The organism is Paenarthrobacter sp. NPDC090522 (assembly GCF_044769225.1).
In the GTDB taxonomy this organism is placed as follows: domain Bacteria; phylum Actinomycetota; class Actinomycetes; order Actinomycetales; family Micrococcaceae; genus Arthrobacter.
On record NZ_JBIVXL010000007.1, the window covers coordinates 1 to 226,441 of the forward strand.

The 226,441-nt window shown below is 64.4% G+C and carries 214 protein-coding genes, 1 tRNA gene and 1 other RNA gene (1 of these 216 cut by a window edge); 144 read left to right on the forward strand and 72 right to left on the reverse strand.

What is annotated here, in order from left to right; genetic code table 11:
• The first annotated feature begins 312 nt into the window (after window positions 1–312).
• The 14 genes from ACIQT2_RS10375 (at window position 313) to ACIQT2_RS10440 (ending at window position 20,004) form a co-directional block, all read left to right on the forward strand.
• Window positions 313–1,845: an ABC transporter substrate-binding protein gene (locus ACIQT2_RS10375; RefSeq protein ID WP_402946077.1), complete on the forward strand. Its 1,533-nt coding sequence runs from the start codon at window positions 313–315 to the stop codon at window positions 1,843–1,845.
• A gap of 6 nt (window positions 1,846–1,851) precedes the next feature.
• Complete coding sequence (locus ACIQT2_RS10380; protein WP_400337308.1) at window positions 1,852–2,793, forward strand: ABC transporter permease; 942 nt, start codon at window positions 1,852–1,854, stop codon at window positions 2,791–2,793.
• A complete protein-coding gene (locus ACIQT2_RS10385) occupies window positions 2,790–4,700 on the forward strand; it encodes a dipeptide/oligopeptide/nickel ABC transporter permease/ATP-binding protein (protein WP_402946078.1) in 1,911 nt (636 codons plus the stop codon). The genes ACIQT2_RS10380 and ACIQT2_RS10385 overlap by 4 nt, the downstream gene beginning before the upstream one ends.
• Complete coding sequence (locus ACIQT2_RS10390) at window positions 4,697–5,578, forward strand: ATP-binding cassette domain-containing protein (protein ID WP_402946079.1); 882 nt, start codon at window positions 4,697–4,699, stop codon at window positions 5,576–5,578. Before ACIQT2_RS10385 ends, ACIQT2_RS10390 begins: the two co-directional genes overlap by 4 nt.
• A 63-nt stretch (window positions 5,579–5,641) precedes the next feature.
• Window positions 5,642–6,502 carry a sugar phosphate isomerase/epimerase family protein gene (locus ACIQT2_RS10395; protein WP_402946080.1) on the forward strand — a complete coding sequence of 287 codons (861 nt, stop codon included), beginning with the start codon at window positions 5,642–5,644 and terminating at the stop codon, window positions 6,500–6,502.
• A 27-nt stretch (window positions 6,503–6,529) separates the two neighbouring features.
• Window positions 6,530–7,696 carry a Gfo/Idh/MocA family protein gene (locus ACIQT2_RS10400; protein ID WP_402946081.1) on the forward strand — a complete coding sequence of 389 codons (1,167 nt, stop codon included), beginning with the start codon at window positions 6,530–6,532 and terminating at the stop codon, window positions 7,694–7,696.
• Window positions 7,697–7,926: 230 nt separating this feature from the next.
• Entirely contained in the window at window positions 7,927–8,973 is a 1,047-nt protein-coding gene (locus ACIQT2_RS10405) for a LacI family DNA-binding transcriptional regulator (RefSeq protein WP_400337300.1), read from the forward strand.
• Between the two features lie 93 nt (window positions 8,974–9,066).
• Window positions 9,067–10,467 (forward strand): glucuronate isomerase, encoded by a 1,401-nt coding sequence (gene uxaC / locus ACIQT2_RS10410; protein ID WP_402946082.1) that lies wholly within the window; start codon window positions 9,067–9,069, stop codon window positions 10,465–10,467.
• A complete protein-coding gene (locus tag ACIQT2_RS10415) occupies window positions 10,464–11,813 on the forward strand; it encodes a mannitol dehydrogenase family protein (protein WP_402946083.1) in 1,350 nt (449 codons plus the stop codon). The genes uxaC and ACIQT2_RS10415 overlap by 4 nt, the downstream gene beginning before the upstream one ends.
• Window positions 11,814–12,260: 447 nt before the next feature.
• Window positions 12,261–13,808, forward strand: coding sequence for a glucuronide transporter (uidB, locus tag ACIQT2_RS10420; protein ID WP_402946085.1), 1,548 nt, complete (start codon window positions 12,261–12,263; stop codon window positions 13,806–13,808).
• A gap of 350 nt (window positions 13,809–14,158) precedes the next feature.
• Entirely contained in the window at window positions 14,159–15,388 is a 1,230-nt protein-coding gene (gene manD, locus ACIQT2_RS10425; RefSeq protein ID WP_402946087.1) for a D-mannonate dehydratase ManD, read from the forward strand.
• Entirely contained in the window at window positions 15,378–17,687 is a 2,310-nt protein-coding gene (locus ACIQT2_RS10430; RefSeq protein ID WP_402946089.1) for a gluconokinase, GntK/IdnK-type, read from the forward strand. Before manD ends, ACIQT2_RS10430 begins: the two co-directional genes overlap by 11 nt.
• Before the next feature lie 491 nt (window positions 17,688–18,178).
• Window positions 18,179–18,751 carry an orotate phosphoribosyltransferase gene (gene pyrE, locus ACIQT2_RS10435; RefSeq protein WP_397326356.1) on the forward strand — a complete coding sequence of 191 codons (573 nt, stop codon included), beginning with the start codon at window positions 18,179–18,181 and terminating at the stop codon, window positions 18,749–18,751.
• A gap of 104 nt (window positions 18,752–18,855) precedes the next feature.
• Window positions 18,856–20,004: an alpha/beta fold hydrolase gene (locus tag ACIQT2_RS10440; RefSeq protein WP_402946092.1), complete on the forward strand. Its 1,149-nt coding sequence runs from the start codon at window positions 18,856–18,858 to the stop codon at window positions 20,002–20,004.
• 3 nt (window positions 20,005–20,007) lie between these two features.
• On the opposite strand, the gene ACIQT2_RS10445 is transcribed toward ACIQT2_RS10440, so the two are convergent.
• Together ACIQT2_RS10445 and ACIQT2_RS10450 are read right to left on the reverse strand one after the other, a co-directional pair.
• Entirely contained in the window at window positions 20,008–20,688 is a 681-nt protein-coding gene (locus tag ACIQT2_RS10445; RefSeq protein ID WP_402946094.1) for a tyrosine-protein phosphatase, read from the reverse strand.
• Window positions 20,689–20,698: 10 nt separating this feature from the next.
• A complete protein-coding gene (locus ACIQT2_RS10450; protein WP_400337286.1) occupies window positions 20,699–21,529 on the reverse strand; it encodes an HAD-IIA family hydrolase in 831 nt (276 codons plus the stop codon).
• A gap of 291 nt (window positions 21,530–21,820) precedes the next feature.
• Between ACIQT2_RS10450 and ACIQT2_RS10455 the strand changes: the two genes are divergently transcribed.
• From ACIQT2_RS10455 to ACIQT2_RS10470, 4 genes are all read left to right on the forward strand, one after another.
• On the forward strand, window positions 21,821–23,044 hold the full coding sequence (locus ACIQT2_RS10455) for a hypothetical protein (RefSeq protein WP_402946096.1): 1,224 nt from the start codon (window positions 21,821–21,823) through the stop codon (window positions 23,042–23,044).
• Between the two features lie 91 nt (window positions 23,045–23,135).
• Window positions 23,136–23,792 carry a TrmH family RNA methyltransferase gene (locus tag ACIQT2_RS10460; RefSeq protein ID WP_402946479.1) on the forward strand — a complete coding sequence of 219 codons (657 nt, stop codon included), beginning with the start codon at window positions 23,136–23,138 and terminating at the stop codon, window positions 23,790–23,792.
• Between the two features lie 146 nt (window positions 23,793–23,938).
• On the forward strand, window positions 23,939–24,958 hold the full coding sequence (gene fbaA / locus ACIQT2_RS10465; protein ID WP_397326363.1) for a class II fructose-bisphosphate aldolase: 1,020 nt from the start codon (window positions 23,939–23,941) through the stop codon (window positions 24,956–24,958).
• Complete coding sequence (locus tag ACIQT2_RS10470; protein WP_402946098.1) at window positions 24,958–25,380, forward strand: DUF3151 domain-containing protein; 423 nt, start codon at window positions 24,958–24,960, stop codon at window positions 25,378–25,380. Before fbaA ends, ACIQT2_RS10470 begins: the two co-directional genes overlap by 1 nt.
• A gap of 120 nt (window positions 25,381–25,500) precedes the next feature.
• Here ACIQT2_RS10470 and ACIQT2_RS10475 read toward each other — a convergent pair whose 3' ends face one another.
• The 3 genes from ACIQT2_RS10475 to ACIQT2_RS10485 are packed head-to-tail and all read right to left on the reverse strand — an operon-like array spanning window position 25,501 to window position 28,456.
• The gene (locus tag ACIQT2_RS10475) at window positions 25,501–26,313 is read right to left on the reverse strand and encodes an ABC transporter ATP-binding protein (RefSeq protein WP_402946099.1); all 813 of its coding nucleotides are present in this window, start codon (window positions 26,311–26,313) and stop codon (window positions 25,501–25,503) included.
• Window positions 26,310–27,374 carry an iron-enterobactin ABC transporter permease gene (fepG, locus tag ACIQT2_RS10480; RefSeq protein WP_402946101.1) on the reverse strand — a complete coding sequence of 355 codons (1,065 nt, stop codon included), beginning with the start codon at window positions 27,372–27,374 and terminating at the stop codon, window positions 26,310–26,312. The genes ACIQT2_RS10475 and fepG overlap by 4 nt, the downstream gene beginning before the upstream one ends.
• Window positions 27,371–28,456 carry an iron chelate uptake ABC transporter family permease subunit gene (locus ACIQT2_RS10485; protein WP_402946481.1) on the reverse strand — a complete coding sequence of 362 codons (1,086 nt, stop codon included), beginning with the start codon at window positions 28,454–28,456 and terminating at the stop codon, window positions 27,371–27,373. The genes fepG and ACIQT2_RS10485 overlap by 4 nt, the downstream gene beginning before the upstream one ends.
• A 234-nt stretch (window positions 28,457–28,690) precedes the next feature.
• On the opposite strand from ACIQT2_RS10485, the gene ACIQT2_RS10490 reads away from it, so the two are divergent.
• Window positions 28,691–29,656: an ABC transporter substrate-binding protein gene (locus ACIQT2_RS10490; RefSeq protein WP_402946483.1), complete on the forward strand. Its 966-nt coding sequence runs from the start codon at window positions 28,691–28,693 to the stop codon at window positions 29,654–29,656.
• Window positions 29,657–29,832: 176 nt separating this feature from the next.
• On the opposite strand, the gene ACIQT2_RS10495 is transcribed toward ACIQT2_RS10490, so the two are convergent.
• The gene (locus tag ACIQT2_RS10495; protein ID WP_397326365.1) at window positions 29,833–30,465 is read right to left on the reverse strand and encodes a uracil-DNA glycosylase; all 633 of its coding nucleotides are present in this window, start codon (window positions 30,463–30,465) and stop codon (window positions 29,833–29,835) included.
• A gap of 242 nt (window positions 30,466–30,707) precedes the next feature.
• On the opposite strand from ACIQT2_RS10495, the gene ACIQT2_RS10500 reads away from it, so the two are divergent.
• From ACIQT2_RS10500 to ACIQT2_RS10560, 13 genes are all read left to right on the forward strand, one after another.
• Window positions 30,708–31,049, forward strand: coding sequence for a hypothetical protein (locus tag ACIQT2_RS10500; RefSeq protein ID WP_400336706.1), 342 nt, complete (start codon window positions 30,708–30,710; stop codon window positions 31,047–31,049).
• A 171-nt stretch (window positions 31,050–31,220) separates the two neighbouring features.
• The gene (locus tag ACIQT2_RS10505) at window positions 31,221–31,838 is read left to right on the forward strand and encodes a SipW-dependent-type signal peptide-containing protein (protein WP_402946103.1); all 618 of its coding nucleotides are present in this window, start codon (window positions 31,221–31,223) and stop codon (window positions 31,836–31,838) included.
• A gap of 3 nt (window positions 31,839–31,841) precedes the next feature.
• Window positions 31,842–32,516 carry a SipW-dependent-type signal peptide-containing protein gene (locus ACIQT2_RS10510; protein WP_402946105.1) on the forward strand — a complete coding sequence of 225 codons (675 nt, stop codon included), beginning with the start codon at window positions 31,842–31,844 and terminating at the stop codon, window positions 32,514–32,516.
• The gene (locus ACIQT2_RS10515; RefSeq protein WP_402946107.1) at window positions 32,513–33,061 is read left to right on the forward strand and encodes a signal peptidase I; all 549 of its coding nucleotides are present in this window, start codon (window positions 32,513–32,515) and stop codon (window positions 33,059–33,061) included. Before ACIQT2_RS10510 ends, ACIQT2_RS10515 begins: the two co-directional genes overlap by 4 nt.
• On the forward strand, window positions 33,048–33,851 hold the full coding sequence (locus tag ACIQT2_RS10520; protein ID WP_402946109.1) for a hypothetical protein: 804 nt from the start codon (window positions 33,048–33,050) through the stop codon (window positions 33,849–33,851). Before ACIQT2_RS10515 ends, ACIQT2_RS10520 begins: the two co-directional genes overlap by 14 nt.
• The gene (locus ACIQT2_RS10525) at window positions 33,848–34,378 is read left to right on the forward strand and encodes a hypothetical protein (protein WP_402946111.1); all 531 of its coding nucleotides are present in this window, start codon (window positions 33,848–33,850) and stop codon (window positions 34,376–34,378) included. The genes ACIQT2_RS10520 and ACIQT2_RS10525 overlap by 4 nt, the downstream gene beginning before the upstream one ends.
• A 232-nt stretch (window positions 34,379–34,610) precedes the next feature.
• Window positions 34,611–35,900, forward strand: a complete 1,290-nt coding sequence (locus ACIQT2_RS10530; RefSeq protein WP_400336712.1) for an adenylosuccinate synthase — start codon at window positions 34,611–34,613, stop codon at window positions 35,898–35,900.
• 144 nt (window positions 35,901–36,044) lie between these two features.
• Window positions 36,045–37,493 (forward strand): MFS transporter, encoded by a 1,449-nt coding sequence (locus ACIQT2_RS10535; protein WP_402946113.1) that lies wholly within the window; start codon window positions 36,045–36,047, stop codon window positions 37,491–37,493.
• A gap of 35 nt (window positions 37,494–37,528) precedes the next feature.
• Window positions 37,529–38,395: an SMP-30/gluconolactonase/LRE family protein gene (locus ACIQT2_RS10540; RefSeq protein WP_402946115.1), complete on the forward strand. Its 867-nt coding sequence runs from the start codon at window positions 37,529–37,531 to the stop codon at window positions 38,393–38,395.
• 59 nt (window positions 38,396–38,454) lie between these two features.
• Window positions 38,455–39,795: an MFS transporter gene (locus ACIQT2_RS10545; RefSeq protein ID WP_402946117.1), complete on the forward strand. Its 1,341-nt coding sequence runs from the start codon at window positions 38,455–38,457 to the stop codon at window positions 39,793–39,795.
• A 111-nt stretch (window positions 39,796–39,906) separates the two neighbouring features.
• A complete protein-coding gene (locus ACIQT2_RS10550) occupies window positions 39,907–40,902 on the forward strand; it encodes a Gfo/Idh/MocA family protein (protein WP_402946119.1) in 996 nt (331 codons plus the stop codon).
• 48 nt (window positions 40,903–40,950) lie between these two features.
• Entirely contained in the window at window positions 40,951–42,243 is a 1,293-nt protein-coding gene (locus ACIQT2_RS10555; protein ID WP_402946120.1) for a DUF6379 domain-containing protein, read from the forward strand.
• A gap of 21 nt (window positions 42,244–42,264) precedes the next feature.
• Complete coding sequence (locus tag ACIQT2_RS10560) at window positions 42,265–43,746, forward strand: DUF6379 domain-containing protein (RefSeq protein WP_402946122.1); 1,482 nt, start codon at window positions 42,265–42,267, stop codon at window positions 43,744–43,746.
• A 93-nt stretch (window positions 43,747–43,839) separates the two neighbouring features.
• Here the strand turns inward: ACIQT2_RS10560 and ACIQT2_RS10565 are convergent, their stop codons facing one another.
• Window positions 43,840–44,787 (reverse strand): LysR family transcriptional regulator, encoded by a 948-nt coding sequence (locus tag ACIQT2_RS10565; RefSeq protein ID WP_400336719.1) that lies wholly within the window; start codon window positions 44,785–44,787, stop codon window positions 43,840–43,842.
• Between the two features lie 196 nt (window positions 44,788–44,983).
• Between ACIQT2_RS10565 and ACIQT2_RS10570 the strand changes: the two genes are divergently transcribed.
• Genes ACIQT2_RS10570 through ACIQT2_RS10635 form a run of 14 tightly spaced genes read left to right on the forward strand, consistent with a single transcriptional unit; the run spans window position 44,984 to window position 57,684 of the window.
• Window positions 44,984–46,270 carry an ABC transporter substrate-binding protein gene (locus ACIQT2_RS10570; protein ID WP_402946124.1) on the forward strand — a complete coding sequence of 429 codons (1,287 nt, stop codon included), beginning with the start codon at window positions 44,984–44,986 and terminating at the stop codon, window positions 46,268–46,270.
• A gap of 55 nt (window positions 46,271–46,325) precedes the next feature.
• Window positions 46,326–47,285 carry a carbohydrate ABC transporter permease gene (locus ACIQT2_RS10575; protein ID WP_397326174.1) on the forward strand — a complete coding sequence of 320 codons (960 nt, stop codon included), beginning with the start codon at window positions 46,326–46,328 and terminating at the stop codon, window positions 47,283–47,285.
• Window positions 47,286–47,287: 2 nt separating this feature from the next.
• On the forward strand, window positions 47,288–48,124 hold the full coding sequence (locus ACIQT2_RS10580) for a carbohydrate ABC transporter permease (protein WP_397326172.1): 837 nt from the start codon (window positions 47,288–47,290) through the stop codon (window positions 48,122–48,124).
• Between the two features lie 2 nt (window positions 48,125–48,126).
• Window positions 48,127–48,498, forward strand: coding sequence for a nuclear transport factor 2 family protein (locus ACIQT2_RS10585; protein ID WP_402946126.1), 372 nt, complete (start codon window positions 48,127–48,129; stop codon window positions 48,496–48,498).
• Between the two features lie 30 nt (window positions 48,499–48,528).
• Window positions 48,529–49,305: a TIM barrel protein gene (locus ACIQT2_RS10590; protein WP_402946128.1), complete on the forward strand. Its 777-nt coding sequence runs from the start codon at window positions 48,529–48,531 to the stop codon at window positions 49,303–49,305.
• Window positions 49,302–50,864 (forward strand): GMC oxidoreductase, encoded by a 1,563-nt coding sequence (locus ACIQT2_RS10595; protein WP_402946130.1) that lies wholly within the window; start codon window positions 49,302–49,304, stop codon window positions 50,862–50,864. Before ACIQT2_RS10590 ends, ACIQT2_RS10595 begins: the two co-directional genes overlap by 4 nt.
• Before the next feature lie 51 nt (window positions 50,865–50,915).
• A complete protein-coding gene (locus ACIQT2_RS10600) occupies window positions 50,916–51,305 on the forward strand; it encodes a DUF6379 domain-containing protein (protein WP_402946132.1) in 390 nt (129 codons plus the stop codon).
• Entirely contained in the window at window positions 51,305–52,408 is a 1,104-nt protein-coding gene (locus ACIQT2_RS10605) for a sugar phosphate isomerase/epimerase family protein (protein ID WP_402946134.1), read from the forward strand. Before ACIQT2_RS10600 ends, ACIQT2_RS10605 begins: the two co-directional genes overlap by 1 nt.
• An 18-nt stretch (window positions 52,409–52,426) precedes the next feature.
• The gene (locus tag ACIQT2_RS10610; RefSeq protein WP_402946136.1) at window positions 52,427–53,464 is read left to right on the forward strand and encodes a sugar phosphate isomerase/epimerase family protein; all 1,038 of its coding nucleotides are present in this window, start codon (window positions 52,427–52,429) and stop codon (window positions 53,462–53,464) included.
• 11 nt (window positions 53,465–53,475) lie between these two features.
• Window positions 53,476–54,246, forward strand: coding sequence for a nuclear transport factor 2 family protein (locus ACIQT2_RS10615; protein ID WP_402946138.1), 771 nt, complete (start codon window positions 53,476–53,478; stop codon window positions 54,244–54,246).
• A gap of 8 nt (window positions 54,247–54,254) precedes the next feature.
• Window positions 54,255–54,653: a DUF6379 domain-containing protein gene (locus ACIQT2_RS10620; protein ID WP_400336728.1), complete on the forward strand. Its 399-nt coding sequence runs from the start codon at window positions 54,255–54,257 to the stop codon at window positions 54,651–54,653.
• Window positions 54,650–55,849: a Gfo/Idh/MocA family protein gene (locus ACIQT2_RS10625; RefSeq protein WP_400336729.1), complete on the forward strand. Its 1,200-nt coding sequence runs from the start codon at window positions 54,650–54,652 to the stop codon at window positions 55,847–55,849. Before ACIQT2_RS10620 ends, ACIQT2_RS10625 begins: the two co-directional genes overlap by 4 nt.
• 28 nt (window positions 55,850–55,877) lie before the next feature.
• On the forward strand, window positions 55,878–56,882 hold the full coding sequence (locus ACIQT2_RS10630; protein WP_402946141.1) for a sugar phosphate isomerase/epimerase family protein: 1,005 nt from the start codon (window positions 55,878–55,880) through the stop codon (window positions 56,880–56,882).
• Window positions 56,883–56,901: 19 nt separating this feature from the next.
• Window positions 56,902–57,684, forward strand: a complete 783-nt coding sequence (locus tag ACIQT2_RS10635) for an SDR family NAD(P)-dependent oxidoreductase (RefSeq protein ID WP_402946143.1) — start codon at window positions 56,902–56,904, stop codon at window positions 57,682–57,684.
• Window positions 57,685–57,697: 13 nt separating this feature from the next.
• Here ACIQT2_RS10635 and ACIQT2_RS10640 read toward each other — a convergent pair whose 3' ends face one another.
• Window positions 57,698–58,684: a restriction endonuclease subunit R gene (locus ACIQT2_RS10640; RefSeq protein WP_402946144.1), complete on the reverse strand. Its 987-nt coding sequence runs from the start codon at window positions 58,682–58,684 to the stop codon at window positions 57,698–57,700.
• An 82-nt stretch (window positions 58,685–58,766) separates the two neighbouring features.
• On the opposite strand from ACIQT2_RS10640, the gene ACIQT2_RS10645 reads away from it, so the two are divergent.
• A complete protein-coding gene (locus ACIQT2_RS10645) occupies window positions 58,767–59,189 on the forward strand; it encodes a hypothetical protein (RefSeq protein ID WP_400336733.1) in 423 nt (140 codons plus the stop codon).
• Here ACIQT2_RS10645 and ACIQT2_RS10650 read toward each other — a convergent pair.
• Complete coding sequence (locus tag ACIQT2_RS10650; RefSeq protein ID WP_400336734.1) at window positions 59,186–60,451, reverse strand: ROK family protein; 1,266 nt, start codon at window positions 60,449–60,451, stop codon at window positions 59,186–59,188. The genes ACIQT2_RS10645 and ACIQT2_RS10650 overlap by 4 nt on opposite strands.
• Before the next feature lie 108 nt (window positions 60,452–60,559).
• Between ACIQT2_RS10650 and ACIQT2_RS10655 the strand changes: the two genes are divergently transcribed.
• The 15 genes from ACIQT2_RS10655 to ACIQT2_RS10725 all read left to right on the forward strand — a co-directional run bounded on the left by ACIQT2_RS10655 (window position 60,560) and on the right by ACIQT2_RS10725 (window position 75,379).
• Window positions 60,560–61,612 (forward strand): Gfo/Idh/MocA family protein, encoded by a 1,053-nt coding sequence (locus ACIQT2_RS10655; protein ID WP_402946146.1) that lies wholly within the window; start codon window positions 60,560–60,562, stop codon window positions 61,610–61,612.
• The gene (locus tag ACIQT2_RS10660; RefSeq protein ID WP_402946148.1) at window positions 61,609–62,403 is read left to right on the forward strand and encodes a hypothetical protein; all 795 of its coding nucleotides are present in this window, start codon (window positions 61,609–61,611) and stop codon (window positions 62,401–62,403) included. The genes ACIQT2_RS10655 and ACIQT2_RS10660 overlap by 4 nt, the downstream gene beginning before the upstream one ends.
• A 92-nt stretch (window positions 62,404–62,495) precedes the next feature.
• Window positions 62,496–63,512, forward strand: coding sequence for a VOC family protein (locus tag ACIQT2_RS10665; RefSeq protein WP_400336737.1), 1,017 nt, complete (start codon window positions 62,496–62,498; stop codon window positions 63,510–63,512).
• A gap of 154 nt (window positions 63,513–63,666) precedes the next feature.
• Window positions 63,667–64,647, forward strand: coding sequence for a fumarylacetoacetate hydrolase family protein (locus tag ACIQT2_RS10670; RefSeq protein WP_402946150.1), 981 nt, complete (start codon window positions 63,667–63,669; stop codon window positions 64,645–64,647).
• An 11-nt stretch (window positions 64,648–64,658) separates the two neighbouring features.
• On the forward strand, window positions 64,659–65,669 hold the full coding sequence (locus tag ACIQT2_RS10675; protein ID WP_402946152.1) for a cyclase family protein: 1,011 nt from the start codon (window positions 64,659–64,661) through the stop codon (window positions 65,667–65,669).
• A gap of 27 nt (window positions 65,670–65,696) precedes the next feature.
• Window positions 65,697–66,830, forward strand: coding sequence for an FAD-dependent monooxygenase (locus tag ACIQT2_RS10680; protein WP_402946154.1), 1,134 nt, complete (start codon window positions 65,697–65,699; stop codon window positions 66,828–66,830).
• A complete protein-coding gene (locus ACIQT2_RS10685) occupies window positions 66,827–67,831 on the forward strand; it encodes an amidohydrolase family protein (RefSeq protein ID WP_402946156.1) in 1,005 nt (334 codons plus the stop codon). Before ACIQT2_RS10680 ends, ACIQT2_RS10685 begins: the two co-directional genes overlap by 4 nt.
• Window positions 67,828–68,793 carry a fumarylacetoacetate hydrolase family protein gene (locus ACIQT2_RS10690; RefSeq protein WP_402946158.1) on the forward strand — a complete coding sequence of 322 codons (966 nt, stop codon included), beginning with the start codon at window positions 67,828–67,830 and terminating at the stop codon, window positions 68,791–68,793. The genes ACIQT2_RS10685 and ACIQT2_RS10690 overlap by 4 nt, the downstream gene beginning before the upstream one ends.
• 148 nt (window positions 68,794–68,941) lie before the next feature.
• A complete protein-coding gene (locus ACIQT2_RS10695) occupies window positions 68,942–70,438 on the forward strand; it encodes an MDR family MFS transporter (RefSeq protein ID WP_402946160.1) in 1,497 nt (498 codons plus the stop codon).
• 21 nt (window positions 70,439–70,459) lie between these two features.
• Window positions 70,460–72,076 carry a GMC oxidoreductase gene (locus tag ACIQT2_RS10700; RefSeq protein ID WP_402946162.1) on the forward strand — a complete coding sequence of 539 codons (1,617 nt, stop codon included), beginning with the start codon at window positions 70,460–70,462 and terminating at the stop codon, window positions 72,074–72,076.
• A 105-nt stretch (window positions 72,077–72,181) separates the two neighbouring features.
• Window positions 72,182–72,670 carry a MarR family winged helix-turn-helix transcriptional regulator gene (locus tag ACIQT2_RS10705; RefSeq protein ID WP_402946164.1) on the forward strand — a complete coding sequence of 163 codons (489 nt, stop codon included), beginning with the start codon at window positions 72,182–72,184 and terminating at the stop codon, window positions 72,668–72,670.
• Window positions 72,667–73,932, forward strand: a complete 1,266-nt coding sequence (locus ACIQT2_RS10710; protein ID WP_402946166.1) for an MFS transporter — start codon at window positions 72,667–72,669, stop codon at window positions 73,930–73,932. Before ACIQT2_RS10705 ends, ACIQT2_RS10710 begins: the two co-directional genes overlap by 4 nt.
• A 248-nt stretch (window positions 73,933–74,180) precedes the next feature.
• Window positions 74,181–74,348: a hypothetical protein gene (locus tag ACIQT2_RS10715; RefSeq protein WP_402946168.1), complete on the forward strand. Its 168-nt coding sequence runs from the start codon at window positions 74,181–74,183 to the stop codon at window positions 74,346–74,348.
• 26 nt (window positions 74,349–74,374) lie between these two features.
• On the forward strand, window positions 74,375–74,866 hold the full coding sequence (locus ACIQT2_RS10720) for an NUDIX domain-containing protein (protein WP_402946169.1): 492 nt from the start codon (window positions 74,375–74,377) through the stop codon (window positions 74,864–74,866).
• Window positions 74,867–74,917: 51 nt separating this feature from the next.
• Window positions 74,918–75,379, forward strand: a complete 462-nt coding sequence (locus ACIQT2_RS10725; protein WP_402946171.1) for a type II toxin-antitoxin system Phd/YefM family antitoxin — start codon at window positions 74,918–74,920, stop codon at window positions 75,377–75,379.
• A 189-nt stretch (window positions 75,380–75,568) separates the two neighbouring features.
• Here the strand turns inward: ACIQT2_RS10725 and ACIQT2_RS10730 are convergent, their stop codons facing one another.
• The 7 genes from ACIQT2_RS10730 to ACIQT2_RS10760 all read right to left on the reverse strand — a co-directional run bounded on the left by ACIQT2_RS10730 (window position 75,569) and on the right by ACIQT2_RS10760 (window position 82,693).
• Window positions 75,569–77,080, reverse strand: a complete 1,512-nt coding sequence (locus ACIQT2_RS10730) for an MFS transporter (protein WP_400336749.1) — start codon at window positions 77,078–77,080, stop codon at window positions 75,569–75,571.
• 40 nt (window positions 77,081–77,120) lie between these two features.
• A complete protein-coding gene (locus tag ACIQT2_RS10735; protein WP_402946174.1) occupies window positions 77,121–78,590 on the reverse strand; it encodes an aldehyde dehydrogenase (NADP(+)) in 1,470 nt (489 codons plus the stop codon).
• A 63-nt stretch (window positions 78,591–78,653) separates the two neighbouring features.
• The gene (locus ACIQT2_RS10740; RefSeq protein ID WP_402946176.1) at window positions 78,654–79,451 is read right to left on the reverse strand and encodes an IclR family transcriptional regulator; all 798 of its coding nucleotides are present in this window, start codon (window positions 79,449–79,451) and stop codon (window positions 78,654–78,656) included.
• 36 nt (window positions 79,452–79,487) lie between these two features.
• Window positions 79,488–80,273 (reverse strand): 2-keto-4-pentenoate hydratase, encoded by a 786-nt coding sequence (locus tag ACIQT2_RS10745; RefSeq protein WP_402946178.1) that lies wholly within the window; start codon window positions 80,271–80,273, stop codon window positions 79,488–79,490.
• On the reverse strand, window positions 80,263–80,712 hold the full coding sequence (locus ACIQT2_RS10750; protein WP_402946180.1) for an ester cyclase: 450 nt from the start codon (window positions 80,710–80,712) through the stop codon (window positions 80,263–80,265). The genes ACIQT2_RS10745 and ACIQT2_RS10750 overlap by 11 nt, the downstream gene beginning before the upstream one ends.
• A 2-nt stretch (window positions 80,713–80,714) precedes the next feature.
• Entirely contained in the window at window positions 80,715–81,296 is a 582-nt protein-coding gene (locus ACIQT2_RS10755; RefSeq protein ID WP_402946181.1) for a flavin reductase family protein, read from the reverse strand.
• Window positions 81,297–81,307: 11 nt separating this feature from the next.
• Window positions 81,308–82,693: an LLM class flavin-dependent oxidoreductase gene (locus tag ACIQT2_RS10760; protein WP_402946183.1), complete on the reverse strand. Its 1,386-nt coding sequence runs from the start codon at window positions 82,691–82,693 to the stop codon at window positions 81,308–81,310.
• Between the two features lie 130 nt (window positions 82,694–82,823).
• Between ACIQT2_RS10760 and ACIQT2_RS10765 the strand changes: the two genes are divergently transcribed.
• The 7 genes from ACIQT2_RS10765 to ACIQT2_RS10795 all read left to right on the forward strand — a co-directional run bounded on the left by ACIQT2_RS10765 (window position 82,824) and on the right by ACIQT2_RS10795 (window position 90,363).
• On the forward strand, window positions 82,824–83,609 hold the full coding sequence (locus ACIQT2_RS10765) for an HpcH/HpaI aldolase/citrate lyase family protein (protein ID WP_402946184.1): 786 nt from the start codon (window positions 82,824–82,826) through the stop codon (window positions 83,607–83,609).
• A 203-nt stretch (window positions 83,610–83,812) separates the two neighbouring features.
• The gene (locus ACIQT2_RS10770) at window positions 83,813–84,997 is read left to right on the forward strand and encodes a betaine/proline/choline family ABC transporter ATP-binding protein (protein WP_402946186.1); all 1,185 of its coding nucleotides are present in this window, start codon (window positions 83,813–83,815) and stop codon (window positions 84,995–84,997) included.
• Complete coding sequence (locus tag ACIQT2_RS10775; RefSeq protein WP_402946188.1) at window positions 84,987–85,883, forward strand: ABC transporter permease; 897 nt, start codon at window positions 84,987–84,989, stop codon at window positions 85,881–85,883. The genes ACIQT2_RS10770 and ACIQT2_RS10775 overlap by 11 nt, the downstream gene beginning before the upstream one ends.
• A 29-nt stretch (window positions 85,884–85,912) precedes the next feature.
• Window positions 85,913–86,803 carry a glycine betaine ABC transporter substrate-binding protein gene (locus ACIQT2_RS10780; RefSeq protein ID WP_400336759.1) on the forward strand — a complete coding sequence of 297 codons (891 nt, stop codon included), beginning with the start codon at window positions 85,913–85,915 and terminating at the stop codon, window positions 86,801–86,803.
• Window positions 86,804–87,021: 218 nt separating this feature from the next.
• Entirely contained in the window at window positions 87,022–87,924 is a 903-nt protein-coding gene (dapA, locus tag ACIQT2_RS10785) for a 4-hydroxy-tetrahydrodipicolinate synthase (RefSeq protein WP_402946190.1), read from the forward strand.
• Window positions 87,925–88,009: 85 nt separating this feature from the next.
• The gene (locus ACIQT2_RS10790) at window positions 88,010–89,515 is read left to right on the forward strand and encodes an aldehyde dehydrogenase family protein (protein ID WP_402946192.1); all 1,506 of its coding nucleotides are present in this window, start codon (window positions 88,010–88,012) and stop codon (window positions 89,513–89,515) included.
• A 173-nt stretch (window positions 89,516–89,688) separates the two neighbouring features.
• On the forward strand, window positions 89,689–90,363 hold the full coding sequence (locus tag ACIQT2_RS10795) for a GntR family transcriptional regulator (protein ID WP_402946194.1): 675 nt from the start codon (window positions 89,689–89,691) through the stop codon (window positions 90,361–90,363).
• Between the two features lie 29 nt (window positions 90,364–90,392).
• Here ACIQT2_RS10795 and ACIQT2_RS10800 read toward each other — a convergent pair whose 3' ends face one another.
• On the reverse strand, window positions 90,393–91,517 hold the full coding sequence (locus tag ACIQT2_RS10800) for a mandelate racemase/muconate lactonizing enzyme family protein (RefSeq protein ID WP_402946196.1): 1,125 nt from the start codon (window positions 91,515–91,517) through the stop codon (window positions 90,393–90,395).
• A 222-nt stretch (window positions 91,518–91,739) separates the two neighbouring features.
• On the opposite strand from ACIQT2_RS10800, the gene ACIQT2_RS10805 reads away from it, so the two are divergent.
• The 7 genes from ACIQT2_RS10805 to ACIQT2_RS10835 all read left to right on the forward strand — a co-directional run bounded on the left by ACIQT2_RS10805 (window position 91,740) and on the right by ACIQT2_RS10835 (window position 97,471).
• Window positions 91,740–92,837, forward strand: a complete 1,098-nt coding sequence (locus tag ACIQT2_RS10805; protein WP_402946198.1) for an alcohol dehydrogenase family protein — start codon at window positions 91,740–91,742, stop codon at window positions 92,835–92,837.
• 2 nt (window positions 92,838–92,839) lie between these two features.
• A complete protein-coding gene (locus ACIQT2_RS10810) occupies window positions 92,840–93,949 on the forward strand; it encodes a mandelate racemase/muconate lactonizing enzyme family protein (RefSeq protein ID WP_402946200.1) in 1,110 nt (369 codons plus the stop codon).
• Between the two features lie 29 nt (window positions 93,950–93,978).
• Complete coding sequence (locus ACIQT2_RS10815) at window positions 93,979–95,091, forward strand: App1 family protein (RefSeq protein ID WP_402946201.1); 1,113 nt, start codon at window positions 93,979–93,981, stop codon at window positions 95,089–95,091.
• Between the two features lie 37 nt (window positions 95,092–95,128).
• A complete protein-coding gene (locus ACIQT2_RS10820; RefSeq protein ID WP_402946203.1) occupies window positions 95,129–95,557 on the forward strand; it encodes a hypothetical protein in 429 nt (142 codons plus the stop codon).
• 157 nt (window positions 95,558–95,714) lie between these two features.
• Window positions 95,715–96,320 carry a TasA family protein gene (locus tag ACIQT2_RS10825; protein WP_402946205.1) on the forward strand — a complete coding sequence of 202 codons (606 nt, stop codon included), beginning with the start codon at window positions 95,715–95,717 and terminating at the stop codon, window positions 96,318–96,320.
• A gap of 32 nt (window positions 96,321–96,352) precedes the next feature.
• Complete coding sequence (locus ACIQT2_RS10830) at window positions 96,353–96,790, forward strand: hypothetical protein (protein WP_402946207.1); 438 nt, start codon at window positions 96,353–96,355, stop codon at window positions 96,788–96,790.
• Window positions 96,791–96,856: 66 nt separating this feature from the next.
• The gene (locus ACIQT2_RS10835) at window positions 96,857–97,471 is read left to right on the forward strand and encodes a dihydrofolate reductase family protein (RefSeq protein WP_402946209.1); all 615 of its coding nucleotides are present in this window, start codon (window positions 96,857–96,859) and stop codon (window positions 97,469–97,471) included.
• Window positions 97,472–97,481: 10 nt separating this feature from the next.
• Here ACIQT2_RS10835 and ACIQT2_RS10840 read toward each other — a convergent pair whose 3' ends face one another.
• From ACIQT2_RS10840 to ACIQT2_RS10850, 3 genes are read right to left on the reverse strand one after another with little or no spacing between them, the layout of a single operon-like run.
• On the reverse strand, window positions 97,482–98,474 hold the full coding sequence (locus ACIQT2_RS10840; RefSeq protein WP_402946211.1) for a Gfo/Idh/MocA family protein: 993 nt from the start codon (window positions 98,472–98,474) through the stop codon (window positions 97,482–97,484).
• Window positions 98,475–98,515: 41 nt separating this feature from the next.
• Entirely contained in the window at window positions 98,516–99,037 is a 522-nt protein-coding gene (locus ACIQT2_RS10845) for a methyltransferase family protein (protein ID WP_402946213.1), read from the reverse strand.
• A gap of 10 nt (window positions 99,038–99,047) precedes the next feature.
• A complete protein-coding gene (locus ACIQT2_RS10850; RefSeq protein WP_402946215.1) occupies window positions 99,048–100,427 on the reverse strand; it encodes an MFS transporter in 1,380 nt (459 codons plus the stop codon).
• A gap of 217 nt (window positions 100,428–100,644) precedes the next feature.
• On the opposite strand from ACIQT2_RS10850, the gene ACIQT2_RS10855 reads away from it, so the two are divergent.
• Complete coding sequence (locus tag ACIQT2_RS10855; protein WP_402946217.1) at window positions 100,645–101,856, forward strand: MFS transporter; 1,212 nt, start codon at window positions 100,645–100,647, stop codon at window positions 101,854–101,856.
• 22 nt (window positions 101,857–101,878) lie between these two features.
• On the opposite strand, the gene ACIQT2_RS10860 is transcribed toward ACIQT2_RS10855, so the two are convergent.
• Window positions 101,879–102,577, reverse strand: coding sequence for a FadR/GntR family transcriptional regulator (locus tag ACIQT2_RS10860; RefSeq protein WP_402946219.1), 699 nt, complete (start codon window positions 102,575–102,577; stop codon window positions 101,879–101,881).
• A complete protein-coding gene (locus ACIQT2_RS10865; protein WP_402946221.1) occupies window positions 102,574–103,389 on the reverse strand; it encodes an SDR family NAD(P)-dependent oxidoreductase in 816 nt (271 codons plus the stop codon). Before ACIQT2_RS10865 ends, ACIQT2_RS10860 begins: the two co-directional genes overlap by 4 nt.
• 58 nt (window positions 103,390–103,447) lie before the next feature.
• Here ACIQT2_RS10865 and ACIQT2_RS10870 point away from each other — a divergent pair, with 58 nt between their 5' ends.
• A complete protein-coding gene (locus ACIQT2_RS10870; protein WP_400336781.1) occupies window positions 103,448–104,167 on the forward strand; it encodes an SDR family oxidoreductase in 720 nt (239 codons plus the stop codon).
• An 18-nt stretch (window positions 104,168–104,185) separates the two neighbouring features.
• On the opposite strand, the gene ACIQT2_RS10875 is transcribed toward ACIQT2_RS10870, so the two are convergent.
• Window positions 104,186–105,022: a helix-turn-helix transcriptional regulator gene (locus ACIQT2_RS10875; protein WP_397326126.1), complete on the reverse strand. Its 837-nt coding sequence runs from the start codon at window positions 105,020–105,022 to the stop codon at window positions 104,186–104,188.
• A gap of 85 nt (window positions 105,023–105,107) precedes the next feature.
• Between ACIQT2_RS10875 and ilvD the strand changes: the two genes are divergently transcribed.
• Together ilvD and ACIQT2_RS10885 are read left to right on the forward strand one after the other, a co-directional pair.
• Window positions 105,108–106,970, forward strand: a complete 1,863-nt coding sequence (ilvD, locus tag ACIQT2_RS10880) for a dihydroxy-acid dehydratase (RefSeq protein ID WP_402946224.1) — start codon at window positions 105,108–105,110, stop codon at window positions 106,968–106,970.
• Between the two features lie 197 nt (window positions 106,971–107,167).
• Window positions 107,168–108,439, forward strand: coding sequence for a flavin-containing monooxygenase (locus ACIQT2_RS10885; RefSeq protein WP_402946226.1), 1,272 nt, complete (start codon window positions 107,168–107,170; stop codon window positions 108,437–108,439).
• An 80-nt stretch (window positions 108,440–108,519) separates the two neighbouring features.
• Here the strand turns inward: ACIQT2_RS10885 and ACIQT2_RS10890 are convergent, their stop codons facing one another.
• Genes ACIQT2_RS10890 through ACIQT2_RS10905 form a run of 4 tightly spaced genes read right to left on the reverse strand, consistent with a single transcriptional unit; the run spans window position 108,520 to window position 112,201 of the window.
• Entirely contained in the window at window positions 108,520–109,938 is a 1,419-nt protein-coding gene (locus ACIQT2_RS10890) for an aspartate ammonia-lyase (protein ID WP_402946228.1), read from the reverse strand.
• Between the two features lie 28 nt (window positions 109,939–109,966).
• Entirely contained in the window at window positions 109,967–111,121 is a 1,155-nt protein-coding gene (locus ACIQT2_RS10895; protein WP_402946230.1) for a M20 family metallopeptidase, read from the reverse strand.
• Window positions 111,111–111,782 carry a DUF1028 domain-containing protein gene (locus ACIQT2_RS10900; RefSeq protein ID WP_402946232.1) on the reverse strand — a complete coding sequence of 224 codons (672 nt, stop codon included), beginning with the start codon at window positions 111,780–111,782 and terminating at the stop codon, window positions 111,111–111,113. The genes ACIQT2_RS10895 and ACIQT2_RS10900 overlap by 11 nt, the downstream gene beginning before the upstream one ends.
• Window positions 111,779–112,201, reverse strand: coding sequence for a RidA family protein (locus ACIQT2_RS10905; RefSeq protein ID WP_402946234.1), 423 nt, complete (start codon window positions 112,199–112,201; stop codon window positions 111,779–111,781). The genes ACIQT2_RS10900 and ACIQT2_RS10905 overlap by 4 nt, the downstream gene beginning before the upstream one ends.
• A 133-nt stretch (window positions 112,202–112,334) precedes the next feature.
• Between ACIQT2_RS10905 and ACIQT2_RS10910 the strand changes: the two genes are divergently transcribed.
• The gene (locus tag ACIQT2_RS10910; RefSeq protein WP_402946236.1) at window positions 112,335–113,261 is read left to right on the forward strand and encodes a LysR substrate-binding domain-containing protein; all 927 of its coding nucleotides are present in this window, start codon (window positions 112,335–112,337) and stop codon (window positions 113,259–113,261) included.
• Here the strand turns inward: ACIQT2_RS10910 and ACIQT2_RS10915 are convergent.
• The gene (locus tag ACIQT2_RS10915) at window positions 113,258–113,848 is read right to left on the reverse strand and encodes a TetR/AcrR family transcriptional regulator (protein ID WP_402946238.1); all 591 of its coding nucleotides are present in this window, start codon (window positions 113,846–113,848) and stop codon (window positions 113,258–113,260) included. The genes ACIQT2_RS10910 and ACIQT2_RS10915 overlap by 4 nt on opposite strands.
• Window positions 113,849–113,958: 110 nt before the next feature.
• Complete coding sequence (locus tag ACIQT2_RS10920; RefSeq protein WP_402946240.1) at window positions 113,959–115,935, reverse strand: primary-amine oxidase; 1,977 nt, start codon at window positions 115,933–115,935, stop codon at window positions 113,959–113,961.
• Window positions 115,936–116,054: 119 nt separating this feature from the next.
• Here ACIQT2_RS10920 and ACIQT2_RS10925 point away from each other — a divergent pair, with 119 nt between their 5' ends.
• The 4 genes from ACIQT2_RS10925 (at window position 116,055) to ACIQT2_RS10940 (ending at window position 120,435) form a co-directional block, all read left to right on the forward strand.
• Window positions 116,055–116,534: a hypothetical protein gene (locus ACIQT2_RS10925; RefSeq protein ID WP_402946242.1), complete on the forward strand. Its 480-nt coding sequence runs from the start codon at window positions 116,055–116,057 to the stop codon at window positions 116,532–116,534.
• Between the two features lie 36 nt (window positions 116,535–116,570).
• Window positions 116,571–118,067 carry an aldehyde dehydrogenase family protein gene (locus tag ACIQT2_RS10930; protein ID WP_402946244.1) on the forward strand — a complete coding sequence of 499 codons (1,497 nt, stop codon included), beginning with the start codon at window positions 116,571–116,573 and terminating at the stop codon, window positions 118,065–118,067.
• A gap of 288 nt (window positions 118,068–118,355) precedes the next feature.
• Window positions 118,356–119,888, forward strand: coding sequence for an APC family permease (locus ACIQT2_RS10935; protein WP_402946246.1), 1,533 nt, complete (start codon window positions 118,356–118,358; stop codon window positions 119,886–119,888).
• 88 nt (window positions 119,889–119,976) lie between these two features.
• Window positions 119,977–120,435 carry an iron chaperone gene (locus tag ACIQT2_RS10940; RefSeq protein ID WP_402946248.1) on the forward strand — a complete coding sequence of 153 codons (459 nt, stop codon included), beginning with the start codon at window positions 119,977–119,979 and terminating at the stop codon, window positions 120,433–120,435.
• Here ACIQT2_RS10940 and ACIQT2_RS10945 read toward each other — a convergent pair.
• Window positions 120,432–121,991, reverse strand: coding sequence for a glycoside hydrolase family 32 protein (locus ACIQT2_RS10945; RefSeq protein ID WP_402946250.1), 1,560 nt, complete (start codon window positions 121,989–121,991; stop codon window positions 120,432–120,434). The genes ACIQT2_RS10940 and ACIQT2_RS10945 overlap by 4 nt on opposite strands.
• 315 nt (window positions 121,992–122,306) lie before the next feature.
• Here ACIQT2_RS10945 and ACIQT2_RS10950 point away from each other — a divergent pair, with 315 nt between their 5' ends.
• From ACIQT2_RS10950 to ACIQT2_RS11035, 18 genes are all read left to right on the forward strand, one after another.
• Entirely contained in the window at window positions 122,307–123,743 is a 1,437-nt protein-coding gene (locus ACIQT2_RS10950; protein ID WP_402946252.1) for a GH32 C-terminal domain-containing protein, read from the forward strand.
• A gap of 49 nt (window positions 123,744–123,792) precedes the next feature.
• The gene (locus ACIQT2_RS10955) at window positions 123,793–125,130 is read left to right on the forward strand and encodes an ABC transporter substrate-binding protein (protein WP_402946253.1); all 1,338 of its coding nucleotides are present in this window, start codon (window positions 123,793–123,795) and stop codon (window positions 125,128–125,130) included.
• A gap of 64 nt (window positions 125,131–125,194) precedes the next feature.
• Window positions 125,195–126,076, forward strand: coding sequence for a carbohydrate ABC transporter permease (locus ACIQT2_RS10960; protein WP_402946255.1), 882 nt, complete (start codon window positions 125,195–125,197; stop codon window positions 126,074–126,076).
• Window positions 126,073–126,978 (forward strand): carbohydrate ABC transporter permease, encoded by a 906-nt coding sequence (locus ACIQT2_RS10965; protein WP_402946257.1) that lies wholly within the window; start codon window positions 126,073–126,075, stop codon window positions 126,976–126,978. Before ACIQT2_RS10960 ends, ACIQT2_RS10965 begins: the two co-directional genes overlap by 4 nt.
• Window positions 126,979–127,016: 38 nt before the next feature.
• Window positions 127,017–128,093: a LacI family DNA-binding transcriptional regulator gene (locus ACIQT2_RS10970; RefSeq protein WP_402946259.1), complete on the forward strand. Its 1,077-nt coding sequence runs from the start codon at window positions 127,017–127,019 to the stop codon at window positions 128,091–128,093.
• Between the two features lie 549 nt (window positions 128,094–128,642).
• The gene (locus ACIQT2_RS10975; protein ID WP_402946261.1) at window positions 128,643–130,028 is read left to right on the forward strand and encodes an MFS transporter; all 1,386 of its coding nucleotides are present in this window, start codon (window positions 128,643–128,645) and stop codon (window positions 130,026–130,028) included.
• Entirely contained in the window at window positions 130,018–131,280 is a 1,263-nt protein-coding gene (locus ACIQT2_RS10980) for an alpha-L-fucosidase (RefSeq protein WP_402946263.1), read from the forward strand. The genes ACIQT2_RS10975 and ACIQT2_RS10980 overlap by 11 nt, the downstream gene beginning before the upstream one ends.
• 48 nt (window positions 131,281–131,328) lie before the next feature.
• Window positions 131,329–131,952, forward strand: a complete 624-nt coding sequence (locus ACIQT2_RS10985; protein WP_402946265.1) for a hypothetical protein — start codon at window positions 131,329–131,331, stop codon at window positions 131,950–131,952.
• Window positions 131,953–132,068: 116 nt separating this feature from the next.
• Window positions 132,069–133,934, forward strand: a complete 1,866-nt coding sequence (locus ACIQT2_RS10990) for an HNH endonuclease (protein ID WP_402946267.1) — start codon at window positions 132,069–132,071, stop codon at window positions 133,932–133,934.
• Window positions 133,935–134,363: 429 nt separating this feature from the next.
• Complete coding sequence (locus ACIQT2_RS10995) at window positions 134,364–134,918, forward strand: RNA polymerase sigma factor (protein ID WP_402946269.1); 555 nt, start codon at window positions 134,364–134,366, stop codon at window positions 134,916–134,918.
• Window positions 134,915–135,715, forward strand: coding sequence for a hypothetical protein (locus ACIQT2_RS11000; protein ID WP_402946271.1), 801 nt, complete (start codon window positions 134,915–134,917; stop codon window positions 135,713–135,715). The genes ACIQT2_RS10995 and ACIQT2_RS11000 overlap by 4 nt, the downstream gene beginning before the upstream one ends.
• A 38-nt stretch (window positions 135,716–135,753) precedes the next feature.
• A complete protein-coding gene (locus ACIQT2_RS11005) occupies window positions 135,754–136,179 on the forward strand; it encodes a CoA-binding protein (protein ID WP_400336286.1) in 426 nt (141 codons plus the stop codon).
• Window positions 136,180–136,293: 114 nt separating this feature from the next.
• The gene (locus ACIQT2_RS11010; RefSeq protein ID WP_402946274.1) at window positions 136,294–137,127 is read left to right on the forward strand and encodes a polysaccharide deacetylase family protein; all 834 of its coding nucleotides are present in this window, start codon (window positions 136,294–136,296) and stop codon (window positions 137,125–137,127) included.
• Window positions 137,128–137,160: 33 nt separating this feature from the next.
• Window positions 137,161–137,583 (forward strand): MmcQ/YjbR family DNA-binding protein, encoded by a 423-nt coding sequence (locus ACIQT2_RS11015; protein WP_402946276.1) that lies wholly within the window; start codon window positions 137,161–137,163, stop codon window positions 137,581–137,583.
• Window positions 137,584–137,840: 257 nt separating this feature from the next.
• Complete coding sequence (ngcE, locus tag ACIQT2_RS11020) at window positions 137,841–139,250, forward strand: N-acetylglucosamine/diacetylchitobiose ABC transporter substrate-binding protein (protein WP_402946278.1); 1,410 nt, start codon at window positions 137,841–137,843, stop codon at window positions 139,248–139,250.
• Window positions 139,247–140,272: a carbohydrate ABC transporter permease gene (locus tag ACIQT2_RS11025; protein WP_402946280.1), complete on the forward strand. Its 1,026-nt coding sequence runs from the start codon at window positions 139,247–139,249 to the stop codon at window positions 140,270–140,272. Before ngcE ends, ACIQT2_RS11025 begins: the two co-directional genes overlap by 4 nt.
• Window positions 140,272–141,165: a carbohydrate ABC transporter permease gene (locus tag ACIQT2_RS11030; protein ID WP_400336277.1), complete on the forward strand. Its 894-nt coding sequence runs from the start codon at window positions 140,272–140,274 to the stop codon at window positions 141,163–141,165. The genes ACIQT2_RS11025 and ACIQT2_RS11030 overlap by 1 nt, the downstream gene beginning before the upstream one ends.
• Before the next feature lie 135 nt (window positions 141,166–141,300).
• Window positions 141,301–141,624, forward strand: coding sequence for a putative quinol monooxygenase (locus tag ACIQT2_RS11035; protein ID WP_402946485.1), 324 nt, complete (start codon window positions 141,301–141,303; stop codon window positions 141,622–141,624).
• Window positions 141,625–141,739: 115 nt separating this feature from the next.
• On the opposite strand, the gene ACIQT2_RS11040 is transcribed toward ACIQT2_RS11035, so the two are convergent.
• The 3 genes from ACIQT2_RS11040 to ACIQT2_RS11050 are packed head-to-tail and all read right to left on the reverse strand — an operon-like array spanning window position 141,740 to window position 144,863.
• Window positions 141,740–142,033, reverse strand: coding sequence for a DUF503 domain-containing protein (locus ACIQT2_RS11040; RefSeq protein WP_402946282.1), 294 nt, complete (start codon window positions 142,031–142,033; stop codon window positions 141,740–141,742).
• A 5-nt stretch (window positions 142,034–142,038) separates the two neighbouring features.
• Window positions 142,039–142,500 (reverse strand): hypothetical protein, encoded by a 462-nt coding sequence (locus ACIQT2_RS11045; RefSeq protein WP_402946284.1) that lies wholly within the window; start codon window positions 142,498–142,500, stop codon window positions 142,039–142,041.
• Between the two features lie 29 nt (window positions 142,501–142,529).
• A complete protein-coding gene (locus ACIQT2_RS11050) occupies window positions 142,530–144,863 on the reverse strand; it encodes a DNA/RNA non-specific endonuclease (protein WP_402946286.1) in 2,334 nt (777 codons plus the stop codon).
• A gap of 396 nt (window positions 144,864–145,259) precedes the next feature.
• Here ACIQT2_RS11050 and ACIQT2_RS11055 point away from each other — a divergent pair, with 396 nt between their 5' ends.
• From ACIQT2_RS11055 to ACIQT2_RS11065, 3 genes are read left to right on the forward strand one after another with little or no spacing between them, the layout of a single operon-like run.
• Window positions 145,260–146,438, forward strand: coding sequence for a GGDEF domain-containing protein (locus ACIQT2_RS11055; RefSeq protein WP_402946288.1), 1,179 nt, complete (start codon window positions 145,260–145,262; stop codon window positions 146,436–146,438).
• Window positions 146,435–146,938, forward strand: a complete 504-nt coding sequence (locus ACIQT2_RS11060; protein WP_400270966.1) for a hypothetical protein — start codon at window positions 146,435–146,437, stop codon at window positions 146,936–146,938. The genes ACIQT2_RS11055 and ACIQT2_RS11060 overlap by 4 nt, the downstream gene beginning before the upstream one ends.
• Window positions 146,935–148,278, forward strand: a complete 1,344-nt coding sequence (locus ACIQT2_RS11065; RefSeq protein ID WP_402946290.1) for a putative bifunctional diguanylate cyclase/phosphodiesterase — start codon at window positions 146,935–146,937, stop codon at window positions 148,276–148,278. Before ACIQT2_RS11060 ends, ACIQT2_RS11065 begins: the two co-directional genes overlap by 4 nt.
• Before the next feature lie 48 nt (window positions 148,279–148,326).
• Here the strand turns inward: ACIQT2_RS11065 and purL are convergent, their stop codons facing one another.
• Genes purL through purS form a run of 3 tightly spaced genes read right to left on the reverse strand, consistent with a single transcriptional unit; the run spans window position 148,327 to window position 151,644 of the window.
• Window positions 148,327–150,636: a phosphoribosylformylglycinamidine synthase subunit PurL gene (gene purL, locus ACIQT2_RS11070; RefSeq protein ID WP_402946291.1), complete on the reverse strand. Its 2,310-nt coding sequence runs from the start codon at window positions 150,634–150,636 to the stop codon at window positions 148,327–148,329.
• Window positions 150,633–151,391 (reverse strand): phosphoribosylformylglycinamidine synthase subunit PurQ, encoded by a 759-nt coding sequence (purQ, locus tag ACIQT2_RS11075; protein ID WP_402946293.1) that lies wholly within the window; start codon window positions 151,389–151,391, stop codon window positions 150,633–150,635. Before purQ ends, purL begins: the two co-directional genes overlap by 4 nt.
• Before the next feature lies 1 nt (window position 151,392).
• Entirely contained in the window at window positions 151,393–151,644 is a 252-nt protein-coding gene (gene purS, locus ACIQT2_RS11080; RefSeq protein WP_011773385.1) for a phosphoribosylformylglycinamidine synthase subunit PurS, read from the reverse strand.
• Window positions 151,645–151,927: 283 nt separating this feature from the next.
• Here purS and ACIQT2_RS11085 point away from each other — a divergent pair, with 283 nt between their 5' ends.
• Together ACIQT2_RS11085 and ACIQT2_RS11090 are read left to right on the forward strand one after the other, a co-directional pair.
• Window positions 151,928–152,134: a hypothetical protein gene (locus tag ACIQT2_RS11085; protein ID WP_402946295.1), complete on the forward strand. Its 207-nt coding sequence runs from the start codon at window positions 151,928–151,930 to the stop codon at window positions 152,132–152,134.
• Window positions 152,135–152,247: 113 nt separating this feature from the next.
• Window positions 152,248–152,538: a DUF1540 domain-containing protein gene (locus ACIQT2_RS11090; protein ID WP_397326439.1), complete on the forward strand. Its 291-nt coding sequence runs from the start codon at window positions 152,248–152,250 to the stop codon at window positions 152,536–152,538.
• A gap of 57 nt (window positions 152,539–152,595) precedes the next feature.
• On the opposite strand, the gene ACIQT2_RS11095 is transcribed toward ACIQT2_RS11090, so the two are convergent.
• Window positions 152,596–153,534, reverse strand: a complete 939-nt coding sequence (locus tag ACIQT2_RS11095) for an NAD(P)-dependent oxidoreductase (RefSeq protein WP_402946297.1) — start codon at window positions 153,532–153,534, stop codon at window positions 152,596–152,598.
• Between the two features lie 152 nt (window positions 153,535–153,686).
• Between ACIQT2_RS11095 and ACIQT2_RS11100 the strand changes: the two genes are divergently transcribed.
• Together ACIQT2_RS11100 and ACIQT2_RS11105 are read left to right on the forward strand one after the other, a co-directional pair.
• Entirely contained in the window at window positions 153,687–156,680 is a 2,994-nt protein-coding gene (locus tag ACIQT2_RS11100; protein ID WP_402946299.1) for an exo-alpha-sialidase, read from the forward strand.
• 281 nt (window positions 156,681–156,961) lie between these two features.
• Window positions 156,962–160,117 carry a S8 family serine peptidase gene (locus tag ACIQT2_RS11105; RefSeq protein WP_402946301.1) on the forward strand — a complete coding sequence of 1,052 codons (3,156 nt, stop codon included), beginning with the start codon at window positions 156,962–156,964 and terminating at the stop codon, window positions 160,115–160,117.
• Window positions 160,118–160,216: 99 nt separating this feature from the next.
• Here the strand turns inward: ACIQT2_RS11105 and ACIQT2_RS11110 are convergent, their stop codons facing one another.
• From ACIQT2_RS11110 to ACIQT2_RS11125, 4 genes are read right to left on the reverse strand one after another with little or no spacing between them, the layout of a single operon-like run.
• Window positions 160,217–160,606 (reverse strand): serine protease inhibitor, encoded by a 390-nt coding sequence (locus ACIQT2_RS11110; protein WP_402946302.1) that lies wholly within the window; start codon window positions 160,604–160,606, stop codon window positions 160,217–160,219.
• Between the two features lie 30 nt (window positions 160,607–160,636).
• Window positions 160,637–161,596, reverse strand: coding sequence for a 3-methyladenine DNA glycosylase (locus ACIQT2_RS11115; RefSeq protein ID WP_402946304.1), 960 nt, complete (start codon window positions 161,594–161,596; stop codon window positions 160,637–160,639).
• Complete coding sequence (locus ACIQT2_RS11120) at window positions 161,553–162,134, reverse strand: serine protease inhibitor (RefSeq protein WP_402946306.1); 582 nt, start codon at window positions 162,132–162,134, stop codon at window positions 161,553–161,555. The genes ACIQT2_RS11115 and ACIQT2_RS11120 overlap by 44 nt, the downstream gene beginning before the upstream one ends.
• Before the next feature lie 9 nt (window positions 162,135–162,143).
• On the reverse strand, window positions 162,144–162,611 hold the full coding sequence (locus ACIQT2_RS11125; protein WP_402946308.1) for a MarR family winged helix-turn-helix transcriptional regulator: 468 nt from the start codon (window positions 162,609–162,611) through the stop codon (window positions 162,144–162,146).
• A 106-nt stretch (window positions 162,612–162,717) separates the two neighbouring features.
• Here ACIQT2_RS11125 and ACIQT2_RS11130 point away from each other — a divergent pair, with 106 nt between their 5' ends.
• Window positions 162,718–162,942 (forward strand): hypothetical protein, encoded by a 225-nt coding sequence (locus ACIQT2_RS11130; RefSeq protein ID WP_397323627.1) that lies wholly within the window; start codon window positions 162,718–162,720, stop codon window positions 162,940–162,942.
• On the opposite strand, the gene ACIQT2_RS11135 is transcribed toward ACIQT2_RS11130, so the two are convergent.
• Window positions 162,939–163,805, reverse strand: coding sequence for an IclR family transcriptional regulator (locus ACIQT2_RS11135; protein ID WP_402946311.1), 867 nt, complete (start codon window positions 163,803–163,805; stop codon window positions 162,939–162,941). The genes ACIQT2_RS11130 and ACIQT2_RS11135 overlap by 4 nt on opposite strands.
• 167 nt (window positions 163,806–163,972) lie before the next feature.
• On the opposite strand from ACIQT2_RS11135, the gene ACIQT2_RS11140 reads away from it, so the two are divergent.
• The 13 genes from ACIQT2_RS11140 to ACIQT2_RS11200 all read left to right on the forward strand — a co-directional run bounded on the left by ACIQT2_RS11140 (window position 163,973) and on the right by ACIQT2_RS11200 (window position 175,814).
• The gene (locus ACIQT2_RS11140; RefSeq protein WP_402946313.1) at window positions 163,973–164,638 is read left to right on the forward strand and encodes an ABC transporter permease; all 666 of its coding nucleotides are present in this window, start codon (window positions 163,973–163,975) and stop codon (window positions 164,636–164,638) included.
• Window positions 164,631–165,650, forward strand: coding sequence for an ABC transporter ATP-binding protein (locus ACIQT2_RS11145; protein ID WP_402946317.1), 1,020 nt, complete (start codon window positions 164,631–164,633; stop codon window positions 165,648–165,650). Before ACIQT2_RS11140 ends, ACIQT2_RS11145 begins: the two co-directional genes overlap by 8 nt.
• Window positions 165,647–166,432, forward strand: coding sequence for an ABC transporter permease (locus ACIQT2_RS11150; RefSeq protein WP_402946319.1), 786 nt, complete (start codon window positions 165,647–165,649; stop codon window positions 166,430–166,432). Before ACIQT2_RS11145 ends, ACIQT2_RS11150 begins: the two co-directional genes overlap by 4 nt.
• Before the next feature lie 27 nt (window positions 166,433–166,459).
• Window positions 166,460–167,398 carry a glycine betaine ABC transporter substrate-binding protein gene (locus ACIQT2_RS11155; RefSeq protein WP_402946321.1) on the forward strand — a complete coding sequence of 313 codons (939 nt, stop codon included), beginning with the start codon at window positions 166,460–166,462 and terminating at the stop codon, window positions 167,396–167,398.
• Window positions 167,398–167,907, forward strand: coding sequence for a formaldehyde-activating enzyme (gene fae, locus ACIQT2_RS11160; protein ID WP_402946323.1), 510 nt, complete (start codon window positions 167,398–167,400; stop codon window positions 167,905–167,907). Before ACIQT2_RS11155 ends, fae begins: the two co-directional genes overlap by 1 nt.
• 7 nt (window positions 167,908–167,914) lie before the next feature.
• The gene (locus tag ACIQT2_RS11165) at window positions 167,915–169,018 is read left to right on the forward strand and encodes a mandelate racemase/muconate lactonizing enzyme family protein (protein WP_402946325.1); all 1,104 of its coding nucleotides are present in this window, start codon (window positions 167,915–167,917) and stop codon (window positions 169,016–169,018) included.
• A 10-nt stretch (window positions 169,019–169,028) separates the two neighbouring features.
• On the forward strand, window positions 169,029–170,546 hold the full coding sequence (locus ACIQT2_RS11170; RefSeq protein ID WP_402946327.1) for an aldehyde dehydrogenase: 1,518 nt from the start codon (window positions 169,029–169,031) through the stop codon (window positions 170,544–170,546).
• 27 nt (window positions 170,547–170,573) lie between these two features.
• The gene (locus ACIQT2_RS11175; RefSeq protein WP_402946329.1) at window positions 170,574–171,551 is read left to right on the forward strand and encodes an NAD(P)-dependent oxidoreductase; all 978 of its coding nucleotides are present in this window, start codon (window positions 170,574–170,576) and stop codon (window positions 171,549–171,551) included.
• Between the two features lie 5 nt (window positions 171,552–171,556).
• Entirely contained in the window at window positions 171,557–172,744 is a 1,188-nt protein-coding gene (locus ACIQT2_RS11180; protein ID WP_402946331.1) for an iron-containing alcohol dehydrogenase family protein, read from the forward strand.
• The gene (locus ACIQT2_RS11185; protein ID WP_402946333.1) at window positions 172,745–174,238 is read left to right on the forward strand and encodes an NAD-dependent succinate-semialdehyde dehydrogenase; all 1,494 of its coding nucleotides are present in this window, start codon (window positions 172,745–172,747) and stop codon (window positions 174,236–174,238) included. It abuts the gene before it with no gap.
• Window positions 174,238–174,918 carry an SDR family oxidoreductase gene (locus ACIQT2_RS11190; RefSeq protein ID WP_402946335.1) on the forward strand — a complete coding sequence of 227 codons (681 nt, stop codon included), beginning with the start codon at window positions 174,238–174,240 and terminating at the stop codon, window positions 174,916–174,918. The genes ACIQT2_RS11185 and ACIQT2_RS11190 overlap by 1 nt, the downstream gene beginning before the upstream one ends.
• A 96-nt stretch (window positions 174,919–175,014) precedes the next feature.
• Entirely contained in the window at window positions 175,015–175,248 is a 234-nt protein-coding gene (locus ACIQT2_RS11195; RefSeq protein ID WP_400336249.1) for a hypothetical protein, read from the forward strand.
• Window positions 175,249–175,370: 122 nt separating this feature from the next.
• Window positions 175,371–175,814, forward strand: a complete 444-nt coding sequence (locus ACIQT2_RS11200; RefSeq protein ID WP_400336247.1) for a lipopolysaccharide assembly LapA domain-containing protein — start codon at window positions 175,371–175,373, stop codon at window positions 175,812–175,814.
• 107 nt (window positions 175,815–175,921) lie between these two features.
• Here ACIQT2_RS11200 and ACIQT2_RS11205 read toward each other — a convergent pair whose 3' ends face one another.
• Together ACIQT2_RS11205 and ACIQT2_RS11210 are read right to left on the reverse strand one after the other, a co-directional pair.
• Window positions 175,922–176,221: a DUF4193 domain-containing protein gene (locus ACIQT2_RS11205; RefSeq protein WP_211713967.1), complete on the reverse strand. Its 300-nt coding sequence runs from the start codon at window positions 176,219–176,221 to the stop codon at window positions 175,922–175,924.
• 146 nt (window positions 176,222–176,367) lie between these two features.
• Entirely contained in the window at window positions 176,368–178,863 is a 2,496-nt protein-coding gene (locus tag ACIQT2_RS11210; RefSeq protein WP_402946338.1) for a beta-glucosidase, read from the reverse strand.
• Between the two features lie 102 nt (window positions 178,864–178,965).
• Here ACIQT2_RS11210 and ACIQT2_RS11215 point away from each other — a divergent pair, with 102 nt between their 5' ends.
• Window positions 178,966–179,559, forward strand: a complete 594-nt coding sequence (locus tag ACIQT2_RS11215; RefSeq protein WP_400336244.1) for a TetR/AcrR family transcriptional regulator — start codon at window positions 178,966–178,968, stop codon at window positions 179,557–179,559.
• A gap of 228 nt (window positions 179,560–179,787) precedes the next feature.
• On the opposite strand, the gene ACIQT2_RS11220 is transcribed toward ACIQT2_RS11215, so the two are convergent.
• Entirely contained in the window at window positions 179,788–181,134 is a 1,347-nt protein-coding gene (locus ACIQT2_RS11220; protein ID WP_397323637.1) for an aspartate kinase, read from the reverse strand.
• 193 nt (window positions 181,135–181,327) lie between these two features.
• Here ACIQT2_RS11220 and ACIQT2_RS11225 point away from each other — a divergent pair, with 193 nt between their 5' ends.
• Entirely contained in the window at window positions 181,328–182,437 is a 1,110-nt protein-coding gene (locus ACIQT2_RS11225; RefSeq protein WP_402946341.1) for a hypothetical protein, read from the forward strand.
• A gap of 6 nt (window positions 182,438–182,443) precedes the next feature.
• Here ACIQT2_RS11225 and recR read toward each other — a convergent pair whose 3' ends face one another.
• The 12 genes from recR to ACIQT2_RS11285 all read right to left on the reverse strand — a co-directional run bounded on the left by recR (window position 182,444) and on the right by ACIQT2_RS11285 (window position 194,105).
• Window positions 182,444–183,043, reverse strand: a complete 600-nt coding sequence (gene recR / locus ACIQT2_RS11230; RefSeq protein WP_402946343.1) for a recombination mediator RecR — start codon at window positions 183,041–183,043, stop codon at window positions 182,444–182,446.
• Between the two features lie 42 nt (window positions 183,044–183,085).
• Complete coding sequence (locus ACIQT2_RS11235; RefSeq protein ID WP_402946345.1) at window positions 183,086–186,748, reverse strand: DNA polymerase III subunit gamma and tau; 3,663 nt, start codon at window positions 186,746–186,748, stop codon at window positions 183,086–183,088.
• A gap of 33 nt (window positions 186,749–186,781) precedes the next feature.
• An RNA gene (gene ffs, locus ACIQT2_RS11240) (signal recognition particle sRNA small type) lies at window positions 186,782–186,878 on the reverse strand.
• Between the two features lie 94 nt (window positions 186,879–186,972).
• Complete coding sequence (locus ACIQT2_RS11245; RefSeq protein ID WP_402946347.1) at window positions 186,973–187,770, reverse strand: hypothetical protein; 798 nt, start codon at window positions 187,768–187,770, stop codon at window positions 186,973–186,975.
• On the reverse strand, window positions 187,767–188,483 hold the full coding sequence (locus ACIQT2_RS11250; RefSeq protein ID WP_400336237.1) for an ABC transporter ATP-binding protein: 717 nt from the start codon (window positions 188,481–188,483) through the stop codon (window positions 187,767–187,769). Before ACIQT2_RS11250 ends, ACIQT2_RS11245 begins: the two co-directional genes overlap by 4 nt.
• Before the next feature lie 21 nt (window positions 188,484–188,504).
• Window positions 188,505–189,260, reverse strand: a complete 756-nt coding sequence (locus tag ACIQT2_RS11255; RefSeq protein ID WP_402946349.1) for a hypothetical protein — start codon at window positions 189,258–189,260, stop codon at window positions 188,505–188,507.
• Between the two features lie 40 nt (window positions 189,261–189,300).
• Window positions 189,301–191,133 (reverse strand): ABC transporter ATP-binding protein, encoded by a 1,833-nt coding sequence (locus ACIQT2_RS11260; RefSeq protein ID WP_402946351.1) that lies wholly within the window; start codon window positions 191,131–191,133, stop codon window positions 189,301–189,303.
• A complete protein-coding gene (locus tag ACIQT2_RS11265) occupies window positions 191,130–191,555 on the reverse strand; it encodes a lasso peptide biosynthesis B2 protein (RefSeq protein WP_402946353.1) in 426 nt (141 codons plus the stop codon). Before ACIQT2_RS11265 ends, ACIQT2_RS11260 begins: the two co-directional genes overlap by 4 nt.
• The gene (locus ACIQT2_RS11270; RefSeq protein ID WP_400336230.1) at window positions 191,552–191,851 is read right to left on the reverse strand and encodes an HPr-rel-A system PqqD family peptide chaperone; all 300 of its coding nucleotides are present in this window, start codon (window positions 191,849–191,851) and stop codon (window positions 191,552–191,554) included. The genes ACIQT2_RS11265 and ACIQT2_RS11270 overlap by 4 nt, the downstream gene beginning before the upstream one ends.
• Window positions 191,848–193,488, reverse strand: coding sequence for an asparagine synthase-related protein (locus ACIQT2_RS11275; RefSeq protein WP_402946355.1), 1,641 nt, complete (start codon window positions 193,486–193,488; stop codon window positions 191,848–191,850). The genes ACIQT2_RS11270 and ACIQT2_RS11275 overlap by 4 nt, the downstream gene beginning before the upstream one ends.
• Window positions 193,489–193,590: 102 nt before the next feature.
• The gene (locus ACIQT2_RS11280) at window positions 193,591–193,722 is read right to left on the reverse strand and encodes a lasso RiPP family leader peptide-containing protein (RefSeq protein ID WP_400336226.1); all 132 of its coding nucleotides are present in this window, start codon (window positions 193,720–193,722) and stop codon (window positions 193,591–193,593) included.
• A 251-nt stretch (window positions 193,723–193,973) separates the two neighbouring features.
• Entirely contained in the window at window positions 193,974–194,105 is a 132-nt protein-coding gene (locus ACIQT2_RS11285; RefSeq protein ID WP_397323659.1) for a keywimysin-related RiPP, read from the reverse strand.
• A 326-nt stretch (window positions 194,106–194,431) separates the two neighbouring features.
• On the opposite strand from ACIQT2_RS11285, the gene ACIQT2_RS11290 reads away from it, so the two are divergent.
• Window positions 194,432–195,001, forward strand: a complete 570-nt coding sequence (locus ACIQT2_RS11290; RefSeq protein ID WP_402946358.1) for a recombinase family protein — start codon at window positions 194,432–194,434, stop codon at window positions 194,999–195,001.
• A gap of 62 nt (window positions 195,002–195,063) precedes the next feature.
• Here the strand turns inward: ACIQT2_RS11290 and ACIQT2_RS11295 are convergent, their stop codons facing one another.
• A complete protein-coding gene (locus tag ACIQT2_RS11295; RefSeq protein ID WP_402946360.1) occupies window positions 195,064–195,387 on the reverse strand; it encodes a hypothetical protein in 324 nt (107 codons plus the stop codon).
• Window positions 195,388–195,690: 303 nt separating this feature from the next.
• Here ACIQT2_RS11295 and ACIQT2_RS11300 point away from each other — a divergent pair.
• A tRNA-Ser gene (locus tag ACIQT2_RS11300) sits at window positions 195,691–195,775 on the forward strand.
• A 60-nt stretch (window positions 195,776–195,835) separates the two neighbouring features.
• On the opposite strand, the gene ACIQT2_RS11305 is transcribed toward ACIQT2_RS11300, so the two are convergent.
• Window positions 195,836–196,738 carry a LysR family transcriptional regulator gene (locus ACIQT2_RS11305; protein ID WP_400336221.1) on the reverse strand — a complete coding sequence of 301 codons (903 nt, stop codon included), beginning with the start codon at window positions 196,736–196,738 and terminating at the stop codon, window positions 195,836–195,838.
• A 124-nt stretch (window positions 196,739–196,862) separates the two neighbouring features.
• Here ACIQT2_RS11305 and ACIQT2_RS11310 point away from each other — a divergent pair, with 124 nt between their 5' ends.
• Window positions 196,863–200,324: a proline dehydrogenase family protein gene (locus ACIQT2_RS11310; protein ID WP_402946362.1), complete on the forward strand. Its 3,462-nt coding sequence runs from the start codon at window positions 196,863–196,865 to the stop codon at window positions 200,322–200,324.
• Between the two features lie 200 nt (window positions 200,325–200,524).
• On the opposite strand, the gene ACIQT2_RS11315 is transcribed toward ACIQT2_RS11310, so the two are convergent.
• Window positions 200,525–201,436 carry an oxygenase MpaB family protein gene (locus ACIQT2_RS11315; RefSeq protein ID WP_402946364.1) on the reverse strand — a complete coding sequence of 304 codons (912 nt, stop codon included), beginning with the start codon at window positions 201,434–201,436 and terminating at the stop codon, window positions 200,525–200,527.
• A 10-nt stretch (window positions 201,437–201,446) separates the two neighbouring features.
• Window positions 201,447–202,886 carry an MFS transporter gene (locus tag ACIQT2_RS11320; protein WP_402946366.1) on the reverse strand — a complete coding sequence of 480 codons (1,440 nt, stop codon included), beginning with the start codon at window positions 202,884–202,886 and terminating at the stop codon, window positions 201,447–201,449.
• A 97-nt stretch (window positions 202,887–202,983) separates the two neighbouring features.
• On the opposite strand from ACIQT2_RS11320, the gene ACIQT2_RS11325 reads away from it, so the two are divergent.
• The 4 genes from ACIQT2_RS11325 to ACIQT2_RS11340 all read left to right on the forward strand — a co-directional run bounded on the left by ACIQT2_RS11325 (window position 202,984) and on the right by ACIQT2_RS11340 (window position 206,737).
• Window positions 202,984–203,361 carry a MarR family winged helix-turn-helix transcriptional regulator gene (locus ACIQT2_RS11325; RefSeq protein WP_400336212.1) on the forward strand — a complete coding sequence of 126 codons (378 nt, stop codon included), beginning with the start codon at window positions 202,984–202,986 and terminating at the stop codon, window positions 203,359–203,361.
• A 160-nt stretch (window positions 203,362–203,521) separates the two neighbouring features.
• Window positions 203,522–205,048, forward strand: a complete 1,527-nt coding sequence (locus tag ACIQT2_RS11330; protein WP_402946368.1) for a M23 family metallopeptidase — start codon at window positions 203,522–203,524, stop codon at window positions 205,046–205,048.
• A 100-nt stretch (window positions 205,049–205,148) separates the two neighbouring features.
• Window positions 205,149–205,631, forward strand: coding sequence for a glutathione peroxidase (locus tag ACIQT2_RS11335; RefSeq protein ID WP_402946370.1), 483 nt, complete (start codon window positions 205,149–205,151; stop codon window positions 205,629–205,631).
• Window positions 205,632–205,771: 140 nt separating this feature from the next.
• Window positions 205,772–206,737 (forward strand): phosphodiesterase, encoded by a 966-nt coding sequence (locus ACIQT2_RS11340; RefSeq protein ID WP_402946372.1) that lies wholly within the window; start codon window positions 205,772–205,774, stop codon window positions 206,735–206,737.
• Here ACIQT2_RS11340 and ACIQT2_RS11345 read toward each other — a convergent pair.
• A complete protein-coding gene (locus tag ACIQT2_RS11345; RefSeq protein WP_402946487.1) occupies window positions 206,715–208,244 on the reverse strand; it encodes a stealth conserved region 3 domain-containing protein in 1,530 nt (509 codons plus the stop codon). The genes ACIQT2_RS11340 and ACIQT2_RS11345 overlap by 23 nt on opposite strands.
• Between ACIQT2_RS11345 and ACIQT2_RS11350 the strand changes: the two genes are divergently transcribed.
• On the forward strand, window positions 208,137–208,352 hold the full coding sequence (locus tag ACIQT2_RS11350) for a hypothetical protein (protein WP_402946491.1): 216 nt from the start codon (window positions 208,137–208,139) through the stop codon (window positions 208,350–208,352). The two genes, ACIQT2_RS11345 and ACIQT2_RS11350, sit on opposite strands and share 108 nt — an antisense overlap.
• On the opposite strand, the gene ACIQT2_RS11355 is transcribed toward ACIQT2_RS11350, so the two are convergent.
• Entirely contained in the window at window positions 208,349–209,269 is a 921-nt protein-coding gene (locus tag ACIQT2_RS11355) for a hypothetical protein (RefSeq protein ID WP_400336205.1), read from the reverse strand. The genes ACIQT2_RS11350 and ACIQT2_RS11355 overlap by 4 nt on opposite strands.
• A 137-nt stretch (window positions 209,270–209,406) precedes the next feature.
• Here ACIQT2_RS11355 and ACIQT2_RS11360 point away from each other — a divergent pair, with 137 nt between their 5' ends.
• Both ACIQT2_RS11360 and ACIQT2_RS11365 read left to right on the forward strand, forming a co-directional pair.
• Complete coding sequence (locus ACIQT2_RS11360; protein WP_021471645.1) at window positions 209,407–209,706, forward strand: type II toxin-antitoxin system VapB family antitoxin; 300 nt, start codon at window positions 209,407–209,409, stop codon at window positions 209,704–209,706.
• Complete coding sequence (locus ACIQT2_RS11365; protein WP_402946375.1) at window positions 209,699–210,367, forward strand: LytR C-terminal domain-containing protein; 669 nt, start codon at window positions 209,699–209,701, stop codon at window positions 210,365–210,367. Before ACIQT2_RS11360 ends, ACIQT2_RS11365 begins: the two co-directional genes overlap by 8 nt.
• A 4-nt stretch (window positions 210,368–210,371) precedes the next feature.
• On the opposite strand, the gene ACIQT2_RS11370 is transcribed toward ACIQT2_RS11365, so the two are convergent.
• The 3 genes from ACIQT2_RS11370 to ACIQT2_RS11380 form a co-directional block, all read right to left on the reverse strand.
• Window positions 210,372–211,052, reverse strand: a complete 681-nt coding sequence (locus ACIQT2_RS11370) for a TetR/AcrR family transcriptional regulator (RefSeq protein ID WP_400336203.1) — start codon at window positions 211,050–211,052, stop codon at window positions 210,372–210,374.
• A gap of 115 nt (window positions 211,053–211,167) precedes the next feature.
• The gene (locus ACIQT2_RS11375) at window positions 211,168–211,644 is read right to left on the reverse strand and encodes a HEPN domain-containing protein (RefSeq protein ID WP_402946377.1); all 477 of its coding nucleotides are present in this window, start codon (window positions 211,642–211,644) and stop codon (window positions 211,168–211,170) included.
• Entirely contained in the window at window positions 211,641–212,231 is a 591-nt protein-coding gene (locus tag ACIQT2_RS11380) for a hypothetical protein (protein WP_402946379.1), read from the reverse strand. The genes ACIQT2_RS11375 and ACIQT2_RS11380 overlap by 4 nt, the downstream gene beginning before the upstream one ends.
• 165 nt (window positions 212,232–212,396) lie before the next feature.
• On the opposite strand from ACIQT2_RS11380, the gene ACIQT2_RS11385 reads away from it, so the two are divergent.
• The 5 genes from ACIQT2_RS11385 (at window position 212,397) to ACIQT2_RS11405 (ending at window position 218,405) form a co-directional block, all read left to right on the forward strand.
• Complete coding sequence (locus ACIQT2_RS11385) at window positions 212,397–213,398, forward strand: LacI family DNA-binding transcriptional regulator (RefSeq protein ID WP_402946381.1); 1,002 nt, start codon at window positions 212,397–212,399, stop codon at window positions 213,396–213,398.
• Window positions 213,399–213,614: 216 nt separating this feature from the next.
• On the forward strand, window positions 213,615–214,949 hold the full coding sequence (locus ACIQT2_RS11390; protein WP_402946383.1) for an extracellular solute-binding protein: 1,335 nt from the start codon (window positions 213,615–213,617) through the stop codon (window positions 214,947–214,949).
• A gap of 34 nt (window positions 214,950–214,983) precedes the next feature.
• Window positions 214,984–215,925 carry a carbohydrate ABC transporter permease gene (locus ACIQT2_RS11395; protein WP_400336196.1) on the forward strand — a complete coding sequence of 314 codons (942 nt, stop codon included), beginning with the start codon at window positions 214,984–214,986 and terminating at the stop codon, window positions 215,923–215,925.
• 2 nt (window positions 215,926–215,927) lie between these two features.
• Window positions 215,928–216,824 (forward strand): carbohydrate ABC transporter permease, encoded by an 897-nt coding sequence (locus ACIQT2_RS11400; protein ID WP_402946385.1) that lies wholly within the window; start codon window positions 215,928–215,930, stop codon window positions 216,822–216,824.
• Window positions 216,825–216,866: 42 nt separating this feature from the next.
• Window positions 216,867–218,405, forward strand: a complete 1,539-nt coding sequence (locus ACIQT2_RS11405) for an alpha-N-arabinofuranosidase (protein ID WP_402946387.1) — start codon at window positions 216,867–216,869, stop codon at window positions 218,403–218,405.
• A gap of 128 nt (window positions 218,406–218,533) precedes the next feature.
• Here ACIQT2_RS11405 and ACIQT2_RS11410 read toward each other — a convergent pair whose 3' ends face one another.
• Window positions 218,534–219,232 carry a DsbA family oxidoreductase gene (locus ACIQT2_RS11410; protein WP_402946489.1) on the reverse strand — a complete coding sequence of 233 codons (699 nt, stop codon included), beginning with the start codon at window positions 219,230–219,232 and terminating at the stop codon, window positions 218,534–218,536.
• 131 nt (window positions 219,233–219,363) lie between these two features.
• Between ACIQT2_RS11410 and ACIQT2_RS11415 the strand changes: the two genes are divergently transcribed.
• On the forward strand, window positions 219,364–220,413 hold the full coding sequence (locus ACIQT2_RS11415; protein ID WP_402946389.1) for a glycosyltransferase family 4 protein: 1,050 nt from the start codon (window positions 219,364–219,366) through the stop codon (window positions 220,411–220,413).
• On the opposite strand, the gene ACIQT2_RS11420 is transcribed toward ACIQT2_RS11415, so the two are convergent.
• From ACIQT2_RS11420 to ACIQT2_RS11440, 5 genes are all read right to left on the reverse strand, one after another.
• On the reverse strand, window positions 220,414–220,944 hold the full coding sequence (locus ACIQT2_RS11420; RefSeq protein ID WP_400336190.1) for a GNAT family N-acetyltransferase: 531 nt from the start codon (window positions 220,942–220,944) through the stop codon (window positions 220,414–220,416).
• A 74-nt stretch (window positions 220,945–221,018) separates the two neighbouring features.
• Window positions 221,019–221,411: a universal stress protein gene (locus ACIQT2_RS11425; protein ID WP_397323692.1), complete on the reverse strand. Its 393-nt coding sequence runs from the start codon at window positions 221,409–221,411 to the stop codon at window positions 221,019–221,021.
• 21 nt (window positions 221,412–221,432) lie between these two features.
• Window positions 221,433–222,971: a tripartite tricarboxylate transporter permease gene (locus ACIQT2_RS11430; protein WP_402946392.1), complete on the reverse strand. Its 1,539-nt coding sequence runs from the start codon at window positions 222,969–222,971 to the stop codon at window positions 221,433–221,435.
• Window positions 222,971–223,474, reverse strand: coding sequence for a tripartite tricarboxylate transporter TctB family protein (locus ACIQT2_RS11435; protein WP_397323694.1), 504 nt, complete (start codon window positions 223,472–223,474; stop codon window positions 222,971–222,973). The genes ACIQT2_RS11430 and ACIQT2_RS11435 overlap by 1 nt, the downstream gene beginning before the upstream one ends.
• On the reverse strand, window positions 223,471–224,478 hold the full coding sequence (locus ACIQT2_RS11440; protein ID WP_397323695.1) for a Bug family tripartite tricarboxylate transporter substrate binding protein: 1,008 nt from the start codon (window positions 224,476–224,478) through the stop codon (window positions 223,471–223,473). Before ACIQT2_RS11440 ends, ACIQT2_RS11435 begins: the two co-directional genes overlap by 4 nt.
• Before the next feature lie 296 nt (window positions 224,479–224,774).
• Between ACIQT2_RS11440 and ACIQT2_RS11445 the strand changes: the two genes are divergently transcribed.
• On the forward strand, window positions 224,775–226,352 hold the full coding sequence (locus ACIQT2_RS11445) for an ATP-binding protein (protein WP_402946394.1): 1,578 nt from the start codon (window positions 224,775–224,777) through the stop codon (window positions 226,350–226,352).
• Window positions 226,349–226,441, forward strand: partial view of a response regulator gene (locus ACIQT2_RS11450; protein ID WP_402946396.1) — the beginning only. It continues 576 nt past the right edge of the window; the window shows 93 of its 669 coding nt (coding positions 1–93); it begins with the start codon at window positions 226,349–226,351; the stop codon falls past the right edge of the window. The genes ACIQT2_RS11445 and ACIQT2_RS11450 overlap by 4 nt, the downstream gene beginning before the upstream one ends.

Sequence of the window (226,441 nt, forward strand, 5' to 3'; positions counted from 1 at the left end):
AATCAACAAACTCCCGCCGGGCGTCCAACGAAAAATTCCTGACCACAACACGCTCCATCAATCAGAGCGTTGCAACGACCCTATGACTCCGCCCCCTCAAAACGCGCACTACTGCGACCTACTTGGGTGTTGGCGCTTTGACTCCGGAAGCACGCATGGCAACAACTTTAGAAACTTTTGACAATCGGTTGCCAAAAGCGGCCAAAGACCGTACTGTAAATCCCACACCCCAGAAATATGTGGCCCAGGCCACACCTTCTAAGCTCTGATCCGATCCCGTTCGCATCAGGCAAGACTCTTTAGGAGCCGACAATGAAGTTAGGTCCCAAGGCGGCAGCAGCTGCCCTTGTACTGAGTGCCTCTCTCGCGCTCACGGCCTGTGGCGGCGGTGGAGCCGGCGCAGGTTCGAACGCCGGCGGAACCACCGTCACGGCACTCACGTTGGGAACCCTCCGCGACCTTACCTCGTGGGACCCGGCCCAGGCCCACGTGGGCCACGCGCTGCAGCCTTACCAGGCAGCGTATGACTCCCTGATCCTTCGCGAACCGGACGGCAAGCTGAGCCCCATGCTGGCCACCGCGTGGAAGTACAACGACACCAACACCAAGCTCACCGTGGACCTCCGTACGGACGTCACGTTCAGCGACGGGGCCAAGTTCGACGCCGAAGCGGCCAAGGCCAACCTGGACCACTTCAAGAAGGCCAACGGTCCCCAGATGGCCCAACTCAGCTCGGTATCTGACGTTGCCGTCGTGGATGCGGACACCATCGACATCAACCTCACCGCTCCCGAACCGGCCCTCGAGTTCTTCCTCAGCCAGGCCGCCGGCCTGATGGGCAGCCCCAAGGCACTAGGCACCGACGCCATCAAGACCGTTCCGGTCGGCTCCGGCCCGTATGTGATGGACAAGGCAGCTTCCGTCAAGGATTCCCAGACGGTCTTCACCGCCCGTGAAGGCTACTGGAACAAGGACCTCCAGAAGTACAAGAAGCTGACCCTCAAGGTCCTGCTTGATCCCACAGCCCGCACCAACGCGCTGGTCTCCGGCCAGATCGATGCCACGCTCCTTGACCCCAAGAACGGCAAGCAGGCTGAGGGCGCCAAGATGAAGCTGGAAACCAACCAGGTGGACTGGGCCGGATTGCTCCTTCTTGACCGCGACGGCACCAAGAACCCTGCGCTGGCCAACGTCAAGGTCCGTCAGGCCATCAACTACGCCTTCGACCGCAAGACCATCCTGGACCAAGTGATGCTCGGCCAGGGCACACCCACCTCCCAGCCGTTCGGCAAGGACAGCGGTGCCTGGAGCGAAGAGCTGGAGAACTACTACAGCTACGATCCCGCCAAGGCCAAGCAGCTCCTGAAGGAATCCGGCTTCGAAGGCAAGGTCAGCATCGACGTACCCACCCTTCCCGGTGCCGAGACCCTGATCTCCGTCCTCAAGCAGCAGCTCGCCGATGTGGGTATCACCCTGAACCCGGGTGCTGCCATCACCAACACCTTCACCGCCGATGTGGCTGCGCAGAAGTACAGCGCCCTCTACTTCAACCTGTTCCAGGGCGAGCCCACGGTTGCCATCGACCAGATCGTGTCCACCAAGGCCCTGTACAACCCGTTCAAGACCGCCACTCCCGAACTCGATGCCAAGATCCAGGCCGTGCGCACTGCCGGCGACCAAGCCGGAGAAGCGGCCAAGGAAGTCAACAAGTACGTGGTTGAGCAGGCCTGGTTCGCTCCGCTGTTCCGCGTGAACCAGATGTATTACCACAACGACAAGGTGAACGTGGTTCCGCAGGCCCAGCAGGCCGTTCCTTCCATCTACAACTACTCGCCTGCCAAGTAGGAACCCATGATCAAGTTCATTGCGAAGAGGCTGGGCAGCGGGGTGGTGGTGCTGCTGGTGGTTTCACTGCTCACCTTCACCCTCCTGTACACCGCCAGCGGAAGCATTGCGCAAAACATCCTGGGCGACCAGGCAACCCCTGAACAAGTCGCCGCGAAGGAACACGAACTGGGTCTGGACCAGCCCCTCTTCACCCGCTACTTCGCCTGGTTGGGCGATGCCTTGAACGGAAACCTCGGCGCCTCGTGGTTCACCTCGGAGCCGGTAGCCAACTCCCTGGCCACCCGGATTCCCGTAACCATGACCATGGTTTTCGCAGCAATGATCCTGATCGCCCTCTGCGCAGCACTGATTGGTGTTGCCGCAGCCGTCAAGCGCGGCTGGGTGGACAGGGTGGTCCAGATTGGCGCGATCATTGGTGACTCCATTCCGGGGTATGTGATCGGCGTGTTCCTGGTTACCATCCTGGCCATCCAGCTGGGCATGTTCCCCGCTACCAGCACCATCTCGCCCGAGGTAGGGCCTGAAGCGTGGATCGTCTCGATGACCTTGCCGGTCATCGCCCTCCTGATCAACGGCGTGACCGGCGGTGCCCAACAGATCCGCAGTGCCGTCATCAAGCAGCTTGAACGCGACTACGTCCGCACGCTTCGCAGCCGTGGCATCGGCGAGCGGGAGATCCTGTTCAAGCACGTCCTGCGCAGCGCTGCCCCCGCCGGTTTGACGGTCCTGAGCCTGCAGTTGATCGGCATGCTGGGCGGCGTGGTGATCATCGAGCAAATCTTCGCCCTTCCGGGCATGGGTCCGTTGGCCGTGGCAGCGACCGGCCAGACTGACCTTCCCGTCGTCATGGGAGTGGTGATGTACACCGTGGTGGTGGTCATCGTGGTGAACCTCCTGGTGGACATCCTCAACGGTTGGCTCAACCCGAAAGTGCGTGTGTCATGAGCGATTCCATAAATTCAACAGCAGACCTTGCGGCCAACCCCGCAACAGGCCAAAGCGGCACCGTGGTCCGTTCCACCGTGATGCGCCGGCTCATCAAGAACCCCCTGGGCATCGCGGCCCTCGTCATCCTGACAACCATCGCGTTGCTGGCTATCTTCGCTCCTGTGCTGGCTCCGTTCGAAGAGAATTTCGCCAACATCAGCAAGACCCTCGCGGCCCCGGACTCCACCAACATCCTGGGAACCGACAGCGCAGGACGGGATACCTGGAGCCGGTTGCTCTTCGGCGCCCAACTGACCCTGCTTTCGGCGCTGCTCTGTGCAGGTGTGGCCATCGCCATAGGCCTCCCGGCCGGACTCATCGCCGGCTACTACGCCGGCAAGTTCGAGGCCGTGTCCAACTGGGTGGTCAGCATCCTCATGAGCCTGCCGGGCCTGATCGTCCTGCTCACCATCCGTGCAGCGTTCGGCCCGTCGGTGTGGATCTCCATGATCGCTTTCGGCATCCTGATCAGCCCGTCCTACTTCAGGCTCACCCGTGCCGCTGTCCAGTCGGTGCGCAATGAGTTGTACGTCGACGCGGCCCGCGTTTCCGGCCTCTCCGACATCCGGATTGTTGCCCGCCACATCTTCTCCGTGGTGCGCGCGCCCATCATCATCCAGACAGCCGCAATCGCCGGTGTTGCCATCGCCATCCAATCCGGCCTGGAATTCCTGGGCCTCGGCGATCCCACCAAGGCAACGTGGGGCGTCATGCTCTCCGAGGGCTTCAAGAACGTCTACCTGACGCCCACGCTCCTCCTGTGGCCGGCCCTCGCCATGGCCCTCACCATCGGCGGCCTCGTCCTGCTGGGCAACGCCATCCGCGACGCCCTGGAAGACGGCGAGAAGATCAAGCACCGCAAGAAGCGCACCCCTGCTTCGGGCACAGTCGGCGCCAGCACGACGGCGGAACCCGCCAAGGCGCGCCCGTCGCGTAAGTCGGTTGCCGCCGTCGAGCTTGGAACCGAACACCACCTGGTCAAGGTGACCAACCTCGGCGTCGGCTATCCGCAGGCGGATGGTTCCATTAAGAAAGTGGTGGACGACGTGTCCTTCCACGTGGACCGCGGCGAAATCCTGGGCATCGTGGGGGAGTCGGGTTCGGGCAAGTCCCAGACCGCCTTCTCCATCCTGGGCCTGCTGCCGGACAACGCACGGATCGTGGCCGGTTCCATCCAGTTCGACGGCAACTACACCGTGGCCCCGGGCGAGGACCGCGTCAGCCAGGAACGGCTGTCCAAGCTGCGCGGCAAGCGGATCTCCTACATTCCCCAGGAACCCATGAGCAACCTGGACCCGGCGTTCACCATCGGTTACCAGCTGGTCACGCCCATGGTCCGCGTCCTGGGCATCTCCAAAGCGGAGGCCCGGACCCGCGCGCTGAAGCTGCTGACCGACGTCGGGATCGTCAACCCGGAGCGGACGTTCGCCGCCTATCCGCACGAAGTTTCCGGCGGCATGGCCCAGCGGGTGCTGATCGCCGGAGCGATCAGCTGCGAGCCGGACCTGGTGATCGCCGACGAGCCCACCACAGCCCTGGACGTTACCGTGCAGGCCGACGTGCTGGACCTGCTGCGCGAGCTGCAGCAGCGCTTGAACATCGGCGTCATCCTGGTGACACACAACTTCGGTGTTGTCGCCGACCTCTGCGACCGCGTGGCCGTGATGCAGAACGGCCGGCTCGTGGAGGAAGGGACTGTCCGGGACATCCTCCGGAACCCGAAAGAGAAGTACACCCAGACCCTGCTGGGGTCCATGCTTGAAGGTAAGACGCCCATGACCATGCTTGTTTCCCCGCCGGAAGGGCCCGTTTCACACGCAGATTCCGGTACGGGCCGCGTAGCAGAGAAGGAGCCGGTGGCATGAGCACCGTTTCGCGTCAGGAAGCCCCGCTGCTGTCCGTGGAAAACCTGGTGGTGGAGTACCCCAGCAAGAGGTTCCGTGCCAAGCCTTTCCGGGCGCTGACGGACATCAACATCACCATCGGCCAAGGGGAAACCCTGGGACTGGTGGGGGAGTCCGGATCGGGCAAGACCACCCTTGGCCGGGCCGTGCTTGGCCTGGCTCCAGTGACGGCCGGGAGAGTCATTTTCGAGGGAAACGACATCAGCAACGCCTCCCGCAGGGAACGCCGCACGCTGAGCCGGGACCTGCAGGTGGTCTTCCAGGACCCGTACACCTCGCTCAACCCGGCCCTCGAGATCGGCGACATCCTGGCCGAGCCGCTCGGCGTGCAGGGTATGGCCCCGGCAGAAGCGAAGAAGCGCGTGCGCGAGCTGCTGGACCAGGTGGGACTGCCGTCAGACGCGATCCACCGGCTCCCGCGGGAGTTCAGCGGCGGCCAGCGCCAGCGTGTGGCGATTGCCCGGGCTTTGGCGCTCTCTCCCAAGCTGATCGTCTGCGACGAGCCCGTCAGCGCCCTGGACCTGTCCACGCAGGCCCGCGTGCTGGACCTGTTCCTGCAGATCCAGAAGGACACCGGGGTGTCCTACCTGTTCGTCTCCCACGACCTCGACGTGGTGCGGCACATCAGCCACCGCGTCGCCGTCATGTACCGCGGGGAAATCGTGGAGCAGGGACCTGCGGAGACCGTCACCCGGGACCCTGAACATCCCTATACACAACGGTTGTTGCTGGCTTCGCCGGTGCCCGACCCGGACCGCCAGGAACAACGCCGCGCAGATCGCCACCGCCTGCTCGAGCAGCAGCGCCAACAGACCGAACAGGCTGGCGCCGCGGCGTAACTGCCGCGTCTTGCCAACACATCAACAGGGCCTTAGCGGGCCGGAGAACCACGGAGGAAAACAGTGGCCAAGATAGGCGTACAGGCGATGATGCTCAAGGAGAGCTTCGCCGAAGTGGGAGCGTTCGAGACCCTGCGCAAGGTCAGCGCAATCGGCTACAACGCGGTGGAGGTCTCCCAGATCCCCATGACCCCGGAGAACGTGGACGAACTGGGGCGTGCCCGGACTGAGTTGGGCATGGACATTGCTGCTTTGTCGGTAGCGGTGGAAGGCCGCAAGGGCTTCCCCGTTGAGTCCCTGGCGGACGACTTCGAGAAGATCGTGGACGACGCCAAGCGCCTGGACTCCAAGCTGCTGCGCATCGGCATGCTGCCCTTCCCCGCCATGAAGTCCCTGGACGCCGTGGTGGACTTCGCCAAGACAGCCAACGGCTACGCCGAGCGGCTGCAGGAGCACGGCATCAGCCTGTACTACCACAACCACCACGTGGAGTTCGCGAAGTTCGACGGCAAATACATGCTGGACATCATCGCCGACAATTCGCCGGCCATGGGCATGGAAATCGACGTGCACTGGGTCCAGCGCGGGGGTCTGGACCCGGTCCGGACGCTGCAAAAGTACGCGGGAAAGACTGCCATGGTGCACTTGAAGGACTACCGGATCGGGCAGATGCCCGAGTCGTCTTTCGGGCTCCTGGAACAGGGCGATTTTGCCGGGTTCATGGCCGAGTTCAAGAACGTCGTCCAGTTCGCGGAAGTAGGCGAAGGCAATCTCGACTTCCCGTCCATTGTGCCCGCCGCCATTGAGGCCGGGGCGCAGTACCTCCTGGTGGAGCAGGACGAACTCTACGGGCGCACGGTGTGGGACGCCCTCCAGACCTCCCACGACAACCTGGTGGCCATGGGCCACAGCGACCTTTTCTAGATTCTTCAACGGACGGAGATTAATTTCATGAGCAAGAAAGTACGCCTCGGCATCATCGGCCTGGGCCAGCAGGGCGGCGCCTACGCCAAGTTCATCAAGGACGGCATGGTCCCGAACATGGAAATCGGCGCCATCTGCGACACTGATCCGGCGAAGAAGGAACTGGCGGCTTCCCTCTACCCGGAGGCACCGTTCTTCGACGACTACATCGCCCTGCTGGAAAGCGGTTCCGTTGATGCCGTGGTCACGTGCGTTCCGCACTACCTCCATCCTGAGATGGGCATTGAGTCCCTGAAGCGGGACATTCACGCCCTCGTGGAGAAGCCTGCCGGCGTCTACACCAAGCAGGTCAAGGAACTCAACGAGTACGCTGCCACCAAGCCGGAGCTGACCTTCGGGATCATGTTCAACCAACGGAACAACCCGCTCTACAAGAAGCTCAAGGAAATCGTCGACGGCGGCGAGATCGGCAGCATCCGCCGCACCAACTGGATCATCACCAACTGGTGGCGTCCGCAGGGCTACTACAACTCCAGTGAATGGCGCGCCACGTGGGGCGGCGAAGGCGGCGGCGTCCTGGTCAACCAGGCACCGCACCAGCTGGACCTCTGGCAGTGGATCTGCGGTGTCCCCAAGTCCGTCTACTCGAAGGTTGCGTACGGCTTCCGCCGCGACATCGCCGTCGAAGACGAGGTCACCGCCGTCGTCGATTATGGCGACGGCGCAACGGGCGTTTTCGTAACCGCCACCCACGACATCGTGGGAACCGACAGGTTCGAAATCCTCGGCGACCAGGGCAAGATCGTGGTGGAAGACAGCAAGGTGGCCACTGTGACGCGGCTGGTCAAGCCCGAGCGCGAGATCAGCGATTCCATGGGCATGGACGATGTCCGCAAGCTCTTCATGGGCCAGCTGAACCGGGAGGAGCTCTACTCCACCGAGGTCATCGAGTTCGAGTCCGTCTGGGGCGGCCAGCACGCGGGCGTCCTGAAGAACTTCGCCGCAAACATCCTGGATGGAACTCCGCTGCTGGCTCCGGGCTCCGACGGCATCAACGGCGTCCGCCTGGCCAATGCCATCCACCTCTCCAGCTGGACCGGCAAGGAAGTCTCCCTGGACTTCGACGAGGACGAGTTCCTGCAGGAACTGAACAAGCGCGTCGCGGAAGAAGGCAAGTTCCCCGAACGCGCCTAACCCACCCCCTCCCTCCGACGCTCTCTCACCAAATCGCCCTTCACGGCAGGCGCTCTCTCACTTTCCCTACGAAAGTGAGAGAGCGTTGGCGTTAGAGGGGGAGTCCGTGAGAGAGCGTTGGCGTTAAAGGGGGAGTCCGTGAGAGAGCGTTGGCGTTAAAGGGGGAATCCGTGAGAGAGCGTTTGGCAACCGTCCAGCTTTTTGTTGCCAAACGGCACTACGATGGACCCGTGACTGAAGCGACGAACGCCGGAACCTCCACTGCCCCCTCCAAGCGCGGCCGGGGTGAGAAGTCTTCGCCCACCATTTACGACATCGCCAAGCTCGCGGGAGTCAATCCGTCCACCGTTTCCCGCGCCCTCAGCAAGCCGGGCAGGGTCAGCGCCAAGACGCAAAAGATCATCGAGGACGCGGCCGAACAGCTGAACTACCAGGTGAACCCCTTCGCGCGGGCGTTGCCAACCGGCCGAACGCAGACCATCGGCCTGATCGTCGCGGACATCACCAACCCCACGTTCTTCGACATCATCCGCGGCGCCGAAACCACGGGCGCGGCCCGGGATTACACACTGGTCCTCGCGGAGTCGTCCGAGTCGCCCGAAACCGAAGTCACGGCGGCCAGGCGGCTGCTCGCTACCGTCGACGGGCTCATCCTGGCCAGCCCCCGCATGGACGACGACAACATCCGTTCGCTGGCCGGCGACAAGCCCGTCGTCGTGGTCAACCGCGACATCGAAGGCGTTCCCTGTGTGGTCCCCGACGTCAACAAGGGCATCAGCGAGGCAGTGCGGAGCCTCGCCGCGAACGGCCACGAGCAGCTTGCCTACGTTGCCGGCCCGCCCCAATCCTGGATGACGGCCCGGCGTTGGGAGGGCGTCAAGGCCGCAGCGGAATGGTCCAAACTGACGGCCGTCCGCCTGGAGTCGAGCAAACCAACGGTCGACGGCGGCAGGAAGGTTGCGCGCGACGTGCTGGACAGCGGGGCCACCGCCGTCATCACCTACAACGACCTCATTGCCATCGGCTTGATGCAGGAGTTGCAGGCAGGCGGGATGCAGGTTCCGGACCAGATCAGCATTGTTGGGTTCGACGACATTTTCGGGGCGGATTTCACCACCCCAGCACTGACCACGGTGCGTTCCCCGCTGCGGGAATGCGGTACCCGGGCAGTCACTATTCTCCTTGATCTGTTGCTTGGTCACGAGCCGCCTGCCGGGGCCGTCAGCGTTGAGACTGAACTGGTGGTCCGCGGTTCCAGTGGCAGGCTCCTGAGTTAGCCCCTCACTCCTCGTTGCAGTGCCCTTTGCAACGACTTGGCAATTTTTGGCAACCGGTTGACAAAATGGCAACGGGCGCCGGAAGATTGATCTATGTCACAGTCCCTTGCAGCCCACCCTGACCGGCTCCTGCCCGCAGATCCCGGGACGCGCAGCATCGCGCGGTCCTTGCTGGAGCGCGTCCAGGACCTGCCCATCATCTCCCCGCACGGCCACGTTGACGCCGCGGTCATCGAGCAGAACACGCCGTTTCCGGATCCCGCCGCGCTGCTGGTCAGCCCGGACCATTACGTCACCCGCTTGATCCACGCCGACGGCGTCTCCATGGACCAGCTCCACGCGGGCGAGTCCCAGGATTCCCGAGAGGTCTGGCGGCGGTTCGTCGAGGCTTGGCCGCTCTTCGAGGGCACGGCCTCGGGCTACTGGCTCAGGACCCAGTTCGAGCAGGTGTTCAAGCTCGGTGCGGACCTCTCCGGTATGTCCGCCGATGCCAGCTACGACGCCATTTCAGCGAAGCTCGTGGAGCCGGATTTCCGTCCCCGGCAGCTGTTCAAGGACTTCAACATCGAGGTCCTGGCCACCACGGATGATCCCTTGGACAACCTCGCGAGCCACAAGGCCCTCACCGAGGACCCCACCTTCAACGGCCGCGTCCTGCCCACGTTCCGCCCTGATGCGTATCTCAATGTCGCCCACCCCACCTGGGTCGCGAACGTTGAGCGGTTGATCGAAACCGCGGCCGACGGCGGCAGGGGCTACGCCGGCTACATCGCAGCCCTGGAAAACCGCCGTCGTTATTTCGTGGACCATGGCGCGGTATCCGCGGACCACGGCGTCCGTACGCCGGCGACGCTCAAACTCGATGCCGCCGAAGCCGAGGCCCTGTTCGAGAAGGCCCGCTCCGGCGAGGCCACCGCCGCGGACCGGGACGCGTTCGAGGCCCACATGATGTACCAGATGGCGCGGATGTCCGTGGATGACGGTTTGGTGATGACCATCCACCCGGGCTCGTACCGCAACCACCACGGACCCACGTTCGAGTCGTTCGGCGCAGACACCGGCCACGACATCCCGTTCGCCATCAACTACACCGAGGCAATCCGCCCTCTGCTGCAGGACTTCGGCACGGCCAAGGACTTCCACCTGGTCCTGTTCACCCTGGACGAGACCGTGTTTTCCCGCGAACTCGCACCCCTTGCCGGTTTCTACCCGTCCGTGTACCTCGGTGCGCCGTGGTGGTTCCTGGATGCCCCGGACGCCATGCTCCGCTTCCGCTCGGCCGTCACCGAAACCGCCGGTTTCTCGCGGTCCTCGGGCTTCATCGACGACACCCGTGCTTTCTGCTCCATCCCGGCCCGGCACGACGCATCCCGCCGCATCGAGGCCTCGTTCCTTGCGCGCTTGGTTGCCGAGCACCGCGTCAGCGAGGACCGCGCGCACGAGTTGATCCTGGACATCGTGGATGGATCGCCGCGCAGGGTGTTCAAGCTGTGAGCGGGCTGCTTCGCCGGACGGCTCCCGCGGCCCCGGTCCGCATCGTGCACCTTGGTTTGGGGGCGTTCCACCGCTCCCACCAAGCCTGGTACACCCAGCACGCCGGAGACGCGGGGGAGTGGGGCATCGCCTCCTTCACCGGCCGACGCCCGGACGCCGCATCGGTTTTGGCTGCCCAGGATGGCCTCTTCACCGTGGTGGAACGATCGGATTCCGGCGACTCCTTCGAGGTGGTCGGAACCATTGTCGAAGCCGTCGATGGCGCGGATGTTGCCCGGTTCGTTGAACTGCTCGCCGCTCCCTCCACTGCCGTGGTCACCCTCACCATCACGGAAGCCGCGTATGGTCTGGGCGCCGGCGACCTGCCGCTGCTGGCCGCCGGACAGCAACCCACGACGCCGATGGGCCGCTTGGTCGCGGGCCTCGCCGCCCGCAGGGCCTCCGACGCCGGACCGCTCGCCGTCGTCAGTTGCGACAACCTCTCGGACAACGGAAACGTAGCCCGGAACGGGGTTCTCTCGTTGGCCCGGGAGTTTGACGCCGGGCTCGCAGCCTGGATTGAAGCGAATGTCAGTTTCGTCAGCACCTCGGTGGACCGGATTACTCCGCGGACCACTGCCTCCGATATCTCTGCCGTGGCCGCTGCGTGCGGCTACCAGGACGAAGCTCCTGTGGTCACCGAGCCTTTCCATAACTGGGTGCTGAGCGGTGCGTTCCCCGCCGGGCGACCCCGGTGGGAAGACGCCGGCGCAGTCTTCGTGGACGACATTGAGCCGTACGAAAACCGCAAGCTCTGGCTCCTCAACGGCGCGCATTCCATCCTGGCCTACGCCGGACAACTCCGCGGGCACACTACAGTGGCCGAAGCTTTGGCCGACCCCGTATGCCGCGACGCCGTGGAGGAATTCTGGGACGAAGCCTCCAAGCACCTCCCCGGAGAAGAACTTCGCATCACCGAATACCGGGCTGCCTTGCTGGAGCGCTTCGGGAACTCCCGGATCGCCCACCACCTGGCCCAGATCGCCCTGGACGGCAGCACCAAGCTCCGGATGCGGGCCATTCCCGTCCTTCGCGCGGAGCGTGCGGACGGCCGAACCGGAGAGGCCGCGGCGCGGATGATCGCGGTGTGGTCTGCTTTCCTGGCCGTTCAACCTGGTTTGCAGGACCCCCTGTCCGACGCAGTGGCTCAAGCGTCCCTCCTGTCCGGACAAGCCCGAACGGCGGCATTACTGGCTCTGCTCGACGCGGAGTTGGCCAAGGACGCGGGCGTGGTGTCGTTGATCCATGAACTCGGCGAGGGCTTCGCAGCCGTGCCCGCCGAGGCAGGTTCGGGGACCGCCGCGTAGCCCTCCGGGCATATTCATCGCACCCTTTGATTGGCCCAGGCCGCCCGGTAGCCCCGGACTGGCCTGGGCCAATCTGTGCTTTAACAACCCGCTGCTATAGCAACCCCATTGCGTGGCCCGATCTGCCTGGCATTTCGGGGGTTCTGGGTGCAAAGCGGGACCCCCAAGGTGTTCGTGTGAACGGGTGGGTCTTCTTGTTGTTGGGCCTGCGCTGCGTGGCATTCGTGAATCGTGGGGCGCAGGGCAGGCCCGGCAAGGCGTGTCCCCGGCGTCGGCAAGCAGGGACGGGTCGAATCGTTCTGAAGCAATTTGCGGCAACCGATTGCCAAACCTTTGCCAACGTGACTAGAATTACATCAGCTGCACAGGCCGGGCCCAAAGCTCCAGTGGCACAACAACTGTTGAGACGTCCGGCACGCAATGACGCAATGGGTAAAGGAGCCCGCATTGAACAAGCTCAGCAAACTCAGCATCCTCGGCTACGGAGCCGGTGATGCCGCCAACAACCTGGCCTTCACCACGGCCACCATGTTCCTCCTGGTCTATTACACCGACGTTGCCGGCATCTCGGCGGCGGCAGCAGGTACCCTCCTGCTTGTGGTGCGGGTGTTCGACGCCTTCGCCGATGTCTTCGCGGGCCGCCTCGTGGACCGCAGCTACAGCAAGCGCTTCGGCAAGTTCCGTCCCTTCATCATGTTCGGTTCCATTCCACTGCTGCTCCTGAGCGTGGCAACGTTCTCCGTTCCGCAGATCGGCGAGACGGGCACCCTCCTCTACGCCTACGTCACCTATGCCGCGCTCGGCCTTGCGTATTCTCTCGTGAACATTCCCTACGGCTCACTCGCAGGGGCCATGACGCAGGATCCGGGCGACCGCGCGAAGCTGGGCTCCGCCCGCATGGTCGGCGCGCTGCTGGTCGGCTCAGGCCTGGGTATCTTCGTGGCTCCGCTCATCAAGCCAGGCGCCAACCTCCAAGGGCTCTTCACCACCATCACGCTGGTGTTCGTGGTGATCGGCGCGGCCCTCTACTTCTTCACGTTCGTCACAGCAAAGGAGCGAGTGCACCGCTCGGTTCCCAAGGTTTCCTTCAAGCAGAGCATGGACACGTTGAAGACCAACCGCCCGCTGCTCATGCTGTGCCTGAGCTCGTTCCTGTTCCTCACCGGCTACATGGCCCTGTCCTCCGTGCAGCTCTACTACCTGCGCGACGTCCTGGGCCGCCTGGACCTGTATGCCGTGATGTCCATCGTCCAGCTCGTCATGACGTTCGTCCTGGCCGCCTTCATGCCGCGGCTTGTCCACCAGTTCGGCAAGAAGACCGTCTATGTTGCAGCCGGCGCCCTGAGCGCAGTCGGAGGGGCGATCATTTTCTTCACCCCGGCCACCATGACCTGGGTCGGCTTCTCCGGGCTGCTGGTCAGCATGCTCGGCGTGATGGCCGTGAGCATCGTGGTGTGGGCGCTCGAGGCCGACACCGTGGAGTACGGCGAGTGGAAAACCGGCGTCCGCACCGAAGGCATCACCTATGCCCTGTTCTCCTTCACCCGTAAGACCGGACAAGCCGTGGGCGGCGCCCTCGCTGCCTACGCCCTGGCGATGGGCGGCTACAAGTCCGGCGCCGCCCAGACTCCGGAGGCCGTGATGGGAATCCAGTTCGCCGCTGGCGCTCTGCCGGCCATCATGGTGGTCCTGGCCATCGCGGTCATGGCCAAGTACAAGCTCACCGATGCCATGCACGCCGAGATCGTCAATGAGATCAAGGCGCGTCGCACCGCTGAGGCGGGCAGCGCACCTCAAGGCATCGCCGCTGAGGCGGTCAACGCACGCCAGGGCAACGCAGCTGAGACGGCCAACGCACCCCATGGCAACGCCGCTGAGGCGGTCAACGCACGCCAGGGCAACGCCGCTGGGGCGGGCAGCGCACCTCAAGGCATCCCCGCTGGGACGGCCAACGCACCCCAGGGCAACGCCGCTGGGGCGGGAGATCGCCGCTGAGGCGGGGCACGCCGCCGTCGTAAATAACGACGGCGGGCTGCCGGGCTTGGCGGGTGAGCGCAGTGGGGTTGCGTGTAAACCCTCAGGCGGCTTGGCGTCGCCGGGCCCCTGACCCGAAGAGGCGCACTCGCGGGGTCCGGTTCTCCTAACGTCACCCACGCATCCCGTAGACAGCACCAGTCATTCAGTCCAGGAATTGGCAACCGATTGCCAAAATCTGCCAACCGCTTTACACTCAATTCCAATCAACCTCTCGCCGAGGGGCTTGCTCCCGGCTTCCACGCATTCGAAGTCTTTCAACCGTCAAAGAGCCGAGATCCCACCCTCGCGGCCCGAAAGGATCCTTGATCATGAAAATCATCGCCGCTGACGTCTTCGTGACCAGCCCGTCCCGTAACTTCGTTACCCTGCGGATCACCACCGAAGACGGTGTGACCGGTATTGGTGACGCGACCCTGAACGGCAGGGAGCTCGCCGTGGCTGCGTACCTCAAGGAGCACGTGGCCCAGCTGCTGATCGGCAAGGACCCGCACCGGATCGAGGACACCTGGCAGTTCCTTTACCGTTCCTCCTACTGGCGCCGTGGCCCCGTGACCATGGCAGCGATTGCCGCCGTCGACATGGCGCTCTGGGACATCAAGGGCAAGATGGCCGGCATGCCGGTCTACCAGCTCCTCGGCGGCGCATCCCGGAACGGGCTGCGCGCGTACGGGCATGCTTCGGGTTCGGACATCCCGTCGCTGTTCGATTCGGTCCGTGAGCACCTGGAACTGGGCTACAAGTCGATCCGGATCCAGGCCGCGATCCCGGGCATCAAGGCCGTGTACGGTGTGGCCGCGCAGGCCCAGGCCTCCGGCGAACGGTACGACTACGAGCCTGCCGGGCGCGGTGCGTTCCCGCAGGAAGAGGACTGGGACACCCGCGCGTACCTGCGGCACCTGCCCACCGTGTTCGAAGCTGTCCGCAACGAGTTCGGCCCGGAAATCCCGCTCCTCCACGACGGCCACCACCGCATGACCCCCATCCAGGCCGCCAAGCTCGGCAAGGCGTTGGAACCGTACGACCTCTTCTGGCTCGAGGACTGCACCCCGGCCGAGAACCAGGAGGGCCTGCGCCTGGTCCGCCAGCACACCACCACCCCGCTGGCCATCGGTGAAATCTTCAACACCGTGTACGACTACCAGACGCTCATCAAGGAACAGCTGATCGACTACGTCCGCGCGGCCTCCACCCACTTCGGCGGGATCTCACCGCTGAAGAAGGTCATGGACTTCGCCGCGCAGTACCAGATCAAGTCCGGCTTCCACGGCCCCACGGACATCTCCCCGGTCGGTTTCGCCGCGCAGCTGCACGTGGGCCTGGCGATCCACAACTACGGCATCCAGGAATACATGCAGCACTCGGACAAGACCAACGAGGTCTTCCAGCAGTCCATGACGTTTAAGGACGGTTACCTGCACCCGGGCGACAACCCCGGCATCGGCGTCGAATTCAACGAAGAAGCGGCCGCGGCCTTCCCGTACCAACAGGCCTACCTGCCCTACAACCGCCTCGTGGACGGCACCGTCCATGACTGGTAAATCCCGCGCGATTAACGACGGCGGCACTTACGACGGCGGCACCCGCCCCGCTGCTTCCGGTCGCCACGTTGTGGTCATGGGCGTGGCCGGGTGCGGCAAAAGCACCGTCGGTGCCGCCCTGGCCGAACGCCTCGGCGCGGAATTCCTCGACGGCGATGCGCTGCACCCGCAGTCGAACATCGACAGGATGGCCTCCGGTACTCCGCTCAACGACGACGACCGGGCACCCTGGCTGGCCGAAATCGGCAGGCGATTCTCGGCGTCGGACGCTCCCTTGGTGATCGCGTGCAGCGCGCTCAAGCGCGCCTACCGGGACATCATCCGATCCGGTGACCCGACCGTGACGTTCGTGCACCTGCACGGCACCCGCGAAATCCTGAACGAACGCATGAACTCCCGCCCTGGCCACTTCATGCCGGCGTCCCTGCTCGACTCGCAATTGGCTACCCTTGAACATCTCCAAGTTGACGAAACAGGAGTGGTTGTGGACATCGAAACGCCCGTGCAGCAGATCGTTGACCGAGCCGCGGAGGAGTTGCTCGGCTCGCAGGATGATGCCGCCAGGTTCCTGGTGGACCTCAAGGCCGCGCCCTTCAACCTGGACGATTCCGCCGTGGAATGGGTTGAATCCACGTTGGCGTCCATGACGCTCGAAGAGAAGATCGGGCAACTCTTCATCAACCACAACAATGACTACTCGCCCGAATACCTTGACGGTGTCCTGGAGAACTTCCATGTGGGTGGGATGCGGTACCGGCCCGGTCCGTCCGCGGCGGTGCAGGAACACATCCGGTACGCGCAGTCCAAGACGCGGATTCCGTTGTTGGTGGCGTCGAACCCGGAAATGGGCGGCGCAGGAAGCTGCGATGACGGCACGTTCGTCTCCACGCACCTGCAGGCCGGTTCGCACCCGGACAAGTCGATCGCACGCCGCATGGGCGAGGTTGCCGGCGTCGAAACCGCTGCCCTCGGCTGCAATTGGGCGTTCGCGCCGATCGTGGACATCCACTACAACTGGCGGAACACCGTCATCTCCACGCGCGCCTTCGGGAACACCCCGGAGATTGTGGTGGAGCGGGCCAAGGAGTACTTCGACGGCATCAGCGAGTCGCCCACCGTCTGCGCCATGAAGCACTTTCCCGGCGACGGGATCGACGAGCGCGACCAGCATGTGGTCACCTCCTACAACACCTTGGGCTACGAGGAATGGAACCGCACGTATGGGCACGTGTACCGGGAGATGATCGGGCACGGCGTGCAGTCGATCATGGTGGGGCATATAGGCGCCCCCGAGGTTTCCCGGCATTTCCGGCCTGGGCTGGCGGACGCGGAGATCCGTCCCGCAACGCTCGCGCCTGAGCTGCTGCAGGACCTCCTTCGTGGCGAGCTGGGCTTCAACGGCCTGGTGCTCACGGACGCTTCGCTCATGGTGGGCCTGACCCAGGCCATGAAGCGGCGCGACCTGGTGCCCGCGACGATTGCCGCCGGTTGCGACATGTTCCTCTTCTTCCGCAACCCGGAGGAGGACTTCGGGTTCATGCTCGATGGCTACAAATCGGGCGTCATCTCCGATTCCCGCCTGGAAGATGCGCTGCGCAGGATTCTTGGGCTGAAGGCGAGCCTGGGGCTGCACGTTCGCACCCAGCTGGTTCCACCAGCGGAAGCGCTGGCTGTGATCGGCAGCCAAGCCCACAGGGCGATCGCCGCTGACATCGCGGACAAAACTGTCACCCTGGTCAAGGACACCGCCCACAACCTGCCCATCACGCCGGAAACCCACCAGCGCATCCGGCTTTACGGCATCTCGGGTGGGGCGGACTTTACCCGGGCCGATCCTCTGGCCTATCTGGACACGGTCAAGGAAGAGCTCGAAGCCGCGGGGTTTGCGGTTGACGTGTTCAAGACCGCCGAGCAGCGCGAAGCCGCGGGGGAGACGGGCATGAACTTCATGCGGGTCCTCTCAGAGGAAGCCACCGCCGACTACCCCGAGCGTTACGACGCGGCCCTCGTCTTCGCCAACGTGAAGGGATTCGCGCAGGAAGCGGCCATCCGCATCAAGTGGTCCTCGCCCATGGCTGCCGAGATCCCCTGGTACGCCACGGAGGTTCCCACGGTGTTCGTCTCCTTGAATCAGCCGAACCACCTGATCGACGTGCCCATGGTCAAGACCGCCATCCACGCCCACGCTGGGACGCGCGAAGCAATCCGTGCCACCATCCAGAAAATCCAAGGGAAGTCCGAGTTCCAGGGAACGTTCAACGAGAACGTGTTCTGCGATTCGTTCGACACCCGCCTCTAGCTCCTGGCTCTCGGCCGGGAGGCTTTGATACGGGGGCGCGCCCTCCTCGCCATCACGGAGGACGCGCGGAATGCCCGGCACGGCCCACAAGGCCGTGCCGGGCATTTTTCATTCCGGCGTCACGATCCGGCGGGCCGCGTCTCTCACCTAAGTGAGGCCTTAGAGCCTGACGGAGCTTGATGGGAGTGTCGATCTGCAGTGCAGGAAAAAGGTAGGAGAGCGCAGCTGGGTTTGATCCTGCTGGGAAGTCATGTGTTTGTTGGATCGGCGACCGGCCTCATCGTCTCGGGGTGGATGGCTGATGACTACCACTTGCACACAGACCAGACCCTCCTGCATCCTTTGTGGCTTGGCCTTATGAGCGGTGCCCTTCTTGCTGTTGTCGGTGTGCTGTGGCGGGGGCCTGCGGCGTCGGGCACTCGCCGGGGCTTTCGCGACGAGGGCGCGGAGACCGCTCAAAACCGTTACCCACCTTCCGTAGAATAGGAGCCATGACTTCCTCGCCTGAGACCTCCGTTGCCCGCGCCCGCCTTCTTGAACTCATCAAAGAATTGGCGGTGGTCCGCGGAAAGGTGATCCTCTCCAGTGGCAAGGAAGCCGACTACTACATTGACCTCCGCCGCATCACCCTCCACCACGAGGCCTCCAAGCTGGTGGGCCAGGTCATGCTGGCAATGATTGACGACGCCGGGATCCCGCTTGAGTGCGCTGGCGGACTCACCATGGGTGCCGACCCCGTCGGTACCGCCGTGATGCACGCTGCCGTTGACGCAGGCCGTGTGGTTGACGCATTCGTTGTCCGCAAGGCGCAGAAGTCGTACGGCATGGGCCGCCAGGTGGAAGGTCCCTCGGTTGAAGGACGCAATGTGGTTGTCCTGGAAGACACCTCCACCACCGGCGGGTCCGCTCTGACCGCCGTCGAAGGTGTCCGCAAGGCGGGCGGCAACGTAGTGGCCGTCGCCGTGATCGTGGATCGCAACACTGGCGCCAAGGAAAAGATCGAAGCCGAAACCGGCGTTCCGTACCTCTTCGCGTTCGGCAAGGACGAACTCGGCCTCGACTAAGGAAAATGCGGCAGGGGGCGCCCTCAAGGGCGCATCCTACGGGCATCCGCGGTGCACTTTCCACGGGGCTGTAAGGCCGTGCCTTCGAAGCCTATGCTTGCTGCGTGGGCGTTCAGGTAGGGAAACTTCCGGCACCGCCGGAAGTAGAGGAAGACCTCCCGCTGCCCGCCACGCCTGCGCCGGGCCCTGAGCCCGGAGCGGGGACGGAGCCGGCGGAGGATCCGGGTTCATGGGCCCGGATCCTGCCTTATGCTGCCCGGTTGAAGAAGACATCCCGGCGTAACTTCCTCATCACCGCCGGCGCCTCGGCAGCGCTGGCGGGGGACATGCTCTTTACCCGACATGTGCAGGCCGAACGCCGCGCTCCGAAGATCCTCCGCGTTCCGGACTCCTTTGCGGACCTGTACTTCCCGAAGGCCAGTTGGATCCTCTTTCCGGGTTACAAAACCAGTTGGGAAGAGGCCCAGTGGATCCTTAACTCACTGCGGCCTGCCCTGCACCAGCGGGGTCGCCTGGCCGCCGTCGGATACTCCAACCTGGGGTTGGACGTTGACGAGGTTGTCCGCGAACTCGTCCTCCACGTCCGCGAGCTGGGCCTGGAGAAGCTGTATTTCTACGGCCACAGCTTCGGCGGGATGCTGGCCACCCAGGTCGCGGCCCGTTTGCTGGAATTGCACGGTGTGGAAACCGAACTGATCGTCCTGGATTCCAGTCCCTTCAGCCGGGCCGATGTCTTGGATCAAAGCTGGTTCGACGGCGTGGTGTTCCTTTACGAGAACGGCTTCCGCATTCCGTCGGTCCTCCGCGGCGGCTATGAATTGGGGGAGCGGCTGGTCCATAAGGACGAGCGCTCCTGGCGGCAGATCCTGGACCAAACCGCCGAGCAACTCTCGCCGATCGCGCCGTCGAGTGTGCTGGTCCAGACTGAGTCCGCCTACATCTACCATTTCGATGGGCTGCGGTTCGTGGGTAAGCTGGGCCCGGCAAAGATGGCCTACATGGGCAACTCAGCCGATGCCACCGTGAACTACGTGACGGCCCGTGCCGGGTGGAGCAGGGTGTTCGCCGAGAACATGAAGCTGCCCATCCTCAGTACCGAGGGAGCACGGCCGGCGCACGCCAGCCCGCAATGGAACCCCGACGTGTACCGGCCGTTGCTGGAGCACGTGCAGAACCAGCTGGAACCCTTGCCGCCGGCAAGCGAAGAGCCGTCCTACAAGGAACCGAACGGTGGGATCATCCGCCCCGCGTAGCTTTCAGGACCCGAGGCGCAGGGTTTCAACCTCGACGGCGGTCAGGCCCGCCTGGCGCAGGAAGGCGCCGGCGTCGCCGAACTCGCGGGCAAAGCCAACCAGGAAATGCCGGATGGCAGCTTCCGGGCTTTGCAGGATCATGAGCTCGGGGCTGAAGTATTGTGCCGGAGTCGAAGGGACGTGCAGCCGCCACGTGGCAGCCATGGTCTCCAGAACGGTAGGCAGGTTGGCAGTGGTTGCCGTGTAGTCGTTCACTACAGCTTCGTCTGAAGCGCCGGAGGCCAGGAGCGCCAAGGCCGACACCACACCCGTCCGGTCCTTACCCAAAGAGCAATGGATCAAGGTCCTTTTCCCCTGGGCCACAGGTCGCAGCGCATCCGCAGCCCATTCGGGCCGGATACGGAGCCAGCCCAGATAGAGATCCCCCAAATCCTCGGGAGTCTCCACGGCCTGCAGCGATCCGGCAACTGCGTTGGGATCCAGCGGGTTGTTGATCAGTTCCGGCGAGGTTTCGCTGACCAGCCACGGAACCATGGTCCGCTCGAGTTCGCTTCGGAGATCGACGATGGCCTGGATGCCGTGTTCCGTCAGGAATTCCGACGTCGACGCGGCATCCAGGCCAAATGGCTGGCTCCCCCTGAGAATCCGGCCGCCGGCCAGGGGACGCAGATTGAGCACAGCCATGGTGGAGTCCTTAGATCTGGCTCTTGAGGTCGGCCACGGAGTTCAGGACCTGGTTGGGCCGGAACGGGAAGGACACGATCTCGTCGCGCTGGGTGATGCCGCTGAGGACCAGCACGGTGTGGAGGCCGGCTTCCATGCCCGCGATGATGTCGGTGTCCATGCGGTCACCGATCATGGCGGTGGTTTCGGAGTGGGCATCGATCTGGTTCATGGCCGAGCGGAACATCATGGGGTTCGGTTTGCCCACGATGTACGGCTCGCGGCCGGTGGCCTTGGTGATCATTGCCGCGATGGCTCCGGTAGCGGGGAGCGGGCCGTCCTTGGAAGGGCCGGTGGCGTCAGGGTTGGTGGCGATGAAGCGGGCGCCGGCCAGGATGTGGCGCACTGCAGTGGTGATTGCCTCGAAGGAGTAGGTGCGGGTTTCGCCGAGGACCACGAAATCGGGATCGGTGTCCGTGAGGATGAACCCGGCCTCGTGGAGGGCAGTGGTGAGGCCTGCTTCGCCGATGGTGTAGGCGCGGTTTCCGGAGTCCGAGGACTTGACCTGGTCCTTGAGGAACTGCGCCGTGGCCAGGGCCGAGGTCCAGATGTTTTCTTCCGGGATCTCAAGTCCGGAGGCGCGCAGGCGTGCTGCGAGGTCCCTGGGGGTGAAGATGGAGTTGTTGGTCAGCACCAGGAAGCGCTTGGAGGTATCCACCCAGCGCTGGATGAGCTCGGCAGCTCCGGGGATTGCCTGGTTTTCGTGGACCAGTACGCCGTCCATGTCCGTCAGCCAACACTCGATTTCATGGCCGTTGCGGTACACGGAGTCGGACGTCTGGGGCGTGGATTCTTCTGCCATATTTGCCTCCGGCTGGGATTGTTCATGCACTGCGTCCCAGTCTTTCATTATTCGGACCTCCAGACACCCCGGGGTCTTGCTATGTGGATAGATCTCCCCATGCGGAAAGCGGAGTTTGACTTGCGGCCACCTCCCTCGGCTGCACTACCCTTGTGGCTGCGCAGGCGTCCCGCAACCGTGGATCGGGGGATCGACACGGTGACTTCAGAGGCGTCGGCGCGGACCAGGTCCCCTGTTCTGATCGCCATGCCGGCAACGCAAAACGCCGGTCTCCTGAAAGGGCCCTGCCACATGAGCAACACCAACGGAGCGCCGCAGCCTCCCTACAACCCCGACGGCATTCCCCAGCCGCGCTATGACACCAGCCAAGGCCAGTATCAGCAGTACCAGCCCGGCCAGGCGCAGCCGATGTACAGGCCGGAGGAACAACACCAAGCCAGCCCTCGACAAGCATCGGGCAACCCCCACGAGGCCCCTACGCAGGCGTTCCCGGCGCAACCGGGTATTCCCGGCCAGAACGAGGCCCCACCCCAGGCGTTCCCCACCCAGCCCGCCGGCGCAGGCCAGCCTTCGTACTCCGGCCAGCCCGCCGGCGCAGGCCAGCCTTCGTACCCCGGCCAGCCCGGCGGACCCAACCCCAACCCGGGCGACCACAACAAGAAGGCGCTGTTCCTGATCCTCGGCGGGATCGCCGTCGTCGTGGTTATTGCGCTGGTGGTGGTCTTCGCCTGGTTGATCCCTTCGGCCGCCAAGCCCGTGGCCGTGGACACGGCAGCCCCAAGCGCGCAAGCCAGCGATGCGGCCGCGGACCCCTCCGCGGAAGCGGACCCGTCGGGGGAGGCCGAGCCGTCGGCGGAAGCCGAACCGTCGGCGTCCTCGGACATCCCCGCCGGTGCTATCCCGCTCCCCGCGGGCTGGGACCAATTGGCAGGCCCAAGCAACGTGCCCGCCGACGGCGATCCGTTGTTCAGCAAGTGGGTGACGGGCGAATCGTCGTTCCAGTACCTGGCTGAGTGGACGCACGATGAGTCGTTCGGCATCACCAAGGACCCTTCTACAGGTGAAGAAATCCAGAAGAAGGCCCAAGGCACCACGGAAACCGATGGCGACGGGATCGCGGTGGCCTACGCCTTCTTCGCCGAATCCGAGGAAGGGAAGTTCGGGAAGGATCCCGCGGATGTCAAGAAAGCCATCACGGACATTGAAGCCCGCTACAAGGGCATGACCGCCACGGAATTGCCGCAGAACCTGGTGGGCCATAAGTGCGCCTCGGACTTCAAGACCACCATGCCGGAGACCCGCGAATTCCGCCGCGGTGCTGCAGTGGTGGTCGGGTTCACGTGCACCAACGCCCGCGGCGAGGAAATCCAGGCCGTCAACCTGTTCTCCGTCACACCGTGGGGCACCCCGCAGATGCTGGGCGTGAGCGGACACAAGACGTACTGGGACGCGCACCCGGGCCTCATGCAGCAGTTGGCCAATTCCTACCGCATCAACAAGTGGAAGGTTGGCTAACCAGCCTGTTCGGCTGAGCGGGCACCGCGCACGCGGCTAAAGTTGAAGGGTGACTGACCTCCCCACCGATGCCTCCGGGCCCAACGCAGCCCTGCCCGCCCCCGACGCAACCCCTGCGGAAGGCGAGGCGGAAGCGAAGGCGGAGGTCGGCGTCGGGCCTTGGGAAGGTGAGTGGCCCGACGGCGGGCACTGGGACCCGGACCTGCTGCGCGACGGCGACCGCCGGAACGTGGTGGACCAGTACCGTTACTGGAAGCACGAATCGATCGTGGCGGACCTGGATGCCAAGCGCCACGACTTCCATATCGCGATCGAGAACTGGCAGCACGACCTCAACATCGGCACCGTGGTGCGTACTGCGAATGCGTTCCTCGCCAAAGAAGTCCACATCATCGGACGACGGCGGTGGAACCGTCGCGGGGCCATGGTCACCGACCGCTACCAGCACGTCCGCCACCACCCGACTGTTGAGGATTTTGTGCAGTGGGCGGAGGAGGAAGGGCTCGCGGTGATCGGCATCGACATCTTCCCGGATTCGGTGCCGCTGGAAACCTACGACCTCCCCCGGAAGTGCGTGCTGGTGTTCGGGCAGGAAGGCCCGGGCCTCACCCCGGAGGTCCACGATGCCGCCGTTGCCACGCTGTCCATCGAGCAATTCGGCTCCACCCGCTCCATGAACGCAGCCTCCGCTGCAGCCATTGCCATGCACGCCTGGGTGCGCCGGCACGTGTTCAACCAGCCCGTGTAGCCCTCCCGCACCTTCGAAGCGGAAGTGTTACCAGCCCGCGTGACCGGAAACACGGGGGCCGGATGGTTGTCGCTAGGATGGTGCTAGCCGTAAGCGGTCTACTCCAGGGTCACCAACCCACAGACGAATTCAGCATAGGAGTCACCATGCCCATTGCAACCCCAGAGATTTACTCCGAGATGATCGACCGCGCAAAGGCTGGCGGCTTCGCCTTCCCCGCGGTCAACGTGACGTCGTCGCAGACTCTGAACGCTGCGATCCGCGGTTTCGCCGAGGCCGAATCCGACGGCATCATCCAGGTCTCCACCGGTGGCGCTGCCTACTGGTCCGGCGCCTCCGTCAAGGACATGGTGGCCGGTTCCCTCGGCTTCGCCGCGTTCGCCCGCGAGGTTGCCAAGAACTACAACGTCAACATCGCCCTGCACACGGACCACTGCCCGCAGGACAAGCTCGAGGGCTTTGTCCTCCCGCTGCTGGCCGCTTCCGAGGAAGCCGTCAAGGCCGGCAAGGACCCCATCTTCAACTCCCACATGTGGGACGGCTCGCACGAGACCCTGGAAGACAACCTGCGCATCGGCCGCGAACTGCTGCAGCGTGCGGCTGCCGCCAAGATCATCCTCGAGGTGGAAATCGGCACCGTCGGCGGTGAAGAAGACGGCGTGGAGAACGAGATCAACGACAAGCTCTACACCACCACCGAAGACGCCCTCGCCACCATCGAAGCCCTGGGTGCCGGTGAAAACGGCCGTTACCTGACCGCTCTGACCTTCGGCAACGTGCACGGCGTCTACAAGCCGGGCAACGTCAAGCTTCGCCCGGAACTGCTCAAGCAGATCCAGGCCGAGGTGGGCGCCAAGATCGGCAAGGAAAACCCCTTCGACCTCGTCTTCCACGGCGGTTCGGGTTCCACCGAGCAGGAAATCGCTGACGCTGTGTCCTTCGGTGTGATCAAGATGAACATCGACACCGACACGCAGTACGCGTTCACCCGCCCGGTGGCCGGCCACATGCTCGCCAACTACGACGGCGTGCTGAAGGTCGACGGCGGTTTGGGCAACAAAAAGACCTACGACCCCCGTGTCTGGGGTGCTTCGGCTGAAGCCGGCATGGCAGCCCGCATTGTCGAGGCCGCCCAGCAGCTCGGATCGGCTGGCAAGACGTTCTAATGTCCGACGAATTCCGGAAGAACCTCATGGGGCCGGAGCCCACGCTCCTGCCCGCCGAAATCGATGTGTACCAGCAGCTTGCCCTCGGCAAGGAAGCATTGGACCTCGTGGCGCAGAACCCCACGTCGTCCTTGCTGTGGGCCATCCTCGCGGAGGAAGCCTGGGCAGAGGGCCGGACCATCGAGTCCTACGCCTACGCCCGCGTTGGCTACCACCGCGGCCTGGATTCCCTGCGCCGGAACGGTTGGCGCGGCGTCGGGCCCATCCCGTGGGAGCACGAACCCAACCAGGGCTTCCTGCGTGCGCTCTACGCGCTGGGCCGTGCTGCGTCCGCCATCGGTGAAGCAGACGAGCCGGAGCGGATCGAGCAGTTCCTGAACGACTCGGACCCGAAGGCCAAGGCAGCGATCGAAGCCAGGTAGTTCCACAAACAACGACGGCGACCCCCACCGAAATGGTGAGGGTCGCCGTCGCGCGTTAACCCGCCCAACTGGGTCGCAGTTAAGCGCGTTTTGACCCGTCAAAACGCGCACAAATGCGACTCAGTTGGGTAAGCGGGGGCGGCCGAGCGGCACCACCAGCGGGGTGTGCGTGACGGGGTCATCAATGATCCGGCAGGCCATCCCGAACACTTCCTCCACCAAGGATCCGGTGATCACGGAAGCGGGCGCACCCTCGGCCACCACCACTCCGTCCTTCATGGCGATGATGTTGTCCGCGTAGCGGCTGGCGTGGTTGAGGTCGTGCAGCACGGCAACCAGCGTGTGGCCCTTGTCCAGGTTGAGCTCGCGGCACAGTTCCAGCAGCTCGATCTGGTGGGCGATGTCCAGGAACGTGGTGGGTTCGTCGAGGAGCAGGAGCGGGGTCTGCTGGGCCAGGACCATGGCTACCCACACCCGCTGGCGCTGGCCGCCGGACAGCTCGTCCACCAAACGCCCGGACAACGCGGAAACACCGGTAGCCTCCATGGCGGAAACCACGGCGGCTTCGTCCTCCACACTCCATTGCCGCAGCAGCTTCTGGTGCGGGTACCGGCCTCGGGCCACGAGGTCCGCCACGGTGATGCCGTCCGGAGCGATGGACGATTGCGGCAGCAAGCCCAGGCGCCGCGCCAGTTCCTTCGCAGGCAGCGAGTGGACGGACTTTCCATCCAGCAGCACCTGCCCGTGGCGTGGCTTGATCAGCCGGGCGAGTGCCCTCAAAAGCGTGGACTTGCCGCACGCGTTAGGCCCCACGATCACCGTGAACGAGCCCTCGGGGATCTGGACGGTGAGGTCCTCCGAGATGATGCGTTGCTCGTAGCCGATGGTCAGGGCCTCGGCGCGGAGCTGGGGTGCCGTTGAAAGAGTGGTCATGATTTCCTTGCTTCCCTGGCCAGGAGCCAAACGAGGTAGATGCCGCCGATGCACACCGTCACCACGCCCACGGGCAGTTGGATCGGGGCGAACAGGCGTTGTGCCGCGAGGTCGCTCGCGGCCAGGAGGAACGCGCCCATGAAGGCCGACGGCAGCAAGGTGATGCCGGCGCTCCGGGTCAGCCGGCGGGCCAGTTGCGGTGCGGCGAGGGCTACGAAAGCGATGGGCCCGGCCACCGCGGTGACGGCGGCAGTCAGGGCTACGCCGAGGACCAGCAGCAGCAAACGGGTGGGTTCAGCCCGGACGCCCAAGGCGCGTGCGGCGTCGTCGCCCATTTCCAGCAACTGCATCCGCCGCGACACAACAAGCGTTGCCAAGCCAACCAGGACAACCACGACGGCGGCAGGCGCCGCTTGCTCCCACGTGATGCCGTTGAGGGACCCGGCTCCCCAGACGGCGGCGGCCAGGGCCGCTTCAAGCTCGGCCTGGAGGATGAGCCAATGGTTGAGGGCCGCGAGCATGGCGCTGATGCCGATGCCGACGATGATGAGCCGGAAGCCCTGCGACCCCCGGCGGAAGGCGAGCAGGTACACCGCGATCGCCGTGAGCACGCCGCCAACCAGCGCTCCGGCGGCCACTCCAACGTAGCCCCCACCAAGTGTGAGCATCACGACGAGGGCCCCGGTGTACGCGCCGGTGTTGAAGCCGATGATGTCCGGGCTGCCCAGCGGGTTGCGGGTCATGGATTGGAAGACGCCGCCGCTCATTCCCAGGGCCGCACCGAAGACGAGCGCCGACAGGACCCTGGGGAGCCGCCACTCCATCACGATGGTCTGGGCGAACCCGGGAGCGTCGCCCGTGAACGCCTGCAGGACCTGATGCACGGAGACCTCGTAGTCGCCGATGGACAGGGAAACCACGGCAACGGCAAGCGTCGCAGCGAGCAGGGCGAAGCACACCAGGATGCTCCGGACATCGAACCGGACGCTGAGGGAACGAACACGCACCAAGACGGTGGAACGGCCAAAGTCGACCCCTTGCCGGGCGTCCAAACGCGTCACAGTCCGCTCACCTTCCGGCGCCGGGCCAGGGCGATCAGCACGGGCGCGCCAACAAACGCGGTGACCACACCTACCGGCAGTTCGCCGGGCGCGGCCACCCTGCCCACCACATCGGAAACCAGCAAGAGAGTAGGGGAGAGCAGCAACGTGGTGGCCAGGATCCAGCGCTGGTCCGGCCCGACGATCCATCGTGCGACGTGCGGGATCATGAGCCCGACGAAGCCGATGGCGCCGGCCCCGGCGGTCGCGGCTCCGCTCAGGAGCGTGATCGCGACGACACCCAGGATCCGCGTCCGGTTGACGCTCGCGCCAAGGGATGTGGCCAGGTCGTCGCCGAGGGCCACAGCGTTGAGCCCACGCACGCAGAACAACGAGATCAGGAGTCCGGCGGCAATGAACGGGGCCACGGTGGTCACGGCTTCCATGCTTCGGGTGTCCAGCGAACCGATGCTCCATGACCGCAGGTGGTCGAAGGCCTTGGGATTGAGCAGGGTCAGCCCGGAACCGATGCCTGTCAGTACGGCTCCGAGCGCCACTCCGGCCAAGGTGAGCCGGATGGGATTCACCACGTTCCGGCCCGAGGTCCCGATCAGGTAGACGGCGGCCGTGGTCAGGATGGCTCCGAGGAACGCGAACCAGATGTAGCCGCCCAGCGACCCGATCCCCAGGACGCCGATGGCCAGCACCATGGCAAACGAGGCGCCCGCATTGACGCCCAGGATGCCTGGATCGGCCAGCGGATTACGGGTGATGGCCTGGATGAGAGCGCCGGATACGCCCAGCGCGACCCCAGCTGCGAGGCCCATCAGAGTGCGCGGAAGGCGGTTTTGCAGGATGATCCCGTGGTCCGCGATGTTCTGCGGATGGGTGAACGCGTCCAGGATGGTGGACGCGGGAATGAACTTGGCGCCCACGCCTAGGCTCAGGAGCGCCGCACCTAACAGAACCGCAGCGGACAGGGCAAGGATCAGTACCCGCCACCGGTTCTTGCGTACGACGCCGGAACCCGGGTCCGCCGTCTTGGCCGCGGGGGCGGCGGCAGGCGGCTTACCGTCGTGTGCTTCGGTGGCCGGGGCCGTCACGTTGGACACAACAAACACCACTCCGGAGGGCTCGGCTAATGATCTGGGGGCATCTGCGTGACAGTGCTCACGCGTTACGCAGGGTTGCCTTAATTAGGTTAGCCTTACTCCGTGAAAAATGACGATTCTGAAGTACAGTTGCGCCGCCCCTTTGGTGTGCGCGCTCATGTCCGTGGGCGCACCCTTGTCCGTGGGCGCAGCCTCGCCGTGAAGGCAGGTGCAGCTGTGCTGGCCATGGCCCTGCTTGCCGGCTGCGGCACCAGCGGCGGCTCCGGTTCCAGCGCCGGTAACGCCGATGTTGCTACCGGTGGCTCCAAATTCACCACCGCGGACCAGGAAACAGCCAAGCTCGGCACGGACGCTGCCCCGGGCGTCTTCCCCCGCACACTCACCCACGCCAACGGGGAAACCACACTGGACAAGAAGCCCAGCCGCGTGGTGGTCCTGGACACCGGTGAGTTGGACGACGTCGTCACCTTGGGCGTGACTCCGGTGGGCATGGCCACCACCGAAGGCGCCAACCCTGTCCCCACCTACCTGGCGGACAAGGTTAAGGACGTGCAGTCGGTTGGCACCATCCAGAACCTCAACCTGGAAGCCATCGCGGCCCTGAAGCCGGACCTCATCCTGGGAAGCCAGCTCCGCGCGGACAAGCTCTACAAGCAGCTGTCCTCGATCGCCCCCACGGTGTTCAGCATCCGTCCCGGCTTCCCGTGGAAGGAAAACTTCCTCCTGGTGGGCAAGGCCCTCGGCGAGGAAGACAAGGCCGTCAAGGCCCTCAACGACTACCAGACTGAAGCCGACGCCCTGAAGAAGGACGTCACCGGCAATCCCAAGATCTCCCTGGTCCGCTTCCTTCCCGGCAAGATCCGGCTGTACGCCAACAAGTCCTTGATCGGCGTGATCCTGAAGGACGCTGGCCTGGCCCGCCCGGAGAACCAGAACATCGATGAACTGGCCGCCGAGGTCTCGGCGGAGAACATCGAGCAGGGCGACGCTGACTGGATCTTCTACAGCAGCTACGGCGATCCCTCGGCCACCGGCGAAAAGTCGGTTGTTGAAGGTGCCGTGTGGCCCACGCTCAGCGCAGTCAAAGCCGGCCACGCCAAGCAGGTCAACGACGATGTCTGGTTCCTGGGCCTCGGCCCCACAGGCGCCCAGCTGATCCTCAAGGACCTCCGCACCATGCTGGTTGGCTAACTCCAGCACCCCCTCACAAGCACCCCAAACGACGGCGACCCCCACCGCAGTGGTGAGGGTCGCCGTCGTCGTTAATCCGCCCAACTGACTGGCAGTAGTGGTTGCTATGAGCGCTTGCTATGAGCGCTCAAAACAACAACAAATGCGAGCTAGTTGGGGGGGCGGGTGGCGGGTAGCTACGCCTTGCGCGGGATGCCCGTGCGTGCCATGGCTTCGGCGTAGGCCGCGTGGATGGCGTCAAGGTATTCCTGCTGGCGTTCGGGCGTTCCGGCGAAGGAGCGGCCACCGAGGGAGCGGACCTTGAACGTCTTGAAACCGCGGCGGGCGATGCTGGCCGGAGCGGCCTTCATGAGCTGGTCGGCCAGGCGGTGTGCCTCGTTGCCGTGTGCCACCAGGGCGGACGTGCGCGGCAGGAGCTGGAGCAGGCGCAGGAGCGGCTTGAGGCCCTCGGTGATGTTGGCGGGGGTGAGCTTGCCCGGTTCCTCGTTGGGTTCGATCCACGGGTAGGCGTTCCACGGAATGACGTATTCCGGACGCAGGCCCAGCTGCCACTGCATGCCGAGCATACGCGTGGTGGCCTCGTCATCGCCGGGCTTGATGAAGCCCTCGCCGGACGTGGTGCGCTGGTTGGAGAAAAGGCTGACGATACGGCAGTCGTCCATGCTGTGCGCGGGGTCGATGTAGAGGACCTCGCTGCCTGGCTTCTGTTCCTTGAGGGAATCGCACAGTCCGTTGACCTCGGCGATGTGGTCTTCGTAACGGCGGTTCCAGAGGAGTTGTTCGGGTGAGTCGATCGCCAGGTCTTGCATCAGAAGTTTGGTCTCCTAGGTGTCACAGCGCGCACCAATCGAACCGGCCGCGGACATGGCGCAGCGGACGCTCAAAGGGTGCTGTTGGGGGCTGGTTAACCTTACCGGACTGTGGAGGTGGTACTGTCCCGCCTCCGGCGTGCCGACCGAATAAGACGCGGCGTGTTGCGGCCCGGCGTGGCGGAGATCTCTCCTGCAGGGAGGCTCGACGGCTGGTGGCGGCTTCCGGCATGATGCCCGGTATGGAGAAACATGAGTCGTCCGCTGCCGCCGTGTCCGCTTTCGAGGACCTCGGTGCGGACCTCGCCGCGGCGGGAGTAGTGGTGGGCAAAATGTTCGGAGCCTCCTCGCTCATGCTGAACAAGAAAGCCCTCGCCTGCCTCAACGGCAATAAGGTGACCTTCAAGCTCGGCAGGAGCACCTCCGAACACGCCCGCGCGTTGGCCCTTCCAGGGGCGGCGCTGTTTGATCCTTCGGGTATGAACCGGCCCTTTAAGGATTGGGTGGAGGTGCCGTTCGAATCGCACGCGGAATGGCCTGCGTTCGCTGAGGCAGCGTTGGAGTTCGTGGCTGGCGAGAAGTGACCGCAGGAAGCGGCTGGGTAACATTTCCGCAGGTCAGCAACCTTACCGTTGACTTTGCCCCAGCCAAGTGATGGGTTGTTAGCAACGGTTTTGGGGGAAACCAGTACGGGACCCCCACATCCCGGCTCCCTGGCCGGGCCGCCGCAAACATCTACCGTGGGGGGGTACAAAGTGGTTGCAACACATGAAGCGTCGCCGGACATCGACCAACGCCCAAGCAATGCTCCAAGAATCCGGGCCATCCTGGCTGGCGGCCTGGTCCTGGGAGTAGGTGCAGCCATCACCCTGGCTGCATGGAACGACTCCGAATTCGCACAGGGCACCTTCACTGCAGGTGCCTTCAACCTCGAAGGAAGCACCGACGGCACCACCTTCGCGGAGCACCCCGTCGGCTCGCCGGCCACGCTGAGTTTCACAGCGAACCCGGGCAACCTCGCGCCCGGCGATGTGGTCACCGCGCCCTTCGCCGTCCGGCTTGACGACGGCACCACCAACGACGCTACCGTCACTGTTTCCACCGAGGCATCCACCGGTTCCCTGACCGGGCTCACGTATTCACTGACACGCTCGACGGCGTTCGGCTGCGGCGAGGCGGTTACCGGCACCTTGGTGACTGCCGGCCAGGCATTGGGCACGACGCCGGGGAGCGTCACCTTCGCGCTGACGCAGGGCGCAGGGACCGACCCGGGAGATGCGGTAAACCTCTGCTTCAGGATCACGGCAGATAGCAACCTGGTTCAATCCCAAACCGGGACCACCACCTGGGAGTTCGCGGCGGAATCCCAGTGATCCATGGGCATCCAACACTCAACGACGCGCCGCGGAAAGCGGCAGCGGCGCGAGGTGTTCCTGCGCCTCCGGGCACTCCTTGCCGGGGCCTTGGCGCTGGGAATTGGCGGCTCGGTCACCCTCGCTGCATGGACTGACAGCGACTACGCCACGGGGACCTTCGGGGCCAGCGTGTTCGTCACGGAATCCAACGTCACCAAGCCCTACAGCGCGGCCGGAACATGGAGCACCAATGACACGGCGCCTGGCGGGGCCCTGGTCTTCACCGCTACCGCGATGAGCCCCGGGACGGTGGCGTACGCACCTTTTGCCATCCGGACCAAGGCAAATTCCGTCGCGGGGGAAGTCGTACTTGGCATTCCTGCCGTCACCAGCAGCGGAACAGGCACCTCGGACCTCGGCGCCGCGTTGCGGTACCGCGTGGTCCGCTCAGCCACGTGCGACGCTTCCGCCTTTACCGGGACACCCGCCTTCGTGGTGGGCAGCGACGGCGCCAAGCCTTTCACGCAGGGGCAAGCGGCCGGCGTCGTGAATCCGCTCGCTGCCGCCACCGCATCGTTGCCGGGGGCGCCCACGCAGTTCTGCTTCGAAGTGACGCTGCCCGTGGGGGCGAACAACGCCCTCCAGGGCCAGACGGCGACGGCCACCTGGCAGTTCACGGCTGCCTCGAGCTCATGAGCAGCAGTCCTTGGCCCCGCCGGCTCCGCGAAACTCTGTTGAACATCGCGGCCGCCGGTGGTGCCGTGTGCATCCTGGCCGTCCTCGCCGCCGTGGTTTTCAACATTTCCCTGGTCCTGTTCAAGACCGGCTCCATGTCCCCGGCGATTCCGGCAGGGTCGTTGGCGCTGGTCCGCGAGGTACCGGCCGCGGATGTCCGGGTGGGGGACGTCGTCACCGTTGACCGGGCCGGGAAGCTGCCCATCACGCACCGCGTGCAGACCATCCAGCCGGCGGAAGGGGAATCCCGGACCATCACCATGAAGGGCGACGCCAACGCCCAGCCCGACCCGGCGCCCTATGTCGTGGAACGGGTCCGCGTCGTCCTGTGGTCCGTGCCCGGGCTCGCCTACCCGCTCGCTGCCGCCGCAAATCCAGTGGTCCTTGGCGCCACCACGGTAGCCGTTGCGGCGCTGGTGACGTGGGTGTTGTGGCCGCGGTCCCGGCGCCGGCCGCGTGCGGAACAGCGCAGCGGGCGTAAGGGCGAACGGCATGCGGCTGCGTAGTTGGGGGTTCGGCGTGGCAGGACTGGCGGTGCTGGTAGCGGCAGCGGTCCCTGCCGGTGCCAGTGTGACGCCGGACGGTCCGCCATCAGGCTGGTTGGAGCTCGACGGCGGTCCGGCCGGCCAGGTGCACCAGCTCACCCCTGGCGGGACTGCCCACTGGGCGGTGGACGTGAAGGTCCAGGGTGAGCCGGCCAGTGCCTTGGAAGTCTGGTTGGAACCCGGTTCAGTTGCGGCGGAAGAGCAAATGCTTCGCGATCACCTCAGCGTGGAACTGCAAGCCTGCGGGCAACCGTGGGTGGACGGTGCCTGTTCCGGAGGACTACAGGAGTTGCTGGAACCCACGGCGCTCGCCGATGCCGAGGGCGCCAGGGTGCAACTTGAGCAGCCCGGGCCCGCTGGTTCCCCTGGGACGTACGTGCTGGTCACGGCCTCGCTCGCCAACGATGCCCCCCAGGAGGTCCAGGGAACGAGGACACGCCTGGTCCTGGGCGTCCACGGCGCGGGGGATGATCTTGGCGGTGCCGGCTCGGGTGGTGAGGGCGGGCCGCCCGGAGGAGCCAGGTCTGGCGGCGAATCCGGCGCGAGCCACCCAGCCGGACCAGGGCAGGGAACCCAGGCGCCGCCGTCGGGCTTTCTGTCCGAAACCGGTACCAAGCTGGCCGGATTCGCACTCCTGGGCGTGCTCGCCGTCGGCGCAGGCTTCGCATTGTCCGGCCTGCGGGGTGGGACGGGGTTCCGGGGCGGGGCCGGGCTCCGGAGTCGGGCCGGGTTCCGGAGTGGGCGCGCATGAAGGCACGCATGATGCTGGCCGGGCTTGCCCTGGCGCTCGGGATGGTGTTGTCCGCAGCGAACCCTCCGGCGGTCACCGAGGCGGCATGGGAGCGGAACACCTTTGCTACGGACAGCTTTGGCACGGTCACCATTCCGGCGCCGACGCTCAACGGCCAGTGCACGTACAACACGGGGCCTCTGGGACTGAACGCGTATGTGCGGATCTTCTGGTTGCCACCGGCAGGCTACACGTTGGCGCAGGCCGAGATGCAGGCGTCCACCAGTGGGCTTGGCTCCGCCCTGGCCCCCTTGACCGGATACAACCTGACCACCAACACCACGGGGGATGCCACCACCGGGTACATCACGGACGTCCGGACCAATCTGCTGGGCGGACTCCTGGGCCTCGGAACGGAGCTTCAGCTGGCGATCGTGATCAAGGATCCCAGCTCCGGGTGGACCTCAAAATCCGCATCCGTCGCCTCCAACGCCGGCCTCCTTGCCGGGCTCGGTGGAACCTGCCGGAATCTGCCCGCTGGAACGTGATCTGCGGGACGGGAGCAAGAGCCGCCCCGCCGCCATCAAAACTTCACGCGACCGCCGTCGAACGCTCCTTGACACCAGACTTTCAGGGGTCATCGGCTAAACTTGGCTGGTAAGAGCCCCGAACCTCTTGCGTTGACTGCCGTCCTGGTGGCCACACCGGTAACCTCGGGGCATTCTCATGTACGGCGCCCAGCCACAGCGGCTCGGCCCGAAAAGAATGGGGGAGGATCCCATGCCCGCAATCGTGATCGTCGGAGCCCAGTGGGGCGACGAAGGCAAAGGCAAAGCAACCGACCTGCTCGGTGGCCGCGTTGACTACGTGGTCAAGCCCAACGGCGGAAACAACGCCGGGCACACCGTGGTTGTTGGCGGCGAGAAGTACGAGCTCAAGCTCCTTCCCGCAGGCATCCTGAGCCCCAACGCCATTCCGATTATTGGCAACGGTTGCGTGGTGAACCTTGAGGCCCTCTTCCAGGAGATCGACGGCCTCGAAGCCCGTGGCGCGGACACCTCCCGACTGCGGGTATCCGCCAACGCCCACCTCGTTGCTCCTTACCACCAGGTGCTGGACAAGGTGACCGAACGCTTCCTCGGCAGCCGCGCCATCGGCACCACCGGCCGTGGCATCGGCCCCGCCTACATGGACAAGGTGGCCCGCCTGGGCATCCGCGTCCAGGACGTCTTCGACGAGTCCATCCTCCGCCAGAAGGTGGAAGGCTCGCTGCGCCAGAAGAACGAGCTCCTGGTCAAGGTGTACAACCGCCGGGACATCGAGACCGAAGAGATCGTGCAGTACTTCCTGTCCTTCGCCGAGCGCCTGCGCCCACTGGTCATCGACAGCACCCTCGAGCTCAACAACGCTTTGGACGAGGGCAAGGTTGTGCTGATGGAAGGCGGCCAGGCAACGTTCCTGGACGTGGACCACGGCACCTACCCCTTCGTCACTTCCTCCAACCCGACGGCCGGCGGTGCTTCCGTGGGTTCCGGCATTGGACCTACCCGCATCTCCCGCTCCATCGGCATCATCAAGGCCTACACCACGCGCGTTGGCGCCGGTCCGTTCCCGACGGAACTCTTCGACGAGATGGGCGTGTACCTGCAGAAGACCGGCGGTGAGTTCGGCGTGAACACCGGGCGTCCCCGCCGCTGCGGTTGGTACGACGCCGTCCTGGCCCGTCACGCCTCCCGCGTCAACGGCTTCACGGACTACTTCGTCACCAAGCTGGACGTGCTCACCGGCATCGAGCAGATCCCCGTCTGTGTTGCCTACGACGTTGACGGCGTCCGCCACGACGAGATGCCCATGACGCAGACCGAATTCCACCACGCCGTGCCCATCTTCGAGTACTTCGACGGCTGGACCGAGGACATCACCGGCGCCCGCACCCTGGAAGACCTCCCCGAGAACGCCCGCAACTACGTGCTGGCCCTCGAGAAGCTCTCCGGTACGCGCTTCTCCGCGATCGGCGTCGGCCCGGACCGCGACCAGACGATCGTGGTGCACGACCTGATCAACGACTAACTGCCAGTCAGTGAATTACGACGGCGGCGGGCCACCTCGGGTGGTCCGCCGCCTTTGTCGTTCCCGGGACTAATTCCGCAACCACCGCGGTTAGCACCTTGAGGGGACGGAAACACGGTACGAACGCGACGGGATAAGACATACATGACTGCAGAAACTGCCGACGGAGTCGGGTTCCGTTCCAAGCGAGGGCCCATCCTCATTGCCCTGATGCTGTCCACCGGGCTCGTAGCCATTGATTCCACGATCGTGGCCACGGCCGTCCCGTCGATCGTTGGGGACATCGGCGGCTTCTCGTCCTTCCCTTGGCTCTTTTCGGCCTACCTGTTGGCGCAGGCGGTGTCCGTTCCCGTCTACGCGAAGCTCTCGGATGTCCTGGGCCGCAAACCGATCATCCTCAGCGGGATCGCTCTTTTCCTGCTCGGCTCCATCCTCTGTGGACTTGCTTGGAGCATGCCCGCCCTCATCGCCTTCCGTGTGCTGCAGGGTCTTGGCGCCGGTGCGGTGCAGCCGGTATCGATCACCATTGCCGGCGACATCTACACCCTCGCCGAACGCGCCAAAGTGCAGGGCTACCTGGCCAGCGTGTGGGCCATTTCCTCGGTGGTGGGTCCCACGCTGGGTGGCGTGTTCGCATCGTTGGGCATCTGGCGGTGGATCTTCCTGATCAACATCCCGCTATGCCTCCTGGCCGGCTGGATGCTGGCCCGCACCTTCCACGAAGACGTCAAGAAGACCACGCACCGCATCGACTACCTCGGCGCAGTCTTGTTGACCACCGCGCTGAGCCTCCTGATCCTCGGGGCGCTGGAAGGAGGCCAGGCCTGGGCCTGGAACTCGCCCGTCAGCATCGCGGTTTTCGCCGTCGGTGCAGTGCTGCTAGCCGCGTTCCTCCTGGTGGAGCGGAAAGCAGCCGAACCGGTCCTCCCACCGTGGGTGGTCTCCCGCAGGCTGCTGTCGACGACGGCCATGATCGCCTTCGGAATTGGCGCGGTGATGCTTGGCCTCACATCGTACGTGCCCACGTTCCTCGAAGGAGCACTGCAGACCTCGCCGCTCCTGGCCGGTCTCGCGTTGGCAGCGCTGACGCTTGGTTGGCCCATCAGTGCCTCTCAGGCAGGCCGTTTCTACCTGCGGATCGGCTTCAGGCGCACAGCCCTGATCGGCATTTCCATCACCGTGGTGGGCACCGGCATCCTGGCCCTCACGGCGTCGGCGCCAAGCGTCTTGTTGGTTGCGGCCTCGTGCTTTGTGGTGGGGTTGGGCCTGGGGCTGGTAGCCACTCCAACACTCATCGCCGCCCAGTCGAGCGTCGAATGGAACGAGCGCGGGGTAGTCACGGGCACCAACCTCTTTGCCCGGTCCATCGGCAGTTCCATCGGGGTGGCGGTGTTCGGGGCGGTGGCCAACGCGATTTACGCCAACAGTGGCGGGCCGAATCCGCAATCAACCATCCAAGCGTCAAGTGCCGTGTTCCTCGCCGTCCTGGTCGGCGCCGTGCTCACTGTCGTCGCGGTCGTCGCCATGCCGGAAGCCGGTGCCAAGAGTCCCGAGGAGGCCCCGGCTTCCAGTGGGGCCAACGTACAGGACTAGGCTCTATCCCGGGGTCACTACGGAAAGGTCACCGCATGGAACTGATCACGGGCACGCTGGAAAAGGTCTTCGAGGGCACCATCTGGGCGGAGGGACCTGTATGGATTCCGCAGTCCCAAATCGTCCGCTGGAGCGACATCCCCAATAACAGGATCCTTGAGTACAGCCCGGAGTCAGGCCAAACGCGGGAGTACGCCACCGCCGTCGAATTCACCAACGGCCGCACCCTGGACCGCGACGGCAGCGTAGTCCAGTGCAGCCACGGGCGGCGCCGCGTCGAGCGGGATCACGACGGCGTGGTGTCGGCAATCGTCGATTCGTTCGGCGGGCACCGGCTCAATTCGCCCAACGATGTTGTGGTGGCCAAGGACGGCACGGTGTGGTTCACGGATCCGCCCTACGGCATCCTGCCCGGGACCGTGGAGGGCCACGAGGGGGAGCAGGAATATGGCGGTTGCTACGTGTTCCGCTTCGACCCGGCCACCAAGGAACTGACGCCGGTGGTCACTGACCTGGTCCATCCCAACGGGCTGGCGTTCTCTCCGGACGAGTCCGTTCTGTACGTCGCGGACACCGCCGGCCCTGGGCGCGGTTCGCCGTTCCGGGTCGCAGCCTACCCGGTTGGGAACGGGACGTGCGGAGCCGGGCGGACATTCGTGGAACTTGAGGACGATAAGGTTTCGGACGGGTTCCGGGTGGACGTCGAGGGCAGGGTCTGGACCTCCGCTGGCGCTTCGGTCCGGGTCTACGCGCCCGACGGCGGCCTGCTGACCGCCGTCGATATTCCCGAACGCGTTTCCAACCTGTGTTTCGGTGGGCCCGACGGCCAGGACCTGTACCTCACCGCGACCACGTCCCTGTATCGGCTGAGGACTTCGACGCGGGATACCGTCCGCCCCTAGCGCTCGCCGCCCCGATGGACGATCATCGGGAGAAAAGCGGTTCAAGCCAAGGACAGGCCATGAAGGACACCAAGAACGTCGTGGGGGATCCAGTCCAAGCTACCGCCGCCTTCAAGCGGCGCTTCATGTACAGGATGGTCTTCGTCCTGGCCGGAGGCATGTTCCTGGACGGCTACATCCTGGGCATTTTTGGTCCCGTAACGGGCTCCATGACCGAAGACCTGGACTTGTCCACGCTCTGGGAAGGCCTGATCGCCGCCGGCCCGCTGTTCGGTATCCTGCTGGGTTCGCCCATCGGCGGATGGGCCGGGGACCGGTTCGGCCGGAAGCCGCTGTTCCTGATCGACATGAGCCTCTTCGTCGTGGCGTCGGGCGTTCAGTTCTTCGTCGACTCGGCCGAGGTGCTCTTTGCTGTGCGCTTCGCGATGGGCGTGGCCATCGGCGTCGAATATTCCGTTGGCTGGCCGCTGATGTCCGAGTTCGCGCCGGCACGTCTGCGGGGACGGCTCCTGGGGCTGACCCTGGTGGCTTGGTATGCCGGCTTCATGCTCGCCTTCCTCTTTGGCTACCTGCTGGAGCAGTTCACCGCTGTGGACTGGCGCGTGATCCTGGGCAGCAGCACCATCATTGCCGTGGTGTTGTTCCTCTTCCGGATTGGCCTGCCGGAATCTCCCCGCTGGCTCTGGAACCAGGGGCGGCGTGATGAGGCCATGGCGGTGGCCCACAGGTACATGGAAAGCCCTGACGAAATGGCTGACGTGCAGCGGGAAGACACCAAGCACGGGACGTTCTCCATGCTCTTCTCGCGGCAATACTGGCGGTCCACGCTGTTCGTCTCCATGTTCTGGTTCTGCGGCGTGGCTCCGTACTTTGCCATCGCGACCTTCGCCGACAGCGTGCTGAGCGGATATGGACTCGGCGGAGGGTTGGCTGGCGGCGTCGGGCTCTCGGCAGTTGCGCTCGTAGCCGTGATCATCACGGTTCTCCTGGTGGACAAAGCAGGCCGGCGCGCCATGACCGTCCCGCCCCAGTGGGCTGCCGCCGTCGTGCTTGCCGTCATTGGACTGTGGGGCGGTGCGCCGCCGCTGGCAGTGCTGATTTTGTTCCTGGTGTTTTCCTTCGTCAACGCCATGTACAACACGCTGACCGGCATCTATCCGGGCGAGGTCTTCCCCACCGAGATCCGCGGCATCGGGACGGGCTTCGCGGCCGCGGTCAGCCGGGTGGGCGCGGGCCTGGGTACCTTCCTGCTGCCGTGGTCCATGGTGAACCTCGGCTCGGCCACCACCATGCTGATTGCCTCGGGCGTCGCGTTCGTCGGCGCTGGCCTCTCGCAATGGTTGGCGCCGGAGACGAAGGGGAAGAGCCTCACGGAGGCGGCCGCGGGCTTCTCGCACTAAGAATGGCAAGAGGCGTGCCTTGGGATGACTCCGCCATTGCTTATGTCTGAAAAGAACATTAGAGTGTTCAAAACAAGACTAAGTAAGCCGTGTAGCTGAGGAGAACCCCTAATGACGCGTCCATCGCTGAGGGTTGGCATCTTCGGGACTGGAAGCATCGCCGAGCGGGCCATGGTCGAGCCTTCTGCCCTGGTCGATAAGGTCCAAGTGGTAGCCGTGGGGTCCCGCGAGCCTGAACGGGCACGGGCGTTCGCCGATCGTTTCGGAATCCAGTCGGCCGGTGACTACGCCAGCGTCATGGCCGATCCCGACGTCGATCTTGTGTACGTGGCGCTGCCGCCCACCGTTCACGCGCAATGGGCGGTGGCTGCCCTCCAAGCCGGAAAGCACGTGCTCTGTGAGAAGCCGCTCTCCGCAAACGGTACGGGTGCCAAAGCCATCGCGGATGCTGCGTCGGCCCACGGCCGCTCTGCCTTCGTCGGCTTCCACTACCGGCTCCACTCCTTCACCCGGCGGCTCCTGGAAGTCATCCGGTCGGGACAGCTCGGAGATATCCAGGATGTCGGGATCGACTTCAGCATCCCCCATTTTGTGGTCAAGCCGGGCAATATCCGTTTGAACGGTGCCCTGGGCGGTGGCGCCGTTATGGACGTCGGCTGCTACGCGATTGATCTGTTTCGTGCGGCATGGGGTGAGGCGGAGGTGGTTTCGTCCACCTCCAAGCTCTACGACGACGATCCTCGCGTCGATATGGAGACCGACTTCGTGCTTGCTTTCACGTCCGGTATCAAGGCCCGGGTCCGGGCGTCCTTCCTTGGCGATGACAAAGGGCGGATGTCACTGGATATCGTCGGCTCCAACGCATCGCTGCGCGCTACCAGCGTGATCGTTCCCCAGTGGGGCGCTACGCTCCGCGTCACAGCCGGCGACACGGTGCTCATCGACGAAAAGGCTTCCGAAGGGGAATCGAGTTATGTAGCGCAGCTTGAGCACTTGGTGGAGGTGCTCGGCGCGGGCGCCCCGACGCCGCTCGGTGCCGCCGACGCCACAGCCACCATGGCACTCGTCGACGACGTCTACCGGGCTTCGGGGCTCCAGCCCCGCTGAGCTTGACCAGCGGATTTTCCTACCTGTAACCAGAGAGAAAGAGCAACGATGCTTCTCGAGCGAGACCTTATCCAAGCCACCGGCTTCCGCAATGTCCGCGACGGCGACCGGATCACCGGGTTCCAATTCCGGGTGCGGATGCCCTCCTACCGCGGCATGGCTGCATCCCTGATCGACGGCATTGCCGTCCGCGTGGGCAACCTCGTGGATGTACCTGCTGACGTTCCGTCGTGGACCCTGCAGGGCAAGACGCACACGCTGCAGGAACTCTGGGCCAGCGAGGGCGTGCGCTGGCAGTTGGATGAGGCCGCCACTGTAACGGTTCCCCTTGAGGGAGGGCTGCCCCAAGGTGTCCACGAACTCCAGATCGAGCTGAAGCTGCGCATGTCCTACATTCCCTTGGAACACCAGCCCTCGGTTTACCGGGAATCCCGGTGGATCACGCTTGGCCCCGAAGGCGGGGACGGCGTGTTCCGCTATGGCGTGTCCCTCTACAGCTTTATGCACGACTTCGGTACGGTCCTGGACCTGGAAACGGCGTTGGCGGCCGTGGCAGATACCGGGGCCACCGGCGTCGAAATCCTGGGCGAGGGGCATGTACCCGGCTATCCGGAACCCACCCCCGAATGGATCGACCAGTGGTTCAGCCTGCTGGAGAAGTACCCCCTTGAGCCCACCAATTACGGCTCCTGGATCGATACGAGGCTCCGTCCTGGCGCGGCCATGACTGCCGAAGAAGGGGCCGCGGCGCTGCAACGCGATCTCCGCTTGGCCAACCGACTGGGCTTCGGCTTCGTGCGGCCCAAGATCGGCGTGGTCTCCAGTGACCTGATCCCGGACCCCATCTGGACCGAATCCGTGGAGCGCTCGCTGGACCTGGCCCACGAGCTGGGTGTGGTGATCTGCCCGGAAATCCACTCGCCGACTCCCATCAAGCACCCGGTGGTGGACGACTACATCAACCTGATCGAGCGCACGGGGACCAAGAACTTTGGCCTGTTGATCGATACCGGTATTTTCCAGGACCGGCCCATTCCGCTGCGCGCCGGCGAGACGCGGGAAACACGTCCGGCGTTCCTTGATGGCATTGGCGTGGACCCCGCCGATTTCGCCGACGTCGCGAAGTACGTGGTGTTTGTCCAAGCCAAATTCCACGACATTGACCAAAACCTTGAGGACCAGCAAATTCCGTGGCGCCCCGTGCTCAAGGCGCTGAAGGACTCGGGTTACGACGGCTACCTGTCCAGCGAATACGAGGGCGAACGGACTCCGTGGCGCTCCATCGAGCAGGTACGCCGCCAGCATTCACTCATCCGCACCATTGCCGCCGAACTAGCCTGACCCCCACAGCAAGGACCCAAGATGCCCAACGGACTCATCCAAGAAGACAGCCTCCGTGCACACCCGGACGGCCTCGCGCTATCGCTGACACTGCCCTGGTACCGGAGCCTGTGGTTGTCCTCGGTTTCCACACTGAAACTCACGGTGGATGGCGAGGAAGTGCCGCAAGAGGACCTCTCCCTCCAGCTGGGTGGAAAGACGTATTCGCTGACCGAACTGCCGGCCCAGTCGGAAACGCTCTGGTTCCTGCAGGAACATCCGCGCTTGGTTGCCCGACGCCCGATCCCGGTGTCCCCGGGCGAAAAGCATACGGTGCAGATCCTTGGCGAACTTCGCCTCCCGTACATGCAGATTGCGCCGGGCCAGGACGGCGGACCGGGAATGTACGTGCCGAACTTCGTTAACCAGACGCTGGAACTGACAGTGGTGGACGCGGACGCGCCGGCACCGGAAACCACGACGGCGGTCACCCCGGCGCCGCCGAAAGCGGACGAAGACCCGTTCCACCTGGGGCTGACGCTCTACTCGGCCAGCGCGGAATTCCGGGCCGGCTGGTACGACTTTGACGGCTTGCTTAACCGTGTGGCGGAACTGGGCATTGGGCCGGGTATCGAAATTGTTGCCTCCCAGGTGCTTCCGGCGTACCCGGAGGTCAGCGACGACTTCGTACGGTCCTGGCAGGCTGCGTTCGACAAGCACGGCTTCGACGCAAGCTCCTTCGGCGCCAACCTGGACATGGGACGGCGGCGGGACCGGGACATGACCCCGGACGAAGAGTACGAGTTCACGGAGACGCTCTTCCATGGAGCAAAGAAGCTCGGTTTCCCGCTGGTGAGGATCCAGAGTGCCAAGCCTGCCCTGCTCCGACGGCTGCTCCCGCTGGCAGAGCAACTCGAGCTTAAGCTCGCCTACGAGATCCACGCTCCGCTTGGCCCGAACTCGCCGGACATCATGAAGGTCCGGGACGTGTACGCGGAACTGGATTCACCGTTGCTGGGCTTCGTGGCGGACTTCTCTTCCACCATGCACAGCATGTCGCCCACGTTGCTCCGGGCCGTTTCGAGGGCGGGCCTCGATGGGGAAGCGCTGGAACGCCTTCAAGCCGTCTGGGCAACGGATGCCTCCATGCGGGAACGCCAGGAGGAGTTCATTGGCTACCTCCGCAGCCGCGGATTCGACCCCGCGAGGCTTGGCTCGTTCGCCCACCTTGCCTTCAACATGCACGGCCACGTCAACCCGCGCGAATGGGCAGACATCATGCCGCAGATCATGCATGTCCACGCCAAGTTCTATGACATCGACGAGCACGGCAACGAGCCGGCCATCGACTACCCGGAACTCGTCAGGGTGTTCGTGGAGGGCGGCTACCGTGGCTACTGGTCCAGTGAATGGGAAGGCCATGCTTTCGCAGAGTTGGGCGAAGTGGATCCGTTGTTGTTGGTGCGGAAGCAGCACGACCTGATCCGCCGCAGCATGCGGGCTGCAGTAACCGCTGCGGTCTAACGCCGCGGCCTCTCAACGCAGACGTCAAGCCTGGCCGGATTTCCGGCCAGGCTTGACGTGCTGGCCCTGAGCCTGGATCCGGCCGCCGCCAGGTCAGGCGTCGGTGCCGGCGTCAGTTGCGGAGGCTACGATCGCCGCGGCCTCCTCGAACAGTCCCCGCATCCAAATGTGCTCCGAGTCCGCGTTGTGGACGGGGTGCCACCACAGGGCGTTAACCAGGGGAGTTGCCGGGAACGGCAGCGGGAGGACCCGAACGCCGCCGAGCCGCCGGGCGATCGGGGCCAACGCCGCCTGGATCAGCCCGATCCTGTTGGTGCCGGCCACAAAGTGGGGGAGTGCCTGGAAGCTCTCCACCACTACCTCCACCCGGGGCTCGATGCCCAGTTGTTGGATCTGCCGTTCCGCGGACGTGAAGGCGGAACGTGATTGGTAGGTCATCACCCAGGGCAATTGGGCGATGTTGTCCATGGAGACGGCCTCGCCCACCTCCTGGTTGCTCTCGGAAACCACGGCCAGCCAGTCGTCGCGCCAGAGGTCCACGAAGGGCAGCCCTGTGAGGATGCCGTGCGGGATCACCATGCCGTCCGCGGCCCGGAGGCGGTTGGCTGCGTCCTCCACCACCACGGGGTTGTGGAGCATGAAGCGGAAACGGACGCCCGGAGCGCGCTCAGCGGCTAGCTCCGAGACCACGCGGCCAACAGTGGTGAAGCCGTAGTCCGAGCCATAAATGGAGAACTCCCGGGCTGATTCGTTGGGCTCCCAACTGGCCTGGCTCTCGAAGACCCGGCGGGCGGCGTCCAAGGCCATGGTGGTGTGCTCGGCGAGGCGCAACGCAAAGGGCGTGAGCTCGTAGGTGTTGCCGCGGCGGGCCAGGATGGGATCCCCGAAGTGGTTGCGCAGGCGTGCGAGCGAGGCGCTCAAGGCGGGTTGGCTCAGGTGCAGGCGCTCTGCTGCGCGGGTCACGCTGCGCTCGGTGATCAGGGCATCCAAGGACGTGAGCAGGTTGAGATCAAGCCTGGAGAGCAGGGAGTGGTCCGTCACAACGGGCATCCTTCGAGTCGGGGCCGGGGGCGTCTTTCCGCCTGATGAGGGCGCAGCACGTTCATCTTAACTCAGAGCAGCGGGACTTATGTGCGGTATCCGAAATACTTATGTGTCTTTCTGGCAGATGCCATGCATACTGGTGAGTGACCGGGGTCACGGACCCCGCCAGACAAAGAAGTCAGAAAGGCTGAACATGACACAGCACCGCTTCCGGGGACTCAAGCTCGGCGTCCTCGTTATCCCAACCGCTGCTGCACTCGCACTCACAGGCTGCTCGAACTCCGCGTCGACGGGCAGCAACGGAGGTTCCAAGGAATTCTCCTTGACGTTCTCCACCTCCAACACCATCGAAAGCCCCTTCCAGAAGCTGGGCGAGCAGTACATGGCTGCACACCCGGACGTGAAGATCACGTTCAACGCACAGCCCAACGATTCCTACGACCAGACGGTCCGAACCCAGCTGCAGGCAGGCAACGCCTCGGACGTCATTGTTACCTCTCCCGGATCAGGCACCGGCCGGAGCATCCTCCCCCTTGTGGAAGCGAACTTCCTGGAACCCCTGGACGATTCGGCGAAGAACCTGGTTCCGGTTGGAAGTGAGGCGCTGTTCGGCAAGGACGGCAAGGTCTACGGCCAGGCCGCCGAGATGACCGTTGTTGGCTTGGTGGTGAATGAAACCGCGGCCAAGGCCTCAGGTGTTGCAGACTTCCCCACCGACTTCGCAGGGCTGGAAAAGCAGTGCTCCACGCTCAGCTCCGCCAACAAGTCCTTCTTCGCCCTGGCCGGCTCTGCCGCACCGAATACGGGCTTGATGGCGATGTCCCTTGCCGCGTCCCGCGTGTACGCAGAAGACCCCAAGTGGAACGAAAAGCGGTCCGGCAACCAGACCAAGTTCGCCGACTCCCAGGGCTGGAAGGACTCCCTCGAGGCAGTCAAGAAGCTGAACGACGCAGGCTGCTTCCAGAAGGGTGCGGCCGGTGCAGGCTTCGACGCCATCACCAAGGGCCTGGCCAGTGGCACCTCAGTTGCCGGCTTCGTACCCGCTCCGTCGTGGAAGCAACTTAAGACCGCCGCCGCTGATTCCGATTTCGTAGTTCGTGCGCTTCCGTCCGAGCAGAGCTCAGACAAGGGCTTTGTCTACGCCAGCGCCAACTACTCCTTCTCCATCAACGCCGCCTCCAAGAACAAGGACGCAGCCAAGGCGTTCCTCGATTGGGCAGCCCAGCCGGAGCAGACCAAGGCTTTCGCCGAGATCGACGGCGCCCTTCCGGTCAGTGGCCTGGATACCTATGACTACGCTTCCGGCGCCTACAAGAACGTGGGCGACCTTATCAAGGACGGAAAGTACGGTCCGCTTCCCAACAGCCAGTGGCCCAACTCTGCTGTCTACGACGCCCTCGCCACCGGTGTCCAGGGACTCCTGACCGGCCAGAAGTCTGTTGACCAGGTCCTGCAGGCCATGGATTCGGCCTGGGGCTAAGCCGGATTCCCACCATCACCGTTCGCTCTACTCCAAGGGATAAGCAAGGATTACCATGACTGCGACGATGCAATCCAAGACCGAAGCAGCTGACGCTTCCCGGCGAGGCAAGCGCGCTCCGGGGACGGTCCGAAAGGTCCGTTCCCGGGGTGGCTCCCTGCAGTTCGGACACTGGTGGTGGGCCCTCCCGGGCATTGCCCTGGTGATTGCCATCCACTATGTGGCAACCGGCATCGGTGGCTACTTCGCCTTCACCAACTGGACCGGCATCGGATCCTTCAAGGTAGTGGGACTGGCCAACTTCGAAGCCATCTTCAAGGACCCCACCAAACTGGGCGCCTTGATGAACACCCTGTTCCTGGCTTTTTCCTCGGTCTTCATCGGCAACGTCGCGGGCCTCGTCATCGCCCTGGGCCTGAACCGGGTGCTGAAGACGCGCTACATCCTCCGTACCTTGTTCTTCATGCCCGTGGTGCTCAGCCCCCTGGCGACGGCCTACATCTGGAAGTACATCTTCGACTTCGATGGGCCCATCAACGTTTTCCTCAGGTCCATCGGTGCGGAGGACCTCGCAAAGCCGTGGCTCGCAGACCCGCAGTGGGCCATCTGGACGGTTCTGATCGTGCTGGTCTGGGGTTCCACGGGGTTCGCGATGGTGATCTTCATGGCGGGGCTGGCCAGTGTCCCGGTGGAAATCGAGGAAGCCGCCGCCATTGACGGCGCCAACCTGTGGCAGCGCTTCTGGAACGTGACGCTTCCAGCGATCCGTCCGGCCGTGGCAATCGCCACCACGCTCGGCATCGTCCAAGGGCTCCGGGTCTTCGACCCCATCATGGCCCTCACCGGTGGCGGTCCCGCCGGTGCAACCGAAACGCTCGCCACGCAGGTTTACAAGCAGGCCTTCGCCCTCGGAAACTTCGGTGGCGGCGCGGCACTGGCCCTGGTGCTCGCAGTCATCATCCTGATCTTTGCCGTCATCCAGCAGCGGCTGACCCGCTCCAACCCGGAGGACTGACCATGTTCCGCTACACGAAACTCACCCTTCTCCGCGAAATCGGGTTGTGGGCGCTGGCCCTGCTCTTCCTTTCCCCGTTCTACTTCCTGGTGACCACGGCCTTGAAGCCCAGCAGCGAGATCTACACGACGTCGCCGCTGGCACCGCCGTCGAACCCTGACTTCAGCAACTTCACTGCGGTCTTGACCGCTTCCGGCAACTCCAATGTGGTCCTGGGCCTGGTGAACAGCGTGATCATCACCGCAGGCAGCATCCTGGGCCTCATCGCCCTGGGGTCGATCACCGGCTACGTCATCTCCCGGCACACCCGCCGCTGGAGCAAGCTTGCCTACTACCTTTTCCTTGTTGCCATCATCCTCCCGGGACAGCTCGGTGCGGTTCCCCTGTACATGGGCGCCCGTTCCCTGGGCCTGACCGGCTCGGCCTGGGGTTTGATTGTCCTCTACACCGGAATGCTGCTGCCGCTCTCGATCTTCCTGTACGCCAACTTCTTCCGTGGGCTCGGTACCGACTACGAGGAAGCCGCCACCATCGACGGTGCCAGCAAGACCCAGATCTTCTCCAAGGTGGTCTTCCCCATGATGGCCCCGGCAACGGGAACGGTAACGATTTTCGCCGGCCTGATTGTGTGGAACGACTTCTTCACCTCGCTGATCTTCCTGGGCGGTTCCAGCAACCAGACGCTGCCGGTGGCCATGTACTACTTCATCGGCTCCCTGGTGTCCCAGTGGAATTCCATCTTCGCGATCGTGATCGTGTCCATGATCCCTATCCTTGCCCTCTTCCTTTTCGCCCAGAAGCGCTTCATCCAAGGCTTCTCCGGCGGCCTGAAGGGCTAGCGGTGACGGACAACCGCGCCGCCTTCGAAAAGTTCGTGGACGTTTTCTACACGAAGAAGAGGGTCCGCGAAGCCTTCGACTTCCTTGTGGCGGAGAGCTACGTCCAACACAATCCGAACATTCCGGACGGCCCGGAAGCTGCGATCACGGCGCTCACGCCCAAGTTCGACGGTTCGCCGGACGCTCGCTTCGACATCCAGCGGATCCTCGTGGACGGCGATCTCGCCATGGTCCATGTCCGCGCCTCACACCCGGGCCGGCCGGATGCCGCGGTGGCTGACATCTACAGGTTCGCCAACGGCAGGATCGTCGAGCACTGGGACGTGCTCCAGCCGGTCCCGGCCGACGCAGTCCATGGCCACCCCATGTTCTAGAAACTCACTCATAAGTCACAGGAGACAACCATGTTCCAACTTGCGCCGAATATTGACCTTTTGTTCTCTGAAGCAGGCGAAAGTGCTGCCGAACGCGTCCGCGCCGCAGCATCAGCCGGCTTCGACGCCGTCGAAATGTGGGGCCCCAGTACCAAGGACATCCCGGCCCTCAAAGCCGCGCTGCAGGAAACCGGCATCCAGCTCACCGCCCAGCTCGCCGAGCCGCGCATGCAGTTCATGATCCCGCCGAAGAACCACGAACCGTTCTGTGAGGGACTGGATGCCGGGGTGAAGGTTGCGCAGGAACTCGGTTGCCCGCGCATCGTTGTGGGAAGCGGAACCGGCTTCGGTGGCCGGAAGCGCCAGGACCAGTTGGATGAGCTCATCGAGATCTTCACCAAGGGCATCAAGCACATCGAAGGCTCCGGCATCACGCTCGTACTCGAGCCGGTGAACATCCGCGTGGACCACCCCGGAGCCCTCCTGGATCGCACCTCGGAGGCTGTCTACGTTGCCCGCGGCGTTGACTCGGCCAATTTCGGCATTCTCTACGACCTCTACCACTCCACGGTGGAGGGCGAGGACGTGGCCGCGGAACTGGCGAACGCAGGTGATTTGGTCAAGTACGTGCAGATCGCCGATGCGCCAGGCCGTGGGGAACCCGGCTCCGGTTCCATCGACTGGACAGCCCGCCTGAACGACCTGGAGGCCAGTGGTTACGCCGGACCGGTCGGACTCGAGTATTACCCGACCATCGATTCCGCGAAGTCGGTGCGCCGTATCCAGGAATTGGTGGCTTCGCGGTGAGCCAACGTTCCTACCCGGCATCGGTTGATGTCGCGATTGTGGGGAGTGGTCCGACGGCTTCCGCCTACGCCCGCATCCTGAGCGAGGAGGCGCCCGGCGCCAGCATCGCCATGTTCGAGGTGGGCCCCACGGTCAGCAACCCACCCGGCGCCCACGTCAAGAACATTGCGGACCTGGAACGGAGAACCGAAGCCCAGCGGGCTTCTGAAGGCCCGGGCGCCGGAGCCGCAACAGTCAACTCCCCGGGTGCAGTCAAGGCTGGCGAAAGGCGTGCGCGGCCGGGAACCTACCTGCTCAGCGAGGGGTACGCGTTTCCGGGCGAAGACGGCCTCCCGGTGGCCGCGATGTCCAGCAACGTCGGTGGCATGGGTGCCCACTGGACCGCTGCCTGTCCACGTCCGTCCGGCAAGGAGAGGATCGACTTCGTCCCGGACATGGACGGGCTGTTCGAGCATGCCGAGCGTCTCCTGGGCGTCACCACCCACGCTTTCGACGGCGCCCCCTTCTCCGACATCGTCCATGACCGCCTCGCCGCGGCGGTGGACGAGGGCCGGGACCCGGCAACCAGAGTCCAGCCCATGCCGCTTGCCGTCCACCGCGAAAGGGATGGCCGCCTCCTCTGGTCGGGAGCCGACGTCGTGATGGGTGAGGCGACCCGGAAGAACCCGCGCTTCGGGCTTTTCGACGAGTCTCTGGTCACCAAAGTGACGTACGACGGCGGAACGGCCTCGGGAGTGGAAGTCCAGGACCGCCGCACTGGCGCGAGTCACCGGGTGGCCGCCCGCTTCGTGGTGGTGGCTGCTGATGCCTTGCGGACTCCACAGTTGCTGTGGGCTTCGGGTGTCCGGCCGGAGGCCCTGGGGCGGTACCTTAACGACCAGCCGCAGGTGGTGTTTGCCAGCAGGCTTGAAGGTGTGACGGGCGCCGAGCCGGCGGAGAACCAGCCACAGGGCGGGTTGTCCCAGCAAAGCGGTGTCGCTTGGGTGCCCTACACGGATGACGTACCCTTCCACGGCCAGATCATGCAGTTGGACGCCTCGCCCGTGCCGCTGGCGGACGATGATCCCGTGGTGCCCGGATCGATCGTGGGCCTGGGCCTGTTCTGTGCCAAGGACCTTCAGCGGGACGACCGCGTTGCCTTCGATGACGAGGTCCTGGATGCCTACGGAATGCCGGCCATGCGGATCCACTACCGCCTGACGGATGCGGACCACGACGTGATCGAGCGGGCAAAGACGGAAATCGTCCGCTTGGGTCAGGCGGTGGGTCGCCCGCTGGATGAACGCCCCTTCGTGCTGCCGCCGGGCGCATCCCTCCATTACCAGGGATCGACGCGAATGGGATGGGAAGACGACGGCGAAAGTGTGTGCTCGCCGGACAGCGAAGTGTGGGGAGTCCGTGGCCTGTTCGTTGCAGGCAACGGAGTGATCCCCACTGCGACCGCATGCAACCCGACCCTCACCGCCGTGGCACTGGCCGTCCGGGGTGCGCGCAGGATCGCCGAAGAGCTTGAGACCTCTTTACTTATGTCGGAAACAGACAATAGAATTACGAAATAAGGAAAAAGTCCTTTCGGGTGTTGATGCCCGGAGGCAAGACAAGGAGTCCCGATGATTGCCGACCGCATGATCGAGCAAGGAACACTCACCGCGGAAGGCGGCCGCACCGCCGTCGAAGTCCGCATCCCTTGGTACCGGGCGTTGCCGGGTTCGTGCATTGCCGGGGCAGCCCTCACCATCGACGGTGTGGCTGCTCCTGAGGATTCGCTCCGCTGGACCATGAACAACCGGACCTTTAGCTTCGCGGAGCTCGTGGAGGAAACAGGGGAGTGGTGGTACCCGCTCGATTCCGCAGTCCTTTCCGGTGAGCTTCCGGTGGATGCGGCGGCTGAGCACGAGGTCCGCGTGGACCTGAAGCTCTACATCCCCTACATCATCACCGACCACGGTGTGCTGCACATCGAAGAAAACGACACCAAGACCATGAAGGTAGGACAGTGATGACCGGCCTCGGCACTCCCATCCAGGGCGTAACGCTCTACAGCTTCACCCGCGCTTTCCACGGCCGGCAGTACGACCTCGACGGCCTGATCCGCAAGGTGGCCGCTGAGGGCTTCGGCCCCGGCCTGGAAATCATCGGCTTCTCCAGCCTTCGCGGCTTCCCGGACCGGATCGATGACTCTTTCGTGGGCCACTTCCGCGACCTCGTGCAGGAAGTGGACCTGGTTCCCACTTCCCTGGCCGTGAACGTGGATACCGGCATCCGCAGGGACCGCTTGATGAACCACGACGAGCTCGTGGAGTACATGCGCAAGCAGATCGAGGTTGCTTCGCGCCTCGGCTTCCAGATCGCCCGCGTCCAGATCTCGCTGACCCCGGATGCCATGGAAAGCCTGCTGCCGGTAGCCGAGAAGTACGGGGTGACGCTGGCACTGGAAGTCCACGCCGACCAGCACGGCGCCCACGAGCGGGTGCTTGCCCTCCGCGACCGCTACGAGAAGCTCAACTCTCCGCTGCTCGGATTCACCGCCGACTGGGGTGCGACGGTCACCGGCTTCGCGCCCTCCCTCATCGAGGCCTACCGCCGGCGGGGAGCTTCCGAAGAGCTGCTCCAGCAGGTGGTGGATCTCTGGAACGGCTTCTACGCAGAAGGCCCGCCCAACACCCAGAAGGTCCATGGCGAACGCTTTGGCGCCTTCATTGGCCTTGCCGCGCGCAACGGCCGGCCGGATCTCGGCATCGACTTCGCCATCAACGGAACCGGACTCTTCGGCCCCGCTCCGATCGATACGTGGTTGGAAATCATGCCGTTCGTCAAGCACGTGCACGGCAAGTTCTTCGGCATTGACCAGAACGGCGAGGAACCCTCCGTCCCGGTGCGCGACCTGGTTCGCCAACTCGTGGGAAACGGCTACTCCGGAGCGATCTCCAGCGAATACGAAGGCTGGCACTGGAACAACTGGGAAGACCCCTTCGAGATCATCCGGGGCGAGCAGGCCGTCCAGCGCTCCGCTGCCGCCAACGCCGGCTCGGCCATGGTCACCGATCCCGCAGAGGCCCGCCGCATCCTCAACAGCCACCTCGCCCAGCCGGTCCTCGGCTAGAAGAAACGGATACACATTATGTCTAACGGCATCGCAGGCTCGGGCATCGAGCTTGGCATCACCCTTTACTCCCTGACCTCCGAATTCGCCGCCGGCCTCTACACGCCTGAGACGCTCATCAAGGCCGTCGCCGACGAAGGCCTGGGTCCCGGCGTCGAATTCAACATCGCGCAGATGCTGCGCACCTACCCGGACGTGGACGAGGACTTCGTCAAGCTGTGGCGCGACAGCATGGACCGCTACGGCCTGACCCCCAGCGCCGTCGGCACCAACCTGGACATGGGCCGGCGCAAGGACCGGGACATGACCCCGGACGAAGAATTCGAGTTCTTCGCACGCCAGCTCAACACCGCCAACACGCTCGGCTTCAACAAGATCGTGATCCGTTCCGCGGGCAAGGAACTGCTCCGCAGGCTCCTGCCGTTGGCCGAGAAGTACGACCAGAAGCTTGGGTATGAGATCCATGCTCCGCAGGGACCCAACGACCCCAAGATCCTCCAGATCCGCGAGATGTATGAGGAACTCGACAGCGAGCGGCTGGGCTTCACCGCCGACTTCAGCTCCACCATGCACAGCCTTTCGCCCACCCTGTTCCGCACGCTGACACAGATGGGCCTGCCAAAGGAACACTTCGCGGTAATGCAGGACATCTGGCGCAAGCCGCTGCCCATGCAGGAGCGCAACCAGGAGTTCGAGGACTACCTCCGCTCCAACAACTTCGATCCCGCGCAGCTTGGACCCTTCACCCGCCTTGCCTTCAACATGCATGGACTGGTGGCACCGGAGGAATGGCTGGACATCATGCCCCAGATGTTCCACGTTCACGCCAAGTTCTATGACATCGATGCGGACGGCAACGAACCCGCCATGGACATCCCGCGGATCGTCCGGCAGTTCGTCAAGGGTGGCTACACCGGCTTCCTGTCCAGCGAATGGGAAGGACACGCGTTCGCCGATCTGGGCGAGTCCGATCCGATCGAGCTGGTGAAGAAGCAGCACGCCCTCATGCGCCGCGCCATCGAAGAGGCCCGTGCCACCGACTCTGTTTCAGCATAGGAAGGCCTGCGATGCCGGCAATCGACACGGATCTTACCGCTGAGATCCAGCAACTGCGCGAGGAACTCAGGGAAGCGCAGCGCTTGGCCCGTCGCGCCACTGACCGGGGCGACATCGAGAACCTCTTCAACAGATACATGTACCTGCACAATGCCTTCCAGGACGAACAGATTATTCCTTTGTGGGTGAAGCCAGGCACTCCCGGAATCCGCGCCCGCTATACCAACGCGGGGCAGTACACGGACTACGAAAGCGTCATCCGGTACCACCAGGGACGCCCCAATCCGGTGGGCAACCTGATCCTGCACTACACCACCACTCCGGTGATCGAAGTGGCGGCAGATGGCGAGACTGCCAAAGGCGTGTGGATCATGACGGGCAACGAGTCAGGCCTGACGGACCCCGAGGTGGCCAAGGAAAGCCCGGACTACATGTACTCGCCGGGCGAAGTGCAAGGCAAGAAGGTCTGGGCCCACTGGGTCTGGTGCAAGTACGCCGTGGACTTCCTGCGCCAGGACGGCGAATGGAAGATCTGGAAGTTCCGCTGCTACGAGCTTCTCCGTGCTCCCTTCGAGGAGAACTGGATCAGTTTTGCCGAAAAGAACCAGCACGCGTTTGCCCTGGACCTCATGTACTTCGGCGACGACGGCAAGCCGGTCTTCATGCCTCCGGCGGACGAGCCCGTCCCGGCGGAGTACCACCCGTACAGCCCCTCGGCGCGGCAAACACTGGAACCGCAGCCGCCGGTTCCGCACCAGACCTTCGTAGAGACTTTTGAGTAAGGATCATCATGGCAACCCACAACTCCCTGTTCCAGGACGCTGACGTCCGCCGGCACCCCGAGGGCATTTCTGTTTCCGTGCAGTTGCCCTGGTACCGCAGCCTGTGGCTGTCCGCCGTCGACGACGTTGCTGCCACCGTAAACGGCGTGGAAATCCCCACGTCCGCACTGCGCTTCGAGCTCCAGGGCAAGTCCTACACCATCGCCGAACTCCCGGATCAGTGGGAGACCCTGTGGTTCGTCGCTGATAAGCCGGAGATCATTATCCCGCTTGACCGCGTCCCCGAAGCCGGTGAGGAGATCGACGTCGAGGTTATCCTCACGCTCCGCCTGCTGTACATGCAGATCGCCCCCATGCGCTACGTCGGCAACCGCGTGGCCGTGGACCGCAAGGTAGTGCTCGCATGAAAAAGCTCCGGGTGGCCATGATCGGCTACGGCTTCATGGGTGCGGCGCACTCGCAGGGCTGGCGCACGGCACCTCGGGTGTTCGACCTCCCGGCAGAAACCGAGATGGCCGTCATTGTGGGCCGCGATGCCGCCGCCGTCGCCAAGGCGGCCGGCAAATGGGGCTGGGCCGAATCGGCAACGGACTGGCGGCACGTCATTGCGAGGGACGACATCGACATCGTGGACATTGTCACCCCGGGTGACTCGCACGCGGAGATCGCCATTGCGGCTTTGGATGCCGGCAAGCACGTCCTGTGCGAGAAGCCGCTGGCCAACACTGTCGAAGAAGCGGAAGCCATGGCGGCCGCCGCTGAACGAGCCGCCGAAAAAGGCGTTAAAGCGATGGTGGGTTTTACTTACCGGCGCGTGCCGGCCGTGACCTTCCTGCGTCAACTCATCGCCGAAGGAGTGGTGGGACGGATCGCCCATGTCCGCGCTTCCTACCGCCAGGACTGGCTGGTTGACCCGGACATGCCCCTGGCCTGGCGGCTCCAAAAAGAACATGCCGGGTCTGGTGCCTTGGGGGACATCGGTGCCCACGCGATCGACCTGGTGGAGTTCGTGACCGGCATGGACGTGGAGCAGGTTTCCGGCGTTCTGGACACGATCGTGAAGCAGAGGCCCCTCCAGGGCAGCGGCACTGGTCTTTCGGGTTCCGGGCTCGCCGGCAAAGCAGCCGCAGGATACGGCCAAGTGACCGTGGACGACATCGCGATCTTTACTGGCAGGCTGGCGTCGGGCGCGCTCGCATCCTTTGAAGCCACGCGCTTCGCCACAGGCCGCAAGAACGCGCTGTCCATCGAGGTCTCCGGCGACAAGGGTGCTTTGGCCTTTGACCTCGAAGACCTCAACAGCATCCAGTTCTACGACCGCACGGCCCCCGCCGACCTGCAGGGCTTCCGCAAAATCCTGGTAACCGAGCCCGTCCACCCCTACGTCTCGGCGTGGTGGCCCGCCGGACACATGCTGGGTTACGAGCATGGCTTCTCCCACCAGGTGAAGGACCTGGTGGAAGGAATCGCCAGGAACACGGACCCGCACCCGACGTTCGCCGATGGGCTCAGGGTCCAGCGCGTCCTTGAAGCCGTGGAACGCAGCGCCGACAACGATTCCGTGTGGACCCGCGTGGCGGCAGACGTCCCAGTCAAGGCATAGGGCTTGCAAAAGCCTGGAAGGAGTTAACATGGCACGACCCATCACCCTGTTCACCGGACAGTGGGCGGACCTGCCGTTCGAAGAGTTCGCCCGGCTCGCTGGAGAGTGGGGCTACGACGGGCTTGAAATCGCGTGCTGGGGCGACCACCTGGACCCGTGGCGCTGGGATGACGACGCCTACGTCCAAGGCAAGCTGGACGTCCTGGAACGCAACGGCCTCAAGGTCTGGACCATCTCCAACCACCTCAAGGGCCAGGCCGTCTGCGATGATCCCATCGACCAGCGGCACAGGGACATCCTCCCGGACATCGTCTGGGGCGACGGCGATCCCGAAGGCGTGCGCCGCCGGGCCGCCGAGGAAATGAAGCACACTGCCCGTCTGGCGGCCAAGCTCGGCGTCAAGACGGTGACCGGCTTCACCGGTTCGGCCATCTGGAAATACGTGGCCATGTTCCCGCCGGCCAGCGAGAAAATGATCGACGCCGGGTACCAGGACTTTGCGGACCGGTGGAACCCCATCCTGGATGTCTTCGACGAGGTTGGCGTGCGCTTCGCCCACGAGGTCCACCCGTCCGAGATCGCTTACGACTACTGGACCACCCAACGCACCCTCGAGGCCATTGGGCACCGTGCGGCATTCGGCCTGAACTGGGACCCGAGCCACATGGTCTGGCAGGACATCGACCCGGTGGGATTCCTGTGGGACTTCAAGGACCGGATCTACCACGTGCACTGCAAGGACACGAAGAAGCGCCTCGGCAACGGGCGCAATGGCAGGCTGTCTTCGCATCTCGCCTGGGCCGATCCGCGGCGTGGGTGGGACTTCATCTCCACCGGTCACGGCGACGTGCCCTGGGAGGACGCCTTCCGGATGCTCAACGCGATCGACTACAACGGACCGCTGTCCGTCGAGTGGGAAGACGCCGGCATGGACCGCCTGGTCGGGGCACCGGAAGCGCTCGGCTTCGTTCGCAAGCTCTCCTCCTACCAGCCCTCCGCCGCGGCCTTCGACGCCGCCTCCAGCACCAAATAACCACATAAAGGGGAACCACATGCGGCTGCGCAAGCCCAGGCTCGAAGGCAAAACCGCCGTTATCACCGGCATAGCCAGCGGCCAGGGCCGCGCAGCCGCTTTGGCGTTCGCGGAGGAGGGGGCGGTCGTCGTCGGCTGCGACATGGACGACGACGGCGCTGCCGCCACCGTGGACATGGTGCTCGAAGCGGGCGGCCAGGCCAGCAACACCCGCGTGGACCTGACCGACGATGCCGCCGTCGCGGACTGGGCCGGCTACATCGCTAAGACTCACGGCCAGGTCCACATCCTGTACGCCAACGCCGCCGCCACGCGCTTCGCGCCTGTGGACCAGATCTCCTTTGCGGACTGGCAGTGGAACGTGGCCCACGAGCTGGATGTTGTTTTCCTGCCTGTGCGGCACTTCTGGCGGCAGTTGGCAGCGGCCGGAAGCTCCGCCGTCGTGCTTGTTGGCTCCACTGCCGGCGTCACCGGCTCGGTGACCAACGGGCGCCTTGCCCACACCGCCACCAAGGGCGCCGTGGTGGCCATGACCAAGCAATTGGCCGCCGAAGGTGCCCCGCTGGGAATCCGCGTCAACGCGGTCAGCCCCGGCATGATCCGGACGTCGGCCACCGAAGGCGACCTCCTGGCGCCGGGGCATCCCATGAACGCCATCGCAGAACACATTCCCCTGGGGCGCGTCGGCACACCCGATGAGGTGGCCCGCTGCGCCCTCTTCCTTGCCTCCGATGAGGCCTCCTACGTCACAGGCGCCAACCTGATGATCGACGGCGGCTGGTCCGCCGTGCTGCCAGGCTGACGCCCGCGGCGGGTTAGGCGAGCGACTTCGCTGCCAGCGCCAGGTGCCGGCGGGTCATTTCGGAGGGATCGTCCCGGAGCCACTCATGGCCGCCCCATTCGCTGGTCAGCGTGCCGGTGAATCCCTCCTGGGCCAGAAGATGGCCCAGCTCCTCGATCGGGCCGGACACCCGTTGATCCGCATCGTCCAGATCCCAGAACTTGAGGTGGAATCCGCCCACCAACGGGAGGATTTCCTTCAGGTCCGCGGCGTCGCTTCGCCCGAACCGGATCAGCAGGTTCATGAACAGGGTATGGATACGCGGGGGAACGGTCCCTGACTGGAGCGCAGCCATGATGGCGTCGTTGGTGGCGGGGTCCTTCCATTCAGACTCCAACCTGCTGCAGAGCACGGGCGAGACTCCGCCGCGCGCCAGTTCGTCCAGATAGCTGACCGGGAGGGCGGGCATCAACATGCTGATGTCCACCAGCACCCGGATGCGGGGGTCGTCGAGCGCTGCGATGTGGTCCAGCGCGGGCTGGACGCGTGGATTCCGCGGGTCTTGCTGCCCTTGGATTTCCTCGAACAGCACCAAGTCCAGATCGTGCAGCAGGGGTTGGACGAGCCCAAGCAATTCGGGTCCGGCTTGCCCGATCGGGAGGCGCACGCCGGTGGCACCAACCCGCCGGGCCGCATCGAACTGGGGGACGAGGAACTCCAGCCGCTGACCCGTAGTGCGGCGTTCCGTCGTCGCTGTGTAGTCATCCAGGCTGCAGCCGAGAATGCTGACCCGGCCACCAGCCGCTTTCAGTGCTTCCCGGAAGGCGTCGACTTCGAGGTCCTGTGGTGCGGGAAAACTCCGCCAGAGGGAACCTGGTTCGACTTCCACAACATCGGCAACGCCGGAGGCGGCGATGTCGGTGACGATGTCTTGCGGGGTCCGTTCTGCCTTGATGATGTCCGGCGTCCAGTTGAAGGAGCTCGCGGCCAGCGTCCAGCTGGCAGGCAAAGAGGCTTCCATGATGGGCCTTTCCAAATATGCGTCTTAGTGACAAACTTATGTCAGTTTCAGACAAAAAGACCATGGAGTCAAGGAGTGTGTGATGTTGCAGAATGCCCTGCGCGACGATGCGTGGAGTAATACGACCGAAGGCCACGAGCTGCGCGTCGGACTGCCGTGGATCCGTTCCATGCCGCTGTCCAGTATTGCGGGCCTTGCTGTGGAGGTTGACGGGCAGCCCGTTGGGGAAGAGCTCCGCGTACGGCTTGGTGAACGGGAAGTGCGGCCGGACACGCTGGCCGCAGAGCCCGGCTGGTGGTTCATCCAGGACCGGCTCGTGCTGGTTTTTCCAGGAGCAGTCTCCGCCGCGCCCGGGCGCCCGCGCAGGGTGTCCGTGGACTTTGAACTGATGGTTCCGTACTTGCAGGGCGGGGGAGGGGGCCCGCTGGTCCTCCCGTTCCACCTTGAAGCCAACCTGCGGACTACGCAGGCTCCGGTCGCGGGAGTTTCCCGCGACGTCGCTTAGCCAGCTCCCAGGGTCCTGACCGGCCCCGGCTTGCCCTGGGCGAACCAGCGCGGGAAGGTCACCTCGAAAAGCTGCTCGCGGGCCAGCTCCACGCCACCCCGGAGGGGTTCGCGTTCGTCATTGACGGACAGCAGGATCCGCAAGTCCCTCGTGGCAAGGGGCAGCGACAGCTCGTAGACCCGCTGCCGCACCTCGGCGAGATACACCTCGCCGGCAGAGGCCATAGCGCCGCCGATCACGATGATTCCGGGGTTGAACATGTTGACCAGTGCCGCAATCGACTCGCCAACCACGCGCGCGGAGCTCTGCAGGAGGCGGACTGCCAGGCCGTCGCCACTGATGGCTGCGAGGGCGATGCCTTCGGGGGAGAGAGTGTTGCCCTTTTCCACGGATGTGGCGAGGGGGCCGGTGGCGCCTTCCTTGATGGCGAGCTCGGCGTCGCGGATCAGGGCCCAACCGCCGGCCACCGCCTCGAGGCAGCCAACTTTGCCACAGCGGCACAAGGCGTCGGAATCGGGCACGCGGACATGGCCGATGTCTCCGGCCGCACCGTTGGCGCCACGGTGGATGCGGCCCTGTGAGAGCAGTCCCGCGCCGATGCCGGAGCCGATCTTGCAATAGATCAGGTCCGCGTAGGCATCCCGGCGCCGCGCCCGTTCGCCCAAGGCCAGCAGGTTGACATCGTTGTCCACCCAGGCGGGGGCATCGAACCGTTCTTCGAAAGGAGTTCGGATGTCATAGCCGTTCCAGCCGGGCATGATGGGGGGCGCCACGGGCTGTGCGCTGTCGAAGTCCACCGGGCCTGGAACGCCAACCACAACCGACCATACTGGCTTGTCTCCGGCGTCCTTGAGGAGGTCGTCCAGGAGTTCCATGGCGGCCTTCAAGGTTTCCTCGGGCCCGCGGGCGATGTCCCACTCGCGGTGCCGCTGTTCCACGATGTCTCCATCAAGTTCGGAGTACCCCACGCGGATATGGAGGGCGCCGAGTGCGCACACGATGATGCGGCCGCGCTCCGATTGGAAGCGGAGGGTCCGGGGTGCCCGGCCACCGGATGACGCGCCGAATTCGCCGTCGCCCAGGAAGCCCATCTGGATCGCCTGGTCCACCCGCTGGGTGACTACACCGCGACCCAGGCCGGTGACCCGGCCGATTTCCGGTCGGGTGGTGGCTTCTCCGGTTCTTACGAGGTTGACGATGCGAAGCAGGCTGGTGACTTCGTCTGTTTGGGCGCCGAACCGGAGGGTCGAATCTGTGGTCATACCTCCAGATTGTTCCACAGTAACGGCACTATGGTGCGGAAATCCGCAACTATAGCCAGAAATGCAATCACTTATGGATAATACTGACAAAAGAAGGGAGATGAAGGCGTGAACATAGGGTTTCTGGGCGCCGGGCCGGGCGTCACCGCACTGCATCTTCCCACCGTCAGGCGGCTGGGCGAAGGTTTCCGGGTAGCCCATATCGCGGACGGAGGGAGCGGCAGGGCGCAGGCGCTCGCGGAACCGCTGGGTGCCCGGTGGTCATCGGGTGATCACGAACTGCTGGCCGATCCCGACGTGGACGTTGTGGCCATCTGCACGCCACCGTCCGAGCATGAGCGGCAAATCCTGGCCGCGGTTGCCGCGGGAAAACGCGCCATCTTTTGCGAGAAACCACTTGCCGTCACCCGGGAAGCGGCTGCCGCCGTCGTCTCTGCCTGCCGCGAAGCCGGCGTCATCCTGCTGGTCGGCACCAACCATGCCCATGATCCGGGCTGGGCGCAGGCCCGCGAGGTGCTCAAGCAGCATGGGCGGCCCCTCCAATCCATCGCCGTCACTCTGGCGCTTCCTCCCAACCGCCGCTACCACCAAGTGGTGTATGACGGTGGTCCCTTCCCTTCTCCTTCCCGGGGAAGGCCAAATACCGGCGATCCTGCCGTGGCGGCAGGCATCGTGCAGCAATTGCTGACGGGGCTGGCCATCCACGACCTCCCGGCCATCCGGCATTTCGCACCGGTCCTGGAGCACATCCAGTACGCCCGCTTCGTTCCGCCGATCGGCTACGCCGTAGGCTTCAAAGCCAGTGGCGTCAGCGTCCAACTGGTCCTCACCATGCTCCCGGAAGGGCCGGACTCCCTCTGGCGCATGACCTTCTCCACTGCCGATCTCAGGCTGGATCTGGACTATCCGCCACCCTTCGTCCACGCGGGCAGCGGAGCGGTCACCGTCCATAACGGGGATGGTTCCGTCGCCCGCTTTCCGCAATCCCTGCAGGACGGCTACGAGGCCGAGTGGCAGTTGTTCGGGGAGTTGATGGCGGGAACGTGTCCGGTCGATTACGGGCAGATCCTGGCGGACGCCCTGTATCCGATCGACGTGGCAGATGCCGTCTTCGCCACCATGTTTACCGAAGTGCAGCCATCCACGGGAGTCCATCCATGAGCCCGGTTTTTCCCGTCGTCGCCTCGCACGCACGCTATCGGGCCGCCGTGGCCGAACTTCCGCGTAGTACCTGGCACGCTGAAACTGCGCACGGTGCCGTGGTGGTGATCCCCGGGGAGGGAGCCTGGTGGGAGGAGCTGTTGGAGGCCCAAGCGGCCGGCGCGTCAGCCGTCGTCGTAAGTCATCCGCAAAGTATTCCGGCCTCGGCGCAAGCCGGGCTGGTGGGCATCCCCGTCGTCGTCGAACGGCCGCACCTGCGGGCGGACGCGGCCGCCGAGGCCGTACGACGGCGGCAGGAGACTCCCGCCACAGTGGTCACCGTTGAGAGCGCAGCTCCCTCCGGTGACCTTGACCCGGTCCTGCGCGACGGCATCCGGTGGGCTGAAGTGCTCGCCGGTGGACCCCTCCAGGCCGTCAGCGGGGCCATCCCGGCCGAAGGCGGCATGGCGTTGCTCGAAGCCAGGCCACCAATGGCACCGGACCCCGTGCCGGTGACGGTGCTGGCTACGGTGCTCGGGCGCACTGCGCGGACCGGGCTGCTCCGCGTGACCGCCTTGGGAGAAGTCCGCACCGTGGTGGAGTCGGACGGGATGGGGCTCGAGAACAGCCTCACCACCAGCACTGAAAGCGGATCGACGCACGCTCCGGTCCGCTATGAAGGGTCCGCCCGGCTGGCCCTTCGCCGGGCCATGGAAGCTGCCTCAAAAGGTGCCGTGCTGCCGGACCTTGGCGAGCTGCTGGCAGACCAGCTGGTCGTCGCCGGGCTGCGTCAAGAGCATAAGCAAGGCTGATCTTCGGCATAGGCAATATCGTCTTCCCTGATGTGCCAGTGCGGCCGGAGACTTGATGTGAACAGCTTCACAGAACACCGAAAGGATCGAAGATGATCAAGCTTCTCTCCCACCTCTCCTACGTGGCCATCACCACTCCCGACGTCGAAGCCTCCGTCGACTTCTACGTCAAGCAGGTGGGACTCAAGGTTGTTGACCGCGTGGACGGCGCCGTTTACCTGCGCTGCTGGGGCGACTACTACCGCTACAGCGTGGTGGTGGTTCCCGGCACCGAGCCTGCCCTGGAAACCATGGCATGGCGTACTTCCAGCGCGGAAGCCCTCGAAGAGGCGGCCCGGCGCATCGAAGCCGCGGGCGTCGCCGGTGAATGGATCGACGGGCACGGCATCGGTCGGGCGTACCGCTTCACGGGTCCGTGGGGCCACAGCATGACCCTCCACTGGGACGTCACCCGCTACCAGGCCGAGGGCAGCGAACTCTCCACCTACCCGGACCGCCCTGCCCGCCGAAGCATGGTTGCCGGCGCGCCCCGCCAGTTGGACCACGTGACCATCGCAACCTCTGATGTTGACGGATTCGCCAAGTGGTACAACGACGTCCTCGGCTTCCGCATCATGGCCCGCACCGTCCTGGACGAAGCTCCGATTTCGGTGTTCTCCGTGCTGACCACCAACGAGAAGTCACACGACTTGGGCGTCGTGCTGGACGGTTCCACCCGTGCAGGCCGCATTAACCACTACGCCTTCTGGGTGGACACCCGCGAAGAACTGCTGATCGCCGCGGACACCCTGATCGAGAACGGCGTGCCGATTGAGTACGGCCCCTCCATCCACGGCATCGGCGAGCAGAACTTCCTCTACTACCGCGAACCGTCCAGCCTCCGCATCGAGCTCAACACCGGTGGCTACCGCAACTATGTCCCGGACTGGGAGCCCAACACCTGGACCCCGTCCCTGGGCTCGAACAACATGTACCGCAACGGTGCCATGCCCATGTCCATGACCGAGTCCTTCCCGCCCGCCGATGGCCCGAGTGCTACCGAGGAAGGCGTGCCGGACGAGATCAAGGAAGCACTGTTCAACCCGTACGCCCGGCAGGGTCAGGGCTAGAAGAGGCAGCCCAGGGCTGGACAGCCAGGCAGCATCACCGGCGTGGGCATCCATGCCGGTGATGCCCGGTATAACCACAAATTGATGTACTTATGTCGAATTCTGACATTAAATGAGGGTGGGCCGAGGGCGGCCCGCGAGGGGAGTTACGTTCATGACGACGTCGTCAGACCACACCGGGATGGAAGCACCATTTGCCCTGGCCCGCTTCCGCGAGGGGCAAGCCGTTCGCTGGGGGCTGGTTGCCGGCGGGCGCATCCGGCCGCTGGAGGAGCAAGACCTCGGCAGCGGAGGCCTCAATGGGTTCCTGGCTGCACTGGACTGGGAGCGCCTTGAGAACCTCGCTGCGGAAGACGGTCCATGGGTCGCGTTGGACAGCGTGGTGCTGACTGCCCCCGTGGAACCCCGGCAAGTGCTGCAGACAGGCGCCAACTATCGGACGCACGTGATCGACCTGGTGGTGGCAGGACTGTCCAAAGACGATCCGCGCTCGCCGGAGGAGGCCCGCGAGTGGGCGGGCAAGATGATGGACGACCGCCAAGCCAACGGCGAGCCGTACTTCTTCATCGGGCTGCCGGCCTGCGTTGTCGGCGACAATGAACCCTTGGTCCTCCCGGCCTACAGCGAGAAGCACGACTGGGAGCTGGAACTTGCTGTCGTCATCGGAACCGAGGCATTCCGCCTCTCCAGGGCAGAGGCCATGGACCACGTTGCCGGCTACACGATCGTCAACGACATCACCACCCGAGACCTCGTCTTCCGCCGCGACATGAAGGAAATCGGAACCGACTGGTACCGCGGCAAGAACGCTCCCGGCTTCTTGCCTACGGGGCCGTTCCTGGTGCCGGCGAAGTTTGTGGATCCGTCCAAGCTCAAGGTCCGTTTGGAACTCAACGGCGAGGTCATGCAGGACGCCACTACCGACGACCTCCTCTTCGATATTCCTGCCCTGGTGTCGGCTGCTTCGCAGAACATGCCGCTGCTTCCGGGCGACCTCCTGCTGACCGGCAGCCCGGCCGGCAACGGAGCGCACTGGGGAAGGCTCCTCCGCGACGGCGACGTGATGACGGGCAGCATCCAAGGCCTCGGAACGCAGGTAGTGCGCTGCGTCGCCGAACAAACCGGCCAGGGATAAGGGCAGGAACCATGAACCTGGATCACGCTGAACTGCTGGAAAACCCCGCGTCGCTGGACCGCAACGACCCCGACGGCGAAATCTCCCGCCGAGGAAAGGCATACCGCAACTGGGGCCGCTGGGGCGAGGACGATGCCCTGGGGACCTTGAACTTCATCGACGCCGCGAAGCGGAAGCAGGCAGCCTCGCTGGTGCGCGACGGTGAGGTTGTTTCCCTCTCGCAACCCTTCGACATGAACGGTCCGCAAAAGGGCTGGCGCCGGCGCACCAATCCCGTCCACACCATGCTGGACACCGGAACGGATGCGGAACGCGGCACGCAGGGCTTCCCGCACGGCCTCGGCGGCGCAGACGACGTCATTTCCATGCCCCTCCAGTGCTCAACCCAATGGGACGGCCTGGGCCACATCTTCGACCACGGCAACGCGTGGAACGGTCGCCGTGCAGGAGACGTAGTAACGAGCGACGGCGACCTCGTCACCGGAATCGAGCACGCGGCGGCGTCTCCGGTCTCCCGCGGTGTCCTGCTTGACCTCGGCCGGCACCTTCAACCGGACACGGGCGAACTTCCCGACGGCTACGCGATCACCGCCGAGGACCTGGAGTCCTGCATCGCAGCCCAAGGCGCCACGAGCGCAGTTGGCCGCGGCGACATCGTCCTGGTGCGGACAGGCCAACTCAGCCGTGCGCGCCGCGAAGGCTGGGGAGACTACGCGGGCGGACCCGCCCCCGGGCTTTCCCTGACGACGGCGGGTTGGCTGCACCGCACAGAGATCGCCGCCATTGCCACGGACACGTGGGGCTTCGAGGTCCGTCCCAACGAGTTCGACGTTCCCGCTTTCCAGCCTCTGCACCAAGTGGTCATCCCGAACATGGGCCTGACCGTGGGCGAGCTGTGGGACCTGGATGCCTTGGCCCACACATGCCACGCACGCGGCCGCTACGGGTTCCTCCTGGTGGCAGCCCCGTTGCCCATCACCGGTGCGGTGGGTTCACCCATCAACCCCGTCGCCATCCTCTAACCAGTCCCAAGAACCAAGGGGTACATCATGACAGCAGTTCAGAAAGTGGCGATCGCCGGCAGCGGCGTGGCTGCCATGGCCACCGCCATCCAGCTCGCCAAGGCGGGGATCGCCGTCGACGTTTTCGAAGCCAAACCGGAGCTGAGCGCCCTGGGAAGCGGCATCACCCTGCAGGGCAACGCTTTGCGCGTTTTCGACGCGTTGGGCGTCTGGGAGGACGTGCGGGAAAAGGGCCTGGCTTTTGAGGGGCTCACCCTTAGGGCGCCTGGCCCCGATGCTCCGGTGATCGCACAGCTTCCAGAGGTCAAGACCGGCGGACCTGACTACCCGGCCTGCATGGGCATGTACCGCCCGGACCTCGCCAAGATCCTCCTTGACCACGCGGAAAAGGCCGGAGCCAAGACTACTTTCGGAGCCAAAATCACCGGCTTCGATGCCACGGACAACAAAGTGGAGGTGTTCGTCAACGAGACCTCCGCAGGAACCTACGACCTCCTGATTGGCGCCGATGGGGTGAACTCGACCGTCCGCGGCCTGATGGGTATCGAGACCGCCCCGGAGACCACAGGCATGGGGATCTGGAGGGCCTTCGTCTCCCGTCCCAAGGACGTGGAACACAGCGAGCTGTACTACGGTGGCCCCGTCTATATTGCCGGGTACACACCCACCGGCGAGGACACCATGTACGCGTTCCTTGTGGAGAAAGCACAGGACCGTTTTGGGGTATCCGATGACCAGGCAGTGGAGATCATGCGCGGGGAATCCCTGGCCTATGGCGGTCCGTGGAACTCGATCCGCGAGGACCTCAACCAAGGCGCCAAGGTCAATTACACCTGGTTCACCAAGCACCTGGTGCCCGGCCGGTGGAACCGCGGACCCGTCGTCATCATCGGGGATGCCGCCCACAGCTGCCCGCCAACGATTGCCCAAGGTGCCGCGCAGGCCCTCGAAGACGCCGTAGTTCTGGCCGAGCTCCTGGTGGACGCGGACCGGGTCAGCGAAGAGCTCTGGGACACCTTCCACGAGCGCAGGGTTCCCCGTGTGCAGGCCGTGGTGGACGCTTCCGTGCAACTGGGCGAATGGCAGATCGAGGGAAAGAAGGACGCAGACGCTCCGGGCCTGCTGTTCGGGATCGCGCAGAAGATGGCGGTACCGGCATGACCATCGATGTCCACGCCCACGTGCTCCTTCCTTCCCTCCAGGCCGAGGTGGAACGGCGTGCTCCCGAGGCCTTCAAAGCGGCGGCCGAACTCGATGCCCGTCGCAACGGTCCCGCAAGCCTGGCCGCTTCGGGCCGGATGATCGGCGAGCGGTTTCCGAAACTCACCGATGTCCGCGCCCGCTTGGCTGCGATGGATGCCCAAGGCGTTGACCACCAGTGGGTCAGTGCCTCGCCGAACCATTTCTACCCCTGGGCCGAGGAGGGCCTGGCCGTGTGGAGCGCCACCGAGGCCAACCGCCTGGTGGCCGAGCACGTGGCCCAGGCACCTGAACGCCTCACCGGCCTGGGCCTCGTGCCGCTGCAGCATCCCGGGCGGATCGTGGAATGCGTCGATGACGCCATCCTGGACCGCGGCTTGGCCGGCATCGAGATTTCCTCGTTTGCCGGCGACGTCGAGTTGTCCGACGAACGGCTGGAGCCTTTCTGGAGCCGCGTGGAGGAATTGGGCGTCGTCGTTTTCCTGCATCCGTTCGGCTGCAGCCTGGATGAGCGTCTCGACCGGTACTACCTGTCCAACACGGTGGGCCAGCCTGCCGAAAACGCCGTTGCCCTCTCGCACCTGATCTTCTCCGGCGTCCTGGACCGGCACCCCGGCTTGAAGATCCTCGCGGCCCACGGAGGCGGATACCTGCCCACGGCGATCGGCCGCTCCAACCATGCCTGGCGCGTCCGCCCCGAAGCCCACGATTGTGCCGAGGAGCCGTCCAGCTACTTGCGCCGGATCTGGTTCGACACCGTGGTGCACGATCCTTCGGCCCTGCGTCACCTCGTGGATGTCGCGGGACCTTCGCAGGTCCTCATGGGTAGCGATTTCCCGTTCGACATGGGGCCGGAGGATCCCGTTGGCGAGGTTCGCGCTGCCGGACTGCCGTCCGACGTGACAGCGCAGATCCTGTCCGGCAACGCCGCTGCACTCTTGGAACAGCGGGTGCGGGCATGAGAATCGCGCGCTGGCAGGACGGCGCCGAGACCGGTGAGGGCTTCATCATTGACAACACCGCGGTGCCGTTTCCCAATGGACTCCGCGTGGCCGAGGTGCTGGCGCGCGGCTTGGATGGTGCCCGGGATCTCTTTGGGCGGGTAAACCACGACGCCGGGCGGCCGCTTGCCGAAGTCCGGCTCCTTGCGCCGCTGGTCCCCGCGGCGATCAGGGATTTCGTTGCCTTTGAGGAGCATGTGGAAGGAGTCAGCGCCTCCGTGGACGGCAAGAGCGAGGTGGTGCCGGAATGGTACGAGGCTCCCACGTTCTACTTCACGAATCCGCACACGGTGCTGGGGCCGGGCGAACCGGTGATCCCGCCGGTGACCCAGCGCCTGGATTTCGAGCTTGAGATTGCGGCCGTGATTGGCGGCGCCGGCGGCTCCAACCTGTCAGGCAAAAACGCCGCCGACGCGATCTTTGGCTACACGATCATGAACGATTGGTCTGCCAGGGACATCCAGTCGCGGGAGATGAAGGTCCGTCTGGGTCCCGCCAAGGGCAAGGACTTCGGGACAAGCCTGGGGCCGTGGATTGTCACGGCAGACGAGCTTGAACCGTACCTCGACGCTGACGGGTTCCTGGCCTTGCGGGCGGAAGTCTTCGTCAACGGCGAGCTCGTGGGGGAGGATCTCGTGTCCAATATGGGGTGGACGTTCCCCGAGCTGGTGTCCTACGCCTCCAGGAATTCCCGCGTGGTGTTCGGCGATGTCCTGGGTTCCGGGACGGTGGGCAACGGAGGCTGCCTCGGCGAGTTGTGGGGCCGTCGCGGCGAACTGACGCCGGCACCGCTTGCCGAGGGAGACGAGGTACGCATGGTGGTTGAATGCATCGGCGAGTTGACCGCCACCGTGGCTGCCGCCGTCGAAGGCTGCTCCGTGCCGCGGGCCCGGGACCGCAACCGCACCCGCGCCAGGGTCTAAGAACTGCAATCTTTTGTTGCTTTCAGACTAAAGTCGAACTAAGATGAAAGTGGCGTCGGGATCCCCTCAAGGATCCGTTCCCGGCAGTGATGATGCAGCCGGGGCACAAACCGTCGCGTCGACGGCCCGATCGTTCGGGCAGAAAACCATGCCACTTTCCACTGTGAAACTACGCTTCCTGGTCGCATCGCTGCTGACCGTGTCCTTCCTGGGCGCACTGGACCACACCGTCGTCTCCACCTCGCTGGCTACCATTGCCGGTGAGCTCGGGGCGTTGGAGCTCATGAGTTGGGTGGTGGTGGGCTACACCCTGGCCAGCACCGTCCTGCTTCCCGTCCTGGGAAAACTCGGTGATGTCCTTGGCCCGCGGAGGGTCTTCCTGGCTTCCCTCCTGGTTTTCCTGGGAGCCTCCCTCGCCTGCGGATTCGCCCAGGACATGACCTGGCTGGTCGTTTCCCGGGTGGTCCAAGGCATGAGCTCGGCCGGGCTGCAGCTCATGTCGCAAACCATCATTGCCAGGGTCACCACGCCCCGGGAACGCCCCCGGTACATGGCGATCATCGGGGCGGCCTTTCCAATCGCCATCCTGGTGGGACCGGTGCTCGGCGGGGCCATCACCGACTATTGGGGCTGGTCCTGGGTCTTCTGGATCAACCTTCCGGTAGGCATTGTTGCCCTGGCGCTTGCCCTCGTGGCGGTGCCGAAACTTGAGCGTGGACAGCTTCCACGGCACTACGACGTGGCCGGCGCTGCCGCTTTCACCTTGGGCCTGGTGTCCCTGGTCCTTGGCGTGACGTGGGCAGCGGAACGCAGCGGCGGAGTCCAGGCCGTGGCAGCCCTGGTGGTTGCGGGTGTGGCCCTGCTGGCGTTCTTCATCATCGAGCGCAGGGTGCCCGAGCCAATCGTCCCCTTGCGTTTCTTCGCCAATCGCACCATTGCCGCCGGTACCGCACTCTCGGCGATTATCGGCGTCGGGCTTTTTTCCATCACCGCCTACCTGCCCACCTACTTCCAGATGGCGTACCAGGTCAGTGCCACCGTGTCCGGCCTGGTTCCCATCGCCACGGTCCTGGGCATGCTGGCCAGCAACCTGCTGACGGGATGGTTGGCCAGCCGCACCGGCCAGTACCGGATCTTTCCGATCATCGGGACCTGCATGGCCTCGGCGGGGCTCTTCGTTATGGCCGGGCTCCCGGTGGGGGTTCCGCTCTGGGTGCCCATGGCCGTGATGGCCACGGTGGGGTTGGGGACGGGCTCCTTCATGAGCCTGATCGTCGCCGTGGTCCAAAGCGCCGCACCGGCCAACCAGACCGGAAGCATCACGGCCACCATCAACCTGGTGCGGCAGATTGGGTCCACCGTTGCCACCGCCGTCATCGGTGGCACCATCGGTTTCGGCGTGGCGGCTCTGTTGCCCCCAGGCATGGACGCCGCAACGCTGACGCCCCAATCGGTGCACCAAGCGGCTCCCGCCATCCAGGAATCGGTGGCCGCGATCTATGCCTCGGTGTTCTCCCCGATCTTCTGTGCGCTTGCTGTCACCTATGCACTCGGCATCCTTGCCGCCGTTCTGCTGCCGCAAGGACGGCTGTCCGACGAACCGGACGCTGTCCGTTCACCCAACACCGAGCCGGTTCCGGCCTGACCTCCCATGAAGGAGAAAGCCATGTCTGTTAGCCACACCATTGCCATCGTTGGCAGCGGGCCGATCGGCTCCGCCTACGCCCGCCTGCTGGTGGAAGGCCTGCCTGACGCCCGGGTGGTCATGTTCGAGGCAGGTCCCCAGCTGACCGAACGCCCTGGTGAAAGCGTCCGCAATATCCCTGACGCCGACCATAAAGCCCGTGCGAGGGAAATGTCCCAAGGTCCCCAGGCGGGCGCGTTCCGCGAGTCACTGGGCATCCCTGCCGGAACCGTCACCGAGGGGATGTTCACTGCCCGGCAGGGCACGCATTTGCTCGATTTCGGTGGCCCGGGCTCGGCACATGCCGGGACCTTCCCTGCAGCGGCGGCGGCCACCAATGTCGGCGGCCAGGGCGCGCACTGGACCTGCGCAACTCCGTCTCCGGCTTTCAGCGAGAAGGTTTCCTTTATCGGGGACGCCGAGTGGGAGTCGCTGATTTCTGCGGCGAAGTCCCTGCTCCATGTCCAGGATGCAGCCTTCGCCGACTCCGGAGTCGGCGCGGCCATCCGGTCCCTGCTGTCGGAGGAGTTCGGCGACGAACTGCCCGAAGGCTACGGCGTGGGCACCCTGCCCGTTGCCGGTGATCCGCAGCCGGACGGTTCCATGCGCTGGGCCGGGGCGGACGTGGTGCTTGGCCCGCTCATTGACCAGGCATCACCGCTCTCCCGCCGCTTCGAACTGCGCGATCTCACGCTGGTCCGCCGGGTGGAAACCGAGGGGAGCCGGACCACTGGTGTCACCGTGGAGGACCTCCGCACGGGAACCACCTCCTTCGTTTCCGCGGACCTTGTGGTGGTAGCTGCAGACGCCTTCCGCTCACCCCAGCTCCTGTGGGCCTCGGGTATCCGGCCCCAGGCGTTGGGCCGCTACTTGACCGAGCATCCCGTGGTGATCTCCACCGTTGCCCTCGATGCAGAGAAGATGGAGCGGTTTGCCACCGAGGCCGACCTCGACGCGGAGCTCGCCCGCCGGGCCCAGAACCCCGCGGACCCGGTTGCGGCGGTGAACCGCATCCCGTTCTCCGAGCCGGACCACCCCTTCTCCGTCCAGGTGATGTACTCCGAAACCACGCCGTTCCCCATGCCGGAGGACGCTCCCTTCGCACGCAACCGCTGGGGCTACGTCAACATGGGCTACGGCATGCGGAAACACCCCCGGTTCGAGGATGGCGTGACCTTTGACGACAACGAACTGGACTACCGCGGCTTCCCGAACATGACCATCAGCTACGCCCTCACTGAGCGGGAGACGGCCGAGATCGAGGATGCCACGGCGAGGCTGCGCCGGGCCGGCCAGGCCTTGGGCTTCTTCGTGGCCGAACCCCGGTTGATGCCTAACGGCTCCAGCCTGCACTACCAAGGCACGCTGCGGATGGGGGAGGCCGACGACGGAACGTCCGTTGCCGATCCCTGGTCGCGGGTGTGGGGCTACCAGAACCTGATGGTGGGCGGCAACGCGCTGATTCCGACGGCAACGGCGATGAACCCTACCTTGATGAGCGTCGCCATCGCGGTGCGTGGTGCGCTGAAGGTGGTGGAGGAGCTTGGCGCGGTCGAGGAAGCCACGGCGGATGCGGTGCGCGCGGGGGCCTGGACGTAGCCCTCATCACCTTCCATGGACAGCAACCTGAGTAAAGGAGCATAATAGTTAGCGGAGCTAATTAGCACTGCTAACTATTATGCCAACCTCAGGAGGCGCCTCCCCTTGACTGCTGCCAACACGGCCACGCCAGCCGACGCAACCACGTCAGCCAGTCCACCCGACGCCGAAGCGGACATCCAACCCGACGCGCTCGCCATCGACCTCCGCACCGCGGTGATGCGCACGTCCCGCCGGCTCCGCATCGAAGCCACGGGCGATGTCATCACTCCCGGCCAATACACCGTGCTTGCCCACCTCAACACCGCGTCCCAGACGTTGCGGGAGTTGGCCGAACGCGAGCACGTCCAAGCGCCGTCCATGACCAGGATCGTGAATGCGTTGACGGAGCAGGGCTTTGTCTTGCGGCAGGCGCACCCGGGGGATGGGCGCCAGGTCCAGATCAGCATCACCCCGGCCGGGCAGGAAGTCCTGGCTGAAGCCCGAAGCCAACGGACCGCGTGGCTGGCCCGGCGTGTTGCCGGGCTGAGCGAACAGGATCGGCTGGTCCTCAGTCGCGCCGCCCACATCATGCAGGAGATGAGCGCCAAATGAGCGCCATGTTCCGGGCCCTTGAGAGTCCCAACTACAGGCTGTGGGCCGGCGGCGCGCTGGTTTCCAACATCGGAACATGGATGCAGCGGGTGGCCCAGGACTGGCTGGTCCTGACAATCCTCACCAACCATTCCGGAACAGCCGTCGGCATCACCACGGCCCTGCAGTTTCTTCCCATGCTGCTCTTCGGTCCCTACGCGGGCGTGCTGGCTGATCGCTACCGCAAACGCGTGATCCTGCTCTGGACCCAAGCGGCCATGGGCGTCTGCGGCCTGGTCGTCGGACTCCTGGTGGTCACCGGAGTAGCCCAGTTGTGGCATGTTTATGTCGCCGCTGCGGCACTGGGCTTGGCTGCCGCCATGGACGCACCCGCCCGGCAGGCCTTTGTGTCGGAGCTCGTGGGCCCGGACAAGCTGTCCAATGCCGTGGCCCTCAATTCCGCCTCCTTCAACAGTGCCCGCCTCACCGGTCCCGCCATCGCCGGTGTGCTCATCGCCTGGATCGGCACCGGACCGGTCTTCATCCTGAATGCGGCGAGCTTCGTGGCTGTCATCATCTCCTTGCTGCGCGTCAGGACCGCGCAATTGGAACCCACCGCACTCGTAGCCCGTGGCAAGCATCAGTTTGTTGACGGCCTGAGCTACGTCCGGCAGCGTCCGGACCTGGTGCTCATCATGGCCATGGTGGGCATGCTCGGAGCCTTCGGCATGAACTTCCCGGTCACCAATTCCTTGATGGCCACGGCAGAGTTCGGTATGGGCCCGGAGGAGTTCGGCGCCTTGGGTTCCATCATGGCGGTGGGAACGCTGGCGGGCGCCCTGCTTGCCGCCCGCCGGTCCGGCCCGCGGCTGCGCTTCCTCTTGGGCGGGGCACTGAGCCTCGGCGCCTTTACGCTCGTGGCGAGCATCGCGCCGTCGTTCTGGATCTATGCCGCGGTCCTCATCCCGGTGGGCCTTGCCTCCATCACCTTCCTTAACAGCTGCAACACCACCATCCAGTTGTCCGTTGAACCGCAGTTCCGTGGCCGCGTCCTCGCGCTGTACCTGGCCATCCTGCAGGGCGGAACCGCGATCGGCGCGCCGCTCATGGGGTGGATCGGCACTGAATTCGGCGCGCGCTGGGCGGTGGCGGCTGGCGGTGCCGTGGTGCTGGTGACCGGGGTCGCCTGCGTGATCATGGTCAGCCGGCGAAGCCCGAAAACGTTCCGCGAGCACGTGCGTGGTTTCCGTCTCCGGAGGCGGCGGACCGCGGAAGCCTCCTAGCGGCAGCACCCCAAACAACAAGGCAGCGGACGACGGCGGGAAGCACCCGGCGTCGTCCGCTTTTGTCATGTTTCGGCTGCTTGTTTTTACGTGCGCTTTTGCCTTGCGTGACGGCGTGACTCATGCCATAGTTATCTGCATACCGTTCATTCAATGAACGGTATGACCAACTAATGAATGGTCTGACACTTTGAACGACCAAGGGCTGCGAGGACGAACTCGAAGCTGGACCAGAAGGGAAAATCCGCATGCTGAACGTTGATCTTTCCGCCAACGTGGGCGGGGACTTCGGCGCAACTGCCGCGCAGCAGAACGCTGGAATCCACGAATTCAACCCCGCCGGCCGCGTGGTGTGCTCTCCGTGGGAGGGCATGTACCTTGAGCAGGCCCACACATTTTCCGCGGGCTCGCGGTAGCCCTGCTTTCATAGGGGGACCCCGCCATGACCATTACCACCGCTGAATCGCCCGCCATCCACACGCCGGCCGTCCAGTCGTCGGCCGTCCAGCCATCGATGCATCTTGCAGGCCACACCGTTGTGGCCGTCGTCATCGAATGGCGCGGCAAGATCGCACTGCTCAAGCGCAGCCAGGGCCCGTCGCACGACCGCGGCCGCTGGCACTGCGTCACGGGGTACGTGGATGAGGGAGTCTCGCCCGGGGAGCAGGCACTGCTGGAACTGTCCGAAGAGACGGGGCTGCACGCTGCCGACATCCAGGAACTCCGCGAAGGCCCGGTGTTGATGCTGAGCGACGATGCCGGGGCGCCGTGGTTCGTGCACACCTTCACGGCCGTCACGGGCCAGCGGCGCCTGACCCTCGATTGGGAACACGACGCTTTCCGCTGGACCGTGCCCAGCAAGACGGCACGCTTTGCCAACCGCGTGACTTGGCTGGACAAGGTACTCGCGGCAACAGGCCACCTGGGTCAATGAGCCGGGGTAGCGTGTTCTGAACTTATTCAGAACTATGGAAGCATGTCCGTTATGGCCCACTCACGCTCCGCCACGTCGTCCGATTTGTCGCGCAATCCAGGCTCGGTCTTTCGGGCAGCTGAAGAAGGGCCGGTTACCATTACCCGACGCGATGGTGCGCCACTGACGCTTGTCCGGTCCAGCACCCTTGAGCAAGAGCATGATGCTTTGCGATTGGCGTCCAACCTGGTTGCGGCGTCCCTCGCCCCCGGCCCCGCCAGTTTCGCTGAACGATTGCTCGCGCCATTTCCGTGGCTGGGGTTCCTGCCCCACGATCAGCGAGAGCAGTTCGCCTCGGAAATTGTAGAGGTTGCCCGTGCTTGCGCAGCAATTTCCAGCTTCGACCGACTCTTTGTGGTGCTCGCCGAATGGCGGGCTACCGCCGAAGCCATTGCCGCCGGCTACACACCGGACCATGACTTGGACCGGCTCGATGAACCTGAAGTGGTAGACGACCCTCGGGCCGGAGGGTGAATCCATGAAGGGCGACCTGGAATCCGTCACCCACAAAGGAGCGACCCACCGCCGACGCCAGTACGAGGTCTCAAATGGAGCACGAATCTGGTTTTACGTCGACGATGGGTCGGTGGTGTTGGTTGACGTACATACCCATCATCCACATGCCACTAAGTAGCGCGTCGGGGGTGATGAGCCGCCGGATAGTTACAGGGCGCTGTGCTTTCCTGAACCGGTGGGTACCGGAACCAGCAGCATGGTGGACGTGTCAATGTGCTTGTTGGTGTCCTGGTCCCTGACCAAGGCGTCGGCTTCTTCGGCACTGGCCACAACCGGAACCGATCCGAGCAGCGGCCGTCCCGCGGTTTCACGCATCCTGGTCAGCGCAAACAACGCTACCGCCGAGAAGAACATGACGTAGAACGCCGGAGCGAACGAGTTGCCCGTGAACTCCACCAGGATCTGGCTGATCAGGGGAGTGGTTCCACCGAACAGGGAGATGGCCACGTTGTGCGTGAAGCCCACTCCGCCGTAGCGGGAGGCCGTGGGGAACAACTCGGACATCGCAGCACCGGTCAGTGCCAGGAAGAAGGCACTGGGCAGTGAGACCATGAACAACGCCAGGTACAGCGACCAGACCTCGCCAATGTGCATCAACGCAAAGGCCGGAACCAACAGGACGAGGTTGCCGATGGTGGCGACCGTGTAGATGGGTTTCCTGCCGATCCTGTCCGACCACCGCGCAACCACCGGGACAATCAGCGCCTGGATGAGCAGGATGATCACCGTCGCCACGGCCGTGTGGACAGCTGCCATGCCGATCTGCGTTTCCAAATACGTTGGCATGTAGCTGGTCACGGTGTAGGAGGACGTACCGTCGGCGGCGATCAAGGCGATGCCGATCAGGATCTGCGGCCAGTAGAGCCGGAGGATGCTGGCCAGGTTCTGCCGGACGAAGAGCGGGTCCACGTCCGCGGTCTCGGTCTTCTCATGCACGGCCTCGAAGCTGGGTGATTCCGGAATCCGGTTGCGGAGGGATATCGCGACGATGCCGAGCGGCAGGGCCAGGAGGAACGGTATCCGCCAGCCGCCGTCGCGCATTGCTTCCTCGCCCCACACGGACGTGGTGATCATGGTGGTGGCCGCAACAACTGCCGCGCCGGCGGCAAAGCCGAGTTGGGCTCCGGTGTTCAGCAGCGCCGTCCAGAACCCACGGTGCTTGTCCGGGGAGAACTCGGCGACGTAGGTTGCGGCACCTGAGTACTCGCCACCGGTGGAGAACCCTTGCAGCATCTTCAGCAGGTACAGCGGAACGATGACCCACAGGCCCACGTTGCCCGCGGTGGGCAGGACGCCGATGAGGAAGGTGGCCGAGGCCATGAGTGCCATGGTGAAGAACAGCACCTTGCGGCGGCCGATCCGGTCGCCCAGCGGGCCCAGGATCATGCCACCCAGCGGGCGGACAATGAAGGACACTGCGAAGCCCAGGAGCGTCACCAGCAAGCCGGTGCGCTGGTCCATGCCTTCGGTGAAGACACTCGTCATGGTGATGGCCAGGTATCCGTAGATCCCAATGTCATACCACTCGATGAAGTTGCCCACGCCTGCGCCGAGCTGGGCTTTGCGCAGCTCGCGCTTGTCGACGACGATGCAGTCTTCAGTCCGCAGCCTGCGGTTGGTTTTTCTTAAGGGGAGAGGGGTTTCCCGTTTTTCGGACATCTTTGTCTTTCTTTCTGGGTGAATGGGGGAGCCCGCGGACCTAAGCCGTGCGGACGCCGTCCACCAAGCGCGGCGCGGAGATGGGGTTCGCTTCCTGCAGCTCAAGGGGCAGCAGGTGCTGGGGGAAGTTCTGGTACGCCACCGGGCGGAGGAACCGGGTGATGGCGGCGGTCCCTACGGAGGTTGAGCCAGGGACAGTGGTGGCCGGGTACGGTCCACCGTGCTGCTGTGCGTAGGTGACGGAAACACCGGTGGGCCACTGGTTCCACAGGACCCGGCCTGCCTTCTCGACGAGCACGGCGATCAGGTCACGGACCTGGCAGTCTTCCTCCGCCTGCAGCGTTGCGGTCAGTTGTCCCTCGAAAGTCCGCGCTGCCTCCACAAGCTGCGCTTCGTCGTCGTACTCCACCACGAAAGCGGCAGGGCCGAAGCATTCCTCTTCCAAGGCCGCCGGATTGGCGAGCAGGCGCTCAATGGACGTGGCGAGCAGCACGGGAGCCGGCGAACCGTCGGCGGCCTCGGACGTGTTCAGCGTTTCCACGCCTGCGATGCCGGCCAGCGTGCCAAGGACTTCGCTGAAGCTTGCGTGGATGCGCGGGCTCAGCATGGCGTGGACCGCCGGCAGTGTCGCCTTGGCCAGCTCCTCCACCATGCCCGACCCCCGGGGTACGAAGAGCATGCCCGGCTTGGTGCAGAACTGGCCGGAACCCATGGTGAACGACTCAACGAAGCCGGCGGCGATGTCCGTGCCGCGCCCGCGGGCGGCAGCCTGGGTGACGAAGACGGGGTTGTTGCTGCCCAGTTCGCCGAAGAAAGGAATGGGATCGGGGCGGGAGGTGGCGATGTCCATGAGTGCACGGCCACCGGGAATGGAACCGGTGAAACCCGCGGCTTTGATGCGGCTGTCCTTCAGGACGATGGTTCCGGCCGCACGGCCGAAGACCACCGTGAGGAGGTTCGGATCAGCGCCGGCAGCGGCGAGGGCGTCGCGGACAACGGCCTCGGTGAGGCGGGACAGGCGCGCATGCGCTTCATGTCCCTTAACGACGACGGCGTTGCCCGCCGCGAGCGCGGAGGCGGTGTCGCCGCCGGCCACGGAGAACGCGAACGGGAAGTTGCTGGCGGAGTAGACCACCACGGGGCCGATCGGGCGGAGGGAGCGGCGCAGGTCCGGGCGGGGCGCACCCATCGGCCAGGCGGGGTCGGCGTGATCGACCCGGGCGTCGAGGAAGCCACCGTCGCGCAGGACGGTGCCAAAGAGGCGCAGCTGGAAGGCGGTGCGCTTGAGTTCGCCGCGGAGCCGCGGTTCGGTCAGGTTGGTTTCCTCGATTGCGGCAGGAACCAGGGTTTCCACCGCGTCCTCGAGCGCGTCGGCTACCCGGTCCAGGACAGCGGCGCGGTCGGCCGGTGCGGTGGCCGACCACACGGCGTGTGCGGCAGCGGCTGCGGCAAGCGTCTCTTCCGCGAGGGCGGCCGAGGTTTCCTGCGTGTCGATGTGGGTGGTGGTCATGTCAGTTGTTCCCTTCGGGGGTGGTTCTCTTGTGCATGAGCCACCCGTCAGGAAACGCGACAGCTATTCCTGGGTGGTTGGGCTCATGCGCTGCTGCACCTTTTCGGCAACAGCAACCAGGCGGGCTGCGAGCTCTGCCTGCTTTTCCTTGCTTTCCATGCGGTGGATGGGCCCGACGACGGACAACGCACCCAGCAGTGTTCCGACAGAATCCCGCACGGGAGCGCCGAAGGCGATGATGCCGTCTTCGAGTTCCTGAACCGTGCTGGCCCAGCCACGCTCATGGACCGTCTTCAGTTCCTTGGCCAAAACAGTGCGGTCCGTGATGGTGCGCGAGGTCAGGGCCACCAGCTTGTCGCCCAAGGCCATCCGCAGCTGATCGGGAGTGAGTTCTGCGAGGAGCACCTTGCCCGTGGCCGACGCGTGGTGCGGCCACTGCATGCCGTGCATGTCGGACATGGTGACGCCCAGGAGGCGGGGAGAGGACTGCAGTACCAGGTCGAGTTCGTACAGTCCGCGCCGCAGGCTGAACGTGACCGTCTCGCCTGATTCATCGGCGAATTCGTCCAGGATGTCCTTGATGCGGGGCACCACGCCGGAAGCGGGATCCACGGTTTGGGCCAGGCGACCCAGGTCCCACCCCAGGGAATACAGCGTGTCCTGACGGTCCACCATGCCTTCATCCTCCAGCGTCATGAGGAGGCGGAAAGTAGTGGCCCGTGCCAGGCCGATCTTCTTGGCAACATCGGTGACCGTCATGGGGGTCTCCGATGCGGCCAAGGCCCGCAGGATCCGGATGGCCCGGGTCACTGAGCGGTTAGAGGCGTATCCCTGCTGGGGTGTTTCCGGGCTGCTGCTCACGTCGGTCAAGCCTTTCGAGTAGAGGTCTACTCAACCCTAACCGGCGGTGTAGTCGAAGCTGACTTCTCCCCAGCCTTCAAAGCGTCCGGTGATCTTTGTGCCGGGGATCATCTTTGCGGCCGCGAGGCAGCTGCCGGGAAGGATGAGCTGGCCTGCCTTGAGCGTGATGTCGTACTCGGCGATCCGCTTGCACAGCCAGACCAGTGCGGAGACCGGGCTGCCGTAGATGGCGTTGGTGTTGCCTTCTGCCACTACTTCGCCGTCGAAGGTGATCACGCCGTGGGTGTCGGAGAGGTTCACTTCGCTCAGCGTGCGGGGCTGGCCGCCGAGGATGACGCCGGCTGCCGAGCCGCTGTCGGCCAGGGTGTCGAAGATGCCGATCTTCCAGTCGCGTACGCGGGAATCGATGATTTCCAGGGCCGGAACCACAAAGTCGGTAGCAGCGATGATGTCTGCCACGGTGACGTGGGCGCCGCCAACATCGTGCTTGAACACGAAGGCCGGTTCCAGCTCGATGTAGGGCTCGATGAATTCCTTCTGCGAGCGAGGAAGGTTCTCCGGGTAGAACTGGCTGGACAGGAGGTATCCGTAGTCCGGCTCGTCCACGCCGAACTTGGTCTGCATGGCCTTGGCGATGTTGCCGAGCTTGAAGCCTGCAACCTTGTCCCCGGCTTCGACCTGGCGGCGGATGACTTCCTGCTGGACGCGGAACGCGTCGGCAACCGTCGGCTCGTCCTCGGGCCGGACCAGGACCTCCACGGGGGAGCGATTGGCCTTGGCCTCAAGGATGCGCGTGGCGGTCTCTGCGATGTTAATGGGCATTGGTTTCAGACTTTCTGCGGGTGGAACGCTGGTCACCGAGGTGCCAGATACTCATGGAGGACAGCATTTCTCGGGGATCCCAGACCACTGCTTCGTTGGTGATCAGGCCGTCGTGGTGGCTGATGAAGGAGGCACCCTGAACGGTGACCGTCCGGCCGGTGGGAGGGACTCCCATGAACTCGCCGGTGTGCTTGCCTTCGGTTTCCCAGTGGATGGCCACGAGGTTGTGGTCTTCGATGGCCCGCAGGACCGTGACGTGGAAATCGCCGAACGCGCGGTGGGACTCCTCGATCTGCTGGACAACCTGGGCCAGGCCTTCGGCGCCGGTCTTGGAGGTGCGCGCGTAGTCCGGGGCAACGAGGCGTTCGAAGGCGGTGGTGTCACCTTCGCCCCAGGCCTTGGTCCAGGCGTCGGTGATCTTTTCAAGCATGGTGGTCATGGCTACTCGGCCTTTCCGGCTGTTGCGGGCGCTGGCGCTGCTGCGGCCGGAGCTGGTGTTGCGGCCGGGGCAGGCGCCGGCCATTGGTTGAAGTCGCCGAACTTGCCGCCCTTGAAGAGGAGCGCTTCGCCTTCGCCCGGGACGAGTTCTTCGATGGAACCCACGATCATGTAGTGGTCACCGGCAACAACCTCGGACAGGACTTCGCAGTCCACCCAGGCCGTGGCGCCGGCAATACGCGGGGTACCGAGCGGGCTGGTTTCATAGTCCACGCCGTTGAACTTCTCGTCACCCTTGCGCGAGAGTGCGCGGCAGACGGGGAGCTGTTCGGTGGAGAGGATGTTCGCGGTGAACTTGCCCAGGGAGCGCAGGGTGGGCCAGGTGCTTGAGCCTTTGTCAACGCAGAACGTCACCAGGGGCGGCTCCAGGGACAGGGACTGGAACGTGCCGACCACGAAGCCGCGGGGCGTGCCGTCTTCGGTGAGGCCGGTGATGGCCGTAACACCCGTGGGCAGTGCGCCGAAGACCTGGCGCTGGGTTGCCGGATCGATCGAGGGATTCTCGGCAGTAACGATGATGGACATTGTGGGCTTCCTTATTTCGCCTGGGTGGTGAGCGAGTGGTGGTAGGCGGCGCCGGGGTGGTCCGAGGCAAGCTTGCTCTGACCAGCGCCGAACAGCGTTTCGCGCAGGGTGTCGCCGTCGTACGAGGTACGCATCAGGCCACGGGCCTGCAGTTCCGGTACGACGTAACGGACGAAGTCCTCGACGTCGTGGAACTTGACCGCATGGGCTATGTTGAAGCCGTCCGCGCCTGTCTCGTCGATCCAGGACTGCAGTTCGGCAGCGACGGTTTCCGGACCGCCGACGATCACGGGGGAGGTGCCGCCGATTCCGTTGTAATCGGCGATGTCACGCGGGGTCCAGCGCTTCTGCGGGTCGATCTTGGTGAAGAAGTTCACCATGGTCTGGCCGGCGTTGGTTTCCACGTCCTCGAAGGGCTGGTCCGGGTTGAACTGGGCCATGTCCATACCGGTCCACCCGCTGTAGCGGGCCATGGCGCCGTCGTAATCCACGTACTGGAGGTAATCCTGGTACTTGGCCTGTGCCTCTTCGTCGGTGGGGGCGCTGATGACGGTGACCATCTGCAGGACGGCGATGTGCGAGGGGTCGCGACCGAATTCCACAGCCTTGGCGCGCAGCGCGTCGATCTGCTTCTTCAAGCCTGCCTTGGTGGCGGAGTTCATGAACACGGCCTCGGCGGTCTGGGCCGCCAAGGCAACACCCTTAGGTGAGCCGCCGGCCTGGAAGATCACCGGGGTGCGCTGCGGGGAGGGCTCGCAGAGGAAGATGCCCGGGACGGTGAAGTGCTTGCCCTCATGGCCGATTTCGTGGACGCGTGCAGGGTCCACGTAGGTGCGGGCTTCCTTGTCGCGGACCACGGCGTCGTCGTCCCAGGAACCTTCCCACAGTTTGAGGGCGACGTCGATGAATTCCTCAGCGATTTCGTAGCGGTCATCGTGGGCGGTCTGGGTGCCGGTGCCGAGGTTGCGTGCGGCGCTGTCCGAGTAGGAGGTCACCACGTTCCAGCCGATGCGGCCGCGCGTGACGTGGTCCAGGGTGGAGAACTTGCGGGCCAGCGCGTACGGGTGGTCGTAGGCGGTGGAGGACGTGATGCCGAAGCCCAGGTACTTGGTTCCGGCAGCCATTGCCGGGATCAGGTAGGCGGGATCGTTGGCGGGGATCTGCGCCGCATCGCGCAGGGCACCGTCCACGTTGCCGCGGTACTTGTCGTGGTAGCCGTTGTTGTCGGCGAAGAACATGCCGTCGAAGCCGGCCTTCTCCAGAAGCTGTGCGTACTCAACCCACCGGTTGATGTCCGTGTATTGGGCGCCGCCGTCGTTGGGGTGCCGCCACAGGCCAGCCGAAAGATGGGCCGGTCCGTTGAAATCGAAGGCAAACACCTTCATTTGCTTTGCCATGGTCAATCCTTGCTGTTTGCTCACCAGGTGAACAGACTATTTATCTGTTGAACACCAAGGTAAAGTGGCCCGTGACACATCGTCAAGTCCCCGCCGGTAATAAAGCGGCTTCCGCGAAAGGAAAACCAGCATGAAGATTCCAGGTGAAACCAGCAGGCCCAGCCCGCTGACGGCACCTACCCTCGACCTCGCCGGACGCGGCCGTCGCGGCGTGTGGGTCGATGTCCCGCATCCGGCCTCCTTGGAGCTCATTGCGGCCGAAGGTCCGGACTGGGTGTGCATCGACGGCCAGCATGGCCATCCCGATTTCCCGGACATGCTGGGCCTCATCGACGCGGCCAACGTCTTTGGCGTCCCCGCCATGGTGCGCGTGCAGGGCCATGAGTTGGGTGGCGCCGGGAGGGTGATCGACGCCGGTGCCCAGGGCCTCATATTCCCTACGGTCGAGGACGGCGAAACGGCGGAACTGCTGGTCAGGGCCTGCCGCTTCTCACCGCGCGGCAGCCGCAGCTATGGGCCCGTGCGGCGCGCGCCGCGTTATGCAAAGGCGACACCGGGCGTCCTCGCTGACGATCCTTTGGCCATCCTCATGGTGGAAACCCGCGCGGGTTACGAAAACCTTGACGCCATCCTGGCAGCGGGGCCGGATGCGATCTTCGTGGGCCCCTACGACCTCTCGCTCAGCCTGGGTGTCGATTTCGATTCATTCCTGGCGGCCGATCCGGACGGCGTGCTTCGGGACATTGCCAAGCGCTGCGCGGATGCCGGTGTATCCGCCGGTATCTACACCGGCTCACCCGCACTCTCCGAGGCGCCTATCAGTTGGGGTTACAGCTTCATGCCCATTGCCTCGGACTTCTCACTGATCTCCACGGCTGCGCGTGCCGTCCTTGAGGAGGCCTCCGTTCCTGCCTGACGCATCCTTTCCGGCGGGAATCGCCGGTGCGCGTGAATCGTCGAGCCTATGCCAGCCCCGGACGCCGTTGCGAGCGAGCGTCCGGGGCTGGGGTCTATGTGCCGCAGTTCTGTGGCGGTCTAAACAATTCAGACTGAGGGTATTGACGAGTGATCAACGTCACCCTATGCTTTTGATCACTGAACAATCAAACTGTTCACTGAATGAACGCACTCCACCACCATCCGTTCGCTCCGCGATATCACCGTCGATGCCGTGAAGCGGTGGAGGGCCTCGAACCAACAGTCCTGGAGGACTGCATGACCGCCATGCACGCATCGCCATTCGCATCCCTTCTCCACGAGGAACCCATGGATCCTGAACAATCCTTCATTCGAGTCGAAAACCTCACCAAGGTCTTCCAGCCCAAGAAGTCCCGGCGCATGCTCGGACTCTTGCCGGCGAAGTCCGCAACGGTGGGTTTCACCGCCGTCGACGACGTCTCCTTCGACGTCAAGCGCGGCGAGATCTTCGTGATCATGGGCCTTTCCGGCTCCGGGAAGTCCACCATCATCCGCATGGTCAACCGGCTTATCGACGCCACCGACGGAACCATCACGGTGGACGGCAAAGCCGTCCGCTCGCTGGAACCGGCCGGGCTGCGCGATTACCGGAACCGGACCATCAACATGGTCTTCCAGCACTTCGGTCTCTTCCCGCACAAGTCCTTGGTGGACAACGTGGCCTTCGGCCTTAAGGTCCGCGGCGTGGACAAAGAGGCCCGCGAAGCCAAGGCGGCCGAAGCGCTGGCTATTGTTGGACTCGGTGACCGGATCCACGCCATGCCGGACCAGCTCTCCGGCGGCATGAAGCAGCGCGTGGGCCTGGCCCGGGCGCTGGCCACCGACGCCGAGATCCTCCTGATGGACGAACCCTTCAGCGCCCTTGACCCGCTGATCCGCAAGGACATGCAGGAACTGCTGATCAAGCTGCAGAGCAACTTCAAGAAGACCATCATTTTCGTCACCCACGACCTCAACGAGGCCATGTACCTGGGCGACCAGATCATGGTCATGAAGCAAGGCAAGAACATCCAACGCGGCACCGCCCTGGACCTCCTCGAAGCCCCGGCCGATCCGTACATTGAAGAGTTCGTCGCCGAAGTGGACCGCAGCCGCGTCCTGACCGCAGCCATGATTGCCCGGCGCCCGGGCGCGGGTGGCCTGCAGTCCCACGCGACCGTCCGCGTCACCGGGGACACGGTCCTGCACGAACTCCTTCCCACCCTCGCCACCGGCGCAGAACCGCTTGAAGTGGTGGACCAGGACGGTTCCGTCCTTGGCAAGATCACCGCCGAAGACGTTTTTTCAGCTCTCTCACCCAGCAAGGGGACCAGCCATGCAGCTTAATATCGGAACAGGTTTCGCGGCCGTCATCGACTGGCTGTTGGCCAACGTGGGCTGGTTCTTCGACGGAGTCTCGGCGGTAGTCCAGTTCTTGGTGGGAAACGTGGAGAACGTCCTCGTCGGGCTCCATCCCTTCCTCATCATCGCCGTCCTGGCGGCAGCCGCGGCTGGACTGACACGCAGCCTCGGCCTGACCGTCTACACCATCCTGGCCTTCCTGCTCATCGTCGGCATGGGCCTTTGGGTCCAGAGCATGTCCACCCTCGCGGTGGTGTTGGTCTCGGTGGTCTCCTCTCTGGCCATCGGTATCCCCTTGGGGATCTGGGCTGCGCTCAACGGAACCGTGAGCAAAGTGGTCCGGCCCGTCCTTGACCTCATGCAGGCCATGCCTGTGTTCGTCTACCTCATCCCCGCCGTGTTCTTCTTCGGCGTGGGCATGGTCCCCGGCATCGCCGCAACGATCGTCTTCGCCATCCCTCCGGCCGTCCGCCTGACCGAACTCGGCATCCGGAAGCTCGACCTTGAACTCCTCGAAGCAGCCACCGCCTTCGGCGCCAAGAAGGGCCTCATCCTCAAGGACGTTCAGCTGCCCCTGGCCTTCCCGTCCATCATGGCCGGCGTCAACCAGGTCATCATGCTGGCATTGTCCATGGTGGTTGTCGCAGGCCTGGTCGGTGCCGGCGGACTCGGCGGAGTCGTCGTCGAAGGCGTCGCCCAACTCGATACCGCCCGTGGCTTCGAAGGCGGACTCGCCGTCGTCATCCTCGCCATCTACCTGGACCGCGTCACCAGCGGAGCCACCTCCTTCGGCGAGGTCCTCCGCAGCCGCAAGGTCCGCAAAGAACAACTCGCAGCAGCAAAGACGCCCGCTCCCGCGGTAGCCGTCTAATCCACTACAAGAATCAACGGAGATTACACGTGTTCAAGAAAATCGGGGCCTTCGCGGCCGTCGCACTGCTCGCTACCGGCGTCAGCGCCTGCTCGGGAGTCAGCACCGCCTCGTCGCAAGGCGGCGGGACTGACACCAAGACCATCACTGTCGCACTGCCGGCAGGGTATGACGACTCCGTGGCCGTCACCGGTCTCTGGACGGAACTCCTGTCTGAGCGCGGCTACAAGCTCGAAACCAAGAGTGTGGACCTGGCCGCAGGATTCTCCGGCATCGCCCGCGGAGACCTGGACGGCTACCTCAACGCCTGGCTGCCCACCACGCACGGAACCATGGTGGACAAGTACAAGGACCAGCTGAACATCCTGGACAAGCCCTTCTTCGACAACGACCGCCTGGTCCTGGTCGCTCCCAAGTCGGTTCCGGAAAACACCATCGCCGACGTCGTGGCCAACGCGGCCAAGTACGATTCCAAGATCGTGGGCATCGAAGCCGGCTCCGGCGAAATGAAGATCCTCCCGGATGTCCTGAAAAAGTACGGAGCCACGGACAAGCTCAGCATCGTTGCCGGCAGTACTCCTGCAACCCTGGCAGCGCTGAAGGATGCCACGGCGAAGAACAAGCCGATCGTTGCCACTCTGTGGACCCCGCACTGGGCGTTCTCCTCGATGGACATCAAGGTCCTCGAAGACAACCTCGAGGGCTGGCCCAAGCCGGACGGATCCTACGTGGTGCTTTCCAAGGACTTCGCCTCGAAGCATGCCGATGTGGCCAAGTGGCTGGGCAATTTCAAGATCACCGAGCAGCAGTTCTCGGACCTGATGCTCAACGTCAGCGAGGCCTCCAGTCCCACTGAGGGCGCCAAGAAGTGGCTGGAGAACGCGGACAACAAGAAGGCCGCCGACAGCTGGTTCAACTAGTCGGGCCAAGGCCGCGACCTGCCGGAAATCGGTGCGTCGCGGCCTTCCTGCGACGTTTGTTTCGCCTGTGTTTCCCAGTCGTTTAACCCTTGTCTCGGGACGGGTAAAGCCTTGTGCCGACGTCCGGGAACCGTCAATAATGAACAAAGTGTTCACTTGATGAATATTGCCTCCCCAATGCACGGTAGTGATTTTTTTCCAGCAGACAGGACCAACCCATGACCACACAGCTCACAGGGGTACTCACCGCGCTCGCGACTCCGTTCACGCCCGAAGGTGCCATTGATGTTCCGGCGCTCCGCCGGCTGGTGGACCGTTCCATCGACGGTGGTGTTGATGGTGTGGTGGCTTGCGGTTCCACCGGCGAGTTCGCCTCCCTCAGTGCCGGGGAACGCAGGCTCGTTGTTGAAACAGTCACCCAGCACACAGCAGGTCGGGTGCCGGTGGTTGCCCAGACGGGTGCCACCAGCACGGCCGAGGCCATCAGCAACTCCCGCCATGCCCAGGAGTGCGGTGCCGATGTGCTGATGGTGGTGGCTCCGTACTACGATCCACTTTCACTGGGCGAGACGACCCACTATTTCCGCGCCGTGGCCGAGGCCGTGGAACTGCCCGTCATGCTCTACAACTACCCCTCGGCCACCGGGGTGAACCTCGATCCCGCCACCGTGGGCAAGCTGGCCCGCGAGGTGGAGAACATCCGCTACATCAAGGACTCCAGCGGTGACATGGGCCAAGCTACCCAGCTCATCCACCACCACAGTGACTACATTTCCACGATTGTGGGCTGGGACGCGCTGATCCTCTCGGCGCTCACGGAAGGCGCTCCGGCCGTCATGGCTGGCACGGCCAACATCCTGCCGCGGGAAATCGTGGCCGTCCAGCGGGCAGTCGCCGCCGGTGACTTCGCCACGGCCAAGGCCGAATGGGACCGGATCTACCCGCTGATCGATGCCATCCTGTCCTCGCCCTTCGTCCCGGCCGTCAAGGCCGCCCTGGAGATCCTCGGCGAGCCCATCGGCGCCCCCCGGCGCCCCACCGCCGACCTGGATGCTGCCTCCGTGAACCGCATCCAAACCCTCGTGAACCAGCTGCAACCGGCACCGGCACCGGCCGGCTAAAACGCACGACGGCGGCGCCCGCCGCCGTCGTGTCCCTCACCCCCGCACCGATCACCTGACCACCACAACGTAAGGACCATCAGTCATGACCATTGACGTCACCACCAACCAGGCAACCGTGCGACGCGGCACCGGTGCCATTACGGAAGCCGGCGTGCTGCCGCCCACCACGCACTTTATCGCCGGAGCGTTCCGCGATGGACTCGGCACCGATACGCAGGCCGTCGTCGATCCGTGCAGCGAAGAAACCATCTGCCAAGTCAGCCAAGGCACCGCAGCCGACGTCGACGCCGCAGTCTCAGCAGCCCTGGAAGCCAAGGCAAGCTGGGGACGCACCCTTCCCAAGCAGCGTTCGGAAATCCTGCACGCCATCGCCGATCGCCTGGCCGAAAACGCGGACCTGCTGGCCCGCCTCGAAGCATGGAACACCGGCAAGCCCCTCATGGTCGCCGAAGACGACATTGCCGGTTCCATCGATTCCTTCCGCTTCATGGCAGGCGCCGCCCGCGCCACCACCTCGCTCGCCGCCGGCGAATACGCCGAAGACCACCTCTCCGTGATCGTCCGCGAACCACTGGGCGTGGTGGGCGTCGTCACCCCGTGGAACTACCCCTTGTTGATGGCTGCCTGGAAGATCGCACCCATCCTGGCCGCGGGCAACACGATCGTCCTCAAGCCCTCCGAACAAACCCCGCTGACCACGCTCAAGTTCGCCGAACTCATCGCCGACCTCCTGCCCGCCGGTGTCTTCAACGTCGTCACCGGCCTTGGCCCAGAGGTGGGCGGCCGCTTGTCCGAACACCCCAACGTGGACATGATCGCGCTCACCGGCTCGGTGAACAGCGGCAAGGCCGTGGCCCGGAACGCCGCCGAAACCGTCAAGCGCGTCCACCTCGAACTCGGTGGCAAAGCACCAGTGGTCATCTTCGAAGACGCCGACCTGGCCGCCGCGGCCGAATCCCTCCGCGCAGCAGGCTACTGGAACTCCGGCCAGGAATGCGGTGCCGGCTGCCGCGTGCTGGTCCACGAATCCGTCGCCGAGAAATTCACCGGGTTGCTGGTCGACCAAGTGCAGACCCTGGTAGTCGGTGAACCCACCGCCGGCGAAGACGTGGAGATCGGCCCCCTGATCTCCAAAGCACACTACGACCGCGTCCTGGCACACCTGGAGCGGGCCAAGGCCGACGGCGCGGAAGCCGCCCTCGGCGGCGGCGCCATGGAAGGCCCCGGCTACTTCGTAGCGCCCACCGTCCTGGCCAACGTCCCCGAAGGCTCCGCCTGCACCCTGGAGGAAATCTTCGGTCCCGTGATCACCGTTGAAACCTTCTCCACGGAAGAAGAAGCCATCACCCGCGCCAACGCCGTTCCGTATGGATTGGCCGCTTCCGCCTGGACCCTCAACCCGCAGCGCGGCCACGACGTCGCATCCCGCCTGGACGCCGGAACCGTGTGGGTCAACTCCCACCTGGTCCTCGCCAACGAGATGCCCTGGGCCGGTTTCAAGAGCTCCGGCTACGGACGCGACCTCTCCGCCTACGCCCTGGACGACTACTCCCGCACCAAGCACGTTATGCACAACAAGACGCGCTAGAAACGCCAAAAGGCGCCCGGCTGGGGAACACCCAGCCGGGCGCCGTCTTGTCGGACGCCAGCCTTCCGCCGGAGAATCGACGGCACGCCAACCTTCCCCAGCCGCGTGAACGGTAAACCGATAACCGTTCCGGTAGGCTGATGTGGCTCATTCAGGAGGAAGGATCGCAGGCGATGGCCAAGCAGGTAGAGCGTCCAGCAGCGCTGGGACAGCAAGTGGTGACCTCATTGCGCGCGGACATCCTGTCCGGTGAGCTCGAACCAGGGGACGCCTTGGTGGAAGCAACGATCGGTGAGGCGTTCGGGGTCAGCCGGGGTCCTGTCCGGGATGCCTTGCGGACCTTGGCCGGAGAGGGCCTCATCGCGGCTTCCGGCAGGAGCTACCGGGTGGTGGGCCTGGACGAGAAGGATATCCGCGATCTCTTTTCGCTTCGGGAACTCCTGGAGGTTTCCGCGGCGCAACAGTGCGCAAAAGCAGACCTGGAAGGTCTGAGGGCTGCCGCCGAAGCTGCCCTCGATGCCATGCGGAAAGCGGCCGAGTCGGCTGATTCCGATGCCTTCGCACAGGCCGATGTTAACTTCCACTCGGCTTTCTTTGCTTTCTGCGGCAACCGGCGCCTGCTGGCAGTGTGGGAGCAGCAAGTGCCCACCTTCACGGAGCTTTTCCGCCTGACCACGGCTTTGGACCACCCTCTGCTGAGCACGGTGGAATCACACCGGGCGGTACTGGACATTATCGACGGAGGCGACCCCGACGCCATCGCGGCCGGTGTCCGGGAACTCATCGTCGGCGGTGACGAACAGATCATTGCCACGCAGAAGGCGCTCCGGGAAGAACGGGGCGCCTGAGCCGGCACCGCGGGCCGATGTGTTGCACGCTAGTCGCCCCAGACTGCCACGGGTTGACCCAGCACCTCTTCGTGGACGGTAATCCCCAGGCCTGGCGCTTCCGGGGGAAGGATTCCGCCGTCCCGCTGGATGAAGTTGAACTCCGCGGTCTTGAGCGTGACCATGTCATCGCAATTGAGCACGCAACGGAGCAGCTTTTCGGGTACGGTCGCGCCCAGTTGGGCGATGCCCGCGAAGGCGATGGCTGAACCCACCGTGTCCTGGACGCTGACGGTCATCCCGGCGGCGCGGGCAATGTCGCGCTGGCGGCGGCCGGGCGTCAATCCGCCGGCTTTGGAGATCTTCAAGCCAATGCCGTCCGCGACGTCGTTGGCGATTGCCCAGGCCAGGTCGCTGTCTTGCTGGGCCAGTTCGTCAAGGATGATCGGGTAGGGGCAGCGCTGGCGCAGGGACATGGTTTCGCGCCACGTGGCACAGGGCGCTTCGATCACGAAATCCAGGCCGGCGGGCAGCAACGCCAGCATGCGCAGGGCGCTTTCCGGCGTCATGCCTCCGTTGGCGTCCACCAGAAAGAACTCGCCCGGTTGCCTGTCCGCAAGGCACGCGGTGATGCGTGCGGCGTCGATGGCCGGTCCGCCTTCGCTGTCCGGAGTACCGATCTTGATGGAATGGCCAAGGTAGCCCCTGGCCCTGTGGTCGGCAACCCTTGCCCGCATCTCTTCGGGTTCGCCCACGTGGATCGAGGAAATCATGACCATGGGAGTGCCGGTTCCACCTCCCAGCAATTCGTACACGGGCAACCCTGTGGATTTGCCGAAGATGTCCCAGCAGGCGATGTCCAGGGGAGTCTTCGCATGGTTGTGCCCCACGAGCGTGGCGTCCATCAAGTCGTAGTTCCGGTCTACCCGGCGCGGGTCCCGGCCCAGGAGTGCTGGAGCCAGTTCGGCGATGCCCGCCCTGGTACCGAGGGCATGGGCGGCGATGTAGGTGGAACCGAAGGGCGTGCTTTCGCCCCAGCCGACCGTCCCGTCGTCGGCGGTGATTTTGACGATCGAAGCGTCGAAGGACTGGTAGGTCCTGCCGCCCGAGAGGTTGTACGTGCCTCCCGAGTACGGCAGGTCAACCTGGAAGAGCTCAATGCGTTCGATTTTCATGAGGGTGTCCTGTTCAGAGGCAAGCGTGGTCCGCGGCCGCGTAAGTAGGGGTCGGCGTCGTTCAAGAGCTGAACGTGATGTTCAACATAGTGACCCGTATGAGCAATTGTCAACGGTAAACCGAACCATTGTCATAGCGAGCTGTGTGTGAATAAAATGACCAAACCATCCATCTAGTGGATGACTTTCCATCCTGACCACATCTTTCGAAAGGGATCGATGATGACCCTGCCAACAACGATGACCGCCGTTCTGCTGACCGGGCACGGGGGCCCGGAAAAGCTCGAATACAGGACCGACGTGCCCGTTCCCCGGCCAGGTGACGGGGAGGTGCTGATCCAGGTGGAGGCCGCCGGCATCAACAACACGGATATCAACACGCGCATCGGCTGGTACTCGAAAGCGGTCACCGGCGATACGAACTCGACGGCGACCGGGTCCGCCGGCAGCGCCGACGAGGACGACGCTTCGTGGTCCGGTGTACCACTGACGTTCCCGCGCATCCAGGGAGGCGACGTCTACGGCAAGGTCGTGGCAGTCGGACACGGCGTGGACCCGGCCCGGCTCGGGGACCGGGTCATTGTCCGCAACCTGATGCGCCATTACGTGGACCGCCGCCCGTTCGAATGCTGGACCTACGGCAGTGACTGCGACGGCGGGTTCGCCCAGTTCGCCGTGGCACCGTCCGCCGAGGCCTATACCGTTGAATCGCAGCTGTCCCCGGTGGAGCTTGGAGCCATTTCCATTGCCTACTCCACGGCGGAGGGCATGCTCCACCGGTCCCGGGTTGGAGCAGAACGCGTTGTTATTACGGGTGCTTCCGGTGGGGTTGGCCTGGCCGCGGTCCAGCTCGCCAAGCTCCGCGGCGCAGAGGTCATCGCGATCTGCTCTCCGAGCAAGGCCGACGTGGTGCGCGAGGCGGGCGCAGACCAGGTGATCGACCGCGGTGCGGACCTGCTCCAGGCACTCGGCGCGCGTTCCGTCGACGTGGTGGTGGACGTGGTCGGCGGGAATGGTGTTTCGGAACTGCTCGCGTTGCTGCGCCGCGGTGGCCGCTACGCCATCGCCGGGGCCATCGGCGGTCCGCTCGCTGAAGTGGACCTGCGGACCATCTACCTCAATGACCTTTCCCTGTTTGGCTGCACTTTCCAGGAGGACGAGGTTTTCGAGAACCTGGTGCGCTACATCAACCAAGGCCGCATCCGGCCGCTGGTTTCCCGGACATATCCGCTCAGCGATATCCACCGCGCACAGGAGGATTTCATCTCCAAGAAGTTCGCCGGCAAGCTCGTCCTGGTCCCGCCGGCCGTGGAGTCGTGACCGTGAAAATCACAGAAATAGCGATCTACGCGCACGACCTGCCCGTCAGCAACGGCCCGTACCGGATGTCCCACGGTGAGATCTTCTCGCTCGACACCACCCTGGTTCGCCTCACCACGGATTCCGGCTTGGTGGGTTGGGGCGAGGCCTGTCCTGTTGGGCCCGTGTACGAACAGCACCATGCGGCAGGCAACCGTGCCGCCCTGTCCGGGATGGCCCAGGGCCTCATTGGCCAGGATCCAACGAACATCGTCTTGCTTCACCGCCGCATGGACCAGTTGTTGTACGGCCACCGCTACGCGAAGGCAGCGATCGACATCGCGGCCCATGACGTTACCGGGAAGCACTACGGCGTGAGGGTTGCCGAGCTGCTGGGGGGCGTGGAAACGGAACGGGTCCCGTCCTACTATGCGCTGGCCGTCGACGAGCCAGACGTTGTCGCGGAGCGGGCAGCCGCCAAGATCGCCGAGGGCTATCCAAGGTTGCAGCTGAAGGTCGGTGGGCGGCCCATCGAACTGGACATCGAGACCATCCGCAAGGTGTGGGAGCGGGTGGGGAAGAGTGGCGTCCGCTTGGCGGTGGACGCGAACCGTGGACTCACGACGCGTGATGCCTTGCGGCTCAGTCGTGAATGCCAGGACATCCCCTTCATCATCGAGCAGCCGTGCAACACCTTGGAAGAAGTCCGCTCGGTGCGCGATCGCGTGAACCATGCCATCTACCTCGATGAACTCACCACGGACCTGACCAAGGCGGTCACTGCGGTTGCCACGGGTGGTTGCGATGGATTCGGCCTGAAGGTCACACGCTTCGGCGGGCTGCACCCCGCCTCGGTCCTTCGGGACATCTGCGATGCCTACTCGACACCGCACACATCAGACGATTCCTGGGGCGGCGACATCATCGGAGCGGCCTGCACACACCTGGGGGCAACCATCCGACCCGAACTCAACGAGGGCGTCTGGATTGCGCAGCCGTACATCGAAGGCCACTACGACCCCCGGGGCGGCATCACGGTGGAGGGCGGTCACATCGAACTTCCGCAAGGTCCGGGGCTCGGCATCGAGCCTGACGAGGCCCTCTTCGGTGAACCCTTTGCCGTGTTCAGCTAGCGCCCCTCCAGCCGTGCCAGACTGGACCCATGCGTTCACGTTCCCAGACACCGCGCACACCGTCCCGGACCGCCGGAGCCGGCCACCCGCCGTCGTACGCCACCTCGGGCCGGCGGCACTTGGCTGCAAGGATCGACGACGCGTGGCTGAGGTTCCAGAACAAGCTCGCCATCCGCCGCGGCCACGTGGTCACGGTGATTCCGCATACCGGCTACGGGTCAACGTCCTGGGTCCGGGTGCTGGCGCGTGTGGTCCGCAGCGATCCCCGCTATGCCGGCAACGGATCGGTAGACGGCAAGCGGAAGCCGCTCACGGAAGGCCTGCGCGGGTGGCGCAACTTCACCAGCGCCCCGGTGGCCCATGCCGCCGTCCGCATCACCGTTGACGGGGTGGAGTACGACGTCGAGGCGGACCGCGGCGGGGTGGTGGACGCCAGGATTCCGGCCGGCTTTGCACCCGGCTGGCACACGGTGACCCTGCAGGCCGGGGCCTCCGCAGTGGTTGAGGCGCCCGTCCAGGTGGTTCCGGACGACGCGGATTTCGGCCTTGTCTCCGACATTGACGACACCGTGATGGTCACCGCGCTGCCGCGCCCTTTCCTGGCGGCATGGAATACGTTCGTCCTCAACGAGCATGCCCGTACCCCGACTCCGGGCATGGCCGTGCTGTATGAGCGGATTACGCGGAACGCCCCCGAGGCACCCGTTCTTTACTTGTCCACCGGTGCATGGAACGTGGCCCCCGCGATCTCGAGGTTCCTCTCCCGCAACCTTTACCCGGCAGGGCCCAAGCTCCTCACTGACTGGGGTCCCACCACGGATCGTTGGTTCCGGAGCGGGAAAGAACACAAGCAGGGCAGCTTGGAACGCCTCGCTGAAGAGTTCCCTGGCATCAAGTGGCTGCTGGTGGGGGATGACGGGCAGCACGATGTTGCCATCTACTCCGAGTTTGCCCAACGGCACCCGGACAACGTGAAGGCGATCGCCATCCGTCAACTCTCAGCAGGCGAGGCGGTGCTTGCCGGCGGCCGCTCGTCGGACGCCCAGCCAACTCCCGGAGTTCCCTGGATTTATGCTCCCGACGGCGCCGGCATGGCGGCGCGGCTGGAGCAATTAGGCATCATTGGACCCTCACTGCGGTAGAATTTAGTAAGGATGCTTACTTATGTGAGGTGCAGCCATGGCAAAGGATCCAACTCCATCGGGCGAAATGTCCGTGCCGCAGGGGGAGCGGATGTGGTGCTCAACGTGCGGCTCGGACGAGCACTTGGTGCTCCACTCGATTGAGTCCGTCCGGGCCCACACGGTAGGGCTGCTGGTGGCGGTGTCCTACAGCTGCGCGGACTGCGGCTCAGTCCTCTCCCACTTCACCCCCTTCCGCGAGGTCGCCGCGAAGCTCAACACCAAGGCCAACCTCGAGGGGCTCATCCTCTTCGGCGACAGCTACCTCCATTGCGGTGAGCCCATGACCAGGATTCCCATCGAAGTCAGGCGCAGCGTCACCGCGAAACCAGTGCCTGGCGAGGAACTGGTCCTCCTTGATGTGCGGTTGGGAACCAAGGTGCTGCAGTGTTTGGGCTGCGGTTTCAGGTTGGAGCTGCCTGCTTGAGGAAGTCTTGAGGTTTTCCTGACGCGGTGCTGTGGGTTTGCAGCGTTCTGTCTTGAGGTGGGGCCGTCAGAGTATTTCTTGTCAGCCAGTAAGGCTGGAAACAAGGAATCGGCCGTCCGGGGAAACGGTGGCCACTTTGAAAAGGACACTGATTCACATGGCCATCAGCCTCAAGACCACCTCCGGCAAGATCCTCGCCTCCGTCGCCCTGGTCGGCACCGCAGCCGCCGTCGCCGGGATGGGCACCTACGGTGCGTTCACTTCCTCCACCTCCGCTTCCCAGGCCGTGACCGCCGGGACCGTGACCATCGCCCTGGGCACCGGGGCATCGAACACCCTAAACGTCCCGGTCGCGGGCCTGCTGCCCGGTGACAAGGTCGAAAAGCTCGTCACCCTGGCCAACACCGGCAACTCGGACCTGAACAACGTCACCCTGACCACCTCCGCCGGCGCCACTTCTTCCTTGCTGACCACCGACACGGTGAATGGTTTGCAGCTGACCATCGAGAACTGCTCCGTGCCGTGGACCGGGTCCGCTGCCCCGTACACCTGCGCAGGGACCAAGACCACCGTGCTGGCCTCGGCCTCGGTGATCGGCGCGAACAAGGTCCTGAACAACCTGACCTCCCTGACCTCGGCCAAGACCGACAACCTCAAAGTCACCACCGCGTTCCCCACCACCGCAGACAACACCTTCCAAGGCGCCACCTCCACCATCGCCTTCTCCTTCACCGGCACCCAACGCACCGAAACCGTCAAATAACCACCCCGCCACGCCACGCGAAAGGACCAGTCGTGAAAAGCCGCTTCAACTTCCTGCGCAGCGTAGCTGTGGCCGTGGTTGTGGCGGCTGGCGTGTTTTCGGGTTCGACGGCGGCAATGGCTGCGTTCCGGGATACGGAACAGGCCGCTCCCCAATTTTCGACGGCGAGCCTCGCCGCTCCCGCTGCAGCCAACGTCACCATGAGCTGCCAGTTCGGCATCCGGGCCACCGTGACCGTGAATTCGTTCAGCACGGTGGCAAATGCCAACTACCACGAGGTCAAGATCTTCGACCGCTCCGGAAACCTCGAATTCACCGGCGACCTCAGCAAAGCTGCCGGCAAGACGTACACCTCCGGCTACGAGGTCATCGGCACGTGGTCCTACGAGATCCGCGGCTATTACAAGGTTCCCGGCACCTCCAACGCCTGGACCGGCAAAGTCCTCAAAGGTAACCTCACCTGCGCATAGGGGCTCTGTTCATGAACCCGTCATCATGGCAGGCTGGAGCAAAACCACCTCCTGAGGAGCGCTCACATGGGAATGCTGTCCGTTGATCTGTTCATCACCCTTGATGGCGTGTACCAGGCACCCGGCGGACCGGACGAGGATCCTTCGGGCGGTTTCGAGTTTGGTGGCTGGCAGGCTGCCTACTCGGACGAAGGGACCGGTGCGGTGATCATGGCCGGCATCGATCGCATGGACGCCCTGCTGCTGGGTCGGCGGACTTATGACATCTTTGCGGGGTATTGGCCCAGCCAGGACGCCGGCGATCCAATTGCCGGCAAGTTCAACGCCATGCCGAAGTTTGTTGTTTCACGTTCCCTGACTGACCCGTCCTGGCAGGGCACCACCGCACTCTCTGACGTATCAGAGGTGGGCCAGCTGAAGGACCGCTTCGAAGACATCCATGTGGTGGGCAGCGGGGACCTGACCCGCTCCTTGCTCAATGCCGACCTTGTTGACCGGCTGAACCTCTACGTCTACCCGCTCACCTTCGGCAAAGGGAAGAAGCTGTGGACCGAGGGCGCGGGTATTCCCGCGGCCTTCCGGCTGGTTGGACAGCCGCAGGCTTTCCCCAAAGGAGCCCTCTGCTTGGTGTACGAACGCGCCGGTGATCCCGTGACCGGAATCGATATCGGCCAGCAGTAGCGGCAGATCATCAGCCCCCCACGTGCTTCCGGGCAGCGTCCCGAAGTGCTGTCAGGGCTCGGGCATTGTTCGCCGCGTCCGTGAGGTCGTAGCGGAGCGGGGTGCCGTTCAGGACGCTGTCCGCGAAGTGTTCGCCCATCCGGACAAAGTGGTTCCGGCCTTTGACGTGGTGCCGAACGGGATCCTGGCCGAAGTGGTGCTCCTCAAGGACGGAATCCTCGTCCAGGAGCCCGAACGGGTTGTCCAGGTACAGCCGGCCTTCGGTGCCCGTGATCTCCAGGAAGTTGCGGCGTTCCAGGTTGACGCCGGTATCGAACAGCACGGTGGCGTTGCCCGGGAAGCGCATGATCCCGGCGATGCTGGTGTCGATCAGTCCGTCATCGCTGGCTTCGCGCATGTTGGCGAAGGCTTCCACGGTGGTGGGCTCTTGGCCGGTGACCATCCGGGCCGCATTGACGCAGTAGCAGCCGGTGTCGAAGAGCGCACCGCCACCAAGCCCGGCGTACCAGCGGATGTTGTCGTCTCCACCGGCGTCGAAGGAATGGGCAACGTGGACGAACGTCAAGGTTCCCACGGTTCCCGCCTCCAGGAGCTCCTGCAGCTTCTCGAACCTGGGATGGAAGCGGTACATGAAGCCCTCAAGGACTTTGAGTCCCGTCTCGTCGGACTTGCGCGCGATGTCTTCGCATTCGGCGGCGTTCATGGCCAGGGGTTTCTCGGAGAGGACGTGCTTTCCCGCGTCGAGGGACTTCAGGATCCATTCATGGTGCAGCGCGTTGGGCAACGGAAGGTAGACCGCATCAATGTCGGGGGAGGCCAACAGTTCTTCGTAGGAACCGAAAGCCTGCGGAATGCCGTGCTTGTCCGCCAATTCCTTGGCTTTCACTTCTGAGCGGGAAGCAATCCCCACTACCTCGCCGTTGACCGTGGCCTGCAGTGCCGGAATGGTCTTGCGGACAATGCGTGCGCCGCCCAGGATGCCCCAACGTACTTTCGCGGTCATTGAACTCCCCTTTGCCGCCGCTTCCGCTTACCCCGGACAGCCTACTGTGCGCCTTCTTCTCCGCGCCACGGTGTGAAGCGGGGCCACCAGCCGGGAACGTGGCGCCGGTAGTCGAGATACTGCCCGCCGTATCTGTCGGTGAGTGTCGGTTCCTCGTAACCCTTGACGAAGGTGAAGACGGCAAGGAAAACCAATGCGGCGTAGAACGCCACCCACCAGTTCGCGAACAGCAGGGCCTGCCCCAGGATGATGGCGAGGACCGCCAGGTACATCGGGTTCCGGACGAAGCGGTAGACGCCCGTGACTACCAGTGTCTCTGTGGGCGCAACCGGGGCCGGAGTCCCGCGGTGGATCGCGAAGAGGGCGAACGCGTACAGCAGGAAGGCAACCCCGACGGCGATGGCCACCAGGGCGATCGGCTCGACAATCCAGGACTCACCCCAGTCGTGCCGCCGCCAGCCGGAGATGGTCCACGGCACCAGCCCCGCCACGACTCCGGGCGCAAGGAACAGGAAGAAGACGGTGCCAATCCATGCGCGGGCGGAAGCGGCGGGGCGTGCCATGAGGATCAGGTCAGCGCGTTTCCAGCTCGTCCAGCGTCTTGCCCTTGGTGTCCGAGGACAGCAGGGTGGCTACGGCGGAGACGAGGCAGATGCCGAGGGTGGTCAGGCCGATGACCAACGGGATGTTCGCGGACCCCGGAGGAGCGATCGCGGTAAACAGGCTCGGGAAGAAGGACGTGATCATGAGTCCGATGTTCTGCGAAACGGCGAAGCCGGTGACGCGCATCCGCATGGGGAACTGCTCCTGGAAGAACGTGGCGAAGGTGCCGTTCCACATCTGGAAGAAGATGCCCTGGACGATCACGACGCACACGAACACCAAGGGCAGGCTGCCCAGCTGGATCGCGTACAGGTAGCCCATGGTCAGCAGGCCACCCACAATGCCACCGGCAACCATGAGCGTCCGCCGGCCCATGCGGTCGGACAGGGCGCCGAAGACCGGGATGGTGATGACGGCCGCAACGTTGGCAGCCATGGTGACCCAGAGGAACTCGCTGCTGGTGAAGCCGATGCCGTAGCCCTTTTGGGTGGCGAAGGAGACACCGAAGATGAGGGTGGCCATGCCGATGACGTTGGTGAAGGTCATGGCGATGCAGCGGACCAGGACCCACGGGTGGGTGCGCAGAAGATCGAACAGCGGGAAGCGGCGCTTGGCCTGTGTTTTCCCGGTCAGGGACGCCTCGGACTGTGCCAGGTAAGCGGGTGGTTCCGTGACGCGCCGGCGGATGATGTAGCCGGCCAGGATCACTACGGCGCTCAGCAGGAACGGGATGCGCCAACCCCATGAGTGGAACTGGTCATCGGGAAGCAGGGAAGCGAGCGGGATCAGGACGGCCGTGGCCAGGATGGAACCAACCTGGGTGCCCTGCAGGCTGAAGCTGGCAAAGAAGCCGCGGCGTGCATCGGGGGAGTGCTCCACGATCATGGCGCTGGCCCCGCCAAGCTCGCCTGCCACGGCGAAGCCCTGGATGAGGCGGAGGATCACCAGCAGTACGGGAGCCAGGAGTCCTACCTGTCCATACGTCGGCAGGAGGCCGACGGCGAAGGTGGCGAAGCCCATGAGCAGCATGGCAAACACAAGGACCTTCTTGCGTCCATGCTTGTCGCCGTAGGCTCCCAGGACCACTGCGCCGATCGGCCGGGAAACGTAGCCCACGGCGTAGGTGGCCAGGGAAGCGATGATGCCCACGGTGGGGTTTTCGCTGGGGAAGAAGATCGTGGGGAACAGAAGTGTCGCGGCCAACGAGTACAGGGCGAAGTCGTAGTACTCGAGTGCGCTTCCAATCCAACCGCTCATGGCGGCTTTCTTGGGGTCTTTCCGGCCTGGTCCATTGTCGAGAGGGGCGGTCTCGAGCGTGGGCTGGATGTCCCGTCGGTGTATGACGCTCATTCGTGAGTCTCCTTTGTCCGTCATTGGCAAGGAACAAGAAATCTTCCCCGCTTACGCAGCGTGAGGAGGGTTACATCTTGAATCGATTCATAAATCATAGAACGTGACCTGCGCAACGTCAAAGGGGGGTTGGTGGTAGGGGTAACGCCAGTGACTCCCTGCGCGCGGGATGCCACCGTAGCGTTGAAGGCATGTCCACCGAATTCCCCACCGCCCAGTGAGCGCCCCGACCGCCTCGCGCACCACAGCAAGCGCACCCACCAAGGACGGCCGCGGCTTCATGGCCGCAACCGTGTCCTTCGTCAGCGTCTTCGCCGCCGGTGCCGCCGTCATCCCCTTGTACGACACTTACCGGGTTGCGGACGGCCTCACGAACGACCAATTCTCGCTGGTGGCCGTTGCCTATTTCTGCTGCGCGGTCTTTGCCCTGCTCTTCCTCGGCCGGCTCTCCAACCATTTCGGTCGCCGCCCGGTGTCGATTGCGGCGCTGACGCTCGCCTTCCTCGGCTGCGTCACCTTGTTGTGGGTCCACAGCTTCCTGCCCCTCCTGCTTGGCCGCTCCCTCCAGGGCCTCGCCGCCGGCGTCGCGTCGAGTGCCATCGGCGCCTACGTCGTGGATACCGCGCCGCGGCGGCCCAGATGGCTCGTGGCCGCTGTCACGACGGCGGGTGCCACGGTGGGGCTCTCCGCCGGCGTGTTTCTTTCCGGCGTTTTGGTGGAGTTCGCTCCCGCGCCCCGGCAGTTCACCTTCTGTGTCTTCGCGCTGGTCCTCACCGCCTGTGCCATCGCACTGGCCACGCGGCCGGAAACGGTGCAGCGCGTGGGTGGTGCCTGGCGTTCGCTGGTGCCCAACCTGGCCGTACCCGCCGCCGCTAAACCGCATCTGCCCCTCGCGTCAGGCGTTTTCGTGGCTACCTGGGCCTTCGGCGGCTACTTCAACTCGTTCGGGCCCTCCCTTGCGGCCGACAACCTCGGCTCGCACAGCCCCATCATCGCCGCGGCCGTGTTTGCCTCCTACATGGCGCCAGGCTTCCTCGGTGGGTTCATCGCCGGGCGGCTGGGTCCCGCAACGGCCCAGCGGTGGGGGATGGCCTTGGTTGCCGCAGCGGGCGCAGGCCTGGCGTTCGCCAGCACGGCGGGGATCCTGGCACTCTTCATCGGCGCCGGGGTGGTGGGCGGCGTCGGCATGGGCATCGCCACCTCGGGCAGCATGAACACGCTCCTGCCCCATGCCCTCCCCAAAGAACGCGCCGGACTCCTGGCGGTGATCTATGCGATCTCCTACACAGGTTCGGCGCTGCCCAGCCTCGTGGCCGGGCAGCTGAGCCGGAGCCTCAGCCTTCCCGCCATCACGGCCGGGTACGCCGCACTCGCCGCCTTGGTGTGGGTGGCAACGCTGGTATGGGCGGGCCGCAAGGCGCGCACGTAGGGTTCGACGGCGGGACGCGCCGTCAGCTGGCTTCGTCGGCGCTGCGGGTGAGCAGGTTCCGCATGGTGGTGAAGGCGGCTTCCGGTTCGCGGCGCTGGACGGCAGTGGCCACCTCCGCGTGGAGTTGCAGGGCCACGGGGTGCGGATGGCCGGGGCCAAGCCCGCCGGCATGCCAACCCTCAAGGAACTCGCTGATGAGCCCCTGCAGCTGGACGAACATCGGATTGCCCGAGCACTCGAGCATGAGCGCGTGGTACTGGACGTCGAGTTCCAGGAACGCCTGCAGGTTGCCTTCTTCGCCGGCGGCCCACATGCGTCCAGCCAACGCCACCAGTTCCGCCGCCTGGCCGGGCGAGGCGTTCAAGGCGGCGAGGCGTGCGGACTCGGGTTCCACGGCGAGGCGCAGTCCAACGAGTGCTGCCAGTTGCTCTGGCCGTTGCGGTGATTGCATCCGCCAGCGGATGATCCGTGGCTCGAACAGGTTCCACTGGTCCGGATCCAACACCTTGATCCCCACCCTTCGGCGCGAAACCACCAACTGCATGGATTCCAGGACACGCACCGTTTCCCGGGCCACCGACCGCGAGACGCCGTGTGTTCGTTCCAGTTCCTCCAGGGTCAGGGTGCTCCCCGGCGCCCGCACGCCGGAGCAGATGTCCTTCCCCAAACTGTCCAGGACCTGGTCGTGCAGTCCCGGCAAGGGGCGCGGCCGCTCCGTCACGGGCGGGCGTCCATGGCGTCGTAGGCCTTGGACGGGATCTGCGTGGCGAGCTTTCCTCCGCTGACATCGATCAGGGTTCCCGTGATGTACCGCGAAGCGTCGCTGGCGAGGAACAGCAGGAGATCGGCCACCTCCCGGGGCTCGCCCCACTTCCGCAGCGTCAGTGTGTCCAGCAAGCGGTCCTGCGCATCCTGTGGCATGGTGGCGAAGCCGTTCATGCCGGTGGGGATCATTCCGGGAGCATAGGCGTTGACGGTGACGTTCCACGGCCCCAGTTCTCCGGCGAGTACCTTGGTGAACTGCACGACGGCGGCCTTGGATGCCGCGTAGGCGGCGCTGCCGATGCTGGGCACAATCGCAGCGAACGACGCCGCGTTGATCACCCGGCCGTGGCCGCTCTCCTTGAGATAGGGAATGGCTGCTTTGCACATGCGTGCCACGCCGGTGACGTTGACATCGAAGCAGCGTTGCCACGCCGTGTCCTCAAGCTCCTCCACCGTGCCTTCAACGTTGATTCCCGCGTTGTTGACCAGAATGTCGATCCCGCCGAAGTGCCCGGCAGCCCGTTCCACAGCTTCCTGCACCGAAGCGCTGTTGGTGACGTCGCAGGCAAGGCCGACGACGGCGGCGCCAGCCTTGGTCAGTTCGGCGGCTACCGCCTCGACGCCTTCTCGCGAGATATCCAGGGCGGCAACCTTGGCTCCGTTGCGTGCGAAGCTCTCTGCAATAACGCGGCCAATGCCCTGGGCCGCTCCCGTCACCACCACCACGCGGCCTTCGATTCCCCACTGAACTTCTGCTGCATTAGTCATATGAATAGCATACGATGAGTTCCAAAGATATGACTATTAAAAGTTGGAGTTGGGATTCATGGCTGGCACACTCTGGATCATCGGTGGCGGAAGCGGCATGGGCAGGGCTGCCGCTGTGGAGGCGGCCGAAGCCGGCTGGCGGGTAGCAGTCACCGGCCGCCGCCACGACGCCGTTGCCGAAACCACACGCCTCATCGCGCTCGCCGGTGGCGAAGCCCTGGACGTGGTGGCGGACGCCAGGAACTCTGAATCGTTGGCCGGGGCGCACTCAAGGATCGAGGAACACTGGGGCCCGGTGACCGCCGTCGTACTTGCCGCCGGCCTCAACGCGCCCAACCGAACGTGGGCGGACCAATCGATGGATGACTTCGCGGACATCGTGGACACCAACCTCACAAGCGTCGCCCGGGCCATCCACCTGGTGCTCCCCGGCATGCGGGCCGAAGGCTCCGGGAACATCGTGGTGGTGTCCTCTCGTGCCGCCTGGCGGTTCTCGCCCGGTTCCGGCGTGGCCTACATGAGCAGCAAGACCGGACTGTCCGCGCTGGTCGCGTCCATCAATGACCAGGAAGGCACCAACGGCATCAAGGTCTGCCATCTATGCCCGGGGGACGTGGACACCGATTTCCTGGCCATGCGCCCCGAAGTGCCGGACGCCGAACAGCGCTCGCAGATGCTTGGCGCCGGGGATGTGGCCAGGGCCGTGCGCTTCATCCTCGACAGCCCGCCACATGTGCGCATCGACGAACTGGCCATCAGCCCGATCGGGCAGCGCTAAGCCTGCGGAGGAGCAACCCTAGGATCCCAGCTCCATCAGCCGCGCGATCTGTTCTTCCGCGCCGCTGTCCGGCGCCGGCGTGTACACCACAAGGTGCAGGTCCGGCCGGTCCGATGGCGAAACCTGGTGGTGCTCCAGGTGCAACACGCCCACGGCCGGGTGGTGGAATTGGCGCTCGCGGGATTCGAAACCGAGGATGTCGTACTGGTCCCAGCTTTCCTGGAACTCCGGGCTGGCTTCCTTGAGCCGTTCCACCTGGAATTTCACGTCCGGATCGCCCAGGCGCTGGCCGGTTTCTGCGCGGAACTCCGCGAGGAAGCGGCGGCTGGTGACATCCCAGTCCGGGAGCAGATCGCGGATGTACGGATCCGTGAAGACGAGCCACAACAGATTCCGGTCCTCGGCGGGGACGTTGGCGATGTTCGGGTACAAGGCGGCGTAGGCCTTGTTCCACCCGGCAACTCCCCAGTCGGGGGAGAGCGCATACGAAGGGTTCGGGTCCAGGGCATCGAGCAGGCGTTGCACGTGCGGGGGAGCGCTGCCGGCAACGGGCGCGGTTGAAACCGAGGAGGCATAGCCGCCCAGGGACAACACATAAGCCAGCCCGGTATCGGACAAGTGCAACGCCCGCGCGATCGCCTCGAGTACTTGCCGCGACGGCGAAATGTCCCGCCCCTGCTCAAGCCACGTGTACCAGGTGACGCTCACGCCGGAGAGGAAGGCGACTTCTTCGCGGCGCAGGCCGCGCTCGCGTTTCCGGGATATGGGGGGTAGCCCGTATTCGGATCGGAGGGCCTGGTCCCGCCGGGCCCTGAGGAAGAGGCCGAGTTCTTTGCGTCTCTCCGAATCGTGCACCCATAAATACTATTACTCTGGTACTCCTACTACTAGTATCAAGGCCGTCTTCTGCACCGGGTCCCGAGGCAGCAGGATGGTATTCATGCCTGCACTACGTTCAAAAACTGTCACCCATGGTCGCAACATGGCCGGCGCCCGCGCACTGCTGCGCGCCTCCGGCGTCGCCAATTCCGACATCGGCAAGCCGATCATCGCCGTGGCCAACTCCTTCACCGAGTTCGTCCCCGGCCACACCCACCTTGCCCCGGTAGGCCGGATCGTTTCCGACGCGATCCTGGCTGCCGGCGCCGTGCCGCGTGAATTCAACACCATCGCCGTGGATGACGGCATCGCCATGGGCCACTCAGGCATGCTCTACTCGCTGCCGTCCCGCGACCTGATCGCGGACTCGGTGGAGTACATGGTCAACGCCCACTGTGCCGACGCCTTGGTGTGCATCTCCAACTGCGACAAGATCACCCCGGGCATGCTCATGGCCGCGCTGCGCCTGAACATCCCCGTGGTCTTCGTGTCCGGTGGCCCCATGGAAGCCGGCCGCGTGACGCTGAGCGACGGTTCCGTGCGCTCCCTGGACTTGGTGAACGCGATCGCCGACGCCGTGGACGAATCCATCTCCGACGAGGACATCAACCTCATCGAAGAGAATGCCTGCCCCACGTGTGGTTCCTGCTCCGGCATGTTCACCGCCAACTCCATGAACTGCCTTGCCGAAGCGATCGGCCTCGCGCTGCCGGGCAACGGCTCCGTGCTCGCGACCCACACCGCCCGCAAGGCGCTGTACGAAAAGGCCGGCGCCACGATCGTCGAACTCGTCAAGCGGTACTACGAAGGCGACGACGACTCGGTGCTGCCGCGCTCCATCGCCACCGCCGAGGCCTTTGACAACGCCATGGCCCTGGATATCTCCATGGGCGGCTCCACCAACACCATCCTGCACCTGCTGGCCGCGGCCCAGGAAGCCGGCGTGGAATACGGCCTGGCCGAAATGGACGCCAAGTCCCGTCAGGTGCCCTGCCTGGCAAAGGTGGCCCCGAACGTTGCCAAGGACAAGACCTACTACATGGAGGACGTGCACCGCGCCGGTGGCATCCCCGCGCTCCTGGGTGAGCTGAACCGCGGCGGCCTCCTCCACAAGAACGTCCACTCCGTGCACTCCACCGACCTTGACGGCTGGCTGGACGACTGGGACATCCGCGGCGGCAAGGCCACCGACGAAGCCCAAGCACTGTGGCACGCAGCCCCTGGCGGTGTCCGTTCCTCCACCGCGTTCTCGCAGTCGAACGTCTGGACCTCCCTGGACACCGACGCCGAGGGTGGCTGCATCCGCTCCGTGGAGCACGCCTACTCCAAGGACGGCGGCCTGGCCGTGCTGCGCGGCAACATCGCCGTGGACGGCGCCGTGGTGAAGACCGCCGGTGTGGACGAGTCCATCTGGAAGTTCGAAGGCCCGGCCATCGTGTGCGAGTCGCAGGACGAAGCCGTGGAAATGATCCTCAACAAGACCGTCAAGGAAGGCGACGTGGTGGTCATCCGCTACGAAGGCCCCCGCGGCGGTCCGGGCATGCAGGAAATGCTCTACCCCACGTCCTTCCTCAAGGGCCGCGGCCTGGGCAAGAAGTGCGCCCTCATCACGGACGGCCGCTTCTCCGGTGGCACCTCCGGCCTGTCCATCGGGCACATCTCCCCGGAAGCTGCTTCCGGCGGCGAGATCGCCCTGGTGGAGAACGGCGACATCATCAGCATCGACATCACGCAGCGCTCCCTGCAGTTGAAGGTCTCCGACGAGATCCTTGCCGAGCGCCGCGAGAAGCTCCTGGTCAACGGCGGTTTCAAGCCCAAGAACCGTGACCGCCAGGTCTCGCCGGCCCTCCGCGCCTACGCCGCGATGGCACTGTCCGCAGACAAGGGCGCGGTCCGCGACGTCTCGCTGGTGGAGAACCTCTAGCAGTTACCAACAGGCACGACGGCGGCGGCGGGTCGCCTCGGCTTCGAAAGGAGCCGGGGTGGCCCGCCGCTTTCGCTGCCGCGACCTCCTTGTTGCATCGATATTTCCGATGTGATTGCGCTGTTTTATGTGCTATGCAGATGCACTTGGCCCGCCTGAAAATGGATCAACAGCCGAACTGAAGCAGAGGAGATCGCATGACAAGGCAAGAGGTTGAGGTTCTCGTCGTCGGCGCCGGGCAGGCCGGCGTAGCGATGAGCGAGCATCTGACCAATCAAGGGATCCACCACGTGGTCCTGGAACGCCACCGGATCGCGGAGCGCTGGCGCTCCATGCGTTGGGATTCGCTGGTGGCAAACGGCCCGGCATGGCACGACCGTTTTCCGGGAATGGAATTCAATGGCATTGAACCTGGAGCCTTCGCCTCCAAGGAACAGGTAGCCGACTACTTTGTGGCCTACGCCGGGATGATCGGCGCGCCCATCCGCTGCGGTGTGGAGGTAACCTCGGTCCGCAGGAATGCAGGCGCCCCCGGTTTCCACGTCCAGACCAGCGACGGCGACTATAACGCGCGTTACGTGGTAGCGGCAACGGGGCCGTTCCAGCGTCCGGTGATTCCCGCCGTCGTGCCTGAATCTTCGGGGCTGGAGCAGCTGCACTCAAGCCTGTACCGAAACCCGGGCCAGTTGCCCGAAGGCGCCGTCCTGGTGGTTGGCGCAGGGTCTTCAGGCGTGCAGATCGCTGCCGAAATCCAGCGTTCCGGCCGCCAGGTCTTCCTTTCCGTCGGTCCTCACGACCGGCCCCCGCGGAGCTACCGCGGCCGCGATTTCTGTTGGTGGCTGGGAGTCCTCGGCCTCTGGGATGCGTCCACTCCTCCCCAGGGTGCCGAGCACGTCACCATCGCCGTGAGCGGGGCCGACGGCGGCCACACGGTCGACTTCCGCGAACTCGCCGAAGAAGGCATCACCCTGGTGGGGCGTACAGAAGCGTTCGACGCCGGGACCATGCGTTTTGCGGGCGACCTGCAGGACAACATCGCCAACGGCGATGCAAACTACTTGCGACTGCTCGACGAGGCCGACGAGTACGTGGAGCGCAACGGCCTGGACCTCCCCGAGGAGCCCGGGGCCCGCGTCCTTCGTCCGGACCCGGAATGCCTCAGTAACCCGGTCCGTGAACTCGACCTGGCTGCCTCCGGGGTTACCAGCATCATCTGGGCCACCGGGTTCGTTCAGGACTACAGCTGGCTGAACGTGGAAGCCTTCGATGAGCGGGGCCGTCCTGTGCAGCAACGCGGCGTGTCCAGTGAACCGGGGATCTACTTCCTTGGCTTGCCGTGGCAGTCCCGCCGTGGATCGAGTTTTATCTGGGGTGTCTGGCACGACGCCAAATACGTAGCTGACCAGATCACCATCCAGCGGAGCTACCTGCAGCATGACCAGCAAGCAGCGCAACCCGTGGGGGTCTGACCGCCGAGCAACCAAAGAACGGACCAACAAAGAGGGACCATGCCCACCGGGCATGGTCCCTCTTTGGCATGAGGCCCGCTTCAGCCGAGGCCGGCCAGCGCCGCCGCGGAGAGGACCGTCTCTGCCTGCTGCCGGTCCAGCAGCCCTCGTTCGAGCACCAGCTCAGCGATGCCCCGGCCTGACGCCAGTGCCTCCTTGGCAAGCTCAGCCGCCGCGGCGTAGCCCAGCAAGGGTGCCAGTCCCGTCACAACGCTGATGGAGCCGAGCATGCGCTGCTGCAACATGGGGACGTTGGCAGTGATGCCATCCACGCAGTGGGTCCTCAGCTGCCTGCAGGCCACTGTGAGCCAAGCGAGGGACTCCAGCAGGGAATCGGCCATGACGGGTTCAAAGGCATTGAGCTGGAGTTGGCCCGCCTCAACTGCCATGGTGACCGTCGCGTCCGCCCCCACCACGCGGAAAGCCACCTGGTTCACCATTTCGGGAATCACCGGATTCACCTTGCCCGGCATGATGGACGAGCCGGCCTGTACCGCCGGCAGGAAGATCTCTGCGAAGCCAGCCTGCGGGCCGGAAGAGAGCAAGCGGAGATCGTTGCAGATCTTGGAGAGCTTCACTGCCGCCCGCTTGAGCACTCCGGAGACGAGCAGGAAGACGCCGGTATCGCTGGTTGCTTCCACCAGGTTGCTTGCGGAGGCCAGCGGCAAGTCCGTGATGGACGCAAGCTCCCTGATCACGGCTTCCCGGTAGCCCGACGGAGCCGTGATGCCCGTCCCGATGGCCGTGGCCCCCAGGTTCGACTCGGCCAAATGCGGCAAGAGTTCCAGGAGACGGTGCCTGTCCTCGCGCAGGGTTTCCGCGAAGGCGCCGAATTCCTGGCCCAAGGACATCGGTACGGCATCCTGCAGCTGCGTTCGGCCCACCTTGACGATGCCGGTGAACTCAGTTGCCTTTGCTTGGAACGACTCGATGAGCAGGCTGTGCTCGGCACACAGCTTTGCCAGGTCCAGTTGCAAGGCGATCTTGACGGCGGTCGGGTACACGTCGTTGGTGGACTGACTGCGGTTGACGTCGTCGATCGGATGCAGGGCGGAGTAGTCCCCCTTGCCGCGTCCCAAGAGCTCCAGGGCCCGGTTGGCGATGACCTCGTTGGCGTTCATGTTGGTGCTAGTTCCGGCGCCGCCCTGGATTGCGTCCACCACGAATTGATCGTCCCAGCGTCCACCCATCACTTCGCCTGCGGCCGCCTGAATGGCGGCGGATTTGTCCGGTTCCAGCAGGCCCAGGCTTTCATTGGCCCGGGCGGCGGCGCGTTTCACCGCGCCGAGCGCCCGGACGAGCGAACGCAGCGAGCCGATGGGACGCCCGCTGACAGGGAAGTTCTCCACCGCCCGCAGCGTGCTGATTCCCCAATAGACAGCCTCGGGGACATCGCGGTCCCCGAGGCTGTCGTGTTCCCGGCGGGTTGTGGGCGCGGGAGAAGAAGGTAGGTCTGTCATGGTCCTGTTCCTTGAATGTAGGGTCCGGCTACTCCGCCAGGTAGTCCAGTGCCGTGAGCGCCAAGGCTGCGGCACCGTCGTGGATGGCTTGGTTGGCGGCATCGCCGATGCAGTGCGCGGCGAACTCCGGCTGGTGGTTGGCGGCGGGAAAGCAGCCCAGTCCGATGTAAGGGTGGATGGCGGGAACAATCTGGGAAACGTTGCCCATGTCGGTCGAGGCCCGGTTCATGGTGGCCTGCTCCGGAGGAACGTTGAAGTCCCGACCCAAGGACTCCGCGTGCTTGACGTACAGCTCGAGTGCACGCCGCTCGGTGCGGAACTCCGAATAGGGTTCCGATTCCGGCGTGATCTCAAGCTCGCAACCGGCGGCAAGGGCACCGGCTTCGAAGCACCGGTTGACCCGCTCTTCGAGCTGTTCGAGCTGGGCCAATGATTCCGCCCTCACGTACCAGCGCCCTTCGGTCTTCTCAGGAATCGCATTGGGAGCTTCGCCACCGCGCGTTTGGATGCCGTGCACTCTGGTTCCTGCGGGCAGTTGCTGGCGCAGGAGGCCCAAGGCCACCTGGGCCACGACGAAAGCATCGTTGGCGTTGACGCCCTGGTCCGGGTAGGCCGCCGCGTGGGCGGACTTCCCACGGTATTCCACGTGGCTGTGGGCAACGGCAAAGGGCCGGGCCTCCGCGGAATCCACGGGGCTGGGATGGGCCATCATGGCCAGGTCCAGGCTGGCAAAGGCGCCCTTCTTGAGCAACTCGATCTTTCCGCCCCCGCCTTCTTCAGCGGGCGTGCCGTACACCTCCACAGTGAGGTCCTGCTCGTCCGCGAACCGGGACAGTGCAACAGCCGCGCCACACGAGATGGCGGTGATGATGTTGTGGCCGCAGGCATGGCCCAGCCCGGGCAGGGCGTCGTATTCCGCCATGAGTCCCACCCGGCGCGAGCCGGAACCGAAAACCGCCCGGACCGCCGTCGGGAATCCCAGATAACCGCGCTCCACCTCAAAACCCTGCCGTTCAAGGAATTCGGCCGTCCACTCGGCGGCGCGGTGTTCCTGCCAGCCAAGTTCCGGGTTGGCATGGAGCGTCTCCGAGAGCCGCACCAAGGCGGCTTGCTGGGAAGCCACCAATTCCAGGACGTGAGCGCGCCGCACCGCTGGCGCCATGGGCGTGGTGTCAGCGGTCATCGCCAGGCACCCCGTAACCCACCGAGGCCGCGGGATCGAGCCCACGCACCACGTAGTCCTGCCGTTGTGGCAGCCATACCTCCAGGAGGCGCCCAAGTTCCGCAATGGGATCATCGTGCCAATCGACCCGGAGGTCTGTGTCACGCCAGCCGTGGCCGGACACCACCGAGATCCCAGCAGACCGTACCGGTCCAACCTCCCCGCCGGCGGCTTCTGCGGCTTCGAGCGCACCGAGCAGCCGCCGTTCGAGCTCCCCGGTGGAGGCTTCAAACGCATCGCACAGCGACTGGGCAACCGCCGGGTCCGCAAGCATGTTTCCCGCGGAAACGCTGGAAGGCCCGCGTCCTTCGCCGAAGACACCCAGGGTGTGCTTGCCGCTGAACACGGCAGCTCCGCCACGGGCGTCGAGGACCACCAGTTGCCGGTAGTCCACATTCGGGGTTGCATGGACGACGGCGTCAATCGCCTCTTGCGCAGAGCGGCCGGCCTGCAGCCGGTCGAGAAGCGCAAGGCCCAGGCGCGGATCGGTGATGTTTTGCGAGCTGACAGCCCCCACGCCATCCCGCAAATGGGCGCAGCGCGCTGCAACGGCAGGGGAGGAGGAGGAAACCGCCAAGCCGAACCTGCCCTGCCCGTCGGTGGCGGCAATACTGAAGGTCACTGTTGGCCCTCCGCGGAGAGCACTGCAGTTGCATCGATTTCAACGAGCCATTCCGGGCGTGCGAGGGCCTGCACCACAATGCCGGTGGAGACCGGGAACACGCCCTTCAACCAGCGCCCCATGGTCCGGTAGACCGTCTCGCGGTAGCGCGGGTCAATGAGGTAGACCGTGACCTTCACGATGTCCTCCAGGCTGCTGCCCGCCTCCTTGAGAAGCATGTCGATGTTGGCCATGGCTTTCTCGGTTTGCGCCTCGACGTCGCCGATCCCCACTGATTCGCGGGTGTCCAGGTCCTGGCCGATCTGGCCCCTGAGGTAGACCACGCCATTGGCGACCACTGCCTGGCAAAGGTCGTTGTCGAGGTTCTGCTCGGGGTAGGTGTCCTTGGTATTGAAGGTGCGAATGCGCTGGTGCTTCACGTGAACTGCCTTTCGGTCCTGTAGGTGACGGGTGGTCGTATCCTTCAGCTTCCTGCGACCCATCAAATCTGTCCAACAGTTCTTTCCGAACGATTTCATCGGTATTTCTGATGAAGCAAGGTAGTCTCTTGCCATGGATGTCACCCTGACGCAATTGCGATATTTTGTTGAGGCCGCCGCCCAACTGTCCATGACGGGCGCGGCCCTCCGGCTCAACGTGGCCCAGTCGGCCGTGTCGGCAGCGATCGCGCAGTTGGAACGCCACGTGGGAACGCAGTTTTTTATCAGGCAGCGCTCCAAGGGACTGGTACTGACCCCTGCGGGGGAGTTATTCGTGCGCGATGCCCAGGCAATCCTTGCGCAAGTGGAGGAAAGCATCGACCACGCCCGCGGTGAACACCAAAGCGTCACCGGACGCATCCGGATTGCCTGCTTCAGCACGTTGGCCCCGTTCCTGCTGCCGGGCGTGCTCACCAAGCTCCGGGAGGACCATCCGTCCCTGGAAGTTGCGGTGATCGAAACGGACACCCCGGGGTGCATCAGTGCGCTGCTCACAGGGCAGGCCGACCTGGCACTGTGTTACGACCTTGACCTTCCGGAAGCCCTCTCGCGCTCGGTGGTGGATACCGTCCGGCCCTACGTGGCGCTGCCGCCGGACCACAAGCTGGCACGCTCCAAGAAGGTCCAGTTGTCCGCGCTCGCCGAAGAGTCGATCGTCCTGCTGGACATGCCCCACACCCGGGATCTCATGCTCGCCATTGCCCGGCTTGGCGGACGGGAGCCGGAGGTCAGGTTCCGCTCGGCCAGCTACGAAACGGTCCGGACGTTCGTGGCCAGGGGTTTGGGGTATTCAATCCTCCACCAGCGCCCCCAGCACCACTTGACGTACGACGGCGGCAAGCTGGCCGCCGTCGAAATCCGAGACGACGTTCCGGAACTGAAAACCGTCCTGGCCCACCTGAAGTCGCATCGCCCGACGGCGCGCGTCCGTGCCGTCGCGCAGGCTGTTCGGCATCAGATAGCTGCGGCCAAGGTCCCGGAGGCGCGGAACCAGGGCTAGGCAAGCCTCGCCAGTGCACGCTCCATCAGGTGCCGTTGCCTGGACCCGGATACGGCGTCGGGGTCCAGCATCGATGTGACGTGAAGGCCCATCATGATGTTCAGCAGCTCATCGGCAACCGCGTCCGGGTCCACCAAAGGCGCGCACCCGCCGTCGTACTCTGCCTGGGCAAGGAAATCCAGTATCAGGCCACGCCAATGAAGCAACGCTTCGCGCCCCACGGCGCGCAGCGCGTTCTCCGTCTGGGCGCGCTGCCAAAAAGATACGGCCACGCGCGCTTCCACCACGGTGATCGGGTCGGCAGGGATGATCTCCAGGCAAAGTCTCCGCAAAGCAGGCAGCCCACGTTTACCGTCTGTCCCCGCAGCGATCCGTTCGTTGGTGCGCTCACAAATCAGTTGATAGGAAGCCAGCAGGAGCGCGTCCTTGTTCGGGAAGTAGTGGGCCAGGACGCCCGGCGCGGCGTAGCCGCACTCCCGGGCGATGTCCCGCATGCTGGCGTTCTCGATGCCTTCGTCTGCGATCAGCCGCCACGTGGTTTCGATGATGGAGCGACGCCGTTCATCATGATCGACCAAGCGGGGCATGCTGCTCCTTCAGGGGTTCAGGGTTTCAGTGCCGGGACCGTGTGCACCCTACCACCGCGGGAGCGGCTGCGCGTCCCGCGGCGGTGAGTGGGTGCTTGGTGCGGTCAGCTTCAGTGCGCGCAGTGGCCTGGCTCGGACTGCCCGACGGCGGTGCCGCAGTGGGCCGCCGCGGAAGACGGCACGTTCAGCGTGGGGTTCTGGTCGAAGAAGCCGTGCGGCTTGAGGGTGAACCCGGTGGTGTCGACGGGCATGATGGGCCAGTCTTCGGGGCGGGGGAAGTGCGTGAGACCGAACGAGTGCCACACCACGATGTCCTGTCCATCGATGTCCCGGTCCTGGGCGATATACGCGGGGAGGCCGGCGCCGCCGGGGTGCTGGTTGACGAAGTCGCCGGCAGCGTACAGCTCGGCCTGGTCGTGGCGGGTGACCCAGAGGTGGTGGCGGGCGAAGGCTGCCCTGGACGCGATGGACGAATCATCCGCCATGGCCAGCGTGGGGTTCCCTTCCGGATAGAGCGTGTAGCCCACGGGGTGGCCAAGGTGGTTCAGGGAGTCCGGGTTGCTGATGTGCCAGACCCTGCCCTTGGTTCCGTCCGCGTCGCGGACAGCCTCGGATTCGCGCGCCAGCATGGTCCGCTTCTGCGTGAAGGCGTTGCCGTGCGGGTTCCCCGGTCCTTTGGGAAGCCGTACGAGGTCCAGTTCCTCTACCCGGTTGGCGCCGCCGTCGACGTCCATGTCCAGGCGGGCGCTGAAAAGGTGCTGGTGATACGGGGCGCCGAGTCCCGGGGCGATCTCCGAAGCGTAGGCGTAACCCTTGTCCGGAAGGGCGGCTGTGAAGACTATCCCGGTGGCTTTGGCCTCGAATTCGATGGTGCCGTCCAAGTAGAGGTACCAGTAGAAGCCGTAGTCGTAGTTGCCCACAGTGGTGAAGAAGGACACCACCAGGCGGCGGTTGCGGCGAACCTCGTTTGAACCGGCCCACTCATCAGTGTGCTTCCAGAGGATGCCGGCGTCTTCCTCGTGGATGCAGATGCCGTTGTGGATGGTCCGTGGGTTACCGAAGTCGTCCGCAACCACGGGGGACATGTAGGTGATGTCGCCCAGGCAATCGCAGCCGAGCTTGAGTGAATTGGCGTCCCGGCCCACGAGGTATTCGCCGGAATCGAAGTAGTTCTGCCAGCTCCTGTAGGGGGAAGGATCGCCGTAGGGGACCACCATCTCGGAGATGGAGGCCCGGTGGATGATGGGTCGCCGGCGGCCTTGGTGCGTGTGGTGGAGTTGGTGCAGGACCACCCCTTCACGGGCATCGAAGCCTACGCGCAGGTCCCAGCCGGCCCACGAGAGGTGGTTCCCTTCCACCGTGAAGCTGGGGCCTTCCGGCTGGGTGATCTCGATCGGTTTGAGGTCCGTGCGAAGTTCACCCTGGATGGCGGGCTCGGTGTAGTTGCCGTTGACGTCCGGGACCGGCACCGGGCCGTCGTCGATCAAATGGTCCACGCGGCGCTTCTCCACGTCGACGAACGCCACCAGGCCATCAATCGGGTGCGCCCAGGGGTGGTCGGCAGGGTGGTCCTGACGGAATCCGAGACCACGGAGGAGCCGCTTGCCTTCCTCGTTCTCATACTCGAAGACTCCGGCCGAGAGCGGTGCCACGCGCACCTGCTGCGGAGTCAGGTCCCGGCTCGCCAGGGCGTCATTCCACTGCGGGTCCACGGCCAGGATGTCCTCGATGAGCTCGAATTCTTCCAACAGGACGGGCAGTTGACCGTCGACGGCGGGATCAAGGTCGCGCTGTGACAGCACTTGGCCGGCGGTCAGGGACACACGGACGTCACGGGACGTCGATGTGGCGGCGTCCCACAGCATTGCGCGGACCAGACGATCGGTGCCTGGGGCGCCTTCGCGAAGGGCCGCCTTGGGAGGTTCGATCAACCCGAGGTAGGCAAAGCGCGTGGTGTCGGCGACGAGGCCGGCGTCGGACAGGATGTGGCGGGCCCGCTGGATCTCCTCCGCGGTGAGCTGTTCCAGCGGGTGCTGTGCCCCGGAGCCTTGTCCGAGGGGTGCCAAAGGGATGGTGTGAAGGGTCATGACACTTCCTGAAGTCGAATTTTGATGGTACAACTGTTCAACCAACGCTTTGATGTTACCCACCTCACAAGCCCGGCGTAAAGTCCCAGACCCCAATGCGCCGCAGAGCCAGGAGAACCATGGACCAGAGAACCCGCCTCCTCCCCGGGTGCGCCCCGGCGGGCATCGTCGGCACCGCCGCTGCAGGCAGTGCCGCGGCCCACGTGGTGGCCGCCGCGCTCGGCCCGGCGGGAGCGATGGCATGGTGGATGGCCGGCATGGGGATTGCCTGCCTGGCCTGCCTGGGCCCGATGCTGCCGGGGCGGCTGTGGGCAGGGAGGGCCGGGAGAACGGTTCCGCTCCCTGCTGACCAAGCCGCTGGCCGGGCCGCCGGGCACTTGCTGGTCATGGGCGCCGCCATGGTGCTCGTCCACTTGGTCCTTTTGGTGGCACCGGGCGCCGGCGGCCACCATGGCCGTGTGGACGCCGCGCTCCCTTCCGCCCACGGCGTCACCATGCTGGCGCTCATTGCCGTTGAACTGCTCTGCCTCATCGGCGCTTCCGCCGCCCTGCGCCTGGCGCGCCGGGGCCTGCACCGCCGTCGAGCAGTCACCACCTGACCCACCACTGACAGACCACTTCAAAGGAGCCCACCTATGAACACCGCATCCACCATGATTTCCTCCGACTGGCGGCGCCGCGCGGAAGGCCTGGCCATTGACGGCCGGGCCTTCATGGATGGCCGCCGGACAGCCGCCAAGGGCGCCCGGGTGCGTCCCACGAGCAGCCCCATCAATGGCCGTGTGCTGGCTGAACTGGCCGCGTGCGGATCCGACGAGGTGGACCAGGCCGTTGCTGCTGCCCGGCGATCATTCCCTGCGTGGTCCAGGTTGGGGGCCGAAAAACGAAAGGGCATGCTGCTGGCGCTCGCCCGGCTCATGGAAGAGCACGCCGATGAACTGGCGCTCCTGGAAACCCTGGACAGCGGGAAGCCGATCCTGCAAACAACCACCGTGGACGTGCCGGGAGCCATCTCCACTCTGAGGTGGTACGCCGAAGCCGCAGACAAGCAAAGCGGAGAACTCCCTGCCGTGCCATCCGGCGCCACTGCCTTGGTGACGCGCGAACCGATGGGGGTGGTGGCAGCGATTGTGCCTTGGAACTTCCCGCTGGAAATCGCCATGTGGAAGTTGGCGCCGGCGCTCGCTTCCGGCAACGCAGTAGTGCTGAAGCCCGCGGAACAAACTTCCCTCAGCGTTCTGCGGGTGGCGGATCTGGCGGCCGAGGCGGGGATTCCGGACGGTGTCCTCAGCGTCGTCACCGGCACTGGGCGGGAAGTGGGCGCTGCCCTTGCCCATCACATGGACGTTGATGCCCTTGCCTTCACCGGATCCACTGCGGTTTCCCGAACCCTCTTGGAGGCCTCGGGTAAAAGCAACCTCAAGAGGCTCAGCCTTGAAGCAGGTGGGAAGAGCTCCAATCTCATCTTCGCGGACACTGCTGACCTCGCCGCAGCGGCGGCGAAGGCAGCCTTCGGCGCCTTCTATAACCAGGGCCAGGTATGTTCGGCCAACTCCCGCATTTTGGTCCAGCGGAGCATCCATGATGAATTTGCGGCGCTGCTCGCCGACGCCGCTGCCGGCTACGGCCCGGCGGATCCGCTGGCGGGACTGGACGGCAATGGTGCCCTGATCAGCAGCGCCCATACCGACGACGTCGAACGCTGGATCCTGCGTGGGAGCGAGGAAGGAGAGGTGCTGTTCGGTGGCGAGCGCCGGGAGATCAGGGGCTCTGACGCGTACCTCGAACCGACGCTGCTCGGCGGGCTCAGCGCCGCCCATGAGATTCACCGCGAGGAAATTTTCGGCCCGGTTGCTGTGCTGCATCCCTTTGATACCGAAGGAGAGGCGATAGAGCTGGCCAATGCCACGGACTATGGCTTGGCTGCCTCAGTGTGGACCTCCGACCTCTCCCGCGCCCATCGGGTGGCCGGCGAATTGTTGGCCGGAACAGTGTCCGTGAACACCGTTGACGCCCTGGGGAACACCACGCCCTTTGGCGGTTTCAAGCAGTCCGGGTTCGGCCGCGACCTTTCGTTGCATGCGTTCGATAACTACACGGCGCCAAAGACTACGTGGATCCAGTTCGGCTGATCAGCCTCATCTTGGGAAGGTTCATCTAAAAAACAGATGATGTGCATCAAGATTCAATGGTTTACGTGATGTAGCTCACAAGCTTACGCTGGGTCTGACAGCAGACCAGGCAGGGCGTCGAGGGGCTTGGGGAACGCCCGCCAGCATCTGCGAGCATCCTGCCACCGTTCTGGGGACACCGTCCCATGAAATTGATGCTCCGCTCCCGCCTCTTCGACATCGAACAAGGGCGTACTTTCCACTCTTTCTTTCCCGGTAGCAGACTTAAGCCGTAGCAAAGGACCAATCATGGACCAATCAGCAGCCCCAACGGGCACTGCCCAAACTCAATTAGCCCAAGAGCAAAGCAACCACCTGCAGAAATCCCTGGGCCGCTTCGACATCCTCTTGTTGGTGGTGGCGGCCGTCATCTCCGTGGAGGTGCTGGGGCAGGTTTCCGGCTTTGGCGGAGAGACCTTCACCTGGACCCTCATCCTTGCCGTCACGTTCATGGTTCCGTATGGGCTGATCTTCGCCGAGACGGGCGGCGCCTTCACCGAAGAAGGGGGTGTGTACGTCTGGACCAAAATGGCCTTCGGCCGCGTGGTTGCCGCCATCACTTCACTCTTCACGTGGGTGACTCAGCCGGTATGGGTGGGCGGGGCCATGGCGTTCGTGGCCGTGGAAACGTGGTCAGAGTATGTGGGCCACGTGGAAGCCGGCAGCCTGGGCGACTACCTTTTCAAGCTGGTGTTCATCTGGATCACCGTGACGTCTGCGATCATCAGCCTGAAACACGGTAAATGGCTGCCGTCGCTCGGGGCGATCCTCAAGGTGTTGTTCCTGACTTTCTTCATCATCGTCACCCTGGTTTACGGACTGCAGCACGGCTTCAATGGGCTGGACCTCGGCTTCTTCTCTCCCACGTTGGCCGGCTTCCTCGGCGTCACGCCGTTGCTGCTCTTCTCCTTCCTTGGATTCGAATCCGGTAACAGTGCGGCCGGGGAGATGAAGAACCCGGCCAAGGACGTGCCCATCTCGGTAGCCCGTTCCTCCATGATCGCTGCGGCAAGCTACCTCCTGCCGGTCCTGGCCATTCTCCTGGTGGTGCCGCTGGACCAGATCACGGGCATCGGCGGACTGTTCGGTGCGGTATCCACTGTGTATGCCGTGTTTGGACCGGCGGCAGACGCCATGCTGGCCATTTCCGCCGTCGTGTTCTGCTTTGTCCTGGTGTCCCAGGGCGCGGCCTGGATGATCATCAGCGACCGCATGCAGGCCATGGCCGCAGCCGATGGCTCGTTCTTTGGCGGGTTCTTTGGACGCTTCCATCCCAAGCTGGGCACGCCCATCCGCGTCAACACGCTCTCGGGCGTGGTGGCCACACTGTTCATGCTCGCCGCGATGCAGCTGACGGGGACCAGCAGTGCACTGTTCGGGGTAGTGCTCTCCATCGCCATCTCGACGTTCCTGCTCAGTTATCTCTTCGCGGTTCCCGCGGCCGTGAGGTTGCGCAGCAAGTATCCGGATGTTGACCGCCCTTTCAAGGTCCCTGTCTCCGACGCAGGGTTCCGCCTCCTCGGCATCATTTGCTTCGCGTGGATCCTAGTTGGTTCGTGGGTGGCGATCTTCCCGGGGACTCTGGATGTACTGTTCGGGCTCCAGTACGACTTCGAGGGGACCTGGGGCGTTTCCCAGATCGCCTTCGAAGCCTTTGCCCTGGGTACGCTCGCATGCATCCTGGCCTTGGGACTCGTGGGCTACGCCCGCGGCAAGAAGGTCCGCGACGCGGCAGCGCCGGTCCGCGAAGCGCCGGAGCTGGTGAAAGGGCCGCGGTCCTGATCGAGCAGTTTCGGAGAAGCCGCGGCAGGGTCACCCGCTCTAGCGTTGGATGACAAGCAGCATTCAACACTGAGAGAAGGGCCCTGCCGTGGCTGAGACCGGAACCGCAGACAAATCCAAGTCCTACGACGGCTTCACTGAGGACGAACGCGCCGCCATGAAGGAACGTGCGCAGGAACTCAAGAAGTCTTCGCGAGCCAAAGGAGGCGCCAAAGCCAACGGTGAGGCCGATGTCCTTGCGAAGATCGCGGAGATGCCCCCTGCCGATCAGGCCATGGCCGAGCGCATCCACGCGATCGTCAAGGAGCATGCGCCGGACCTGTCGCCCAAGACCTGGTACGGGATGCCGGCCTACGCCAGGGGTGGCAAGAACATCGTCTTCTTCCAGGGCTCGCACAAGTTCAAGGCACGCTACTGCACCCTTGGCTTCGAAGAGAATGCCAATCTCGATGATGGCGCCATGTGGGCCACGTCCTTCGCGCTGACGGAAATCACTCCCGAGGTGGAGGCCCGCATCATCGAGTTGGTCAAGCGGGCCGCCGGCTAGATCGCGTTCCCGAACTCGCGGATGATGATTCCCGTGAAGGTCGCGGGGCCGCCGTCGGAGTACAAAGAGATCCCCGTATCGCCCTCTGCAAAGTGGACCTGCTGCGAAACCACAGTGTGCCCGGAGTTGATGAAGACCTCCACGCTTTGCGTGTCCACGAAGATGCGAAGGTGCACGGATCGGGCGTTGGCATCGATCGGTGCGGCCGCGCGCGTATACGGCACCAGGGAGTAGCCGGCCAGGTCGGAGGGAGCCCGGTCCACGTAGAGGTCTCCACCGTATTTGCCAATGTTCGTGTGGCGGGAACCATCCGCTGAGCGCCCCACGGATACTCCCACATTCGCCGCCGCGTCCCAGGCAATGTCGAGTTCCAACTCATAGGCCCGCCCGCTCCACGGCAGGACGAAACTGCCGTTCACGGTCTGGTTGGGGAGGGTGGTGGTGGCGGTGACGTACCCGGACAGGGCGGCCACTGGTCTGCTGAGCAGCGAATACCAACCGCCGCCCCGGCGCTCCAAAGTGAGCTCCCGGGTGATCGAGTTCTGCCCGTTGTAGCTGTCCGACGGATCCGTTGGAACATCGCGGGCGGCGTACTTCCAGTTGTTCATCCATGCCGTGGCCAGCCGTTTGGTTTCGGGGGCGTCCACGGACGGCCACGTCACAGCCGCGTACCAGTCCCATCCCCAATCGAGCCATTGCGGGGTGAGGTTGTCGGCCACGAAGGACGTGCCGTTCCAGGTGCCTGTCCAGTACGCATAGGTCATCGGGAGCCCGATACTGTAGGCATCCATGCTCGCTGCGAACACCCAATGCCGCGTGCCGTCGCCGGCCGTCATCTCGAACAGGTCCGGACACTCGATCCCCCCGAGCGCGTGGTTGGGATAGTCGAAGTTGGACTTCCATTGCCAGTCACGCAGGTTCGCAGACGTATAGAAAGCTGCGTACCTGGCCCGCCCGATCACGCACACCCACTCACCGCGCGCTGCATCCCAGTGGATCTTGGGGTCGCGGAACCACTCGGCGTTCTCGATCTCGGCCTGGGTAGTGGCCGTCCGCCCGTCCGTGTTCACGATCACCGGATCCGGCAGGGGAGTGAAGGTGTACCCGCCGTCCGTGGACCAATACAGGTATTGCTCCTGATACTTGCGGATGCCGTCGGTTGGCTTGGTAGCAAGTACGACGACGGCTCCCGCACCAAAGCCTGCCGTGTTGGCCGTGTCCACCACGCCGGAGCCCGACCACACCGGGAAGTTCGGCTGGAGCGGCAACACGGCTCCGTGGTGGGTGAAGGACACCCCGTCCGTGGTGGTGGCGTGGTCCCAGCCGCCTTGGCCGTTGTTGATGCCGGAGTGCAGGTAGTAGAGCTGGTAGGCGCCGTTGGTGTAGACGGGCCTTTGCGGATCGCACAACCATCCTGTCGGTGGCGTCATGTGGTAGACCGAGCGCAAGGACGGCACTGCCTGGGCTGCGCCGGCCGCGGCGCCTCCCATGAAGAGAGCCAAAGCTCCGGCTCCGGTGCCTTGCAGGACTATCCGTCGGGAGAATTCGAGCGTCATGAAGCGGTTTCCTCTCAAGCATTCATTGGTTGAGAACGCGATGGCAGTACGGACACGGAGATGCGTCCGGGCACGCCAAAGTGCGCCATCAAAGGGGCTGGAGTTACTTCGTCCGGTGGCTGTAACCCACTCCGCCCGCTCGGCGTCGAGGGGCGTGGGTGTGCCATCGGTAGCAAGGACCCTAGCTGGCAAGGAATGAATTGGTCAAGCTTTTTAGCGGGGCAAAATAACTTTTGCTAAAACGCTTGACCATCACCAACCCAAGAGCTAACTTCATGGTGATCAAACGCTTTAGCAGAATGGACATCAGCGCAGATGAAACGCTCAGTCTTCTTCCAACCCAGCGATGGCTGGGTTGGGGACCTCATCCCCTTCGAGAAGGACGGGGAGTTCTGGCTCTTCTACCTCCACGACGTACGCACCGACCCCAAACCAGGTACGTCCTGGAACCTCGTGACCACCAAGGACCTCACCCAGTTCGAGTACCACGGAGTCGCCTTGCCGCACGGCAGCGAGGACGATGCGGACTTCAACGCCTACACCGGCAGCGTGGTGACCGACGACGACGGCACCCACCACCTGTTCTACACAGGCCAGAACCCGGGCAACCTGGGTGCGGACGGTGCGCCCCTCCAGTTGGTCATGCACGCCATCAGCCGCGACGGCATGCAGAGCTGGACCAAGCACCCGGAGCACACTTTCGGCGCACCCGAAGGCTACGAGACCGGCGACTGGCGCGACCCTTTCGTGTTCCGCGATGAGGCCACGTCCCAGTGGCGCATGCTGATCGCCGCCCGCCATGCGGCCGGACCCGACCGTCGTCGGGGTGTCATCGCCCAGTGCGTTTCCACCGACCTCGTGACCTGGGACTACACGGAACCGTTCTGGGACCCGCGCCGGTACATCACCCATGAATGCCCCGACGTCTTCCAGTGGGGCGAGTGGTGGTACATGGTCTATTCCGAATTCTCCGAGACCTTCACCACGCGGTACCGCATGGCCAAGAGCCCGGACGGCCCGTGGACAGTGCCGGAACTGGACAGCATCGACGGCCGCGCCTTCTACGCCTCCAAGTCCGCAGGCCGCGAGGACCGCCGTTTCTTCTTCGGCTGGATCGCCAGCAAGGAAGGAAATTCCGACGACGGCGCCTGGCAGTGGGCGGGCACCATGTCCGTCCTCGAAGCCCGGCAAAACCCGGATGGCACCCTGGGATTCGGTTTCGCCGACGAGCTCGTGGACAGCTTCTGGGAGGAGGTGCCGGTCTCGCTCTCCAGCCAAATCCCGGCCGCGCTGGACGTCCCTGACAGCTACGCAGCCATCCTCTCTGATGAAGAGCTGCCCAGCCAGTTCTACGCGAAAGCCGTCTTCGAGATCGCGCCGAACACCACCGAATGCGGGCTCCTGCTTCGCGCAAACCACGACGGCGACGAGTCTTACGTCCTGCGCCTGGAACCCAAGCGCAACCGATTGGTCTTCGACCGCTGGCCCCGCGAGGTTACCGGCGACGCGCAGTGGCACGTCTCGGGCGACGTCCCCTACGACGTCGAACTGGAGCGCCCCTGCACCCTCGCCCCGGGCGAGCACACGCTTGAGGTCATCGTCGACGGCGACTTGTGCGTCGCCGTCGTCGACCGCCAGGTTGCGCTGAGCGCAAGGCTCTATGACCGCCCGACGGGGCGCATCGGTCTGTTCGCCGGTGAGGGATCCGCCGTCGTCACTGAACTCGATATCCGTCAACGCATCGACAACTGAAACACCATCCCCACCCCAACCTCCAGAACAATCAAGGGAGATTGCCCCCATGAAGAAGCTATTACGAGTCGCTGCGGTTGCCGCGGCAGCAGCCCTGGCCCTGACGGCCTGTGGTGGCGGCGGAAACGCCAGCAGCCCAGCCGACGTCAATCCAACTGGTGAGATCAAGCCCCGCGAGATTTCCTGGCTGCTGTCCAGGCCCGCCGACGGCGCCGTCATCAACATCATGAAGAAACTGGCCGATGACTACGCCAAGGACCACCCCGGGTTCTCGCTGAACCTCATCACCACCCCGGATCGCCCGTCCTACATCCAGAAGCTCGAAACCCTGGCCGCGGCCAACAAGCTGCCGGAACTGTTCGATACCGACGCCACGCCGTTCGCCCAGCAATTGGCCAAGCAGGGCAAGATGCTGGACGCGGACAAGCTGCTCAAGTCCCTGGGGCTGTACGACGACTATCGCCCCGGTGCCTTGGACTACCAACGCTTCGATGACGGCTCCCTCTACATGATCCCGTTCCAGTTCGAGCTGGAATTCGTCTGGTACAACAAGGCGCTGCTGGAGAAGGCAGGCGTGTCCGTGCCGAAGTCGCTCGACGACATTCCGGCCATGTGCACGGCCCTGCGGTCGGCCGGCATCACGCCGATCGCCATCGACGGCCAGGACCAGTGGCCGCTGGAACGCTACGTTGCCTACCAGCCCTTCCGTGAGGCCGGACCGGATTTCGTGCAGAAACTGAAGAAGGGCGAAGCGAAGTTCACGGACGCCGCCGGACAGAAGACCGTGAACTGGATGGCCGAACTCGGCAAGGCCAAGTGCTTCCAGGACGGCTTCTCTGCCCAGGGCTACTCGGACGCGCAGAACCAATTCACCTCGGGGCAGGCAGCCATGTACAACATCGGCACGTGGGAGCTGCCCAGCCTGGCCACGGACAAACTGAATCCGGCTGTCCGGGATGACGTGGATTTCTTCACCCTGCCAACCACAGCGAATTCGGTGACGGCCGCGAACGAGTTCGTTTCGCCGTCGGGCATTGGCATGGCCGTCAACGCCAAAACCTACGATCCCCTGGTGAGCGACTTCCTGAAGTTCGCGCTGCAGAAGTACCCCAGCGAGTATGCGGCAACGGGAGCACTCTCGCCCACCACCAACGTGCAGACCGCCGTTCCGGCCAACGCCACCCCGCTGTACAAGAAGGCCTTGGACGCAGCCAACAACCTCGGTTCCAAGCAGGCCATGCCGTGGGACACCCAGCTGGACCCCACCACCAACGGCCGGCTCCAGCAGGAACTCGTCCTCCTGGTCCAGGGCAACATCACTCCTGAGCAGTTCACCAGCACCATGGACGACACCATCAAGCAGAACGCACCCAAGTTCTTCAAATAAGCGGTTCGTCACGTAGATCCCAGCGGCGGGGGATCGGCAGGTCCCCCGCCCGAAAGGCCCAGAAATGCTACCCAACAGATCAAAGACATCCGTCCTGGTCTTCCTGCTCCCGCCACTTTTCCTGTACGGCGCCGCAGTGCTGTTCCCGATACTTCAGTCCTTGTTCCTGAGTTTCTTCTCCTGGAACGGCATCAGCGACATGGAGTTCGTCGGCCTCGCCAACTACGTCCGGATGCTCACCGGCGACGATATCTTCTGGCGTTCCTTCGCCAACGCGCTCATCTACCTGGCCATCTGCCTGGTGCTGCAGCTCGGTGGAGCCCTGGTGGTGGCCAGCCTGTTGACGTCGCTGACCCGGGGCCGGGAACTCATCAAGACCCTCTACCTGCTGCCGGCGGTGATCTCCACCGTGGCCATCGCGTTCCTCTTTGTCCGGATCTACTCAATAGATCCCGTGGGACTGCTTAACCAGCTGCTGCACTGGATCGGACTCGGTTCCTTGGAACGCGCTTGGCTCTCCGACGTGAACACTGTGCTGGCGGCCGTTTCCGCGCCGGAAGGCTGGAGGTTCACCGGCCTCTACATGCTGATCATCTACGCGGCCCTGATCGCCGTCCCCAAGGAACTCGAGGAAGCCGCGGTCCTGGATGGCGCCTCCAAATGGACACTCTTCACCAAGATCCGTTTCCCCTATATCCGCCCGGTCTGGATCACCACCACCATCATGGCCACTACCTACGGCCTGCGCGGCTTTGATATCCCGTACCTCATGACCAACGGTGGCCCCGGCCAATCCTCCGAATTGCTCACCACCTATATGTACAAAACGGCCTTCACGAGCACCGATTTCGGCTATGCCAGCACCATCTCCGTCTTCATCGTGATCGAGTGCCTCGTCGCCGTCGGCCTCATCCTGTTCATGCTCAAGCGGAAGGCTGACTCATGATCGCCCAAACAGCACCTGCCACACCGCGGACCCCCATCCGGCCCCCGGTGCCCGTCATCAAGCGCCGCCGCCGGAAGCCCAACGTGTACCGCACTCTTTCCAGGGTCCTGATCTCCCTGATCGTGATCGTCCAGGTCTACCCCCTGGCATGGCTCTTCCTCACCAGCCTCCGGACCGAGCACGACTTTGCCACAGGAGACCCGTTCGCTCTTCCCGGTGCCTGGACCTGGGACAACTATGCGCGGGCTTTCGAAACAGGGGACCTGGGCCGGAACATCCTCAACAGCTTCATCGTCACCATGGGCGCCAACGTGCTGATCGTCCTGTTCGGCATGATGGCCGCGTACGCCATCCAGGTCCTCGGTTTCCGGCTGAGCAAGTTCGTGCGTGGACTGTTCCTGATCGGAATCATCGTGCCCGTCCAGATCGCGCTGGTCCCACTGTTCATCGACTACTCCGCGGTGAACCTGCTGGACACGTACCAATCGATGATCATCCCGCTGGCCGGCTTCGCGCTGCCCATGTCCATCTACCTGTTCTCCTCCTTCTTCGAATACATCCCGCGGGAGACGTACGAGGCAGCATCCTTGGACGGCGCCGGACCGTACCGGATCTTCGGCCTCATCACGTTGCCGCTGTCACTGAACACTGTGGTCACCGTGGTGCTGGTCAACAGCATCTTCATTTGGAACGACTTCATTTTTGCCAACACGTTCGTCCTGTCCGAGGAGCTCAAGACCATCCCGCTGGGCCTGCAGAACTACATCGGCGCCATGGGCAAGGTTGACTGGACCGCCACGTTCGCCGCCGTCTGCGTGACCATCACGCCGCTGCTCCTGGTGTTCCTTGTCCTGAACAAGGCCATGATCCAGGGCTTGGAGAGCGGGGCGAGCAAGGGATGACCGCCCCGGCTGATGGATATACTCCTGATGGAGGGCAGATGATTTCGCAGGAGAAAGATCCAGGCACGCCGGCGACCCCCGACGCTCCTGTCGGAACAAGCCGCGCACATCCGGTGACCCTCCGCGAAGTAGCCGAAGCGGCCGGCGTTTCCACGGCCACGGTTTCGCTGGTCATCAACAAAAAGAAGAACGCACGGATCGCGGACGAGACCCGCCAACGCGTCAAGGCCGCCATCCAGCAACTCGGCTACCGCCCCAACGCCATGGCCAAGACCCTGGTCAGCGGCACCTCCAAGTTCATCGGGCTCGTGGCAGACGGCGTTGCCACCACGCCCTTCGCCGGCCAGATCATCCACGGAGCCCAGGACGAGGCCTGGAAGCACGGGTACGCCCTGCTGATCGCCAACACCGAGGGCAACCTGGACCTGGAAAACGACGCGATCAACATGATGCTCGAGTACAAGGTCCGCGGGATCCTGTATTCAACGTGGTTCCACCGGACCACGGACATTCCGGAAACCCTGCGTGAGGCCGACTTTGTGCTGGTCAACTGCTTTTCCCCTGAAACCTCGGCCCGTGCTGTGGTACCGAACGAAGCCCAGGGCGGCCAATCGGCTACGGACATCCTGATCCGCGGTGGCCACCGGCGCATTGCCTTCATCAACGCCACCACCCCGGCGCCTGCCCGGGACGGCAGGCTTGAGGGATACAAGGAAGCACTTGAAGCAGCAGGCATAGCCTTTGACCCGGACTTGGTGCTGGAAGCTTTTCCGGACCAGGAAGGCGGCTACGGTGCCACCAAGGAACTGCTGAAGCACGACATCACGGCCGTGTATTGCTACAACGACCGGATGGCCATGGGGCTCTACGACGGCCTCCGCGAAAACGGACTATCCATCCCGGATGACATTGCCGTGGTGGGCTTCGACAACCAGGAAGTCATCGCAGCACACCTGCGCCCGCCCCTGTCCACGGTTTCCTTGCCGCACTACGAATTGGGGGCCGCAGGAGTGCGTCTCCTGCTCGGCCTGGACCAAGCGCCCGCCGATACGGCGTTGCAGATCGAGTGCCCGGCCGTGGAACGTGCCTCCGTAGCGGTGCCGTCGAAGGCTTAGGCCCCCGACCACCCTTGATCAAAGCCCGACGGCGGCTGGTCGCGTGAGGCGACCGGCCGCCGTCGTACTTCACTTCAGGCGCGCCGCGCTTCAGGTGCGCCGCACTTCACTTGCGCCGCCTCACTCGGGCAGCGGGTCTCCGAAGGTCGGGTCCGGGTGTGGAGGAGGAGTTGCCGGGCCGGGATCCGGAATCGGCAGCGGTCCTGGCTCCGGATTCGGGCCGGGCGATGGCGGTGGGAACGGTTGCGTCGGATCCGGCGGCGGCTGTACAGGCCCCGGTTCGGTGGGTGGCTGCGTAGGCCCGGGCTCGGGCGGGAACGGATCGGGTTCGTGCTGTGGAGGAAGGGTCATCATCACTCCTTGGAACTCGGATAATCAGGTGGCTTACTGAAGGGTCCAGCCTACGCCTCCATCGTGCGTCAGGCCATGGCTGGGAAAACCCTTGACCCGCTTGCTGAAAGGCTTGACCCGTCCGGGACGAGCGGTCAATGCTGGATATGCCGCGCTTTTCACCCAGGGGGACACTCGCATGCATAGGGGCCGGAACGAATGACCGAGCAGACAGCCAACGTTGACCTCTCCCTGCGTAGCCCGGCCCAGCGATCCCGCACCTTCATGGGCATCCTGGTCAACACGGCCGCGGCCAACATCACCACCAGCTACCTCTGGTTTGCCCTGACGTTTTGGGTGTACTTGGAGACCCGCAACGTCATCGCCACCGGCGTGGTTGGTGGGGCGTACATGTTGTTGATCGCCGTTTCCAGCATCAGCTTCGGGACGTTCGTGGACCGCTACCGCAAGCTCGCCGTGATGCGGTTCGCGGCAGCCTTCACACTGGTGATGTTTGCGATCTCCGGGGTGGTCTTCCTCCTGGTTCCCACTGCATCCTTGCTTGACCTCGGCCAGCCTTGGTTCTGGGCCTTCACGCTGATCATCCTGGTGGGTGCCGTGGTGGAGAACATGCGAAATATCGCCCTCTCCACCACCGTGACCATCCTCATCGAGCCGGACCGCCGGGCCAACGCCAACGGCCTGGTTGGCATGGTGCAGGGGCTCATGTTCATCGTCACGTCGGTGCTGTCCGGCCTGTCCGTGGGGCTGGTGGGCATGGGCTGGACCATCGTGATCGCCTTGGTCCTCACTGCGCTGGCGTATGTACATCTCCTCACGTTGCGAATGCCCGAAGAACTGCAACCGGCCGTCACCGATGCCAAAGGCAGCTTTGACCTCCGCGGTTCCTACGCTGCCGTAGTGGCTATTTCGGGGTTGTTCGCGCTCATCATCTTCTCCACGTTCAACAACTTTGTGGGCGGGGTCTACATGGCCCTGATGGATCCGTACGGCCTGGAAATGTTCCCCGTGGAGTTGTGGGGGACGTTCTTTGCGGTGGCGGCAACGGGGTTCATCATTGGCGGTGCCTTGGTGGGCAAGTTCGGCTTGGGCGCCAATCCCTTGCGGACCATGCTCATTGCCGTGGCCGTCATGGGTGTGCTGGGAGCGCTGTTCACCATCCGCGAGTGGCCGTGGCTCTACATTCTTGGGATCTGGCTTTATCTGACCCTCGTGCCCATTGTCGAAGCCGCCGAGCAGACCGTCATCCAGCAAGTGGTTCCGTTGCCCCGACAAGGGAGGGTGTTCGGGTTCGCCATGGCCTTCGAGTCAGCGGCAGCGCCGATCACGGCCTTCCTGATTGCCCCCATTGCCCAGTTCTGGATCATTCCCTATGCGCGGTCCGAATCAGGCGCTGCGCAGCTGGAACCGCTTCTGGGCGAGGGTACGTCGCGCGGAATAGCTTTGGTGTTCCTGGTGGCCGGCATCATCATGATTCTTGCCGCCGCGCTGGCCTTCCTCACGCCCGTTTACCGGCGGGTCTCGGCGTCCTACAAAGAGAAGGCCACCGAAGAAGGTGCCTCCTTGACTGCTGATGAAGGCTAGCCCCGCGCAGCTGCGCTGGCAGCAACTCGAGTTCGGCATCTTCATCCACTTCGGCATCAACACTTTCGCGGGCAAGGAATGGAGTGACGGCACTGTTTCTCCTTCTCTCTTCAACCCTGTGGATTTCGACGCCGGAAGCTGGGTCCGCGTGGCCAAGGACGCGGGTGCCAGGTACCTGATTCTCACCGCGAAGCACCACGACGGTTTCTGCCTGTGGCCTACCTCGACCACGGACTACTCCGTCGCCGCCTCGCCATGGCGCGGGGGATCCGGCGATGTAGTGCGTTCCGTTGCCGACGCCTGTGCTGCTGCCGGTTTGGGCTTCGGTGTGTACCTCTCGCCCTGGGACCGGAATGCTGCTTGCTACGACGATCCGGAGGCCTACGACTCCTTCTACACCCAGCAGCTCACCGAGTTGTGCACAGGGTACGGACCGCTCATGGAACTCTGGTTCGACGGCGCCGGCTCAGTGGGCCGGTCCTACGACTGGGATCGCATCATGGCCGTTGCGAGTCTCCACCAGCCCGACGCCATGGTGTTCAACATGGGCCAACCGACCATCCGCTGGGTGGGCAACGAGAACGGGCTGGCTGCGGATCCCGTGCAGTACGTGGTGGATCAGACCCTTGACAGCCAATACACCGAGTCGAGTTCAACTCTCACTGCCCGCTACCTTCCGCCGGAGTGCGACGTTTCCCTCCGGCGCGGCTGGTTCTGGCATCCCGACGACGAGCCCAAATCCACCGAACACCTTCTCGCCATCCACCATCAATCAGTTGGCATGGGAGCCAACCTGCTGCTCAACCTCCCGCCGGACACGCGCGGACTCATCCCTGTGGAGGACCAGGCCCGGCTGCGTGAATGGAAGGCCGAGCTGGACCGACGCCTTTCCGGCGCCGTTGAAGCAGCGCTGGAACACCACGACGACGGCTCTGTGACCATGCGCTTCCCGACGCCGGTCACGTTCAACTACGTCGAGTTGGTGGAAGACCTGGGTTCCGGGCAGCGGATTACCCACCACAGCGTCACGCACGACGGCGGTACTCACGACGGCGGCGAAATCGCCACCGGGCTCACGGTCGGGAACCGTCGGCTCCACCAGGTTCCGGTCACTACGGCCATTGGGCTGCGAGTATTTCTCTCCGGTCCCGGGGCAGTGTTGGCCTCGGCGCGCGTCTACACTGGCGCGCTGGACGCTTCGCCTCCTAGGATCCCCGAAGGCTACGAAGCCCCGACGGACGCGCCGGAGTGAGGGGCCACGTGGCGTGGGCTCGCTTAACCCGATGGAATGGGGTGTGGCGTGGCCAAGTCTGACGCTTTTTGGATGCGTAATCTCAAGGCATCCGTGTCGTTTCTCATACAGTTTGTTGGTTTTCTCCTGCTGTGGATCCTGTTCGGGGGGAACCCCGCAACCGCGGCCATCTCCGCAGCAATTCTTGCGGGCTTCTTTACACTGCATCCGTGGATCGACGGTCTACTGACGCGGCGACGATTCACCAAGTGGCGGCACCGTGGCCGCCTTGAATGCTGGATCCGGCACGGTGAGAGTTCCCGAATTGGCCTCTGGCGGGGGTGGGAGCGCGGCTTCGTTTCGTTCCGGCCGCCCAGTGTGGACTTTGTTCGGAACAGTCCTTTTCGGCCGCCCGACAACGGGCTCATCACCTTCCTGGTTTCGGAGGTTCAGGTGGGCTCCGTGGCCGGCTCCCCTCCTTTGCCGGATGTCAGGTACCTCGGGCCCTACGTTCGCTGCGTCCGGTTGAAGACGACTCTAGGCACGATAGAGCTTGCCGGCTTTCCCGAGGCATTGGAGGTCTTGGAAAGAGAATTGCTGGCGGCCTCGGCGCGCGTCTACACTGGCGCGCTGGACGCTTCGCCTCCTAGGATCCCCGAAGGCTACGAAGCCCCGACGGACGCGCCGGAGTAGTGGAGCTCTCAAAGACTCCGTGCTGTGGAGGAACAGTGCTGGGGGAGCTTTTGCGGCTGTCCACATAGGCCTGTCGGGGTCTTATTCCGGTGTTTCTGGGCTGGAAGAGTGGGGGTATGGACGGGTTTTCGGGGCAGTTGGGTGGTGGTGTTGGTGGCGCTGCCGGGGTTGCTGCTGCCTTCGGTCATGTGTGTGTGGAACGCTCCTTGGCGGCGGGCTGGTCGATTGCGGATTTGATCGCAGTTGTTGGTGCGCTTGAGCCCGCGGGCGACAGCGGGGCGTTGGTTGATCAGTTGCGGGGTTTGGAGGATGTGAAGTCGGCGGTGTCGGCGGCGCAGGCGAGGGTGGCTGTGGCGTTTGATCTGGCCCAGCGCCGGGAGCAGGCCGCGGCGGGGGTTCCGGCCTCGGAGCGGGGTAGGGGTGTGGGGGCGCAGGTGGCGTTGGCGCGGCGTGAGTCCCCGAACAAGGGGGCCCGGTTGTTGGGGTTGGCGAAAGCACTCGTGACGGAGATGCCGCGGACGTTGGCTGCGTTGGAGACGGGGCGGTTGAATGAGTGGCGGGCGACGTTGTTGGTGCGGGAAACGGCGTGTTTGTCGGTGGAGGACCGGTGCGCGGTGGATGAGGAGTTGGCCGCGGATACGGGCACGTTCGACGGGCGGGGTGACCGGGCGATTGTGGCTGCGGTGAAGGCTGCGTCGTATCGGCGGGATCCGGCCTCGGTGACCCGGCGGGCGGCGTATGCGGTGAATGAGCGGAACGTGGGGTTGCGTCCTGCGCCGGACACGATGACGTACCTGACCGCACTGTTGCCGGTGGCTCAGGGGGTGGCTGCGTACGCGGCGCTGACCCGGGCCGCGGGGACGGCCCGCTCTGCCGGTGATGCGCGGTCCAAGGGGCAGGTGATGGCCGATACTTTGGTGGAGCGGTTGACCGGGACCCCGGGTGGTGTCGCGGGGGTGCACGTGGAAGTGGTGATGACGGATCGGACGTTGTTGCAGGGTGATAGTGAACCGGCGAGGTTGAAGGGCTACGGCATCGTCCCGGCCGGCTGGGCGCGGGAGTTGATCAAGAACGGCCCCGACAACGACCCGGCCACACCCGCCCGTCAAGTGGCGGGCGGCGACCCGGCAACACGTGCCGGGCGGGAGGCCGGCAATGGTCCCGAAAGGCCTCCCGGGCCATCCGGGTCAGCCGGGTTTGCCGGACGGGAAGCGGTCGGCGGTAGGACTGTAGGCGACTGCCGGGAAGCAGCCGGTGCCGGGCAAGGGGCCGGCAACTGGCCACCCGGGTTTGCCGGGCTTGGTGTGGAAACAACCGTGGACGGCCCGGGCGCCGGTGATGCCCCAGGCCTTCACGAGGATTTCGATGTCTGGATCCGGCGGCTGTACACGGCGCCGGGAACCAATGAGCTGCTGGCCACTGATTCCAAGGCCAGGTTGTTCCCGCAGGGGATGCGCAGGTTCATCCAGACCCGTGATGACACGTGCCGCACACCTTACTGCGACGCGCCCATCCGCCACTACGACCACGTCCTGGCCTGGCACTCCGGTGGAAAGACCACCCTGGCCAACGGCGCAGGGCTGTGCGAAGCCTGCAACCACACCAAAGAAAACCCCGGCTGGAACACCAACCCAAGCGATCAGGGACCACGAAGTCTGGAGGTCAGGACCCCCACCGGACACCGCTACCAATCCACAGCCCCACCACTCCCCGGAACCGGCGACCCAGCCGCTGAACACGCTGACGGGTCACCTGTTAATGGGTCCGTTGTGGCGGGAGACCCGGGAGGGCTGCTGGTCGACGGGAACCTTGTGGCGGGAGACCCGGGAGGGCTGCTGGTCGACGGGAACCTTAGGGCGGGAGACCCGGGAGGGCTGCTGGTCGACGGGAACCTTGTGGCGGGAGACCCGGGAAGCCGACCCGAAGCCAGGTTTGGGAAGCAAGCCCGGCCGCGGGCAACAGCATCGGCGACGGCTCGCTAGAGGGAGTACCTGACGATCGGAACCACAGGGTCCTTCCGGCCCACCTGAGTCATACCCAACAGGTCCGCCGCGGGCCGCAAACAACCCTGCCGTGGACCGCAAACAGCCAAGCCGAGGCATCCAAAGAAGCCCACCAAAACGCCCGCCAAAAAACTTTTCAAAAACTTCGTACCCCGCGTAACCCTTTGGCGTCCCCCAACGATTACCTCTTTGAAAGGGCCGAGCTGGAATTTGTCCCCCATCATGTTCCAGCTCGGCTCTTCTTTCGTCTCGAGGCGGTTTCCGGATTCAACGGAGATTCCGGGAGACATGCAGGGTGTCCTTTGGGCCGCCCGGCAGAACAGATAACCTAGGTGAGGTTGTGCGCCCATCGACGGCGCACAGCTTGGCTGTAAGCCGCGGACCTGCCACCGATCGAAAGTCTCTTCTGTGACCGACGCATTGACCGATGAAGCGCTGCACGCGCTGAAGGGCAATAACGCGGAACTGTTCAGCGCCGTTTACCAAGCCTATGCGGGCCAGGTCCTCGGTTACTTGACGGCCAAGGGTGTACCCGATCCCGAAGCCGTCACCCAGGACGTGTTCCTGGCCGTCCTGCCCAGGCTTGATGATCTCAGCGGTGGCGTCAGCGGGCTGCGGACTTTCGTCTTTTCGGTGGCGCACGCCCGCATGGTTGACGAGCATCGGAAGCAAAGCCGGGCTCCTGAGCAGCACGAGTTCGAGGCTGACCGGGACACCCGTGCTTCGGAGTCTGCCGAATCGGCGGCCATGGAACTGCTGGGCCCCGGCGAGGTCCTGAAGCTTCTGGACGGCTTGGGAGAGGACCATCGGGAGGTCCTTGCCCTCCGAATTGTCGCGGGGCTGACGGTGGAACAGGTTGCCGACATCATGGGGAAATCGGCCGGAGCAGTTAAGCAGCTGCAACGGCGGGCATTGATCACGCTCCGTGAGCACTCGGTGGTAAAGGAATACGTGTCGTCATGACATATAAGGATGTGGAACGCAGGGCTCTTGTTGACGAGCTCCTGCTTGACGCCGACCTGGACGGCGACTCCGATCTTCGGACAACACTGCTTTCCGTGGGCTCGTACGCCAGCCTTCCGGCTCCCACCCCCAACGCCGAACTCGCAGCGATGTTGGCCGGTCCCCACGACGAACTGAGCAAGCGGCGCTGGAAGCGCAAGCACCGTGCCGCCGTCGTCAGCGTTGCAGTGGCGGCTGCCATGGGACTTGGCGTCAGCGGGGTGGCGGCGGCGAGCTCCGGGTTCACGCGGCATCCGGCCTTCATCGACGAACTGTTCGGAAACCTGGCACCGCATGCAACGGCCGGTCCGACGGCGCTGCCCACCCCTGATGCCCCCAAGGTGGCCACTGAGGAGGGGCGTCAGGTGGACCCGGCGGCGATTCCGGCTCCGGCGATCACGGGAGACCCGGTGCCCACAACGGCGCCCGCCCCGGTGATTTCAGCTCAAAGCACTCCGGCAGCAGACCCAGCGGCGCAAGCGCCAGCCGCCCAGCCGGCAGCCCCAAATACCGAGGCGACCCGGGGCCCGGCGGCCAAGCCCGCCGAGACCAAGCCAAGCAACCCGGCTACCAAGCCCGGTCCGGTCAAGCCCAGCAAACCGGCCAAACCGGAGCAGGACGCACAGGACAAAAAGCAAGGCACCGGCCATACGAAAGCCAACGCCGGCGAACAAAGTCAGGACGGCGACGAACTTGCCGGCCGCTTGCCCTCGTTCATGGACAAACTGAAAGAGTGGTTCACGCCGTCAACGCGCTGATCCGCGTACGCGCCGCGCTCGACAGGTAGGCTGGAGCGATGATGCAGGTCAATGACCCGGCCGTCGTCGAGCGGTTGATGCGGACAAAAGGCACTTGGGCCATTGTGGGCCTCAGCAACAACGAGTGGCGCTCGGCCTACGATGTCGCGCTCTACGTTCGGGACAAGATGGGCATGGAAATCATCCCCGTGAATCTCAAGGGCGAGGAAGTCCACGGCGAGAAGGGCTATCAGACCCTCGCCGAGATCCCTGCCGAGAAGCACCCTATCGACGTCGTGGATTGCTTCGTCAATTCCGAGCGCGTCGGCGCGGTCATAGACCAAGCGATTGCGGTGGGCGCCAAGGCCGTATGGCTCCAGTTGGGCGTGTTCGACGACGCCGCTTGCCAACGCGCGCGGGATGCCGGACTCGATGTGGTAGTCAACTCCTGCCCGGCGCGCGAAGGCTGGCACTACGGCTTATAAAGAGCGCGCCGATTCTCCTGCTAATCTGCGACTGAATCATTCCTTAGTCCATGGGGGACAGCCGTGTGTGAGCAGCATTCTGCGGTGCAATTTTCCGCGCCCAGCAGGCGGGCCATGTTGGGGGTACTTGGCGCATCGGTGGTCGCCGGACTGACGGCATGCAGCGTCGGCGAAAGTACGACGACGGGGCTGCCGCCGGCTACGCCAACTGCCTCGCCCGACCTGCCCGCCGGCAACGGCGCCCTGGCCGCGGGTGGCGAGATCCCGACGTCGTCCGCTCCATCACCGACGCCGACTCCGACAGCCACCAAGCGGATCCGCCGCACGTTCATCCCGGACTACCAGTTGCCGCCCATCGTGGGCGGTCTCGCCCCGGTGATCACCAAGATTCCCACGCAGCATCCTGTGGTATTCCTGACCATCGACGACGGCAACATCAAGACGCCGGAGTCGGTGAAGCTCATGGCCGAGTATGACTACCCGGTGTCGCTGTTCCTCACCAGGGACACGATCGCCGACAACCCGGCGTTCTTCAAAGCCTTCCAAGCCCAGGGCAGCCTGGTGGAAAACCACACGGTAAGCCACAACATCAACATGGTGCGGCAGTGGGGCTACCAGCAGCAGCTCAATGACATGGTGGGGATGCAGGACTACGCCGCGCAGCAGTACGGCCGCAAGCCCACGCTGTTCCGTCCGCCGGGTGGAGCGTATTCCAACGTGATGCGCCAGGCCGTCGCGGCCGCGGGCATGAAGGCGATCGTCACCTGGGAAGCCAAGGCGAATGCCGGCAAGATGGACTACCAGGTGGGGAACTCGCTGCGGCCCGGCGACATTGTGCTTATGCATTTCCGGGCCGAGTTCGCCGCCGACCTCGCCGCGTTCCGTGCAGCCCAGCTCGCCGCGGGCTTGGAAGTGGTGCTGCTGGAGGACTTCCTGGGCGTCGCCTAAGGGTGCGCATAGGCGGACTAGTACCCTCGAACCATGGACGTTCCCAGCCTTCGCGAGATTTGCCTCAGCTTTCCCGGTGCGTTCGAGGACTTCCCCTTCGGGCCCGAAACGTCGGTATTCAAGGTACGGTCGGCCGTTGCGGGCGGTGCCCGGCACGAGGCCAAGATGTTTGCGCTTTCGGCCATGAATCCGGACGACTGGTCCGTGAGCCTGAAGTGCGAACCGGCGCTGGCGGAGCAGCTGCGGGCAGCCCACCCTGAGATCACGGGTGCGTGGCACATGAACAAGACGCACTGGAACGGCGTCCGCCTGGACGGTGGCCTGCCGGATGACATGATCCGGGACATGGTTGAGGATTCCTATGACCTGGTGGTTGCGACGCTCAGCCGCAAGCAGCAGGAACAGCTTGGTTGGGCACGGCTGGCCAGCCCTCGAAGCGACTCCAGCGCCGGGTAAAACGCCCTGTTCAAGCACTCCCCACGCCGCCATGTTGGGTCTAGATTGAGAGTGCACACCGGCAAAACCTGGTTCTTACATTTGATCACGCTTTGACAAATCTTGATTGAAACTGCCAAGAAATATTGATTTTCGATCATTCGTGGTGAAGTATGTCACACGAAGGTTGGCGTCCCAGAGCGCCAGCCCCAGACTGTCCCACCCTCCGGCCCCAGCTGGACCAGGTGGACATAACGAGTCACTAAAGGGGTATTGAAATGACCATTCAGCACCAGTCCCTTGGCCGCCGCGGATTCCTGCGCGGAGCACTTGCTGCAGCTGTGCTCGTCCCCATGGGCGGGACCATCGCGTCGTGTGCAGCCGGCGGTGGCGGAACCTCCACCGGACCCACGGGTACCGTCTCGGACACCAACCCGTTTGGCATGGCGGACAAAGCCACCGTTGACGCCGTGATCTTCAAGGGCGGCTACGGGATCGACTATGTCGAGTTCGCCGGCAAGGCCTTCGAAAAGGCGCATGACGGCTCAACCGCCAAGATTGCCCCGTCCACGGATATCGCCCAGGAACTCCAGCCGCGCTTCGTCGGTGGCAACCCGCCGGACCTGATCGACAACTCCGGTGCCAAGGCCATCGGCTTCAGCACCATCCTGGCCCAGCTTGAGGACCTCAACAGCGTGGTGGAGGCCAAGAACCTCGAGGGCAAGGTCATCAAGGACACCCTTTACACCGGTGTCCTGGCGCCAGGGACTTTCGATGGCAAGCTTGCTGCCCTGAACTACGTCCTCACCGTTTTCGCCGTGTGGTACTCGGACGCCCTCCTTAAGGAGAACGGATGGACCGTTCCGAAGACATGGGATGAGATGTATACCCTCGGCGAGCAGGCCAAGGCCAAGGGCAAGTACTTGTTCGTCTGGGGCAAGGAAGCGGCCACCTACTACCAGGAAATGGCCATCGCGTCGGCCATCAAGGAAGGCGGCGACGAGGTCCGCCTGGCACTGGAGAACCTGAAGGCAGACTGCTGGTCGCACCCCGCCATCCAGTCGGTGTTCACCGCACTGGACAAGATCGTCAAGGCCGGCTTCTTCAAGCCGGGCGGTTCGGGAACACAATTCACGGCAGCCCAGGCGCAGTGGAGCAACGCCCAGGAAGCCGTGTTCTACCCGTCCGGTTCCTGGATCGAGAACGAAATGAAGGACCAGACCAAGGCAGGCTTCAACATGACGGGTGCGCCCGTGCCGTCGGTCAGCGCCAGCCCCAAGATGCCGTACGCCTCCCTGCACAGTGCAGCCGGCGAGCCGTTTGTTGTTCCGTCCCAAGGCAAGAACGTGGCCGGTGGCAAGGAATTGCTGCGCGTCATGCTGTCCAAGGACGCCGCAACCAACTTCGCCAAGACCAAGCTGGCCCCCACCATCGTCAAGGACACCGTTCCCGAAGACGGCTTCGGCTCCACGGCTCTCGTTTCGCAGACCAAACTGCTCAAGGACGCCGGGGAAAACATCTACACCTGGAACTTCATCGACCTCTACGGCACCAACAAGGACCAGCTGGTTGTGTGGAACACGTTCCTCGACGGCAAGTCGGACGTGGCGACGCTGACCTCGGCGCTGCAGAACATCACGGACAAGGTCCGCAACGACAGCTCGGTCAAGAAGATTGAAGTGAAGTGACAGCAGTGAAAACGCAAGCGAGCCGGAACGACGACGGCACGGCCGCCGTCGTTCCGGCCACGGCTCCACCACTACTGGTCAAGCGGCGCCGCAAGCCGCTGACGTGGGACAAAGCCAGCTTCTTCCTGGTGTTCCTCGGACTGCCGCTGGTCATTTATCTCGTGTTCGTGATTTGGCCCTTCATCCAGGCTTTCGGCTACTCGCTGACCGACTGGTCCGGCTTCTCGCCCAACCAGAACTTCATCGGCCTGGATAACTATGCCAAGATCTTCACCGACGACATCTTCATGAAGGCCATGGGGAACAACATCCTCCTGGTCATCTTCCTGCCGATCATCACCATCATCCTGAGCCTGGTCCTGGCCACGCTGGTGACTGTGGGCGGGAGCAGCAAAGGCCAGATCAAGGGCCTGCGGAACTCCAGCTTCTACCGGGTTGTTTCCTTCTTCCCTTACACCATCCCGGCCATCGCCATCGGCATCATGTGGGGGCAGATCTACGATCCTTCAGGGGGCCTGCTCAACGGTCTGCTCAGGGGCATCGGGTTGGAGCAGTTCAAGGACTTCGCGTGGCTGGGCAACAAGGACACAGCCATGATCGCCACGATGTTCGTGATCGTCTGGGGCTTTGTTGGCTTCTACATGGTGCTGTTCGTAGCAGGCATCAAGGGCATTCCCGCCGAATTGTTCGAGGCAGCCAGGATTGATGGGGCCGGCCGGTTCCGCACCGCCGTTTCCATCACCATCCCGTTGATCCGGGACAACATCCAGACCGCCTACATCTACATGGGCATCCTGGCCTTGGACGCCTTTGTCTACATGGCCGCACTGAACTCCGGCGGTGGTCCGGACAACTCAACACTGGTCATGTCCCAGCAACTGTTCTTCACGGCCTTCAGCAAGGGCCAATTCGGGCTGGCAAGTGCCATGGGCGTCGTCCTGGCAGTGACCACCCTGATCTTCTCCGGCCTGGTGTTCGTGGTTAACAGGCTCACCGGCGGCGACAAGGATGTGAGCAACTGATGACTACCAAGGTCGCACCTCCGGAAATGAAGTCCCTGCACTTCCAACCGCGCACCCCCGCCACCACGCCCGGTGACAAAGTAGTTGGCGCCATTTCACACACGGCGCTGACCATCTGGTCGCTCATCGTGATCCTGCCGCTCTTGTGGACGTTCATGTCCTCGTTCAAGACGTCCAGCGAGATCTTCGCCTCTCCGTTCGCCTTGCCGTCCCAGTGGCGTTTCGACAACTACGTCAAGGCGTGGAGCGAGGCCGGAATTGGCAGTTACTTCCTCAATTCCGTGATCGTGGTGGGTTGTGCGCTGGTGATCGTCATGGTGCTTGGCGCCATGTGTGCCTACGTCCTGGCCCGCTACACCTTCCCGGGCAGCAAGGCCATCTACTACCTGATGCTCGCCGGCCTGACGTTCCCGATCTTCCTGGCCATGGTTCCGTTGTTCTTTGTGATGCGGAACATCGGGCTGCTCAACACCCTGCCCGGCCTGATCCTGGTGTACGTCGGCTTCGCGCTGCCGTTCACGGTGTTCTTCCTGTTCTCCTTCTTCAAGTCGCTGCCCCACGAAATCACGGAGGCTGCGGCGTTGGACGGAGCAGGGGAGTGGCGGACGTTCTTCCAGGTCATGCTGCCGATGGCCAAGCCGGGCCTCGCCTCGGTTGCCATCTTCAACTTCCTGGGCCTCTGGAACCAGTTCCTCATCCCGGTGTCCATCAACGCAGCCGGTCCACGGGTGCTGTCTCAAGGCCTCGCCGCCTTCGCCGGCCAGATGGGCTACGCCGTGGACTTCGGAGCCTTGTTCGCGGCCGTGACAGTCACCGTGGTGCCGGTGCTGATTGTCTACATCATCTTCCAGCGCCAGCTGCAGGGCTCTGTTTCACAGGGAACCATGAAGTAAGACGGGGAACCATGAAGTAGCGCAAGCCAGCTAAAAACGCCCGACGGCGGTTCGCACCTTGGGTGCGGACCGCCGTCGGGCGTTACTTCTGACAGGATGGAAGGAAACCTACCGTCCACCGAAAGGCCGAAGCCCGTGATCTTCATCGTCGTTAAATTCAACGTCAAGCCCGACTGGTCGGAACGTTGGCTGGACCTGGTGGCCGACTTCACCGAGGCCACCCGCGCCGAGCCCGGCAACCTGTGGTTCGACTGGTCCCGCAGCGTGGACAATCCCAACGAGTTCGTCCTGGTCGAAGCGTTCCAGGATGACGCCGCAGAGGCCCACGTCACGAGCGATCACTTCAAGAAGGCCATGGCTGAGATGCCCCAGGCACTCGCCGAGACGCCGCACATCATCAGCCGCCAGCTCGAAGGCAGTGGCTGGGACCGGATGGGCGAGCTGACCATCGAGGCATAGGCGTACCGCCACCACCTACTTTGACCTCGAACGCCCCCGACACGCCCGTGCTACAGGCATGCTGGGGGCGTTTGCGCGCCAAAGTGGGTCGTGGGGGCACGCCAGCAGGTGGCCACTAGTCCTCGCTGTGGAGTTCCCTCTGCCGCGCGCTGAGCAGCTCAAGCTCGGGCCGGGACGCCACGAACCGTTCAACGGCGTCGAGCACTTCCCTCAGGTGCGCGTGATCCGAGGCGACCATTGCTGCACCCACCATGGCGCGGCGGTGTTGGTCCTGCAGGCCCGTTTCCGAAGCCGAGACGTCGAAGCGCCGCTTCAGCTCGGCGACCAGCGGCCTGACCAGGGAGCGCTTTTCCTTCAGGCTGTGCACGTCGCCCAGGAGCACATCGAATTCAATCCAGCCAATCCACATGGATGCTATTGTCCCGCGGCCTCTTCCAGTTTTTGTTTCAGCCACCCTGGTTGCTTCGCCGCAGCCCGCGGGAATCGCGACTGGTCTTTGGCGTAAACTTCGGGATCGACATCGATCTCCCACTGCGGTTCGTCGTCAAAATTAAAGTCTATCGTGACGCTTCCGGAAGCAGTAACTATGGTGCGTATTCCAAACCATGTCCCCAACCCTGTGCGATAAGAGGCCTGCCGGAGCTCCTGCATTGCACGGGAGATCTCAAAGGATCCGCCATGGTCGTTGAATCGTCCTTCGCTGGAGGCGAATTGTCCAGCCGGGTTGTAGACGCGTATATGCTGCTCATTCGTGGTTGACGTGACGCTGGCAATGAACTCCACGCGGTCGTCCGCCGGGCCGATCAGTCGATGAAGCAGTGAGCCGAGTTTATCGAAGGCTTCGCGTTCGGCGAGGAGATTCCCTTGTTCAGTCATTCTGGAATTCCTTTCTGACCTTTGGCCTATCATCTATGCGAAAATTCCACGGCAAACACGTCAGCCAGACGATTCGGAGTGGGAAAGTTGGACAGGAAATCAACTTCAATTTTGGTCAACGGATCGGCTTTCAACAATGAACGCCACATGTTTTCAACGTTGAAAAAGCTGTCGCCAGCCCCTCTATTGAGCTGTTGCAGCATAGCAAGAATATTGATGTCTTCTCCGCCTCCGCCGAAGCCGTTGGCAAAGACATGGCCACCTTCGTACCCATCTCCACCAATGCGGCCTATGCGCGACTGTATGGATTCGGATCGATCGGCGCTGCCCAGCGCGAGTTGATCTGTGTGACCCAGAACCGAACGCCCCTCCGCATCAGTGACAAATACATGCGCGTGACTTGCCCCGGCGACTGGATTGGGCACTTCGGGATGAACCACGTAAGTGGTGTTTGGCTGGGTGTGTATCAAGTCGGCATTTAGACCTCCACGGTCGCCGTATCGCGTCTCCACATACGACACTTTCCCGTTGTCGTCGGTGTAGAAGTCCCCTCTGCCTTCAACTGAATAGACAGTATTGGGCTCCAGATCTTCGCGTGCTGCGAACGCCGTTCTCGACGATGGTCCACTTGCCCTTGGCACGTGAACGAGTCGCTCCACCGGAGGGCGTGGGTGGTCTCGCGGACTGAGAGGGAGATCAATGCTGCTAAGACCGCGGCGTGGCTGGGGCGTGGGACTGTGTAGCTCCGGCGGCACTGTCGGTTCAGGGTGGGTGTGCGGGACGCCGACGGGGTCAGTGGTGGTGGGGTTGAAGCGTTGGTTCAGGCGGGCTCTGTCGGTGGGGTCGGGGTTGGGTCCGGTTTCGGGGGCGGGGGTGTTCCTGGCCCGGTTGTCGATGTCGTCGCTCCAGCGGCCATTTGACGGTGTCCGGGTCGCCGGGGTTGGGTCCGGTGTGGGGTTGGTGTTGTGTTCGTTGAGCCAGCGGGTGGCCGGACCAGGCCGACCAGTACCGGCAGAGGCAGCCCCTGGTGCTCTTGTTCCTGTGGGGACGCCTGCCGTTGCTGGGGCGGGGTTGTTGTAGTCCTCGATGGTTCTACCTACGGTGGTCAGGAATTCCTGGACGCGTGCGATACCAGCGTCGAGGTTCTTCGCCCACTCGGCGGCCGTTGCGGACCCGAGCACGGCGCTGGATTTAGTGGCCGTGGTCCCGAGCGCGGCAGCGGCTTCCTCCGGCACGGCCGTTCCCGCAACACCGGCACCGGCACCGGCACCGGCTTCGGTGATCGTCGTTGTTTTGGTGATTGTGGTGGGTAGGCCGCGGAGCCTGGCGGCGAGGGTCGTGATGCGGGCTTCGAGGGTGAGGCCGGCACCGGCGCCTCCTGTGGCTGCGGTGGCGAGGTCGAAGGTGGTTTGTCCGCCGGCGCGCCAGTAATCGGTGGCCCATTCGTCGGCGTGCACGGTTTCCTTGATCGCGGCGGTGGCGGTCAGGAGCGCTTCGATATCGCCGTCGTCCATGTCCGTGAAGCCCCGGTCGATCACGGCTTTGGACCGGAACACCGCAGCACCCAACGCCCCCACACCCTGCCAGGTCTGGGCTTGCTGGGTTTTGTCTTTTGTTCCGAACAGCGTGTACAGGCCCTGGACCGCCCCGACGGCGGCGGTCCCGAAACCCTGCACCGCGGACAGGCGGCCCTCGTGCCGGATCGATACCGCCGGCCCCCAGGGCAGGTCAGGGACCGGTGGGTCGGTGCCCAATTGGTGCTGCAGCCAACTGAACCCGTTGGCGACCTGGTCCGTGGAGGCGAACATGCTCCGCCGCGGGACCTCCACTGGGGTGTACCGGTGCCCGTGCGTCAGGGCGGAGAGTTCGTTGGCGCATTGGGTGTCGGAGTCAAGGATCTGCTGGGCCAACCCGGACGCGGCGGACATGAGCCGTTGGTGGGTGTCCACGATCTGGGCCTTCGTGTGCCAGTCATCGTTGGCCAGGATCACCGCGTCCAGCGCCTGCACCTCAGCCCGTAAACCGGTGATGCGGCGCTTGAAGTCCCTTGCCCGGTCCGCGTACGCGTACAGGGTCCTCGCCGCCGCCCCGGTCAGGTCCTTCACCCGGGCCGCTTTGGCCAGGGCCGGGGTGAACGCGCAGAGCACTTGTTCGGCTTCGGGGGTCCGGTAGAAGGCCCGGAGCCCGGACCAGTTCCGGGCCGCGTCCTGAACCCCGTTATGGAACCCCACCCCGGCAACAATCATCGACTGCACCTGGGCGTCCAACACCTCAGAATCAGGCAACGGCGGCAACGTGTCCACATTGATCCCGGACCCACCACCACCGGACGGGACACACACCTGCGTGAAATCCGCACTCATTGATCGATCCCGTTCATGGCCCAGCCCCAATCCGCCGTTGCTTCACGAGGAAGCCTGCCCCACAAAATCGCGTCTAGGTGGCGAAATAGATTCCGTAGGTGTTGGCCATCCGCGGAATCTCGGGGTTCCTGTAATGCCGAATCGGTCAAAAGCTAAAAATTAGGGGTTTTGAGAAATCGTCTAGGTGGTGGCTTTGGGCTTTCTTGATCCAATCTTGACGAAATGCCGCAGGGAGGTTGAGCCAACGGGATCACACTGAAACCACGGATCACCCAGGGGGGAGATGAGTGGACATGGGCAATATTGCTGGCCGGTGCAACACGTGGGCAGGTGCTGCTGTGACAGGAACCCCGTCATGGTAGAAATTGGCGTGGGACCAACTGGCAGGAGCTAACCATGGTGCTCGACGCTTTCTCGGTGAGGGTAGCCCTCGGTGTGGTCACCCTGACCCTCTTTGTGCTGTTCTTCACCTCCTACCGACGCACCAAGTCGCCATATGCGGGCTGGTGGGGCATTGCCTTGCTGGAATACATGCTCGGCAACGCGGCTTTCCTGCTCAACGGTACCCTCCACCAAACCTGGGCGAACCCCTTGGGCAACGTCCTGGTGGTGGCAGGTTCCTACAGCGTTTGGGCGGGAGCCCGCACCTTGCGGGACAAGAAGGCAGCTCCCTGGCAGCTTGCCGTCGCACCATTGATCACGGCCGTGGCTTCCTTCATGGAGAATCCCGCCACCAACGTGTGGTCCGGGGGCTTTGTCTACCTGGGCATGATGACCATTGGCATTGCATTGGCCGCCAAGGATCTCTGGTTCATCAAGGCGTCGCTCTCACAAGTGCACAAGGGTTTGTCCATCGCGGCAGGCCTGCTGGCCGTCTACTATCTGGGCCGGTGGGTGGCTTACGCCATCGACGGCCCATTCAGCGAGGTGTTCCGGACCTACTTCGGTCCGGCACCGTCGGGCCTGGTATCGCTGGTGCTGCTGGTCACCGTTTCTTTCAGCATGACGGCACTCAGCAGCGACCAACTGATCAAGGGACTCCGTGAACGCGCCAGCAGGGACCACCTGACCGGGCTCCTCAACCGCGGAACGTTCCTTGACCTGGCCGGCACCGAACTCAACCGCCTGCGGGGCACCGACTCGAGTGCCGCCGTCGTGCTGGCCGATCTTGACCACTTCAAGGCGGTCAACGATGAACACGGCCACCGCGCCGGCGATGCCGCCCTCAAGGCGTTCGCCGAGGCCTGCCGCGCCAGTGTTCGTTCCACGGATCTTGTGGGCCGCTACGGCGGGGAAGAGTTCGTCCTCTTCCTGCCCGGTGCCACGCAGGAGCGCGCGGAAAACGTGGCAGTGGAGATCAGCCGCCGCATGTCCACCATGGAAGTGCCCGGAGGCGGCACCTTCCCAACAGTCAGCTACGGGGTCACATCCAGCACTCCGGCCACCGCGGACCTCACCTTCATGATCGAAGTTGCGGACGCGGCACTCTACAGCGCCAAGGCGCAAGGACGAAACAGGATTGTCGGAGCAGACCGCCTCGGGGCGGCCACTATCGCTGATGAGGCACGATCATGACCATCAATGGACTGACCACCAGGATCCAGATCCAGCACACCCAGGAGCTGAACGCGTTCCGGCAGGACATCACCAGCCCGCCCTACCAGGCGGGCACGGCCACGGCACTGAACACTGCCCGCCGGTCGGTCCGGATGAATCCGGTCCAGTCGGTGGAGGACGGTAATGCGAGCCTGACCATCGTGGCCGACGTCCAAGGCCTCGCGTGGTTCACGGCGGACAAGGGCCTGCAGGGGAGCTGCATCACCCTTTCCATCGCGGGACACCGCCGCGCCACCGGCACGCGTCTTTCCTTGCCGCTGGCCGAATGTGACGCCTGGATCGAGGCGATCCTCGGCGGATCCTGGATCACCCACGTTTACCGTTCCGGGGCCAGTCCGGAGCCGGGTGGGAAGCTGGATGTTGCGTCCTACCGGCTCTTCCTGGACGAGCGCAGCAACCCCGTTGCCAAACCGAAGTCCGTGGTAGACGACAGCTTGCGCCGCTTGGAATTGTCTTGAACGCCAAGGGCGAGCTTCACCCGGCCCGCGAGTCCGAGGGACGCGAGCCGCGTACGGACCCGTTGACGGGGCTCGGCGACCGGTTTGCCTTGGAGAGCGCCCTGGTGGAGGTACAAAAGGCAGAGGGAGGCTTGCCCGCAGCCTTGCTGTTGCTGGACCTTGACGGCTTCAAAGCCCTGAAGAAATCGGTGGGCCATGCGGCCGCGGACCAGGTCCTGATGACCGTCGCCATGCGCCTCCGCGAAACAGTGGGGGAGCACGACGTCGTCACTCGCCTGGGTGGCGACGAATTCGCGGTGCTGTTGCGCGCCACCCCTCTTGCCAGGGCTACCGCCGCCGGGAACCGCATTCTGGCAGCGCTGGAACCCGAGATCGACCTCGGGACCGAAAGCGTCCAGTGCAGGGCCAGCGTGGGGCTGCGGATGGTTGAACCGCACCACTCGCCCAGTGAGCTGCTCCTTGAAGCGGACATGGCCATGGAGGAATCCAAGGCCGAGGGCCGGAACAAGGTCAAGAACTTCGATCCCGCCACCCTTCTGGCGCGCCAACTCCAGCGGCAAATCGTGGGGGACTTGGCCCACGCCATCGACTCCGACCAGTTGGTGTTGTACTACCAGCCGATCGTTGAACTGGCTACCGGACGCCTCCAAGGCAGCGAAGCACTGGTCCGTTGGAACCACCCCGAGCATGGGCTCATCATGCCGGACCGCTTCATTCCCATCGCCGAGTCTTCCGGCCTGATCGCGAAGCTGGGCCGCTGGGTACTGCGGACCTCCGTGGCCCAGCTGGCGCAGTGGCGGCAGGATCCGGAAACCGCGCACCACGACTTCACCATGCGCATCAACGTTTCCGCACCGGACCTGCAAAGCCTGGAATTCGTGGACGATGTGCGCGAAGCCCTGTCCGGGGCCGGGCTTCCACCCGAATCCCTGGTCCTGGAGCTCACCGAGAGCGCCATCATCCAGAACAACGAACTCGACCGTTACACCCTCATGAGCCTGCACCGGCTGGGCGTGGGCCTGGAGATCGACGATTTCGGCACGGGATACTCGTCCATGGGGTACCTCCGGAAACTGCCGGTGGACCACGTGAAGGTGGACCGGGAGTTCGTCCGGGACCTGGGGAAGGACGACACCCAGTTGACGTTCCTCGCCGCCATCCAGCAAGTGATCCGGTCCTGCGGGCTGGACGGGATCTGGGAAGGGATCGAGACGGCAGAGCAGGCCGAGGCCCTGCGGAGCATCGGATGTACCAGCGGCCAGGGCTACTACTTTGGCCGTCCGGTGCCCGGGCCCGAGTTCACGGAAAACCTGAAGCGGCAGCAGACCTGGCCTGGGTAAACAAAAAACGCGGGACCACGTGCGTGGTCCCGCGTTTTTTGGCTTCTGCTAGCCGAAGTACTTCGGCAGCGTGCCTTCGTGTGCTTCGCGGAGGGCGTCCAGCGAGAGTTCGTCAACGCCGTTGATCTCCAGCTTTCCGCCGTCAGCGTCAACTACGCCGATCCGGAGGTGCGCAAAGCCGCGGGCCGTGCACATGTCCTTGAAGCGGACTTCCTCGGAGCGCGGCACGGAAACCACCGCACGGGCCTGGGACTCGGAGAACAGGGCCGTGAACAGGTCCACGCCGTCGCGCTCCATGAGTTCCTCCAGGGCGATGCGGGCACCCACGCCGTAACGCAGCGAAGACTCCACCAGCGCGGCCGCGAGGCCACCTTCGGAGAGGTCGTGCGCGGCGTCCACCATGCCGTCGCGGGAAGCGTTGATGAGGATCTCACCAAGCTCACGCTCGGCTGCCAGGTCCACCTTAGGCGGCTGGCCACCGAGGTGGCCGCGGAGGTTGGACCACTCGGAGCCGTCCAGTTCGGCAGCCGTGGTGCCGAGCAGGTAAATGGCCTGCCCGTCCTCGCGCCAGCCCGACGGCGTGCGGCGGGCGACATCGTCGAGCTTGCCCAGGACTGCCACCACCGGAGAGGGGTGGATAGGCGTGGTGCCGGTCTGGTTGTACAGCGAAACGTTGCCGCCGGTGACCGGAACGCCCAGTTCCATGCAGGCGTCGGACAGGCCGCGGATGGCCTCGGCGAGCTGCCACATGACATCCGGGTCCTCGGGGGAACCGAAGTTCAGGCAGTCGCTGACGGCCATGGGCACGGCGCCCGAGGTGGCTACGTTGCGGTAGGCCTCGGCCAGTGCCAGCTGCGCGCCCTGGTACGGGTCCAGGTAGGTGTAGCGGCCGTTGGCGTCGGTGGCCAGGGCAACGCCCAGGCCGGACTCTTCGTCGACGCGGACCACGCCGGCGTCGTCCGGGAAAGCCATGGCCGTGTTGCCGCCAACGTAGCGGTCGTACTGCTTGGTGATCCAGGACTTGCTGCACATGTTGGGCGATGCAATGAGTTCGGTGACGGCGGCTGCCAGCTCGGAGGGAGCGGACGGGCGGTTGGCGTCTTCCACGGATCCGGTGAAGGCGTTGGCCTGGACGGAATCCTGCCACTCCGGGCGGGCGTACGGGCGGTCGTAGACCGGGCCGTCGTGCGCAACGGTGCGGGGATCGACGTCGACAATTACGTCGCCTTCCCAGGTGATGATGAGGCGGCCGGTGTCCGTGACCTCGCCCAGCCAGGAGTACTCAACGGCCCATTTGTCCATCACAGCCTCGAACGCTTCCACGTTCTCCGGGGTGACGATTGCCATCATGCGTTCCTGCGACTCGGACATGAGGATCTCGCCCGGGGTCAGCGTGGGGTCGCGCAGCAGCACCGAGGTCAGCTCAACCTGCATGCCGCCGTCGCCGTTGGAAGCAAGCTCGGACGTGGCACAGGAAATGCCTGCAGCGCCGAGGTCCTGGATGCCTTCAACCAGCGAACCCTTGAAGAGTTCGAGGCAGCACTCGATGAGCACCTTTTCAGCGAAGGGGTCGCCCACCTGGACGGCGGGACGCTTGGACGGCTTGGTGTCGTCAAAGGACTCGGAGGCCAGCACCGAAGCGCCGCCAATGCCGTCGCCACCCGTGCGGGCACCGAACAGGACAACCTTGTTGCCCTTGCCGGAGGCGTTGGCCAGGCGGATGTCCTCGTGGCGCATGACGCCCACGGCCAGTGCGTTCACCAGCGGGTTGCCCTGGTAGACGGAGTCGAACACCATTTCGCCGCCGATGTTCGGCAGGCCAAGGCAGTTGCCGTAGCCGCCGATGCCGGCGACGGCACCGTGCATCACGCGGGCGGTGTCCGGGTGGTCGATCGCACCGAAGCGCAGCGGGTCCATCACGGCCACAGGGCGTGCGCCCATGGAGATGATGTCGCGGACAATGCCGCCGATGCCGGTAGCGGCACCCTGGTACGGCTCAACGAACGACGGCGAGTTGTGGGACTCGATCTTGAACGTCACGGCCCAGCCGTCGCCCAGGTTGGTGACACCGGCGTTCTCGCCGATGCCCACCAGCATGTCCTTCTTCATCTCCTCGGTGACCTTGTCGCCGAACTGGCGCAGGTGGTTCTTGGAGGACTTGTAGGAGCAGTGCTCGCTCCACATCACGGAGTACATGGCCAGCTCGGCGCCGGTGGGGCGGCGGCCCAGGACCTTGACGATCTCGTCGAATTCGTTCTGCTTCAGGCCCAGTTCGGCCCACGGGAGTTCCGTGTCCGGGGTCTTGGCCGCGTGCTCAACGGTATCGATGTTGAACTTCTTGGTGGTTTCGGTGGTCACTTGTCGCCTCCCACAATCTTGGTCAGTACGGAGGTGAAGAAACCGAGGCCATCGGTGCCGTCGTTGGTTGACGGACCAAAGCCTGCCTCAACGGCGTGCTCGGGGTGCGGCATGAGCCCCACCACGTTGCCCGCGGCGTTGGAGATGCCGGCGATGTCGCGGCGGGAGCCGTTCGGGTTGAAGCCCACGTAGCGGAACACCACGCGGCCCTCGGCCTCAAGGGCGTCGAGGGTCTTCTCATCGGCGATGTACTGGCCGTCCTGGTTCTTCAGGGGCACGGTGATTTCCTGGCCGGCCTGGTAGTCCACGGTCCACGCGGTGTTGGCGTTTTCCACGCGCAGCACCTGATCGCGGCAGATGAACTTCAGGTGGTCGTTCTTGATCATGGAACCGGGCAGTAGGTGCGATTCGGTCAGGATCTGGAAACCGTTGCAGATGCCCAGGACGGGCAGCTTGGCGTCGGAGTTTGCGGCGTCGATGATCTTGGACATCAGCGGCGCAAAGCGGGAGATGGCGCCGGCGCGGAGGTAGTCGCCATAGGAGAAACCACCGGGAACCACTACGGCGTCCACGTCGCCAAGTTCGGTGTCTGCGTGCCAGAGCGGCACCGCCGTGGCGCCTGCAAGCCGGACTGCACGGGCGGCGTCGCGGTCGTCCAAGGTTCCGGGGAAGGTGACGACGCCGATCTTGGCGCCCGCCAACCGGGGCTCAGCGGCGACGGCCACGGCCTCGCCAATCAGGGGGAGTGACGTCATCTCAGGCCTCGACGACCTCGACGTTGACAACATCCTCGATCACCGGGTTGGAGAGCAGCGTCTCAGCCGCCTCGCGTGCCTGTGCCAGGATTGCGTCGGTCACCTCGCCGTCGACCGTCAGTTCGAAGCGCTTGCCCTGGCGGACTGCGCTGAAGCTGTTGAAGCCGAGGCGGGGCAGTGCACCCACGATGGCCTTCCCCTGGGGGTCCAGAATCTCGGGCTTGGGCATGACGTCAACGACGATCCGGGGCATCCGGTAACTCCTGTGCGTGAGTTGGGTGAACCTTTAAATAAGGCTGCCGCGGAGGATGCCGTCTCACGCCGTTCAGCCGCGTTCGAACTATGTCCCGAAAACGGTGTCCTGAAACGGTGTGGGGGCGCTCCGCGAGCTTGCACGTCTATCCTACCGGGAGGAGCGCACATACCCTATTCAGCGCGTTTGTGCGAGGAGCCCCCGCCGATTCGGGGGAAATTCCCTGCGATCAGGGCCCGACGGCGGTCTGGCAGCAGGTGCGTGGCGTCACTAGGATTGCGGCATGGCTGAGAAACCGAAGTCGATGGTGCTGGGCGTGATGGCCGTAGCTGTTTTCGCCGGGCTGGGGCGCATGGTCGTCCAGAAAATCAAGGCGGACAGGGCTGCCCGCGAGCAGCGGCTGGTGGCTCCCCTGGACAAGGAAACGCTGGAGAAGATCAGCCGCGCGGTCCGGACTCCAGGCCAGTTCCTGCGGGCTCCAGGCAAATGAACGGATTAGCGAACGTACAAATGCGCTAATCAACCGGGTTAAACCCCCGGAATCAGGCGTACTTTGGGTAGTACATCCGGGGTTCAGCCCCTTGGCCCACACCAGGAGGAACAATGACCGAACATGTTGCCGAAGTATCCGCCTGCAGCGTCGGAACGTGCGGGTTCAACCACAACGGTTGTACCGCCTTTGGAATCACCATCGGTGGCACCCAGGACCACGCATCCTGTGCCACGTTCATCGACACGAACACCATGGGCGGACTGCCCAAGGTCCTTGCGCACGTTGGTGCCTGCCAGCGTTCCGAATGCGTCCACAACAACAACTTGATGTGCGAAGCCCACGATGTGAAGGTTGGCCCCGGCGCCGATTCCGCTGACTGCCTCACGTACGAGCACGCCTGATACCCACTCGCGAAAAGCGGGCACGTCCTTGACGGACGCGCCCGCTTTTTTGCGTGCCTAGCCGGCTACCTGGTTGGTCAGTTCCCGGCCTTCCTTGAGGGCTGCCAGGTTGGACAGCACCAGGGCCGATGAGCCCTTGGGCCGGTTTCCTGCAACGTGCGGGGTAATGATCAGGTTGGGCGCCGACCACAGCTCCGAATCCGCAGGGAGGGGCTCAACCTTGGTGACGTCCAGCGCAGCCGCGCGCAGGCTGCCGTTACGGAGGGCCGTCAGCAGGGCATCCTCGTCCACGGTGGCTCCGCGGCCCACGTTGACGAACACGGCAGTCTCCGGAAGGGGAGCGAGCACCTCGGCGTTGAGTGAGCTTTCGGTTTCCGGAGTCGCCGGCAGGATGGAGACCAGCACGTCCGTGGTCTTCAGTACCTCGGGGAGTTCGGAGGTGGCGACCACCGGGAACCCATAGCGCTCGCCAGCGGAATTCGCGACGCCGGTGACCTTGGCACCCAGCGCGGCCAGCAGGGGAGCGAGGCGCCCGGCGATGGAGCCGAACCCCCAAATGGTGACCTTGGCGCCGTCGAGCGTGTAGAGCTGCCCGGTATCCGGCGACGACTGGGCCACGTTGTAATCGCGGTTCCAGGTGGCGGCTTTTTGCGACTCGAGCAGCACGTCCAGGCGCCGGACGGCTGCCAGGACCAAGGCCAGGGCGTGTTCGGCCACGGGGCCGTCGTGGAGTGAGCGCCCGGAGGTAATGGCCACGTTCTCTGCGAAGCCTGCGGCGAGGACGGAGTCCGGGCCTGCGGCGAGTGTTTGGACGAGCCTGAGGTCTCCGAGTCGTTCCGCTGCGTCGCTGAGGTTCGCCGCGGTGTTCTGCCAGACCACCAGGACTTCGGCGTCCGTGTGCTCGTCAGGAATCGGCTGGTCGACCTGGTACGTGGCGACCGTTTCCCCTGATGCGCTCAGGTCCAGGGCGATGGTGTGGGGGACGAGGATTTTCACTGCGCAGCTCCATTACTGAGGGTTTGCCGGTATGTGTTCGACGTTAGTGCCTGCAGGCAGACGGACGCATTCCACCGGTTCATCTCTGGCAATGTGACGACCAACACTCTATGGTTGTAGGACGTTCGACGTGGCACGTAACACCAATGGTCATGTTGGATCGATCCCGCCGTTTCGAAAGGACACTGGATTTGAGATCCCCCGCACTCTCGTTCGCCCGTTTATCCTCCGTAGGTGCCGTGGGCTGTGCCTTGGCCGTCAGCCTGGTGGCTGGCTTGGGCTTGCCTGCCAATGCCGCCCCCATTCCTGCCAACGACCCCACGCTGGCCCCCGGAAGTTTCAGCGAAACCAACCTCGCTGCCGACCGCACCACGGACAACTTCTTCTACCGGATCCCCGCCCTCACGTACCTGGCCAATAACGTGGTCCTCGCTGCGTGGGACGGCCGGCCGGGGTCGGCAGCGGACGCCCCCAACCCCAACTCGATCGTGCAGCGCCGCAGCACCGATGGCGGCAAAACGTGGGGCCCGGTTCAGGTCATTGCCGCCGGACACGTTGGCGATGCGAGCGGCCCGAAGTACGGCTACAGCGACCCTTCCTACATCTACGACGCCGAGGCCAACAAAGTCTTCGCCTTCTTTGTCTATTCGAAGGACCAGGGCTTCGGCGGCAGCCAGTTCGGCAACGACGACGCTGACAGGAACGTCATTTCCTCCGCCGTCATCGAGTCCTCTGACGGTGGCGTCACTTGGGGCCAGCCGCGGCTGATTACCAACGTCACCAAGCCCGGCACCAGCAAGACTAGCCCCGTGGCCGGGGATGTCCGCTCCAACTTCGCGTCCTCCGGCGAGGGCATCCAGCTCAAGTACGGGCAGCACAAGGGCAGGCTCATCCAGCAATACGCGGGCGATGTGCGCCAGGCCGACGGGACCAACAAGATCCAGGCCTACAGCGTCTACTCCGACGATCACGGGGTGACCTGGAAGAAGGGCGCCAACGTGGGCGACCGGATGGACGAGAACAAGACCGTTGAGCTCTCCGACGGACGCGTCCTGCTGAACTCCCGCGACAACGCCAACCAGGGCTACCGCAAGGTGGCCATCTCAACGGATGGCGGCGCCACGTACGGTCCCGTTACCCAGGACACTGAGCTGCCGGACCCCGCCAACAACGGCGCCATCTCGCGGATGTTCCCCAACGCCGCCCAGGGTTCGGCCGACGCGAAGAAGCTCATCTTCACCAACGCCAACTCCAAGACCGGGCGCGAGAACGTCTCGGCCCGGGTATCGTGCGACGACGGCGCCACGTGGCCGGGGGTACGGACCATCCGTTCAGGTTTCTCGGCCTACTCCACGGTGACGCGTTTGGAAGATGGCAAGTTCGGGGTGCTCTACGAGGGCAACTACACGGACAACATGCCGTTCGCCTCGTTCGATGACGCGTGGTTGAACTACGCCTGCGCTCCACTCTCCGTTCCTGAGGTCACCACGGCCCCGGGCACCACACAGCAGGTTCCCGTGACTGTCACCAACCAGGAAGCGGTGGCCCTGTCCGGGGCCAGCGCAACGGTTTACACGCCGTCGGGCTGGTCTGCCACCACGGTTCCCGTGCCCACCCTGGCGCCCGGCGCCTCGACCACCGTGAACGTCGCCCTCACCGCGCCGACCAACGCCAGTGGGCCGCAGAACCTGAACGCGGCCTTCACGACGGCGGATGACCGGGTTTCGCAGTTCACCTTTACCGCCACTGTGCCCGTGGCACCGCAGGTGGGACTCACCATCACCGGCACTGCACCGGCCCGCGATGTTGTTGCCAACCCGTACCAAGTGGGTGAAGCGTTGACGTACAGCTTCACGGTCAAAAGCACCGCCAACGTGACCACCAACGCCATTCCTATGTCGGGGACTTTCGACTCCGGGTTCCTGCCGCCGTCGGCTCCTAACTGCCGGTACAACAACCTCGCCGCAGGAGCCAGTTACACCTGCAGCACGGCCAAGCACGTCATAACTGAGGCCGACATCCAGCGGGGCTACTTCGCGCCCGAAGCCAGCTTCAGCATCACCTCAACCACGACGCCGTCACTCACCAAAACCGTGCCGTTCACCGGCGCTGCGGTGGCCTTGCGCGACGGGCTGCTGGCGGCCGACATCAGCGGGGCGCGTGCCGACGTCGGGCGTGACCTCGCCACCCAGCCGTACGCGGCAGGCGACCTGGTCCCGTACACCTTCACGGTGAAGAACACTGGTCCCCTGGCGGAGAAAGTGGTTCCGACGGCGGGCAACTTCAGTCCGTTCCTGCCGGAAGGTGCGGGCAACTGCCGGTACTCGTCCTTGCCTGCCGGGCAGAGCTACCAGTGCACCACGCCGCGGCACACGGTGACGGCGGCGGAGGCCGAGCAGGGCTTCTTTGTTCCTCTTACGTCGTGGGAGGTCAGCGCTGCCGGGCAGTCCATCAAGACCTACCAGATCAACGGTGGCGAGGTGGATCTGAAGGTGCGCAATGCTGGGTTGTCGGCAACCGTCGTTGCGGAGTGGTCTGACGTGAACGGGGACCGCTACGCGAGTGTTGGCGATCCCGTGACCTACACGTACACCGTGGGCAACTCCGGGAACGTGGCAGTAACCGGGGTTGAAGCTCCCGTGGCCGGGATTTCGGTTGCTTCGCTGGCCGCCGGTGACAGCGTGACTGCCACGCGTGAGCATGTGCTGACGGCTGCCGACGTGGCTGCGGGGTCCTTGCCCGCTCAGTCCTTCGAAGTGACGGCGCGCAACGGTGCCAAGGAGGTTGTGGCGGCGGCGGAAGGTGATGCACTGGCCTTGAAGGTGCAGCCCGCGCAGCCGTCGCTTGAACCGCGACTGACCGTCCAGGACTTTGATGGCCAGACCCCGCCTTTCGACCTCGGTACGGAGTTCAAGTACCGCAACGGCCAGAAGGTAGTTTTGAAAGGGCTGGAGTATGGGCAGTGGTACTACGTATATCTCAATAAGAACAGCTACCGCCTGGGTTGGATTTTCCCAACAACGGATAACACCGTGGAATTCATTCTTCCTTCCGATGTGAAGAATGGCCGGGACGATGTGGTGGTACTGGACAAGGACGGCAAGCAGGTCTCCTTTGATCGGCTGCAAGTGACGCCGAAGGGCTGAACCCGCCTTGCGGGGAGGTCGTCGGCATCTGAACGGGCGGCCTCCCCTCACGCTGCCGTTCTTAGTTCGTCACATGGCTTGCCGCGCGGCGTGTGACAAGACAAATTTCCCGAAATGTGCTGTATGTCATAATTCCCCGTCGCTATGTACTCTGTGACTCGGTTGGTTGCGTTGTTTTGACAGGACCTGTCAAAAAAGCAACCATCTCCAGTTGACAGGTCCGGGCGAAGGCGCCGGGTCCTCCCCAGTGAAAGGTGCAGTCACTCGTGAAATCACAAGGAATGAGCTTCGTCAGAAGCGGGGGGCTTCGGAAGGCAGCGGCCTTGGCCGTGGGCGTTCCGTTGCTGCTCTCTTCGGTGGCGTTGCCGGCCCAGGCCGCTCCATCAACGGAGAACGCGCCAGGGAATGTTGCGTCGGTGGCCAAGAAGAACCTTGACCCCAACGCTTACAAGGACGGCCGCTACATGGTGGTCCTGGCAGAGAAGCCGGCAGCCACTTACGACGGCGGCACTGCAGGGCTTGCGCCAACCAAACCGGAGGAGGGCAAGAAGCTTGACGCGGACAGCGCCCCGGTCAAGCAGTACCAATCGCACCTTCAGCAGAAGCAAAAGGAAGTGGCGCAGCAGGAAAACGTCACCATCCAGCGTGAATTCACCACCGCTGTGAACGGCTTCAGCGCCAACCTCACGGCGGACCAGGCCATCAACCTGGCGAAGGACCCCAAGGTCCTCCTGGTGGCCCCGGACACGCAGTACGCCCCCGACTACTCCACCACCGATTACCTGAAGCTCAGCGGCGCCAACGGCACGTGGAAAACCCAGTACGGCGGCGTGGACAACGCGGGCAAGGGCACGGTTGTCGGCGTGATCGACACCGGCTATACCCCGTCCAACCCCTTCTTCGCCGGCGATCCGGTCGGTCCGCTCGTCGGCAACCCCCAGGTGGGTGTTCCCTACCGCACAGGGGACGGCAAGATCGCCATGCTGAAGGCAGACGGCGATACCTTCGTGGGCGAATGCCAGGCAGGAACGGGCACAGGCGCCGGCTACGACGGCAGCGCCTGCAACTCCAAGGTCCTCAGCACCCACTACTTCGCGGACGCCTTCCTTGAAACCGTTCCGCCGGAAAACCGCGCCCCCGAAGAAGTCATCTCCCCCGTGGACGTCGACAGCCACGGCACCCACACCGCAAGCACCGCGGCGGGCAACGCCAACGTGGAAGCCACAGTGGACGGCCGCAGCTTCGGCACCACCAGCGGCATCGCACCGGCCGCGAAACTCTCCATCTACAAGGTCTGCTGGGAAGACACCGATCCCGCAACAGGCGGCTGCTACGGCTCTTCTTCCGTGGACGCGATCGAGCAGGCCATCCTGGACGGCGTGGACGTGCTGAACTACTCCATCTCCGGTTCCACCACCTCCACCACGGACCCGGTTTCCCTGGCCTTCCTGTCCGCGGCTTCCGCAGGCATCTTCGTGGCAACGTCCGCCGGTAACTCGGGCCCCACCGCCAGCACCGTGAACCATGGCGCACCGTGGCTGACCACGGTTGCCGCTACCTCGTTCTCCCAGGAACTGCAGGGCACGGTGGAATTCTCCGATGGCAGCAAGTTCCGCGGAGCGAGCATCATGAACAAAGAGGTGAGCGGCGCCGGCGTCGTGCTTTCCACCAACGCCGCAAGCGGCAACGGCAACGCCGCACTCTGCGCTCCGGATTCGCTTGATCCTGCCAAGGTGACCGGCAAGGTGGTTGTTTGTGACCGCGGCGTTGTGGACCGCACCGCCAAGAGCGCCGAAGTACAGCGTGCCGGTGGCGTCGGCATGATCCTGGTGAACCTGACCGACTCCTCGCTGGATACGGACAAGCACGTCATTCCCACCGTCCACGTGAACCCGCCGGCTACGCAGGCCATCAAGGACAAGGTCACGGCCAACCCGGCCATCACCGTCTCCCTGCGCAACCGCGACACCACCGGCCTGCCGCTCGAAGCCCAGCCGCAGATCGCCGGATTCTCCTCGCGCGGACCGCTGCTTGCCACCGACTCCGACCTCCTGAAGCCGGACGTTTCCGCTCCGGGCGTTGCCATCCTCGCGGGTGTTTCACCGATCGGAACCGGCGGTGACAACTTCGGCTTCCTGTCCGGAACGTCCATGGCTTCGCCGCACGTGGCAGGCTTCGGTGCACTGATCCTGTCCAAGAACCCCACATGGTCCCCGGCCACCGTAAAGTCGGCCATGATGACCACGGCCGGCCAGGTGAAGCTGGCCAACGGCGCTCCGAACACGGACGTCTTCGCCACCGGTGCCGGGCAGGTTGATCCCGCCAAGGTGCTGTCCCCGGGCCTGGTATATGACAACACGACGGAGGACTACCTCAAGTTCGTCCAGGGCACCGGCATGGACCTGGGCATCCCGGGCCTCGGAACCACGGCCGCCCGTGACGTCAACGTGCCATCGTTCGCGCTGGGCAACCTTGCCGGCAAGATCGAGGTCACCCGTACGGTGACTGCCCTGACTCCGGGCCTGTACCGGGCTTCGGTCAACGTTCCGGGCGTGGACGTCAAGGTCACCCCGTCCGTGCTGAACTTCAGCCGCGCCGGTGAGAAGCGCTCGTTCAAGGTGCAGTTCGAGAACAAGAACGCCGCGCTCGGCAAGTTCGCCATGGGTTCGCTGACCTGGCAGGGTGCCAACAAGACCGTCTCGTCGCCCATCGCCGTCCGTCCCCAGTCCGTGATCGCCGACCGGGCGCTCGCGTTCACGGGAACAGGTCCCAACGGCTCGGGAACCATCAACATCACCTCGGGCACCAACCTGCCCGTGGGTGTCACGGTTGATGGGCTGTCCAAGGCCGACTCCTCCGCCGTCGAGCTGGTTCCGGGTCCGTTCGCCGGCGAAACCAACGCCTCGAACTTCGTGAAGAAGGTGACCGTTGGTGCGGGCAGTGCCCTTGCCAAGTTCTCGGTGATTTCCTCAGACGAGGCTGCGGACTTCGACATGTTGGTCCTGAGTCCGTCCGGCCAGCAGTTGCCGGCCGCGACCGCCTCAGCCAGCGAAACGCTGTCCATCCCCAATCCGGCGCCGGGCGATTACTACGTTTTCGCCAACCTCTACGCGAGCCCCAACAACCAGCCCACCAAGGCCTCTGTTGATGCTGCGGTCCTGGGGGCCAACCAAGGCAACGCCTCGGTGACGCCCAACCCCATCAGGCTGGCCAACGGCAAGAAGGGCACCATCTCCCTGAACTGGAAGAACCTGGCGCCCGGCTCCTACATCGGCCGGCTGACTTTCGCGGGAACCAGTGAGCCGAGCTTCGTTACGGTTGTGGTGAACCAGGGCGGTACTGTCGTGGTTCCGGACTGCGAGGATCCGAAGAAGGACAAGAAGAACCGCGGCAAGATCCGTGGTGATGAACAGACCCAGGAGAACAACGCCGGCTAACTCCGGACTCCTGACGAACAGCAGTGGCCGGTGGGAAATCCCATCGGCCACTGCTGTGTTCAGGCGTCTGCCGGTTCCTGTTCGCTACCCCGCGTTGATTTAGGTTGCGCCGGTTGCGCCGCCCAAAGTGCCGAGTAAGGGGGCCATGGTTTTCCAGCGGGCGATCTCGCAGCCGTCGGTCCGGCTGAAGTAACTGTTGACCGGCCGGCCACGGAATGAGCCCGTCACCAGCGCCGTCTGCGGGCCGCCGTACTGTTGCGTGCAGATCCGGTCCAGGCGGGGGACGGGAAAGAAGATTTCCTCGCCGAATTGCTCGACGGCGGCAAGCGCCGCGTGCGCGTCCGGAAGGTTCGAATCGAGCGAACCTTCGTCCGGTGACAGGACGCCGTCCACGGACCGCAACCGGAACTCCCGTGGCTCAGCGCCTGGTGCCTCTGTCAGCGTGACCGTCAGGTCGACGTCGTACTCGGTCTTTTCGGTGGAAACCATGCTTGCCTTTCGCTGGTGGCGGCGGGTGCTTCAGGCGGGCAACGCGTCCAGCAGCGGCCCAACAGCCTTAAGCACGCGGGCCCGCAGCTCCTGGGATTCGGCCGCGAAAGCCCGCTGGTACTCAACGTACTCGGCCTTGCCCTGCGGTGTCTCGATCCTGATGGGCGGGTAGCCCCATTCTTCGAGGTCGTAGGGGGAAGCCTTCATGTCCATGGCACGGATCCGCCATGACAACTCGAAGCAATCCATGACGAGCTCGCTGGGCAGCGCGGGCGTGAGCTTGTAGGCCCACTTGTACAGGTCCATGTTGGCGTGCAGGCAGCCGGGCTGTTCCATGAACCGCTGGTTCCCGCGGGTGGGAGCCTGCTCGTTGAGCGGGATGGCATCCGGCGTGTAGAAGCGGAAAGCGTCGAAGTGCGTGCACCGGATGCGGTTCTGCTCCACCACGGCATCGGTGCCTTCGCCGCCGAGCCGCAACTGCAGGTATTCGTGCCGGAGCTCGAACTTCTCCTGCCGGTACACCATGGCCCACTCGTGCAGCCCGAAGCAGCCGAACTGGGCCGGGCGCATGGCAGTGCCCCGCAGGATGATTCCCGCGAAGCGGACGGCTTCGGCGCGCTGGGATGCGAAGCCGTCGCGGTCGAAGGCGACAGCGGGCGTCCCGGGAGCCAGTCCGACGGATGCGAGCTGGCCGTCGTCGAGCCGGTGGTAGAACTTCCATTCGGCCCGTTCCAGGGCGCGCTCGCCCGTGAGGATCACGCCGTCGCCGGGATGCCAGCGCAGCAACTGGCCGGGCTTCTGGGTGTAATACGTGAAAAGGAAATCCTCCACGGGGTGTTTCCGCCCGGCCGAACGACGCGCCAGATAGGGGTCCGCGTACTGCGCCACCCGGGCATGATGGGCAGCCTCCAGCGCGAGCCATTGCTCCTGCGGGAGGTGCTGCGGGCTAGGCTGCTCCACCGCTGGCACCAAGGAGGACGCTTGCAGCATCCCACTGCGCAATCTGGCAGCCGTCAGTCCGGCTGAACTTCCTGTTCACCTCAGTGCCATCCACGGAGCCCGTGACCGTGGCAGTTTCCGGGCCACCGAACTGCATGGTGCAGTTTTGGTCGGCCGGAACAGGTGCAGTCAGGAGGGTGGGGTAGGTCTTCAGCGCCTCGCAGGCTGCCGCCGCGGTGGGGTGCTTGCTTTCAGCCGCCGGTACGCCGCCCGCGCAGACCAAGGTGTAGTTCTGTGGCGTGGCCTCGGGGGAAGCCAGGAAGGTGATGGAGAGTTCGGCGTTGCCCTGGCCCGGTGTTGCCGGGGGAAGGCTGGGGTTCGGTTCGCCGGGTCCGACGCTCGTGGGCACCTGCGTGGGGGTGCCGCTGGAGGAAGGGGACGACGACGGTGCTTGCGTGGCGCTGGTAGTGGCACTTGATGTTGGGGTGCTCGTGCTTGTGCTGTTGTCGGGGGCCGGTGTCCCCGTGCAGGCGGTCAGCCCGGCGATGGCCAGGACTGCAAGTGCGGACCGAACGATTGGCAGGCGCATGATGCTATTTTACGACGTTAAGTTTCGTTGGGTGGCGGCGATCAGTCCGGTCATGGCTTGGTGAAGCTCGGCTACTTCCTCACGGCTGAGGTTCAGGCGCTCGCGGATGGTGCCAGGCACGGCCGTTGCCTGCGCCCGGAGCGCGGCACCCTTCTCCGTGAGTTTGATGGCCAAGGCGCGTTCGTTGCCCGGAACGCGCTCGCGGGTGACCAGTTCGGCTTCTTCCAGCCTTCGGAGGAGCGGGGAGAGGGTGGCGGGCTCGTGCAGGAGGGCGTCACTGATGTCCTTGAGGGTGCGCGGACTCCGCTCCCAGAGGGCCAGCATCACGAGGTATTGCGGGTGGGTCAGCCCCATCCGTTCCAGGACAGGCTTGTAGATGCCCACGACGCTGCGCGATGCCACCGTGAGGGCGAAGCAGAGTTGGCGTTCCAGGAGGAGGTCGTCTGTCTCTTCGGTTGCGTCGGTGACTGCTGTCATGGCTTCCCTCCCAGGGCCGGTCTCCAGATTAGTTAGTGCACTAATTATTAGCGTACTATGAAGGTGTTGATCGGTCGAAATGTCTAACTGAAGGAGTCGATCGCCAGTGGCCCAGGAAACCTTCGCCCGGAAGTTCATGCGCGCAACGGGCAAGCTGCGGGTAATCTTCGGCCCGGCGCACAGTAGCTCCCTCGACCACGAGATGACCGAGGAGAACCGTCGCCTCCTGGCGCAACGGCAAGCCGAGACGCAGCAGTGGGAAACCATTCGACGGCCGGACGGCAGCACATACGTGGTGCCCCGGAATCCCGAGGATAAGTCGCTGCGCTAGGCGTTGGGTGAAGCGCCCAGGGCAATCGAGAAATCCCGGGCCACTTTCGCCGCGAGTACGCCGGCCTGGTCCAAGTGCCTGCCGAGCCGCTGCTTGGGTGCGCTGACGTTGAAGGCCGCGACGATGCGCTGCTTGAAGTCGTAAACCGGTGCGGATACTCCCACTACGCCGATCTCGAATTCTTCGTCCACTACGGCGTATCCCTGCCGGCGAATCTGCGTGATCTCCGCCTTGAGGTCCGCGAACGTTTGGATCTTGGATTTCAGTTCGCCCGCGGCAGGGCTTTGTCCTGCCTCCAAGGCGAGGGGAGAGATGTCCTGCCTGTCCGGGCGTGCGGCCGGAGACGAGGCTGCCGCGTGTGTGTCATACCAATCCTTGAGTGCCGTTTCGTCCCAGTCGCTGACCAGTACCCGGCCTGCTGACGTGCTCCAAGCATCAACACTCACTCCTTCCCAGCCGAGGGCCCGGTAGGTGTGGTTGGACATTTCGCTCTTCAGGGTCAGGACCGTTCCGCCGCGCAGGACGCACAGGTGGGTGGTCTCATGCGTCGCGGCGGATACGCGCTTGAGGTAGGGGGCCGATGCGCTGACCATCCTGGCCTCCGTGGTGCGTGCTGCGAGGGCATACAGGCTGTGCCCCAGTGTGTAGAGCAGGCTTTCCGGGTCGCGGCTGACCAAGCCTGCCTCGGCAAGGGTGGCCAGGGTTCTGGAAACCTGCGCCTTGTCCCGCCCGGTAATCTCCGCCACCTTGCTGACACCCAATCCATTGCCGGCAACGGCCTCCGGCGACCCCAGGATTTCCAGCAGTTCGAGGTCCCTTCGGAGCCCTGAGGAATTGCGTCTGGGCGTGGCTGTCTCGTTCACGGGCACTCCTTTGTCGATCCGGTCACGTCTTGATCCTAACCGCAGCGTGTTGACATTTCAACAACACTCATTGCGCAAAAGGGAACCGTTCTTCTACGGTTGTGTCATGCCTCACGGAGAAGTGAGCGCCGATCCTTTCCCCCAATGAAGTGAAAAGGAGGATCACGTTGAACGACTCGTTTCTGTCCGACCTCGGACAGTTCCTCATCAAAAGATCGGCAGACATCGCCGAATCCGCCACCCAGCACCTGCTGGTTGTCTTGGTTTCCCTGCTGATCGCAACGGTCATTGGTGTGGGGATCGGTGTCCTAGTCTGGAACCGGCCCGTCAGCCGGTCAATGGCGATCGCCGGTGCCGGTGTTGGCCTGACCATTCCGTCCATGGCCCTCCTGGCACTCCTTATCCCGCTGCTTGGGCTGGGCTGGACCCCCACCGTGGTGGGACTGGCTTTCTACGCGCTGCTGCCCATCATCCGCAACACCGTTGTAGGCCTGAGGGAAGTTCCCGCTGCCGTTTCCGAATCCGCCCGCGGCATGGGGATGGGGCCGGTCAAGACGCTCTTCCGCGTCCAGCTGCCCATGGCCTGGCCGGTGGTACTGACCGGCGTGCGCGTTTCCGCCCAGCTGTCCATGGGCATCGCCGCCATCGCGGCCTATGTGGGCGGGCCGGGCCTCGGCGAAATGATCTTCAAGGGCCTATCAAGCCTGGGATCCAAGAACGCCCTCAACTTCGCCGTAGTGGGAACCGTCGGCGTCATTGTCCTTGCCCTGCTGCTGGACGGTGCTTTCGTGCTCGTCCGCCGCGTCACTACCTCAAGGGGACTTCGTGTCTGAAACAACTACCCGTCCGGCCGCAGGCGCCCGGATTGTCCTCAAAGACGTCACCAAAACGTACCCGGGACAGGTGATTCCCGCCGTCGAGTCCTTCACCATGGACATCGCCCCCGGCGAGCTGATCATGTTCGTGGGACCGTCCGGCTGCGGCAAGACGACCACCATGAAGATGATCAACAGGATCATCGAACCCACATCCGGCTCCATCACCATTGACGGCGAAGACGTCCTTTCCCTCAATCCCAACGAGCTTCGACGCCGCATTGGGTACGTCATCCAGCAGATCGGCCTCTTCCCGCACATGACCATCGCCGAGAACATCTCGGTAGTGCCGAAGCTCCTAGGCTGGGACAAGAAGCGGACGCGTGACCGCGTGGAAGAGCTGCTGTCCGTCGTCGAACTCGATCCCAAGGTGTTCGCGAACCGGTACCCGCGGCAGCTGTCCGGTGGCCAGCAGCAACGCGTGGGCGTGGCACGGGCCTTGGCTGCCGACCCGCCCGTCATGCTCATGGACGAACCCTTCGGCGCCACCGATCCGATCACGCGGGAAAAGCTCCAGACCGAGTTCCTGCGGCTGCAGGAAAAGCTCAGCAAGACGATCGTCTTCGTCACGCATGACTTCGAAGAGGCCGTCCGTTTGGGTGACCGGATTGCCGTCCTGTCCGAACGCTCGCAGATTGAACAGTTCGATACGCCGGCCAACATCCTGGCCAATCCGGCAAACGACTACGTCTCCCAGTTCGTGGGCCACGGCGCGGCACTCAAGCGCCTCAGCCTCATCCCTGTGAAACAAGCCAGCTTGGGTCCCGCCGTTGCCGGCGGCGCCGTGAGTGTGGGACTCGACGATTCCCTCCGCGACGCCCTGGATGCCCTGGTGCTGTCCGGTGGAGCACCCGTGGCAGTGACCGACGCAGACGGCCGGGCCAGGGGATCGATAGACATCGAACGGATCTCCGCGGTACTGGGCACCGGTATTCATCCGGCAGCACTTGCCGGGGGAGTCCGGCCATGACCGCCCAGGCAACAAAGGACCTGGCCACCTCCTTCGGCACAGCGTCGAACCGGAAGGGCAAGTACTTCTCCTTCAAGCGCTTCGGGGCCCCTTTGGTCATCGCTGCTGCCCTGCTGGCACTGGGCCTGTGGATCTCCTCAATCAGCCTGGATTCCATCGAGGTCCGGACACTGAATTGGGACTACTTGTGGGACCGGACCCGGGAGCACCTGCAGTTGACCGTCACGGCCTCGGCGATCGTTGCGGCGATCGCCATCCCCGCCGGCATCGGCCTCAGCCGGGTGCACTCGAAGGCAGTCCACGGCATAGTCTTCGCCATCGCCAACATCGGGCAGGCCACCCCGGCCATTGGACTGGTGATCCTGCTCGCGATCGTGTGGAAGCTTGGCTTCGAAGTGGCGCTGGTGGGACTGGTTGCCTACTCCATCCTCCCGGTACTCCGCAACACCCTGGTGGGCCTGGAGCAGGTGGACCGCAATTTGGTGGAGGCCGCCCGGGGCATGGGAATGCGCCCGGCCCAGGTCCTGGCCAAGATCGAGCTGCCACTGGCCATTCCGGTGATCGTTGCCGGTCTGCGCACTGCCCTGGTGTTCTGCGTGGGCGTTGCCACCGTTGCCACCTTCATCAACGCCGGAGGGCTGGGCGACATGATCGTCAACGGCCTCAAGCTCCAGCGCTGGCCAGTGCTGATTACAGGGGCCGTGGTGGTTTCCTGCATTGCGCTCACCATCGATTGGCTCGCCGGGCTGGCAGAGGACTTCCTCAAGCCCAAGGGCATCTAAGACAACCAACACTTCCGAAGGACACACATGATGAAGAAACCACTCCTGGCCATCCTGGCCACCGGACTTGCCGCCACCCTGAGCCTGAGCGCGTGCGGCGGCTCGGCTTCCTCCAGCAGCGCCGATGCCAAGGGCGACGAATTGAAGGGCCTCACCGGCGTCATTGGCGCCAAGGACTTTTCCGAGCAATTCATCCTGGCCCACATCACCAGCCAGGTCCTCAACGCGCATGGCGCAGAGACAAGCACCAACACCAGCGTGGTGGGTTCCGCGAACGTCCGCACTGCCTTTGAAACCGGACAGTTCGCCGGATATTGGGAATACACCGGGACCTCCTGGATCACCTACAACAAGCAGACAACTCCCTTGAAGGACAAGAAGGAGATGTTCGACGCCGTCAAGGCAGCCGACGCCAAGAAGGGCATCGCCTGGCTGGATCCGGCACCGCTGAACAACACCTATGCGTTCGCCATCAGGGAGGACAAGGCCAAGGAACTGGGAATAGAGACCCTCTCCGACGTCGCCAAGCTTCCGGCCAGCCAACAGACGTTCTGCGTCGAAAGCGAATTCTCCACCCGGGACGACGGCATGCCGGGCCTGCGCAAGGAGTACGGCATCAGCCCCGATGCCAAGGTTTCCATGCTGGATACAGGCGTCATCTACACGGCCACGGAAAAGGGCCAGGACTGCAACTTCGGCGAAGTCTTCGAGACCGATGGCCGCATCCCGGCGTTGAAGCTCAAGGTCATGAAGGACGACAAGCAGTTCTTCCCCATCTACCAGGGTGCTTTGACCATCAAGTCGGACATGCTGCAGAAATACCCGGCGATCGCGGACATCATGGCCAAGGTTTCCCCGAAGCTCACCACCGAGGTCATGCAGCAACTGAACGCCAAAGCCGACGTCGACGGTGAAGACCCGGACGACATCGCGAAGGAATGGCTCGAGTCGGAAGGCCTCCTCTAATGACCCAGGAAATCCAGATTGGCGAGTCCTTCATTGGGGCCGGCGTCAACGCAGCGCACGTCAACACCGTGCTGGGACACAGGAACGGGCCTGCCGGAAGCGCGTGGGCCACGGCGTTGGCCTCCCCGAGCGCAGGCCACGTGCCCTTCGTGGCCGTCCTCCGCCCATCGCTTCCCGTCAAACCCCTCACCCTCTTCGTGACCAAGACTGCCCCTGCGAACGACCAGCACGGCAACCTCATCTGGGGCGCCGCACAAGCCGGCATCGCCGCAGGCGTAGCTGACGCCGTGGCGGACGGCATCCTCTCCGAGGAACAGGCCGATTCGCACGCGTTGATCGCCGCAGTGTGGGTGAACCCGCAAGCGGACGACGACGACGCCGTCTACCGCAACAACCGCGAGTCGGTCCGGACTGCTTTGGAGAACGGGGCCAAGGGCCTCCCGTCCACGGCAGAAGTCATCGACGCACGCCACACCCCGTCCAACCCCTTCTTCACCCCGCGAGGCTGAACACACCATGAAGATCACTGCAATCCGGCTGACCCGCATGGTCCTTCCCCTGGACCCGCCGTTCAACGCCGCCTGGGACCCCGAGCCGCGTACCGCGTTCCCTGCCACCTTGGTGGAAGTGGAGACCGACGAGGGCATCACCGGCGTCGGCTCGGGCGACACCATGGATGGGTTCGAAGCCTACGAGCACCTGTTCATCGGCACCGATCCGCTGGCCATCCTGAACCAGGTCCGGCGCATCGAAACCATCAACTTCCACGGTGGACGCTACTGGCCCCTCGAAGCCGCCCTTTGGGACATCATCGGCCAGGTGGCTGGCCTTCCCGTCGCCACTCTGTTCGGCGGAGCCAAGGACCGGCTGGTGGCCTACGCCTCCTCCGGCGAACTGAAGGCTCCGGAAGCGCGGGCCGAGTCCGCGCTCGCAGCCAAGGCCCGCGGCTTCAAAGCGATGAAGATCCGCATCGCCCGCGACAGCCTTGAGGAAGGGGTTGCGTCTGTCCGGGCCGCCCGCGAAGCCGTGGGCAGCGACTTCGACCTCATGGTGGACCTGAACCAGATGTGGCGCATGAGCGGGGACATCGAACCTGCACTGGAACTCGCCAAGGTCCAACGCTTGGCTGCCCAGCTCGCGGACCTCGACGTCCGCTGGCTTGAGGAACCCTTGCCCCAGGCGGACATCGTCGGTGCACAGCGGGTGCGTGCCCAGACGGGCATCCAGGTTTCCGGCGGCGAAATGGTCCGAAGCATGCCGGAAATGATGGCGCTCATCGAAGCCGACGCCTACGACATCTACCAGCCTGACGTGGCCCTGGCCGTCGGAATGTACCGCGCCCGTCAGGTGGCTGAGACGGCAAACCTCAAGCACCGCTTCTTCACGCCGCACACCTGGAGCAACGGGCTGGGACTGCTGGCCAACCTGCACGTAGCCGCGGGCGTAGACGCAGGTCCATACTTGGAATTCCCCTACGACCCACCGGGCTGGACCCCCGAGCGCCGCGACTTCTTCATGGAGCCGCTCGACATCGACGACGACGGCATGCTCCGGGTGCCGGACCTGCCGGGCCTGGGCGCCGTGATCGACTACGACGCCGTCAAGAAGTACTCGGTCTAAGGAACCCGCCATGGCACTCAGCAAGAACGAATGGATCGAGCGGGCGGCGGCCCAGCAGCCAAGCACAGGGTTGTATATCGACGGCGGCTTCCGCCCTGCCTGCAGCGGCGAAACCTTCCCCACGGTCTCCCCGAGGGACGGATCCGTCACCGCCCACGTGGCGTCCGCCGGGGAACAGGACGTGGACGACGCAGTGAAGGCCGCACACCGTGCCTTCGAGTCCGGGGTGTGGTCCCGGACGGACCGCCGCCACCGCCAGGCCGTCCTTACCCGGCTCTCCGACCTCATCCTGGAAAACCTCGAAGAACTTGCACTGCTGGAATCCACGGACGCCGGCCACCCGATCGGCGATGCACTCGCCGTGGACGTCCCCAGCTGTGCGCGGACCTTCCGCTGGTACGCCGAAGCATTGGACAAGGTGTACGACGACGTGGCACCAACGCCCAGGAACGCCCTCGCGGTGATTTCCCGGGAGCCGCTCGGGGTGATCGGTGCGGTGGTTCCGTGGAACTACCCGCTGATCATCTCGGCCTGGAAGGTAGCCCCCGCACTGGCGGCCGGAAACTCCGTGGTGCTGAAGCCCTCGGAGCAGACCAGCCTGACCGCCTTGCGACTGGCCGAACTGGCCACCGAAGCGGGTGTGCCGGACGGGGTGTTCAACGTGGTTCCGGGCCTCGGGCACATTGCGGGTGCGGCGCTGGGACGGCACCCCCTGGTGGACAAGGTTACGTTCACGGGCTCACCCGAGGTTGGAAAGTACTTCCAGCGCTACGCTTCCGAGTCCAACGGAAAGCAGGTGGCACTGGAGCTGGGTGGCAAGTCCCCGCAGGTGGTCTTCCATGACGTGGGAGACATCGCCACCTGTGCGTCCGCGGTTGCGTGGGGAATCTTCTACAACGCGGGCCAGACCTGCCACGGTGGCTCCAGGTTGCTGGTGGACGAACGCGTCCACGACGAACTCCTGGAAGAGGTCATCAAAGTGGGCCGGTCGCTGCAACTCGGTGACCCGCTGGATCCAGCCACCCAGATCGGCACCATCATCGATGACAAGCAGTTGGAGAGCATCCTCGGGTACTACGCGATCGCCGAGAAGGAAGGCATCACCGTGGCGTCCGGCGGTGCGCAGGTGAGGCCAGCCGGCGTCGAAAATGGCTATTACCTTGAGCCGACGGTCCTGGACCGGGTGGACAACGCCGGGCGCATCGGACAGGAGGAAATCTTCGGGCCCGTGCTGGCGGTTTCCACCTTCCGCGGTGCGGCGGAAGGAATCCGGATGGCCAATGACACCAAGTACGGCCTGGCCGCGAGCGTGTGGACCCAGGACATCACCAAGGCGCACACCGCTGCCCGTGAACTGCGTGCCGGGACGGTGTGGGTCAACACCTTTGACGTCGCGGACATCATTACCCCCTTTGGCGGATTCAAGGAGTCCGGTTTCGGCAGGGACCGGTCCCTGCACGCGCTGGATGCCTACTCCGCACTGAAGACCACCTGGATCAACCTGGGCGACGCCGCCCTGGATGACTGAACCACAGATCCTGAATTGAGACCCGAAATGACTGCAACAACGCAAGCTTCCGTTCGCGAGGCGCTGCTCCTCACTCCTGGCACCGCCCGGATCGGCTTCATCGGCCTGGGCAACATGGGCTCCGGAATGACCCGGAACCTCCAGGCCGCCGGATTCCAGCTGGTGGTGAATGACGTCCGCAAAGAATCGGCAGCGGGCCTGCTGGCCAACGGGGCCGAATGGGCGGACACCGCAGCGGCAGTCGCCGCCGGCTCCGACGTCGTCATCACCATGCTGCCTACGCCCAAGCACGTGGAGGCCGTCGCCCTGGGACTGGACGGCATCCTCGCCGGAATGCCCGAAGGCGGCACCTGGGTGGACATGTCCACGTCAGTTCCCGAGGTGGCCAACCGGGTACGTGAAGCCGGCACCGCCCGCGGTATCCGGGTGGTCGATGCGCCGGTCAGCGGCATGTCCGTGGGCGCGGCCAACGGCATGCTCCAGATCTTCATCGGCGGCGAGTCAGCCGACGTCGAGCGTCTGCGCCCGGTGTTCGAAGCGATGGGTGATCCGGAGCGCATCCTCCACGTGGGCGGCCACGGCGCCGGCTACGCGGTGAAGCTCATGATCAACCAACTGTGGTTCTCGCACCTCGTGGCCACGGCAGAAGTCCTCAGCACCGGAGTGAAAGCCGGCGTGGACCTGGAAGTGTTGCGGCAGGCACTTATCGCCAGCCCGGCGAACTCCAACTTCGTCCAAAACGATGTCCTGTCCATCCTCAACCACGGCGACTACGACGAAGGCTTCGCGATTGCGCTCGCATGCAAGGACCTGGGTCTGTCCGTGGACCTTGCCCGTTCGGTGGGCGTGCCCATGGAGTTGTCCGGCCTGGTGGAGCAGATCTACCGCAGGGCCAAGGCTCTCTATGGCGACAAAGCCGGAGAAATGACCCCGGTGAAACTTTATGAAGACGCTATTGGCGTGCAGCTGCGCACCGCGCCGGCTGTTGCCGCGGAAGGAGCTTGATCATCATGCAGACACGTATGCAGGTCCACGCCGAGCTGGCCTCCACGGAGCTGACGCTCGATCCGAAGCCGACGGCTTATTTTGGGCGCGGCCGCGTGGCTGAGATTGGCGGGATTGTTGCCTCCCTCGGCGCCAAGTCAGCCCTGATCGTCACGGACCCCTTCCTTGCCACCACGGACGTTGTGTCTGCCGTGCGGGCATCCTTGGAAGCGGCCGGGCTGTCCGTCAGCGTTTTCGATGGCGTGACCCCCAACCCCACCACCACCTGCGTGGACGCCGGCTCGGATCAGGCAGCCGCCTCCGGTGTGGACGTCCTGGTTCCTGTTGGCGGAGGATCGTCCATGGATGCCGCGAAAGGCATCTCGTTGGGTGCCGTGAATCCGGCCAGGGGAGCAGGGCTGGACTACAGCAACCACTTCCCGAACCTGGCGTTGCCGATTGTTGCCGTGCCCACCACCGCCGGTACCGGTGCCGAGGTGAACGCCTTCGGCGTGGTCACCGATGTTGACGCCCACCGCAAGTTCTATGTGGGACACGCCTCCGCGTTGCCGAAGGCTGCGGTGCTGGACCCCGAATTGACGCTGGGCCTGCCGCCCAAGGCAACGGCCGCGACTGGCATGGACGCGCTGACCCACGCGATCGAGTCCTACTCGTCCATCCGGCCCAACCCGTACTCCGATGGCATCGCCTTGCAGGTGGTCTCCACCGTGGCCGAGTTCCTGCCACGGGCCGTTGCCGATGGATCCGATCTCGAAGCCCGCTCCCAGCTGCTCCTCGCCTCCCATATTGCCGGCGTGGGCTTCTCCCATACGGGACTGGGCCTGGTCCACGCGATTGCCCACCCGCTCGGGGGACGCTTCAACATTCCCCACGGACTGGCCCTGTGCCTGGTCATCGAGGATGTCCTGCGGCTGAACCTCCGGAACCGCCTGGACCGGACCGCCCGGCTGGCCTTCGCCTTGGGCGTCGGGGACACCTCGGCGGGCATCGAGCAGAACGCTGCTGCCGCCGTCGACGCCGTTGCGTCGCTGGCCCGGGAGGTGGGCATGACCGCCCGGCTCGCCGACTTCGGCGTCGCTGACGCCGACCTCGACTCCTTGGTCGAAGACACCCTGGCCGATGCCGTCATCAACAACACGCCGGTGCCACCCACCGCCGTCGAAATCCGTACCATCCTCGAGAAAGCGCTCTAAGTGGAGAAGACCATTGAGCTTGATGCCCTGACTGATGCCGAGCGGCAGCTGCTTGCCTCGCTGCCGGTGCGGCTTTTCATTGACGGCCAGTGGACGGACGCGTCCGACGGCGGTGCCTCCGTTGTGGAGGATCCGTCCACCGGCGCTGTGCTCACCAGGATTGCTGACGCTTCACCCGAGGACGGACAGCGGGCCTTGGCTGTTGCCGCCCGCGTCCAGGAATCCTGGGCGGCAACTCCGCCGCGGGAACGTGGGGAGATCCTGCGGCGTGCCTTCGAACTGGTCACCGAGCGGGCCGATGAGTTTGCCTTGGTGATGACCCTGGAAATGGGCAAACCCTTGGCTGAATCCCGCGGTGAAGTTGCCTACGGGGCCGAGTTCCTGCGGTGGTTCTCCGAAGAGGCTGTCCGGATCTCGGGACGCTACTCCACCGCACCGGACGGCAAATCCCGGCTGCTGGTCACCAAGCGTCCCGTAGGTCCCTGCCTGTTCATCACCCCATGGAACTTCCCGTTGGCCATGGCCACCAGGAAGATCGCACCCGCCATCGCAGCTGGCTGCACCATGGTGCTCAAACCGGCGAACCTCACTCCGCTCACGGCACTCCTGTTGACGCAGGTCCTGCAGGAAGCGGGCCTTCCGGCCGGCGTCCTGAACGTCATCCCCACCACACGGCCAGGAGATGTCACAGGACCGCTCATCCGGGACAACCGCCTGCGCAAGCTGTCGTTCACCGGTTCCACGGGCGTGGGCCAGCAGCTCATTGCGGACTCGGCCCACCAAGTGCTCCGCACCTCGATGGAACTCGGCGGAAACGCGCCGTTCCTGGTGTTCGAGGACGCTGATCTGGACGCCGCCCTGGACGGCGCGATGCTGGCGAAGCTGAGGAATATGGGCGAGGCCTGCACGGCCGCCAACCGGTTCATTGTCCATGAATCGCTGGCTTCGGAGTTCAGCCGCCGGTTGGCTGAGCGGATGTCTTCCTTGGTTTTGGGGCGAGGTTCCGCTGAGGGGACCAACATCGGGCCGCTCATTGATGCCAAGAGCCGAGCCAAGGTGGATGAGCTTGTGACGGATGCCGTTTCGCGTGGTGCCTCGGTGCTGGCGGGTGGTTCGCCCGCCGATGGGCCCGGCTACTTCTACCCGGCCACTGTCTTGGTTGATGTCCCCGCCGATGCGCGGATCCTCCACGAGGAGGTCTTCGGTCCCGTGGCACCCATTGTCTGCTTTGACTCGGAAGACGAAGCCATTGCGTTGGCCAATGACACCGAATACGGACTTGTTGCCTACGCCTACACGCGCGATCTCAACCGGGGCATCAGGCTGTCCGAGAAGGTGGATGTGGGGATGTTCGGGCTGAACACGGGCATTGTGTCCAACCCGGCTGCGCCGTTCGGCGGAGTGAAGCAATCCGGGCTCGGCCGGGAAGGCGGCTTTGAGGGCATCGAGGAATTCCTGGAGACCCGTTACGTCGGCATCGCGGATCCTTCCTGATGCTGCGCATCCTGGTCACGGGCGGCACCAGCGGGATCGGTGCCGCCCTGGTGCGGGAGTCCCTGCGGGCAGGGCACTCCGTGTTTACTACGGGGCGCGACCCCGTCAAGCTTGATGCTCTGCTGGCTTCCTCGCATGCCTCCGGACGGCTTGGGGGAGTTGTGGCGGATGCGGGTGACTGGGAGCAAATGCGCGACGCCGTTGCTGACGCCAGCGGCTTTATAGGCGGGATCGATGTCGCCGTTGCCAATGCGGGTTTTTCTTCTCCCGGGGACCTCGCCAATGGCGATCCCCTGCTGTGGCGTGACATGGTGCTGACCAACGTCTACGGTCCGGCAATCCTTGCAAAAGCCACCCTGCCCCAGTTGATGGAGAACCGTGGGCATGTGGTGCTGATCGGCAGCACCGCCGGCCGGAAGGTCTATCCGGGGAACCTCTACACGGCCACCAAATGGGCTGTCACTGGTTACGCGGAGTCGCTCCGGCAGCAATTGGTGGGGACCGGGGTACGGGTCCTGCACATTGCTCCAGGGCACGTGGATACGCCTTTGTGGCGTGAGTCGCCGGACGCTTCGATTCCTCCCGAGTCCGTGGCTGGAACCATGCTGTGGGCGCTGGGCCAGCCACCCGGCGTCGACGTTTCCGAGGTGATGGTGAGGGCCACAGGGCAGGCGTTCTAGCGCCTTTTCCTGCCGCCGGGCGTAAAATTGGCTCACTGGTACGGCGCTCACCGGACCTGCCGTTTTTCATTTTCCTGTGGAGGGGAGGTGGAAGATATGGGACGCAAGTTGGAAGGCTTCCAGCATGTGACCGAGAGGCTGCAGTTCGTTTTCGGCCCCGCGACGCACGGGGACACGGACTCGCCTGTGGTGCACAAGCACGATGATTTTGAGACTGCCTCCGAGGAAGACCTCAAGCACTTCGATGTCGAAACGGATTCCGAAGGGCACCACTACGCGGTCCGGAACGATGACCCCGGGCCCACGAGTACCGATTACAGCATGAAATGAAATGACGCAGAGGGGCCGATCCACATGGACCGGCCCCTCTTCTGCGCACTCCTTCCGCCCGTCAATCAGCATGCTTATTATTAGATGGCAGGGTGAATGATGTGTGGGACAGGGGGCCAAGCATGAGTTTTCAGGATGACGCCGCGGCCGGTGCCGCGGGTATGCCGGCAGAAACGGGACCAGCCCCCAGTGAAGCGCCACGGCGAGCTGTGCCTCCCAACGCTGTGGGATCGAACGGCGTGGAATCCCGGCGGCCCACCCGCACGGCCGCTGTGTGGGCGGCGGTGGCAGTGGGGCTGGTGGTGCTGGTCCTGCTGATTGTCTTTTTCGTACAGAACCAAGACCGGGTGACCGTGCGGTTCTTCGGGCTGGAAGGATCCTTGGCCCTCGGGACCACCCTGTTCATCGCCGCAGTGGGCGGTGGAGTCCTGGTGGCCCTCGCTGGTGGCGCGCGGATCCTCCAGTTGAGGATTGCCAATCACCGCCGGCAGCGGGCGGTTGGGGCTCCTGGCCGGCCCGTCGGGGGTCCCGGCGGGACCGTGGACGGCCCGGGCTCGGGGGCCTGATCGATTAAACGCGGAAGGACCGGAGCAGGTGCTCCGGTCCTTCCGCAGTTAAATCCCGACGGCGGCACTCCCTGACGACGATCAGACCGCCCGGGTGGTGGGTCGTCTTAGCCTTCGCAGTCAGTGCAGTAGGCGACGCCATCCTTTTCGCGGGCAATCTGCGAACGGTGGCGGACCAGGAAGCACGAGTTGCAGGTGAACTCGTCGCTTGCCTGCGGAATGACCTGGATGACGAGTTCCTCGGCGACGATTTCGCCGCCGGGGCCGTTGGCGTCAAGGCCATCGGTCTCGTCGAGTTCCAGCACAACGCTCTTGGCTGTAGGGGCGCTGGCGGACTGGAGCGCCTGGAGGGACTGCTCCTGGTTTTCTTTGACGTCTGTGCGGAGTTCGTCGTAATCGGCTGCCACTTGTTTTCTTGCCTCTTCAGATAGGGGAGTTACGGCTATGCAACGTACAGCATGCCATGAAAATTCCATACCATACCGTAAAGAAGCTACATGTGGGGAAAACCACGGTAATGAAGGTCCCCAAAGTGGCAGCGGTCACGGCGGATTCAGCGCAGTTCGATCTCCAATTCCTGGAAGTCGTCAGCCGAGTGGCGACCCACCAGCAGGGTGAACGTGCCCGGCTCAAACTGCCAGCCGCCGTCGTAATGGGCGAAAGCCTTGGCTGGAATCCTCACCTCGACGCTGTCCGTGCCGGCCGGGGCCAGATGCGTCCCTGCGTATCCTGCCAGCCAGCGGACTGGGCGTTCCACGGAGGAATCCTTGCGGGCCAGGTACACCTGGACCACTTCGCGGCCGGTGCGGGTGCCCGTGTTCTTCACCGGGACGTGCACCATTACATCCTTGCCTGCGGGGACGCACTGCGGGGCGTGGGCCTTGCCGAGTTCGATCGTGGTGTAGCCCAGGCCGAAACCGAACGGCAACGCAGGAGCGGCGCCACCCTCTGCCTGCTGCTTGAGCCAGGCGCGGTAGCCCACGTGGATGCCCTCGGAGTAGACCACTTTTCCGTCCACAGGGGTGGTGTTGAGGACGGGCACGTCTTCCAGTGCGGCGGGCCAGGTGGTAGGGAGGCGGCCGCCGGGCTCCTCGTTGCCCATCAGGATGTCCGCGATGGCGTGGCCGAACTCCTGGCCGCCGAACCAGCCCAGGAGCACGGCGCTCACATCGTCCAGCCACGGCATGAGGACCGGTGAACCCGAGTTCACCACCACCACAGTGCGTGGATTGGCGGCGGCAACGGCTGCCACGAGCTCATTCTGGTGTCCGGGGAGGTCAAGGTTCTTCCGGTCGAAGCCCTCGGATTCGATGGCTGCGTTGGTGCCCACCACCACCACGGCCACGTCCGCAGCCTTGGCGGAAGCAACTGCGGCATCAATCTCGGCCTGCGGGTCCTCCACCACGGTTTCCTCACCCAGGAGGATGGCCGTGAACGGGATGACCTGCTGCTTCGGCAACTGGTACTCGGCCTCGATCCGGACCACCTCGCCGGCAGCTGCCTGGATGGCGTGGACCGTCTTGGGCGGATCGAACAGGGCGGCGCCGAGGACATCGGTATCGTCCTCAAGCTCGCTGTTGAACACTTCCTCGCCGTTCAAGGCAAAGCTGATCTGGCCCACCGTCCCGATTCCCAAGTGGTGGATACCCGAGCTCTCCGCAGTCCAGTCGGTCTCCATGCGGATGGTTGCGGCGCCTTCGGGGATGCCGATGCCGAACCAAATGAGGTGCGTAGCCAGCCGGTCCTCGCCCGAAATCACCGCGCCGTTCGCGTCCAAGAAGGTGACCCGAATACCCGGAACGTTGGAAACCGGATTGTGGATTGCCGTGCGGGGGAATGCCTGGAGGCCTTCGGCTACCTTGGCGCCACGCGAGTAGGTGACCTGGACGCCGTCGGGCAGTCCTTTCCTGAGCCCTTCCAAAGGTGAGACGGTGTGCTTCGGCATGACCGTGGCGCTGCCGCCACCCTGGGTGCGGGCCTCATCGGCGTTGTGGCCAATGACGGCCACGCTCGTGAGTTGCGTGGAGTCCAGCGGGAGGATGCCCTGGTTGCGGACCAGTACAGCGCCGCGCGTTGCTACTTCACGTGCGACGGCGGCTCCGTTCAGTTCGGCTGGCGGCGTGGTGACAGCGGGCGTGAAGCCTTCGAGGGAGCCCACGCGTGCTGCCAGGCGCAGGATGCGGGTGACCTTCTCCAGGATGGCTTCGCGGCTGACCTTTCCCGCGTTGATGGCGGCCAGGAGCTTGGGGCCCCAGTGGCCTGCGGGGCCGGGCATTTCCAGGTCCTGGTGGGCGTTCGCGGCCTCAACCGAGCGGACGCCGGTCCAGTCGGAAACAACGACGCCGTCGAATCCCCATTCTGTGGAGAGCGGGGTCTCGAGGAGCTTGTTCTCGCTGGCGGTGGTTCCGTTGATGGAGTTGTAGGAGCTCATCACCAGCCACGAACGGGCCTCGGTGATGGCGTCCTCGAAGGCCGCGAGGTAGAGCTCGCGAAGGGGACGCTCGTCCACCACGGAGTCGGCCGTGAAGCGGTCCGTTTCGGCCTCGTTCGCGATGTAGTGCTTGGGTGTGGCGCCTACACCCATGGACTGCACGCCTTCCACATATCCTGCGGCGATGGTGGCCGTAAGCCGGGGGTCCTCGCTCATGCATTCAAAGTGGCGTCCGCCCAGTGGGGAGCGGTGCAGGTTGATGGTGGGGCCCAGAACGGCGTGGACACCCTTGCGGCGGGCTTCCTGGCCCAGGACCTGGCCGTAGCGGCGGGCTGTTTCGACGCTCCACGTGGCGGACAGCGCCGAGGATGAGGGCAGGGAAATGGAGTCGTGACGCTCATCGAAGTCCTCGCCGCGGACACCCGCGGGACCATCGGACATCACGATGCGGCTCAGGCCAATCTCCGGGATGGCGTGGGTGGACCACACATCGGCTCCGGTCAGCAACTGCACCTGCTGTTCAAGGGACAGGCTCTGCGCCAATTCGCGGATGCGCGCCTCGGTATCGGGTGAACCGGCGGTCGGGGTGGTCACCGCGGGGGAGAGGGCGGGGTTCATGACGTGACTCCTTTGTGCTTCGTGGACCTCTGCTTTCACTGTACCCGTCAAAACCGAGTCTGACTAGATTTTGATGATGGGACGGTGAAATACACTGAACCAATGTCAACTTCGAAGACGCGCGGCCAGTATGCAAAAGGTGCGGAGCGCCGGGAACAGATCATCCAGACGGCCACCGATGTTTTTGCCACTGAGGGGTTCGAAGGGACCGCGCTCAAGCGGGTCGCTGAGTTGGTCGGAGTCCGGGAAGCCACGCTGTTCCACTACTTCAAGGGCAAGCAGGAGTTGCTCACTGCTGTCCTGGCCGAGAGGGACCGCCGCTCCGTTGCAGTGAGCGGAGAGTCCGAGGTGGGGGTCCGTCTCATGGCCCCCATCGCTGAACGGAACCGTCGCGAGCCCGGATTGACTACGCTCTACGCCGTCGCTTCCGCCACCGCCAACGATCCCGGGCATGACTCCCACGGCTACTTCAAGGAGCGCTACCAGAACGTGGTTCGCGAGGTCAGCGAGGACATTGCCCGCCGCCAGCGGGACGGCGAGGTCAGGGTGGACGTGGATTCCCTGACGCTTGCCCGGCTGGTCATCGCCGCCTTCGACGGGCTGCAGCTCCAGTGGCTCTACGACAAGGACGTGGACATGGCGGAGGGGCTCCGAAAGCTGGTAGACGTGCTGCTGGCCCCTGACGGGTCCGCCTAGCACTCCTCCCGGCCGTGTCGCCACCACCGACTTTGAACGGGGACAAACCAGGAGAGGCCTGAAAACGCGGCGTGTCCAGCGGGGCCGGTCCCAAAGTGGGTCGTGGCGGTACGCCCCTGGGGTGGCAATCCCGCTACAAAACGCCGAAGGACCGGAGCGCTTGCTCCGGTCCTTCGAGCGCACGACGGCGGCAGTCGCCGTCGTGCGTTTGCGTTGCTTTCGCTGGGGTCAGCGGCCGGTGCCGCCGTAGACGGTAGCTTCCGCTTCGCCGTCGAGCTCAAAGGCGTTATGGATGGCGATGACAGCAGCGTCCAGCTTGTCGGCGCTGGTGACTACGGAGATGCGGATTTCCGAGGTGGAGATCATGTCGATGTTGATCCCGGCGTCGGAGAGGGCCTTGAAGAAGGTGGCCGAAACGCCCGGGTGCGAACGCATGCCGGCGCCGATCAGGGAGAGCTTGCCAACGTTCTCGTTGTACTCGATGCTTTCGAAGCCGATCTGGCCTTCGGCGGCGCGCAATGCGGTCAGGGCGTCGGCGCCTTCGACGATCGGCAGGGTGAACGAAATGTCCGTGCGGCCCGTTCCGTGGGTGGAGACGTTCTGGACGATCATGTCGATGTTCGAGTGGGCATCGGCAATGACCTGGAAGATCGCTGCGGCCTTGCCGGGGATGTCCGGAACGCCGACTACGGTGACCTTGGCTTCGGACCGGTCGTGCGCAACGCCGGAGATGATTGGCTGCTCCAAGGCAACTCCCTCTTGAATGTTGAACTTTTCGTCGGCGCCCGGAATGACCCAGGTGCCTTCGTGGTGGCTGAATGAAGAACGGACGTGCAGCGGCACACCGAAGCGGCGTGCGTATTCGACGCAGCGCAGGTGCAGGATCTTGGCACCGGAAGCGGCAAGTTCAAGCATTTCCTCGCTGGAGATGCGGTCGATCTTCTGTGCCGAGGACACAACGCGGGGATCTGCGGTGTAAATGCCGTCAACGTCCGTGTAGATCTCGCACACATCCGCCTCGAGGGCAGCTGCCAAAGCGACGGCAGTGGTGTCCGAACCGCCGCGGCCCAGGGTGGTGATCTCATTGGTGCTGCGGCTCATGCCCTGGAAGCCGGCCACGATCGCAATGTGGCCCTTGTCCAAGGCGGTGCGGATGCGGTGCGGGTCCACGTCGATGATCCGGGCCTTGCCGTGGATACCGTCGGTGATCATGCCGGCCTGCGAGCCCGTGAAGGACTGGGCAGAGGCACCGAACTTATTAATGGCCATGGCAAGCAGCGCCATGGAAATGCGCTCACCGGCAGACAACAGCATGTCCATTTCGCGGGCGGGCGCGGAATCAGTGACCTGCGCTGCGAGGTCCAGGAGCTCGTCGGTGGTGTCGCCCATGGCGGAAACAACAACCACAACCTCGTTGCCGGCTTTCTGTGCGTCCACGACGCGCTGGGCCACACGCTTGATGCCATCAGCGTCGGCGACCGAGGAACCGCCGAACTTCTGAACGATCAGCTGCTTGGTAATGGCAGCCCCGTCAGGGAGCTCTTCGATTTTCACTTCGGTAGTGGGCATAGTCATGCGCGCACCCTCACTGCATCAATAGGGTTCGAACGCGGCACGCACCAATTTGCGCACGCCCGCGTAGCTTATTTGGAAAGTTTATCGCCGCGGACTGTCCGCATAGGAATTGTGACCAAATGGCGGTTAAACTGGGCGTTTCGGCAAGGCAACACCCGGCGTACCATCCACTTTATGACGCTAGCGAGCACCCGTGCGCAAGGTTCCTGAGGAGCCGGTGGCCCGCCCCGGGCAGGACTCCACGCAGGGCAGCGATTCCGATTATGAACTGATCGGTGGCAGCGGCGTGATCGACGACCGTTTCCCGCACCGTGAAGACGTGGTCGATGACGAGCCGAGCCCTCCCAGGCCCGGTCCCATGGCCGTGATGCTTGACGCGGCCTGGACTGCGTGGGGTGAAGCGCGGGCATCATTCGGGTCGGCGTGGTTCTGGCTGGCCTGCGGACTCGGAATCCTGGCCTCCTGGGGCCTCGCGGCGGGCCTCATCGCTTTCGGGGAGTCCAATGCCTGGTTTTCGACGCCGGTTGCCGCAGCCGTGTACCTGGTCATGGGCGCATGGCTGGCCATTGCCGCAGCTGTCCTGGGCGCGGTGTGGGGCTTTCGACGCGCAGCGTCGCGCTTCCTCATCGCACTCATGGTGGGACTCCTGCGCGGTGCTGCGTTCGCCGTGCCGGCCGGGATCGTCCTTGCCCTGGTGGGCGCCGGCAGCGGTGGGCCGATCGCGATGGCGGGTGCCGCCGTCGTGGTTGCCGCCGTGGAAGTGGCGCTGTTCGGGCTCATGGGTGCGGGCCTCAGGGCATGCTTTGCCAGTGTGGCTCCCGGCGCCATTTTGCTGGGATTGCTGCTGGTGTTCTTTGGTGCCGGCAACTTTGTACTCACCGTCCTGCTGCTCCCTTCCACCATGTCAGTGGAGCAGGCTTCCGTTCCGGTGAACGTGGAACGCGACGATGCCGGCCGGATCACTGCCTACGAGTGCGTGGGACAGTTGCACTCGGTGGAGGTTGCGCACACGGACCGGGTGGCGTGGATAGCCGCCAGCAACCCGGCCATGGTTTTCGGAAGCGTGGCGGCCGGATCAATGACGCAAGACAACGAACTCGCCTGGGTACTGTCTGGTCTGCAGTGGGCAGCCGACGGCCCCCAGCGCGACGTGCCGTGCCTCGGCGGCGAATCCAGCGACGGGCTGCCGCCCACCCTGCCCGTTGCCCTCACGGGACTGGCGCTCCAAAGCGCGGTGGTTGCGTCAGTGTATGTGCCAGGGCGGTTGGCGCAGTCCAGGCGTCCGCCGTCAGCGGGGGTCTAAACCCGTCTATGCCAAAGCGTTGCGGCGACCCTCGAACGCGCGGCCGAGTGTTACCTCATCGGCGTACTCAAGGTCTCCGCCCACGGGCAGGCCGGACGCAAGCCGGGTCACCGCGATCCCGATCGTCTTCAACATGCGGGCCAAGTACGTTGCCGTGGCCTCGCCTTCAAGGTTGGGGTCCGTGGCAATGATGATCTCCTGGATGGCGCCATCATTAAGGCGGGTCAGGAGCTCGCGGATCCTCAACTGTGCAGGTCCCACGCCCGCGATCGGATTAATCGCGCCGCCCAGCACGTGGTACCGGCCGCGGAAGGTGCGGGTACGCTCGACGGCCAGGACATCCTTGGACTCTTCCACCACGCAGATCACCGAGGGATCCCGGCGCGGATCGCGGCAGATGTTGCACGTCTCCTGCTCGGTCACGTTGAAGCAGACCGAGCAGAACTTCACCCGCTCCTTGACCGTGGTGATGGCAGCCACCAGCCGCTTCATGTCCTCGGGGTCTGCCTCAAGGATGTGGAACGCCAGGCGCTGCGCCGATTTGGGGCCCACGCCGGGAAGCCGGCCGAGCTCGTCAATCAGCTCTTGAACTGCACCTTCGTACACAATTTCCTCGTTCGTTTAGTTGCTTGCGGGCTGAGTGCACCGTCAGCGCTGGTGGAGGGGCGAGCCGTCCAAGGCTCGTTCCTCGATCAGCTTTCCGCCCAGAATACGCTCCACGGCGGCCCGCCCAAACACCCGCGATTCCTCGATGGTTTCGTCTTCGGGGCTGGGGATGTCCTCAGCCGTGGGTTCTTGCTGGACCTGCGTGCGGGCGGGCACCTGGACACGACCCATCTGGGCTTCCGGGCTGTTGGTCAGCCGCTGATACAGGCTCTGCTTGACCGGCCTTCCCGACGGCGCACCCTCCTCGAGCGTCGCGACGGAGCCTCGCGCTTCCTGGGGCACAGCTGACGCTGCTGTTGAGGGCCATGCGGCGGGGGCTGGGGCTTGTGCGCCCGCAGTTCCTGGCCAGTCCGACGCCGGTGCGACGTCCCAGCCGGACGGTCCGGTCTGTTCGCCACTGGTTGGGCGGCCGTACTCCGCGGTGTCCGGGACCTGCGCGGCTGCCGGTTCGTAGTCCGGGACGCTGGCCGGTGCTGCTTCCTCGGCCGGCTGGGTGGACTTGGCGCCGACGTTGGATTCCGTGCCGACCACCCACGTGCCCGGGGCGTGCTCGACGGCCCGGGACCACGGGTCCTGGGAGGTGTCCGGTGGGGTGGTGGTGCTGTTGGGGCCTGTGGCTTTGCTGGTATCAGCGCCGCCGTGGTTGGTGGTTCCGGCGCCAGGGGTGCTTGGCCGGTTTGGCGCCGGGACAGGGTTTGCCTGACCTGCGTGTGACTGACCGGTGTGTGCCTGGCGGGTGTTGGTTGCTGCGGACTGATTCGTCGTGGCGGAGCCGTACCGGGGGGACGGCTCCCAATCCATCGGCGGTTCCTCGTCCAGGGGCGGGGCATCCTCATCCAGAGGGGGACCCCAATCGTCGTCGGGGTAGGAGTAATCGCCCGCCGACTCCGGGATGGAGGGCTGTGCCGTGGGCGCCTGTGTGGTTTCGTGCGAACCGGGGGTGTTCGGCCCGCCGGAGGAGGCTGGTGCGGCCTCCTCCGCGGCGTTACCCGTGTGGGCTGTGCCATGGTCGCTTGAGGGTGGGCCACTGACGCTTGAGGGTTGGGTGCTGCTTGCCGGAGTGGCGGTGGTGCGCGTGTCCGGAGCAGCCTGGCGGCCGGCATCGGCAAAGCCGATGTGGCTGGGGTTGGCAGGGCTGGGCACGGCGGGGCTGGGGTTGGCAGGGCTGGGCACGGCGGGGCTGGGGTTGGCAGGGCTGGGCGCGGCGGGGCTGGGGTTGGCAGGGCTGGGCGCGGCGGGGCTGGGCTCGGCAGTGGCGGCGGGGCCGGGGTTGGTCGTGCCGGTGTGGTTCGGCTCTGCAGCGGGGTAGGGGTTGGGCGCGTGGATGCCGCCCGGCGCAGGCGGGTTGCTGCCGCCGCGTGCGGGAGGCTTGCTGCCAGTTGAGGTGCCTGCGCCTGCGGGCGCCAGTCCCCAGGCCGTATCTACGGCCGAGACGGCGCTGGGCGTCGACGGTGCAGTGGGAGGCGTCGGCGCAGGTGCTTGTGCCGGCGCGGGTGCTTGTGCCGGCGCGGGTGCTTGTCCCGGCACGGACGCCGGCCCCGGAGCAGGCGGAGCCGGCGTTTCCCGGCTAGTAGGCGCTTTTGGGTTTGGCTCAGAGCTCGCTGAGCTGTTGCCGCCAGCGACTGCCACGATCTGGCAGTCGATGCCGATGGTTTTATGGATCGCCTGTCGAAGGTTCTCCGAATGGTCGGCACGGCCGAAGGCTCCCGCGAGGCCGCCTGTGGTGAAGGCGAGCGTCAGGACCTGGCCGTCGAACTGGGCAACCTGGGCATTGGGTTCCACGAGGGCCCACGTGCTGCGCTTGATCTTGGTCAAGGTTTGCAGGACTTCAGGCCACGCACGACGAAGAGCCTCGACGTCCCCGGCACCGGTGGGTGCGTTCGACGGAGCAGGGTTCGACGGTGCCGTGTTGGACGGGGCCGTGTTAACAGGCGCGAGGCTCGACGGCTCAGGGTTGGACCGCTCAGGGCTGCGGGTGGGCGCGTTTGCGGGTGGCGGTGTTTGTGCCGTTGGTGGGGTGGCGGTGCGGGACTGATCAGCTGGCGACGTTGAGCCTGAACCCTGGACGTTGCTGCCTTGGGGGTACCCGCCTTGCACGGCCGCACCTGCGGTTTCCTGCGTGGGGCGCGCCGTAGAAGCCGTCCGGTCTTCCACGGGCCAGTCGTTGGTGGATACCCGGGGAGCGGTGAGCGGGGAACGGGATTCTGCGGAGGCCGGCTGTGCCGGTGCCGCCTGCGCTGCGGATTGCTGTGCCGGTGCCGGCTGCTCCGCCGGGGCCGATGTGGCTTGAGTGGACGGACCCGGCTGCTGTGCAGCCTGCGCCTGGGAAGCGGGGCGCGCTGACGGCGCGGGCGCTGCCTGCTGCGGTTCAGGTGCCGCTGGCAGGACGCCGGACCCAGCGTTGCCTGCCGACGCGGCGGAAGCAGCCCCAACCGAGGGCGCCGTGACGGCGGGAGCGGGAGTCCCGGCGTCGCCCGCGTAGTTAAGGCGACGTTCCACGCGGTCGATGCGCGCGGCAATTCCCCGCTCCGTCTGCTCGGAACTGGGCAACAGGATGCGGGCGCAGAGCAGTTCCAGGTGCAAGCGCGGGGAGGTGGCGCCGGTCATCTCGGTAAGGGCGGTGTTGGTGACGTCCGCGGCCCGGGAGAGCTCGGCGGCGCCCAGGTTGGTTGCCTGGTTGCGCATGCGGGCGATCTGGTCCTCGGGCATGCCACGGAGGATTGCCTGGGCGCTCTCCGGCATGGCCTGGACGATGATGAGATCGCGGAACCGCTCCAGCAGGTCCTCGACGAAGCGCCGGGGATCATGGCCGGTTTGGATCACGCGGTCCACGGCGCGGAACACTGTTGCCGCGTCTGCGGCGGCGACGGCATCAACGACGTCGTCCAGCAGCGAAGCGTGGGTGTAACCGAGGAGGGCCACCGCGAGTTCGTAGTCAAGGCCGTTGGGTCCGGCGCCGGCCATGAGCTGGTCCAGGACGGACAACGAGTCACGGACGGAACCGCCGCCGGCCCGGATCACAAGCGAAAGGACACCCGGGGCCACCGGGACGTTCTCCTGGTGGCACAACAGTTCCAGGTACTTCATGAGCGGCTCGGGCGGCACCAAACGGAACGGGTAGTGGTGCGTCCGGGAGCGGATGGTCCCGATGACCTTGTCAGGTTCCGTGGTGGCGAAGATGAACTTGATGTGTTCCGGCGGCTCTTCGACGATCTTGAGCAAAGCGTTGAACCCGGCGGACGTGACCATGTGGGCCTCGTCGATGATGAAGATCTTGTAGCGGTCGCGGACCGGAGCGAACGTAGCGCGCTCGCGGAGATCCCGGGCGTCGTCCACGCCACCGTGGCTGGCGGCGTCGATCTCGATAACGTCCAGGGAACCCGAACCGCCGCGGGCCAGCTCAACGCAGCTGGGGCATGTGCCGCAGGGGGTATCGGTGGGACCCTCGGCGCAGTTCAGGCAACGGGCCAGGATGCGCGCGGAGGTGGTCTTGCCGCAGCCGCGGGGACCGGAGAAGAGGTAGGCGTGGTTGACGCGGTTCTTGCGCAGCGCCGTCATCAACGGCTCCGTGACGTGTTCCTGCCCAATAACGTCCGCGAACGAGTCCGGGCGGTAGCGTCGGTACAGGGCAGTTGTAACAGTCACAGGGGAAACCTACCTATAGGGACTGACATTTAAATAAGAGACCCCTCATGCACCCGCCAGAGCCCATCTACCCTTGCTACCTTCCGGTCCTGGGGGAGTTCAACAGGATGACGCCACATGAGGGGCCGTCGACAAGCTTACCCGAACTTACTTCGGGGTTCGAATCGGCTGGTGAGGGGTGTGGAAAACGCCCGATGGCGGGTGGCGGCGTGCCGCTGTACCGGCTAGTTCCGGACGTCCCGGGCCACGAACTTCCAGCCGGCCAGCAGAAGCAAACCGACCGTCCAGGCAGCAGTTCCAGTGGCCGCCACGGGAAGCCCGAGGGCAGCGTTCGGGAACGAACCGGTGACCAAACCGGCGTCGAACAATTGGACTCCGGCGATGGTTGGCAGGTACGCAAGCGCGGGTCCCAGAAGAAGGAGCATCAGCGAGAGCTGGGACAGGACGATCAGCAGGAACAGGGGGATCAAGCCCTGCCTCAGCAGGATGCCCAGCGAGAACCCGATCAACGCCGACGCATCCCAGAACGCGATGGCGCCCAGCCAGCGGAAAACCAACTCTGCCGGAAAGCCGCCGTCCAACACGGACAATTCACCGATGGCCGCCTGCGACAACAAGCTCAACAAGGGGATGGTCACCAAACCGAGTGCGGTGGTGAACAGCATCAAAGCCGCACACTTGGCTATGTACAGGCGCCAACGTTGGGGGACTGCCACCATGCTGGAACGCAACTGCCCTGAGACGAACTCGCTGCTCGCTGAAATGACTCCGATGACGATGATCCCGATGAGGCCAAGCGCCACCCAGTCGAAGCCGACGGTCGCCGGGCTTGCGCCAGGTGCCAGATCCGGATCGTGGCGCCGGAGCCCTTCCGCCACCGGCCCCGCTTGTGACCACCCTATGAGGACGACGACGGCGAAAGTCACCAGGGCGCTGATCCACACCGTCCGCAGCGTGATGAGTTTCGTCAGTTCCGAGACCAGGAGCCGGGGAGGGCTCCTGGTGATGGCGGGCGCACTCACGACGCACGTCCGAGCGCGGGGTTGCCGGTCAGCCCGAAGTACGCCGACTCGAGGTCCGGGTAGCCCGCAACCAGGTCTGGAACACTGCCCGAACGCACAATACGGCCCTGGGAGATGACCACTACGTGATCTGCCATGTGCTCCACCTCGTTGATGAGGTGGCTCGAGAGCAGGACGGTCTTGCCCGCCTCGGCGAGGCTGCGCAGGAGCATGCGGATCCAGCGGATGCCGTCAGGATCCAGACCGTTGGTTGGCTCGTCGAGGACCACGATCCGGGGATCGCCCAGAAGAGCCGCTGCGATTCCAAGCCGCTGGCCCATCCCCAGGGAGTACTTGCCAACGCGTTTCCCGGCCGCGTCCTTAAGGCCTACCAATTCAAGGACCTCAGGGATGCGCGAGGTGGGGATGCCGTTGGACTGGGCCATCCAGGTGAGATGGGCGCGTGCGGTGCGGCCCTTGTGCGCGCCGGAGCCATCGAACTGTGCACCGATGGTCCACAGGGGCGAGGCGAAGTCCCGGTAGGGCTTTCCCTCGATCAGCGCCGATCCGCTGTCCTCGCGGTCCAGCCCCAGGAGCAGCCGGAACGTGGTGGACTTTCCCGCGCCGTTGGGTCCAAGGAAGGCCGTCACCTTTCCCGGCTCGGCGGTCAGCGTGACATCTTCTATGCCGGCCGATTTCCCGTATCGCTTGCACAGGTTCTTGATTTCAATCACTGGATTCTTCTCCCTTGGTTCTCAACTTCGGACCGGTTGGCGGATGAACAGCACCACGGCACCACCCATTGCGGCCGCCACCCAGGCAAGCAGGACCAGCCCACCTCCCACCGGCCCCAGGGCATCAACGGGCAGTGGAGGCCGTTGGTAGAGTTGCGCGCCGGCTTGGTCCGGAAGAAACTTCGCTGCGGGGGTGATGGGAAGCAGATACGTGGACACGATCAGGGCCAAGGCCAGGACCGCGCTCATCGCTGCCAGGCCGCTGCGGAGGATGACGGACAGGGCATAAGTGAAGAGGGCAATGAGGATCCAGTAGAGGACCACACCCAGGAGGACGTCGGGCGCTATCCGGGCATCCCCGGTGGAACAGTCCACGGCAACGCACCGGACCGCCGTTGATCCCACCACGCTGGGGATTGCCGTCAGCAGTACGCCACCGGAAACAACCAAGGCCTTGGCAGCGAAAACCGCGGAGCGTTGCGGAACGGCAATGAGGGTGCTGCGGAGCGAACCGGAGTCCAGCTCCTGGTGCACTGTCCACGCGCCCAACAGAATGACGCCTATCTGGCCGAAATGAAGGATTGTGAGGAATGCGCTCCCCGCGTCCAATCCACCGGTCTCTTCGGGTTTTCCCGCCGCCAGTGCCGAGGCAACCAACGCGGTGGTGATCCATGAAAAGCCGATACTCAGCAGGACGGTTCCAGCTGCTGTGTAAAGGAATAACGGCAGCGTCAGGAGTTTGATGCTTTCCGCCCTGACAGCGCGCGCAAGCGTCACGGTCCACTTTTGGTCACGGGCTGGCATGTCCCCGGCTGCCTCAACCAACGGCGTCGTGCGCGTAAGGCAGCGCCCCGCCGTCGGCCTCTATCCCGCCGTCGGACTCCCTGTTGAGGAACTGTTTGGCGGCGAGTTCCCGGTACAAGGGTGAGTTCCGGACCAGCTCCGCGTGCGTACCCGAGGCGGCCACCCTGCCCCGGTCCAGGACCAGGATCATGTCAGCGCCCTGCACGGTGGCCAACCGGTGGGCAACGATCACCAGGGTGCACCCGGGCGCGCGCCCGGCAATGAGTTCCTGGACCCGGTCCTCGCTGACGCCGTCAAGGTTGGATGTTGATTCGTCCAGGATCAGCATCGCGGGGTTTCCCAGGAGTGCCCGGGCCACCGCGATTCTCTGGCGCTCGCCGCCGGACAGCAGGACGGCTCCCTCTCCGATTCCGGCGTCGAGCCCGTGCCCTGACCGCCGGAGCACGGACCCCAGGTTCAAGTGCTCAAGGATGGACACCATGTCCGCATCAGTGGCGTTTGGATTGCCGATGCTGAGGTTGTCACGCAGCGTTCCCGCCAGCGCCGGTGCGTCCTGTTCAACGTAGGCAATCCGCGAGCGGACTGCTGAGCGGGTGATGGTTTCGACGTCGGCGCCTCCGAAGAGGATGCGGCCCGCCGAAGCGTCGTAGAAGCGGGCAATGAGGTTCAGGATGGTGCTCTTGCCGGCTCCGGAGGGGCCGACGATGGCCAGTGTTTGCCCGGATTCCACCCGGAACGAGACATCGCTGAGCGTAGCCTGCCGGTCCGGCTCTCCGCCGTCGTGGTCGGTGTATTCAAAACCCACGCGCTCAAACACCAGGCTCGAGTCGCCAATGTTGTTGGAAGGCCCACGCTTTGGTTGGTCGTTCTCCACGGGAAGCCGGAGGATTTCGTTGATCCGGGCCACTCCGCCCAGGGCCTCGCCAATGGCGGTGACGGTACCGAAGAGCTGACCGAGCGGCACGATCAGGAGGAACAGGAAGAGGATAAAGGACACCAGGTCGGCCACGGTCAGTGCTCCGGACGCCACCCTCCAGCCTCCCACGCCGATGACGGCGAGGAACGTGGCCTGTGTGGAGATGGACGAGATGGGCGAAACGAGTGCGGTTGTGGCCGCAACCTTGAGTCCGACCTTCCACACTCCTGTGGCGTCGTCCTCCACGCGGCGCGCTTCGTGCGTCGTGGCGTTGGCGGCACGGACCGTCCGGGTCGCCCTGATGGCGCGATCCATTGAGGCCGCAAGCTTGCCGAGGGAGTTCTGCACACCCAGGCTGGCACGTTCAATATGGGATGTCACCCAGGCCACGGCAATGACCGCGGCAACGGCGGCGCCCACGGCAATGAGCAGCAGGATCGGGTCCAGGAAAAACATGGAAACCAGTGCACCAATGACAGTGAAGATGCCGGCGAAGGACTCGACGAAACCTTGGCTGAGCATGTTGCGGACCACAGTGGTGTCCGTGGTAACCCGAGCTACGAGGTCTCCCACGCGGCGTTGGTCAAGTGTGGCCACGGGCAAGTGGAGGATGTGCTGGATCAGGCCGTGCCTTGACCTCCTGATGGCCGTCTCCGCGGTGCGCTGGATCAGGTATTGGTTGACCCCGCCCAGGATTCCGCCGACGACGACGAGCCCGCCTACCAGCCACGGCAACAGTTCCAAGGGCCGCGATCCGGTGACACGGTCGATCACCTCGCGCACCAGCAACGGTTGTGCGAGGGACAGACCGGACCCGGCGAGGCTCAGGACGATGATTACCGCGAGCAATCTGCGCTGGACGGCGACGTGGCGGAACAATTCGGCCAGCCCTGCCCGCCGGGAACCCATAGCCTGGGTTTCGATGGTCATGAGGCAGTTCCTGGTTGGCTGACGGAGAGCACCGGGATGTAGCTGCTGATGGCCGACGGCTCGTCGACGGGCTCCCCGTCCACCTCTACCCACGCGTGTGCGGTGAACGGTTCAAGCCGGTAGCCGGTCTTCCACGCCGGGGAGTGGCCCTCCAAACGGCAAAGGAGGAACACGGCGATGGAACGCTGCAGGCAGCCCTCGCCCGCACACCGGGAGCTGGCCGCGCACACGGCAGCCCGGATGCGGCGCGCCTGGGCGTGGCTGCTTGGACGGGAGCGGTGCACTACGGTCCGGAAGGCTGACTCGAGCAGCGCCGGGGGAAGCAGGGTCATGGGCCACGCCAAAGCAACAACAGCCCGTGTCCTCAGCAATGCCAGTCCCCGGGGCATGATGGCACGCTGGGGGACGATGGGCAGGCTCATGGACGCACCCGCCGGATGATTCCGTGCTGCTCCAGTTCTGCCAGGAGTGCATGAATATCCTCGCGCACTCGTTCATGGTCCACCTTGTAGGCCTCTGCGATGGACGTGATGAGGGTGTTGACCGGCCGGCCCAGCCGGATGCCTTCCATCACCTCTCCCGCCGTTGCGTTTCCGCGCCAGTACGAGCCGCCGCGTGCGTCGAAAACCGTCAGGCCGTCGTCGTCGAGGTTGAACGTCAGCTTGGGCGCGGGTTCAAAAACATCCGTAGCGGCGATCACCTTGGTGGCTTTCCTCATATGAGTCTCCTTATCCATCGCTCCACACCAGCCAGGTGCTCCAGTTCATACAGTTCGTCCGTGCCGATGACCGGCATGCTGAGCGCACTCCGTACGGCAGTCGGGTCAACGTGTCCCATGTCCACCAGGCAGCTGTCATCGAACAGCCTGGACAGTTCGCGGCGCCTTGCCTTGAACTCCTGGAAGAGGTCCGAGCTGTATTCGCCTTTGTCTTCGCGGGTGAAGATCCAGCGGGGTACCACTCCGTTGGTGGCGCGGGCCAGAAGCGGTTTGCTTTCCACTACGCCCAGGATCGCTTCGACAGGCAGGTTGTGGACCAGCCGTATGACGTGGTCGTCCAGGAAGGGCGCTTCCCATGCCACGCCCAACTGGCTGTACGCATGGTTGACTTGGCGGGCGATCTCGCCTTGGAACATCAAGGATTCGGTTATTTGGTGCCTGAAGCGTTCAGCGTGGTGGGGTCTTGCTCCCCGTTCCAGGCCTTCGCGTACTTTGTATGCCACCGCCTCACGGGCTTCCTTGGTGGCGAACCGTGACAGGCCGAACCCCGGAGCCCACGAGAAGGCTTCGCCGGGTCCGTCAACCGGATTGCCTGGATTCCCGGCGCGCCGCAGCACCTCCGTGTCGAATCCGACTTTTGAGGCGACTGCCCGGCCGAGCGCAAGGGCCGGCCATCGTTGCATTTTGCCGAGCCGTCGCAGGACGCGGACGCCGGCTCTCCAGGAGGACGTGGAGAGAAGTCCAAGGGCCATGGCGGGAAGGGGATCGAACAATTCGTCTCCGCCAATCCCGGTCAAATGGGCGCGCACACCGCGTCGGGCGGCATCCGCGAACAACGCGCCCAGGTGGTGGGAGTTTGCAGCCCAACCGGGAGGACCGTCGTCGAGGGCACCCATGGCGGGGTCGGGTTCGCCGAAGGCGGCAGAGGTGGACGTCAGCGATTCCAGTTCAATGAGTCGCCCACGCAAGACGTCGGCTGCCCTCCGGGCGAACTCGGAATCGCGGTTCTGCGGATCGTCGGTGCCCGCGTGGTAAAAGATGCTCCCTTCCTGCAGAGAGTCCAGGAAGAAGGCCAGGCTTGTGGAGTCCATGCCCCCTGACACATCGGCGCTCACCGTTCCGTAGCTGGCCAGCCGTCCGGCGATGGAGTCCTTGAGTGCACCGGACATGGCATGTGCCGCGTCCGACAGGTCGGCGAAAGGTTCACCCGCCACTGGTGCGAGGTCCACCGACTTGGCGCGGCCATCGCTGAATGTCAGGGCGAAGCCGGGCTGTACGGCGTGAACACCTTCCCAAAAGGGCAAGTGGCGGAGGAAGCCAGGCAGGTTGGAGCACAGTGCCAACCGGACGCGGTTTTGGTCCAGCTTCCTTTTGGCGATACGACGCAGGGCGCCCTGGGATGTTGATCCGACGGGGGTTCCCTCGATGTCGGTCCAGTACAGCGTCCGTGCCGTGGAAAGCGAGCCGTACGCGAAAGGGGCGTAGCGCGGCTCCGGACCTTCAGCCGGTTTGTGGTTGCGGCTGTGCCGGGCAACGGAGTCGTAGTCCGGATCGAGGAAGGTGGCCTGGGCGCCGGCAGGAATCAACCCGGCTTGGCCAGCGGCGGACGCGTGGTGGGGAAGGAAGTATTCATGCATGGAATCGATGGCACCTGCGGTCTTCGTCGGAGGATGGAGAGTGGCGTAGAGCGGGAGCCCCGTCCCGAGGGTAGGGCTCCCGCCTGAACGGCGTGACGCGGGTTAGCCAATGGTGATCTTGATGAAGGCATGACCGCCGAAGATGTCACGCCAACGGCCGAACCAATAACCATTCGTCACTTTGCGGAACGAACCGACCCGTGCGACGCGCGGAGCGTAATAGGTGTTTTCCATCGTTTTCCCTCCTTCCCTTGGAGAGTCTGGTTTCACTGAGTTGTTTGCTGGATAACGAACAAACCCGGGGATTCCCTTGGTTTGAAATTCATTGTTCCACCAGCTAATTCCCGAAAGTCAATTCCGGGAAAGTCGGCTCGGAGCCGGGTGGGCCACCTCGTGCAAGGGATGATCCTTTGCCAAAACCCGTTGCCGAAACCAACACGGGTTACCGCAAAGAGGCGTGACCCGTCTTGGGGTGGTTCAAGGTTCTAGCAGAACCAGGGCTTGAAAATGGAGCGGCCGCAGAAGAGGTCGCGGTAGCGGCCACACCAGATTCCGTTGGTTACCTTGCGGAACGAGCCGGCGTGGGCAATGCGGGGAGCTGAATAGCTGTTTTCCATCGTGATCCATCCTTTTGAAGGAAACGTGATCAGGCGGATTGCCTGACGTGAATTGAGTATTGCCATCGATGGGAACAGCGCAAAATCCCCATAACCAGCGATTTTGCAATTCCGGCCCGCATTCTTCGCCGTGTGTCATAATGGCCGTGCGGAGGCCATAAGCGGTTTCCGTGGTCGGCTCCCGGAGGGTTCCCTCTAAAGTCGATTTCTGCAAACGAAACTTCCCGCCGGGTTTCATGCGCTTGAACGAAAGGGTTTGCATGTCAAAAGTCGTTCTCTGAATCAAAAAGCGAGAAACCCAAGAAAGGGAGGTTTTTGGGAAATTGTTGGAAGGAAATATTTCAGTTGGTTACGCGAGGGAAGGGACGGTGGGTCCATCGCTTTCGTTCCAAATCGCAACCCTCAAGGCGGCGGGAGCAGTGAAGGTGTATGAGGAGCGCGCCTCGGGAGCTACTGAAATCAGGGAGCAGTGGCGGGCTTGCATCGAGGACCTGAAGAGCGGAGATACGCTCATGGTCAGCGACATGTCCCGGCTGGGCCGCAGTGCGGTGGATCTCGCCGATATTGTTGCCTCGCTCGCCGGGAAAGGCGTCAGGTTTCGCGCCCTCGCCGAACCGTGGCTGGATACGGGGAGCCCGTGCGGTCAACTCATCCTTGAGATCTTCGAATCGATTGGCAGGTACGAGCGCAACAGGATGTCCGAACGGACCAGGGCCGGGCTGAATGCGGCGCGTGCCCGGGGCCGGCTGGGCGGGAGGCCTCCCGCGACGACGCAGAACAAGCTGGAGACGGCCCGCGACCTCAGGCTCAAGAAGATGACCCTCGGCGAAATAGCCAGCACGCTGGGTGTCAGTATCTCCACCGTCGCCAGGGCCTTGGGCGGTGGTCCGCCCTAGGGCCTGGGTAGTGAACCCAACCGATCAAGCAGGCGAATCCCCGGATGTGGGGGCCCAGACCCTCACCGCCACCCCTGTACCGGCCAGGTCATGAAAGCCGGTTCCTCATACGGGTGTGCTGCCCGTAAAGCCAGCACCACGCCGTCGAGCATGTCCTCGGCAACCACACACTCAACCCGCACTTCAGGCACCTGCTCCGCCACGCCCACTTCACCGATGAAGGGTTGGGCTCCCGCGAGGGGCGTGAAATGACCCGTCCCCAGGGACGTGAAGGCGCAATGCGAGTAGTCGCCGATCCGCCCGGCGCCGGCATTTCCGATCGCCCGCAGAACCGCGTCGGCGTGGTCTGCCGGCACGTAGGCGACCAGGGCATGGAGCTGCATCATGGGCACATCCTGTCAGTAAAGAACCCCAAATGGCGGCCAAACCATTGCATATCCGCGAGTCACAGCGGACCATAAGTATGTACACCGATTGGGGCAATTTCCAGATTGTGAGCTGCGGGGCCTGGGCAAGAGGGGCCGGACCCGGCAGCTCAACGGTGATACCGCAAGAATGGGCGCGTTGGGGGCGTCCATTTTTCCGTTAAGTGGCGGGTCGAAAGCGCGGCCTGATCTGAGTGCCAACCCCCGATTGGGCGATGCCGAAAATCTCGGGTACAGTGGTATCTGCTTTCGGTTCGAAAGCAAGGAGAATTCGCCTAGCGGCCTATGGCGCACGCCTGGAACGCGTGTTGGGTTAACGCCCTCGGGGGTTCAAATCCCCCATTCTCCGCGGTTGGCCCCGGTCCCTTGGACCGGGGCCTTTTGCGTGCCCCGGGGATAGTGCCCGGGATTACTGGCGGTGCGCGGCCGCCACCCGCTCCAGAACCTCGCGGCAGGCGAGGATGGCGGGGTGGATCCGCCCTGCTGTCCGCGTGGACGTGAAGATGGTCCGGGCGGGCAGGCCGGGGAGGTCAAGCAGTTGCACCGGCCGCTCCATGTCCGTCCACACAAGATCGGGCATCAAAGCCACGGCGTTTCCTGACTCGATGAGCCGGATCTGTGCCTGGAGGTCCGCGGTTTCGTAGCGGACGTCCGGCTCGAAACCGGCCGAGCGGCAGGCCTGCTCTGCCCAGTGGCGTGACGCCGCTCCGCGGGGTTCCATGACCCAGGGCATGGATGCCGTGTCCGCGATCGACGCGATGTGTTCGCCGCCCAGGCCCACTGGGGGAGTGGCGAGCCGGATGGCGTCGCTGGTCAGGGTGGCGCGGTCAAGGCCGGTGTGGTGCGGGGCGGCGTGACCGGGGTACTGCTCGGCCACCACAATGTCGAAGTCCCGGGCCCACGTCTCATAGAGGGCTGTCTCCGGTTCGCGCTGTGTCATTTCCACCCGGACCTCGGGGTACTCCTGGCGCATGATGGTGAGGAAGTCGGGGAGCAGCGCGAGTGCAGCGGACTGGAAGACCGCCAGCCGCACAGTTCCGGTGACCGTGGACAGGGAGGCGGCCAGTTCGGTCTCGGCGCGTTCCAGCGTTTCCAGGAGCGCGGCTGTGTGCGCCACCAGGATCTCCGCCTGTGGTGTGAGCTGCACGCGGCGTCCGGCCTTCCGGAGCAGCTCCACGCCGGCTTCCTTTTCCAGGAGCGTCAACTGCTGGGACACCGAGGAAGGGCTGTACTGCATGGCATCGGCCACTTCCGCGAGCGTCCCGCGGATCTTCAATTCGTGCAGCAAACGGAGCCTGCGGACGTCCAGCACGGCTGCCTCCAAAACATCGGGATGGATAACGAATATTCGTCAGAAAAGATCGCTTTTCCTAATGGGATTGTAGATCCATACTGATGGAAACAAGCAAACTACTCCGTCCCATAAGGAGCCCTTCATGACCAGCACTCTCCCGGATGCGACCTCCCCGCGCACCCAGGATTCCGGGCAGTTCGACGCACTGGCCACCGAAGCCATTGCCTTGGTCCGTCACTGGCTGACAGAAGCCAGCAAGATCCCCGTTGATGTCTCCGCCCAGCGCCTTGCCGGCGTCTTGAAGGACCCGAACGGATTGGACTTCACGGTGGGATTCGTCGACGGCGTCATCCGCCCCGAGGATCTCTCGGTCGCCGCCCGGAAACTCGCCGAACTTGCCCCCAAGGTGCCCACGTTCCTGCCGTGGTACATGCGCAGCGCGGTCCGCCTCGGCGGCCTGATGGCCCCGGTCATGCCGCAGGTGGTCATTCCGATCGCCCGCCGCGTGCTCCGTGAGATGGTGGGTCACCTGATCGTGGATGCCACTGATGCCAAGCTCGGCCCGGCCATCTCCAAAATCCGCCAGGACGGCGTGCACCTCAACGTCAACCTCCTGGGCGAGGCAGTGCTGGGCGAACACGAGGCACAGCGCCGCCTCGACGGCACGCTCAAGCTCCTTGCCCGCGAGGACGTGGACTACGTATCCATCAAGGAATCCTCCACCGTGGCCCCGCACTCCCCGTGGGCCTTCGACGAAGCCGTCAACCACGTGGTGGAGAAGCTCACCCCGCTGTACCGCCTCGCTGCGTCCTTCAGCAAGCCCAAGTTCATCAACCTGGACATGGAGGAATACAAGGACCTGAGCATGACCATCGCCGTCTTCAAGCGGATCCTGGACATGCCTGAATTCAAGAACCTCGAGGCCGGCATCGTCCTGCAGGCCTACCTTCCGGACGCGTTGGCTGCAATGCAGGAACTCCAGGAGTGGGCCGCGGCCCGCCGTGCCCAGGGCGGTGCTCCCATCAAGGTCCGCGTGGTCAAGGGTGCCAACCTTCCCATGGAGCAGGTTGAGGCGTCCCTTCACGACTGGCCGCTGGCAACATGGGGCACCAAGCAGGATTCGGACACCAGCTACAAGAGCGTCATCAACTACGCCCTCACGCCGGAGCGCGTGGACGCTGTCCGCATCGGTGTTGCCGGGCACAACCTGTTCGACGTCGCCTTTGCCTGGCTGCTGGCCAAGCAGCGTGGTGTCACTGAGGGCATCGAGTTCGAGATGCTGCTCGGCATGGCAACCGGCCAGGCCACGGCGGTCCGCAAGGACGTTGGCAGCCTGCTCCTCTACACACCCGTAGTCCACCCCGGCGAATTCGACGTCGCCATCGCGTACTTGATCCGCCGCCTCGAAGAGGGTGCCAGCCAGGAAAACTTCATGTCCGCGGTCTTCGAGCTCAGTGAGAACGAACCCCTCTTTGAGCGCGAGAAGCAGCGCTTCCTGAACTCCCTGGCGAACCTCAGCGAGACCGTCCCCGGACCGAACCGCACGCAGGACCGCCGCCTCCCGGCCGAGCCTGCCCCGACCGAGGGCTTCCGCAACACCCCGGACACCGATCCCGCCCTGCCCGCAAACCGTGCCTGGGGCCGTGACATCCTGGCCCGCATCCCCGGTTCCACGGCAGGCAACAAAACCGTCGACTCCACCAAGGTCTCCGATGCTGCCGACCTTGAGCGCATCATCACCACCGCCGTCGACGCCGGCAAGGCCTGGGGTACGCGCCCCGCCGCCGAGCGTGCCGCAATCCTGCATCGCGCCGGTGAGGTCCTCGAAGCCCGCCGCGCCGAACTCCTCGAGGTCATGGCTTCCGAGACCGGCAAGACCATCGACCAGGGCGATCCCGAGGTCAGCGAAGCGATCGACTTCGCGCACTACTACGCCGAGCGCGCCAAGGACCTTGAAACGGTGGACGGCGCCACGTTCGTCCCAGCCAACCTCACCGTGGTGACCCCGCCGTGGAACTTCCCGGTGGCGATTCCCGCGGGCTCGACGCTCGCGGCACTCGCCTCAGGTTCCGCCGTCGTGATCAAACCCGCAAAACAGGCCCGCCGTTCAGGTTCCGTCATGGTGGAGGCCCTGTGGGAGGCAGGCGTTCCGAAGGACGTGTTGGCACTCGTGCAGCTCGAAGAGCGGGAGCTGGGCACCCAGTTGGTCTCGCACCCGAGCGTTGACCGCGTGATCCTCACCGGTGGCTATGAAACCGCAGAGCTGTTCCGTTCCTTCCGCCAGGACCTGCCGTTGCTCGCGGAAACCTCGGGCAAGAACGCCATCATCGTCACCCCGAGCGCGGACCTGGACCTGGCAGCGAAGGACGTTGTGTACTCCGCGTTCGGCCACGCCGGCCAGAAGTGCTCCGCCGCGTCCCTCGTGATCCTGGTTGGCTCCGCGGCCAAGTCCAAGCGGTTCCACAACCAGCTCATCGACGCCGCCCGTTCCCTGACCGTTGGCTACCCGGAGACCGCCACCACGCAGATGGGACCGATCATCGAGCCAGCCAACGGCAAGCTCCTGAACGCCCTCACCACCCTGGGCGAGGGCGAAACCTGGGCCATCAAGCCCGAACGCCTGGACGACTCCGGCCGGCTGTGGTCGCCGGGCATCCGCTCGGGCGTCAAACGCGGCTCCTACTTCCACCTGACCGAGTTCTTCGGCCCGGTCCTGGGCGTCATGACCGCTGAAACCCTCGAAGAAGCCATCGCCATCCAGAACGAGATCGAATACGGCCTCACCGCCGGGCTGCACTCCCTGGACTCCGCCGAAATGGGCATCTGGCTGGACACCATCCAGGCCGGCAACCTCTACGTCAACCGCGGCATTACCGGTGCGATCGTGCAGCGCCAGCCGTTCGGCGGCTGGAAGAAGTCCGCGGTCGGCGCCGGAACCAAAGCCGGTGGCCCGAACTACCTGATCGGCCTGGGGTCATGGCTCCCTGCCGAGGCGACGGCCAAGCGGGGCACCACGCTCCGGGGCGCAGCCTCGCAGATCCTGACCGCTGCCACGTCGGCTGATGTTACTGCCGAGGAACTCCAGACCCTCCAGCAGGCACTCTTCAGCGACGCCGCTGCCTGGGATTCCGAGTTTGGCACCCGCAAGGACGTCTCCGGCCTGACCGCCGAACGCAACGTCTTCCGCTACCGTCCCCTCCCTGTCACCATCCGCCTTTCCGAAGGCGAGCGGCTCGTGGAGCTGCTCCGGGTTGTGGCGGCCGGCGCAGTGGCGGGGTCGGCACTGAAGGTGAGCTCCGCCGTCGTACTTCCCGACGCCGTGGTGACCGTGTTCGCGAACCTGGGCGTCAGCGTCCGGGTCGAGGACGACGCCGCGTGGCTGACCCGCGCGGCAAGGTTCGACGGCGGCCGCATCCGCCTGATCGGCGGCGACTTCACCGCGCTGAGCGCGGCGACCGGTGGCCGTCCGGACATCGCTGTCTACCACGGTGCGGTGACCCAGGCCGGCCGGATCGAGATGCTGCCGTTCCTCCGCGAACAGGCTGTGTCCATCACAGCCCACCGCTTCGGCACGCCGAACCACCTCTCGGACGAACTGATCTAAGCCCGGAGGCCACGAAGCCGGGCAGGCGGGGTGATTCCCCACCTGCCCGGCTTTTCTCTTCCCGGTTGGCAGCCGTGGGCGTACCTTCACGACCAACATTGACGGGACCTAGGCGCGAAACGCCGGGCCGGGTGGTCCCTGATGGGCCTTTCGAGATGAAAGTGGGTGGTGGCGGTACACGGGTGAGGGGCCCGAGACGCTTAGTTCGGCCAACCCAGCCGCTCCAGCCGGCTGCGGGCCGCGAGTTCGCTGGGGCCGCGCCGGCCCAGGGCCAGGCGCACCATGGCGAGGGCCACTTTGGCGGCCGGGATCGCGGGCAGCGGGACCGGGCCGATCCGGGCCGTCTTGAGTCCAAGCATCTCCCGGTACTCCGGTTCGAGGCTTTCGACGGCGGCCGCGAAGAGAATGCGGTACCCCGGCCGCAGCAGGGGGCTCAGTGGCGGGTGCCGGATGAAAGCCACGGTCTCGGCCAGCCGTTCGTCTGAGCGGAGGACCCCGGAGGCGCGCCACTCGTCGATTTCGCGGCGGACGGAGGCCTCGGTGAGGGGCGGATACTCGACGCCCATGAGCCGGCCCGCCGAGGCCCACTGACGGACGTACGCGTCGGGTCCGCCCGGAATTGGCCGCCCGAAGATGCGGTGCGCCGTGAGGAAGGACTCCGCGTAGGTCACATGGACCCACCGGAGGAGTTCGGGATCGTTGGCCTGGTACTCTCGCTGGACCCCGTTCCCATCCACATACGTCCCCCTGACGTGTTTGTGGATCTTCCGGACCCGGCCGCTCGCCTCCTCCGCCGCTTCCGTGGACCCGTAGGTCACCGTGAAGATCCAGCGGATGGTGGTGGCGAGGCGGCCCAGGGGATCTTCCTTGAAGCCGGAGTGCTCGTACACGCCGGCGAGTGCTCCCGGATGCAAAGCCTGCATCAGGAGCACCCGGATTCCGGCAACGATGGTGGACATTGAGCCGTGGACAGCCCAGACCGCCGACCCCGGAAGGTGATATCCGGCGTCGTTCCCTTCGGCAAGGCGCGGCACCCACTCCGGCGGCGTTCCGGAGGTTCCCGTGAACGTGCGCTGGAGCTCGTGCCGGTAGTCGAGGAAAAGATTCCTCATGCCTTACAAACTACACGCGGGCGCGGCCCTTGGCAGGTGCGGCCGCCACCAGCAGGGCGGCAATGGCGACGGCGGCACTCAGGATGAGGCCCGGACGGTACTGGTCAAGCATTGCCTGGGCGCTGACGGTGCCTTCGGCGTGCCCGTGCCCGCTCACCAGAGCCGTGGTGACGGCGAGGACGAGTGCTGCACCTACCTGGGTGCTGGTTTGGATCAGGCCGGCGGCGAGTCCCTGCTCGGAATCGCGGATGCCTTCCGTGGCCAGCACGTTGATGGACGGGAAGGCCAAGGCGAATCCGATGCCCAGCAGGACCACCGAGGGCAGGATATCCAGCGCGTAGTTGGGTGTGGTGCCGACGCGGAGGAACAGGACGTAGCCCAGGCCAAGGGCTGTGAGTCCGGTGAGGATGAGTTGCTTGGCGCCGAACTTTTCGATCAGCCGGTCCGCGAAGGGCGCACTCGTGGCCACGAGCAGGCCTGCGGGAAGGAGTGCCAGGGCCATGCCCAAGGGAGTCCAGCCGAGCACCGACTGCAGGAACATGGTGACGATGAACTGGAAGCTCAGGTAGGACCCGAAGAGCCCGACGGCGCTGAGGTTGGCCCGGGCCACCCAGCCTTCCTTGAGGATGCCGAAGCGGATCAACGGGTGCTTTACCTTGTTCTCGATGACCGCGAAGGCTGCCAGCACGGCGGCGGATACTGCGAATCCGGCGATTGTTGCCACAGATCCCCAGCCCTGCTCGGGTGCGGACACCAAGGTGTACACCAGACCGAGCATGCCCAGGGCCAGAGTCACGGCGCCCCAGATGTCGTGCCCGCTGTTCTCGGCAGACGGCTTGTCCTTCGGAATGAACTTGATGCCGAGCAACACGACGATCACCGCGATCGGTACTGAGACCAGGAAGGTCCAGCGCCAGCTCAGGCTGGTCATGAGGCCGCCAACCACCAAGCCCAGGGAGAAGCCGCTGGCGCCGAAGGTGGTGAAGATGGAGAGCGCCTTGTTGCGGGCGCGGCCCTCGGCAAAGTTGGTGGTGATGATGGAGAAGCCGGTGGGTGCCGTGAAGGCTGCTGCGAGGCCCTTCACGAAACGGGTGGCGATCAGGATAGCGGGGTCGTCAACCAAGCCGCCCAGCAGCGACGCGGCCGCGAAAACTGTCAGGGCGATGAGGAAAATACGACGGCGGCCCAGCAGGTCCGCGAGCCGCCCACCCAGGAGGAGCAGGCTTCCATAGCCAAGAACGTAGGCAGAGACGATCCACTGCAGGGAATCGGTGCCGAGGTTGAGTTCGTGGCCGATGGAGGGCAGGGCCACGCCAACCATGGAAACGTCCAGGCCGTCGAGGGCAAGGACGGTGCAGACGACCATCAGCAGCAACCATTGGGCGCGCGTCCAGCGAACGGCTGAAACCAGGGCATCGGCAGGTCTTTGAAGGGTGGTGGGTGATGTCATGTTCTTCAATGTAGATGACGCGTCATTGAATGACAAGGAATATGACGTGTCATCTTATGACGTGGATTCAAATGGCGTCATGAACTAGAATCGGACCATGGCAACCACGCGTGACCGCCAACTGGTAGAGCAGTGGCGCACCATCCAGGACTCCTACTTCCGCACGGCGGGAGCCCTGGACCGTGCCCTGGAAGCAAAGTTCGACATCGGCCTGAACGAATTCGAAATCCTTGACCTCGTGGCCGAATGCGCGGACGCCGCGTGCCGCATGAAGCAATTGGGGGAGCGCACCCCCATGACCCAGAGTGCCGTGTCCAAAGTGGTGGACAGGCTGGAAAAAGCCGGCTTGGTTTCACGCCAAACGTGCGCCGATGACCGCCGATCCCTCTTCCTCGAACTGACCGAGGCAGGCCGGGCCCTGCATGCTTCGGCTGCTATTGAGCACCGGGCCCTGCTCAAGGAAAACCTGGCGTGAGCCGACCCTCCCGAATGCTCAAGGCGTCTTGAGGAAAAACTGAGCCAACCTTTCACCAGTGGGCAACCTGGAAGACTTTATTTTCGCCCTGAGAACGGCAACAATGGTGCTTGCACGCCAGGCTGGGGTTTGGTGCCGCTGGCTTTTGGGGAGTGTTTTTGTGGGCAAGCATCATGAATCAGACCGGGTAGCAGTCCTGGTGCGCACCGAGGGGTTTCGCCGCGTCTTCTTCGCCGCAACCCTCGCAGTGGCGGCGTTCTTCGCTTTCGGATTCCAACCGCTGACGTCCGCGTCCTCAACGTCCCTGAATGGAGCCTCGGCCCAGGGCGTGGTGGGACCGAATTCCTTGGGCAGCCTGACGCCGCCCGAGGCCCAGACCCTGGTGATGGACAACCTGCCCGAACCTCCGCAGCAAACGGCCGGCACGCCCATGGTGTACTTCGACCGGGCACTGGTCCACGCTGTAGGTGCCGACGGGTCAGGCGCCCTGAACGTCGCGTCCGCCGGGCTGCCCCGTCCGCCTGCCGGATACTTGTACGCACCCCTCGAGGTGCTCAACCCCAGCTCGCCCTACGGCTACCGCTACAGCCCGCTGACCGGCCTGCCCGGTGAGTTCCACTGGGGACAGGACTACGCCGCGGCCTGCGGAACCCGCGTCTACGCTGCCGATTCCGGCGTGGTCAAGGCCGTCGGCTGGCACATCTGGGGCGGAGGCAACCGCGTCGAAATCGAGCACGGCAACGGTCTGGTGACCACCTACAACCACCTTCAGGCCATTGGAGTGACCCAAGGCCAGAGCGTCCGGGTTGGCCAGGTCATCGCCGAGGTCGGAACCACCGGTTGGTCCACTGGCTGCCACCTCCACTTCGAAACGATCGTCAACGGCCTCCACACCAACCCCAACCAATGGCAACTCCTGCCCACCAAGCAGGTGGATCCGCTGCAGACGATCACTTTTGTCAACTACCAGCCCGGAGTCGGTACGGGTTCCAGCGCGCCGCAGTGGGCCGTCCCCGTTTCGGATGGCACCAACCGAGCGGTTATTGGCGGTGAACACGAGGAAGACGTTGCCCCGCCGGTGACTGTCGCCCCGAGCAACCCGGGCGGTACTGGCAGCACGCCGGGCACCACCACGCCTCCCGTGACGCAAACCCCGACGGCGACTGCCTCGCCTTCGCCATCCGCGACCGTTACGCCAACCCCGACGGCGACTGCCTCGCCTTCGCCGTCCGCTACGGCTACACCAAGCCCGACGGCGACTGCCTCGTCTTCGCCGAGCTCTACGGCAACACCGACGCCGACGCCGACCCCGAGTGCGACCACCACGGCACCAGCTGCAACGGCGACGACGCCGGCTCCGGTCACCACCACTGCACCGGCCCCTGCGGTGGCTCCCGCCGCGCCCGCCACCCAGCCGAGCGTCCCGGCTTCGGCGCCTGTCGCCGTCGCGCCGGCTCCGAAAGTCGTCGCTCCGGCACCAGCGGTTGTTGCGCCGGCTCCTGTGGTGACGCAGCCGGCGGCACCGGTCACTCCGGCAGCGCCTGCGCCTGCTCCGACCACGACGCTCGTGGCCACGTTGCCAACGGTGGTCCTGCCGCCTGGATACGTCCTGATTGCTCCGGACCTGGTCCGGAAGCCGGACGGCACCACGGTGCCGTTGTCCAGCCTCATTCTTCCCACCCCGTAGCGCGGCGAAACGCGGTCACCCCGCGTTTCGTGGCCCTTACGAAGCTCCCGTAAGCTCGATGGCGGCAACCCCGCCAGCCGACGTCGTCAGGAAGCGATCCATGAGCACCCTCTACAGCATCCCCCTCACCTTCAACGATGGCACCGAAGCTGATTTCGGCCGGTTCGAGGGCAAGGCGGTGCTGGTGGTCAACGTCGCTTCCAAGTGTGGCTACACGCGCCAGTACGCCGGCCTGGAGGAGCTCTACGGGAAGTACCGCGAGGACGGCTTGGAGATCCTCGGTGTTCCGTGCAACCAATTCGCGGGCCAGGAGCCGGGTTCGGACCAGGAAATCGCCGAGTTCTGTGAGCGCAATTTTGGCGTCTCCTTCCCACTGACCGCCAAGGCCAACGTCCTGGGCAAGGAGCAGCATCCCCTGTTCTCGGAGTTGACCCGGGACCAGGACGGCCAACCGGTCAAGGTGAAATGGAACTTCGAAAAGTTCGTCATCAACCGCCAGGGAGAAATGATCGCACGGTTCCCATCCGCCGTTGAGCCCGACTCCGAAGACCTTGTAGAAGCAGTGGAAAAGGCATTGGCATAAGCCTGGAATTCCAGAAAGGAGGAAAGTAATTTTCCAACATTCCGCCGGATATTAGCCAAGTGTTGGCTTCCCGTCTGGTTGGATTGGTCCTACTGGGGTTACACGGGAGGCGCCGTCTCCCACCTAACGCTAAGGCAGCTATGGAGCTCATCGAGGCCGAGTACCCGAAACCAGGTCATGTGCTGTTGCACTTGAGCGATCTTCACCTGGTGGGTGGACCCGGCACACTCTACGGATCGGTGGACAGCGCTGCCAGGCTGCAGGAGATCTGCGATCAGATCATCGCTTCCAAACTGAAGCCGGAAGCCATCATCTTCACCGGAGACCTCGCCGACCGGGGCGAACTCGAAGCGTACCGGCGGCTGCGCGAGATGATCGAGCCCGTGTGCGATGCCCTTGGAGCCAAGGCCATCTGGGCCATGGGCAACCATGACGACCGTGCCAATTTCCGGTCTGCTTTCTTGGACGCCTCTGAAATCAGCAGGCCCCAGGAGCCAATGGACCGCAGCTACTTCGTCAACGGCCTGCGGATCATCACCCTGGACACCACGGTTCCCGGTTTCCACCACGGCGAACTGTCCGAGGAACAGTTGGTATGGCTCGCGGACGAACTCTCCACCCCTGCGCCGGACGGCACCATCCTGGCGCTTCATCACCCGCCCGTGCCGTGCGTCCAGGACCTGGCAGTCCTGGTTGAACTCCGTGGCCAAGCCGCGCTGGCCGCCGTCGTCCGCAATACGGATGTTCGATCCATCCTGGGCGGGCACCTGCATTTCTCCACCACGGCGAGCTTCGCCGGCATCCCTGTCTCGGTCGCTTCCGCCACGTGCTACACGCAGGACCTGGGTGTCACTGCCGGCGGCCAACGAGGGCGCGACGGCGCGCAGGCCTACAACATGGTGCACGTGTACGAGCACACGATTGTGCACTCCGTGGTGCCGATGTCCGGCGGCGTGACCGTGGGCGAGCCCGTGGATGCCGAGGAGGTTCAGCGGCGGCTTGCCGCAGCCGGGATCTCCATCCCGAAGCACCCGCGGACCAGCCGGCCGCGGCAGCCCCGGGTGGCTGCGGCTCCGCGCAGTGCTACTTCTCCCAAGGTGCCTTGACCGGGAAGTACTTCTCCAGGAAGTCGGTGACCAGCCCGGCCCGTTCGTCGGCGTGGACCTCGGGGAAGCTGCCGTCGTTGAGGCAGAAGAGGTCCATGTTCCGCTTCGCCAGGAGCTTGGGCAGGTAGTGCAACCCGGACCACAGGGTGGTGTCAACGTACTTGACCTTGGCGTTGGTCTGGGTGACTGCACGGCCCGTCAGGAGCGCGTAATAGTGGTAGAACGAGTTGGTCACAGAGATGTTGTCCGCGGCCCGGAAACGGCTGGCCGCAGTCTTGGTGAACTCCTCCGGGAACTCCTGCTCCATGTGTGCCACCACGCTGCGGCGGATCGGGGAGGCGGTGTGTTCCAAGTGCCGGGTGGTGATCCTGCCGAAGCGCTTCCAGAGCAGCTTGCGGTTGACGCGGGCCGCATTTTCAAAGCCGCTGCGTTCGGCGTCGTTCTCACCCAGGCCGATCCTGGTGTCGGCCTCGATGAACTTGGTGATGCCTCCGGGGGTGAAGAACATGTCCGGGCCCACGGGACGGCCGAAGAACATGTCGTCGTTGGAGTAGAGGAAGTGCTCCGAGAGCCCATCGATGTGGTGGAGTTGGCACTCGACGGCCTGTGAATTGTGCGTGGGCAACACGGAGGGGTCTGCGAAAAACTCCTCGCTGCGGACAATCGTCACCTTGGGATGGTCCGCCAGCCAGGCAGGCGCGGGGGAGTCCGTGGCAATAAAGATCCGGCGGATCCATGGCGCGAACATGTGCACCGAACGCAGCGCATACTTGAGTTCGTTGATCTGGCGGTAGCGGGCCTCATGGTCGTCGCCCTCGCCCAGGACGGCGTCCGCCTGCTGGGCCCGCCGCGCCGCGATGTAGGCGGGGTCCGAGCCGTCAACCCAGGAGAAGACGATGTCCACGTCGAAGTCGATATCGCTCGCGTGGTCCGCGAACATGTTCTCGATGGTGGGCCATTCCAGTCCGTGGCGTTGCACCGAGCCGCGGACGGCGTCCTGGCGCAGCAGGGTCCGGCGGGTCAGTGAGTTCTCCACCGGCAGTTCCAGCCGGTCGCCGTCGAAGCGCCACAGCTCCAACTGGACACCGAGCGCGGGGCCGTACCAGAGGCCGCCTTCGGTCTCCACACGGGGCCGGTACAGCCGGAAGATCCGTGACTTGCGGTTGGCGGACAACTCGCCGTCGGCCACCAGCACCGAGGCCTTCGTCTTGGCGTCTACGGTCATCGAGTAGAAGGGTTCGTTCCTGAATGCTTCCACCAGTGCGTCCCGCACGGCCTTGCGGGACTCCCAATCCACGGCGATGACAGGCCGTTCGTCGTTGCCGCGCACCAGGATGAAGTCGACGCCGGCAGCGTCCAGCGCCGCCCGGACGGCCAGGAGGTCGGACACCATGGCCTGTTGCGGTGTGAGGTCCGCATTGACCAGTGCGTACCGCCCGCGGTGACGGACGACGTCGGACCTGTGTTTGAGGTGCGCGACGACGGCAGGCGAGGACGCCTCGACGATCGCGTCCTCTTCGACGGTGGGGCTGCCGTGGTAAACCGGATCGACCTGTGCTTCAGTGATGGCTGCTTCTCCGTACTGTTCGTGGTGCGTGAGGGGGCCGGCTTCTAGATGTCCAGTGCTTCGCGCCAGCTGCGCAGGAAGGCGCCGCCGGCGTCGTCGTGGATGACGTCGTCCGCCAGCTCCAGGTCGGCTGCGGTGAGGATGGTGTAGGGCTTGACGGGCACGCCGTCCGCGGGACGGACGTCCACGTGCTTGACCTCGTGGTCGTTGTGGTGGAGCCAGTCTGCCATGGCGTAGTCCGTGCGGGAATCGCCCACCGTCCGCCAAGCCAGCGGTGTGATGCCTTGGGCTGCGAGAAGTTCGACGGCGCGGCTGGCGCCCAGGTCCTTGCCGAGGCGCACGGATTCGATGTCCGTGGAAATGATGGTGGGGTCCAGCCGGTAGTCGGCAGTGTCGTCCGATTCCGGTGCATGGTGGTCCAGGAGCGCTGCGTTGAGGCCGTGCCGGTTCAGGATATCCAGGGCATCGGCGTCGAAGAGCTTCTGTTCCTCGAGGTAATCGGCGCTGGCAACGTCCAGATGCTGTTCCACGGAGACCATGGCCCGCTTGGTCTCGTCGAAGAACATATGCGCCGAGTAATCCTCGGCCACCAGCCGGCGGATATCGTCCCCGTAGGCCTTCGGCACGGCGAGCTCATGGTCCACGTGGATGGGGCCCGGTCCGGCGGCGGTGTAGCTGAACCAGACCGCGCCCTTTTCGCAGATCGCGTGGATGACGGTTCCGGCAGGCATCCCGGCGGCGATCATCGGTTCCATGACCTGCTCGGCGATGAAGGCGTCAGAGCGGCCGGTATTGAAGATGACGGGAATTCCCGCGGAAGCCAGCGCCACGAGGTCTGCAATGATGTCCGGCTTGACGTCCCGCGTCACAGGGCTGGCAATGGGACCATCGACGTCGAGCAGCAGCGCGAGGGCCGGGGCTTTCTGGGCAGCGGTCCGGTCAGTGCCGTGGAGCGGTTGAGTCATGCCCCTATTCTGTCAGTCCGCGGCGGCTCCTCCACAGCTGTGACGCAGCGCGAAAGGATAGTCACCATTTGGCTACAACCTGCGTGTGCTGCGGGTCACAAGTTCCGTTAGGGCGGCAACTTCCATAGGCTTGCAGGGTGATCTTCAAAGCTGTGGGCGAGGGACGCCCGTACCCTGACCATGGATACTCTGCGCCGCGTGACTGGGCGGCCCTCCCGCCGCGACCCGTCCGGCTGGACGAATTGGTGACCACCAAGCGCACTTTGGATTTGGAGGCATTGTTGGCCGAGGATTCGACGTTTTTCGGTGACTTGTTCCCGCACGTGGTCCAGTACCAGGGCGTCATGTACCTGGAGGATGGCCTGCACCGGGCAGTCAGGACGGCGCTCCACCAGCGCACGGCCATCCACGCACGCGTGTTGGTGATCGATGGCTAAGCGGCCCGCGGACGCCACCCGGCTCCATGGCCACCACGTGGTCACGGGGGCCGAGCTCCGTGCCACGTTCGCTGAAGACGCCGAGGTTCCCCGCTCCAGGTTCGGGAGACGACTCTTCCACGGAATTGTCCTGGTCCTGCTGATCGGCGTCATTGCCGCCGGAGCAGTTGGTGCCTGGGCCGTCATGAATGGCGTCATCAAAGTCCCTACGGCCGTAGCCAGCAAAGCCCCCAGCAGCCTGTGTCCCAGCACCACGTTCGACTACATCCCGGACGAAACCGTGAACCTCAATGTCTTCAACGCCACCTCCCGTGGTGGACTGGCCCGCACCGTCGCTGACCAGTTCACGTCGCGCGGCTACAAGGTGGCCTCCGTGGATAACAGCGACACCGCCTACTCGGGCGTGGGCGTGGTGATTTCCGGTGTCAAGGGGCAAGCGGCAGCCTTCAACATCCAGCGGAACCTTGCAGGGACGGACTACTACCAGGACAACCGCGAGGACGAGTCGGTGGACGTCGTCCTCACGCCGGGGTACCAAGGCCTGGTTGATGCGCAGCTCGTGGACCAGACACCCGGGAAGCTCAGTTGTCCGCGCGAGGACCAGCGCGTAGTGGACGGGACCAAGTGGCCCATCATCCCCACCAATCCCGCAGGACAGTAGGGAGCTAACTGGCCAGCGTGTCAGCCGCGCCGTTGCGCACTGGCCGTCCGGCGTCGTCGAAACGCGCGCCCGCACCCAATTGGATGAACCGCACCGTCTGCGCCGTGGCGGTTTCGACGTCGGCGAGCGGGGCCGGGACCTGACTGTCGCCGTCGGGCGTCCGGTTGCGGCGTGCGGCGCTGGCGGAGAGCGTGCCATGGATGAGCCGCGCCAATTGGGCAACATCGATGTCCGGCAGGTAGCCCTGCTGGACTCCGTCATTGAGGATGTCCTCAAGCAGGATGTTCAACTCGCCCACATGGTCCGCGAGTTTGGAGAAGGAGCCGGGGGAGAGGACTGCGGCCATTGCCGGACCTGGTGGGAGGTGACGGCGGCTCAGGTCCTCCACTTGCGCGCGGACGTAGAGCGCCAGGCGGTCCACGGGATTCTCCAAGGCCGCGAGCGACTCGCGAAGGTCCACGATGAAGCGCTCGGTCTCGTCCAGGGCGTACGCGATCAGCAGTTGCTCCATGTCCGCGTAGTAGTTGTAGACGGCCGTGCGGCCTACGCCGGCGTGTCGGGCCACGTCCGTCATGGTGAGCCCGGGGAGCCCATGGGTGAAGAGCAGCTCTCCGAAGGCGGTCAGTATCCGTCGTTGGGTCTCGGCGCGTTGGGCAGCATTCGTGGCGGCCGTGATCCTTGGCATATAGACACTTTACAGGGATCTGTCAGCAAGTTGGGCAGCTTCGAATCATGCGTTCCTTCTTTGGCACCATCACGGATGCGCAGGGCTCGCCACTGCGTAAAAGAAAAACTCCGGGTCACCCCCGGTAGGGCGGCATGATGCCTACCAGTCGTTCAGCTCGCTCAACAATCGCGCGGGCGGCGGGGATGGCTTGGTCCACGTCATCGACACCGGCTGTTGGACGATCTACGTCGGGGTATTGGGTGTCGTTCCGCAGGCGGCGCATCCAATCAAACTCGCGGATTTCCTTTTGCCGCGGCGGTTCCAACTGAAATATCGCCACTTCCAAGAGGACGGCATGAGCACCCTCTCCTCGTGGCCGTAATCCTTGAACGACGAGGATCGAGGCCAGTGACAGACGAGCGGCATCATAAGCAAGTGTGAATGCACCGGCAGGATCCTGCTCACGTAGGGTCTCCGCGGCTTTGAGGTGGGTGTGTGCCTGGCTGATATAGTGATCGGCCAACTCCGGGTTCGGCGTAACCTCGGTGAGCCTCGATTGCTCAATTAATTGGTCGACTTCAGCGCGGCCGCGGTCCCATCGGTCAATCATTCAGCATTCTCCTTCAACTCGAGTTTCACAAGCGGACGCTTCTTCAGGGTCTTGGTGAAGGGGTCATTCGCGGCCGCCCATGTGGCCGGACTCAGAATACGCACGTTAACTTCCCTGCCCAGCGCAGAACCCGCGCGCTGGGCTATGTCATAGGCTTCAGCGCGGGACGGGTTACCGACCAACAAGACGTCCAGGTCATTCGGCGCGCTGCCCTGTTCGCCCTCTCTGCGGGCGGCCCATGAACCATAAATGTAGGCTTCATCAATGCCTTGGACTTGGGCAAGGAACCTAGGCAGGATGGCGGGAGGACCATAGGTAAATCGGAGTATTTCGGCCAGCGGGCGATACAAAGGCGAGTCTGTTGAAACTCGGATATCCAGGGACTGTCCGCGTTTTTCCGATTTCGCCAAGCCCATCTTCACGATGCGGGCCACTTCGCGATGAGCGCTGGCGTAGGGGGTGCCGGCAGCGCGGGCAAGTTCAGCAACCGTGAAACTGCGCTCGGGATTCAGGAAGATCCTGGCCAGGATCTCGCCCTGCGCATTCGAGCGAAACAGGGGTGAAAGCGCTGAGGCTTGAGTATTCACATACGCGATAATATTACCCGCTATCTGGATAAACAACCTTCGCGCGCCGGATCCTGGACGACAGGGGACTGGCCTGGTGGACGCGGACACCCTGCCGCCGCAGCGGGGTGGGGCGCAAACTCGCGTAGCATCGATCCAACCGGACAAAATTCACAAGGGGGACTGTTGCGGGCAACGGTCAAGGACGTGGCGCGCCGCGCGGGGGTGTCGCCGAAAACCGTCTCAAACGTCATGAACGGGATCGTGCCGGTGAGCGAATCGACGCGGCTCCGGGTGGAGCAGGCCATGCAGGAACTGGACTACGTTCCCAACTTGTCCGCGCGGGGTCTCCGTAACGGCCGGTCCGGGGTCATCGGGCTGGCCCTGCCGGACCTGGCTACTCCCTTCTCTGCCGAGATGGCGCACCATCTGGTGGAAGTCGCGCATGAGCAGGGTTGGAGTGTCCAAATCGAAGAAACCGGTTCGGACCCGCATCGTGAGCAGGAACTCATGACGCGCGCCAGAACAAACCTGATTGACGGGCTCATTCTGAACCCAGTGGTGTTGCAGGAAAGTGCTGTGAAGGTTGGGATATCCCTTCCTCCCGTGGTCCTTTTGGGTGAGGTAACCCAGCACTTGGCCGACCGCGTGTATGTGGACAGCTTTGCCGCGGCCCGGGACATGACTTTGGCGCTGGCGAAGAATGGACGACGGCGGATTGCGGCCTTGGGCATCAACCGCGGACGGCATTCGGCTACTGCGATCCACCGGGCGGCCGGTTATGAAGCGGCGTTGGAATCACTCGGCATCGACGCTGATGACGAGCTCCTGATCCGCTGCGAAAAGTGGACTTCCGAGTCGGCTGCGCGGGCGCTCACGGAGTACCTGGAGTCCCATCCCGTGCCGGAAGCCCTGTTCTGCTTTACGGACTCCATGGCGCTGGGCGCGCTCAACGCCCTGTGGAAGCTCGGAATCCGTGTGCCGGACGACATCGCCGTTGCCGGATTCGACGACGTTGCGGACGGTCGCTTTGCCGTCCCGCCGTTGACGACGGTGTCTTTCGACAAGCGCACCATCGCCTCCGAGGCCATCCGGCTGTTGACGGAACGGATGGCCAGCAGGCATCAGGAGCAGCGGGTGGTCCAGGTGCCTTATTCGATCGTGGAGCGGGCCAGCACCGGCGGTTGACCACTCGGCCGCCACGGTTCAGGTGGGGGTTGACCTGTCAGGGGAAACAAATTGTTTGCGCTAACAATTTTGTCTTGCCCCGTCTATTACATCGATGTAATGTGAGACCTGCATCACTCGCCGGGCCACCACTAACCCGGAACCGTGAAGCGCCGGAACCGGACTTTTTGCAATGAAGCAGTGCCCTTTCAGCGGACCCATCCAAAGGAGTGACGGGTGAAGCAGTTCGAATCTTTGACCGGGAGACAGTTATCCCGGAGGCAACTCATCGCCGGGTCGGCGGCCTTGGGAGGCCTCGCCCTTGCCGGCAGCCTCACCGGTTGCGGCGGCGCGGCCCAGGCAACGACGGTGCAGGACATCGACTTCTGGCACCTCCTGTCCGGAGGTGACGGGATCAAGATGCAGGCCATGATCAACAGTGCCAACCAAACCAATCCCGGATTCACGGTGCACCCCACAGTCCTTGCCTGGGGACCGCCGTACTACACCAAGCTCGCCATGGCCTCGGCGGGAGGACGTCCGCCAGAGGTCGCCATCATGCACGCAAGCAGGGTGCCCGGCTACGCTCCCGGCGGCTTGATCGATCCGTGGGACCTGGATCTCCTGGCCGAGAACGGCATCACGGGCGAGCACTTCGCGCCGCGGATCTGGGAGAAGAGCCAGCAGGGCGACAAGGTCTTCTCCATAGCCCTGGACTCTCACCCGTTCATCATGTTCTACAACAGGGACGTGGCGGACAAAGCCGGGGTCATGGCAAGCGACGGCCAACTCCAGGACGTCACGTCGCCGCAGGACTTCAAGGCCATGGCAGTAGAGATGCAGAAAGTCACGGGGGCCCACGGCCTGTCCTTCGGCTACCTCGGCAGTGGTTCCCAGATGTGGCGCCTCTTCTACACGCTCTACAAGCAGCACGGAGCGGACATGGAACTGACCCCGGGCCAGCCCATGAAGGTGGACAGGGACGCCGCGATCGAGTCCTTGGAGTTCATGGCATCGCTGTTCGACGACACCATCGCGGCCAAGAGCGGTGACATCAGCACGGGCATCGCCGAGTTTGCCCGGGGCGGTTCCGGAATGCTGTTCAGCGGTGTGTGGGAACTGCCCACCATGAAGAAGGCCGGCATCCCCGTGGATGCCGCCACCATCCCCACGCTCTACGGCACACCTGCGTCGTACGCGGATTCGCACTCCTTCGTCCTTCCCCGGCAACTCAGGGTCAATGAGGAGAAACGGCGGGACGTCTACAAGTTCGTCAGCGACGTCCTGAAAGGCTCGCTGTCCTGGGCCGAGGCCGGCCACATTCCCGCGTACCAGCCAGTGGTCCAATCGCAGGCGTACCGCGAGCTGACGCCCCAGATCCACTACGCCAACGCGGCCGACATCATTGCCTACGATCCTGAGGCCTGGTTCAGCGGCTCAGGCTCCGACTGGCAGACGTATTTCGCGGAGAACGTCCAGAACGTGCTCCTCGGCAGGGACAAGGCAGCCGTTGGATGGGATGCCTTTGAACGCCGCACCAACACCCTTCTTTCCCGACCCAACCCGGTGTAACGGGCCAAGCCCCGAGCGACAAAGGAGTCCTTAGATGAGTTCCCCTACCTTGTCCCGGCGAAACCCCGGGACCCCCACCATTCCTGCCGCAGGTGCTGCCTCGTCCCTGCGACGCTCCCGCGATAACCTCAGCGGCTGGGGTTTTGCCACCCCGTTCCTGGTGTTCTTCCTGGTGTTCCTTGTGTGGCCGCTGATTTACGGGCTGTACATGAGCTTCACCGGTAAATCCCTCACCGGGGCCAATGACAGCCTCATCGGTTTCGCCAACTACGCCGAAGCCCTGGCCGACGCAGACATGTGGCGGTCCCTGGGCAATACCGTCTACTTCACCGTGATCAGCACCGTTCCCTTGGTCCTGGTGGCCTTGGTGATGGCGGCCCTGCTCAACATCGGGCTGCCGGCACAGTGGCTCTGGCGGCTCTCTTACTTTGCGCCGTACCTGTTGGCCTCCACGGTGGTGAGCTTGTTCTTCACCTGGATGTACAACCCGCAGTTGGGCCTGATCAATGACTTCCTAGCGAAGATCGGCCTGCCCAAAGTGGCCTGGCTCAACGATCCCAACGTGGCCATGTGGGCCATAGTCATCGCCACGCTCTGGTGGACCGTGGGCTTCAACTTCCTCCTATACCTGGCAGCCATGCAGAACATTCCTGCCCAGCACTATGAGGCGGCATCGCTTGACGGCGCGGGGGCCTGGCGGCAGTTCTTCTCCATCACCCTGCCGCAACTCACGCCAACCACGGTGATGATCGTGCTCCTGCAAATCCTGGCCTCATTGAAGATCTTCGACCAGGTGTACCAAATGACGGCCGGTGGTCCCGGCGGATCAACCCGTCCCGTGGTGCAGTACATCTTCGAATCCGGGTTCACCGGTTACCGGCTGGGCTACTCCGCAGCCATCTCCTACATCTTCTTCGGACTGATCGTGTTGGTCTCCGTCATGCAGTTCGTCATCACCCGCCGCAGGAGCGCATAACCATGGCAACCACAACCCTTACCCGGCCCGCGGCACCGCAAGCGGCCGCGCAGCAGCTCCGCCAACCCCGCAAGAAGCCGACCATCGGCAAGATCGCGGCGATCGTCGTCGCGGCCGTGATCGCCGTCTTGTGGCTGATTCCGTTCGCCTGGGCCACCGCCACCGCCTTCAAGACCGAGACGGACGCCGCCGCTCCAAAGGTGACCTGGGTGCCGCCGTCGGGCTTTACGGTGGACGCGTTCGTCAAGGTGTTCCAGGACGGCAACATCCCGCTCTGGACCTGGAACTCGCTCTACACGTCGGTGGCCATCACGGCAATCACGCTGGTGATCTCGGCACTGGTGGCGTATGCCCTGTCCAGGATCGACTTCAAGGGCAAGAAGGTCCTCATGACCGTGATCATTGCCTCGATCATTGTCCCGCCACCGGTGCTGATCATCCCGCTGTTCTACCAAATGCTCGCACTGAACATGATCGACACCTCATGGGCCATCATCCTGCCGCAGGTCATCCACCCTGCCATGGTGTTCGTACTCAAGAAATTCTTCGACCAGATTCCCCGCGAACTCGAGGAAGCAGCGGTGATGGACGGTGCCAGCCGCCTGCGGATCTTCACGCAGATCATCCTGCCCTTGTCCCGGCCCATCCTGGCCGCCGTCGCGATCTTCGTGTTCATCGGCGCGTGGAACAACTTCCTGTGGCCGTTCATCGCCACCAACGACGATTCATTGCTGACCCTGCCCGTGGGACTGCAGACCATCAAGAGCGCCTACGGCATCCAGTACGCGCAGAACATGGCATCCGCTTTGCTCGCGGCCCTGCCGCTGATCCTCGTCTTCCTGTTCTTCCAGCGCCAGATCATCAAAGGCGTGGCGACGACGGGACTCGCCGGAACCTGACCCGGCACCTTTTCCAGCAATCACCCAGACTTCAGGAGAACCATGTCCCGCGCCCGCATTACCCTCGACCGCGATTTCACGGTGGGAGAAGTACCCCGCCGCCTCTTTGGCTCCTTCGTGGAGCACATGGGCCGCTGTGTCTACACCGGCATCTACGAGCCCGGCCACCCTGAAGCTGACGAGCATGGCTTCCGCCAGGACGTCCTGAAGCTCGTCAAGGAACTCGGGGCTACCGTCATCCGGTATCCCGGCGGCAACTTTGTCTCCGGCTACAACTGGGAAGACGGCATCGGACCGCGGGAAAACAGGCCCCGCCGGCTCGACGGCGCGTGGCACACAGTGGAAACCAACGCGTTTGGCCTCCACGAGTTCGTGGACTGGTCCAGGCAGGCCGGCACGGAGATCATGGAGGCCATCAACCTTGGCACCAAGGGCGTCGAGGAAGCCCGTGCCATCGTGGAGTACTCAAACCACCCCGGAGGCAGCTACTGGTCCGACCTCCGTGCGAAGAACGGCCACAAGGACCCGTTCGACATCAAACTCTGGTGCCTCGGGAACGAGATGGACGGGCCGTGGCAGATCGGCCACAAGACCGCCGATGAATACGGCCGCCTGGCCCAGGAAGCCGCCAAGGCCATGCGGTACGTGGATCCGTCCATTGAACTCGTGGCGTGCGGCAGCTCGAATTCCAGGATGCCCACGTTCGGTGACTGGGAGCAGACGGTCCTCACGCACACCTATGACGAGGTGGACTACGTTTCCCTCCACGCCTACTACTTCGAAGAAGAAGGCGACGTGGGCAGTTTCCTGGCTTCCGCCGTCGACACCGATTACTTCATCGAGTCGGTCATAGCCACCGCGGATGCGGTGCGGGCGAAGGGCAAGCACAAGAAGCACATCAACCTGTCCTTCGACGAGTGGAACGTCTGGTACCAGCGTGGCCGCGATACCGAGGACCAGCTGAGCAACATCGTCAAGGGACCGTGGCGCGAGCATCCCCGCGTCATTGAGGACAAGTACAACGTGACGGACGCCGTGGTGGTGGGTACGCTGCTCAACTCACTGCTGCGCCATGGCGACCGCGTGCACATTGCCAACCAGGCGCAGCTGGTCAACGTGATCGCGCCGATCCTGTCGGAGGAAAACGGTCCGGCATGGAAGCAGACCATCTTCCATCCGTTCGCGCGCATGGCCGAACTGGCCAAGGGACAGATCCTGCGCCTGTCCGTGGACTCGGACAAGTACTCGAACAAGCGCTTCGGTGACGCGGACCTGGTGGACGTCAGCGCCACCTGGAACGAGGAAACCGGAAGGGTAGCCTTGTTCTTCGCCAACCGTGGGCTGGAAGAAGCGGCCGACGTCGAGGTCGCCCTGCGCGGTTTCGACGCCCGCCAAGTGCTGCGCGCCGAGGTCCTGGACATTCCCGACGGCGGCGACCGCTTCACCATCAACAGCCAGTCCCAGCCGGACCGGGTCGGATTGGTGCCGCTGGAGAACGTCAAGGCCAGCGGCTCGGAACTGCGCCTGACGCTGCCCGCGTTGTCCTGGGCCGTCGTCGAGCTTGACGTGGCGAAAGCCTAGCGCCGCACCCAGCCGCGTGGCACCCAGCCGCGTGGCACCCAACTGGGTCGCAGTTAAGCGCGTTTTGACGGCTCAAAACGCGCTTAACTGCGACCTACTTGGGTTGAGGTGCGACGGCGGGTGGCTGGCTAGATGCTGCAGCCGTCGGGGCCGCAGGCCTCGGCGTCCGTGGCGCCCACCGGGATGAGCGGATTGGCTTCCTGCCAGGCCTGGTTGAGGGCCTGGCTGAAGAGCTCGGCCGGCTGGGCGCCCGAGATGCCGTACTTGCGGTCAATGACGAAGAACGGGACGCCCGTGACACCGATGGCGCGGGCCTCGTTGATGTCCTGGTTGACCTCTTCGGTGAACTTGTCCGTGGTGAAGAGCTCTGCGACGTCGCTTTCCGGAAGTCCCAGGGAAGCGCCGAGTTCGCTGAGGTAGTCGTGGTTGCCAATGTCCTTGCCGTGCTCAAAGTGGTCGCTGAGCAGGCGCTCCTTGGCAGCATCCTGGCGGCCATGGGTGGCGGCGAGGTGGATGAGGCGGTGCGCCGTAAAGCTGTTGGCGACCACCACCTTGTCGAAGTGGTAGTCGAGGCCTTCGCCCTTGGCGGTGTCCGTGACGTGGGCGAACATCTGCTTGACCTGCTCCGGTGCCATGCCCTTGCGCTTGCTCAGGTAATCCAGTTCCGTGCCGTCGTAGTGCTCAGGAACGGAAGGGTCCAGCTGGTAGCTCTTCCATTCAACGTCCACGGCTTCACGGTGCGGGAACTGTGCCAGGGCAGTTTCAAAGCGGCGCTTGCCGATGTAGCACCAGGGGCAGGCGACGTCGGACCAGATCTCAATCTTCATGGTTTCGTCAACCGGAAGGAACGGGGGAGCATTCCGGAAAAGCCCTGTTAGATTCCTCACGAGGCTTATAGCCTTAATGAGGGTTGTGCAGTCAGCTCCTGGTTTGGGGGTTTTTGCGCGGAGGCCCCAGCATGCGCATCGGACTCATTGTTGGACCCTGGTTCACCGTTCCGCCTGAGAGATACGGCGGCACCGAACGGGTTGTTGATGCCTTGGCACGGGCCCTCGTGGATGCCGGGCATGAGGTCCTCCTTGCGGCGGCTTCGGACAGCACGTGTCCTGTGCCCCAGCTGAATGGCTTCGGTCCCAGTGCCCCGGAGGAACTCGGGTGCACGCTGAGCGAGCTAAGCCACGTGGTGCAGGCATACCAAGGGATGCAGGGCATGGACATCATCCACGACCACACCTTGGCGGGTCCCCTCTATGCGCACCGCCCGGCCGACACCCCCGTGGTGACCACCATCCACGGCCAGCTCACGGGGCAATCGGCCGGGCTTTACCGCGCGATGGCCGGGGACACTGCCATCATCGCGATCTCCCACGATCAACGGTCCATGGTTCCCGACCTCGACGTTGCCTCCGTCATCCACCACGGACTGGACCTCTCTACAGTGTCGGTGGGCGACGGAAGCGGTGGCTACGCCTGCTTCGTTGGACGCATGTGCCCGGACAAAGGCCTCATGGAGGCGGTGCGCATTGCACGGGAGGCAGGTGTCCCGCTCCGGATCGCCGCCAAGATGCATGCCAAGGACGAAGTCCGGTTCTACCAGGAAGTGGTACGGCCTTTCCTGGGCCCGGACGAAGAGTTCCTCGGCGAGCTCTCCGACCCGGAAAAGTATGAACTCATGGGTGGTGCGGTAGCCCTGATCAACCCCCTCCAGTGGCCCGAGCCGTTCGGCCTGGTGATGATCGAGGCACTCGCCACGGGTACCCCTGTGTTGGCCACCAGGATGGGTGCAGCTCCCGAGATCGTGAGGCACGGTGAAACCGGTTATCTCGCCGGCGTGGGAGAGCTGGCCGACTACGTGGAGGCCGCGGTTTCCTTGTCAAGGGCAGCCTGCCGTCGAGCGGTGGACGAGTACTTCAGTGCCACCCGGATGGCTGAGGAGCACGTGGCGTTGTACTCGCGGGTGATCGAAGAGTTCCGTTCGAGGGCCTTTCAGGCGGCTCCCTCCGCCTGACTAGAGCCGGTGCTCCATCACGAAGTCGTGCTCCACGGAGTCGCCGAGCTTGAAGGACTTGGTGCCCACCCGCTGGAAACCGGACTTCTCGTAGAAGCGGATGGCCTTGGCATTCTCGCTGTTGACGCCCAGCCACACACCGGCGGCGCCCTTGTCCGCGGCATCGGCCAAGGAGGCCCTGATCAGGCGGGACGCTGCACCCTGGCCGTGATGGTCGGGGTGCACGTAGCACTTGCTGAGTTCGGTGGCGGGCAGCGCCGAGAGGACCGAAGCGACGTCCGGGTCGCTTGCCGGTTTGGCGATCAGCATGGTGTACCCGTTCAGCTGCCCACCGTCGTCGAGCACCAGGATGGTGATGTTCGCATCGGCGAGGTACTCCGTGAAGTTGGCCTCGCTGAGCGTCCGCTCAAGGTGGGCCTGGATGTCTGCCGGCGATGCTCCGGGAGGGCAGGCCAGCGGAAAGGTGACGGCGGCCAGTTCCGCGAGTTTGCCGGCGTCGTCCGTGCGCGCCGTGCGGATGGTTTCGGTCATGCGGTCCCCCTGGGAAAGTGTGTACGGAAAATGCCCCTAAGAACGCATCTTAGGGGCATTTTCTGGATGGACTCCTAGTCCGCCTTCACCGCCAACACCGGGCAGTCGGCCTCGAGGAGGATCCGCTGCGAGACGCTGCCCATGATGAGCTTGCCCACGGGGCTGCGCCGGCGGAGGCCGATCACAATGAGTTCCGCGTCGTGTTCGTCGGCAGCGTCCAGGACCTCAGCCGCGGCATCGTGGCCACGAACCGGTTGTTTGATGGTGTGCTGGATGCCTTCCTGCGCCAGGCGGTCCTCCACGGTCTGGATGTCCGGCTCCTGGGCGTAGCGGTTGTCCACCAGTGCATCGCCCTTGGAGGAATTGATGACGAGCAGCGTGTCCTTGCGGTTCTTGGCTTCGGCGATGGCCTGCGTCAGGGCTGCTTCGCCCTCGGGTGTGGGGACGTATCCCACCACGATGGTCATGGGTTCTCCTGTTTCTGGTGGTTAGTCGCTGTAGTCGGCAGCGCCGGAGTTGGCGGGGAGCAACGGGTCCTTGGCTGGCCGCTTGGGTTTGATGAGCTTGTAGGCAAAGGGCCACACCAGCACGATCGCCACGATGACGTAGACCACGATCGCGATCGGCTCGCTGAAGAGTCCGGCAGGGTCGCCGGCGCTCAGCTGCAGGGTCTTCCGGAGCTGGCCTTCAATGCGCGGGCCGAGGATGACGCCCAGGATCAGCGGCAGGACGGGGAGCCCAAAGCGGCGCATCATGAAGCCGAGTGCACCGAGGACCAGCAGGATCACCAGGTCGAAGGCCTGCAGGTTCACCGAGTACGCGCCAAGGGTGGCGAAGAACAGGATGCCCGCATAGAGGTAGGGCCGGGGGAGTTGCAGGAGCTTCGCCCAAAGGGGAGCCAGCGGAAGGTTGATCAGCAACAGCAACAGGTTGCCGATGAACAGGCTGGCAATGAGGGCCCAGACCAGTGGTCCCTGGCTGGAGAAGAGCTGTGGTCCCGGCTGGATGCCGTAGGTAGTGAAGGCAGCCAGCATGACGGCGGCTGTTGCGTTGGTGGGCAGGCCCAGCGCGAGCATGGGGGTCAGGGTGCCGGCCGCTGCTGCGTTGTTGGCAGCTTCCGGCCCGGCCACGCCTTCGATGGCCCCCTTGCCGAACTCTTCCTTGTGCTTGCTCAGCCGCTTTTCCGTGACGTAGGAGAGGAACGTGGGAATCTCCGCACCACCGGCGGGCAGGGCTCCGAAGGGGAAACCAAAGGCGGTGCCGCGAAGCCACGGCTTCCAGGAACGGGCCCAGTCCTTCCGGCCCATCCACGGGCGGCCCACGGGGATGATGTGGAGCGGGCTGCGGCGAAGGTGGGCAGCAACCCAGAGGGCTTCACCCACGGCGAAGATGGCCACCGCAACAACAACAATGTCCAGGCCGTCGGCAAGCAGCGGCTGGCCGAACGTCAGGCGGCGCTGGCCTGTCACGGAATCCATGCCCACCAGGCCGATCGCCAGGCCAAGTGCCAGGGAGGCGAAGCCGCGGAGCCGCGAGGAGCCCAGGACAGCCGTGACCGCCAGCAGGGCGAGGATCATGATGGCGAAGTAGCTTGGCGCCCCGAGGCTGACGGCGAACTTCACCACGATCGGCGCAAAGACGGCCAACAACGCGGTGCCGATGGTTCCGGCAACGAACGATCCGATGGCCGCAGTGGCCAATGCCTGGGCTGCCCGCCCTGCCTTGGCCATTTTGTTGCCTTCGATGGCCGTGACCACCGAGGACGATTCTCCGGGGGTATTAAGGAGGATTGAGGTAGTGGAGCCGCCGTACATACCGCCGTAGTAGATGCCCGCGAACATGATGAAGGCGCTGGTGGGTTCCAAGGCGTACGTGACAGGAAGCAGCAAGGCCACGGTCATGGCCGGGCCAAGGCCGGGCAGGACACCAACGGCAGTGCCCAGGAGCACGCCGATCATGGCGTAGAGCAGGTTCATGGGGGTCAGGGCGGTGGCAAAACCGTCCATCAGGGAGGACAGGACGTCCATCAGAGGATTCCTTCCAGAAGCCCGGCGGGCAGTGCGATGCCAAGACCGAGGTAGAAGCCATAGAAGGTCAGCAAGGACAGGGCCAGTGCGATCAGGCCGTCCCGGACATACTTTCGGCTGCCCAGGGCCAGGACGCTGCCCCAGAAAAGGACAGTTCCGGAGATGACCCAGCCGGCCCAGTCGATCAGCAGGATATTGAGGATGAACGCTCCGGCGAGGGGGAGGACGGTCTTCCAGTCGGCGGGGTGGGCGAGGTCCACGTCTTCGCCGCCCTCGGCTTCACCCTTTCCGCCACGGAGGACGTTGATGGCCAACAGCACGGCACAAACCACCAGGAGTCCGGCCACGATGAACGGCACAGTCTTGGGTCCAACCGGGTCCGACTTCGAGTACGGGGTGACCAGGCCATTGGCATCCAGGAAGACCAGGACCCCGGCCGCGCCGAGCAGGAGGGAGACCCCCAGCTCGGCGCGGCCTTTGAGGGCTTTTACTGCAGTGCTCACGCCAAGCCAAGCTTGGTGAGGACATCGGCAACGCGCTTGTCCTGGTCGGTCAGGAAGGTCTGGAATTCGTCACCGGTGATGAATGCATCGGTCCAACTGTGGGTCTTCAGGGCTTCCTTCCAACCTGCCGATTCATGCATCTTCTCCAGGGCCGCGATCAGGGACTTCTTGTCCTCGTCGCTGATGCCGGGAGGGGCCACTATGCCGCGCCAGTTGGTAAACACCAGGTCGATGTTGGATTCCTTGAGGGTCGGGGCGTCCACACCGTCCAACCGCTTCTCACCGCTGGTGGCCAGGACGCGGACCTCGCCGGACTTGATCTGCTCCAGGTATTCACCGGCGCCGGAGGCCGCGAACCCGAGCTTGTTGCCGAGGATCGCAGGCAGCAGGTCACCGCCGCCGTCGTAGGAAACGAAGTTCACTTTAGTGGCGTCGATGCCTACGGCCCCCGCCAGCTGCATCGGCAGGAGGTGGTCCGGGCCGCCCGGCGAGGAACCGCCACCCACGGCGATGGATCCCGGATTGGCCTTCCATGCCTTCACCAGGTCATCGATGGTCTTGTAGGGAGAGTCCTTGCTGACCATGATCGCGCCGGGTTCCTCGATCAGGCGGGCCAGCGGGGTGGTCTGGGTCAGTTTCGACTCGGACTTGTTGGTGTAGCTGGCGCCCACCACGCCCAAGCCCATGAGCATGGCCAGATCGCCGTTGCCCTTCTCGTTGACCACGCGGGCCAGGCCCACCGTGCCGCCGGCTCCGGCCAGGTTGAAGACTTCGGTGTTGCTGGTGATCTTTTCGTCATCCAGGACCTTGGCCGCAGCGCGGGCCGTGGTGTCGTAACCGCCACCAGGGGTGTTGGGGACCATGATCTGGAGCCCACTGATGGGCTTGGCGGCCCCGGAGCTTTCCGTGCCGGTGGAGTTCTTGCTGGTGGCGCCACAACCGGTGGCCATCAGGGCGATGCCGGCTGCTACGGCGGCAATGCGCAATGCGCGGATCTGGCGCATGGTGTTCCTCATCTCAGTGTGAAAATTCTTCGTCGAATTCCTGTGCAGGGGCCGTCGTCGGGTTCCTGCCCTGCCGTCGATGCTAGGACCGTCCGTGACGGGGATCACTCTTGTGTTCGCAGTGATCTTTAAGTTCATTGCGTTCACGCTCCGGCACGCTTCCGGCCAGCACTGGGGTATAGTTCCGGTACTCCATGGCGGACAGCCAGTGAACGCATCGAGGCCCCAGCAGCGTCCGGCAACGTGGACATCATCCAAAGGACCACACCTTGACTCGACCGTCTCGAAGAAGAGGCATGTCCCTGGCGGGACAGTACCTTGTGCTGCAGTTGCTGATTGTCCTTGCCGTGCTGGTAGCTGTCGCCGCCATCTCCCTTGCCGAGTCCGCGGCAAACTTTGAACGTACGGAGGGACGCCGGGCGCTCTCTGCTGCCGAGGCCCTGGGGAACAATCCCACCGTGCGCGAACTGCTTCCGACGGCGGAACCCCGTGCCGGTTCATCGCTTCCGGCAGTTGCGGAATCGGTCCGTACGGTCTCCGGCTCGGCCCAGGTGGCTTTGGCCAAGCTGGACGGCACGGTGGTCACCGCGTCCGACCCGGGGCTGGTTGGCAAGGCCCTCCCGCTCGGTGAGAGCCGGGTGATGGAGGGACGGGCCTGGACCGGCGTGGTGGCAGGCGGGAACACTCCGGTCCTCTCGGCCCACGTCCCTGTCCTGGACGATGCCGGCAAGATGATCGGCATCGCCTCCATCAGCCGCAACTACCCCTCCACACTGGAAAGGCTGGGAGACGCCGCACCGAACCTGCTCACCTACCTGGGCGTGGCCAGCGTCCTGGGCGTTGCCGGTTCCCTCCTGATGTCCCGCCGGGTGAAACGGCAAACCCTGGGCATGGAACCACACGAGATCACCGGCCTGGTGGAGAACCGCGAAGCCATGCTGCAGGGCCTGAAGGAAGGCGTGGTGGCTTTGGATCCCCACGAACGGATCACGGTGGCCAACCAGAGCGCCAGGCAACTCCTGGGCCTGCCGGACGATTGCGTCGGAAAGCGCCTCGGTTCCCTGTCCGTCGATCCTGCGTTGAAAGTGGTCTTGGCGCGGGAGCAGGCGGGTCCGGACCAGTTGGTGTTGGTGGGGGACCGCTTGGTGGTCATGAACAGGGTGGCGCTGACGTCTGGTGGACGGGACATCGGCTCCGTGACCACTTTGCGGGACCGCACGGAGCTGTCTTCGCTGGAACGCGAACTGGGGGCAACCCGCACCGTGACCAACACCCTTCGCGCCCAGGCCCACGAGTTCGCCAACCAGCTCCACGTGATCTCCGGCCTGCTCCAGCTGGAGGAATACGACTCGGTGATCCAGTTCGTCAACGGAGCCACGGTGGACCGCACGCGTCTCAACGACGAAGTCACCAGCCGCATCCAGGACCCCGCGCTCGCCGCTTTGCTGATCGCCAAAACCAGCCTTGCGGCTGAGCGCGGGGTTGAACTCCAGCTCGCTCCGGAGTCTGCACTGCCGCGCGTACCGGAGGAACTCTCCCGCGACCTCGCCACCGTTGTGGGGAACCTGGTGGACAACGCGTTCGACGCCGTGACGGGCCTTCCCGGGGCATCGGTCACTGTGCTGGTGGTGGACATGGAAGACGGGGTAACGGTGACCGTGCAGGACAATGGTCCGGGTGTGCCGGATGATGCCGTGGATGAAATCTTCCAGCAGGGCTTCTCTACCAAGGATCCGGATCCGGGTGAGGCGCGTGGTTTCGGCCTGGCCTTGTCCCGGGTCATTTGCCGGCGTGGCGGGGGAGACCTGACGGTCTCGAACGAGGGCGGTGCCGTGTTCGCCGCCCGATTCAGGAAGGAGGCAGTCCGCCCGTGATCAAGGTCCTGATTGTCGATGACGACTTCATGGTGGCCAAGGTGCATGCCGGCTTCATCCAGCGGACGCCGGGCTTCGTGGTGCTCGGA

Excerpts from the sequence above, each read along its gene's own strand:
- ACIQT2_RS11180 (WP_402946331.1), top strand. The coding sequence starts at position 171,557 with ATGCAGACACGTATGCAGGTCCACGCCGAGCTGGCCTCCACGGAGCTG.
- ACIQT2_RS11060 (WP_400270966.1), top strand. The coding sequence starts at position 146,435 with ATGACCATCAATGGACTGACCACCAGGATCCAGATCCAGCACACCCAG.
- pyrE (WP_397326356.1), top strand. The coding sequence starts at position 18,179 with ATGACTTCCTCGCCTGAGACCTCCGTTGCCCGCGCCCGCCTTCTTGAA.
- ACIQT2_RS10630 (WP_402946141.1), top strand. The coding sequence starts at position 55,878 with ATGGCACGACCCATCACCCTGTTCACCGGACAGTGGGCGGACCTGCCG.
- purS (WP_011773385.1), bottom strand. The coding sequence starts at position 151,644 with ATGCCCCGGATCGTCGTTGACGTCATGCCCAAGCCCGAGATTCTGGAC.
- ACIQT2_RS11420 (WP_400336190.1), bottom strand. The coding sequence starts at position 220,944 with ATGACCGAAACCATCCGCACGGCGCGCACGGACGACGCCGGCAAACTC.
- ACIQT2_RS10820 (WP_402946203.1), top strand. The coding sequence starts at position 95,129 with ATGGCAAAGGATCCAACTCCATCGGGCGAAATGTCCGTGCCGCAGGGG.
- ACIQT2_RS10735 (WP_402946174.1), bottom strand. The coding sequence starts at position 78,590 with ATGACCACCACCCACATCGACACGCAGGAAACCTCGGCCGCCCTCGCG.
- ACIQT2_RS11295 (WP_402946360.1), bottom strand. The coding sequence starts at position 195,387 with ATGATGCAGCTCCATGCCCTGGTCGCCTACGTGCCGGCAGACCACGCC.
- fbaA (WP_397326363.1), top strand. The coding sequence starts at position 23,939 with ATGCCCATTGCAACCCCAGAGATTTACTCCGAGATGATCGACCGCGCA.
- ACIQT2_RS11040 (WP_402946282.1), bottom strand. The coding sequence starts at position 142,033 with ATGTGGATTGGCTGGATTGAATTCGATGTGCTCCTGGGCGACGTGCAC.
- ACIQT2_RS10750 (WP_402946180.1), bottom strand. The coding sequence starts at position 80,712 with ATGACCACCATGCTTGAAAAGATCACCGACGCCTGGACCAAGGCCTGG.
- ACIQT2_RS10600 (WP_402946132.1), top strand. The coding sequence starts at position 50,916 with ATGATTGCCGACCGCATGATCGAGCAAGGAACACTCACCGCGGAAGGC.
- ACIQT2_RS10765 (WP_402946184.1), top strand. The coding sequence starts at position 82,824 with ATGAAGATTCCAGGTGAAACCAGCAGGCCCAGCCCGCTGACGGCACCT.
- ACIQT2_RS11175 (WP_402946329.1), top strand. The coding sequence starts at position 170,574 with ATGACTGCAACAACGCAAGCTTCCGTTCGCGAGGCGCTGCTCCTCACT.
- ACIQT2_RS10920 (WP_402946240.1), bottom strand. The coding sequence starts at position 115,935 with ATGACCCTTCACACCATCCCTTTGGCACCCCTCGGACAAGGCTCCGGG.
- ACIQT2_RS11370 (WP_400336203.1), bottom strand. The coding sequence starts at position 211,052 with ATGCCAAGGATCACGGCCGCCACGAATGCTGCCCAACGCGCCGAGACC.
- ACIQT2_RS10380 (WP_400337308.1), top strand. The coding sequence starts at position 1,852 with ATGATCAAGTTCATTGCGAAGAGGCTGGGCAGCGGGGTGGTGGTGCTG.
- ACIQT2_RS11445 (WP_402946394.1), top strand. The coding sequence starts at position 224,775 with ATGTCCCTGGCGGGACAGTACCTTGTGCTGCAGTTGCTGATTGTCCTT.
- ACIQT2_RS10835 (WP_402946209.1), top strand. The coding sequence starts at position 96,857 with ATGGGAATGCTGTCCGTTGATCTGTTCATCACCCTTGATGGCGTGTAC.
- ACIQT2_RS10615 (WP_402946138.1), top strand. The coding sequence starts at position 53,476 with ATGCCGGCAATCGACACGGATCTTACCGCTGAGATCCAGCAACTGCGC.
- ACIQT2_RS10720 (WP_402946169.1), top strand. The coding sequence starts at position 74,375 with ATGACCATTACCACCGCTGAATCGCCCGCCATCCACACGCCGGCCGTC.
- ACIQT2_RS11120 (WP_402946306.1), bottom strand. The coding sequence starts at position 162,134 with ATGCGCCTGCCAATCGTTCGGTCCGCACTTGCAGTCCTGGCCATCGCC.
- ACIQT2_RS10865 (WP_402946221.1), bottom strand. The coding sequence starts at position 103,389 with ATGACTAATGCAGCAGAAGTTCAGTGGGGAATCGAAGGCCGCGTGGTG.
- ACIQT2_RS10690 (WP_402946158.1), top strand. The coding sequence starts at position 67,828 with ATGAGAATCGCGCGCTGGCAGGACGGCGCCGAGACCGGTGAGGGCTTC.
- ACIQT2_RS10685 (WP_402946156.1), top strand. The coding sequence starts at position 66,827 with ATGACCATCGATGTCCACGCCCACGTGCTCCTTCCTTCCCTCCAGGCC.
- ACIQT2_RS11280 (WP_400336226.1), bottom strand. The coding sequence starts at position 193,722 with ATGGAAAACACCTATTACGCTCCGCGCGTCGCACGGGTCGGTTCGTTC.
- ACIQT2_RS11165 (WP_402946325.1), top strand. The coding sequence starts at position 167,915 with ATGAAGATCACTGCAATCCGGCTGACCCGCATGGTCCTTCCCCTGGAC.
- ACIQT2_RS11265 (WP_402946353.1), bottom strand. The coding sequence starts at position 191,555 with ATGAGCCTGCCCATCGTCCCCCAGCGTGCCATCATGCCCCGGGGACTG.
- ACIQT2_RS10670 (WP_402946150.1), top strand. The coding sequence starts at position 63,667 with ATGACGACGTCGTCAGACCACACCGGGATGGAAGCACCATTTGCCCTG.
- ACIQT2_RS10840 (WP_402946211.1), bottom strand. The coding sequence starts at position 98,474 with ATGACCGCGAAAGTACGTTGGGGCATCCTGGGCGGCGCACGCATTGTC.
- ACIQT2_RS10445 (WP_402946094.1), bottom strand. The coding sequence starts at position 20,688 with ATGGCTGTGCTCAATCTGCGTCCCCTGGCCGGCGGCCGGATTCTCAGG.
- ACIQT2_RS10560 (WP_402946122.1), top strand. The coding sequence starts at position 42,265 with ATGCCCAACGGACTCATCCAAGAAGACAGCCTCCGTGCACACCCGGAC.
- ACIQT2_RS10645 (WP_400336733.1), top strand. The coding sequence starts at position 58,767 with ATGTTGCAGAATGCCCTGCGCGACGATGCGTGGAGTAATACGACCGAA.
- ACIQT2_RS11050 (WP_402946286.1), bottom strand. The coding sequence starts at position 144,863 with ATGAGTGCGGATTTCACGCAGGTGTGTGTCCCGTCCGGTGGTGGTGGG.
- ACIQT2_RS11315 (WP_402946364.1), bottom strand. The coding sequence starts at position 201,436 with ATGAGGAATCTTTTCCTCGACTACCGGCACGAGCTCCAGCGCACGTTC.
- ACIQT2_RS10495 (WP_397326365.1), bottom strand. The coding sequence starts at position 30,465 with ATGCAAGACCTGGCGATCGACTCACCCGAACAACTCCTCTGGAACCGC.
- ACIQT2_RS10515 (WP_402946107.1), top strand. The coding sequence starts at position 32,513 with ATGAGCAGCAGTCCTTGGCCCCGCCGGCTCCGCGAAACTCTGTTGAAC.
- ACIQT2_RS10625 (WP_400336729.1), top strand. The coding sequence starts at position 54,650 with ATGAAAAAGCTCCGGGTGGCCATGATCGGCTACGGCTTCATGGGTGCG.
- ACIQT2_RS11440 (WP_397323695.1), bottom strand. The coding sequence starts at position 224,478 with ATGCGCCAGATCCGCGCATTGCGCATTGCCGCCGTAGCAGCCGGCATC.
- uxaC (WP_402946082.1), top strand. The coding sequence starts at position 9,067 with ATGTCACAGTCCCTTGCAGCCCACCCTGACCGGCTCCTGCCCGCAGAT.
- ACIQT2_RS10675 (WP_402946152.1), top strand. The coding sequence starts at position 64,659 with ATGAACCTGGATCACGCTGAACTGCTGGAAAACCCCGCGTCGCTGGAC.
- ACIQT2_RS10620 (WP_400336728.1), top strand. The coding sequence starts at position 54,255 with ATGGCAACCCACAACTCCCTGTTCCAGGACGCTGACGTCCGCCGGCAC.
- ACIQT2_RS10965 (WP_402946257.1), top strand. The coding sequence starts at position 126,073 with ATGATCGCCCAAACAGCACCTGCCACACCGCGGACCCCCATCCGGCCC.
- ACIQT2_RS10390 (WP_402946079.1), top strand. The coding sequence starts at position 4,697 with ATGAGCACCGTTTCGCGTCAGGAAGCCCCGCTGCTGTCCGTGGAAAAC.
- ACIQT2_RS11110 (WP_402946302.1), bottom strand. The coding sequence starts at position 160,606 with ATGGTTTCCACCGAAAAGACCGAGTACGACGTCGACCTGACGGTCACG.
- ACIQT2_RS10375 (WP_402946077.1), top strand. The coding sequence starts at position 313 with ATGAAGTTAGGTCCCAAGGCGGCAGCAGCTGCCCTTGTACTGAGTGCC.
- ACIQT2_RS10950 (WP_402946252.1), top strand. The coding sequence starts at position 122,307 with ATGAAACGCTCAGTCTTCTTCCAACCCAGCGATGGCTGGGTTGGGGAC.
- ACIQT2_RS10520 (WP_402946109.1), top strand. The coding sequence starts at position 33,048 with ATGCGGCTGCGTAGTTGGGGGTTCGGCGTGGCAGGACTGGCGGTGCTG.
- ACIQT2_RS10610 (WP_402946136.1), top strand. The coding sequence starts at position 52,427 with ATGTCTAACGGCATCGCAGGCTCGGGCATCGAGCTTGGCATCACCCTT.
- ACIQT2_RS10545 (WP_402946117.1), top strand. The coding sequence starts at position 38,455 with ATGAAGGACACCAAGAACGTCGTGGGGGATCCAGTCCAAGCTACCGCC.
- ACIQT2_RS11045 (WP_402946284.1), bottom strand. The coding sequence starts at position 142,500 with ATGACTGAACAAGGGAATCTCCTCGCCGAACGCGAAGCCTTCGATAAA.
- ACIQT2_RS10770 (WP_402946186.1), top strand. The coding sequence starts at position 83,813 with ATGAACGCACTCCACCACCATCCGTTCGCTCCGCGATATCACCGTCGA.
- ACIQT2_RS10930 (WP_402946244.1), top strand. The coding sequence starts at position 116,571 with ATGAACACCGCATCCACCATGATTTCCTCCGACTGGCGGCGCCGCGCG.
- ACIQT2_RS11410 (WP_402946489.1), bottom strand. The coding sequence starts at position 219,232 with ATGAAGATTGAGATCTGGTCCGACGTCGCCTGCCCCTGGTGCTACATC.
- ACIQT2_RS11335 (WP_402946370.1), top strand. The coding sequence starts at position 205,149 with ATGAGCACCCTCTACAGCATCCCCCTCACCTTCAACGATGGCACCGAA.
- ACIQT2_RS10845 (WP_402946213.1), bottom strand. The coding sequence starts at position 99,037 with ATGGCACGCCCCGCCGCTTCCGCCCGCGCATGGATTGGCACCGTCTTC.
- ACIQT2_RS10800 (WP_402946196.1), bottom strand. The coding sequence starts at position 91,517 with ATGAAAATCGAACGCATTGAGCTCTTCCAGGTTGACCTGCCGTACTCG.
- fae (WP_402946323.1), top strand. The coding sequence starts at position 167,398 with ATGACCCAGGAAATCCAGATTGGCGAGTCCTTCATTGGGGCCGGCGTC.
- ACIQT2_RS10990 (WP_402946267.1), top strand. The coding sequence starts at position 132,069 with ATGGACGGGTTTTCGGGGCAGTTGGGTGGTGGTGTTGGTGGCGCTGCC.
- ACIQT2_RS11415 (WP_402946389.1), top strand. The coding sequence starts at position 219,364 with ATGCGCATCGGACTCATTGTTGGACCCTGGTTCACCGTTCCGCCTGAG.
- ACIQT2_RS11195 (WP_400336249.1), top strand. The coding sequence starts at position 175,015 with ATGGGACGCAAGTTGGAAGGCTTCCAGCATGTGACCGAGAGGCTGCAG.
- ACIQT2_RS11270 (WP_400336230.1), bottom strand. The coding sequence starts at position 191,851 with ATGAGGAAAGCCACCAAGGTGATCGCCGCTACGGATGTTTTTGAACCC.
- ACIQT2_RS10535 (WP_402946113.1), top strand. The coding sequence starts at position 36,045 with ATGACTGCAGAAACTGCCGACGGAGTCGGGTTCCGTTCCAAGCGAGGG.
- ACIQT2_RS11085 (WP_402946295.1), top strand. The coding sequence starts at position 151,928 with ATGGCTGAGAAACCGAAGTCGATGGTGCTGGGCGTGATGGCCGTAGCT.
- ACIQT2_RS11125 (WP_402946308.1), bottom strand. The coding sequence starts at position 162,611 with ATGACAGCAGTCACCGACGCAACCGAAGAGACAGACGACCTCCTCCTG.
- ACIQT2_RS11285 (WP_397323659.1), bottom strand. The coding sequence starts at position 194,105 with ATGGAAAACAGCTATTCAGCTCCCCGCATTGCCCACGCCGGCTCGTTC.
- ACIQT2_RS10470 (WP_402946098.1), top strand. The coding sequence starts at position 24,958 with ATGTCCGACGAATTCCGGAAGAACCTCATGGGGCCGGAGCCCACGCTC.
- ACIQT2_RS11340 (WP_402946372.1), top strand. The coding sequence starts at position 205,772 with ATGGAGCTCATCGAGGCCGAGTACCCGAAACCAGGTCATGTGCTGTTG.
- ACIQT2_RS10710 (WP_402946166.1), top strand. The coding sequence starts at position 72,667 with ATGAGCGCCATGTTCCGGGCCCTTGAGAGTCCCAACTACAGGCTGTGG.
- ACIQT2_RS11405 (WP_402946387.1), top strand. The coding sequence starts at position 216,867 with ATGTCCCGCGCCCGCATTACCCTCGACCGCGATTTCACGGTGGGAGAA.
- ACIQT2_RS10825 (WP_402946205.1), top strand. The coding sequence starts at position 95,715 with ATGGCCATCAGCCTCAAGACCACCTCCGGCAAGATCCTCGCCTCCGTC.
- ACIQT2_RS10910 (WP_402946236.1), top strand. The coding sequence starts at position 112,335 with ATGGATGTCACCCTGACGCAATTGCGATATTTTGTTGAGGCCGCCGCC.
- ACIQT2_RS10550 (WP_402946119.1), top strand. The coding sequence starts at position 39,907 with ATGACGCGTCCATCGCTGAGGGTTGGCATCTTCGGGACTGGAAGCATC.
- ACIQT2_RS10805 (WP_402946198.1), top strand. The coding sequence starts at position 91,740 with ATGACCCTGCCAACAACGATGACCGCCGTTCTGCTGACCGGGCACGGG.
- ACIQT2_RS10385 (WP_402946078.1), top strand. The coding sequence starts at position 2,790 with ATGAGCGATTCCATAAATTCAACAGCAGACCTTGCGGCCAACCCCGCA.
- ACIQT2_RS10955 (WP_402946253.1), top strand. The coding sequence starts at position 123,793 with ATGAAGAAGCTATTACGAGTCGCTGCGGTTGCCGCGGCAGCAGCCCTG.
- ACIQT2_RS10540 (WP_402946115.1), top strand. The coding sequence starts at position 37,529 with ATGGAACTGATCACGGGCACGCTGGAAAAGGTCTTCGAGGGCACCATC.
- ACIQT2_RS10580 (WP_397326172.1), top strand. The coding sequence starts at position 47,288 with ATGTTCCGCTACACGAAACTCACCCTTCTCCGCGAAATCGGGTTGTGG.
- ACIQT2_RS10635 (WP_402946143.1), top strand. The coding sequence starts at position 56,902 with ATGCGGCTGCGCAAGCCCAGGCTCGAAGGCAAAACCGCCGTTATCACC.
- ACIQT2_RS11155 (WP_402946321.1), top strand. The coding sequence starts at position 166,460 with ATGATGAAGAAACCACTCCTGGCCATCCTGGCCACCGGACTTGCCGCC.
- ACIQT2_RS11015 (WP_402946276.1), top strand. The coding sequence starts at position 137,161 with ATGGACGTTCCCAGCCTTCGCGAGATTTGCCTCAGCTTTCCCGGTGCG.
- ACIQT2_RS10475 (WP_402946099.1), bottom strand. The coding sequence starts at position 26,313 with ATGACCACTCTTTCAACGGCACCCCAGCTCCGCGCCGAGGCCCTGACC.
- ACIQT2_RS10970 (WP_402946259.1), top strand. The coding sequence starts at position 127,017 with ATGATTTCGCAGGAGAAAGATCCAGGCACGCCGGCGACCCCCGACGCT.
- ACIQT2_RS10725 (WP_402946171.1), top strand. The coding sequence starts at position 74,918 with ATGGCCCACTCACGCTCCGCCACGTCGTCCGATTTGTCGCGCAATCCA.
- ACIQT2_RS10605 (WP_402946134.1), top strand. The coding sequence starts at position 51,305 with ATGACCGGCCTCGGCACTCCCATCCAGGGCGTAACGCTCTACAGCTTC.
- ACIQT2_RS11365 (WP_402946375.1), top strand. The coding sequence starts at position 209,699 with ATGGCTAAGCGGCCCGCGGACGCCACCCGGCTCCATGGCCACCACGTG.
- ACIQT2_RS10775 (WP_402946188.1), top strand. The coding sequence starts at position 84,987 with ATGCAGCTTAATATCGGAACAGGTTTCGCGGCCGTCATCGACTGGCTG.
- ACIQT2_RS11115 (WP_402946304.1), bottom strand. The coding sequence starts at position 161,596 with ATGCTGCAAGCGTCCTCCTTGGTGCCAGCGGTGGAGCAGCCTAGCCCG.
- ACIQT2_RS11215 (WP_400336244.1), top strand. The coding sequence starts at position 178,966 with ATGTCAACTTCGAAGACGCGCGGCCAGTATGCAAAAGGTGCGGAGCGC.
- ACIQT2_RS10895 (WP_402946230.1), bottom strand. The coding sequence starts at position 111,121 with ATGACCGCTGACACCACGCCCATGGCGCCAGCGGTGCGGCGCGCTCAC.
- ACIQT2_RS10695 (WP_402946160.1), top strand. The coding sequence starts at position 68,942 with ATGCCACTTTCCACTGTGAAACTACGCTTCCTGGTCGCATCGCTGCTG.
- manD (WP_402946087.1), top strand. The coding sequence starts at position 14,159 with ATGAAAATCATCGCCGCTGACGTCTTCGTGACCAGCCCGTCCCGTAAC.
- ACIQT2_RS11030 (WP_400336277.1), top strand. The coding sequence starts at position 140,272 with ATGACTACCAAGGTCGCACCTCCGGAAATGAAGTCCCTGCACTTCCAA.
- ACIQT2_RS10795 (WP_402946194.1), top strand. The coding sequence starts at position 89,689 with ATGGCCAAGCAGGTAGAGCGTCCAGCAGCGCTGGGACAGCAAGTGGTG.
- ACIQT2_RS11000 (WP_402946271.1), top strand. The coding sequence starts at position 134,915 with ATGACATATAAGGATGTGGAACGCAGGGCTCTTGTTGACGAGCTCCTG.
- ACIQT2_RS10945 (WP_402946250.1), bottom strand. The coding sequence starts at position 121,991 with ATGACGCTCGAATTCTCCCGACGGATAGTCCTGCAAGGCACCGGAGCC.
- ACIQT2_RS10975 (WP_402946261.1), top strand. The coding sequence starts at position 128,643 with ATGACCGAGCAGACAGCCAACGTTGACCTCTCCCTGCGTAGCCCGGCC.
- ACIQT2_RS11200 (WP_400336247.1), top strand. The coding sequence starts at position 175,371 with ATGAGTTTTCAGGATGACGCCGCGGCCGGTGCCGCGGGTATGCCGGCA.
- ACIQT2_RS11325 (WP_400336212.1), top strand. The coding sequence starts at position 202,984 with ATGGCAACCACGCGTGACCGCCAACTGGTAGAGCAGTGGCGCACCATC.
- ACIQT2_RS11260 (WP_402946351.1), bottom strand. The coding sequence starts at position 191,133 with ATGACCATCGAAACCCAGGCTATGGGTTCCCGGCGGGCAGGGCTGGCC.
- ACIQT2_RS10510 (WP_402946105.1), top strand. The coding sequence starts at position 31,842 with ATGGGCATCCAACACTCAACGACGCGCCGCGGAAAGCGGCAGCGGCGC.
- ACIQT2_RS10500 (WP_400336706.1), top strand. The coding sequence starts at position 30,708 with ATGGAGAAACATGAGTCGTCCGCTGCCGCCGTGTCCGCTTTCGAGGAC.
- ACIQT2_RS10575 (WP_397326174.1), top strand. The coding sequence starts at position 46,326 with ATGACTGCGACGATGCAATCCAAGACCGAAGCAGCTGACGCTTCCCGG.
- ACIQT2_RS10980 (WP_402946263.1), top strand. The coding sequence starts at position 130,018 with ATGAAGGCTAGCCCCGCGCAGCTGCGCTGGCAGCAACTCGAGTTCGGC.
- ilvD (WP_402946224.1), top strand. The coding sequence starts at position 105,108 with ATGCCTGCACTACGTTCAAAAACTGTCACCCATGGTCGCAACATGGCC.
- ngcE (WP_402946278.1), top strand. The coding sequence starts at position 137,841 with ATGACCATTCAGCACCAGTCCCTTGGCCGCCGCGGATTCCTGCGCGGA.
- ACIQT2_RS10525 (WP_402946111.1), top strand. The coding sequence starts at position 33,848 with ATGAAGGCACGCATGATGCTGGCCGGGCTTGCCCTGGCGCTCGGGATG.
- ACIQT2_RS11090 (WP_397326439.1), top strand. The coding sequence starts at position 152,248 with ATGACCGAACATGTTGCCGAAGTATCCGCCTGCAGCGTCGGAACGTGC.
- ACIQT2_RS10590 (WP_402946128.1), top strand. The coding sequence starts at position 48,529 with ATGTTCCAACTTGCGCCGAATATTGACCTTTTGTTCTCTGAAGCAGGC.
- ACIQT2_RS11055 (WP_402946288.1), top strand. The coding sequence starts at position 145,260 with ATGGTGCTCGACGCTTTCTCGGTGAGGGTAGCCCTCGGTGTGGTCACC.
- ACIQT2_RS10640 (WP_402946144.1), bottom strand. The coding sequence starts at position 58,684 with ATGGAAGCCTCTTTGCCTGCCAGCTGGACGCTGGCCGCGAGCTCCTTC.
- ACIQT2_RS10890 (WP_402946228.1), bottom strand. The coding sequence starts at position 109,938 with ATGACAGACCTACCTTCTTCTCCCGCGCCCACAACCCGCCGGGAACAC.
- ACIQT2_RS10790 (WP_402946192.1), top strand. The coding sequence starts at position 88,010 with ATGACCATTGACGTCACCACCAACCAGGCAACCGTGCGACGCGGCACC.
- ACIQT2_RS10680 (WP_402946154.1), top strand. The coding sequence starts at position 65,697 with ATGACAGCAGTTCAGAAAGTGGCGATCGCCGGCAGCGGCGTGGCTGCC.
- ACIQT2_RS11430 (WP_402946392.1), bottom strand. The coding sequence starts at position 222,971 with ATGGACGTCCTGTCCTCCCTGATGGACGGTTTTGCCACCGCCCTGACC.
- ACIQT2_RS11100 (WP_402946299.1), top strand. The coding sequence starts at position 153,687 with ATGTTGGATCGATCCCGCCGTTTCGAAAGGACACTGGATTTGAGATCC.
- ACIQT2_RS10430 (WP_402946089.1), top strand. The coding sequence starts at position 15,378 with ATGACTGGTAAATCCCGCGCGATTAACGACGGCGGCACTTACGACGGC.
- ACIQT2_RS10650 (WP_400336734.1), bottom strand. The coding sequence starts at position 60,451 with ATGACCACAGATTCGACCCTCCGGTTCGGCGCCCAAACAGACGAAGTC.
- ACIQT2_RS11010 (WP_402946274.1), top strand. The coding sequence starts at position 136,294 with ATGTTGGGGGTACTTGGCGCATCGGTGGTCGCCGGACTGACGGCATGC.
- ACIQT2_RS10815 (WP_402946201.1), top strand. The coding sequence starts at position 93,979 with ATGCGTTCACGTTCCCAGACACCGCGCACACCGTCCCGGACCGCCGGA.
- ACIQT2_RS10490 (WP_402946483.1), top strand. The coding sequence starts at position 28,691 with ATGGCCCTGCTTGCCGGCTGCGGCACCAGCGGCGGCTCCGGTTCCAGC.
- ACIQT2_RS10400 (WP_402946081.1), top strand. The coding sequence starts at position 6,530 with ATGAGCAAGAAAGTACGCCTCGGCATCATCGGCCTGGGCCAGCAGGGC.
- ACIQT2_RS11275 (WP_402946355.1), bottom strand. The coding sequence starts at position 193,488 with ATGCATGAATACTTCCTTCCCCACCACGCGTCCGCCGCTGGCCAAGCC.
- ACIQT2_RS11310 (WP_402946362.1), top strand. The coding sequence starts at position 196,863 with ATGACCAGCACTCTCCCGGATGCGACCTCCCCGCGCACCCAGGATTCC.
- ACIQT2_RS10925 (WP_402946242.1), top strand. The coding sequence starts at position 116,055 with ATGGACCAGAGAACCCGCCTCCTCCCCGGGTGCGCCCCGGCGGGCATC.
- ACIQT2_RS11005 (WP_400336286.1), top strand. The coding sequence starts at position 135,754 with ATGATGCAGGTCAATGACCCGGCCGTCGTCGAGCGGTTGATGCGGACA.
- ACIQT2_RS10700 (WP_402946162.1), top strand. The coding sequence starts at position 70,460 with ATGTCTGTTAGCCACACCATTGCCATCGTTGGCAGCGGGCCGATCGGC.
- ACIQT2_RS10455 (WP_402946096.1), top strand. The coding sequence starts at position 21,821 with ATGAGCAACACCAACGGAGCGCCGCAGCCTCCCTACAACCCCGACGGC.
- ACIQT2_RS10960 (WP_402946255.1), top strand. The coding sequence starts at position 125,195 with ATGCTACCCAACAGATCAAAGACATCCGTCCTGGTCTTCCTGCTCCCG.
- ACIQT2_RS11320 (WP_402946366.1), bottom strand. The coding sequence starts at position 202,886 with ATGACATCACCCACCACCCTTCAAAGACCTGCCGATGCCCTGGTTTCA.
- ACIQT2_RS10555 (WP_402946120.1), top strand. The coding sequence starts at position 40,951 with ATGCTTCTCGAGCGAGACCTTATCCAAGCCACCGGCTTCCGCAATGTC.
- ACIQT2_RS11220 (WP_397323637.1), bottom strand. The coding sequence starts at position 181,134 with ATGACTATGCCCACTACCGAAGTGAAAATCGAAGAGCTCCCTGACGGG.
- ACIQT2_RS10760 (WP_402946183.1), bottom strand. The coding sequence starts at position 82,693 with ATGGCAAAGCAAATGAAGGTGTTTGCCTTCGATTTCAACGGACCGGCC.
- ACIQT2_RS10665 (WP_400336737.1), top strand. The coding sequence starts at position 62,496 with ATGATCAAGCTTCTCTCCCACCTCTCCTACGTGGCCATCACCACTCCC.
- ACIQT2_RS11395 (WP_400336196.1), top strand. The coding sequence starts at position 214,984 with ATGAGTTCCCCTACCTTGTCCCGGCGAAACCCCGGGACCCCCACCATT.
- ACIQT2_RS10870 (WP_400336781.1), top strand. The coding sequence starts at position 103,448 with ATGGCTGGCACACTCTGGATCATCGGTGGCGGAAGCGGCATGGGCAGG.
- ACIQT2_RS11150 (WP_402946319.1), top strand. The coding sequence starts at position 165,647 with ATGACCGCCCAGGCAACAAAGGACCTGGCCACCTCCTTCGGCACAGCG.
- ACIQT2_RS10850 (WP_402946215.1), bottom strand. The coding sequence starts at position 100,427 with ATGAGCGTCATACACCGACGGGACATCCAGCCCACGCTCGAGACCGCC.
- ACIQT2_RS10570 (WP_402946124.1), top strand. The coding sequence starts at position 44,984 with ATGACACAGCACCGCTTCCGGGGACTCAAGCTCGGCGTCCTCGTTATC.
- ACIQT2_RS11375 (WP_402946377.1), bottom strand. The coding sequence starts at position 211,644 with ATGATTGACCGATGGGACCGCGGCCGCGCTGAAGTCGACCAATTAATT.
- ACIQT2_RS11400 (WP_402946385.1), top strand. The coding sequence starts at position 215,928 with ATGGCAACCACAACCCTTACCCGGCCCGCGGCACCGCAAGCGGCCGCG.
- ACIQT2_RS11170 (WP_402946327.1), top strand. The coding sequence starts at position 169,029 with ATGGCACTCAGCAAGAACGAATGGATCGAGCGGGCGGCGGCCCAGCAG.
- purQ (WP_402946293.1), bottom strand. The coding sequence starts at position 151,391 with ATGACGTCACTCCCCCTGATTGGCGAGGCCGTGGCCGTCGCCGCTGAG.
- ACIQT2_RS11105 (WP_402946301.1), top strand. The coding sequence starts at position 156,962 with ATGAGCTTCGTCAGAAGCGGGGGGCTTCGGAAGGCAGCGGCCTTGGCC.
- ACIQT2_RS11190 (WP_402946335.1), top strand. The coding sequence starts at position 174,238 with ATGCTGCGCATCCTGGTCACGGGCGGCACCAGCGGGATCGGTGCCGCC.
- dapA (WP_402946190.1), top strand. The coding sequence starts at position 87,022 with ATGACCACACAGCTCACAGGGGTACTCACCGCGCTCGCGACTCCGTTC.
- ACIQT2_RS10745 (WP_402946178.1), bottom strand. The coding sequence starts at position 80,273 with ATGCCCATTAACATCGCAGAGACCGCCACGCGCATCCTTGAGGCCAAG.
- ACIQT2_RS10935 (WP_402946246.1), top strand. The coding sequence starts at position 118,356 with ATGGACCAATCAGCAGCCCCAACGGGCACTGCCCAAACTCAATTAGCC.
- ACIQT2_RS10715 (WP_402946168.1), top strand. The coding sequence starts at position 74,181 with ATGCTGAACGTTGATCTTTCCGCCAACGTGGGCGGGGACTTCGGCGCA.
- ACIQT2_RS11210 (WP_402946338.1), bottom strand. The coding sequence starts at position 178,863 with ATGAACCCCGCCCTCTCCCCCGCGGTGACCACCCCGACCGCCGGTTCA.
- ACIQT2_RS11355 (WP_400336205.1), bottom strand. The coding sequence starts at position 209,269 with ATGACTCAACCGCTCCACGGCACTGACCGGACCGCTGCCCAGAAAGCC.
- ACIQT2_RS10530 (WP_400336712.1), top strand. The coding sequence starts at position 34,611 with ATGCCCGCAATCGTGATCGTCGGAGCCCAGTGGGGCGACGAAGGCAAA.
- ACIQT2_RS10755 (WP_402946181.1), bottom strand. The coding sequence starts at position 81,296 with ATGTCCATCATCGTTACTGCCGAGAATCCCTCGATCGATCCGGCAACC.
- ACIQT2_RS10450 (WP_400337286.1), bottom strand. The coding sequence starts at position 21,529 with ATGGCAGAAGAATCCACGCCCCAGACGTCCGACTCCGTGTACCGCAAC.
- ACIQT2_RS10885 (WP_402946226.1), top strand. The coding sequence starts at position 107,168 with ATGACAAGGCAAGAGGTTGAGGTTCTCGTCGTCGGCGCCGGGCAGGCC.
- ACIQT2_RS10915 (WP_402946238.1), bottom strand. The coding sequence starts at position 113,848 with ATGCCCCGCTTGGTCGATCATGATGAACGGCGTCGCTCCATCATCGAA.
- ACIQT2_RS11425 (WP_397323692.1), bottom strand. The coding sequence starts at position 221,411 with ATGACCATCGTGGTGGGATACGTCCCCACACCCGAGGGCGAAGCAGCC.
- ACIQT2_RS10730 (WP_400336749.1), bottom strand. The coding sequence starts at position 77,080 with ATGTCCGAAAAACGGGAAACCCCTCTCCCCTTAAGAAAAACCAACCGC.
- ACIQT2_RS10660 (WP_402946148.1), top strand. The coding sequence starts at position 61,609 with ATGAGCCCGGTTTTTCCCGTCGTCGCCTCGCACGCACGCTATCGGGCC.